Raw genomic sequence first — 228,634 nt, 5'->3', positions numbered from 1 at the left:
GCACGAAGATCGCGGCCGGCGTGGTCGACGAGGAAGGCAACATCCTCTCGACCTTCAAGGTGCCGACCCCCTCCACGCCGGAGGCCATCGTGGACGCCATCGCCTCGGCGGTGGAGGGCGCGCGCGCCGGCCACGAGATCGTCGGCGTGGGCATCGGAGCGGCCGGCTACGTCAACCGGCAGCGCTCCACCGTCTACTTCGCCCCCAACATCGACTGGCGCAACGAACCGCTCAAGGACAAGGTCGAAGCACGCGTCGGCCTCCCGGTCGTCGTCGAGAACGACGCCAACGCGGCCGCCTGGGGCGAGTACAAGTTCGGCGCGGGCAAGGGCCACCGCAACGTCATCTGCATCACGCTCGGCACCGGCCTCGGCGGCGGCATCATCATCGGCAACAAGCTGCGCCGCGGCCACTTCGGCGTGGCCGCCGAGTTCGGCCACATCCGCATGGTGCCCGACGGCCTGCTGTGCGGCTGCGGCTCACAGGGCTGCTGGGAGCAGTACGCCTCCGGCCGCGCCCTCGTGCGGTACGCCAAGCAGCGCGCCAACGCCACCCCCGAGCGCGCCGAGGTCCTGCTCGGCCTCGGCGACGGCACGCCCGACGGCATCGAGGGCAAGCACATCTCCATGGCCGCCCGTCAGGGCGACCTGGTCGCCGTCGACTCCTACCGCGAGCTGGCCCGCTGGGCCGGCGCCGGTCTCGCCGACCTCGCCTCCCTCTTCGACCCGTCCGCGTTCATCGTCGGCGGCGGCCTCTCCGACGAGGGCGACCTGGTCCTGGACCCGATCCGCAAGTCGTACCGGCGCTGGCTGGTCGGCGGCAACTGGCGCCCGGTCGCCGACGTGATCGCGGCCCAGCTCGGCAACGAGGCGGGCCTGGTCGGCGCCGCGGACCTGGCCCGCGAACCCGACCCGGTCATGTAGCGAACCCCGCCGCGGGAAGGGGCGCGGGGCGTGCGGACGCGCACGCCTCGCGCCCTCGCGCATCGGGCGTAAATTGTGCTTCAGGGGTCCTTGCGCTGTGCCCGTCCGGGTCGCGCGGTCTGGCACCGCACCTCGCCGCGTTGCCGAAGCCCCCTGGTGGCTCCGCTACCAGCGACCTCCGGCGCCTTGCGATGCACGGCACCAGATCACGCGCCCTGATCGGACGCTCATAGCGCAAGGACCCCTTATGACGCAGCTCCCCAACTCGCGCACGGAGCCCGACGGTTCGCCCATCATCCGCGTCCTCTCCTACAACATCCGCTCGATGAGGGACGACACCGACGCCCTCGCCCGCGTCATCACCGCCTGCGCCCCCGACCTGGTCCTCGTCCAGGAAAGCCCGATCTTCTTCCGCTGGCGCAAGCAGCTGGCCCGCCTCGCCTCGGCCACCGATCTGGTGATCCTCACCGGCGGCGGCACGGCCGCGGGCCCCGCCGTGCTCTGCTCGCTGCGGGCCACCGTCGAGCACACCGAGGACGTGCTGCTGCCCCGCACCCCCGGCCGTCACCGCCGGGGCTTCGCCACCGCCGTGGTCCGCTTCGCGGGCGCCCGGCTCGGCGTCCTCGGCTGCCATCTGAGCCTGCACGCGGACGAGCGGTACGAGCAGGGCGGGATGCTCCTCGACCGGCTCGCCGGGATGGGCGTGGAGCACGCCGTCGCGGGCGGCGACCTCAACGAGCGGCCCGGCGGCCCCACGTTCCGGCGTCTGGCCGGCACCCTGCTCGACTGCCGGGCCACCGCCCCCTGGGGTGCCGAGCTCACCTTCCCCGCGGCAGCCCCCGACCGCCGTATCGACGCCGTCTTCGCGACGAAGGGGATCGAGGTGCTCGGCTGCGGGGTGCCCGTCGGGCTGCCCGGGATCAGCGAGGCCGACCTGCGGGCCGCCACGGACCACCTCCCGGTCCTGGCGGCGCTCCGCGTGCCCGCCGCATGACGCCAGGACCATTCCGGACCTGACAGCCGCCCCGTTTCGCGGCCGCCCCGGTCAGACGACCGCGCCCCGCCCGGGGTCGCCGTCGTCCTCGTCGTCGCCCGGGTTCATCCGCACGACCAGGGTCGCGAAGCCGCCCAGGAAGCCGCCGACGCAGACCGTCGTCAGCCACCACGTCATCTCCCAGCCCAGCAGCACCGCCACCAGAAGCAGCACCGGGCCGCCGAGCACGCCGAGCCAGGCGAACCTGGCCGTGGTGTCCGCGGTCGGCAGGGGCGGCGGCTCGGGCGGCACGAAGTGGCCCTCGTCGTCCTCGTCGAAGTCCGCGTCGGAGGGCTCGGACAGCGAGTAGTCACGCGGGCCGACGCCGGGCGCGAAGGAGATGGAGCTGCCCAGCGGCTTGGCCGGCCCGTCCCCGGCGCCGTCACCGGAGCCGGCGGCGGGAGGACCGGGGTCCGCGCCCTTCTGCGGGCCCGCGCCCGCCTCCGGGGGCGCGCCCGGGTCGGTGACGGGCGCGCCGGGGTCGGCGACGGAGACCGGCCCCGCCTTGGGGCCCGTACCGGCCCCCGCACCCGACCCGTCGTCGTTGGGCTCCGCCTCCAGCAGCGCCAGATCCTCGATCGGCTTGAACGGCTTCGCGCCCGGCGGGTCCGCCGGCTCCTCGCCGTAGCCCGCGACGATCGCCGCCCACGCGGCCTCCTCGTCGAAGGGCACGTCCTGCTCCCCGCGGTCGGAGTCGTGCTCAGCCACCTGCCGTCGTCCCTTCCTTGCCGACACTGGGTGCGAGCCGGCCGATGAACGCGAGACTCTCGTCGAGGATCCGGTCCGCGTCGTGGTCCAACGTCGCCACGTGACAACTCTGTTCCAACAGGACCTCCGTCACGTCCCTCGACGACACCCGGCCCAGGATCCGGACCGCGTCGGCGTCGGGCACCACATGGTCGCGCGCGCTGCGCAGGAGCAGCAGCGGCTGCGTGACCTGCGGCAGTTCGCCGTCGAGCCGCCGCAGGAAGGTCCGCAGGGAGTGCGCGGCGTGCAGCGGCACCCGGTGGTAACCGGTCTCCTCGACGCCCTCTTTCGCGATGTCGCTCACGATCCCCTTCGTCGTCCGCACCAGGTGCCGGGCCACCGGCAGGGCGTACGCGGACAGACCGTGCACCCGGTTCGCCGGGTTGACGACGATCACGCCCTCCACGCCCTCGCCGTGCTTGGCCGCGAGCCGCAGCGCCAGCGCGCCGCCCATGGACAGCCCGGCCACGAACACGCGCGTGCAGCTCTCGCGCAGGATGCGCAGCTCGCGGTCCACCGCCGCGTACCAGTCGGGCCAGCCGGTGAGGACCATGTCCTCCCAGCGCGTCCCGTGTCCCGGCAGCAGCGGCAGCGAGACGGTCAGACCGTGCCCCGCGAGCTGCCGCGCCCAGGGGCGCAGCGACTGCGGGGAACCGGTGAAGCCGTGGCAGAGGAGGACCCCGACCTCCCCGCCGGCATGGCGGTACGGCTCGGCTCCAGGAAGGACCGGCACCTTCGGTCTCCTGTCTTCTGTCTTCGTGTGAGGTTCACCGTACGCGACCGCACTGACACCGACCAGGGCCGTCGGACCCTTCTCCGCCGCTCCGGGTTAAGGTCTGATCTACACACACAGGAGGCACTCGGTTGTTGTACGGCGCGATGAAGGTTTCCGTCGGGGGGCCGCTGAAGGTTGTCTTCAGGCCCTGGGTGGAGGGCCTGGAGAACGTTCCCGCCGAGGGCCCCGCGATCCTGGCGAGCAATCACCTCTCCTTCTCGGACTCGTTCTTCCTGCCCGCCGTCCTGGACCGCAAGGTCACCTTCATCGCCAAGGCCGAGTACTTCACGACGCCCGGGCTGAAGGGCCGGCTGACGGCGGCCTTCTTCAAGGGCGTCGGCCAGCTCCCCGTGGACCGCTCCGGCGCGAGGGGCGCGGGCGAGGCGGCCATCAAGAGCGGGATAGAGGTCCTGGAGCGCGGTGAGCTGTTCGGGATCTACCCGGAGGGCACCCGGTCGCCCGACGGCCGCCTCTACCGGGGCAAGCCCGGCGGCCTCGCGCGCGTGGCGCTCGCCACCGGCGCGCCCGTCATCCCGGTGGCCATGATCGACACGGAGAAGATCCAGCCGCCCGGCAAGGTGATGCCGAAGGTGATGCGGCCCGGCATCCGCATCGGCGAGCCGCTGGACTTCAGCCGCTACCAGGGCATGGACCACGACCGCTTCGTGCTGCGCGCGGTGACGGACGAGGTCATGTACGAGATCATGAAGCTCTCCGGACAGGAGTACGTCGACATCTACGCGACGGCCGCCAAGCGGCAGATCGCGGAGGCGGCGAAGGCCGAGAAGGAGGCGGGCAAGGCCGCGAAGGCGGCCCTGGCCCGCGCGGAGAAGGAACAGGCGGAGAAGGAAAAGGCGGAGCGGTCCGGGCCCTAGAAGGGGTCAGGCCGGGGGGTGGGGGACATGGCCAGACGCGAGGCAGTCATGCGGATGTCGGTCGAGCTGCCGCTGTGGCGCGCGCTCACCGCCTACCGGGTGCTGACGATGCTGTACGCGCTCGGCCTGTTCGCCACCGCCTACGACGAGTTCGTCCGCCCCGGCATCGCCGTCGGCTACTACGCCGTGCTGAGCGTCTGGACGCTCGCCACCCTGCCTCGCGTCCAGAACGCCGCCGCCTGCACCAAGCCCTTCCTCGGCGTCGACCTCGCCATCGCCCTCACCGGCATCCTGCTCACCCCGCTCGCCGACACCCACCAGCGGATCGTCGAGGGCGGCCCCACCCTGCCGTCGATATGGACCGCCGGCTCGGTCCTCGCGTTCGCCGTCAAGGGCGGCTGGCGCTGGGCGGTGTTCGCCTCCACCCCCGTCGCCGTCGCCAACCTCGTCGAACGCGGCGCCCCGGCCCACGACACCGTGCACAACGTGATCCTCGTCTGGGTCGCCGCCATCGCCATCGGCTACGTCGTCGAGGTCGCCCGCGCCTCCGAGCGCACCCTCGCCCGCGCCCTGGAGATCGAGGCCGCGACCCGGGAACGGGAGCGGCTCGCCCGCGACATCCACGACAGTGTGCTCCAGGTGCTGGCCATGGTGCAGCGGCGCGGCGCGGTCATCGGCGGCGAGGCGGCCGAGCTGGGCCGGATGGCCGGCGAGCAGGAGGTGGCGCTGCGCACGCTGGTCTCCGGCGGGCTGGTGCCGGTCTCCCGGGTCTCGGAGGACGAGGCCGAGGGCGCCGTCGTACGGATCGTGGACGAGCCCGCCGCCGACGAGGACACCGGGCCCGTCGACCTGCGCACCCTGCTCGCCCCCTTCGCCGCCGCCCGGGTCGCCCTCGCCGAGCCCGGCGCCCCGGTGCTCCTCGCGCCGCCCGCCGCACGGGAGGTGGCGGCGGCCGTCGGGGCCGCGCTGGACAACGTCCGACGGCACGCCGGGCCGGACGCGCGCGCGTGGATCCTGGTCGAGGACGAGCCCGACCAGGTGATCGTCACCGTGCGGGACGACGGGCCCGGCATCCCGGAAGGACGGCTCGCACAGGCCGAGGGCGAGGGACGGCTCGGCGTGGCCCAGTCGATCCGGGGCCGGCTGCGCGACCTCGGCGGCAGCGCCGAACTGATCTCGACGCCCGGCCAGGGCACGGAGGTCGAACTGACGGTGCCGAAGGCGCCGCAGGGGAACATCGAGCGGGGGAAGGCAGGACGGCGATGAGCGACGTGAAGGGCCCGATCAGGGTGATGGTGGTCGACGACCACCCGATGTGGAGGGACGCCGTCGCCCGGGACCTCGCGGAGTCCGGCTTCGACGTGGTCGCCACCGCCGGCGACGGCGAGCAGGCCGTGCGCCGCGCCCGGGCCACCACACCGGACGTGCTCGTCCTCGACCTGAACCTGCCCGCCAAGCCGGGCGTGCAGGTCTGCAAGGAGGTCGTCGCCGCCAACCCCGCGCTGCGCGTCCTGGTGCTGTCCGCGAGCGGCGAGCACGCCGACGTGCTGGAGGCGGTGAAGTCCGGCGCGACCGGCTACCTGCTGAAGTCGGCGTCCACGGAGGAACTGGTGGACGCGGTGCAGCGCACCGTCGTCGGCGACCCGGTGTTCACCCCGGGCCTCGCCGGTCTCGTGCTCGGCGAGTACCGCCGCCTCGCCTCCGAGCCCGCGCCCGCCGCCGGCGCCGGCGAACCGGACGCACCCCGGCTCACCGACCGGGAGACCGAGGTGCTGCGCCTCGTCGCCAAGGGCCTGAGCTACAAGCAGATCGCCGAACGCCTCGTCATCTCCCACCGCACGGTCCAGAACCACGTGCAGAACACCCTCGGCAAGCTCCAGCTGCACAACCGCGTCGAACTCGTCCGGTACGCCATAGAGCGCGGCCTCGACGACGAGTGAGTCGCGCGCGACACTGACCCTTCGTCAGGCAGTCTCGGCCCACGGCGAGGGGACCCGTCATGCGCGTCGGAGTACTGACCGGGGGCGGCGACTGCCCCGGCCTCAACGCCGTCATCCGCGCCGTCGTCCGCAAGGGCGTCCAGGAACACGGCCATGAGTTCGTCGGCTACCGCGACGGCTGGCGGGGGCCGCTCGAAGGGGTGTCGGTCCCCCTCGGCATCCCGGCGGTGCGCGGCATCCTGCCCCGGGGCGGCACCGTCCTCGGCTCCTCGCGGACCAACCCCCTGCACGAGCAGGACGGCGTCCGCCGCATCCGCGACACCCTCGCCCGCGACGGGGTCGACGCCCTCGTCGCCATCGGCGGCGAGGACACGCTCGGCGTCGCCGCGCGGCTGGGCGAGGAGCACGGCGTGTCCTGCGTCGGCGTGCCGAAGACCATCGACAACGACCTGTCGGCCACCGACTACACCTTCGGCTTCCACACCGCGGTCGGCATCGCCACCGAGGCCATCGACCGCCTGCACACCACCGCCGAGTCGCACATGCGCGTCCTCGTCGTGGAGGTGATGGGCCGCCACGCGGGCTGGATCGCCCTGCACTCGGGCCTGGCCGGCGGCGCCAACGTCATCCTGATCCCCGAGCAGCCCTTCGACGTCGACCAGGTGTGCGCGTGGGTGACCTCCCGCTTCCGGTCCTCCTACGCGCCGATCGTGGTCGTCGCCGAGGGCGCGGTGCCCAAAGACGGCGGCATGGTCCTCAAGGACCGCTCGCTGGACCCCTTCGGGCACGTGCGGCTCTCCGGCGTCGGCGAGTGGCTGGCCCGCCGGATCGAGGAGCGCACCGGCAAGGAGGCCCGCACCACGGTCCTCGGACACGTGCAGCGCGGGGGCACCCCCAGCGCCTACGACCGCTGGCTCGCCACCCTCCCCCACTGCCTGAACGGCGTGGGGGGACCCCCAGGCCTGCACGCCGTCGACGCCGTCCACGAACGGGACTTCGGCACGATGGTCGCCCTGCGGGGCACGGACATCGTCCGCGTCCCGCTCGCGGAGGCGACGGCCCGGCTCAAGACGGTGGATCCCGCCCTGTACGCCGAGGCCGGTGTCTTCTTCGGCTAGCCGTTCTCACCCACCGCCTGACCGGCCGGCCGCAGCGACTCCATCAACTCCCCTACGATCGCCGCCCCGTTCAGGGTCAGCACCGACTCCGGGTGGAACTGCACGCCCGCGAAGCCCGCGCCGCGCAGGGCGTGCACCTCGCCGTTGTCCGCCCGGCTCACCTCGACGCCGTGCGCGGTCAGCTCCTGCCGGGCGTCGTCGTCGCACCGCGCCACGAAGCTGTTGTAGAAGCCGACGGTCTCCTCACGACCGAAGAAGTCCACCGTCGTTTGCGCCCCCTGGTACGGGACCTCCTTGCGTACGATGTCCAGCCCCAGCTCCGCCGCGATCAGCTCGTGTCCCAGGCAGACGCCGAGGACCCCGTGCCGGTGCTCCCGGATCACCCGCGCGGTCAGCTCCCGCAGGAACCGCATCTTCGGGTCGGCCAGGTCGGACGGGTCGCCCGGGCCGGGACCCAGCACCACCGGGCCCTCGTGCGCGAGGACCGCCTCCCGCAGCCCCGGCTCGTCGTAGCGCCGGACCGACACCGTGAACCCGGCCGAGCGCAGCACGTGCGCGAGCATCGCCGTGAAGGTGTCCTCGCCGTCGACGACGAGCGCGTGAGAGCCGAGGTCCCGTGCCCGCTCCTGCATCCGCAGCCAGAACGGCGCCAGCGAGGCCCGCCGGCCGTCCAGCGCCGCCCGCACCCGGGGGTCGTCGGCCAGCCCGGCCCGTGCGCCCTCCTCCCGCGGCCTGCCCGGCCGTACGCCGAGGGCCGCGAGCACGCCGGCCGCCTTGGCGTGCGTCTCCGCCACCTCGCCCGCCGGGTCCGAGCCGCGCACCAGCGTGGCCCCGACCGGCACCCGCAGCCGTCCGGACGCGTCGATGTCGGCGGTGCGGATGAGGATGGGGGAGTCGAGTGTCTGCGCCCCGCCCGAGTCCCGCCCGAGCAGCGCCAGCGCGCCCGCGTAGTAGCCGCGCGCGGTCCCGTCCCGCCCGAGGGGCTCATGGCGTTCGATGACCCGGCAGGCGTTCTGCACCGGCGACCCGGTCACCGTCGCCGCGAACATCGTCTCCCTCAGCACCTCCCGCACGTCCAGGGAGGACCGGCCGCGCAGCTCGTACTCGGTGTGCGCGAGGTGCGCCATCTCCTTCAGCCGGGGCCCGACCACCACCCCGCCCATGTCGCCGACGGTGCACATCATCTTCAGCTCCTCGTCGACGACCATCGACAGCTCCTCGATCTCCTTGCCGTCGCCGAGGAAGTCCAGCAGCCGCTCGGGGCTCGGCCCCTCGGCCGGATAGCGGTACGTCCCGCTGATCGGGTTCATCACGACCGTGCCGCCGGACATCCGCACGTGCACCTCGGGACTCGCGCCCACCAGCACCCGCTCCCCGGTGTGCACGACGAACGTCCAGTACGCGCCCCGCTCGCCCTCCAGCAGCCGCCGGAACAGAGCGAGCGCGTCGGTCCTGGAGAAGCTGGCGATCCGCCCCTCGAAGGTCCGCCGGATGACGAAGTTCGCGCCCTCGCCGCGTCCGATCTCCTCCCGCAGCACCCGCTCGACGATCCGCGCGTACTCCTCGTCGCCGACGTCGAAGGCGCCGCCCTCGACGCGCACCCCGTGCTCGGGCAGCTGCTCCAGGGCGACGGCGAGCGGGATCTCGTGGCGCTCCTCGGGGGTCAGGAAGGCCAGCGGGGTGCCGTCGTCGCGGACGTCGAAGCCGCGCTCGCGGATCTGGCGGAACGGCACGAGCGCGAGGCCCTCGTCGGGCAGGTCGGCGAGACGTTCGTGGGTGGTGACCGGGCCGACGAGCAGTTCCACGGTCTGCTCGTCGTGGCCCGGGGCGCGCCGGCGCAGCAGCGCGAAGGGGCGGGAGTCGTGCGTCAGGTCCAGCAGGTTCATGGTCCGTGGGTCCTCTCAGGTGCACCGGGTGAAGCGGGGGAGGGGGGAGGCGGGGTGCGGGGCCGGGAGGACGACCGGCGGGGAAAACGCCGAAGGCCGCCCTCGGGCGGCCTTCGCGAAGTCGTGCGTACGCGCAGTCAGTGGGCCGCCGGATGAGCGGTCCACCACCAGTTCCGGGTGTGGGTCGAGTGCGCGAACATGCGCCGCACCCTACCCCACGGGCCCCGTCGCGGCACGCGCTTCACTGCTTCGGATCCGGCCTATGATCACGACTGCTTGACGTGTTCCAGACCAGAACCAAAGGGGTGGGTGTGTCTTTAACGAGCAGACTGAGGCCGTTGGCCTTCGTCGCCGCGGCGGCCGCGCTGTTCTCCGGCCTCACCGGGCCGGCCGCGACAGCCGTGGACCAGCCGACGATGACGAAACTGGCGCTCAGCGGCGACCGGTTCAAGATGACCGACACGAGCTACGTCGCCGCGACGAACAACCTCTACGCCAACCACCTCACGGAGCACGCCAGCCTGGAGCAGGTGCTCACCACCGACTACACGACCAACTCCTCCGGCGCGGCCGACCCCTGGATGAACCTGCGCTCGATGCGGGCCTGCGCGGGTAACGAGACCAAGGCGCTGCCGCCGGTCACCCGCAAGGTCTCCTGGTGCTGGTCGTCGGCCCACGGCGACGACGACACGGGCCGCTGGTGGCCGCAGGGCATGAGCAGCACGGGCACCGCCGACGGGGGCGACGGCACCATCGACGGCAAGCGCGCCCTGGCGGTCGCCTGGCACTACAACACCTACGAACGCGACGCCGCCTCCGAGACGACCGGCTGCCGTACCAACAACCTGCTCAAGCTGAGCCTCGTCGACCGGGACACCGGCAAGTACCGGCACGTGCTGCTCGCCCAGCCCACCAGCACCTCGTCCGCCGCCTCGAACTTCACGTTCGTCACCGGCCACGCCGGCGGGATCGTCTGGTACTCCAACTACATCTACGTCACCGACACCACCGGCGGCATCCGCGTCTTCGACATGGAGAAGCTCGCCAAGGTCGACGTCTACGGCTCCGGCGTCAGCACGTCCGGCATCAACGGCGGCAGGTCCAGCGCCTGCGGCTACCCGTACGTGATGCCGCAGGTGCACTACTACAAGCAGGCCTCGGCGCCGCCCTCCGGCGCGTGCAGCGAGGACGCCGTCAACGGGGTGCCCGACGCGAACTCGCTGTGCTACTCGTGGCTCTCGCTCGACAAGACCGGCGGCGGCCCCTTCAAGCTGGTCACCGGCGAGTGGTTCGGCAAGGCCGACGGCGGACGCGTGGTGCGCTACCAGCTGAACCCGGCCGACTCCGCGACCTACCCGGGACTGCTCAACCTCTCCGGCGGCAAGACGGTGATCCAGGACGCCTACGCCGCCTCCCGGTACCGGGGCCTCCAGGGCGGCATGACCTGGACGGACGACCAGGGTCTGCTGCACTTCGACTTCCACAAGGGCTGCGGCACCAAGCCCGCCGTCTTCTCGCACACCTGGGCCGGCGACACCCGCACCCCGACGGCCTGCACCAGCGGCGAGCTCGCCACCGGGAACTGGGCCGTGGGCACCCCCCAGGCCCTCAGCCACTGGCCGAGGCTCGGCGCGGACCCGGTGGACGAACTGTGGGGCCTGACCGAGCACATCTGCCCGAGCGCGTCACTCAAGGCGGCGTACCCGGAGGACTTCAAGCCGGCCACGGGCGCCGGCGACGCCTGTCTGAACTACAACGGCGCCGAATCGATGTCGCTGCGCACCGTCTTCGCCGTCGGCTTCACCGACCCCGCGGTGCAGAACCTGCACTGACGCCCCTGCCGGACCGGGCCGGACCCCCGTGGCGGGGACCGGCCCGATCCGGCCGCGTCGGAGCGCGCTTCGTCTCATTTGTTGGGCATGGGGATGGACGCCCGGGGTGACCCCGTAGGGTTGAGTGCGTGACCGTGAACGCTAAGCCCAGCGCGAGCGCTGGCAACACCTGGCGAGACCTGCCCGCGGCGCAGCAGCCCGAGTACCCCGACACCGAGGCTCTGCGCGCAGTGATCGCGGACCTCGAGTCGTATCCGCCGCTCGTCTTCGCGGGCGAGTGCGACCAGCTGCGCGCCCGGATGGCGGCCGTCGCCAAGGGAGAGGCGTTCCTTCTCCAGGGCGGCGACTGCGCCGAGGCCTTCGACGCGGTGTCCGCCGACCACATCCGCAACAAGCTGAAGACGCTCCTGCAGATGGGCGCCGTGCTGACGTACGCCGCGTCCGTGCCCGTGGTGAAGGTCGGGCGGATCGCCGGCCAGTACTCCAAGCCGCGCTCCAAGCCCACCGAGACCCGCGACGGGGTGACCCTGCCCACCTACCGGGGCGACTCCGTCAACGGCTTCGACTTCACCGAGGCCGCCCGCGTCCCCGACCCGGAGCGGCTGAAGCGGATGTACCACGCCTCCGCCTCCACGCTGAACCTGGTGCGCGCCTTCACCACCGGCGGCTACGCCGACCTGCGCCAGGTGCACGCCTGGAACCAGGACTTCGTGCGCTCCTCCCCGTCCGGCCAGCGCTACGAGCAGCTCGCGCGCGAGATCGACAACGCGCTGAACTTCATGCACGCCTGCGGGACCGACCCGGAGGAGTTCAAGACGGTCGAGTTCTACGCCTCCCACGAGGCGCTGCTGCTCGACTACGAGTCCGCGCTGACGAGGGTCGACTCGCGCACCGGGCAGCTGTACGACGTCTCCGGGCACATGGTGTGGATCGGTGAGCGCACCCGGCAGCTGGACCACGCGCACATCGAGTTCGCCTCCAGGATCCGCAACCCGATCGGCATCAAGCTCGGCCCGACGACGACGGCCGAGGACGCGCTGCAGTACATCGAGCGTCTCGACCCGGACCGGGAGCCGGGCCGGCTGACCTTCATCGTCCGCATGGGCGCCGACAAGGTCCGCGACAAGCTGCCCGAGCTGGTCGAGAAGGTCACCGCCTCGGGCGCGACCGTCGCCTGGGTGACCGACCCGATGCACGGCAACACCTTCGAGGCGGCCTCCGGGCACAAGACGCGCCGCTTCGACGACGTGCTCGACGAGGTCAAGGGCTTCTTCGAGGTCCACAAGGCGCTCGGCACCCACCCGGGCGGCATCCATGTGGAGCTGACCGGCGACGACGTCACCGAGTGCGTGGGCGGCGGCGACGAGATCTTCGTCGACGACCTGCACCAGCGCTACGAGACGGCCTGCGACCCGCGGCTCAACCGCAGCCAGTCGCTCGACCTGGCCTTCCTCGTCGCGGAGATGTACCGGGACCAGTAGTGATCCGCCCGTGACGGGCGGTGGGGGTGGGGCGCGGATCACATACGATCCGCGCCCCCTCCACTTTTGCGCCTCCTGAGCCCCGGGTAAGGTTAGGTTAGCCTCACCGATCAACGGGACGGCGACAGCAATCAATCCCGGCGGGAGGTGGATCCGCGTGTTCGTCTGCAGCTGCTTCCAGGTGACGGAAGCACAGGTCCAGCAGCACGCGGAGAACGGCGCCTGCACCCCGCGCCAGATCGCCTCCGCCTGCAAGGCCGGCACGGACTGCGGGTCCTGCGTACGCCGTATCCAGGCGATCCTCGGCCGCGGCGCCTGCCCGCCGCGCCGGGAGCAGGCGGGCCAGCAGGTGCTCGCCGCCCGCCTCGACGAAGCGGCCTAGCGCGCTGGCTCCGCGGCGCCGGCTCAGCTCTCCGGCTGCTCGATGAGCTGCGCGATGTAGAGCGCCTCGCCGAGCTTCTCCACCAGCTCCAGCTGGGTGTCGAGGTAGTCGATGTGGTGCTCCTCGTCCGCGAGGATCGACTCGAAGATGTTGGCGGACGTGATGTCGCCCTTCTCGCGCATCACCTGGATCCCGCGCCGGAGGCGGTCGATGGCCTCCACCTCGATCTGCCGGTCGGCCTCGAACATCTCCTTCACCGTCTGGCCCACGCGCACATGGAACAGCCGCTGGTAGTTCGGCAGGCCGTCCAGGAACAGGATGCGGTCGGTGAGCACCTCCGCGTGCTTCATCTCGTCGAACGACTCGTGCCGGGTGTACTTCGCGAGCCGCGTCCAGCCGAAGTTCTCCTGCATCTTCGCGTGCAGGAAGTACTGGTTGATCGCGGTGAGCTCGGCGGTGAGCTGTTCGTTCAGGAACTCGATGACCTCGGGGTCGCCCTGCATCGCGGGGCTCCTTCCACGCGTGGGGAATCAGGAGGTTGCCGCCGCATGATTTCACCGCCGGTCGAAGATCGTCCAGTAAGTGCGTACTTAGTAAGTTAGTCCAGGCTTGGTGTCAGTTGCCCGTTTCCGCCCATGGCGGGTGAGGGGCGGTGTCCGGGGTCTGTCAGGATGGAGCCATGGGTCAGCCGGTGGAGCGGGAAACGGGAGAAGCAGCAGTGTCCGAGCTTCCGCCGGGGCAGCGACTGCAGCGGGGCTGGCCGGTCACCCACTACGGGCCGGTGCCCAAGTTCCGTCCGGAGCGCTGGGAGTTCAGCGTCTTCGGCGCCACCGCCGACGGGGGCAAGCGGAGCTGGAACCACGAGGAGTTCACGGCCCTCCCGCACACCACCGTCGTCGCCGACCTGCACTGCGTGACGAAGTTCAGCATGCTCGGCGCCGAATGGGGCGGGATCCCGGCCCGCACCATCCTGGACATCGCGCCGCCCGCCCCCGACGTCACCCATGTGATGGTGTGGGCGGAGTACGGCTTCAGCTCCAACCTGCGCCTGTCGGACTTCGCCTCCGACCGGACGATCTTCGCCACCCACAAGGACGGCGAACTCCTCACCGCCGAGCACGGCTTCCCGCTCCGCCTGGTCGTCCCCCACCTGTACGCCTGGAAGGGCCCGAAGTGGGTCCGCGGCGTGGAGTACATGACCGCCGACCGCCGCGGCTTCTGGGAGGAGCGCGGCTACCACAACATCGGCGACCCGTGGCGGGAGCAGCGGTACTCCTACCAGGAGGAACCAGGGGAGGGGCCGGAGCTGTAGCCGGCCCTCGGCCGACCCGGAGTCGTGGCTGCTCAGCCGTCCCGGAGTTTCTTCAGCCGCTCCACGTCCGCCGCGTGGCCTTCCTTGCCGCCGGGCGTCTCGATGACGAGCGGCACGCCGACGGTGGCCGGGTGGGTCATCAGGGCGCGGAACGGATCCTCGCCTATGTGGCCGGACCCGATGTTCTCGTGCCGGTCCTTGTGTGCGCCCACCACATCCTTGGAGTCGTTGGCGTGGATCAGCTTCAGCCGTCCCTCGCCGACGGTGTCCACCAGCAGGTCGAGGGTCTGGTGCATGCCGGACGGGCCGGTCAGATCGTGCCCGGCGGCGAAGACATGACAGGTGTCCAGGCAGACGCCGAGCTTGGGATGGGCGTCCAGCGCCTCGAAGTACGGGCCGAAGTCCCACGTCCGCGAGCACAGCGAGGAGCCCTGGCCGGCCGTGCCCTCCAGCAGCAGCCACGGGTCGTCGTCGTGCGTCAGCTCCTCCAGCAGCGGCAGCATGTGCTCCCGCACCTGCTTCAGCGCCACCGACCGGTCCCGTCCGCCCGTCGCGCTGCCCGTGTGCACGACCACGCCCAGCGCGCCGATCTCCCGCCCCCGGCGCAGCGAGTGCCGCAGCGACTCCACCGACCTCTCGACCGTCGCCTCGGTGTGCGAGCCGAAGTTGATCAGGTACGGCGCGTGCACGTACGCCGGCGTCGACGTGGTCGCGCAGGCCTCCCGGAACGCCTCGTCCTGCCGCGGGTTCCCGGCGGGGGTCGCCCAGCCGCGCGGGTTGGCGACGAAGACCTGGACCGCCTCGGCCCGCAGTTCGCGGGCGTAGGCCATCCCGACCGAGTGCAGGCCGCCGGCCACGGGGACATGGCCGCCGACGGGGTTGCGGGAGGGGAACGGTGACGCTTGAGGACTCACCCGCCCAGGGTGTCACGCCCCCGGGACCGCCAGGTCACCGGATGGTGATCGTGATGGTCGACCCCTTGGGCGCCGACTCCCCGGCCTCCACCGACTGCTCCTTCACGGTGTCCCCGAACAGCCCCAGCAGACCCCTGTCCTCCTTGACCCCGAACCCGGCCTGCTCCAGCTGCCGCTTGGCGTCGTCGACGCTGGAGCCGACCACGTCCGGGACCTCGACCATCTCCGGCCCCTTGGACAGCGTCAGCGTCACGGTGTCGCCCTCGGCGACCTGCTTGTCCGGCCCCGGCGACTGGGCGGCGACCTGGCCCTTGTCGTACTCGGAGTTGACCTGCCCGGCGGCGACCCTCACCTTCAGGCCGGCCTCCGCCAGCGCGGCCCGGGCGTCGGCCAGGCTGTCGCCGAGGACCTCGGGGACGTCGACCGGGCTGCCCTTGCTGACGACCAGGGCGACCGCGGTGCCCGCGCGGCGCTCGGTGCCCGCCTCGGGGTCGCTGCGGATGACGGCGCCCTTGGGGACGTCCTCGTTGAACTCCTCGGTGACCATGCCAGGTTCCAGACTGTCGTCCTTCAGCTGGGCCTTGGCCCTGGCCAGCCGGAAGCCCTTCAGGTACGGCACCTTCACCGTCTCGGGCCCGTCGGACACGACGAGCGTCACTGTGTCGTTCTTGCGGATGCGGGCGCCCGGCCCTGGGTCGGTGGAGATGACCGTGCCACGGGCGACCGTGTCGCTGAACTCGTGCTTCGTGGTGCCGGCCTCCAGCCCGGCCGCCTCCAGCCGCTGCCTGGCCCGCTCCTCCGTCTGGGTCAGCACCGCCGGGACCTTGGTGAACTGCCCGGAGTTGATGTACCAGACGCCCGCGCCGACGCCGAGGACCAGCAGGACCAGGGTGACGATCGCCACCGTCCGGCCCCGGGGCGGCAGTGACCGGCGCTGCGGCGGCAGCGGGGGCGGGCTGCGGAACCGGGACGTCCGGTCGAGCCCGTCGCCGTCTCCACCGGCCTGGGCGGCCTGCTCGCCGACGGGCAGGGGCCTGGGGACCGTGAGGGAGCGCGGGATCACGCTCGTGCGGTCCTCGGCGTTGTCGTGTTCCGCGGACAGGGCCTGCGGGGGCGAGGCGTCCAGCTGCTCCTCGGTGAGCGCGGCGCGCGCCTCACGGGTCTGGGACAGCAGCGCCACGGCGTCGTACGGGCGCACGTCCGCGTTGCGGGCGGTCGCCGAGGCGACCAGCTCGTCCAGCTCGTAGGCCAGACCAGGCACGACGGCCGAGGGCGGGGGCACGTCGTCGTGGAGGTGCTTGTACAGCACCACGGCGGGGGTGCCGCCCTCGTGCGGCTTGTCGCCGGTGAGCATCTCGTACAGCACGATGCCGCACGCGTACACGTCCACGCGCGCGTCGGCCGTGCCGTGCTCGATCTGCTCGGGCGCCAGGTAGGAAACGGTGCCGAGGACGGCGCCGGTGGTGCTGGTGACGGTGTCCACGGAGCGCACGAGACCGAAGTCGGCGACCTTGACCCGCCCGTCGTCCCCTATGAGCACGTTCTCGGGCTTCATGTCCCGGTGCACGAACCCGGCCCGGTGCGCGGCGCCGAGCGCGGCGAGCACCGGCTCCAGGATGTCCAGCGCGGCCCTCGGCTGGAGCGCACCCCGGTCGCGCAGCACATCGCGCAGCGTGCAGCCGGCGATGTACTCCATGGCGAGGTACACATACGCCCCGTCCGTCCCCTGGTCGAACACCTGGACGACGTTGGGGTGGGCGAGCCGGGCGACGGACTTGGCCTCCCGGATGAAGCGCTCGACGAAGGAGGCGTCGCTCGCGAGGGCCGGATGCATCACCTTGAGTGCGAGCACGCGGTCGAGGCGGGCGTCCACGGCCCGGTAGACCGTGGCCATCCCGCCGACCGCGATCCGCGCCTCGACGCGATAGCGCCCGTCGAGCACCTGCCCGACGAGAGGGTCCTGAAGGGTCGTGTCCACGCAGCGAGTCTACGAGCCCCCACCGACACCCCCACCCCACCCACCACCGCACTGCAGCCGACCTGTGACGCACCCCATCCCCCCGAGACGGAACGCCCCGACGGCCCCCAGCCCCCCGGACGCTCACCGCCTCCCACCCCGAGACGCGGAACGCCGCCGCGACCCCCGGCCCCCCGGGCGCCCCCCGCCTCCCACCCCGAGACGGAAAGCCGCCGACGGCGCTCAGCCCCCACGGGCGACGTTCACCTTTCTCCTGACGGTGAACGGGCGGTGCGCGGGTGGGAGAGAAGGAAACGGGACCGTCCCCACGGTCAGAACGCAGGACGCTCAGGGTCGAGCACGGCCAACCCCTCCGGAGGAGAAGACGCCGCAGCGAAGTACCGCCGGGGAATCCGCCCCGCCAGCCGCGCGAGCCGCCCCGCCTCCACCCCCGCCCGCATCGCACGAGCCATCCGCTCGGGATCCGCCGCCCGCGTCACCGCCGACGCCAGCATCACCCCCGCACACCCCAGCTCCATCGCCAGCGCCACATCCGACGCCGTACCGGCCCCCGCGTCCAGAATCACCGGCACCCCCGCGTGCTCGACGATCAGCTGGAAGTTGTGCGGATTGCGGATCCCGAGCCCGGACCCGATCGGCGACCCCAGCGGCATCACCGCCGCGCACCCCACGTCCTCCAGCTTCCGCGCCAGCACCGGATCGTCGTTGGTGTAAGGCAGCACCGTGAACCCGTCGTCGACCAGCGTCTCCGCCGCGTCGAGCAGCTCCACCGGATCCGGCAGCAGCGTACGCTCGTCCGCGATGACCTCCAGCTTCACCAGGTCCGTCCCCAGCGCCTCCCGCGCCAGCCGCGCCGTCAGCACCGCCTCCCCGGCTGTGTAGCACCCCGCCGTGTTCGGCAGCACCCGTATCCCGAGCCGGTCGAGCACCGACAGCACCGACCCGTGCACCGAGGGGTCCACCCGGCGCATCGCGACCGTCGTCAGCTCGGTCCCGGACGCGACCAGCGCCCGCTCCAGCACCTCCAGGCTGGGCGCGCCGCCCGTGCCCATGATCAGCCGGGACGACAGCGTCGTACCGCCGAGGACGAGGGGATCGTCAGCCATGGCTCAGCCTCCCTGGACGGCCGTGAGGACTTCCACACGGTCCCCCTCGGCGAGGGCCGTGGCCGACCACCGCGCGCGCGGGACGACGGTCTCGTTCAGCGCGGCCGCCACCCCGGAGGGCGCCGCCGTCAGGGACCGTACGACGGCGTCGAGCGCGGTTCCGGCGGCCACCTCCCGCCGCTCGCCGTTGACGTGGATGTTCATGCGGGCTGCTCCGAGAGTGCGGCGGCGCCGAAGCGCCGGGGTGTGAACGGGCGGGCCAGGTCGGGCAGTTCACCCGTGGTCAGGACATGCGCCAGCACGTCCCCGGTCACCGGCGTGAGCAGCACGCCGTTGCGGTGGTGACCGGTGGCCAGCAGCAGCCCGTCCAGGCCGCTCGGCCCGAGCAGGGGCGCGTTGTCCGGCGACGCGGGACGCAGCCCCGCGCGCGTCTCCGTCAGGGGCAGTTCACTGATCCCGGGGATCAGCTCGTGGGCGTCGCGCAGCAGCTCGTAGACGCCGCCCGCCGTCACCGTCGTGTCCCAGCCCAGCTCCTCGCTCGTCGCGCCGACGACCAGCTCGCCGTTCTCCCGCGGCACCAGGTAGACGTCGCTGCCGCGCACCACGGCCCGTACCGTGCGGCTCAGGAACGGTGCGTACCGGGGCGGCACGGTCAGCCGCAGCACCTGCCCCTTCACCGGCCGCACCGGCGGCAGCAGCTCCCGCGGCACACCCGCGAGCCGCCCGCTCAGACTTCCGCCCGCGAGCACCACCTGGCCCGCCTTCAGCGCCGTCCCGTCGTCCGTGACCACCCCGCCGGCCCGGCCGCCCCCCACGGACAGCCGCTCGGCCCAGCGGCGGTGGAAGACCACGCCCGCCCGCTCGCACGCGGCCACCAGCGCCCCCGCGAGCCGCCGCGGGTCGATCTGGTGGTCGCCGTCCACGCGCAGCCCGCCGCGCACGCCCGGCGCGAGCATCGGCTCCAGGCGCCGGCACTCGCGCCCCGACAGCCACTGTGACGTGAGCCCCGACTGCTGTTGCAGGGCGTGCAGTTCCCGCAGATGGGCCCGGTCGTCGGCGTCCAGCGCCACCGCGAGGGTGCCCGAGCGCCGGTAGCCGAGGTCGTGCCCGGTGAGGTCGCTCAGCTCGGCCGCGAACTCCGGGTAGCGGCGCGCCGATTCCACGTTCAGGCCGAGCAGCGTCTGCTCGCCGTGGTGCAGTTCGGTGACGGCGGCCAGCATCCCGGCCGCCACCCGCGCGGCCCCGCCGCCCGGCTCGGGATCCACCACCGCCGTGACCAGACCGCGCTGCGCGGCCCGCCACGCCGTGACCAGACCGATGATTCCGCCCCCGACGACGAGGACGTCTGACGTACGTGCGGACATGGGCGTCCAGCCCCTCCCTTCGCCGGCATGACCCGGATCAGGTTCGTACGGTCGGAGGCCGCCAGCCTCCCTCTCAGCCCGGTGCGTCCGGGCTCCCGCGAGTGCTCTAGGTTGGCCACCCTAGCCCGGCCCCGCATGTCTCAGTAAGGGAGTCCCACCCCGTGCCGCCCTCGCTCGACGGTCTCGTCCTCGCCCCCGTCGCCGACCAGGCCCCCGGCCAGGTCGGCACCCGCACCCGCTTCACGTACCACGAGAGCGACGGTGTGATCTGGGCCGACTACGCGGGCGGCGACGTCGTGAGAGGGCATCTGGTGGGTACCCGTGCCGGGGACCGGCTCGACTTCCGGTACGTACAGCTCAAGCAGGACGGGACGACGTCCTCGGGGCACTGCGTGTCGACGGTGGTGGAGCTGGCCGACGGCCGGGTCCGCCTCGACGAGACATGGGAGTGGGAGTCGCAGCCCGGCAGCGGGACGAGCGTTGTGGAGCAGGTCACGGAGCACGACGGCTGACTGACAATCCGTCAGTTGTCTAAGGTGATCAGGTGAGCGAGCAGAGACGGGACGAAGTCGGTACGGCCGGGCGGCGCGTGGTCGTCGTCGGCGCGGGCATGGCCGGGGTGCAGACCGCGGTCGCCCTGCGCGAGCAGGGCTTCGACGGGACGGTGACGCTGATCGGCGCCGAACCCCACCAGCCCTACGACCGGCCGCCGCTGTCCAAGGCGGTCCTGCTCGGCAAGGCCGAGGGCTCCGCCTTCGACGTCGACTTCGAGGGCCTCGGCATCGGCCTGCGGCTCGGCAGCGAGGCGCTCGGCGTGCGCCCCGCCGAACACGTCCTGGACACCGAGGCCGGCCCGGTCCCCTACGACGTCCTGGTCCTCGCCACCGGCGCCGAACCGATCCGGCTGCCCGGCGCCGAGGGCGTGCCCGGCGTCCATCTGCTGCGCACCCTGGACGACGCCGAACGGCTGCGGCCCGTCCTCGCCCGGCAGCACGACGTCGTGGTCGTCGGCGCCGGCTGGATCGGCGCGGAGTTCGCCACCGCCGCCCGCGACGCCGGCTGCGCCGTCACCGTCGTCGAGGCCGCCGACCGGCCGCTCGCGGGCGCGCTGCCCGCCGAGGTCGCCGCCCCGATGGCCGGCTGGTACGCCGACAGCGGCGCCGAACTGCGCACCCGCGCGCGCGTGGAGCGCGTCGAACCCGGCGAGGTCGTCCTCGACGACGGCTCGCGGCTGCCCGCCGGCGCCGTCGTGGTCGGCATCGGCGCCCGCCCCGCGACCGCCTGGCTGTCCGGTTCGGGCATCGAGCTCGGCGCGCACGGCGAGATCCTCGCCGACTCCCATCTGCGCACCAGCGTGCCGGACGTGTACGCGGTCGGCGACTGCGCCTCCTTCCCGTCGGCGCGCTACGGCGAGCGGCTCCTCGTCCACCACTGGGACAACGCCCTCCAGGGTCCGCGCACGGTCGCCGCCAACATCCTCGGCGAGCCCACCGGGGAGCCCCTGGAGACCTACGACCCGGTGCCGTACTTCTGGTCGGAGCAGTTCGGCCGCTTCGTCCAGTACGCCGGCCACCACGGCGCCGCCGACCGCATGGTGTGGCGCGGCGACCCGGCGGGACCTGCCTGGAGCGTGTGCTGGCTGCGCGACGGGCGCCTGGTCGCCCTGCTGGCCGTGGGCCGCCCACGCGACCTGGCGCAGGGCAGACGGCTGATCGAGGCGGGCAGCCGTATGGACGCCGACGCGCTGGCCGACCCGTCGCGTCCGCTGAAGAACGCGACCGCCTGATCTCCCCGGGAGTACGGCGTCAGGGCAGGGGAGCGATCGCGGCCACCCGGCCCGAGCGCCTACCCTTGACCCCGTGACCGAGATTGACGCAAAGATCGATGCTCTCGTCCCCGCCTGGCTCACCCTGCCCGACATCGCAGAGATGCTCGACGTCGAGGTGACACGTGTGCGGCAGCTGGTCAAGGAGGGCCAGCTCATCGCCGTGCGCCGCGGCGAGAACCGCGCGCTGCACGTCCCCGCCGCCTTCATCGACGGCGACAAGGTCGTCAAGGGCCTCGTGGGCACCCTGACGCTGCTGCGGGACGACGGCTTCACGGACGAAGAGATGCTGGAGTGGCTCTTCACCCCCGACGAGAGCCTGCCCGGCACGCCGGCCCAGGCCCTGAGCGAGAATCGCGGCACGGAGGTGAAGCGCCGCGCCCAGGCGCTCGCCGTCTGACCAGCACGTTCCGGACGACCGACCGGCCCGCGGGGGCTTACGGGCCCCCGCAGGCGCCGCCCACGGGGGGACCCACGCATGCCCGACACCGCCCGCGCCCGCCTCGCCGACGCCCGTCTCTATCTGTGCACGGACGCCCGCAAGCGCCAGGGCGACCTCCCGGAGTTCCTGGACGCGGTCCTCGCCGCCGGCGTCGACATCGTCCAGCTGCGGGACAAGGGGATGGAGGCGGCCGAGGAGCTGGAGCACCTGGAGGTGTTCGCCGACGCCTGCGCCCGGCACGGCAGGCTGCTCGCGGTCAACGACCGCGCGGACGTCGCCCACGCCGCCGGCGCCGACGTCCTCCACCTCGGCCAGGGCGACCTGCCGGTCCCCGCGGCCCGGGCGATCCTCGGCGGCGACGTCCTCGTCGGCCGCTCCACGCACTCCGAGGCGGAGGCCCGGGCCGCCGCCGTCCAGGACGGCGTGGACTACTTCTGCACCGGCCCGTGCTGGCCCACCCCCACCAAGCCCGGCCGCCACGCACCCGGCCTCGACCTGGTCCGCCACACCGCCGCCCTCGGCACGGACCGCCCCTGGTTCGCCATCGGCGGCATCGACCTCACCCGCCTCGACGAGGTGCTGGACGCCGGCGCCCGCCGGGTCGTCGTCGTGCGCGCGATCACCGAGGCGGACGACCCCGGGGCCGCGGCGGCGGAGTTCGCCGAGCGGCTGCGGAAGGCGTGATTTCCGGCCGGTCGCTGTCCGGCAGTGACCGGCCGACTGTCCAAAGGGCGGACAGCAGTCCGGCAAATCGGGCAAATTTACGGGATCTGGTTGGGACACCGCCGTGCCCTGACTAACCTGCGGGTATGGCCCTCGGAACCGCATCCACCAGGACCGACCGCGCCCGTACCGTGCGCGACATCCTGGCCACCGGCAAGACGACCTACTCGTTCGAGTTCTACGCGCCGAAGACGCCCAAGGGCGAGCGCAGTCTGTGGAACGCCCTCCGCAGGGTCGAGGCGGTCGCCCCGGACTTCGTGTCGGTGACGTACGGCGCCGGCGGTTCCACCCGGGCGACCACGGTCAAGGAGACGCAGCAGATCGTCGTCGACACCACCCTCACCCCGGTTGCGCACCTCACGGCGGTGGACCACTCCGTCGCCGAACTGCGCAACATCATCGGCCAGTACGCCGACGCCGGGATCCGCAACATGCTCGCCGTGCGCGGCGACCCGCCCGGCGACCCCATGGGGGAGTGGGTGCCGCACCCGAGCGGCCTGACCTACGCCGCCGAACTCGTCCAACTCATCAAGGAGTCGGGCGACTTCTGCGTCGGCGTCGCCGCGTTCCCCGAGATGCACCCGCGCTCCAGCGACTGGGACAAGGACGTCGCGCACTTCGTCGACAAGTGCCGGGCCGGCGCCGACTACGCCATCACGCAGATGTTCTTCCAGCCCGAGTCCTACCTGCGGCTGCGCGACCGGGTGGCGGCGGCCGGCTGCCCGACCCCGGTGATCCCCGAGATCCTCCCGGTGACGAGTGTGAAAATGCTGGAGAGGCTGCCCCAGCTCAGCAACGCCCACTTCCCGGCCGAGCTGAAAGAGCGCATCCTCACAGCCAAAGACGATCCGGCCGCTGTACGCTCCATTGGCATCGACTTCGCCACGGAGTTCTGCGCTCGGCTTCTCGCCGAGGGAGTGCCCGGACTGCACTTCATCACGCTCAACAACTCCACGGCGACGCTGGAAATCTACGAGAACCTGGGTCTGCACCACCCGCCGCAGGCCTAGACCTGCCGCACCGTGATACGTCACACTGCGTGCGGCCACTGGGAGAGGGGCGTACATGGGCTGGACGGTCCTCTACATCGCGTTCGGCGTCGTCGCGCTGTGGCTGCTCGGCGAGGTGCTGCTTCAGTACAAGGCACGCCTGCGCTACCGGTTGCTGGCGTTCGCCGGCTTCCTCGGCGTGGTGCTGGGCGTGCTGATGCCCAACGTCATCGTCATCGGTCTGGGCGCCGCCGCGTTCGCGGTCGGCCAGACCTATGTGACGCTGTCGTTCCGCCGCGGCTTCTCCGCCGGCTGGGCCGTCAGCCGCCCCGGCGCGGAGGCCGTCAAGGGCCGCCGGGGCCGGGCCGAGCGCAAGGACCCCGTCCTTCAGGTCTCCGGCCTGGAGACGGCCGAGGAGGACGCCGACTCCCACGGCCACGACGCCGACGCCGCCTTCAGCGGGGACCGCATGTCCTACGGCCGCGACACGGACTCCTACGACGACGACCACGACGACGTCTTCACCCCGGCCGCCCGCGGCGCCGCCGGGTCCAACGCCGTCTACGAGATGCAGCCCCTGCCCGACGACACCGGCTCCTACGGCGTCTACAGCGACTCCGCCTACGCGGCCGCCACCCAGCCTCAGGACCAGTACGCGACGGCCGCCCAGACCGCCGACCAGGGCTACGGCCACGACGGCTACTCCGGGTACGGGCAGCAGCAGTACGGCTACGACCCCGCCGGCGAACAGCAGTACGCCGCCTACTCCGACCCGTACATCGGCACCCAGACCTACGGCTCGGGGTCGTACGACACCGGGTACGGCCAGCAGCAGTACGGTCAGCAGGGCTACGGCCACGACCAGTACGGCTCCGGCGGCTACGGGGAGACCCCCTCCGGCGGTGTGTGGGTCCCGCAGCAGCGCAGCGACGACTCCCTGGGCGGCGACCTGCCGTCCGACCAGCACTACCCCTACCAGGGCGACGGCAGGCAGCAGGGGAACGGCTACGACGAGCAGCAGTACCGGTACTGACGCCCGCGCGGACCGCTCACCTTCCGGCGCCCGCGCGTCCCGCTCACTGCGAGCCGCGGAACTGGGGCCCCTCCACGATCAGTCCGGACACCAGCGCACCCGACATGCCGGCGTGCGGCAGCCCACCGCCCGGGTGCGACCAGCCGCCCACGGTGAACAGGCCCTCCACACCGGTGGAGTTGGACGGGTGCAGCAGCCGCCCCCCGGCCGCGGCCAGCGCCGGCGCCGGGACGGCGCCGCCCGCGGCGCCTGTCTCGTCCGCGATGTCGGCGGGCGTGCGCACCTCGCTCCACAGCAGGCGGTCCCGCAGCCCGGGGACGGCCCGCCCGGCGGCGTCGATCAACCGCTCGACGGCGTCGGCCGGCACATCCGCCCCCGCGGGCACCACACAGCTGACGGCGACCGCCTCATGGCCGGAGTCCGGCACCAGAGCCGGGTCGCCGGGCCGCAGCACCGTGACCGTCGGGCGCGCCGGCCTCCCCGCCGCCGCACCGAAGAGGCTCTCCAACTCGCCCTGGCGGTCGTCGGTGTGCACCACCGTCCGATGGGCGGCACCCTCCGGACGGCCGCCCCGCAGGGCCAGCAGCACGGTCAGACGGCTCGGCAGGCCCGTCTGCGGCACCACCTCGCCGTCGGCGCGCGGCGCGAGCCCCGGGAACCCTCCCGGAGCGAGGACGAAGTCGGCCTCCGCGACCGTGCCTTCCCCCAAGCCGGACGCCCCGGAACCGGTGCCGCCCGTGAACTCCACGCCCGCCGCCCGGCCGTCCTTCTCCAGCACCCGTGTCACCTCGGCGCCGAAGACGAACTCGACCCGGCGGGCCACGCACCGCTCGTACACCGCGCGGGCCAGCTCACGCATCCCGCCGCGCACGTACCACATCCCGAACGCGTGCTCCATGTACGGCAGCACGGCCGCGCTCGCCGGGGTGACGCGCGGATCCAGGCCGTACGCGAGCGCGTGGCTCTCCAGCAGCGCGGCGAGCCGGTCGTCGCGCAGCTCCCAGGCGCCGACCTCGGCCAGGGTGCCGGCCCGCCGGGTGCGCAGCAGTCGCTTGTGCGGGACCGAGGGGTAGGGCTCCCGCTCGCCCAGCACCGACCAGTCCGCCCACAGCGGCTCCTCCAGGAGCGGCCGGCGGGTGCGGTCCCAGGCCTCCCGGGCCCGGACGAGGAAGTCGCCCCAGCGCTTCCCGGCGCCCGCCCCGAGCGACTCCTCCAGGGCGGCGACGACTCCCGCGCGCGAGGCGTTCGGCAGGGCGACCTCGACGCCGTCCGCGAACACATGGCGTGCGGACGGGTCGACCTGCACGAGCTCGACGCGATCCTCCAGCGGCTCCTTGCCCGTCTTGAGGAACAGGTCGCGCCAGACCGCGGGCAGCGGCAGCAGACCGGGCCCGGTGTCGAAGGCGAACCCGTCCCGTTCGAAGCGGCGCACCGCACCGCCGTACGTCTCCGTACGCTCGTACACCACCACCCGGTGACCTGCCACGGCCAGCCGGGCGGCGGCCGCGAGCGCGCCCATCCCAGCGCCGATCACCGCAATCCGTGCCATGCCCGCGACTTTATCGGCCGCGACTGACAGTGACGGCCCCGGCCCGTTCCATCGGGCCGGAACGGGACGCCGGCGCCGCCGCCGGGTCGCCGGCGCCGCCGCCGGGTCGCCGGGCGTCGCACGGAAGCGCCGGTGCGTGGTGGCCACATCCCCCGTGGGCCACCGCGCACCGGCGCTTCCTCGTGCTTCCCCCGTTCCCCCGTTCCCCCGTTCGGTCGTTCCCCCGGGTCCCCCCGTGCCTCGCTCCCGCCGACCCGGCCGGCGGAAGGAGCGGTCCAGGACCGGCGCCGTTCCGCCGCCCCGTGTCGGCGGTGCCGGTGCCGTGCCCCTTCCCGTGTCTTCACTCTCCCGTCCCCGTGGACCCGCACCCATCCGCGCGCGTACTCATCTCCGCCACTAGGTACGCGTACTCAGCCATGAGTGCTCATCCCCAGGGCGCACGGGAAGGCGCCCCGGGAACCGGCCGCCCTAAGGGCGTCCGCTGACCCGCCCCTGGAGCAGCCGGGACAGCGCCGCGTGGACGTCGTCCAGCGAGCGTTCCGGCTGGAAGGACTGCCAGTCCAGCGCGGCCACCAGGACCATGCCCACCAGCGCGGCCGCGGTCAGCTGCACATCGATCTCCTCGCTGAACTCCCCGCCCTCGATGCCCTCCCGCAGCACCTCCTCGACGACGGCCACCGCCTCCTGCCGCACCACCATCAGCGTGGACTGCCACGCCCGGTTGGTGCGCCACAGCTCGGCCACGTAGAGCTGCGTGAACGCCGGATAGCGGTCGATGAAGACGAGGCCCGCGCGGATCATCGCGTCCAGCGCGTCGACCCGGCTGCCGCCCTCCCGCGCGGTGCGCTCGGCGGCCTCCCGCAGCGAGGCGGTGAGCAGGCCCACCCCGTGCCGCAGCAGCTCCTCGAAGAGGACCGACTTGCTCGCGAAGTTGTAGTAGACCGTGCCCTTGGCGACCCCGGCCCGCTCGGCGATCTCGTCCACCGTGGTGGCGGAGAAGCCCTGTTCGGCGATGAGGGTGACGGCAGCCTCGTAGAGCTTCTGCCGGGTGGCCTCGCGGCGGGTGCGGCCGCCCGGCGTGGTGGTGCTTTCCATGCCCCTGATTGTCACAGGTGCCCGGCTCGCCGGAGGGCGGGATCGCGTGCTCACAGGCTCAGCTCCGGGTGCAGGCGGTCCAGCGTCCACACCTGGCGCCGCCTCGCGGACAGCGCGGTCAGCGCGAGCGCGCCCGCGGTGAACGCGACGAGCACCACGCACGCGTGCCACACCGGTTCCAGGCCGCCGCCCGTGATGAGCCGGCGCAGCGCGTCCACGACGTGGCTCATCGGCAGGTAGGGGTGGATCGCGTTGAAGAAGCCGGGACTGGTCTGCACCGGGTACGTGCCGCCCGCCGACGTCAGCTGGAGCATCAGCAGCGCGAGCACGAGTATGCGGCCGGCCGCGCCGAAGCGGGCGTTGAGCCACTGGATCAGCGCCGCGAAGCACGCCGTCACCAGGAAGAGGAAGCCCACCGTCCCGGCGGCCCGCTCCATCCGCAGGCCGACCGCCCAGTGCAGCACCGCCATCAGCGCGGTCGTCTGCAGCACGCCGATCGCCACCACCGGCAGCCAGCCCGCCAGCGCGATCCGCCACGCCGAGGCGCCGGCGGCGAGCGCCCGCCGGTTCATCGGCGCGATCAGCATGTACGCCACCATCGCGCCCACCCACAGGGACAGCGGGATGAAGTACGGGGCGAACCCGGTGCCGTAGTTGGGCGCCTTGTGCAGGTCCTGGTTGGCGAGCCGCACCGGGTCCGCCATGACGGCGGTGCGCGCGTCGCGGGCCGGTTCGTCGTAGTCGGGGATCCGCTCGGCGCCGTCGTGCAGTCCGCCGGCGAGCTTCCCCGAGCCGTCGACCAGCTTGAAGATGCCGCCGTTGAGGTCGTCCGCCCCGGTCTTCAGCTTGCCGACGCCCTTGTCGAGGTTACCCGCGCCGGTGTCGGCGGCGCCGAGCCCGGTGTGCAGCTTCTGCGCGCCGGCGGCGACCTTCCCGGCCCCCTTGTTCAGCTCGTTGATCCTGGACACCGCGTCGGTGAGGTCCTCGGACAGGTTCGGGGCGCGGTCGGCGAGGGCCTGCGACTGCTTCTGCAGGAGGGCGAGGTTCGCGCGGAGCGTCTTGAGGTCGCCGTTCTGGTCGGCGACGAGCGTGTTGACGTCGTCGGCGATCAGCACGACGTCCGCGGCCGCGTCCCTGGCCTTCTTCAGGTCGGCGCAGGCCGGGTCGGGCAGCACCGGGGTCTCGCAGCGTGCCGTGTAGACGCCGGCCAGCGTGTCGGCGGCCGTGTGAGCGCCCTTGGCGGCGATCGGGGCGGACTTCACCAGCGTGGCGAGGTGGTTGCCGACCACCTGGGCGGAGTCCGCGACGAGTTGCGCGGTGTCCCCGATGGTCTTCTCGTTCTTCGCGACGTACGGCCCCACCTTGGCGTCGATGCCGTTGACCTTGTCGGCCAGGGTCTGCGTGCCGTCCGCGACCTTGCGCGACCCGTCCGCCAGGTCGCCGGCGCCCTTGTCGAGCTTCGTCAGCGCCTTGGCCAGCTTGTCGCTGCCCGTCTTGGCGTTCTTCAGCCCGTCGGCGAGGTCCTTGGAGCCCTTCTCGGCCTTGTCGATGCCGCCGGTCAGCTTGTCGGCCCCGTCGGCGGCCTCCTCGGTCTTGCCGTGGATGTCGGAGAACGAGATGAAGATCTTGTCGAGGAACGAGCGCGAGGCCTTCGTCGAGGCGGCCGTGCGCACCTCGCTGAAGACCGTCCGCGAGATCTGGCCGACGATGTAGTTGTTCGCGTCGTTCGTGCGGACCTGGAGGGCGCTCGTCTCGGGGGTCTCGCCGGAGCTGGAGGCGATCCGCCGGCTGAAGTCGGCCGGCATGGTCAGCGACAGGTAGTAGGTCCCGTCCTCCACGCCCGCGCGTGCCTGCGCGGCGCTCACCTCGTGCCACTCGAAGGTCGCGCTGTCCCGCAGCCTCTCGGTGATGTCGTCGCCCGCGGTGAGCCTCTTGCCGCCGACGTTCGCCCCCCGGTCGTCGTTGACCAACGCGACGGGGATGCGGTCGAGGCGCCCGTAGGGGTCCCAGAAGGACCACAGGTACAGCGCGCCGTAGAGCAGGGGCAGCAGCAGGAGGGCGACCAGTGCGGCGCGGGGGAGGCGCCCCCGGCCGAAGCGGCGCAGCTCAAGCGCGGCCAGTTTCGGGGAGCGCATCCGCCGGGTCCTCCTTGTAGCCGGTGTTCCGGTCGTCGGTCTTCGGGTCGGTCTTCGGGTCGTCTGTCTTCGGTGCGTCGTCTCGGGCGCCGGCGGGTGTGTCTCCGGCCGTCGCCTCGGTCGCGCCGGTGTCCGTGTCCGTGTCCGCCGCGTCCGCCGCCTCGGCCGCGTTCCCGGGGGCTTCCCCGTCTTCCCCGGCCTTCCCGTCTTTCCCCTGCCCGTCCTCGGCGGCGTCCGTGTCGCCTTCCGCCTCGGGAGCCGCGGCCGGTTCCGGGTTCCCCGCCCCGGTCGCCCCGGCCGCCCCGGTCAGGTCGGTCGCGCCGGCCTCGCCGTCCTGGTCGGACGTCGTCACCCGGACCGCGTCCTCGGGGGCCTCGCCGCACACCGCCACGACCGTCGTCCCGGCCGCGGTGAGGGACGCGAACAGCGCGCGCACGTCGGCGCGTTCCCCCTCGGACAGCTTCAGGTCGGCGTCGTCCACGCCGAGCAGCCCCGGCCGGCCGACGAGGGCCAGCGCCACCGACAGCCGCAGCGCCTCCAGCCGTTCCAGATCGCGAACGGCCGTCCGCGCGCCCTTGGGCAGCGACTCCAGGTCGAGCCCGGCGGCGGCGAGCGCGTCGTCCACGCGCGCGTCCAGCTCGGCGGCCTTCTCCGCGCGCGGGCGCAGCAGTTGCCGTACGGAACCGGAGAACCGCCGCTCCAGCAGCGCCCGTTCGCGCAGGTGCTCGCCGACGGTGAGGGCCGGTTCCAGGTCGGTGAGCCCGGCGACATGGGCCAGGGCGCTGACCTTGCGGGCCGCGGCCGCCTGTTTGGGCAGCCGTGCCGTGCCCACCGTCGCCGTGCCCTCCGTGGCCTTCATCCGGCCGGTGAGCGCGAGCAGCAGGCTCGTCCGGCCGGACCCCGACGGTCCCTCGATCACGATCAGCGAGCCCGGCTCCGCCCGGAAGCCGACGCCGCGGAACGCCCACCCGCGAGGCCCGCGGAGCCCGAGGCCGTCGGCCGTGACACCGACTCCGTCCACAGTTCCCCCTGTGTCCCACCAATTTGAACTGACTGGTCAGTGCAAAAACTAACGCGAACCTTCGCTCGAAGCAAAAGCGCAGGTCAGAACGGATTGTCAGTGCCATACCCCACGATGGGCACATACGGCACCCCGTATCGGGCCGTGCCGTCACACAGACGACAGGAGGTTCGTCATGGCCGGCAACCCCGCAGCCGCCCACCGGCGCCGCGCCTTCGGCCCTGCCCCCTCACTGACCGGACCGGCGAGCGACGTGCACCCCGTGCTGCGCCGGACCACCGCCCCGCCCGCCGCCCTCGACCTGCTCGCCCAGGCCCGCGCCGGACTGGATGAGGCCGCCGTCCTCGAGACCCCCAACGAGCGCTATGCCACGGCCCACCTCGCCGCCCTGCGCACCGCCGCCGCCGTGCTCGCCGCGCGCGGCCGGCCCGAGACCTCGCCCAAGCGCCGGGCCCGCATCCGGAGCGCATGGGAAGTGCTCCCCGAGATAGCGCCCGAACTCACCGAGTGGAGCGCGCTCTTCGCCTCCGGGGCCCGCCGCCGCGCCCGGGCCGAGGCCGGCATCCAGGGCGCGGCCGGCCGCAGGGACGCCGACGACCTCATCAGGGACGTGGCGATGTTCCTCCGCATCGTCGAACGCATGCTGGTCCTCCAGCCGGCCCTGCCCCAGCCCCGCCAGGACGGACCGCAGCACCGCGAAGCCCCGCCGCCCCGCCCCGGCACGCAGACGCACGACGCCCCGGGGGAGGGCCGGGACATGCCGGACGCCGGATGAGACGGCGGCCCCTGGCACCCCGGCGACACCCGGCACCCCGGCGACACCTGGTCACCCCGGTGCCCCTGGCGTCGCGGCGACCAGGTGCGGCGCTGAGGCGAGCGCCGCGAGGCAATAGGGTGGAGGACGCCTGAAGCCTTCCCCCTCGACCAGGGCCGGGAAGGCGCCCCGTTCGCTCCGCCGTGCAAGAGGCGGTGCCGCGCCGAGGAGTCAACTGCCGTGTCGGACCCGATGCGCCCTCCCGCCCCTCACCGCCCGGAGACGACGTCGCCGCGCTCCGACTCCCGCCCCCGCGCCGCTCTCCGCACCGCCGTCGTCCGGGACGTCCTCCAGGACGCCCTGGACCGCCTGGTCAAGGCCACCGGGCGGGAGTCGCTGGACGTCCTGGACACCGGGGGCGGCAGCGGCCAGTTCGCCGTGCTCGTGGCCCGGCTCGGGCACCGGGTCACCGTCGTCGATCCCAGCCCCAACGCGCTGTTCGCGCTGGAGCGCCGCGCCGCGGAGGCAGGCGTCGCCGACCGCGTCCGCGGCGTCCAGGGCGACGCGCACGGCCTTTTCGACGTCGTCGAACGCGGCGCCTACGACGCCGTCCTGTGCCACGGCGTCCTGGAGTACGTCGACGACCCGGCCGAGGGCGTCCGCAACGCGGTGGCCGCGCTGCGCTCCGAGGGCGTGCTCAGCCTGCTCGCCGCCGGCCTCGGCGGAGCCGTGCTCGCGCGCGCCCTCGCCGGTCACTTCACGGAGGCCCGGCAGGCGCTCACCGACCCGGCCGGCCGCTGGGGCGAGAGCGACCCCGTGCCGCACCGCTTCACCGCCGAACAGCTCACCGGCCTGGTCGAGGGCGCCGGCCTCGCCGTCGCCGCGGTGCACGGCGTGCGGGTCTTCGCCGACCTCGTGCCCGGCGTCCTCGTGGACACCGAGCCCGGCGCCCTGGAAGCGCTGCTGAAGCTGGAGGAGGCCGCCGCCGAGCTACCCGCCTTCCACTCCGTGGCGACCCAGCTCCACGTCCTCGGCGAGACCCGAGGGGCCGAAGAGGCCTGAGTGACCGGTGGGGTGACCCGCCCAGGCGCACGCTGATCAGCGGCTTGGCCGCACATGGAGTACGCCACAGGCCCCCCGTTCGGGCGCTGTGCGCCGTATGATCGAGGGAGACCGCCCGGCATGACGGGTCGGCCGCTGGGGAATGGAACCCCCAGCGAGTCCGGGACGCCCATGGCGGGCTCCGGTTGGCCAATTGGCGCAGAGGGGCGGGTTTCACGGGGGCGATTCCCTGCCTATCCTGAAGGGACCCCCCGGGTCGCCCCGGCGACTGCACGATGAGGAGGACTCCGTGCCGCTCTCGGAGCACGAGCAGCGCATGCTCGAGCAGATGGAGCGAGCGCTGTACGCCGAAGATCCCAAGTTCGCGTCGGCGCTCGAGGGAAGCGGGCTGCGTACGTACACCCGGCGGCGGGTCTACCAGGCAGTCGCCGGCTTCCTCGTGGGAATCGCGCTCCTCATGGCCGGTATGGTCGCCAAGCAGGTCTGGCTCAGCGTGATGGGCTTCCTTGTCATGCTCGGGTGTGCGGTGCTCGCCGTGACCGGCTGGCGCAAGGCCCCCAAGCCGGGCGAACAGCCCGCCGGCGCCGCCGCCCACCCACGTGGTCAGGGACGGCCCAAGCGCTCCATGATGGACCGGATCGAACAGCGCTGGCAGCGCCGCCGCGACGAGCAAGGCGGACACGGCCACTGATACCGGCCTCACGCTCCTGACAGCCGGCCCCGCAGCGCCTGGCCGACACAGGGCACCGGACATCGACGAGAGACATCGACGAGGGGGCGACCACCCGACAAGGTGGTCGCCCCCTCACTCGTGCCCGGATCAGACGCTCTGGCCCTGCTCTCCCGACGGCCGGCGCAGCAGCGTCGCCAGGCGGGCCGCCCAGGCCGTCCTCAGAGCCGTCCAGCGGTCGGCGAGATCCCAGACGGCCCGGACCGCGGAGCGCGGCGCGAGGACCGCGCGCACCCGGGTGCGCCGCCCGACCCGCGACCGCAGGGCCGCCCGCACCCGCCGCACCTCGTCGGCCAGGCCGGCCTCCGCCCGGGGCCGGGGCGCGTACAGCACCTGCTCCACCGCGCCCGCCACCCGGTGCACCGACGCGGCCACCGTGTCGTCGAGCTCGCCCAGGCGGACGATCCGCGCGGCCGCCCGCCGGGGCGTCAGCGCGTCGTCCGGCGTGATGCCGTAGTCCCAGGCCGTGTCGGTGAGCTCCCGCCACACCGCCAGGACATGGGCGACGGCCGCCTCCGCGGTCTCCCGCACCGGCACGTCCACCACCACCCCCGGACCGGGAACGGCCGCGTCCGGGCCGTCGGCGCCGGCCCGCCCAGCACCCCCGTCGACCCCGCCCGCGGCGGCGCCCGCGGCGCCGGTGTGCTGGGCCGACGCCAGCCGCACCGACCGCCGTCTCATCCGCCACAGCATCGGCAGCAGCGCCAGCAACAGCACCGCGGCCCCCAGCAGGGTCCAGCCCCCGATCTCGTACCACGGCAGCCCGCCGCCGCCCTGCTCGGCCTCGTCCAGCGGCAGCGCGCCCAGGCAGGCCTCGGCCTTCTTGTCCGCCGCCGAGCAGCTGGTGCTCGCCGAGGGCTGCGCCGAGGGCGCCGCGCTCGCCGACCGAGAGGCCTGCGGCAGCTCCGCGATCGCGTCACCGGTGTTCTCCGGCAGCGTGTACGCAGGCGTCGTCCCCCGCGTCGGGGTCGGCTCGAAACGGGTCCAGCCCACGCCCTCGAAGTACAGCTCCGGCCACGCGTGCGCGTCCTTCAGGCTCACCGCCACCGAACCGTCCGTCTGCGGGGAGCCCGGCGCGAAGCCCACCGCCACCCGGGCCGGAATGCCCAGCGTGCGGGCCATCGCCGCCATCGCGAACGAGTAGTGCACGCAGAAGCCCCGCTTGTCCCGCAGGAAGCGGGAGATCGCGTCCTTGCCGCTGCCGACCTGCACCTCGGTGTCGTACTCGAAGCCGCCCGTGACCGCGAACCAGTCTTGGAGCTCCACCGCCCGCTCGTAGTCGTTGCGCGCACTCCGGGTGACCTGCAGCGCCGTCTTCGCCACCGACGCCGGCAGCGACGACGGCACCTCGGTGTAGTCGCTCCTGACCGAGCCGGCCGCCTCCGGGGCCGAGGCCAGCTGCTTCGCCGTCGGCCGCACCGCCAGGCTGGTCACCTCGTACGTCTTGCCGCGCGTGTTCTGGCCGTGGTCGCCCACCAGGGTCATGCCGACCGGTTCGTACCGCCAGTTCCCGCTGATCTTCACGGCGCTCGGCGGGTACGGCATCGGCAGCCAGTCCTGGGCGTACCAGTCGGCGGCCCTGATCCGGGTCGTCACCTGGGAGCGCCTGACGTCCGGGCTCAGCCCGGCCGGCGTCGGGAAGTCGTCCGGGACGGCGACGATCTGGCGCTTCGAAGGCTTCCACGTGGTGCCGTCGAAGTCGTCCAGGGAGACGATCCGCAGATACAGGTCCGAGAGGTCGCCGGAGTCGGTGCGCAGGGTCAGGACCGTGCGGTCCTCGTCCTGGTTCAGGCTGTCGCGCAGCGACACCAGCGGGTTGACCGCGGAGATCGTGCCCCCGCCGCCGCTGCCCGCGCCCACCCCGTTGCGCGCGCCGTCCAGCAGACCGCCGCCGATCGCCGGCAGCGGCAGCAGCGGCACCACCAGCGCCACGCCCAGGGCGACCGCGCCGATACGCCGCCCGGTGCGCAGCGGCGCCACCGGGCCGGACGGCCCGCCGGGCGTGCGCGGAGCGCCGCCGAAGACCCGGCCCCACTGCGAGAGCCGCTCCCGGCTCTCCGCCAGGAGCAGCATCAGATAGCCGGCGGCGGCCACCAGGAACCACAGCCAGTCCGCGACCCCGTCCGACAGGCCCGCGGCGACCGAGTACAGCGCCAGCAGCGGCAGACCCGCCGGGGCGGCGTTGCGGAAGGTCACCGCGAGGGTGTCCACCGCCAGGCCGATCACCAGCACACCGGCGACCATCATCAGCCGGATGCCCTCGGACAGCGGCGCCGGTATCGCGAACCGCCCCACGTCGTCCGCGCCGGCCTGCAGCAGGTCCGCGAAGTGCTGGACGGCCCGCGGGCCGGGGATCAGCCCGGCGATGGCCTGCTCCCGGGCGAAGACCAGGGTCAGCAGCACCAGCGACACCACCGCCTGCGCCAGCACCGTCAGCGGCCGGGCCAGCGGCACCCGCCGCGTCGCCGCGCCCACCCCGGACTGGACCGCCAGCAGGAACGCCGCCTGCAGGACCCACGAGGCCTGCTCGACCAGGGGCATCATCGCGAGGGAGGCCATCAGCGTGGCCGCCGCAGAGCACAGCGTCAGTCGCGCCCGCCCGCTCAACATCACGCCTCCCCTCCGCTCGCCCGGCCCGCGGTCACGACACCGGAACGCTCCTGGTCCGCCCGCTGCCACAACTCGGTCAGCGAAGCGCCCCGCGGCACGCTCACGGCCGTCCAGCCCGCCTCGCGCAGCATCCGCAGCCGCTCCTTCGTCCTGTTCATCGTTTCGGGGGCCTCGTTCGGTTCACGCCCCCACGTGTCGCCGTCCAGCAGGAACGCGACCGCGCCGCCGCTGCGCTGGCGCATCCTCCCGGCCACCGCGGCCTGCTCCTCGTCGAGTTCGCCGAAGAAGGCCACCAGCAGCCCCTCGTTGCCGCCGCGCAGCACGTCGTACGCCCGGGACAGGCCCGTGCCGTCGGAGTGGTCGACCACCGCGAGGGTGTCCATCATCAGCCCGGCCGCGTCCGCCGACTCCTGGCTGGCCCCGGCGAACCCGTCGGCGCCCTCGCCGGGCACCGAGGCGCCCGTGTCCGTCAGCAGCCGCACCGAGAAGCCCCGCTCCAGCATGTGCACCAGCACCGACGCGCAGCCCGAGACCGCCCACTCGAACGCCGAGTCGGGACCGGCGCCCCGGAAGGCCGCCCCCCGGGTGTCGAGCAGCACCGTGCAGCGGGACCGCTGGGGCTGCTCCTCGCGGCGCACCATCAGCTCGCCGTAGCGGGCCGTGGAGCGCCAGTGCACGCGGCGCAGATCGTCGCCGTAGCGGTACTCGCGCGGGATCACGTCGTCCTCGCCGGCCAGCGCCAGCGAACGCTGCCGGCCGTCGCCGTACCCCTTGGCCTCGCCGGTCAGCCGGACCGCGGGCAACGCCTCCACACGGGGAACGACCGTCAGCGTGTCGAACGTCGAGAAGGAGCGGGTCAGCTCGCACATCCCGAACGGGTCGTTCAGCCGCAGCTGGAGCGGGCCCAGCGGATAGCGGCCGCGCAGATCGGAGCGGACCCGGTAGGACACCTCGCGGCGGCCGCCCGGCTCGACCCGGTCCAGCACGAACCGGGGGCGCGGACCGAGCACATAGGGCACCCGGTCCTGGAGCATCAGCAGGCCCGTGGGCAGCCGGGAGACGTTGTCCATCCGCAGATGGACGCGGGCCTCGCTGCCGGCGGGCACCCGGCCGGGGGCGAGCCGGCGGCTGCCGGCGACCCGGTAGCGGGTGCGGTGGACGACGGCGGCGCACACCAGCGGCAGCGCGGCCAGCAGCAGGCCCACCCGCAGCAGGTCGGGCTGCCCGAGGACGTACGCGCAGATCGCGGCGGCGACGCCGGCGGCGAGGAAGGAGCGGCCACGGGTGGTCAGACCGGCCAGGGCGGTGCGGACGCCGCCGCCCTTCTCCCCCCGGCCGGTGTCCGCCTGCCCCGTCCCGCCGTGGGCCATCACAGCCCCCGCGGCGGCCGGCCGTACGACTGCGCGTCCGCGCCCAGGCCGTAGCCGCGCTGCTGCGGGGCCGCCGGGACGGGAGTGCGCTGGAGGATCTCCTCGACGACCTGCTCCGAGGTGCGCCGGTTGAGCTGCGCCTGCGCGGTGGGCAGCAGACGGTGGGCGAGAACGGCCACGGCGAGGTTCTGCACGTCGTCCGGCAGCGCGTAGTCGCGCCCGCTCAGAGCGGCGGAGGCCTTCGCCGCGCGCAGCAGATGGAGCGTCGCGCGCGGCGAGGCCCCGAGTCTGAGGTCGGGGTGCGTGCGGGTGGCGGCGACCAGGTCGACCGCGTACCGCCGGACCGCCTCCGCGACGTGCACCGCGCGGACCGCCTCGATCAGCTTCACTATCTCGTGCGCGTGCGCCACCGGCTGGAGGTCGTCCAGGGGGTTCACCCCGCCGTGGATGTCGAGCATCTGAAGCTCGGCCTCCGGGCTCGGGTAGCCGATGGAGACCCGGGCCATGAAGCGGTCGCGCTGGGCCTCGGGCAGCGGGTAGGTGCCCTCCATCTCGACCGGGTTCTGCGTGGCCACCACCATGAACGGGCTGGGCAGCTCGTAGGACTGCCCGTCGCTGGTGACCTGGCGCTCCTCCATCGACTCCAGCAGCGCCGACTGCGTCTTCGGCGAGGCGCGGTTGATCTCGTCGCCGATCACGATCTGCGCGAAGATCGCCCCCGGCTTGAACTCGAAGACGTGGTGCTGCTGGTCCCAGATGGACACGCCCGTGATGTCCGACGGCAGCAGGTCGGGCGTGAACTGGATACGCCGCACCGAGCAGTCGATCGACCGCGCCAGCGCCTTGGCGAGCATCGTCTTGCCCACGCCGGGGACATCCTCGATCAGAAGATGTCCCTCGGCGAGCAGCACGGTCAGCGAAAGCCGTACGACCTCGGGCTTGCCCTCGATCACTCCCTCCACCGAACTGCGGACACGCTCCACAGTGGCGGTCAGATCAGTGAGGCTCGCTCGATCGTCATAGGTCGTCACCCGGCCCTCCTCGGCCCGTTCTTTCCAGGCCGACGCTTCTGCCCGCGCAACGGCCCACCCCGAATACGGACACCACGCGGAAAACGTTCGCGTGATGCCATCACCGCATTCTTGCCGCCGTTACCGTTTCGTGTCACTCGCCTGTGGACAACTGACAGCGGTATGTCAGCTCTCAGGCCTCTTGTGCCGACTCGGGGTCGGCCTCCCGCTCGGGGTCGACCTCCCGCAGCAGACCGGTCTTGACGTCGAACACGAACCCGCGGACGTCGTCGGTGTGCAGGAGGAACGGCGAGGTCCGCACCCGCTGCATCGACTGCCGTACGTCCTGGTCGACGTCCTTGAAGGCCTCGACGGCCCAGGACGGACGCTGGCCGACCTCCATCTCCAGCTCGGAGCGGAAGTCCTCGGTGATCGCCTCCAGACCGCAGCCGGTGTGGTGGATGAGGACCACGCTGCGCGTGCCCAGCTTGTGCTGGCTGATCGTGAGCGAGCGGATCACGTCGTCGGTCACCACGCCGCCCGCGTTGCGGATCGTGTGGCAGTCGCCGAGCTCCAGGCCGAGCGCGGCGTGCAGGTCGAGACGGGCGTCCATGCAGGCCACCACGGCGACGTGCAGCACGGGCCGGGCGTCCATGCCGGGGTCGGCGAACGCCGCGGCGTACCGCTCGTTCGCCGCGACGAGGCGGTCGGTCACGGAGCCGCCGCCCGCGGTGCCGGCGGACTCGACGGGTACGGATGCGGAAGTCGTCATGAGTATGACGTTACTGGTCACCGCCGTTCCGGTCCTGCGGTGGGGAGGGAAAAAGAGCGTCATCACGCCGCACTTGTGAGGTAAGCCACAAGAGTGAGAGGCGGCCACCCGAACGGGTGGTTTCGGGCGGTGCGCCGCTTCATACGCGCATGGAGCCGCGACGCGCAGGCCGGTTGATTGACCGCGACACAGGGTGGACTAAAGTGACGCGAAGCGGGAGGCTGCGATCTCCCCGCTGGACTGAATTCCCCGAGATGACCCCGGCGCGGCCGCCGGAGATCTCCCCGCGTGCGCGGCGCGTACGTACGGCTCGGCCTCCTCCCGCTCCCGGTCGGCTGACGCTTCCGGCGCCGGCGGGCCTGCCTTCTTCAAGCGGGCGGGGACCCGGCGGTGCGTACGGGCCCGCCGGATCTGAGAGGGCCCACAGTGCAGGGGCGCGAAGCGCATTCGAACAAGGGCGGTGCCGAGCGACGGGAGGGCGAGGCCCGACACGTCCCGGTGATGCTCCAGCGCTGCCTGGACCTGCTGGCCCCCGCCCTGGAGCAGCCCGGAGCCGTCGTCGTCGACTGCACCCTCGGACTCGGCGGCCACAGCGAGGCCCTGCTGACGCGCTTCCCCGAGGCGCGGCTCGTCGCCCTCGACCGGGACAAGGAGGCCCTGCGCCTGTCCGGCGAGCGCCTCGCCCCCTTCGGTGACCGCGCCGAGCTCGTGCACGCCGTCTACGACGAACTCCCCGCCGTCCTCGCCCGGCTCGGCATCGCGCGCGTGCAGGGCGTCCTGTTCGACCTCGGCGTGTCCTCCATGCAACTCGACGAGGCGGACCGGGGTTTCGCCTACGCCAAGGACGCCCCGCTCGACATGCGCATGGACCAGTCGGCCGGCGTCAGCGCCGCCGAGGTCCTCAACACCTACCCGGCGGGCGAACTCGTGCGCATCCTGCGGGCGTACGGCGAGGAGAAGCAGGCCAAGCGGATCGTCTCGGCGATCGTCCGCGAACGGGACGAGCAACCGTTCACCAACAGCGCGCGCCTGGTCGACCTGATCCGCTCCGCGCTCCCGCAGGCCGCCAAGCGCACCGGCGGCAACCCGGCCAAGCGCACCTTCCAGGCCCTGCGCATCGAGGTCAACGGCGAACTCGCCGTGCTGGAAAGGGCCGTACCGGCCGCCGTGAAGGCCCTCGACGTGGGCGGCCGGATCGCCGTGCTGTCGTACCACTCCCTCGAGGACCGGCTCGTCAAGCAGGTGCTCGCGGCCGGAGCCGCCACCACCGCGCCGCCCGGACTGCCGGTCGTCCCCGAGCGCTACCAGCCCCGGCTCAAGCTGCTCACGCGCGGTGCCGAACTTCCCACCGAGGAAGAGATCGCCGAGAACCGGCGGGCGGCGCCCGCGCGGCTGCGCGGGGCCGAGCGCATCAGGGAGGACGTCGAATGAGGGGCGCGACCTGCCCGGGGGAGGGCGAGTGAGCGGCGAACCCGAGCTGAGGGGGAGGGCCGCCCGGCTCGCGCGCCTCTTCCCGGCCGGACCGCGCCGGGCGGCCCGCACCCCGTTCGTCCTCCTGGTCGTCCTGCTCCTCGGCGGCGGACTCATCGGCCTGCTCGTGCTGAACTCCGCCCTCAGCGAAGGGTCGTTCAAGATGGACGACCTGCAGAAGGACACCAAGAGCCTCACCGACGAGGAACAGGCGCTCCAGCGGGACATCGACTCCTACTCCGCCCCGGACGCCCTCCAGCGCCGCGCCCGCGAACTCGGCATGGTGCCCGGCGGGGACCCCGCCTTCCTCGCCCCCGACGGCACCGTGAAGGGCGTCCCGTCACCCGCCGGCATGCCCTCCGCGCGGGACGCCCCCGCGGCCGTCCGCCCGCCCGAGGTCATCGGGGCCGGCGCCCCGGCGGCCCCCGCGCCGGGCGACACCCCGACCGCAGCCACCCCCACCACCGACGGCAGGTGACGGAAGTGTCCGACAGGGAACCGCCGCGCCGGCGCGTGCCCGGCCCCGCCCGGCCCGCCCGCCCCGCGGCCGGGACACGGCGCCCCGGCCCCGGCGCCCGCCCCGCCCGCCGCCCGGCGGCGTCCCGGCCGGCGGCCCCGCGGGTCATCCGGCTCGGCAGCCCCCGCCCCCGTCTGCGCCTGGTCGGCCTCGCCCTCACCCTCGTGATGGCCGCCTTCGTCGTCCGGCTGCTCCAGGTGCAGGCCGTCGACGCGAGCACCTACGCGGCCAAGGCCGAGCGCAACCGGTACGTCGGCCAGGTGCTGACCGCCGAGCGCGGCGAGATCACCGACCGCTCCGGCGTCGCCCTCGCCACCAGCGAGGACGCCTACGACATCACCGCCGACCCGACGATGTTCGCCCGCGACCAGCTGAAGATCGACGACGGTCCCGAGCGGGCGGCCGCCCTCCTCGCGCCGATCCTCGGCCAGGAGCAGTCGGACCTGGTGAAGAAGCTGCGGCCCGAGGACCCCGACGTGCGCTACACCAAGCTGGCCGGGCGCCAGACCCCGCAGGTGTGGAAGCAGATCAAGGACCTGAAGTCCGCGCTCGCCACCAAGTCGGACACCGACCGCTCCACCGTCAACGTCCTCGCCGGCGTCTTCTCCGTGCCCAGCAGCAAGCGCGTGTACCCCAACGGCGGCCTCGCCGCGGGGATACTGGGCTGGGTCAACGCCGAGGGCAAGGGCGGCGGAGGCGTCGAACAGCAGCTGAACGCCCTGCTCTCCGGCAAGGACGGCAAGATCCGCTACGCCCAGTCCGGCGGCCGCCAGGTGCCCACCGCGGGCTCCACCGAGACGCCCGCCGTGCCCGGCTCCGACGTCGAGCTGACGATCGACCGCGACATCCAGTGGGCCGCGCAGAACGCCATCACCGAGCAGGTGGAGAAGTCCCGGGCGGACCGCGGCTACGTCATCGTCCAGGACACCCGCACCGGCGAGATCCTGGCCATGGCCAACTCGCCCGGCTTCGACCCCAACGACCTGTCCGACGCCCGGCCCGATTCCCTCGGCAACGCGGCCGTCCAGGACGCCTTCGAGCCCGGGTCGACCGCCAAGGTGATGTCGATGGCGGCCGTCCTGGAGGAGAACGCGGCCACCCCGCTCACCCACGTCACCGTGCCCAACCGGCTGCACCGCGGCGACCGGCTCTTCCAGGACGACATCGACCACCCCACCTGGTACCTCACGCTCAACGGCGTGCTCGCCAAGTCCAGCAACATCGGCACCATCCTGGCCACCGGCCAGCTCGGCAGGACGCAGGCCGAGGCCAACAAGGTCCTCCACTCCTACCTGCGCGAGTTCGGCATCGGCCGCGCCACCGGGCTCGGCTTCCCCGGCGAGACGCGGGGCATCCTCGCGGCGCCCGGCGCCTGGTCGACCTCGCAGCAGTACACGATCCCTTTCGGCCAGGGCATGTCCGTCAACGCGCTTCAGGCGGCCTCCGTCTACTCGACCATCGCCAACGGCGGCGTCCGCGTCCAGCCGAGCCTCGTACGCGGCACCAAGGGGCCCGACGGGCGCTTCACCCCGGCCGACGCCCCGCAGAAGAAGCGCGTGGTGAGCCAGAAGACGGCCAGGACCCTCGCCCAGATGCTGGAGTCGGTCGTGGACGACGAGGAGGGCACCGGCGCCAAGGCGCGCATCCCCGGCTACCGCGTGGCGGGCAAGACCGGCACCGCCAACCGCGTGGATCCGGCCACCGGCAAGTACCGCGGCTACACCTCGTCGTTCGCCGGATTCGCCCCCGCCGACGCCCCCCGCGTCACCGTGTACTGCGCCATCCAGAACGCCACCCAGGGAAGCTACTTCGGCGGTCAGATCTGCGGCCCCGTCTTCAAGCAGGTCATGGAGTTCTCCCTGAAATCCCTCCAGATCCCGCCCACCGGGGCGAAGCCCGCGAAGCTGCCCGTCTCCTTCTCCCCGTGAACACCACAGCCAGGAACCGCCCGTGACCATGATCACTCCCGACCCAGGGAACAGCGCTTCGCGCCGGCCCCCGTCCGAGCCCTCACTTCGCTCCCGGGCGGGTGCGCCCGGTACGCTCACCGCCGTGCCACACGCTGATCAGTCCCAAACCGCCCAGAAAGGCGCTTCCGTGACCTATCCGGGACCGCCGCGACCGGTTCACAGCCCCGCGACACCCCTCGCGCGGCTCGCCGATCAGCTGGGTGCCGAACAGCCGGGCGACCCCGCCGAGGTCACGGGCATCACCCACGACTCGCGCGCCGTCCGCCCCGGCGACCTGTACGCCGCCCTCCCGGGGGCCCGCCTGCACGGCGCCGACTTCGTCACCCAGGCCGCCGGCCTCGGAGCCGTCGCCGTGCTCACCGACCCCACGGGGGCCGAGCGCTCCGCCGCGACCGGCCTGCCGGTCCTGGTCGTCGACGACCCGCGCGGGGCGATGGGCGAGCTGGCGGCGACCATCTACGGCCACCCGGGCAGCGACCTGCTCCAGATCGGCATCACCGGCACCTCCGGCAAGACCACCACCGCCTACCTCGTGGAGGGCGGCCTGCGGACCGCCCGCGCCACCGGGTTGATCGGCACCGTCGAGATGCGCATCGGCGACGAGCGCATCAAGTCCGAGCGCACCACCCCCGAGGCCACCGACCTGCAGGCCCTGTTCGCCGTCATGCGCGAGCGCGGCGTCGAGGCGGTCGCCATGGAGGTCTCCAGCCACGCGCTGGTCCTCGGCCGGGTCGACGGCTGCGTCTTCGACATCGCCGTCTTCAACAACCTCAGCCCGGAGCACATGGAGTTCCACTCCGGCATGGAGGACTACTTCCAGGCCAAGGCGAGCCTCTTCACCCCCGAGCGCAGCAAGCTCGGCGTGGTCAACTTCGACGACGAGTACGGCCGCCGCCTGATCCGCGAGGCCACCGTCCCGGTCGTCACCTTCTCCACCGAGGGCCACCCCGACGCCGACTGGCGCGCCGTGGACGTCCAGGTCGGCCCGATGGACTCGACGTTCACCGTCGTCGCCCCCGACGGGCGCCGCGTCGCCGCCAGGTCGCCGCTCGCCGGCCCGTTCAACGTGGCCAACGCCCTCGCCGCGATCGTCGCCCTCGCCGCCGCCGGGTTCGACCCGCAGGCCGCCGCCGACGGCGTCGCCGCAGTCCCGGGCGTGCCGGGCCGGCTGGAGCGCGTGGACGCCGGACAGCCCTACCTCGCGGTCGTCGACTACGCGCACAAGACGGACGCCGTCGAGTCGGTCCTCAGGGCGCTGCGCAAGGTCACCAAGGGCCGGCTGCACGTCGTGCTCGGCTGCGGCGGCGACCGCGACGTCACCAAGCGCGGCCCGATGGGCGCCGCCGTCGCCCGGCTCGCCGACACCGCCCTGCTGACCTCCGACAACCCCCGCTCCGAGGACCCCCTCGCGATCCTGGCGACCATGCTCCAGGGAGCGGCGTCCGTGCCCTCCCACGAGCGCGGCGAGGTGCAGCTGTTCGAGGACCGGGCCGCCGCGATCGCCGCGGCCGTCGGCCGCGCCCAGGCCGGGGACACCGTGCTGGTCGCGGGCAAGGGCCACGAACAGGGCCAGGACATCGCCGGCGTGATCCGTCCCTTCGACGACCGCCAGGTGCTTCGCGAAGCTATCCAGAAGACCCAGGGATGAACTTGTGATCGCCCTCTCCCTCGCCGAGATCGCCGAAGTCGTCGGCGGGCAGACGCACGACATACCGGATCCGTCCGTCCAGGTCACCGGACCCGTCGTCCGGGACTCCCGTGAGGCCGGCCCCGGCAGCCTCTTCGTCGCCTTCGTCGGTGAACGCGCCGACGGCCACGACTACGCGCGCGCGGTCGTCGAAGCGGGCGCGGTGGCCGTCCTGGCGTCGCGCCCCGTCGGCGTGCCCGCGATCGTCGTGGACGACGTCCAGGCGGCGCTCGGCGCCCTCGCCCGGCACGTCGTGCGCGAGCTCGGCACGACCCTCGTCGCCCTCACCGGCTCGGCGGGCAAGACCAGCACCAAGGACCTGATCGCCCAGGTGCTCCAGCGCAAGGCGCCCACCGTGTGGACGCCCGGCTCGCTCAACAACGAGATCGGACTGCCGCTCACCGCCCTCAGCGCCACCGAGGAGACCCGTTTCCTGGTGCTGGAGATGGGCGCCCGCGGCATCGGCCACATCCGCTACCTCACCGGTCTGACGCCGCCGAGGATCGGACTCGTCCTGAACGTCGGCTCCGCCCACATCGGCGAGTTCGGCGGCCGCGAGCAGATCGCGCAGGCGAAGGGCGAACTCGTCGAGAGCCTCCCGCCGGCCGACGAGGGCGGCACCGCCATCCTCAACGCGGACGACCCCTTGGTCCGGGCCATGGCCTCCCGAACGAAGGCGAAGGTGATCCTTTTCGGAGAGTCCGGCGAAGCGGACGTACGCGCCGAGAACGTGCGACTCACGGACAGCGGACAGCCCGCCTTCAGCCTTCACACACCCTCCGGGTGCAGCGATGTGACCATGCGCCTGTACGGTGAGCACCACGTGTCGAACGCGCTCGCCGCGGCCGCCGTCGCCCATGAGCTGGGCATGTCCGCGGAAGAGATCGCCACCGCGCTCTCCGAGGCGGGCTCCCTCTCCCGCTGGCGGATGGAGGTCACCGAGCGCCCGGACGGCGTGACGATCGTCAACGACGCCTACAACGCGAACCCCGAGTCCATGCGTGCCGCACTGCGCGCGCTGGCCGCCATCGGCAGGGGTCGGCGGACCTGGGCGGTGCTCGGCAAGATGGCCGAGCTCGGGGACGAGGCGCTCGCCGAGCACGACGCGGTCGGACGGCTCGCCGTCCGGCTCAACGTCAGCAAGCTCGTCGCGGTCGGGGGCAGGGAAGCCGCCTGGCTGCAACTGGGCGCATATAACGAGGGTTCGTGGGGTGAGGAGTCGGTGCACGTGTCCGACGCACAGGCGGCGGTCGACCTGTTGCGCAGCGAGTTGCGCCCGGGAGACGTCGTACTCGTGAAGGCGTCCCGTTCGGTCGGTCTGGAGAGCGTCGCGCAGGCGCTGCTCGACACCGGTGCCGAGGGTGAGGTCGCGGCCCGATGATGAAGCAGATCCTGTTCGCGGGAGTCATCGGCCTCTTCCTGACCCTGGTCGGCACACCGCTGCTGATCAAGCTGCTCGCGCGCAAGGGTTACGGCCAGTACATCCGCGACGACGGCCCGCGTGAGCACGCCAGCAAGCGCGGTACGCCGACCATGGGCGGTATCGCCTTCATCCTGGCGACGGTCGCCGCGTACTTCCTGTCCAAGCTGATCACGGGCAAGCCGCCGACCTACACCGGTCTGCTGGTGCTGGGCCTGATGTGCGGCATGGGCCTGGTCGGCTTCCTCGACGACTACATCAAGATCGTCAAGAGGCGCTCGCTCGGTCTGCGGGCCAAGGCGAAGATGGCCGGCCAGCTGATCGTCGGCATCGGCTTCGCGGTGCTCTCGCTGCAGTTCGCCGACTCCCGCGGCAACACCCCGGCCTCCACCAAGCTGTCGTTCATCACGGACTTCGGCTGGTCGATCGGCCCGGTGCTGTTCGTCGTCTGGGCGCTGTTCATGATCCTCGCGATGTCCAACGGCGTGAACCTGACGGACGGTCTGGACGGCCTCGCCACCGGCGCGTCGGTCCTCGTCTTCGGCGCCTACACCTTCATCGGCGTCTGGCAGTACCAGGAGTCCTGCGCCAACGGCGAGACCCTGACCAACCCCAACGCCTGTTACGAGGTGCGCGATCCGCTGGACCTCGCGGTCATCTCCGCCGCGCTGATGGGCGCCTGCCTCGGCTTCCTGTGGTGGAACACCTCGCCCGCCAAGATCTTCATGGGCGACACCGGTTCGCTCGCGCTCGGCGGCGTCCTCACCGGCCTGGCCATCTGCTCCCGCACCGAGCTGCTGGTGGCCATCATGGGCGGCCTGTTCGTCCTCATCACCATGTCGGTGGTCATCCAGGTCGGCTCGTTCCGCCTCACCGGCAAGCGCGTCTTCCGGATGGCGCCGCTCCAGCACCACTTCGAACTCAAGGGCTGGTCCGAAGTCCTTGTCGTGGTCCGCTTCTGGATCATCCAGGGCATCTGCGTCATCGTCGGACTGGGCCTCTTCTACGCGGGATGGGCAGCGGACAAGTGACCGACTGGCAGGGCAAGAACGTCACCGTGGCCGGGCTCGGCGTGTCCGGCGTCCCGGCGGCCAAGGTGCTGCACGGACTCGGCGCGAGGGTCACCGTCGTCAACGACGGCGACGACCCGCGCGCGCGGGCCCAGGCCGCAGAACTCCAGGCACTCGGCGTCACCGTGCGCCTCGGTGACGGGACAACCCTGCCCGAGGGCACCGAACTGATCGTCACCGCGCCCGGCTGGCAGCCCGACAAGCCGCTGTTCGCCGCGGCCCGCGAGGCCGGGGTGCCGGTGTGGGGCGACGTCGAACTCGCCTGGCGGCTGCGGGAGCTGGACGGCCGCAAGCCCGCCCCCTGGCTCTGCGTCACCGGCACCAACGGCAAGACCACCACCACGCAGATGCTCGCCTCCATCCTCAAGGCGGCGGGCCTGCGCGCGGCGGCCGTCGGCAACATCGGCGTCTCCCTGCTGGACGCGGTCCTCGGCGAGGAGCCGTACGACGTCCTCGCCGTGGAGCTCTCCAGCTACCAGTTGCACTGGGCGCCGTCCCTGCGGGCCCACTCCGCCACCGTGTTGAACCTCGCCCCCGACCATCTCGACTGGCACGGCTCCATGGAGGCGTACGCCAGGGACAAGGGGCGCATCTACGAGGGCAATCGGGTCGCCTGCGTCTACAACGTCGCCGACAAGGCCACCGAGGACATGGTGCGCGAGGCCGACGTCGAGGAGGGCTGCCGGGCCGTCGGCTTCACCCTCGGCACACCGGCCCCCTCCCAACTCGGCGTGGTGGACGGCATCCTGGTCGACCGCGCCTTCGTCGAGAACCGGCAGAAGAACGCCCAGGAGCTCGCCGAGGTCTCCGACGTCAACCCGCCGGTCCCGCACAACGTCGCCAACGCACTCGCCGCGGCGGCCCTCGCACGCGCCTTCGGGGTGCCCCCGCAGGCCGTCCGGGACGGCCTGCGGGCCTTCGTCCCGGACGCCCACCGCATGGCCCATGTGGCCGACGTGGACGGCGTCTCCTACGTCGACGACTCCAAGGCCACCAACACCCACGCCACGGAAGCCTCGTTGGCGGCCTACGAGTCGATCGTCTGGGTCGCCGGCGGACTGGCGAAGGGCGCCACCTTCGACGAACTGGTCGCCAAGTCGGCGAAGCGGCTGCGCGGCGCCGTCCTCATCGGCGCCGATCGGGAGCTGATCCGGGACGCCCTCGCGCGACACGCCCCGGAAGTACCCGTCGTCGACCTCGACCGGACCGACACTGGGGCGATGCTCCAGGCCGTCCAGGAGGCGAAGCGGCTGGCGCGGCCCGGCGACACGGTGCTGCTCGCCCCGGCCTGCGCCTCCATGGACATGTTCGCCAACTACAACCAGCGCGGCGACGCGTTCGCGGAGGCCGTTCGCGAACTCGGCGCGTGACCCGGCCGCCGCCGGGCGGACCTTGGGAGGGACGCGTGGGACCGTCGAGGTTCACGTTCAGCGGAGGCCGCGGTGCCCGGTAGCCGTACCGGGCGTCCGCCCGTCCAGCGCGCCGTCCGCAGGCCCGCCGCCTCCCCGCCGCGACCGGAGAACCCCGTGCTGCGGCTGTACACCCGCGCGCGCAAGGCCTGGGACCGGCCGCTGACCGCCTACTACCTGATCCTCGGCGGCAGCCTGCTGATCACCGTGCTCGGTCTGGTGATGGTCTACTCGGCCTCGCAGATCAAGGCGTTGCAGATGTCGCTGCCGGGCTCGTTTTTCTTCCGCAAGCAGTTCCTCGCCGCCGCCATCGGCGGGGGGCTGCTGCTGATCGCCTCCCGGATGCCGGTCAAGCTGCACCGGGCGCTGGCCTACCCGATCCTCGCCGGCGCCGTCTTCCTGATGGTCCTGGTCCAGATCCCGGGCATAGGGATGGCGGTCAACGGCAACCAGAACTGGATCTCGCTCGGTGGTTCCTTCCAGATCCAGCCCAGCGAGTTCGGCAAGCTCGCCCTGGTGCTGTGGGGCGCGGACCTGCTCGCCCGCAAACACGACCGGAGGCTGCTGACCCAGTGGAAGCACATGCTGGTGCCGCTGGTGCCGGTCGCGTTCATGCTGCTCGGACTGATCATGCTCGGCGGCGACATGGGCACGGCGATCATCCTGACGGCGGTCCTGTTCGGCCTGCTGTGGCTGGCGGGCGCGCCCACCCGGCTCTTCGTCGGGGTGCTGTCCGTCGCGGCGGTGATCGGCGTGATCCTGATCCGGACCAGCGACAACCGCATGGCCCGCCTCCAGTGCCTGGGCGCCACCGAGCCGCAGGCGGGCAAGGTCGACTGCTGGCAGGCCGTGCACGGGATCTACGCGCTCGCCTCCGGCGGAATCTTCGGCTCAGGCCTCGGGGCGAGTGTGGAGAAATGGGGGCAACTCCCCGAAGCCCACACGGACTTCATCTTCGCCGTCACCGGTGAGGAACTGGGCCTGGCGGGGACGCTGTCGGTGCTCGCCCTGTTCGCGGCTCTAGGCTATGCGGGTATCCGCGTGGCCGGACGCACGGAGGACCCCTTCGTGAGGTACGCCGCGGGAGGTGTGACCACCTGGATCACCGCGCAGGCGGTGGTCAACATCGGTGCGGTGCTCGGTCTGCTGCCGATCGCCGGAGTCCCCCTCCCGCTGTTCTCCTACGGAGGGTCCGCCCTGCTGCCGACCATGTTCGCCATCGGGCTGCTGATCGCCTTCGCACGCGACGAGCCCGCTGCGCGGGCAGCGCTTGCGATGCGGCCTCCCCGCTTTGGTAGAAAACGGGGAGCCGGGGGTCCTGCTTCCCTGAGGGGGCCCCGGAGATGGAACACGATGCGACGGCGTGCCTCGGCGGCGCGTTCGTCCGGAGAGCGGTGAATTTCGGTGCATGTCGTACTCGCCGGTGGGGGGACCGCCGGCCACATCGAGCCCGCGCTCGCCCTCGCGGACGCCCTGCGCAGGCAGGACCCGACCGTGGGGATCACAGCCCTGGGCACGGAGCGCGGCCTGGAGACCACGCTCGTCCCCCAGCGGGGCTACGAGCTGGCGCTGATCCCCGCCGTCCCGCTGCCGCGCAAGCCCACCCCCGAGCTGATCACCGTCCCGGGCCGGCTGCGCGGCACGATCAAGGCGACCGAGCAGATCCTGGAGCGCACCAAGGCGGACGTCGTCGTCGGCTTCGGCGGTTACGTCGCCCTGCCCGGCTATCTCGCCGCCAAGCGCCTGGGCGTGCCGATCGTCATCCACGAGGCCAACGCCCGCCCCGGACTGGCCAACAAGATCGGCTCCCGGTACGCCGCCCGCGTCGCCGTCTCCACGCCCGACAGCAAGCTCCGCGACGCCCGCTACATCGGCATCCCGCTGCGGCGCTCCATCGCCACCCTGGACCGGGCCGCGGCGCGCCCGGAGGCCCGCCACATGTTCGGCCTCGACCCCAACCTGCCCACACTGCTCGTCTCCGGCGGCTCGCAGGGCGCCCGCCGGCTCAACGAGGTGATCCAGCAGGTCGCGCCGTGGCTCCAGCAGGCCGGCATCCAGATCCTGCACGCGGTCGGCCCGAAGAACGAACTGCCCCATGTGCAGCAGATGCCGGGAATGCCCCCCTACATCCCGGTACCGTATCTGGACCGGATGGATCTCGCCTACGCCGCGGCCGACATGATGCTCTGCCGCGCGGGCGCGATGACCGTCGCCGAACTCTCCGCCGTCGGACTCCCGGCCGCCTACGTCCCGCTGCCCATCGGCAACGGCGAACAGCGGCTGAACGCCCAGCCGGTGGTCAAGGCGGGCGGCGGACTGCTCGTCGACGACGCGGAACTCACCCCGGAATGGGTCCGGGAGAGGGTCCTGCCCGTGCTCGCCGACCCGCACCGGCTGTACGAGATGTCCCGCGCCGCCGGCGAGTTCGGCCGCCGGGACGCGGACGAGCTGCTCGTCCGCATGGTGTACGAGGCGATCGCCTCGCGCTGAGACCCGTAACGGACAGGCGGGTGAGCCGAGGGGCGCCGGCCGGGGCGCCCCGGCCGGCGCACCGGGCCACGGAAAGGAGCGCGCGTGGCCAGAGCCGCCACCGCCGAACGCGGTGCACGCCCGCAGGAGCCGTCCGGCCCGCCCCTCCTCGGGAGGGTGGGTCCACGCCGGCTTCGTACGATCATCATCATCGCGGCGGCATTGGTGCTCCTCGGGGCGGGCGCCGTCTGGGCGTTGTACGGCTCGCGGTGGCTGCGGGTGGAGCGCGTCTCGGTCGTCGGCACACAGGTGCTGACGCCGGACCAGGTGCGCGAGGCCGCCGCCGTCCCGGTCGGCTCGCCCCTGGTCTCCGTCGACACCGGCGCGATCGAGGCGCGCCTGCGCGCGGAGTTGCCCCGGATCGACTCGGTGGACGTGGTCCGTTCCTGGCCGCATGAAATCGGCTTGAAAGTGACCGAACGCAAGCCCGTCCTGCTGGTTCGAAAAGGGCGGAATTTCGTGGAAGTGGACGATGACGGCGTCCGTTTCGCCACGGTTTCCCAGGCGCCCGCAGGCGTCCCGCTGCTGAAATTGGAAGCGTTTTCCTCCGGTTCGGCCGCCGCGAGCCTGCGCCGCTTCGGCGAGGCGCGTCTGGTCCGCGAGGCGGTCCGGGCCGCGGGGGCGCTTCCGGCCGCCGTCGCGCGGGACGCCCGGCTGGTCAAGGTCCGTTCCTACGACGACATCTCGCTGGACCTGAGCGGTGGCCGTACGGTCGCCTGGGGGAGCGCCGAGAAGGGCGCCGCGAAGGCCCGTACGCTCACCGCGCTCATGAAAGCCGCCCCGGACGCACGGCACTTCGACGTCAGCGTCCCCACGGCCCCGGCGTCATCAGCGAGTTGACGCACATCAGCGCAGGCCAGCACCCTGGTTGGGCACCGCTACGGCTGATCACATAGGGTGAAAAGAAAAACGGGAGGTTCGGCGTGTTCGTTGAACGGGCGCCACTTGTCGACTTAGTGTCCTGTTCAGAAGACTCCAAGGAACAGACACACTGGTAACCCTAAACTTCAGGGTTAGGGTTCGGGTCGGCGAAACGGACCGTCCCATTCGGCATCAGTCGCCGGAGCGCGGAGCGCTGAGCGCCCCCGCGGACCGACGACACGTAACTCGAGGCGAGAGGCCTTCGACGTGGCAGCACCGCAGAACTACCTCGCAGTCATCAAAGTCATCGGTGTCGGCGGCGGTGGTGTCAATGCCATCAACCGGATGATCGAGGTCGGTCTCAAGGGCGTCGAGTTCATCGCCATCAACACCGACGCGCAGGCGCTGTTGATGAGCGACGCCGACGTCAAGCTCGACGTCGGCCGCGAACTCACCCGCGGACTCGGCGCCGGAGCCAACCCGGCCGTCGGCCGCAAGGCCGCCGAGGACCACCGCGAGGAGATCGAGGAGGTCCTCAAGGGGGCCGACATGGTCTTCGTGACGGCCGGTGAAGGCGGCGGCACCGGCACCGGCGGCGCGCCCGTCGTGGCCAACATCGCGCGCTCCCTGGGCGCCCTCACCATCGGCGTGGTCACCCGCCCGTTCACCTTCGAGGGACGGCGCCGCGCCAACCAGGCCGAGGACGGCATCGCCGAACTCCGCGAAGAGGTCGACACCCTCATCGTCATCCCCAACGACCGGCTGCTGTCCATCTCGGACCGCCAGGTCTCGGTCCTCGACGCCTTCAAGTCGGCGGACCAGGTCCTGCTCTCCGGCGTCCAGGGCATCACCGACCTCATCACCACGCCCGGTCTGATCAACCTCGACTTCGCCGACGTCAAGTCGGTCATGTCGGAGGCCGGATCGGCCCTCATGGGCATCGGCTCGGCCCGCGGCGACGACCGCGCGGTGGCCGCCGCCGAGATGGCGATCTCCTCGCCGCTCCTGGAGGCCTCCATCGACGGCGCCCGGGGCGTGCTGCTCTCCATCTCCGGCGGCTCCGACCTCGGCCTGTTCGAGATCAACGAGGCCGCCCAGCTGGTCAGCGAGGCCGCGCACCCCGAGGCCAACATCATCTTCGGCGCGGTCATCGACGACGCGCTCGGCGACGAGGTCCGGGTCACCGTGATCGCGGCCGGCTTCGACGGGGGGCAGCCCCCGGCCCGCCGTGACACCGTCATCGGCTCCACGTCGTCGTCGGGCTCGGCCTCCGCCGCGCCCGGCCGCCGGGAGGAGCCGGCTCCGGCGCGGCAGCCGGAGAGCCGCCCGAGCTTCGGCTCGCTCGGCAGCGTCACCCCCAAGGAGGACCCGGAGCCGGCTCCCGAGCCGGTGGCCGAGATCCCGGTCGCCCCGCCGGTCCCGTCCTCGCGGACCTACACCGACAGTGCGGCCGAGGAGCTGGACGTACCGGACTTCCTGAAGTGATAGGACGGCGCGAGAGCGCGAGCGGCGCGCACTTCGCCTTCACCGACCGGTGGGGCGGGGTGAGCGCCGTTCCCTATGAGCAGCTCAACCTCGGCGGCGGGGTCGGCGACGACCCCGGGGCCGTGCGCACCAACCGGGAACTCGCCGCGAAGTCGCTCGGGCTCGACCCGGAGTACGTCGTCTGGATGAATCAGGTGCACGGCGTCGGAGTCGCCCAGGCCGACGGACCCGCGGGCGACGGCCCCCTCCCGGAGGTCGACGCGCTCGTCACCGCCCGCCGCGGCCTCGCCCTCGCCGTCCTCACCGCCGACTGCACGCCCGTCCTGCTCGCCGACCCGGTCGCGGGGATCGCCGCCGCGGCCCACGCGGGCCGGCCCGGCATGGTCGCCGGGATCGTCCCGGCCACTGTGCGGGCCATGGTGGAGCTCGGCGCCGAACCCGCCCGGATCGTCGCCCGCACCGGACCCGCCGTGTGCGGCCGGTGCTACGAGGTGCCGGCGGCGATGCGCGCCGAGGTGGCCGCCGTCGAGCCGGCGGCGTACGCCGAAACGAGCTGGGGCACGCCGGCGGTCGACGTGACCGCCGGGGTGCACGCGCAGCTCGCGCGCCTCGGGGTGCGCGACCGGGAGCAGTCGCCGGTGTGCACGCGCGAGTCGCAGGATCACTTCTCGTACCGCCGCGACCGCACCACGGGGCGACTCGCGGGATATGTCTGGCTGGACTGATGGGGCATGACGGAGCGTAGGGACGAACTCGCCGGGAATCTGGCGAAGGTGGAGGAGCGCATCGCCGCCGCGTGCGCGGCTGCCGGGCGCCGGCGGGAGGAGGTGACCCTGATCGTGGTCACCAAGACCTACCCGGCCGACGACGTGCGGATCCTGTCGGAGCTCGGCGTGCGCCACGTCGCCGAGAACCGCGACCAGGACGCGGCCCCCAAGGCCGCGGCTTGCTCGGATCTGCCCCTTTCCTGGCACTTCGTGGGTCAGTTGCAGACCAACAAGGTGCGTTCGGTGGTCGGTTACGCCGATGTCGTGCAGTCCGTCGACCGCGTCAAGCTGGTGACGGCCCTGTCGAAGGAAGCCCTACGGGCCGGGCGAGAGGTGGGCTGCCTCATCCAGGTCGCCCTCGACGCGCCGGAGCGTCCGGCCGGTTCGGGCGGTGTCGGCGAGCGGGGCGGCGTGTCTCCCGGCTCGGTGGAGGAGTTGGCCGCCGCCGTCGCGGCCGCGGAGGGGCTGCGGCTCGACGGACTGATGACCGTCGCACCCCTGACCGGCGAGTACGCCGGTCGTCAAAAGGCGGCGTTCCAGCGGTTGATGGATTTGTCGACCGACCTGCGCCGGACCCATCCGGCTGCGAACATGGTTTCCGCAGGGATGAGTGCGGATCTGGAGGAAGCCGTGGCGGCCGGGGCGACACATGTACGCGTCGGCACTGCGGTACTCGGAGTACGCGCGAGGCTCGGGTAACGTCGCCAGAAAGTCGGACCACAGCAGAAAATATGGTCATTACCGCTTGACAGCGGGCGTAAGGACCACGTGGATCGCGGGACTTGGCAGTCGTCAGCCGATCCACCACAGAGCGGAGGACTCAGAGAATGGCCGGCGCGATGCGCAAGATGGCGGTCTACCTCGGCCTCGTGGAGGACGATGGGTACGACGGCCGGGGCTTCGACCCCGACGACGACTTCGAACCCGAGCTCGACCCGGAGCCCGAGCGCGATCACCGGCGGCACGAGCCGCCACACCAGGCACATGTCGCACATCAGTCCCAAAGGGACGAAGAGGTGCGTATCGTCCAACCGCCCGCGCCACGCGAGCCGGTGGCGCGGGCCGCTTCGCTCCCCGCGGAATCCGGACGCCCCGCGCGCATCGCGCCCGTGGCATCCATCACACAAGAACGCCAGTCCCTGGAGAAGAACGCACCGGTGATCATGCCCAAGGTCGTGTCGGAACGAGAGCCGTACCGGATCACCACGCTGCACCCGCGGACCTACAACGAGGCCCGTACCATCGGGGAACACTTCCGTGAGGGCACTCCGGTGATCATGAATCTGACTGAGATGGATGACACAGACGCAAAGCGACTTGTCGACTTTGCGGCCGGTCTGGTGTTTGGTCTTCACGGCAGCATCGAGCGGGTGACGCAGAAGGTGTTCCTGTTGTCGCCTGCTAACGTCGATGTCACGGCGGAGGACAAGGCCCGCATCGCAGAGGGCGGGTTCTTCAACCAGAGCTGAGAGACTCGGCCGGAAACAGCAGTACGAGTGAGCGTGTGAGCAGGGGAGAGGGAAGCACCGAACATGAGCGTGGTCCTGGATGTCGTCTACATCGCGCTGATGGTCTTCCTCATCGTGCTCATCTTCCGACTGGTCATGGACTACGTCTTCCAGTTCGCCCGCTCATGGCAACCCGGCAAGGCGATGGTGGTCGTTCTGGAGGCCACCTACACTGTCACCGATCCACCGCTCAAGCTTCTGCGGCGGGTCATCCCGCCGCTGCGTCTCGGGGGCGTGGCGCTCGACCTGTCCTTCTTCGTACTGATGATCATCGTTTACATCTTGATCTCGATCGTGAGCGGGCTGTGAGTCGATGTGAACTACCGTCTTGCCGAATGCCGACGACTACGTTGAGGTGAAGAGATGCCGTTGACCCCCGAGGACGTGCGGAACAAGCAGTTCACGACCGTCCGCCTCCGAGAAGGCTATGACGAGGACGAGGTCGATGCCTTCCTCGACGAGGTCGAAGCCGAACTGACCCGTCTGCTCCGCGAGAACGAGGACCTGCGCGCCAAGCTGGCCGCGGCCACGCGCGCTGCTGCCCAGAATCAGCAGAACATGCGCAAGCCCCCGGAGCCGCAGGACGGCCCGCAGCAGGGCATGCCGCCGCAACAGCAGCAGGGCATGCCCCAGCAGGGCATGCGAGGTCCCGGCGCTCCGGTGCCCGCCGGCATATCGGGCCCGCCGCAGCAGCAGATGGGTGGCCCCATGGGTGGCCCGCCCCAGCTGCCGAGCGGTGCCCCGCAGCTGCCCGCCGGCCCCGGCGGCGGTCAGGGAGGTCCCCAGGGTCAGGGTCCGATGGGCCAGGGCCCGATGGGTCAGGGTCCGATGGGTCAAGGCCCCATGGGTCAGGGCCCGATGGGCGGTCAGCCCCCCATGCAGCAGCAGATGGGTGGTCCGATGGGCGGCCCCATGGGCGGTCCGATGGGCGGCCCCGGCCAGGGAGGCCCCGGTGGCGACAGCGCCGCCCGAGTCCTCTCGCTGGCCCAGCAGACCGCCGACCAGGCGATCGCGGAGGCCCGTTCCGAGGCCAACAAGATCGTCGGCGAGGCGCGTTCGCGCGCCGAGGGTCTTGAGCGTGACGCCCGGGCCAAGGCCGACGCCCTGGAGCGGGACGCGCAGGAGAAGCACCGCGTCGCCATGGGCTCCCTGGAGTCCGCTCGCGCCACGCTGGAGCGCAAGGTCGAGGACCTGCGCGGCTTCGAGCGCGAGTACCGTACGCGCCTGAAGTCGTACCTGGAGTCCCAGCTGCGCCAGTTGGAGACGCAGGCCGACGACTCCCTCGCCCCGCCGCGCACTCCGGCCACGGCCTCCCTGCCGCCGTCCCCGGCGCCTTCCATGGCTCCGGCCGGCGCCAGCGCCCCGTCCTACGGCGGCAACCAGGGCATGGGCGGCCCGGGCCCCGCTGCTCCGTCCTACGGCGGCCAGCAGCAGATGTCTCCCGCCATGACCCAGCCGATGGCGCCGGTACGACCGCAGGGTCCCTCCCCGATGGGGCAGGCTCCCTCGCCGATGCGCGGCTTCCTCATCGACGAGGACGACAACTGACGGCCAGTAGTACGCCTTAGGCGTCGGCGGCGTTCAAAGGGCGGGGCCCCGGATTCCGATCCGGGGCCCCGCCCTTTTACGCGCATTGCGCACGGGAACCGACGTGATCGGTACCGACAGCGGGACGCACAACGGCGGCTGCCCGGTACCGGACAGCCGCCGTCGACCTGCTCGGCGCGAGCGCTACACCTTGCGGAGGCGGAACGTCAACGTCAGGGCCTCGTCGCTGAACGGGGCGCCGTAGCTGTCGTCGGCGTCACCCTGGGCGAAGTCCGTCGCGAGGACCTCGTCGGCGATCAGACCGGCGTGGTCGTTCAGGGCCTCGACGGTCGCCGGGTCCGTCGCGGTCCAGCGGAGCGCGATGCGGTCGGCGACGTCGAGACCGCTGTTCTTGCGGCTCTCCTGGATCAGGCGGATCGCGTCACGGGCCAGACCGGCACGCCGCAGCTCCTCGGTGATCTCCAGGTCGAGGGCGACCGTCGCACCGGAGTCGGACGCCACCGACCAGCCCTCGCGCGGCGTCTCCGTGATGATCACCTCGTCCGGGCCGAGCGTGATCGTCTCGCCGTCGACCTCCACCGACGCGGTGCCCTCGCGCAGCGCCAGGGAGAGCGCGGCCGCGTCGGCGCCGGCGACGGCCTTGGCGACGTCCTGGACGCGCTTGCCGAACCGCTTGCCCAGAGCACGGAAGTTGGCCTTGGCGGTCGTGTCGACCAGGCTGCCGCCCACCTCGGACAGCGACGCGAGCGACTCGACGTTCAGCTCCTCCGTGATCTGCGAGCGCAGCTCGGGCGAGAGGGCGTCGAAGCCGGCCGCGGCGATCAGGGCGCGGCGCAGCGGCTGGCGGGTCTTGACGCCCGACTCCGCGCGCGTGGCGCGGCCCAGCTCCACCAGACGGCGGATGAGCGCCATCTGCCGGGACAGCTCCGGGTCGATCGCGGACAGGTCCGCCTCCGGCCAGGAGGACAGGTGAACCGACTCCGGGGCGCCGGGCGTGACGGGCGCGACCAGGTCCTGCCAGACCCGCTCGGTGATGAACGGGGTCAGCGGGGCCATCAGCTTGGTGACCGTCTCCACGACCTCGTGCAGCGTGCGCAGCGCGGACTTGTCGCCCTGCCAGAAGCGGCGGCGCGAGCGGCGCACGTACCAGTTGGACAGGTCGTCGACGAACGCGGAGAGCAGCTTGCCGGCGCGCTGGGTGTCGTAGGCCTCCAGGGACTGCGTCACCTGGTCGGTGAGCGCGTGGAGTTCGGACAGCAGCCAGCGGTCGAGGACGGGCCGCTCGGCGGGCGCCGGGTCGGCCTCGGAGGGGGACCAGCCGGACGTGCGCGCGTACAGGGCCTGGAAGGCGACCGTGTTCCAGTACGTCAGGAGCGTCTTGCGGACGACCTCCTGGATCGTGCCGTGTCCCACGCGGCGGGCCGCCCAGGGCGAGCCGCCGGCCGCCATGAACCAGCGCACCGCGTCCGCGCCGTGCTGGTCCATGAGCGGGATCGGCTGCAGGATGTTGCCCAGGTGCTTGGACATCTTGCGGCCGTCCTCGGCGAGGATGTGGCCGAGGCAGACGACGTTCTCGTAGCTGGACTTGTCGAAGACCAGCGTGCCGACCGCCATCAGCGTGTAGAACCAGCCGCGGGTCTGGTCGATGGCCTCGGAGATGAACTGCGCCGGGTAGCGGCTCTCGAACAGCTCCTTGTTCTTGTACGGGTAGCCCCACTGCGCGAACGGCATGGACCCCGAGTCGTACCAGGCGTCGATGACCTCCGGCACGCGCGTGGCGGTCTTCCCGCAGCCCTCCTGCGGGCAGCCGAAGGTGACCGCGTCGATGAACGGGCGGTGCGGGTCCAGCTCGGACTGGTCGGCGCCGGTGAGCTCGCTGAGCTCCGCGCGCGAGCCGACGCAGGTGAGGTGGTCGTCCTCGCAGCGCCAGATCGGCAGCGGGGTGCCCCAGTAGCGGCTGCGGGACAGCGCCCAGTCGATGTTGTTGTTCAGCCAGTCGCCGAAGCGGCCGTGCTTGACCGAGTCGGGGAACCAGTTGGTCTTCTCGTTCTCCTGGAGGAGACGGTCCTTGACGGCGGTGGTGCGGATGTACCAGGACGGCTGCGCGTAGTAGAGCAGCGCGGTGTGGCAGCGCCAGCAGTGCGGGTAGCTGTGCTCGTACGGGATGTGCTTGAACAGCAGGCCGCGCTGCTGGAGGTCCTCGGTGAGCCGTTCGTCGGCCTTCTTGAAGAAGACGCCGCCGACCATGGGGACGTCCGGCGCGAAGGTGCCGTCGGGGAGGACGGGGTTGACCACGGGCAGGCCGTAGGAGCGGCAGACCTTGAGGTCGTCCTCACCGAAGGCGGGGGACTGGTGGACCAGACCGGTGCCGTCCTCGGTGGTCACGTACTCGGCGTTGACGACGAAATGCGCCTCGGCCGGGAACTCCACCAGCTCGAAGGGACGTTGATAGGTCCAGCGCTCCATTTCGGCGCCGGTGAAGGTCTGCCCGGTGGTCTCCCAGCCCTCGCCGAGCGCCTTGGCGAGCAGCGGCTCGGCGACGACGAGCTTCTCTGCGCTGTCAGGGCCCTTCGTCGCGACGACGTAGGTGACCTCGGGGTGCGCGGCCACGGCCGTGTTGGAGACCAGCGTCCAGGGGGTCGTCGTCCACACCAGGAGGGCGGCCTCGCCGGCGAGCGGACCGGAGGTGAGCGGGAAACGGACGTACACGGACGGGTCGACGACCGTCTCGTAGCCCTGCGCCAGCTCGTGGTCGGACAGGCCGGTGCCGCAGCGCGGGCACCAGGGGGCGACGCGGTGGTCCTGGACCAGCAGGCCCTTGCCGAAGATCTCCTTCAGCGACCACCAGACCGACTCGATGTACTCGGGGTCCATCGTGACGTACGCGTCGTCGAGGTCGACCCAGTAGCCCATGCGGGTCGTCAGCTCGGCGAAGGCGTCGGTGTGGCGGAGCACGGACTCACGGCACTTGGCGTTGAAGTCGGCGATGCCGTACGCCTCGATGTCCTTCTTGCCGCTGAAGCCGAGTTCCTTCTCGACCGCCAGCTCCACCGGGAGGCCGTGGCAGTCCCAGCCGGCCTTGCGGGCCACGTGGTAGCCGCGCATGGTGCGGAAGCGGGGGAAGACGTCCTTGAAGACGCGGGCCTCGATGTGGTGGGCGCCCGGCATGCCGTTGGCGGTGGGCGGGCCCTCGTAGAACACCCACTCGGGGCGGCCCTCGGACTGCTCCAGGCTCTTGGCGAAGATCTTCTGCTCGCGCCAGAAGTCGAGCACGGCGTGCTCGAGGGCGGGCAGGTCGACCTGGGCGGGCACCTGGCGGTACTGCGGCGTTGTCATCGGCGAGCTTCCTCCGGCGGACGTACTGCCTTCCGTCGGAGGGACGAGAGCCTTCTTGCCTGTCTACGCCGTGTGCGGCGCGCTCCCGCGGTACCACCCTCCTTGGCTCCCCGGTGCGTCCTGCACGCCGGTGAGCCCCCTCATTGGGGTCGCGATGCCGGTTCTACTCGCCTGCGGCTGTCGCCCGTGGCTTTCTTCCGGCGGCTCCGGGGTGATGTTCACGTCGCGCTCGCCCCCGGGCTTCCACCGTCCCCGGGTCGCTCTGGGCTGCGTACGCCGCTACTCGTCCCCATCCACGCTTCTCGCTCCGCCCAGTGTACGGCGCGCCGCGGACGGCGGCCGACCGGATTTCCGGGACTGTGGACGAGGCGCGGGACCGTGTCCGGTATGACCCGAATGGGGCGGTGTGCGGGTTCGGGTCCCGGGACGGCGAACTGGGCGGATTACCTCGCGGGGAGTTGGGCACAACGCATGCAGGTTCGCCGCGCGGCGTGCGCGAGGCGGGCGAATCGGGCGGTGCGCCCCGTTGCCGCGGGACCCAAGTCGATTTATCGTCCCAGCACGATTCGCGCGCAAGATCACAATATGTGAAGGGGCCGCGGCATGGTGGCGAAGAAGACCGCCGTACGGCAGTCGGCGTCCGGGGACGCCTCTGGCGGTGCGGCCGGAAACGACGCGCGAGGTGGCGGCGCCGCGCGCGCGGCCGAGGGGGCGAGGAAGGCGACCGGGGGCGGCAAGGCGGCCGAGGGGGCGGGGAGGAGCGGGACGGGGGTAGCGGGCTCCGCTCGGGGGAAGAAGGCAGCGGCGGAGGGCAAGGCGACGGCAGGCGGCAGGACCTCGGCCGGGGGAGCGGCCAAGGGCAAGGCGACGGACGGAGGAGCGGCTGCCGAGAAGGCGGCGGCCTCGGGGGCGGTGCGGAAGACAGCGGTGAAGAAAGCGACGCGCGCGGGGCCGGCCACCGGCGTGGAGGCGGTCATGGACACGGCCGCGGAGACGACCGTGACGGCGACGGCGGACGCACAGAAGAAGGCAGCGGCCACGAAGAAGAGGACCCCGGTGGCGAAGAAGACGGCGGCTGCGAAGAAGGCGGTGGCCGCCGAGGAGACGACGGTCGCCAGGAAAGCGGCTGTGAAGGCGAGTGCCCGGAAGGCGGAGAAGGCGACGCGGGCGAAGGCCTCCCCGGCCGGGGCAGAGGCCGCGACCGGGAACGCCGCACGCGCGGAGAGCGCGCCCCGCGCTGCCGCCGGCCGTCGGGCCGGGAGCCCCGGGGGACCGGGACGGGGTGGTGACGGCGGCGCCGTCACGGAGGGGGACGGCAGGCAGGGCGCCGTCAGGAAGAGCAGGGCCAACAAGGCGGGCGCGGCCTCGGCCGCGGAGCAGACGGGAGCCACGACAGTGGTTGCGAAGAAGACTCCTGGCACGGCCACGGCGGCGAAGAACGCCGTCCCCAAGGCACGGCCCGCCGCGGCCGAGGCCGGCGACCTGGCGGTACGCCCCGGTGAGGAGCCGTGGACCCCCGAAGAGGTCGAGGAGGCCCGCGCCGAACTGCAGTCCGAGTTCGACCGGCTGCGCACGGAACTCGTCTCCTCCGAGGCGGCCCTCGCGGGTCTCATGCGGGACTCCGGGGACGGCGCCGGCGACGACCAGGCGGACACCGGCACCAAGAACATCACGCGCGAGCACGAACTGGCGCTCGCCGCCAACGCGCGCGAGATGATGATCCAGACCGAGCACGCCCTGGAGCGGCTGGACGCCGGCACCTACGGCCTGTGCGAGAACTGCGGAAAGCCCATCGGCAAGGCCAGGATGCAGGCCTTCCCGCGGGCCACGCTGTGCGTGGAGTGCAAGCAGAAGCAGGAGCGCCGGTACTGATCGCCTGGCTGCCCGGGGGCGTGCCGTACCCTCGTCCTCAGTCAGGTACCTAGGTTGAGGGACTCACGTGGCAGAGGCGGAGCGCATCATCGGTACGCCGGGCACCCCGGAAGCGGCGGGGGGCGAGCCGGAGCGGCCCGACGCGAGCGTCGGGGGCGCAGGCGCGCCGGGTCCGGGCGAGGCGTCCGGCGCGGAGGGGGCGGGCGAGGACTCCGCCGGGCGGTCCCGCGGCAGGCGCCGGATCGCCGTGCTGTTCGGGGTCGCCGCGTTCGCGTACGCCCTCGACCTGATCAGCAAGATGATCGTCGTCGCCAAGCTGGAGCACCACGAGCCGATCGAGATCATCGGCGACTGGCTGCGCTTCGAGGCGATCCGCAACGCGGGCGCCGCCTTCGGCTTCGGCGAGGCCTTCACCGTGATCTTCACGGTGATCGCGGCGGCGGTCATCGTGGTGATCGCCCGGCTCGCCCGCAAGCTGTACAGCCTGCCCTGGGCGATCGCGCTCGGCCTGCTGCTCGGCGGCGCGCTCGGCAACCTCACCGACCGGATCTTCCGCGCGCCGGGCGTCTTCGAGGGCGCGGTGGTGGACTTCATCGCCCCGAAGCACTTCGCGGTCTTCAACCTCGCCGACTCGGCGATCGTGTGCGGCGGCATCCTGATCGTGCTGCTGTCGTTCAAGGGCCTCGACCCGGACGGCACCGTCCACAAGGACTGACGGGTCCCCGCGCACGAGCGCGCGGTGAGCCGTCCCGGCCACCGGGTCGTCCGCAGGCGCGGGGTTGTCCACAGGTCCGTGCGGGGCGGTCGCGCCCGTCCGGCATACTCGACGGGTGAGCACGCTTCCCGATATCCGTACCCTGCCCGTGCCCGACGGCCTGGAGGGCGAGCGCGTCGACGCCGCCATCTCCCGCATGTTCGGCTTCTCCCGCACCAAGGCGGCCGAGCTCGCCGCCGCGGGGAAGGTCACGGTCGACGGGTCGGTGGTCGGGAAGTCCGAGCGGGTGCACGGCGGCGCCTGGCTGGAGGTCGAGATGCCCCAGGCGCCCGCGCCGGTGCAGGTCGTCGCCGAGCCGGTCGAGGGCATGGAGATCGTCCATGACGACGACGACGTGGTCGTGATCGTCAAGCCGGTGGGCGTGGCCGCGCACCCGTCGCCTGGCTGGACCGGGCCGACCGTCATCGGCGGGCTCGCCGCCGCCGGGTACCGCATCTCCACCTCGGGCGCCGCCGAGCGCCAGGGCATCGTGCACCGCCTCGACGTGGGCACGTCCGGCCTGATGGTGGTCGCCAAGTCGGAGTACGCGTACACGTCGCTGAAGCGCCAGTTCAAGGAGCGCACGGTCGACAAGCGGTACCACACGCTGGTCCAGGGCCACCCCGACCCGACGAGCGGCACCATCGACGCGCCCATCGGCCGGCACCCCAACCACGACTACAAGTGGGCGGTCACCGCCGACGGCAAGCCGTCCGTCACCCACTACGACCTCATCGAGGCCTTCCGCGCGGCCTCCCTGCTGGACGTGAAGCTGGAGACGGGCCGCACGCACCAGATCCGCGTCCACATGTCCGCCCACCGCCACCCGTGCGTGGGCGACCTGACGTACGGCGCCGACCCGACGCTCGCCAAGCGGCTGCGGCTGACCCGGCAGTGGCTGCACGCGGTGCGGCTGGGCTTCGAGCACCCCGGTGACGGCCGGTGGGCGGAGTTCTCCTGCGGCTACCCCGACGACCTTCAGCAGGCCCTCGACCAGGTCCGCGAGGAGACCTACGGATGAGCGGCACGCCCGCGTACTCGGTGCGCGTCGCCGAGGACCCCGCCGACCGGGAGGCGTGCTTCGTGCTGCGCAAGGAGGTCTTCGTCGGCGAGCAGGGCGTCCCCGAGGACATCGAGTACGACGCCCATGACGCCGGCGCGGTGCATGTGCTGGCGGTCCGCGAGGACGGCGTGCCGCTGGGGACCGGGCGGCTGCTGCACGGAGCGGCGGCCGCGGCGAAGACCGCAGGCGGCGGCCCGTCGGTGGGCTCGCTGGGGCGGCTCGCCGTCTCCCGGGAGGCGCGCGGACTCGGCGTCGGCGCCGCGCTGGTGCGGGGCATCGAGGAGGCGGCGCGCGCACGCGGGCTGACCGCGGTGGACCTGCACGCGCAGACGCACGCGCTGGGGTTCTACGAGCGGCTGGGTTACCGGGCGTACGGCCCGGAGTTCCCGGACGCGGGGATACCGCACCGGGCGATGCGACGGGAGTTGTGAGCACCGACGCGGGTGTCGCGGCGTCGAAACGGGCAAGGCGGTGACAAGCGGGGCGCGCGTGACAGGCTGGAGCCCTGGTTGTTCGTGATCTTCTATACCGCCGGAGCCTGACCGTGGACCAGCTGGCCCTGCTGTTCGTCCTTCTGCTCGGGGCCGTGGTGAGCGTCCCGCTCGGAGACCGGTGGGGGCTGCCCGCGCCGGTCCTGATGACGTTGCTCGGGATCGTCCTCGCGGTCCTCGACTTCGTGCCCAACGTGAACGTCCCGCCCGGTCTGATCCTGCCGCTGCTGCTGCCGCCCCTGCTCTACGCGGCGGTGCGGCGGACGTCCTGGCGGCAGTTCACGGCGAACAAACGGCCGATCTTCCTGCTCGCCGTCGCGCTGGTCTTCGTCACGATGGCGTGTGTCGCCACCGTGGCCCACGCGATCGTGCCGGGACTGCCGCTCGCCGCCGCCTTCGCCCTCGGGGCGCTGGTCGCGCCGCCCGACCCGGTCGCCGCCACCGCCGTGGCCGGGCAGCTCGGGCTGCCGCGCCGGCTGGTGTCCATCCTGGAGGGCGAGGGGCTCTTCAACGACGTCACGGCCATCGTGCTGTACCACGTGGCGATCACGGCCGTCGTCAGCGGGACCTTCTCGCCGTGGAAGGCGGGGCTGGACCTGGTGCTGTCCGCCGTGGTGGCGGTGGCCGTGGGCGTCGCACTCGGGTGGGGCGCGAACAAGCTGATGGACCTGCTCGGGGACGCCACCCTGCAGATCGGGCTGACGCTCCTCGTGCCCTACGCCTCCTACGTGATGGCGGAGGAGTTCCACGGCTCCGGGGTGCTCGCGGTGCTCACCACCGCGCTGTTCCTCGCCGAGTACGCCACCGATCCCGACGACGTGATGACCCGGCTGGCCGGGCACACCTTCTGGGACATCGTCGACACCCTGGTCACCGGTGTCGCCTTCGGGCTGATCGGGCTGGAGCTGCACAACGCGATCCGCACGGCGTCCGGGCGGTGGGGCGAGATGCTGGGGTGGGCGGCGGCCGTGCTGGTCGTCGTCGTGCTGGTCCGGCTGCTGTGGCTGCTGCCGGCCACCTGGGTCACCCAGCGGATGCACGCCAAACGGGATTACGACGAGGACATCCCGATGACCTGGCGGGAGACCGTCGTCATGTGGTGGGCCGGGATGCGGGGGGTGGCCTCGGTGGCGCTGGCGCTCGCCATCCCCCTGACGACGGATGCGGGGGCGGGCTTCCCCAAACGGGACGAGATCGTGTTCATCGCGTTCGGGGTGATCATGGGGACGCTGGTGCTCCAGGGGCTGACGCTGCCGTGGCTGGTGCGGCGGCTCGGGGTGCAGGCCGACACGGACCGGGAGAAGGAGTTCGAGAAGCAGCTCGCGGTGCGCGCGGCGAAGGCGGCGAAGCGCAGGCTGCGCGAGATCGAGGCGGAGGAGGAACTGCCGGAGGAGCTGTCGGAGCAGATGGTCCGGCGGGCCTTCGACATCGGGCTGCGGATCAGTCCGGACATGGGGGAGGACGAGCGGCGCGAGGGGCACGAGCACCGGGTGCGGCGGCTGAAGCGGGTGCGCCGGATCCAGGGGGAGATGCTCAGCGCGGCCCGGCACGAGGTGGTCGCCGCGCGCAGCGAGCCGGGGGCGGACCCCGAGATCGTGGACCGGGTGCTCCGGCATCTCGACGTGCGCAGTCTGAAGTGAACTCCCGCCCGCGGAGCGTGACCGGCGGGTTCGTTCTTCGTGGCGGGGTTGTGAACCGGCCCTGAAGGGGCCGGGGGCGACCTTAGGGTCGGGGACATGGCACGCAATGTGGTGATCAGTGGCGGAGGTACGGGGATCGGGCTCGCGGCGGCGCGGAGGTTCGCCGCCGACGGGGACCGGGTGCTGCTGCTCGGGCGGCGCCGGGAGGTGCTGGAGAAGGCCGGGGTGGACGGAGCGCTCACCTACGCCGCGGACCTCGCCGAGCCCGACGAGGTGCGGCAGGTGGCGCTGTTCGTCGAGGAGACCCTCGGCACGGTGGACGTGCTCGTCCACGGGGCCGGCGGGAACGGGCGACTGGAGCCGCAGCCGGACAGCGACGACCCACTCGACCGGGTCGCGTACGAATGGAGCGTCAACTTCCGGCTCAACACCCTCACCGCGGCCCTGCTCACGGAGGCGCTGAAGGACCGGCTGGCCCGGCCGGGCGGGCGGGTGCTGTTCGTCGGCTCGATCGCCGCCTACCGGGGCTCCGGCAGCGGAGCGTACGGCGGCGCCAAGGCCGCGCTGCATCCGTACGCGCACGATCTGGCCCGCCGGCTCGGACCGGAGGGCGTCACCGTGAACGTCGTCGCGCCCGGGTACGTCGAGGACACCGAGTTCTTCGGCGGGTCCATGGACGAGGAGCGGCGGGAGCGGCTCGTCGCCCAGACACTGAACGGACGCGCCGCGACGCCCGGGGACGTGGCCGCCACACTGCACTGGCTGGCCTCCCCGGGCGCCGGACACGTCACTTCGCAGATCGTGCAGGTCAACGGCGGCGCGGAGCGCGGACACTGAGGCCCCTTCAGCGCCCCTGAGGACCCCTCGGGTTCAGCGGTCCGCGCCCGACGGTTCGTGGGCGCGCCGCTGACGCGGGGGCGTCTTGTCGAGGCCCGGCGCACCGTCGCCCGGCGCCTCGCCGTCCGAGGCGCCGGGCGGCAGCGGGGCGTCCGCGGTGTTGACCCGGGGCAGCGCGTAGGGGTGCTCCTCGGTCAGCCAGCGGATCATCCGCTCGCGCACGGTGACGCGGATCGTCCAGATGTCGTCCGAGTCCTTCGCCGTCACCAGAGCCCTGACCTGCATGGTGTTCGGGGTGGTGTCGGTGACGTCCAGGCCGTAGGCGCGGCCGTCCCAGGCCGGCGACTCCCGCAGGATGTCCCGGAGCTTCTCGCGCATCGCGTCGAGCGGGGCCGAGTGGTCGACGTGCCAGTAGACGATGCCCGTCATCTGCGGTGTGCCGCGCGACCAGTTCTCGAACGGGTTGGACGTGAAGTACGACACCGGCATGGTGATCCGGCGCTCGTCCCAGGTCCGCACGGTCAGGAAGGTCAGGGTGATCTCCTCGACCGTGCCCCACTCGCCGTCCACGACCACCGTGTCGCCGATGCGCACCATGTCGCCGAAGGCGATCTGCAGCCCGGCGAACATGTTGCTCAGCGTGGACTGCGCGGCGACACCGGCGACGATGCCGAGGATTCCGGCCGAGGCCAGCAGCGAGGCGCCCGCGGCGCGGAACGCCGGGAACGTCAGCAGCATCGCCGCCGCGGCCACCACGCCGACGACGGCGGACACCACCCGCATGATCAGCGACACCTGGGTGCGCACCCGACGCACCCGGGCCGCGTCGCGGTGCATGCGCGCGTAGCGGCTGTACGAGGTCTCCACGACGGCGCCGGCGATCCGGATCACCAGCCAGGCGGCCGCGCCGATCAGCGTCAGCGTCAGCGTCCGGCCGACCGCGTCCTGGTGCTCCGGGAGCAGACGTGCCTCGTCGTACGACCCTCTCAACAACGCCGCGCACAGCACGAGCTGGTACGGGATCCGGCCACGGCGCAGCAGACCCCACAAGGGAGTCTCCGGATGCCGGTGGTCGGCTTTGGACAAAAGTCGGTCGGTGGCCCATCCGATGAACAACGTCAGCAGGACCGAACCGCCGACCACGATCACGGGGCGGAGCAGGTTCTCCATGCCTTGGCGCGTAACCGGCTCGACCGGACCTTGAACATGTGCCTTTTGTGAAGAGTCCCACGTGCCGTGCTGCGAGGGGCGGCTCAGGAGGCGTTGTCAGCGGCGGCTGGCACCATGGCCTCATGAACATCATGCTCTTCCATTCGACCTATGGACTGCGCCCCGCGGTGCGTGCGGCGGCGGACCGGCTGCGTGCCGCCGGGCACGAGGTGTGGACCCCGGACCTGTTCGACGGGCAGACGTTCGACACGGTCGAGGAGGGCATGGCCCACAACGAGGGCATCGGCAAGGACGAGCTGCTGAGGAGAGCGGTCCTGGCCGCCGCGCCCTACTCCGACCGGGGCCTGGTCTATGCCGGGTTCTCGCTCGGCGCGTCCGTCGCGCAGACCCTCGCCCTCGGTGACGCCAAGGCGCGCGGCCTGCTGCTCCTGCACGGCACCTCCGACCTCGCGCCGAACGCCTCGGTGGACGAGCTGCCGGTGCAGCTGCACGTGGCGGAGCCTGACCCGTTCGAGCCGGACGACTGGCTGAGCGCCTGGTACCTGCAGATGGGCCGCGCGGGCGCCGACGTGGAGGTCTACCGGTACGCGGGGGCCGGCCACCTCTACACCGACCCCGACCTCCCCGACTACGACGCGGAGGCCGCCGAGGCCACCTGGCGGGTGGCGCTCGGCTTCCTCGACACGCTGTAGCGGCCGTGACCGGCCGTCACACGGGGTCGTACGTCCGCTCGACCTTCTGCGTGCCGCTGCGCGTGCGGTACGAGCGCGACCACGCGGAGGTCGCGTCGGCCCGGGTGCGGTCGGACAGGACGTAGTAGTCCATCTGCGCACGCTCGGCGGTGATGTCCAGCACGCCGTAGCCGTGCCGGTCGGTGTCCACCCAGTGGACGTGGCGGTTGGTGGCCTGGACCAGCGGGGCGGCGACCGCGGCGACGGTGCCCTCGGGGACCTTGGCGATGTCGTCGAGGTTGTCGGAGGTCACCGAGGTGACCACGAACTCCGTGGCGGCCGAGGCGGACAGCGGGTAGGTCCCGGCGTTCACCGGCACGTCGTTGGCCCAGGCCATGTGGATGTCGCCGGTGAGGAAGACGGTGTTGCGGATGGCGTTGGACCGCAGGTGGGCGAGGACTTCGCGGCGGTCGTCGGTGTAGCCGTCCCACTGGTCGGTGTTGAGGGCGAGGCCCTCCTGGGGCAGGCCGAGCAGTTTGGCGAGCGGCTTGAGCACGGACGCGGGGAGCGCGCCGAGGGCCAGCGGCGAGATCATCACGGAGTTGCCGACGAGCCGCCAGGTGGTGTCGGACGCCGTCAGCCCCGTCTTGAGCCAGTCGAGCTGGGCCCGGCCGGTGAGGGTGCGCTCCGGGTCGTCGACGTCGCCGTCGCCGAACTTGACCTGCTGGGAGCGGAAGGAGCGCAGGTCCAGCAGGGAGAGGTCGGCGAGCTTGCCGAAGCGCAGCCGGCGGTAGGTGGTGCCGGCGAGCGCGGGGCGCACCGGCATCCACTCGAAGTAGGCCTGCTTGGCGGCCGCCTGACGGCTCGTCCAGCTGCCCTCCGCGCCCTCGGTGTGGTTCTCCGCGCCGCCCGACCAGGTGTCGTTGGCGAACTCGTGGTCGTCCCAGATGGCGATGACCGGCGCCTTGGCGTGCAGGGCCTGCAGGTCGGGGTCGGTCTTGTACCGGGCGTGCCGGATGCGGTAGTCGGCGAGGGTGAGGATCTCGTGCGTGGGCGCGTGGGGCCGTACGACGGCGCCGCGCGCGCAGTACTGGCCGGTGCCGTACTCGTAGATGTAGTCGCCGAGGTGCAGCCAGGCGTCGAGGTCGCCGCGGGCGGCGAGATGGCGGTAGGCGGAGAAGTAGCCGGCCTCCCAGTTGGCGCAGGAGACCACGCCGAAGCGCAGGTTCGCCACCGACGCCTGGGCCGCCGGCGCGGTGCGGGTGCGCGCCGCCGGCGATTCGGTCCCGCCGGCCAAGAAGCGGAACCAGTAGTCGGTGGCCGGGGCGAGGCCGCGCACGTCGGCCTTGACGGTGTGGTCCGAGGCGGCGGTCGCGGTCACCGTGCCCTTGGCCACGACGCGCGTGAGCGCCCTGTCCTCGGCGACGACCCACTCGACCTCGGTGTCCGGGCCGAGCCCTGAGCCGGGTATCGCCTCGGCGGTGGGCGTCACCCTCGTCCACAGCAGGATCCCGTCGGGCAGCGGGTCCCCGGAGGCGACGCCGTGGAGGAAGGCGGGGGTGTCCGCGGCGGCCCTGGCGGGCAGCGCGGCGGCGAGCGGCCCGGCCAGCACGGCGGTGGCGGCCGCGGCCTTGACGACCGTGCGGCGGCGCGGGGCGAGGGAGGCGGCGCCGTCAACGGGCGCGGAGGAGCTGTCAGTTGATCTGTATCGACTGGTCACAGGCGATCAGATTACTGACCAGTACGCCGAAGAGCGGGCGAACTGCCGAAAGTTCGCCCGCTCTTCGGTTGTGCGTCAGCCCTTGAGGGCCTTGCTGAGCGCCGTGTTGAAGTCCTCGACCGTCATCGGCGCGTCCTTGCCGTTCGGGCCGGTCATCGTCTTGCCGTCCATCTTCAGCGTCGGCGTGCCCCTCACCCCGCTGTCGTCGAACGTCTTGGACATCTCCAGGGCCCACTTGTCGAAGGTGCCGTTCTTCACGGCGTCCTGGAACTTCTTGTTGCCCTTCAGGGCGGGAACGGTGTCCGCCACCTTGATCAGGTAGCTGTCGTCCTTGAACTTGTCGTCGCTCTCCTCGGGGTGGTACTTCGCCGAGTAGAGCGCGGTCTTGTACTCCAGGAACGCTTCCGGGCCGACGTTCAGCGCGGCGCCCAGGGCGCTCAGCCCGTTCTTGGAGCCCTCACCGCCGAGGCCGTTGTCGAGGAAGGTGGCGCCGACGAACTGGATCTTGTACTTGCCGGCGTCGTAGTCGGCCTTGACCGTCGCGCCGACGGTCTGCTCGAACTGGGCGCAGACCGGGCAGCGCGGGTCCTCGTACATGGTGAGGGTGTTCTTGGCGCTGCTCTTGCCCATGACGACGGTGGTGCCGTTCTCGCCGGTGGTGTTGGCCGGCTTGACCAGCTTGGCGTCCTTGGCCTCTTCCCAGTAGCCCGGCTTGTTGGCCTGGACGACGGCGTAACCTATGCCGCCGGCCAGCGCCAGCACGCCGACGGCCGACAGGGCCACGATGACCTGCCGCTTGACCTTGGCCCGCTTGGCCTCGCGCTCGCGTTCGACGCGCAGCCGCTCCCGCGCCGCCGTCTTCGCCGCCTGGGTGTTCCGCTTGCTCATATGGGTGTTCTCCTGTGGGACGCGCACGACAGGGGTGCGCGGAATACGTGTAGGGGGACGTGGTCGTGCTCAGACGAGGGCGGCCCGGCGCGGTGGGCCGCGGAGTCCCAGGGAGTGCACGAGGATCCGCTCGCGGGCGGTGGCCGCACGGTGCGCGGGCCGCGGCAGGCGGCGGGCCGCCGGGGCACGTCGTACGGTCGCGGCGGAGACGGCCAGCAGCAGCGGCCGGAACGTCGCCGCGGCGGCCGCCCGCAGCAGCTGGGCCAGCGCCCGCTCGCCCCGGCGCAGATAGGCGGCGGCGACGGAACCGACGACGACATGGGTGCCGAGGAGCAGCCAGGCGGTGGCCGGGTCGGCGTGCGCGAGCACCCCGCCCAGCCTGTTCGGGTCGGCGCCGGCGACCTGGGCCAGCGGTGCGCCGACGCGGGTGCCGTCGCCGCACAGAACGTCCCAGCCGACCGAGGCCAGCGGGCCGGCGACGGGGCCGCCCGCCCGGCCGTAGCAGACGTGCTGGCCGGTGGTGAACACCGTGTCGGCCGCCAGCTCCAGCGGGATCAGCAGCGCGGCGATCCGACCGAAGCCGCGCTCTCGGCCGGCGAGGGCGTAGGCCAGGGCGAACACGGCGGCCGCGACGGCGGCCACCGTGTTGAGCGGCAGCGGGGCCCGGGACAGCAGGACGTGCGACGCGGTGCTGAGCGTCACGACGAAGGCCGTGAACAGCGCCGCGCGTACGGCTCTGAGTCGGGTCCCGGATATGTCCATGGCGCTGGAAAGTGTGTCACGCGGCGCGGTAAGGGACCGCTAAAGGGTCCCCGCCGGAGCCCTATTCGTTATGGACGATTCGTTATGGGCGCGACAAGGACTCCCGTCACAGCCCGGGGATCCGGCCGTTGCGGAACAGGTCGACGAAGATCTGGTGGTCCGCACGCGCGCGTGCGCCGTACGCGTGCGCGAAGTCGACCAGGAGCGGCGCGAAGCCGTCCTCGTCGGCCGCGATGGCCGCGTCGATCGCCCGCTCCGTGGAGAAGGGCACCAGCGACTCGCCGGAGGTGTCGTCCGCCGCCGCGTGCATCGTGGCCGTGGCCCGGCCCAGGTCGGCGACGACGGCCGCGATCTCCTCCGGGTCGTCGATGTCGCCCCAGTCGAGGTCCACCGCGTACGGCGAGACCTCGGCGACCAGCTGGCCCGCCCCGTCCAGCTCGGTCCAGCCCAGCCACGGGTCCGCGTGCGCCTGCAGGGCGCGCTGGGAGATCACCGTGCGGTGGCCCTCGTGCTGGAAGTAGTCGCGGATCGCCGGATCGGTGACATGACGGGAGACCGCCGGGGTCTGCGCCTGCTTGATGTAGATCACGACGTCGTTCTCCAGGGCGTCGCTGTGACCCTCCAGCAGGATGTTGTACGACGGCAGGCCCGCCGAGCCGATCCCGATGCCCCGGCGGCCCACGACGTCCTTCACCCGGTAGGAGTCCGGGCGGGCCAGAGACGTCTCCGGCAGCGTCTCCAGATAGCCGTCGAAGGCCGCCAGCACCTTGTAGCGCGTGGCCGCGTCCAGCTCGATGGCGCCGCCGCCGGGCGCGAAGCGGCGCTCGAAGTCGCGGATCTCGGTCATCGATTCCAGCAGCCCGAAGCGGGTCAGGGAACGCGCCACCCGCAGCGCGCCGAGCAGCGGGCCGTCGGCCGTGTCCAGCGTGAACGGGGGCACCTCGTCGCGCTTGGCGCCGCCGGCCAGCGCGTGCACGCGCTCGCGGTACGCGCCCGCGTACACCTCCACCAGCTCGGTGATCTGCTCGTCCGAGAGCGCCTTCGCGTACCCGATGAGCGCGATGGAGGCGGAGAACCGCTTCAGATCCCAGGTGAACGGGCCGACGTACGCCTCGTCGAAGTCGTTGACGTTGAAGATCAGACGGCCCTGGGAGTCCATGTAGGTGCCGAAGTTCTCCGCGTGCAGATCGCCGTGGATCCACACGCGCGAGGTGCGCTCGTCCAGGTACGGGCCGCTGAACTCCCCGCCGGCGCCGCGCCCGGGGTTCTCCCGCTCCAGGTCGTGGTAGAAGAGGCAGGCCGTGCCCCGGTAGAAGGCGAAGGCCGACGCGGCCATCTTCCGGAACTTCACGCGGAACGCGGCCGGGTCGGCGGCCAGGAGCGCGCCGAAGGCGGTGTCGAAGACGGCGAGGATCTCCTCGCCGCGAGGCTCGTCGTTGAGCTGCGGAACCGACATCGCGGGGTGCCTCCTGGTGCATGACATGGACGACAGCGTCTCTGTCGTCCTGCAACGTGCGGCCGCGCGCGGAAGTGCCCGCGACCCGCTGAGAAGGTACGCGGGCGAGCCGCCGGAGTGTCACCGCCGAGGCATAGACTTCGACGCTGTCCCCCCTGCCGAGTTTTCCGCCTGGAGGCCGAGCCGTGTCAAAGCCGCCGTTCACGCACCTGCACGTCCACACCCAGTACTCGCTGCTGGACGGTGCCGCGCGGCTCAAGGACATGTTCAACGCGTGCAACGAGATGGGCATGACCCACATCGCGATGTCCGACCACGGCAACCTGCACGGGGCGTACGACTTCTTCCACTCCGCGAAGAAGGCCGGAGTCACCCCGATCATCGGCATCGAGGCGTATGTCGCGCCCGAGTCGCGCCGCAACAAGCGCAAGATCCAGTGGGGCCAGCCGCACCAGAAGCGCGACGACGTGTCAGGTTCGGGCGGTTACACGCACAAGACGATCTGGGCGGCCGACGCGACGGGCCTGCACAACCTCTTCCGGCTCTCCTCCGACGCCTACGCCGAGGGCTGGCTGCAGAAGTGGCCCCGCATGGACAAGGAGACCATCTCCCAGTGGTCGGAGGGCCTCATCGCCTCCACCGGCTGCCCCTCCGGAGAGCTCCAGACCCGGCTGCGCCTCGGCCAGTTCGACGAGGCGCTGAAGTCGGCCGCCGAGTACCAGGACATCTTCGGCAAGGACCGCTACTTCCTGGAGCTGATGGACCACGGCATCGAGATCGAGCACCGGGTCCGCGACGGCCTGCTGGAGATCGGCAAGAAGCTCGGCATCCCCCCGCTGGTCACCAACGACTCGCACTACACGTACGCGCACGAGGCGGGGGCGCACGACGCGCTGCTGTGCATCCAGACCGGCAAGAACCTCTCCGACCCCGACCGCTTCCGGTTCGACGGCACCGGCTACTACCTGAAGTCCACGGAGGAGATGTACGCCATCGACTCCTCGGACGCCTGGCAGGAGGGCTGCCGCAACACGCTCCTGGTGGCCGAGCAGATCGACACCACCGGGATGTTCGAGGCCAAGAACCTCATGCCCAAGTTCGACATCCCGGAGGGCTACACCGAGGTCACCTGGTTCAAGGAGGAGGTCCGCCGCGGCATGGAGCGCCGCTTCCCCGGCGGCATCCCCGAGGACCGCCAGAAGCAGGTCGAGTACGAGATGGACGTCATCATCCAGATGGGGTTCCCGGGGTACTTCCTCGTCGTCGCCGACTTCATCATGTGGGCCAAGAACAACGGCATCGCGGTCGGCCCCGGCCGAGGCTCCGCCGCCGGCTCGATCGTCGCCTACGCCATGGGCATCACCGACCTCGACCCGATCCCGCACGGCCTGATCTTCGAGCGGTTCCTCAACCCCGAGCGCGTCTCCATGCCCGATGTCGACATCGACTTCGACGAGCGCCGGCGCGTCGAGGTGATCCGGTACGTGACCGAGAAGTACGGCGCCGACAAGGTCGCCATGATCGGCACCTACGGCAAGATCAAGGCCAAGAACGCCATCAAGGACTCCGCGCGCGTGCTGGGCTACCCGTACGCGATGGGCGACCGCCTCACCAAGGCGATGCCCGCGGACGTCCTCGGCAAGGGCATCGACCTCAACGGGATCACCGACCCCTCGCACCCGCGCTACAGCGAGGCGGGCGAGATCCGCTCGATGTACGAGAACGAGCCGGATGTGAAGAAGGTCATCGACACCGCCAAGGGCGTCGAGGGCCTGGTCCGGCAGATGGGCGTCCACGCCGCCGGCGTGATCATGTCCAGCGAGACCATCACCGAGCACGTCCCTGTGTGGGTGAGGCACACCGACGGCGTGACCATCACCCAGTGGGACTACCCGAGCTGTGAGTCGCTCGGCCTGCTGAAGATGGACTTCCTCGGTCTGCGCAACCTCACGATCATGGACGACGCCGTCAAGATGGTGAAGTCCAACAAGGGCGTCGACCTGGAGCTGCTGAGCCTCCCGCTGGACGACCCCAAGACCTTCGAACTGCTCCAGCGCGGCGACACCCTCGGCGTCTTCCAGTTCGACGGCGGTCCCATGCGTTCGCTGCTGCGGCTGATGAAGCCCGACAACTTCGAGGACATCTCCGCCGTCTCCGCGCTCTACCGTCCCGGCCCGATGGGCATGGACTCGCACACCAACTACGCGCTGCGCAAGAACAAGCTCCAGGAGATCACCCCGATCCACCCCGAGCTGGAGGAGCCCCTCCGGGAGGTCCTGGACGTCACCTACGGCCTGATCGTCTACCAGGAGCAGGTGCAGAAGGCCGCGCAGATCATCGCCGGGTACTCGCTCGGCGAGGCCGACATCCTCCGCCGGGTCATGGGCAAGAAGAAGCCCGAGGAACTGGCGAAGAACTTCGTCCTCTTCCAGAAGGGCGCCCGCGAGAAGGGCTACAGCGACGAGGCCATCCAGGCGCTGTGGGACGTGCTGGTCCCGTTCGCCGGCTACGCGTTCAACAAGGCGCACTCCGCCGCGTACGGCCTGGTCTCGTACTGGACCGCCTACCTCAAGGCGAACTACCCCGCCGAGTACATGGCGGCGCTGCTCACCTCGGTCAAGGACGACAAGGACAAGTCCGCGATCTACCTCAACGAGTGCCGCCGCATGCGCATCAAGGTGCTCCCGCCGAACGTCAACGAGTCCATGTCCAACTTCGCCGCCCAGGGCGACGACGTGATCCTCTTCGGCCTCTCCGCCGTGCGCAACGTCGGCACCAACGTCGTCGAGTCGATCATCAAGTGCCGCAAGGCGAAGGGGAAGTACAGCTCCTTCCCCGACTACCTCGACAAGGTCGAGGCGGTCGTGTGCAACAAGCGCACCACGGAGTCGCTGATCAAGGCCGGGGCCTTCGACACGATGGGGCACACCCGCAAGGGCCTCACCGCGCAGTACGAACCGATGATCGACAACGTGGTCGCGGTCAAGCGCAAGGAGGCCGAGGGGCAGTTCGACCTCTTCGGCGGCATGGGCGAGGAGCAGAGCGACGAACCCGGGTTCGGCCTCGACGTGCAGTTCACCGACGACGAGTGGGACAAGACGTACCTGCTCGCGCAGGAGCGCGAGATGCTCGGCCTGTACGTCTCCGACCACCCGCTGTTCGGCCTGGAGCACGTGCTGTCCGACAAGGCCGACGCGGGCATCTCCCAGCTCACCGGCGGCGACTTCGGCGACGGCGCGGTCGTCACCATCGGCGGCATCATCTCCGGTCTCCAGCGCAAGATGACCAAGCAGGGCAACGCCTGGGCGATCGCCACCGTCGAGGACCTCGCGGGCTCCATCGAGTGCATGTTCTTCCCCGCCACCTACCAGCTCGTGTCGACCCAACTCGTCGAGGACGCCGTCGTCTTCGTCAAGGGACGCCTCGACAAGCGGGAGGACGTGCCGCGGCTGGTCGCGATGGAGCTCCAGGTCCCCGACCTGTCCAACGCGGGCACCAACGCGCCCGTGGTGCTCACCATCCCGGCGGTGAAGGTCACCCCGCCGATGGTCAGCCGCCTCGGCGAGATCCTCAGCCACCACAAGGGCGACAGCGAGGTCCGCATCAAGCTCCAGGGACCCACCAAGACGACGGTGCTGCGCCTGGACCGGCACCGGGTCAAGCCCGACCCGGCGCTCTTCGGCGACCTGAAGGTGCTGCTCGGCCCGTCCTGCCTGGCCGGCTGACCGCGGCGCGGTCGCGCTGACACACCGAGGGGCGCATCCGGCAACGGATGCGCCCCTCGGTGTGTGAAGACGTCAGTTGTGGCCGAAACGCTTCTTCCGGCCCTTGTGCGCCGAGTCGCCGGGTGTCGGCTGCGCGAGGTGCGGTTCGCTCTGCGTCTCCAGGGACGGCTGCTGGGCCTCCTGCCGACCGCGCTGCGACTGGGGCTGCTTACGCTCACGGTTCTTGTTCTTGGCCATGGGGATCTGCCTCCTTCGAGGGTTGGGGCCAGGGCCGCGACCAGATTCACATAGCCCGACTTACACCGCATGTCGGATAATTACCGTCTGTGACAGGCTCGGTCGGAGCGTCCCGCCCCGAAACGCCACGCCGAAGATCGAGTTCGGGCCGTTAACCCCCGCGCCGTCGGGCAGACTCGAAGCAAGCCCGAAGCAAACCTCCCGGAAAGAGGGTGAGTCGTGTGGACCGCTGCATCGTCCTGGTGGACGCCGGGTATCTGCTGGGGGCCGCCGCGAGTCTCCTCGCCGGGGAGCCCTCGCGGTCCCGCATCACCGTCGACCACTCCGCGCTCGTCCAGGGACTGCGCGAACAGGCCGAGTCCGACACGGAACGCCCACTGCTGCGCATCTACTGGTTCGACGGCGCCCCCGACCGCGTCCCGCAGCCCGAGCACCGCCGGCTGCGCGTGATGCCCCGGGTCACCGTCCGCCTGGGCGCCCTGACCCGCAGCGACGGCCGCTGGGCGCAGAAGGGCGTCGACGCCGCCATGCACGCCGAGCTGACCGAACTGGCCCGCAACCGCGCCTGCTCCGACGTCGTGCTGGTCACCGGGGACGGTGATCTGCTGCCCGGGATGATGGCCGCCAAGGAGCACGGAGTCGCCGTCCACCTGTGGGCCGTCCAGGCTGCCGACGGCGACTACAACCAGTCCGAGGACCTGGTCGCCGAGGCCGACGAACGGCGCGTGCTGGACCGTACGTGGATCACCAAGGCCGTCCGCGCCAAGGACCACGGCGGCGTCTGCGCGCCCCCGCCCGCGCCCCGGCCCGAGATCGCCGCGATCCTCTCCGCGCCGCTGCCCGACTCCGGCCTCGCCCCCGCCGGCGAGCGGCCCACCGATGAGGGCGAGCGCGCGCCCGCGCCCCCCGCCTCCGGCAACGGCACGCAGGAACGCCTCCCCACGCCGAAGGGCGTCCCCACCCCCAAGGACCTCGCCGCGCTCCGCGCCCCCGGCGCCCAGACCGTCCAGCACCCCCCGACGGCGACCCTGCGCTGGTCCTCCGACAAGGGCTGGGTCGACCGGCCCGGCGTCGCCGCCGAACCCGCCGAGGCCTCCTCCATGCCGACGCTCGCCCAGCTCACCACGGCCGAGCAGCGGTGGGCCGACCGCGAGGAGGACATCACCACCGTCGGCGGCGACCCCTTCGAGGTCGGGCAGGTCTTCGCCCGGCGCTGGACGGACCGCCTCGGCGACCAGAGCCATCTGCAGAAGCTGTCCGGCATGTACCCGCGCATCCCCCACCGCGTCGACGGCGAACTCCTGCGCTACGCGGCCCGCTTCGGCCTGCTCGCCCACAAGGACGACCAGATCGACGAACACGACCGCTACGCCATCCGTGCGGGCTTCTGGAGAGAGGTCGACATCCGCACGGCAGCGGAACGAACCCCGGCCGCCGACTGAACGAGGCACCGCGCACGGCCGACCGCACCTGTCGGGAGTCGTGCGGGGGTGGGGGGAATGCCCCGGAGGGGGTGGCTGGATGCCCCCGAGGGGGAGTGGGGGGTGTGGACCCCGTAGTCTCGTCCCTTGTGAGTACGCGCGCGGCATCGGCACCTCGGCACCGGCATGAGGTCGTGTGCGCCGTGCGCGACCTGACCAAGACCTACCCGGCGGTGCGCGGGCGGCGCGGATCCCCCGCCACGCCGGAGGTCCGCGCCACCGACGACGTACGGCTGGAGGTCCGGCGCGGCGAGATCTTCGGGCTGCTCGGGCCGAACGGAGCCGGCAAGTCCACCCTCGTCCGCCAGGTCACCGGGCTGATGCGCCCCGACACGGGCAGCGTGGAGATCCTCGGCCACGACATCGTGCGCCACCCCGAGCGGGCCGCCCGCCTCCTCGCCTACCTGGGCCAGGAGTCCACCGCGCTCGACGACCTCACGGTCTCCCTCGCCGCCGAGACCACCGGACGCCTGCGCGGCCTCGACGCGGGGCAGGCCCGCCGCGAGCGCGACGACGTCCTCGACGAACTCGGGCTCACCCCGCTCGCCGGACGGCCGCTGCGCAAACTCTCCGGCGGGCAGCGCCGGCTGGCCTGCTTCGCGACCGCCCTGGTGGGGGAGCGGCCCCTGCTGGTGCTGGACGAGCCGACCACCGGCATGGACCCCGTCGCCCGGCGCGCCGTGTGGGCCGCGGTGGACCGGCGGCGCGCCGAGCGCGGGACCACCGTTCTGCTCGTCACCCACAACGTCATCGAGGCCGAGACCGTCCTGGACCGGGTCGCCGTCCTCGACCGGGGCCGCGTCATCGCCTGCGACACGCCGTCCGGGCTGAAGGAACGCGTCGCCGGCGAGGTGCGGGTGGAACTGGTGTGGCGGGAGCGGCCCCCGCTGGACGTGCCGGAGGTCGCCGCGCTGCGCGAGCGGGCGCTGGAGGCCGGGCGCCGCTGGACGCTGAGGCTGGCCCCCGAGGAGGCCCGCGCGATCGTCGCCACCGTCACCGGCGGGGCCGCCTTCGCCGCCCTGGACGACTTCACCCTCGCCACGCCGAGCCTGGAGGACGTCTACCTGGCGCTGGGCGGCGCCGCCCGCCAAGGGCTGGTGAGGGTGTGAGCGCACAGGCCGCCGGCACCGGCGCCACGGCGACCGGGTTGAGCACGACAGCCACGGCATCCGTACCGAACAGGACGACTGGCGGAGTGGACTTTCGAGAGGGAGAGCAGCGCGACGTGAGTGTCGTACCCGCAGAGGTTCTGCCGAACGGCGTCCTCGCCGTGGACGGGCAGCCGGCCCGGGAGGCGGCCGAGCTCGGCCCGCGGGCCCGGCTGTGGCCGTCGCTCGTGGCCGTCTACCGGGCGCAGCTGTCCCGCGCGCGCGTGGCGCGCATCCCGCTGCTGTTCGTGGCGACCTTCCAGTCAGTCGGCATCCTGATCATGATGCGCGGGGTCGTCGACGGCGGGCGCGAGGCGCAGGCCGTGGTCGCCGGCTCGGCGGTCCTCGTCGTCGCCTTCGTGGCGCTGAACCTGCTCGCGCAGTACTTCGGCCAGCTGCGGGCGAGCGGAGGCCTGGACCACTACGCGACGCTCCCGGTGCCGCCCGCGGCGGTCGTGCTGGGGGCGGCGGGCGCGTACGCGTCCTTCACCGTCCCGGGGACGCTGGTGACGGCCCTCTTCGGCTGCGCGCTGTTCGGGCTGCCGGTGGCCCACCTGTGGGTGCTGGCGCTGGTGATCCCGCTCGCGGGCGCCGCGCTGTCCGGGCTCGGCGCGGCCTTCGGGCTGCTCGCGCCCCGGCCCGAGCTGGCCACCGTGCTCGGCCAGCTCGGCATGTCCGCGGCGCTGCTGCTCGGGGTGCTGCCGCCCGACCGGATGCCGGAGGCGGTCCGCTTCGCCCGCGACCTGCTGCCCTCCACCTACGGCGTCGAGGCGTTCGCGCGGACCTTCCGGACGAGCCCCGACTGGGCCTTCGTCCTCGGCGACCTCGCGGTGTGCGCCGCTGTCGGCGTCGTCTCGCTGGCCGTCGCGACCTGGGCGTACCGTCGGGCCGCCGTCCGATGACGCGTCCCACCGGGTCGCCTGGCACGATGTCAGGGTGACCGCACCGCTGACTCCCCCTCCGCCCCCGCACGACCCGTCCGCGCACGAGGCCTGGCCCCCGCCGGGCGGACACCCGGGGTATCCGGGCGCGGCGGCCCCCGCCTCGTACGGGCAGGACGGCCCGGGCATGAAGACCGAGCTGCGGGAAGCCGCCGTGGTCACCGTCGCGGTCACGGTCGCCGGCCTGGCCCTCGGACTGCTGTGGGTGTGGCTCGCGCCGCGGCTGCCGCTGGTCGGCGGCGTGCTGGACGGCCGCTGGGTGGTCTACCCGGCCGACGCCGAGGGCGAACAGGCCGCGGGCGCGGACGGGACGTTCACGCTGCTGGCGCTGGCCTGCGGGGCGCTGAGCGCGCTCGCGGTCTTCCTGTGGCGGCGGCGCGGCGGGGTGCCCCTGGTCGTCGCGCTGGCCGTCGGCGGCTTCCTCGCCTCGCTCGTGGCGTGGCGGCTCGGGATATGGCTGGGCCCGGCCCAGGACGTCATCGCGTCCGCGAAGGCGGCGGGCCAGGGGAAGACGTTCTCCGGCCCGCTGAAGCTCACCGCGAAGGGCGCCTGGCTGGCCTGGCCGGTGGCCGCACTCCTGGTCCACCTGGCCCTCACCGCCCTGTTCGGCCCCCGCGACCCCGAGCCGTACCCCCAGGCGCCGCCCCCGAAGACCCCCGAGGGCGGTCCCGCCCAGCCGGCCGAGTAGCGCTCAGCGCCGCCGTCGGGCGACCGCGGTGCTGCTGCGGCGCCGGACACGGCGGCCCCGGGCCCACTTGGCCCTCACCGCCCCGTTCGGTCGCGCGATCCCGAGCCGTACCCCCAGGCGCCGCCCCCGAAGACCCCAGACGGCGGTCCCGCGCAGCCGGCCGAGTAGCGCTCAGCCTCGCCGTCGGAGGCGGTCCGCCCGGCCACGGGGCCTCACGCGCGGCCGATCGGTGCCAGCACCGCGCCGGTGAGTTCGGCGAGCGCGGTGGGTGACAGCTCGACCTCCAGGCCCCGCCGGCCCGCCGAGACGCACACGGTGGCGTGGGCCTTCGCCGAGTCGTCGAGCACCGTGGGCAGCCGCTTGCGCTGGCCCAGGGGCGAGATCCCGCCGCGCACATAGCCCGTGGTGCGCTCAGCGAGCGCCGGGTCCGCCATGGCCGCGCGCTTGCCGCCGACCGCGGAGGCGAGCGCCTTCAGATCCAGCGAGCCCGCTACGGGGACCACCGCGACGGTCAGCGCGCCGTCGACGTCCGCGACGAGGGTCTTGAAGACCCGGTCGGGGGAGACGCCCATCGCCTCGGCCGCCTCCTCGCCGTAGGAGGGGTGGGCCGGGTCGTGGTCGTAGGAGTGGACCGTGAAGTCCACGCCCGCGGCCGTCAGGGCCACCGTGGCGGGTGTGCCGCCGGCCTGCTGGGTCTTCTTGGCCTTCCTCGCCATGCCTGCCTTCCCGTCCGTCGTCCGTCAGTTCAGGCTCGTCGGCGCACGCGTCAGCTCGGCGGCGGGCAGCGAGGGCAGGCTGCGCAGGATCGCCGTCTCCGCGCGCAGCAGCTCCAGCTCGTCGCGCAGCCGGGAGGCGGTGTCCGGGGCCTGGAGCAGCCGCTGCTTGGCCGGGGTGTCCAGCATCATCGCGGCGGCCACCAGGTACGACACCACCGACGGCTCGTCCGGCAGGTCGGTGCCGGTGGCCAGCGAGCGTTCGCGTGCTCCCGCCAGCCGCTTCTGGTACTGGCGGAAGGCCCGCAGCACGCCCTCGGCGAGCGTGCCCGCCTCGTCGCCCTGCTCCTCCGGCAGCTCCTCCAGCTCCGCCGTCAGGAACGCCCCCGACGCCTCCACCGACACGAGCCGCGCCCGGGTCGTCCCGGTCGCCAGCACCTCGAAGGTGCCGTCGGCCCGCTCCCGGATCGTCGCCGCGTCGGCCACGCAGCCCACGCCGTGGAACGCCCGCGCCGGGTCCTCCCCGAAGCCGGCCGCGGGCCCCCGCTGGGGGGTGGCCGTCGGGTCGGGCATGCCGGGGGAGCTGGGCGCCACTTCGTGGCCGTCGCGGATGGCGACGACGGCGAAGCGGCGCGGTTCCTCCTCGGGCGTCTTCAACAAGTCGCGCATCAGGGCGCGATAGCGCTCCTCGAAGACGTTGAGCGGGAGGACTAGCCCCGGGAACAGCACCGAGTTCAGGGGGAAGAGCGGCAGCCGGACGGTGGTCACGGCGCAGAAGCCTAGTGGCCCCGGGGGAGCGCGTGTTCCCCGTGCCCACCGAGTGGATGCCCCGACGGCTGCCCGGAGGGTCCCGCGACCACGCCCTCGCGCACCGCGAGGAAGTGCCCCAGCGGGTCGTCCGACAGCCGGCCCCAGGGGAAGGACGTGGCGTACGGGCCGATCAGGCGCAGCTGGGCGAGGGCGTCGTCACGTCGGCCGAGGCGGACCAGGACGTACGTCAGGAGGTTGCGGATCTCGGCCGTCCACGGGTCGGCGGCGGGGAAGCGCGCCGACAGGACGGCGGCCCGGTCCGCGGCGTCGTCGAGCCGGGCGCGCGGCACCTCGGGACCGCAGCCGTCGGTCAGGTACGCGAAGGCCGCGCGGACCGGCATCGCCTGCAGGAGCGAGTGCGCCGGGGCGTCCTGCGCGGCCCGGTCGGCGAAGTCGAAGCACTCGCGGTGCGAGCCGTGCCAGGACTCGGCGAGATAGCGCTTGGCGGCCACATGGCAGCCGTAGTGGTGCGGGGCGCGCCGCACGGCGGCCTCCCACAGCTCGCCGAAGTACTTGTGGCCGGCGCGGGTGCCGCGCGCGTGGTCCAGCGCGATCCGCCACGGCACCGGGTCGCGGACGTCGGCCTGCGCGGCCGCCGTGATCAGCGGGCTCACCTCGCGCAGCAGCTCGGTGCGGGCCGGCGAGGGCCAGGCGCGCGTCACCGCGAGCTGGGCGGCCACCAGCAGGACGTCGGGGTCGCGCGGCGCGGCGGCACGCCACTCCTCGAACCATTCGGGGCGCGAAGACGCGAAGGACGCGAGGCGGGTCGCGTACCGGTCGCGGTACTCCCAGTCGGCCCGGTCGCGGGTGTCGGCCAGGAGCGCGGCGGCGGCCTCGTACGTGCCGAGCCCGGCCGCGACCAGCGCGGGTCCGAGACGGTCGTCGGGCGCGTCGAGGAGCACCTCGTCATCGGCGGGGAGCCCTGCGAGGAGGTGGGGGGCGAGGGTCCGCGCGCGCCGGGACGCGACCGTCCGGGGGGCACGGATGAAGGGGGGCAGCAGAGCCATGGTTTCGCTATTGAAAAGCCGCGACTCCCGGATGCGCCAGAGGGCGACGGCAACCTGTGGAAAGTTGTACGACCGTAGGTCAAGGGAAGGTAAAACTGCGCGGTGGTGACGCCGCAGGCCAGGGCGGGGTCAACCGCGCCGGAGCAGCCGTGTCGCGCCCGCCGCCACCGTCGTGGCCAGGATCCAGCCCAGCAGGATCATCGCCGCCTGGAGCCACTGCCAGCCGCCGTTCAGACGCCACTGACCGGTCTGGCCGAGGTCGATCACCGGCAGCAGCAGATCCAGGGTGAACAGCGCCGGGTTGTACGGCGGGTGCCCCTGCGGGTTCACCGGCGGATGGTCGGCGTGCGCGAACGCGAGCGAACCCGCCGCCCACAGCACCGCCATCCACACCGCGGCCCGGCCCGGCCGGTACCCGTAGGCGACGGCCCAGTCCTGCACGTACCCCCACAGCTTCGCCGCCGGCGGAAGCGTCTCGCGCCGCCTGCGCTGCTTGGCCAGCAGCACCTCGCGCGCGTCCTCGTCCTCACCGCCGTCCCGCAGCACCGCCGCCAGCCGCTCGTACGGCTCCGGCTGGTACTCGGCGGTCGCCGCCGCCACCCACTCCAGCCGCTCGGCCAGCGGGAACGGACCCTGAGGCACCAGATTCTCGTAAGCGAAGCCGCCCATGTGCAGACGCCCCGGGCCCGGCCAGGCGGCCGCGCGGTCCACCAGGTTGACCACCCGCGCCCCCGACAGCACCACCTTGCCCCGCTGAGGCTTCTCGCCTAAGAAACGCAGCTCGGGCGTCTGCACCCGGCGAAGCGACAGCTCCTGCTCGTCGGTCAGGTCGAAACGGGCCCGCTCCAGGTCGACGGCGTCCCCGAACCGCCCGTCGTCCAGCCGCACCCCGCCCCGGCACTCGAAGCGCTGGACACGCGTCCCGCGCGCGGGGGTCGTCCCGCTGAGCGCCGTGCCGCCCACGCCCGCCGGCGTCAGATAGACCGAGCGCTCCACGGTCAGCTGCGGCGCGTTCAGCGCGAACCGGGTGTACGGGTTCGTCAGCCGGGCCCCGCGCAGACTCAGCGACACGCCGATCTTGGCGCTGCGCAGCCGCAGCTCACCGTGCGACTCCAGCAGCTCGGCCTGGAGGTCCTGGCCGACGGTCAGACCGTCGGCGGCGATCGAGCGCCCGGTGCGGTCGCGGTAGACGATCGCCTGGTTGAGCAGCAGATCGGTGCCTATGTGCGCGTCGGTCAGCCGCACCCCGTTGTGGAAGCGGCAGCGCGGAAGATGCAGGTCGCCCTCCGTCTGGAGCCGGGCCGCCTCCAGCCGGGGCACCGAGCAGTCCACCATCCGCAGCGTCGTCACCCGCGCCTCCGGGAGCAGCACGTCCCGCTCGAACCGGCAGCGTTCCAGCTCGACGTACGGCTCCACCGTGCCGCCCGCCAGGTCGAGCGTGCCGCTGATCCGCACCCCGGTCAGCTTCAGCGAGGCCACCCGGCCCGCGAGCGCGGTCGGCCCCGCCAGCAGCAGCCAGGCCACGATCCGCGCCCGCACCGTGCGCTCCTCGCCCCACGGATGGCCCCCGTGCGGATCGTCGACGACCGCCTCGCCGCTGCTCAGGTCGTACACACTGCCGTTGCGGAAGGCCTCCCACATGCCCGCCTCGGCGGTGGTCAGGTCCTCCGGCACCCCCTGCCCGGCGTGGACGCCGGCCCCCTCGGTCACGCTGTCGTGTCCCTCCTGCTGCTCGCGGCTCACGGTCCCCGCGCAACCCGTTGATGCCCGCCCCGCCACCGCCTGACGCTACGGCTGAGGGGGATCTTCCGGATCCGGCCACGTTCTGTATCAGCCATTGATACGCGCGGACGCCCCCCGATTCCGGTCTGAGACAATTGACGACGTGCTCTCCCGAATCGATCTGCGCGGCGACGCCCTCCCCGAGGGCCCCGCCCTGCGCGACCTGCTGCCCCGAGCCGACTTCGACGTCTCGGCCGCCCTGGAGAAGGTGCGCCCGATCTGCGAGGCCGTGCATCATCGGGGCGACGCGGCACTGATCGACTTCGCCGAGAAGTTCGACGGGGTCCGCCTCGACCAGGTGCGGGTGCCCGCCGAGGCCCTCAAGCGCGCGCTGGAGGAACTCGACCCGGCCGTGCGCGCGGCCCTGGAGGAGTCCGTCCGCCGCGCCCGCCTCGTCCACCGCGCGCAGCGCCGTGAGACGCACACCACCCAGGTCGTGCCGGGCGGCACCGTGACCGAGAAGTGGGTCCCCGTGGAGCGCGTCGGGCTGTACGCGCCCGGCGGGCGGTCGGTCTACCCGTCCTCCGTGGTGATGAACGTCGTCCCGGCCCAGGAGGCCGGCGTCGGATCCATCGCGCTCGCCTCCCCGGCGCAGGCCGACTTCGGCGGCCTGCCCCACCCGACGATCCTCGCCGCGTGCGCCCTGCTCGGCGTCGACGAGGTGTACGCCGCGGGCGGCGCGACCGCCGTCGCGATGTTCGCCCACGGCACCGAGTCCTGCCCGCCCGCGAACATGGTCACCGGCCCCGGCAACATCTGGGTCGCCGCCGCCAAGCGCTACTTCACCGGCAAGATCGGCATCGACGCCGAGGCCGGCCCGACCGAGATCGCGGTCCTCGCCGACTCCACGGCCGACCCGGTGCACGTCGCCGCCGACCTCATCAGCCAGGCGGAACACGACCCGCTGGCCGCCGCCGTGCTGGTCACCGACTCCGTCGAGCTGGCGGACGCGGTCGAGAAGGAACTGCAGCCGCAGGTCGCGGCCACCCGGCACATCGACGACCGGATCGTCCCCGCCCTCGAGGGCCGGCAGTCCGCGATCGTCCTCGTCGACGGCGTCGAGGAGGGCCTGCGGGTCGTCGACGCCTACGGCGCGGAGCACCTGGAGATCCAGACCGCCGACGCGGCCGCCGTCGCCGCCCGGGTGCGCAACGCCGGCGCGGTCTTCGTCGGCCCCTGGGCCCCGGTCTCCCTCGGCGACTACGCCGCCGGCTCCAACCACGTCCTGCCCACCGGCGGCTGCGCCTGCCACTCCTCCGGCCTGTCGGTGCAGTCCTTCCTGCGCGGCATCCACATCGTCGACTACACGCGCGAGGCGCTGGCCGACGTCGCGCACCACGTGGTCACGCTGGCGGAGGCGGAGGACCTGCCGGCGCACGGCGCGGCGATCAAGGCAAGGTTCGGCTGGAAGGTACCGACGAGCAAGTGAACCTCGGAATCGACGATCTTCCCGTACGGGACGAGCTGCGTGGCAAGTCCCCCTACGGCGCGCCCCAGTTGGACGTCCCCGTACGGCTGAACACCAACGAGAACCCCTACCCGCTGCCCGAGCCGCTGGTCGAGCGGATCGCCGAGCGGGTGCGCGAGGCCGCCCGGAACCTCAACCGCTACCCGGACCGCGACGCCGTCGAACTGCGCACCCGGCTCGCCGAGTACCTGACCGACACCTCCGGGTACGAGGTCGGGCTCGCCAACGTGTGGGCGGCCAACGGCTCCAACGAGGTCATCCAGCAACTGCTGCAGACCTTCGGCGGGCCCGGCCGCAGCGCGATCGGCTTCGAGCCGTCGTACTCGATGCACGGCCTCATCGCGCGCGGCACCGGCACCGGCTGGATCTCCGGCCCGCGCCATGACGACTTCACCATCGACGTCGCCGCCGCGCGGAAGGCGATCGCGGAGCACCGGCCCGACGTCGTCTTCGTCACCACCCCCAACAACCCCACCGGCACCGCCGTCCCGGCCGAGACCGTCCTCGCCCTGTACGAGGCGGCGCAGGCCGCCAAGCCGTCCATGGTGATCGTGGACGAGGCGTACATCGAGTTCAGCCACGGCGACTCGCTGCTGCCGCTGCTCCAGGACCGGCCGAATCTCGTCGTCTCCCGCACGATGTCCAAGGCCTTCGGCGCGGCCGGACTGCGCCTCGGCTACCTCGCCGCGCACCCGGCCGTCGTGGACGCCGTGCAGCTGGTCCGGCTGCCCTACCACCTGTCGGCGGTCACCCAGGCGACCGCCCTGGCCGCGCTGGAGCACACCGCCACACTGCTGAAGTACGTCGAGCAGCTGAAGGGGGAGCGGGACCGCCTGGTCAGCGAACTGCTGGGCCTCGGCTACGAGGTGACCGCCTCGGACGCCAACTTCGTGCAGTTCGGCCGGTTCGACGACGCCCACGCCGTCTGGCGGAAGATCCTCGACCGGGGCGTCCTGGTCCGGGACAACGGCGTGCCCGGGTGGCTGCGGGTCACCGCCGGCACGCCCGAAGAGAACGACGCGTTCCTCGACGCGGTCCGGGAGATCAAGAAGGAGCAGGGTTCATGACTCGCGTTGGACGCGTGGAGCGTACGACCAAGGAGACGGCCGTCCTGGTCGAGATCGACCTCGACGGCACCGGCAAGACCGACATCGCCACCGGCGTCGGCTTCTACGACCACATGCTCGACCAGCTCGGCCGGCACGGTCTGTTCGACCTCACCGTCAAGACCGACGGCGACCTGCACATCGACTCCCACCACACCATCGAGGACACCGCGCTCGCGCTCGGCGCCGCCTTCCGGCAGGCCCTCGGCGACAAGGTGGGCATCTACCGCTTCGGCAACTGCACGGTCCCGCTGGACGAGTCCCTCGCCCAGGTCACCGTCGACCTCTCCGGCCGCCCCTACCTCGTGCACACCGAGCCCGAGAAGATGGCGCCGATGATCGGCGAGTACGACACCACCATGACCCGGCACATCCTGGAGTCCTTCGTCGCCCAGGCGCAGATCGCGCTGCACGTGCACGTGCCCTACGGGCGCAACGCGCACCACATCGTGGAGTGCCAGTTCAAGGCGCTGGCCCGGGCCCTGCGCTACGCGTCCGAGCGGGACCCGCGCGCGGCCGGCATCCTCCCGTCCACGAAGGGCGCGCTGTAGGCATGACCGGACTGTCCACCCTGCTGATCGTCGTCGGCCTCTTCCTCGCCGGCGGCGTCTATTCCTTCGTCAAGCAGCAGATGCCCAAGAGCCTCATCGTGCTGCTCTCCATCGGCGCCGCGATGTGCCTCGTCGCCGGCGTCATGCGGCTGGAGGTGTGGAGTTGAGCACCGCGAGCAAGAAGGTCGTGGTCTTCGACTACGGCTTCGGCAACGTCCGTTCCGCCGAGCGCGCCCTCGCGCGCACCGGGGCCGACGTCGAGATCACCCGTGACTTCGACACCGCGATGAACGCCGACGGGCTGCTGGTGCCGGGCGTCGGCGCCTTCGCCGCCTGCATGAAGGGCCTGCGCGAGGCGCGCGGCGACTGGATCGTGGACCGCCGGCTGTCCGGCGGGCGCCCGGTCATGGGCATCTGCGTCGGCATGCAGATCCTGTTCGCGCGCGGCATCGAGCACGGCGTGGAGACCGAGGGCCTCGACGAGTGGCCCGGCGCGGTCGAGCCGCTGCAGGCGGAGATCGTCCCGCACATGGGCTGGAACACCGTCGACGCGCCCGCCGACTCCGAGCTCTTCGCCGGCCTGGACGCCGACGCCCGGTTCTACTTCGTGCACTCCTACGCCGTCCACGACTGGTCCCTGGAGGCGCACAACCCGGCGATGCGGGCGCCCAAGGTGACCTGGTCGACGCACGGCAAGCCGTTCGTGGCCGCCGTGGAGAACGGCGCCCTGTGGGCCACCCAGTTCCACCCCGAGAAGTCCGGCGACGCCGGAGCCCAGCTCCTCACCAACTGGATCGGAACCCTGTGAGCAAGCTCGAACTCCTCCCCGCCGTCGACGTCCGCGACGGCCAGGCCGTCCGCCTCGTCCACGGCGAGTCCGGCACCGAGACCTCCTACGGCTCCCCGCTGGAGGCCGCCCTCGCCTGGCAGCGGTCCGGCGCCGAGTGGCTGCACCTGGTCGACCTCGACGCCGCGTTCGGCACGGGGGACAACCGCGAGCTGATCGCGGAGGTCGCCAAGGCGATGGACATCAAGGTGGAGCTGTCCGGCGGCATCCGCGACGACGACACCCTCGCCGCCGCCCTCGCCACCGGCTGCACCCGGGTCAACCTGGGCACGGCCGCCCTGGAGACCCCCGAGTGGGTCGCCAAGGTCATCGCCGACCACGGCGACAAGATCGCCGTCGGTCTCGACGTACGCGGCACGACCCTGCGCGGCCGGGGCTGGACCCGCGACGGCGGAGACCTCTACGAGACGCTGGAGCGCCTCAACGCGGAGGGCTGCGCGCGGTACGTCGTCACCGACATCGCCAAGGACGGCACCCTCCAGGGACCGAACCTGGAGCTGCTGAAGAACGTGTGCGCCGCGACCGACCGCCCCGTGGTGGCCTCCGGCGGCGTGTCGTCCCTCGACGACCTGCGCGCCATCGCCGAACTCGTGCCGCTCGGCGTCGAGGGGTCGATCGTCGGCAAGGCGCTCTACGCGAAGGCGTTCACCCTGGAAGAGGCCCTTGAGGCGGTGGCCAAGTGAGCGATCTGCGACGCGTCACCACCGGCGCGCCCTGGGAGGACACCTTCGGGTACTCCCGAGCCGTGGAACTGCCGAGCGGCCTGGTGCTCGTCTCCGGATGCACCTCGATAGTGGACGGCCAGATCGCCGGAGGCGGTCCGTACGAGCAGACCGTCAACGCCTTCAACGTCGCCCTGTCGGCCCTGGGGGAGCTGGGCCTCGGGCGTGACGACGTGGTGCGCACGCGCATGTACCTCACCCACGCGCGGGACGTGGAGGAGGTCGGACGCGCGCACAAGGAGCTGTTCGACGCCGTCCGCCCCGCCGCATCGATGATCATCGTCTCCGGCTTGGTGGACCCGAGCCTGGTCGTCGAGGTCGAGGTGGAGGCATTCCGAGGAGCCCCCGCATGACCCTGGCCGTACGAGTCATCCCCTGCCTGGACGTCGACAACGGCCGGGTCGTCAAGGGCGTCAACTTCCAGAACCTGCGCGACGCGGGCGACCCCGTCGAGATGGCCAAGGTGTACGACGCCGAGGGCGCCGACGAGCTGACGTTCCTGGACATCACCGCCTCGTCGGGCAACCGCGAGACCACCTACGACGTGGTGCGCCGCACCGCCGAGCAGGTGTTCATCCCGCTCACCGTCGGCGGCGGGGTGCGCACCCCGGAGGACGTCGACAAGCTGCTGCGGGCCGGCGCGGACAAGGTCGGCGTCAACACCGCGGCGATCACCCGCCCGGACCTGATCCGCGAGATCGCCGAGCGCTTCGGCAGCCAGGTGCTGGTCCTCTCGGTCGACGCCCGCCGCACCGCCTCCGGCTCCTTCGAGGTGACCACCCACGGCGGCCGCAAGGGCACCGGCATCGACGCCGTCGAGTGGGCGCACCGGGCGGCCGAACTGGGCGCGGGCGAGATCCTGCTGAACTCGATGGACGCCGACGGCACGAAGGACGGCTACGACCTGGAGATGATCGCCGCCGTCCGCAAGCACGTCACCCTCCCGGTGATCGCCTCCGGCGGCGCCGGCCGCCTCACCGACTTCCCCCCGGCCGTCGAAGCGGGCGCGGACGCGGTCCTGGCGGCGTCGGTCTTCCACTTCGGCGACCTCCGCATCAACGAGGTCAAGCAGTCCCTCCGCGAAGCGGGCCACCCGATCCGCTGACCCCCACGAGCAAGCCCCGGCCACCTGGTGACCGGGGCTTACTCATGGACGGCGACCGCCTCCCAGCCGGCCGACCAGGTCGAAGAAGCCGTTTCCCTCGTCAGAAGAGAGGTCCCCTCGTGGTGTCCACGGTCACCGCTCCGGGCGAGCCGGTCGGCGGACGGCCCGCTCATCGGGACGGCAACGTGTTGCGCTGGGTCGGCGCCTACACGGCCTCCATGGTCGGGGACGGCGTGTACTACCTCGCTCTTTCCTGGGCGGCGGTGCAGCAGGGGACGCCCGCCGAGGCCGGGCTGGTGATGACGGTCAGTGCCGTGCCCCGGGCGCTGCTCCTGCCGGGCGGGGGAGTGATCGTCGACCGGCTGGGGCCGCGCAGGGTCGTCATCGGCAGCGACGCCCTGCGGTGCGCGGCCGTGCTCGCCGTCGCCGCGCTGATGTTCCTCGCCAGCCCCGGGCTGTGGCTCCTCGCGCTGCTCGCCCTGGTGTTCGGGGCCGTCGACGCCTTGTTCCTGCCCGCCGTGGGCGCGCTGCCGGCGCGGCTCACCGGCAAGGGGCAGCTCGCCCGGGTACAGGGCATGCGCGGGCTCGCGGTCCGCGCCGCCAACGTCGTCGGCGCCCCGCTCGGCGGCCTCGTCGTCGCGGTGGGCGGTGCGGCGGCCGCCTTCGCCGTCGCGGGCCTGCTGATCGCCGTGTCCCTGCCGCTGCTGGTGACCCTGCGGGTCGCGGGGCCGCCCCCGGACGAAGCGCCCGACGCCGGCGAACGACGCTCCACCGCCTGGCGCGACCTCTCGGGCGGCCTCGGATACGTCCGCCGGCATCCCGTCCTCGCGCCCCTGATGCTGGCCATCGCCCTCGGCGACCTGGGCTTCGTCGGCCCCCTCAACGTGGGTCTCACCCTGCTCGCCGACGAACGCGGCTGGGGCGCCGCCGGCATGGGCTGGATCCTCGCCGCGTTCGGCGCCGGCGCGGGCGGGGTCTCGCTGCTGCTGACCGTGCGCGGACGTGTGCCGCGTGCCGGCCTGGTCGCGGGCGCCGCCATCATCGCGGGCTCGGTGGCCATCGCCGCCCTGGCCCGGGTGCCGACCGTCGTCGGGGCCGTCGGGGCCGCGCTGGCGGTGGGACTCCTGGCCGGGCTCAGCGGGGCCCTGTGCGGGGCGCTGCTGCAGACCCAGTCCGACCCCGCCTTCCTCGGCCGCGTCACCGCCCTGTCCGGGCTGGTCAGCCTGGGCCTCGCCCCGCTGAGCATGCCGGTGTCCGCCGCCGCGGTCCAGGTCTGGGGCACCGGCCCGGTGTTCGCCGTCAGCGCGGCCGTCTGCGCGCTCGGCGGCGTCGTGGCCCTCGCCGTCCCCGCCCTGCGCCGCGCCGAACTCCCCGGCTAGACCCGGACAGCTACTCCTTCGGCTGGGCCAGCTGCACGAAGTTGCCGACCGTGTCGTCCAGAACGGCCGAGATCACCGGCCCCTGCTCCCGCGGCGTCTGCGCGAACCGGACGCCGAGGCCGCGCAGCCGCTCGTACTCCGCGTGGAGGTCGTCCACGGAGAAGACGATGCAGGGCAGCTCCGCCGCCCGCAGCGCCGCCCGGTACGGCTCCGCGATGGGCCCCTGGCCGGGCTCCAGCAGCAGCTGGAGATCCGGCTGGGCCCCCTCGGGCGCGCCCACGGTGACGAAGAGGGCGCCGCCGCCGAGATCCATGTGCATACGGGTCTCGAACCCCAGCACGCGCGTGTAGAACGCGTGCGCCTCGGCGACGTCGTCGACGTACACGCTCGTCATGGCGACCTTGATCACGGCTCGTCCTCTCAGATCCCGAGCTGCTTGCCGCCCCGCAGCCTGGTGATCGCCTCGTGGTCGCCGGCCAGGTCCACCTGGGCGGCGCCCTGCCGGCCGTACAGGAACAGCAGCAGCTCCGACGGCTCGCCGGTCGCCGTCACCACCGGCGTGCCGCGGTTGGCGACCGCCGTACGGCCGTCCGGGCGGCGCAGCACCAGCCCCGTCGCGGCCGAACGGCCCGTCAGCCGGGCCGTGCGCTCCAGCCGCGACCACAGCGCGTCCTGGAACACCGGGTCGAGCTCGCGCGCCGACCAGTCCGGCTGCGCGCGACGCACGTCCTCGGTGTGGACGTAGAACTCGACCGTGTTGGCCGCCTCGTCGACCTGCTTCAGCTGAAAGGGCGAGAACCGCGGCGGCCCGGTACGGATCAGCTGGATCAGCTCCGCGTACGGCTTGGCGACGAACTCCTCCATCGTCCTGTCCAGCCGGGACGCCAGCTGTTTGATGAGCAGACCCCCGGCGGCGTCCGGCCGCCGCTCGCGCACCACCACGTGTGCGGCCAGGTCACGGGTCTGCCAGCCCTCGCACAGGGTCGGCGCGGTGGGACCCGCGGTTTCCAAGAGGTCGGCGAGAAGGAGCCGTTCACGCTTGGCGAAAGTCGACATGCCGTCAGCCTACGACCGCGCGGCGGGTCCGCCCACCCGTCACCCCGGCCGGGGACCGGCCCGGGCGCCGCCGTGCCCATCCAGTGGACACCGGCCGGGGACTGTCACCGGCGCGCGGCACAATGGCCGCATGACCAGCACGCCCTCCCGCAGCAGCCTCGACCCGGAGATCGCCGCGCGCCTCAGGCGCAGCCCCGACGGGCTCGTCCCCGCCATCGCCCAGCAGTACGACACCGGTGAGGTGCTCATGCTCGGCTGGATGGACGACGAGGCGCTGCACCGCACCCTCACCACCGGCCGCTGCACCTACTGGTCCCGCAGCCGCCAGGAGTACTGGGTCAAGGGCGACACCTCCGGCCACTTCCAGTGGGTGAAGTCCGTCGCCCTCGACTGCGACGCCGACACCGTGCTGGTCCAGGTCGACCAGGTCGGCGCCGCCTGCCACACCGGCGACCGCACCTGCTTCGACGCCGACGTGCTCCTGCGGACCGCCGATTCCGGCGTCACCGCCCAGGATCAGTAAGGTCAGCCGCCATGGACCTCGAGACGTTCCGCAAGCTCGCCACCGACCGGCGGGTCATCCCGGTCACCCGCAAGCTCCTCGCCGACGGCGACACCCCCGTCGCGCTCTACCGCAAGCTCGCCGCCGAGCGCCCCGGCACCTTCCTGCTGGAGTCCGCGGAGAACGGCCGATCCTGGTCCCGGTACTCCTTCGTCGGCGTACGGTCCGCCGCCACCCTCACCGCCCGCGACGGCCAGGCGCACTGGCTCGGCGCGCCGCCCGTCGGCGTCCCCGTCGACGGCGACCCCCTCGCCGCCCTGCGCGCCACCATCGAGGCCCTGCACACCCCCCACCAGGAGGGCCTGCCGCCCTTCACCGGCGGCATGGTCGGCTACCTCGGCTACGACATCGTCCGCCGCCTGGAGAAGATCGGCCCCGGCGAACGCGACGACCTGCGGCTGCCCGAGCTGACCATGCTCCTCACCAGCGACCTCGCCGTCATGGACCACTGGGAGGGCTCGGTCCTGCTGATCGCCAACGCGATCAACCACAACGACCTCGACACCGGCGTCGACGAGGCCCACGCCGACGCGGTCGCCCGCCTCGACGCCATGGAGGCCGACCTCTCCCGCCCGGTCGCCCAGCCGCCCGCCGTCCTGCCGCCCTCCGAACTGCCCGAGTACACCGCCCTGTGGGGCGGCCCCGACTTCCAGGCGGCCGTCGAGGACGTCAAGGAGCGCATCCGCGCGGGCGAGGCCTTCCAGGTCGTCCCCTCCCAGCGCTTCGAGACGCCGTGCACGGCGAGCGCCCTGGACGTCTACCGGGTGCTGCGGGCCACCAACCCCTCCCCGTACATGTACCTGATCCGCCTCGACGGCTTCGACATCGTGGGCTCCAGCCCGGAAGCCCTGGTCAAGGTCGAGGACGGGCGGGCCATGGTCCACCCCATCGCCGGCACCCGGCACCGCGGGGCCACCCCGCAGGAGGACCAGGCCCTCGCCGACGAACTCCTCGCCGACCCCAAGGAGCGCGCCGAGCACCTCATGCTCGTCGACCTCGGCCGCAACGACCTCGGGCGGGTCTGCGAGCCCGGCTCGGTGGAGGTCGTCGACTTCATGTCCGTCGAGCGGTACTCCCACGTCATGCACATCGTCTCGACCGTCACCGGCAAGGTCGCGCCTGGCCGCACCGCCTTCGACGTCCTCACCGCCTGCTTCCCCGCCGGCACCCTCTCCGGCGCGCCCAAGCCCCGCGCCATGCAGATCATCGACGAACTGGAGCCCTCCCGGCGCGGCCTGTACGGCGGCTGCGTCGGCTACCTCGACTTCGCCGGCGACTCCGACACCGCCATCGCCATCCGCACCGCCCTGCTGCGCGACGGCACCGCCTACGTCCAGGCCGGCGCCGGGATCGTCGCCGACTCCGACCCGGTCGCCGAGGACCAGGAGTGCCGCAACAAGGCCGCCGCCGTCCTGCGCGCGGTGCACACCGCTAACCGGCTGGGGAAGTAGGCGCGGGGCAGGCGCGGCGGCAGGCCTGGGGGCAGGCGCGGAGGTAGGCGCTTTCCACGACGAGTGGGGTGCTTCTCACGCAACCCCGGGTGACGGAACGGGCGGGGTTCAGGCGATAGTGGGGTACGTGACTGCTGTTCCTCCCCCCCGATCCGAAGCCGCCCCCGCCCGGTCCGGCCGCCGGAGTCTCGCCCTCGCCCTGCTGTGCGGTGCGCTGGGCGCGGCCGTGACCCTGCTCGCCACCCGGCAGCGCTGGTCGCAGGGCACGGTGACGGTGCCCGGCGGCGACTTCTCCCTGACCGCCCAGGGCAGCGACGTCACCGGCGTCCCCGCCGCGCTCGCGATAGTGGGCCTCGCCGCGCTCGTCGCCGTCTTCGCCGTCCGCAGGGCCGGCCGCTTCGCGGTCGCCCTCCTGCTCGCGCTCTCCGGCGCCGGGATCGTCGCCGCCGCCCTGATCGGCGCCTCCGACAGCTCCGCGCTCGACGAGAAGGCCGCCCAGGCCTCCGGCGACACCTCCGCCACCGTCGCCTCCCTCACCCACACCGGCTGGCCCTACGCCGCCGCCGTGGGCGGCGCCCTGATCCTCCTGGCCGGACTGCTCGCCCTGCGCTACGGCAGCCTGTGGCCCGCCATGTCCGGCCGCTACGAGCGCGGCAACGCCCCCCGCCCGCGCCGCAGGACCCCGGCCGCCGCCGACCCGGACCGGCCCGAGGAGATCTGGAAGGCACTGGACCGCGGCGAGGACCCCACCGGCACGGGCCCCGCCTGAGACCGGCCGCCCCGCGGTCCCCGGTGTGGCGAATCAGACGCCCCGGGAACCGACCCCCGCATCCGCCACGCGCACGCGTACGGGACAATGGACGGCGAGCCTCCGGCTCGGACACGTGCCACACGTGCGAACCACAGACAGCAACGAGGAGCAAAGTCATGGCGGGCAGCAGCCACGGACACACCCCGGCCGCCTGGACCGGTGTCACCATCGCCTTCATCGGTTTCTGCGTCGCGGGCGCGTTCATGGTGATGGCCCAGCCGCTGGGCTTCTGGGCCGGCATGGTGATCGTCGTCCTCGGCGGCGTCGTCGGCGCCGTGATGCGCGCGATGGGCCTCGGCCAGCCCAAGGAGGTCCACCCGGTGCACAAGGTCGCGGCCCGCCCCGCCCCGGCCACCGCCGAGAGCTGATCCGGGCCCGCCGCAAGGACCCCTGAGGACCTGTGAGCCGCGATGAGGGGCGGCCGGTGAGCGACCGGCCGCCCCTCCCGCGTGTGCGCGACCCGGCGGCCGGGCCGTCCCTCACGCGCGCGTGCCCTCCGGGCGGGGCACAATGCCAGGCGTGACCGCCGACAGCCGCAGCGTGACACCGCCGCCCCCGCCGCTCCCCGCGACGCCCCCGCCCCGGGGGTCCGTCCTCGGACGGCTGGCCGTGCCCGCCGCCCTCCTCGCGGCCGTCGCCGCCGCCTTCGCCTACGTCGGGGCCGTCGACCCCAACGAGCCCGGCCACTACCCGGTCTGCCCGCTCCTGCGGTTCACCGGCCTGTACTGCCCCGGCTGCGGAGGCCTGCGCGGCGCGCACGCCCTCGTCCACGGCGACCTCGTGAGCGCCCTGCACGCCAACGCGCTCGCCGTGGCCGCCTACCCGCTCCTCGCCGCGCTGTGGACCGTCTGGGTGGTCCGCGCGGCCCGCGGACGCCCCGTCCGTCTCGACCTCCGTCCGGCGCACCAGTGGGCGCTGGGCGCGGCGCTCGTGGTCTTCACGATTGTCCGGAACCTGCCGTTCGGCGGCTGGCTGCATCCGTGATCGCCGGACGAAAGTCCAGGTGGTGGGACCGCTGTCAAGCGGATGTGAGGCCTTCGCGTTCCTCCGGATACCATCGCAGTGGCCAAGGGGCTTCCACTGGTCGCCCGAACTGTCACCCGTCTGGAAGGGGGCCGCTCGCGTGAGTGTGCTCGACGAGATCATCGACGGAGTCCGTGCCGACCTCGCGGAGCGGCAGGCGCGCGTCAGCCTCGACGAGCTCAAGGAGCGCGCGGCGAAGGCTCCCGCCGCCAAGGACGGGGTCGCCGCGCTCAGGGGCGACGGCGTCAAGGTGATCTGCGAGGTCAAGCGCTCCAGCCCGTCCAAGGGCGCGCTGGCCGCGATCGCCGACCCGGCCGCACTGGCCGCCGACTACGAGGCGGGCGGCGCGGCCGTCATCTCCGTCCTCACCGAGCAGCGCCGCTTCGGCGGCTCGCTGGCCGACCTCGAGGCGGTCCGCGCGCGCGTGGACATCCCCGTGCTGCGCAAGGACTTCATCGTCACCTCGTACCAGCTGTGGGAGGCCCGCGCCTACGGCGCCGACCTCGCGCTGCTGATCGTGGCCGCCCTCGACCAGCCGGCCCTGGAGTCGCTGATCGAGCGCGCCGTCTCCATCGGCCTCACCCCGCTCGTCGAGGTCCACGACGAGGACGAGGTCGAGCGCGCGGTGGACGCGGGCGCCAAGGTGATCGGCGTCAACGCGCGCAACCTGAAGACGCTGGAGGTCGACCGGGGCACCTTCGACCGGGTCGCCCCCGAGATCCCCGACCACATCGTCAAGGTCGCCGAGTCCGGCGTCCGCGGCCCGCACGACCTCATCGCGTACGCCAACGCCGGCGCCGACGCGGTCCTGGTCGGCGAGTCCCTCGTCACCGGCCGCGACCCCAGGACGGCGGTCGCCGACCTGGTCGCCGCGGGCGAGCACCCGGCACTGCGGCACGGCCGCGGCTGAGCATTCGCTAGGCTTGCCCCCGATGACACCGACGACCCCCGTGACCACGACGGACCGGTACGCCCGCCTCGCGCGCGGCTGCCGCCCGCGAGGCTGCCGCGCCCCGGCCCGCCGGGTGCACGGCCGCAGGGTCAGATACGTCATCGGAGACGAACCGGGACAGGTGAACGGCCGTCGATGGCAGCGCGCCCTTTAGGGGCGCGGGGAACTGCGCGACAAGCCACACTCGGCCCGCAGCCGAATGACAAGCCCCGCCCCCACGGCGATCAGTGTCTTTCACACGCACTCACCGTGAGGTTTCCGCATGCCCAGCGAGTTCTTCGTTCCCGACCCCGAGGGTCGGGTCCCCACCGCCGAAGGCTACTTCGGCGCCTTCGGCGGCAAGTTCATCCCGGAGGCCCTCGTCGCCGCCGTGGACGAGGTCGCCGTCGAGTACGACAAGGCCAAGGCCGACCCCGAGTTCGCCCGCGAACTCGACGACCTGCTCGTCCACTACACCGGCCGCCCCAGCGCCCTCACCGAGGTGCCCCGGTTCGCCGAACACGCCGGTGGCGCACGGGTCTTCCTGAAGCGGGAAGACCTCAACCACACCGGCTCCCACAAGATCAACAACGTGCTCGGCCAGGCCCTGCTCACCAAGCGCATGGGCAAGACCCGTGTGATCGCCGAGACCGGCGCGGGACAGCACGGCGTCGCCACGGCGACCGCCTGCGCGCTGTTCGGCCTGGACTGCACCATCTACATGGGCGAGATCGACACGCAGCGCCAGGCCCTCAACGTGGCCCGGATGCGCATGCTGGGCGCCGAGGTCGTCGCGGTGAAGTCCGGCAGCCGCACCCTCAAGGACGCCATCAACGAGGCCTTCCGCGACTGGGTCGCCAACGTCGACCGCACCCACTACCTGTTCGGCACCGTCGCCGGCCCGCACCCCTTCCCGGCCATGGTCCGTGACTTCCACCGCGTCATCGGCGTCGAGGCCCGCCGCCAGCTCCTCGAACGCGCCGGACGCCTCCCCGACGCGGCCGTCGCCTGCGTCGGCGGCGGTTCCAACGCCATCGGCCTCTTCCACGCCTTCATCCCCGACACCGGCGTACGCCTCATCGGCTGCGAGCCTGCCGGACACGGCGTGGAGACCGGCGAGCACGCGGCCACCCTCACCGCGGGTGAGCCCGGCATCCTCCACGGCTCCCGCTCCTACGTCCTTCAGGACGACGAGGGCCAGATCACCGAGCCGTACTCCATCTCCGCCGGACTGGACTACCCGGGGATCGGCCCCGAGCACTCCTACCTCAAGGACTCCGGCCGCGGCGAGTACCGCGCGGTCACCGACGACGCCGCCATGCAGGCGCTGCGCCTGCTGTCGCGCACCGAGGGCATCATCCCGGCCATCGAGAGCGCCCACGCGCTGGCCGGCGCCCTGGAGGTCGGCAAAGAGCTGGGCCCGGACGGGCTGATCGTCGTCAACCTCTCCGGCCGCGGCGACAAGGACATGGACACCGCCGCCCGCTACTTCGGCCTGTACGACACCGACGCGGAGGTCGCCGACGACGCCTCCGGCACCGCCGAGATCGAGGGGGACGCCAAGTGAGCGGCAACATCCAGCTGTTGACGGAGACCCTCGCCGCCGCCAAGGCCGAGGGCCGCTCCGCCCTCATCGCCTACCTCCCGGCCGGTTTCCCGACCGTGGACGGCGGCATCGAGGCGATCAAGGCCGTCTTCGACGGCGGCGCCGACGTCGTCGAGGTCGGTCTGCCGCACAGCGACCCCGTCCTGGACGGCCCGGTCATCCAGACCGCCGACGACATCGCCCTGCGCGGCGGCGTCAGGATCGCCGACGTGATGCGCACGGTCCGCGAGGCCCACGCGGCCACCGGCAAGCCGGTGCTCGTCATGACGTACTGGAACCCCATCGACCGCTACGGCGTCGAGCGGTTCACCGCCGAGCTCGCCGAGGCGGGCGGGGCCGGGGCGATCCTGCCCGACCTGCCCGTGCAGGAGGCGGCGCTGTGGCGGGAGCACGCCGAGAAGCACGGCCTGGCGACGGTCTTCGTCGTGGCGCCCAGCAGCAAGGACGAGCGGCTCGCGCAGATCACCGCGGCGGGCAGCGGCTTCGTCTACGCGGCCTCGCTGATGGGCGTCACCGGCACCCGTGAGTCGGTCGGCGCGCAGGCCCAGGACCTCGTCGAACGCACCCGGGCCACCGGCAGCGGCCTGCCCGTCTGCGTCGGCCTCGGCGTCTCCGACGCGGCACAGGCCCGCGAGGTCGCCGGCTTCGCCGACGGCGTGATCGTCGGCTCGGCCTTCGTCAAGCGGATGCTGGACGCCCCGGACGACGCGGCCGGCCTCGAAGCGGTGCGCGCGCTCGCCGGCGACCTGGCCAAGGGCGTGCGCGGCCAGGCGTGACGTAGGGGCATCCGCAACGGAAATCGCCTCGTTCGCTCACTCGAACGGGTGGACATGGGGCCGGGGAGGCGCGCAGCGCCTCCCCGGTTCGTTTCCGGGGTGTGAGCGAGAAGAATCGTGAAGGGAAGCGCACCGCCAGGGAGCGGCTGGCGGTCGAGCGCGAGAAGCAGAAGGCCGGGGAGCGGCGGCGCCGGACGCTGATCGTCACCGCGAGCGTGGTGTGCGTGCTGGGCCTGGCGGCGGTGATCGGCGTGGTCGCGGCGAACGCCGGCAAGGACGACGGCCGGGACAGCGCGGGCCCGGTCGTGGCGCCCTCGGGCGCCCAGGGCAAGGACGCACTGGCGATCCCGGTCGGCCCGGACGACGCCAAGGCCACGCTCACCGTGTGGGAGGACTTCCGCTGCCCCGCCTGCAAGGGCTTCGAGAACAACTACCGCTCGACGGTCCACGAACTGACCGAGGCCGGCAAGCTCAAGGCGGAGTACCACCTGGTCACCCTCATCGACGGCAACATGGGCGGCACCGGCTCCAGGAACGCCGCCAACGCCGCCGCCTGCGCCCAGGACGCCGGGAAGTTCCCCGCCTACCACGACGTGCTGTTCCGCAACCAGCCGCCCGAGACCGACGACGCCTACGCCGACAACAGCGAGCTGATCAAGCTGGCCGGCAAGGTCGACGGCCTCGACACGCCCGCGTTCCGCACCTGCGTCGAGGACGGCAAGCACAACAGCTGGGTCGTGAAGTCCAACGAGGCCTTCCAGAAGGGCGGCTTCAGCGGCACCCCCACCGTGCTGTTCAACGGCAAGAACATCTACGCGGACCAGTCGATGACGCCCGCGAAGCTCAAGAAGATGGTGGAGGAGGCGGACCAGGGCTGAGGGAGGTCCTCCCGCCCGCCTGTTACGCAGCCGTAGCCGGGCTGGCTGCCGTGCGCCCGGCCCGGCACGGTAGCGTCGACCCTGCCATGGAACTTGCCTACATTCCCAGCCCGTCGCGCGGAGTGCTGTACCTCGGCCCCGTCCCGCTGCGCGGCTACGCGTTCTGCATCATCATCGGCGTCTTCGTCGCGGTCTGGCTCGGCAACAGGCGCTGGATCGCCCGGGGCGGGCGGGCCGGCACGGTGGCCGACATCGCGGTCTGGGCCGTGCCCTTCGGCCTGGTCGGCGGCCGGCTCTACCACGTGATCACGGACTACGAGCTGTACTTCAGCGAGGGCCGTGACTGGGTGGACGCCTTCAAGATCTGGGAGGGCGGCCTCGGAATCTGGGGCGCGATCGCGCTCGGCGCGGTGGGCGCGTGGATCGGCTGCCGCAGCCGGGGCATCCCGCTGCCCGCCTACGCCGACGCCATCGCGCCCGGCATCGCCCTCGCCCAGGCCATCGGCCGCTGGGGCAACTGGTTCAACCAGGAGCTCTACGGGCGTGAGACGGACCTGCCGTGGGCCCTGCACATCACCTCCGCAGCGGACGGCCGGGTGCCGGGGTACTACCACCCGACGTTCCTGTACGAGTCGCTGTGGTGCGTCGGCGTCGCCCTCGTGGTCATCTGGGCCGACCGCCGCTTCAAGCTCGGCCACGGACGGGCGTTCGCGCTGTACGTCGCCGCGTACTGCGTAGGCCGCTTCTGGATCGAGTACATGCGCGTCGACGACGCCCACCACATCCTCGGTCTGCGGCTCAACAACTGGACCGCGATGATCGTGTTCCTGCTCGCGGTGGTCTACCTCGTGGTGTCGGCGAAGAAGCGCCCGGGCCGCGAGGAGATCGTGGAGCCCGAGGCCGCCTCCGACGGCGAGACGGCCGGGGACGGCGAGGCCGAGAAGGAAGACAAGGCCGGGAAGGCCGAGAAGGCGGACAAGAGCGAGAAGGCCGACAAGGTCGCTTCTTCTGACTCCCCCGGCGAGGCGAAAGAGCTGAAGTCCGGGACCGGGGCCAAGACGAAGACCGGGACCGACGCCAAGGCTGAGACCGAAGCCGAAACCGAAGCCGAAACGCAAGCCGAGGCCAAGGACAAGGCCGGCACCGGAACCGAGGCCGAGTCCGCCGGCAAGAAGAGCTGACAGCCGCTCGGCTCGCTGAACAGGGCCGGCTGACGCGGTACGACGGTGAGGGCGCCCGGGGTCTCCGGGCGCCCTCACCGCGTGTCGGGCCGGGGTTCAGCCGCTGCGGGCCAGGGACAGCGTCCGCTGGGCCGCGGCCACCACCGCCGCGTCGATGAAGCGGCCGTCCGGGAGGGCCTGGGCTCCCTGCTCGGTCGCCGCCGCCTTCACGATCGTCTCCGCCTCCTCCAGCTCCCGCTGCGTCGGCAGATAGGCCCGCTCGATGATCGGCAGCTGACGGGGGTGGATCGCGGCGCGGCCCAGGAAGCCGAGAGTGCGGCCACGGGCGCAGGAGGCCGCCAGGCCCTCCAGGTCACGGGTGTCGGGGTGGACGGACTGCGGCGGCGGGGGCAGACCGGCGGCCCGGGCGGCGACGATCACACGGGAGCGGCACCAGTCGAGCCCCGCGTCCTCCCGTACGCCCAGGTCGGCCCGTAGATCCGCCTCGCCGAGCGCGATGCCGCGCAGGGCGGGGTGGGCGCAGGCCACGGCGTGAGCGTGCTCGATGCCGAGAGCCGTCTCCACCAGGGCGAACAGCGGGGGCGCGCCGCCGCCCGAGGGGGCGGTCGCCTCCGCGATCCGGGTGATCTGCCCCGGCGAGGTCACCTTCGGCAGCCGCAGCCCCGAGACTCCGGGCAGTCCCGCCACCGCCGCGAGGTCGGCCGGGGCCAGCGGGCCGTCCAGGGCGTTGATCCGGACGTGGACCGGGACCGGCGGCGCGTCCGCGAGGAGTTCGGCGGTCGCCGCGCGGGCGTACTCCTTGCGGTCCGGGGCGACCGCGTCCTCCAGGTCGATCACGACGACGTCCGCGCCGCAGCCGAGGGCCTTGGCGACGACGTGCGGGCGGTCCCCGGGGGCGTAGAGCCAGGTGAGCGGGAAGGTCACAGGGCGCCCTCCGCGCGCAGGGAGGCCAGGTCGGCGGGGGTGAGGCCGGCCTCGGCGAGGACGGTCTCGGTGTCCGCGCCGTGCGGGCGGCCGGCCCAGCGGATCGAGCCGGGCGTCGAGGAGAGCCGGAAGAGGACGTTCTGCATGCGGATCGGGCCCAGTTCGGGATCGTCGACGGTGGTGAGCGTGTCCAGGGCCTGGTACTGCGGGTCCGTCATCACGTCCCGGACGTCCTGGACCGGGGCGACGGCCGCCTCCGCCTTTTCGAAGGCGGCCAGGACGTCGATGACGGTGTTCGAGGCGATCCAGCGGCCGACCGCCTCGTCGAGGACGTCGGCGTGGGCGGCCCGGCCGGCGCCCGTGGTGAACCACGGCTCGTCGATCAGGTCGGGGCGGCCGACCAGCCGCATGACACGCTCGGCGACCGACTGCGCCGACGTCGACACGGCGACCCAGCCGCCGTCCACCGTGCGGTAGGTGTTGCGCGGGGCGTTGTTGGCGGACCGGTTGCCGGTGCGCTCCTGGACGTAGCCCAGCTGGTCGTACCAGAGGGGCTGGGGGCCGAGGACGGTCAGGATCGGCTCGATGATCGCCATGTCGACGACCTGCCCCTCGCCGGTGCGGTCGCGGGCGGCGAGCGCCGTCATCACGGCGTACGCCGTCGCCAGGGCCGCGATGGAGTCGGCGAGGCCGAACGGCGGCAGGGTCGGCGGCGCGTCCGGTTCGCCGGTGATCGCGGCGAAGCCGCTCATCGCCTCGGCGAGGGTGCCGAAGCCGGGGCGGTGGGCGTAGGGGCCGAACTGGCCGAAGGCGGTGACCCGGGTGAGGATCAGCCGCGGGTTGACGGCCGACAGCTCCTCCCAGCCGAGGTCCCACTTCTCCAGGGTCCCGGGACGGAAGTTCTCGATGATCACGTCCGCGGTGGCGGCGAGGCGCAGCAGGGCGGCCCGGCCGCCCGGCCGGGACAGGTTCAGCGTGATCGCGCGCTTGTTGCGGCCGAGGAGCTTCCACCACAGTCCGACGCCGTCCTTGGCCGGGCCGTGCCCCCGGGAGGGGTCGGGCTTGTCCGGGTGCTCGACCTTGACGACCTCGGCGCCGAAGTCGCCGAGCATGGTGGCCGCGAGGGGGCCGGCGAAGAGGGTGGCCAGGTCCAGGACGCGCAGGCCGTGCAGCGGGGCCGGCGCCGGGGACGCGGTGGCCGTCCGGGTTCCGGTCATGAGGCGTGCTGCTTGTCGATCTCGGATCGGTAGGGCATCGACGCCGACGCTCCCCACCGCTGGACCGACAGTGCCGCGGCGGCCGCCGCCCACGTGAGCGCCTCCCGGACGGGACGCTCCTCGCCGAGGGCCACGGCGAGGGCGCCGACGAAGGTGTCGCCCGCGCCGGTGGAGTCCACGGCGGTGACGTGGGGCGCGGGGACGGTCAGCGGTTCGGCGCCGCGGGTCGCGTACAGGCAGCCGGAGGCGCCGAGGGTGACGACGACCTCCGGGACGCTGTCCAGGAGGGCGAGGGCGGCCTCACGCGGGTCGATACGGCCGGTGAGGATGGTGGCCTCGTGCTCGTTGGGCACCAACAGGTCGGCGGTGTCGAGGAGTTCGGGGGGCAGGTGCTGGGCGGGTGCGGGCGTGAGGACGGTCCGCACGCCGTGGGCGCGGGCCGCCTGCGCGCCGGCTACGACGGCCGCGAGGGGGATCTCCAGCTGGAGCAGCAGCGCGTCGGCGGAGGCGATGAGGGCCTCGTCGCCGGGCACGAGGTGGTCGACGGTGCCGTTCGCGCCGGGGACGACGACGATCGCGTTGCCGCCCTCGTCGTCGACGACGATGTGCGCGGTGCCGGAGGGGCCCTCCACCGTGCGCAGGTGGTCGGTGCCGACGCCGGAGTGCTCCAGGGTGGAGCGCAGCCGGGAGCCGAAGGCGTCGTTGCCGACGGCGCCGATCATCGAGACGGTGGCGCCCGCGTGGGCTGCGGCGATCGCCTGGTTGGCGCCCTTGCCGCCGGGGACCGTGCGGAACTCCCGCCCGGTGACGGTCTCCCCGCGCTGCGGGGGCTTCGCGACGTAGGCGACGAGGTCCATGTTGGTGCTGCCGAGCACGACGATGTCGGTCATGGGCGTGCGACCTCCCGGTGGGTGAGGTGGGCGAGGGTGTCGAAGCCGGCGCCGTCGAAGCCGCCGACCGAGGTGGCGAGGCGGTTCTTCAGGGGTGCCGTCCAGCGGTCGGGGAGGGCGGCGGGGTCGCCGGCGAGGAGCGCGGCGACCGAGCCGGCGGTGGCCCCGTTGGAGTCGGTGTCCCAGCCGCCCGCGACCGCTCGGGTGATGGAGCCGGTGAAGTCCCCGTCGGCGTGGGTGAGGGCGGCGGCGATCAGGGCGGTGTTGGGGACGGCGTGGACCCAGTGGTGGGTCGCGCCGTACACGGTGTGGAGTTCGTCCACGACGGTGTCGAAGTCGTCGTGGGTCCGGGCGAGCCGGACGGCGTGGGTGACGGCGCGGGCCAGCCGGGAGCGGGGCGGTACGACGGTGAGGCCGGCGGCGAGGCAGGCGTGGACGTCGTGCGCGCCGGTCGCGGCGGTGGCGATGGCGGCGGCCGTGAACATGGCGGCGTAGACGCCGTTGGCGGTGTGGGTGAGGGTGGCGTCGCGGTGCGCCTGTTCCGCAGCGGCGGCCGGGTCGCCGGGGTTGGTCCAGCCGTGCATGTCGGCGCGGATGAGGGCGCCGATCCACTCGCGGAAGGGGTTGCGGTGGCGGGCGGTGCGCGGGGGTTCGACGCCGCACAGCAGGTTGCGGTAGGCGAGGCGTTCGGCGGTGAAGGCGCGGCCTGCGGGTAGTTCGTCCAGCCAGAGCCGGGCGACGTCGGCGGTGGTGAAGGCGTGGCCGTGGCGTTGCAGCAGGAGCAGGTTGAGCAGGGGGTAGTCGAGGTCGTCGTCCTCGGGCATGCCGTCGATGTTCTCGGCGAGGGACGTGGCGGCCGAGCGGCGGTTCCAGGGATGCGCGGCGAGCAGGTCGGCCGGGACGCCCCGGGCGGTGAAGTACCCGTTCAGCGGCCAGTTCCCGGTGGACCTCGCGAGGGCGCGGATGCCGTCGAGGGGCAGCTTCTCCACCGGTTTGCCGAGGAGGCAGCCGACGGCCCGGCCGAGCCAGGCGGCTTCCAGGGCGGCGGGCGTGACGGCCGGGGCGGGGGCCGCGGCGGCCGGGCGGGGCCAGTGCGGGCAGAGGCGCCGGACGCCGTCCAGGTCGGTGGGCTCGTCCTCCGCCGTGGCGGCGGGCAGGTCGGCCAGTTCGTCCAGGAGGTCCTCCGCGAGCAGCCGGAGGTAGGGGGAGGCGGGCTCGGGGGAGGCGCCGGCCCGGGCCGGGGGATCCCAGCCGCCGGCCCTCTTCCAGCGGGCCGCGACGGCGGCGACGGCCGAGGCGTTGCGGCCGTCCTGGGCGGCCTGCCGGAGCTCGTGGCCGAGGAGGTCCTCCGGCTGGGCCCAGGTCAGTCGGAGCATCGCGTGCCTCCGAGGGAGGCGAAGGCGCTCTCGTGTGCCCGGCGGGCGCGGACGTCACGGGCGAAGACCTCCCGGGCGACCTCGGTGAGCGTGCGGGCCGGTTCCCACAGGTCCAGCCGGCTCGCCTCCGCGACCCGCTTGGACCACTCGTCCGGGACGGGGGAGCCCAGGGCGCCGGCCATCGCGCCGGCCATGGTCGCGATCGAGTCGCAGTCGCGGCCGTAGTTCACCGCGCCCAGGACGGCGTGCCGGTAGTCGCCGCCGGCGACCACCAGCATGCCCAGCGCCACGGGGAGTTCCTCGATCGCGCGCACACGTGAGGGACGGCGGGCGTCCGGAGCAGGGGACCTGTAGTCGGGGCCCACCGTGTCGTAGGGGGCGACGGCCGCACGCAGCGGGGCCAGGGCGGACTCGAAGTCGGTGTACCGGGCCGCCGTCTCGCACACCGTCTCGATCGCCGTCCGGGTGCCGTCCTTCGCCAGGGCCAGACACGTCGTCACCACCGAGTCCGGCGTCGCCCCCGGAGCCGATGCCGCCGCGACCGCCGCCGCGAGGACGCCGGCCGCCTCCCTGCCGTACGACGACTGGTGGGCGCCCGCGAGGTCGATCGCCTCGGCGTACGCGGCCGCCGGGTTCGCGGCGTTGACCAGGCCGACGGGGGCCGTGTACATCGCCGCCCCGCAGTTGACGATGTTGCCGACGCCCGCCTCGCGGGGGTCGACGTGGCCGTAGTGCAGCCGTGCCACCAGCCACTTCTCCGCCAGGAAGATCCGGTGCAGCGGGAGTGCCTCCGCCTCCAGCTCCGGGATCCAGCGCGGGTTCGTCATCAGGTCGGGGACCAGGTGGTCGGCGAGCGCGTACGCGTCGAGGTGGTCGCGGACCGTGGCGTAGACGCGGACCAGCGCGTGCGTCATCAACGTGTCGTCGGTGACGTGCCCGTCGCCCTTGTGGTAGGGGGCGACGGGGCGGGCCGTGCGCCAGTCGTCGCCGTGCCAGGGGCCGACGACGCCGTGGACGCGGCCGCCGTGCCGCTGGAGGATCTGGTCGGGGGAGTAGCCCTCGACGGGACCGCCGAGGGCGTCGCCGACGGCCGCGCCGACGAGGGCGCCGGCGACGCGCTCCTCCAGCGCCGGGCCGGGACCGCGGGGCCCGCCGGGGGGTGCTTCGGGTGGCGCTTCGGGTGGCGCTTCGGGTGGTGTGCGGTATGTTCTCCGGTTTTCGGGGGTCATGGCCCGAATCATCCCTCCGGCGGGGCCGGTCGCGTGGTTTCCAGGAGCCCGGCGAGTTCCACGAGGTCGGTGTCGGTGAGGCGGGGGAGCGCGCAGCCGGAGAGGGTGCGGCAGGCCGCACGCCAGGAGTCGGGGATCGCGGCGGCGCCGCCCAGCGCGCCGGTGAGCGCGCCCGCGAGGGCGGGGGCGGAGTCCGCCACCCGCGACAGACAGGCCGCCGCCGGCACCGCCTCGGCGATCCGGCCGTCGGCGGCGAGAGTGAGGGCGAGGGCGACCGGGACGGTCTCGGCGGCCGCGACGCCGTAGCTGTACACGTGGTCGACGATCTGGTGTTCCAGCAGCGGCACCAGCGCGAAGGCGCTCTCCGCGCGGTGCGCGAGCTCCAGCGCGTGGCGGGCGTTGCGGCCGATCTCCGTCTCCTCGGGCAGCTCGGCGAGGGCGGCCGTCACGCACTCCAGCGTCCGCGCGCCGGCCAGGGCGAGCGCGAGCGCCGCCGCCATCGCCCGGGCGCCGTGCACGCCGTCGCCGTCCTGGGTGTACCGGGCGTCGAACTCGGCGAGGTCGGCGGCCCGTCGCGGGTCGCCGGGGTGGGCCACGGCGAGCACGCACGCGCGTACGCAGGCGGCGTCGTCGAAGTAGTGCGGGTTGTCGTGCCCGGTCGCGGGCGGGCGCAGACCGGTGGCCAGATTGCCGAGCCCGGCCCGTACGGAGATGCGGGCACGCAGGGGCAGTACGGCCGACTCGGCCTCCGGGGCGCGCTCGGCCGCGGCGGCGACCTCGGCGGCGAGGGCGTTCCAGGTGAGGTCGATGGCGGCGCGCATCCGGCGGTCCCGGCTGAGGTCTCCCAGGGCGATGTCGTCGCCGGCGCGCAGGACGGCCTCGGCGGCGAAGGCCGCCCATTCGGCGTCGTCGGAGGGGCCGAGGCGGAGGGGCTCGGGGGACTGGTTGAGGGCGATGGGGACGGGGAGTGTGGTCGTCGCGTTCTGCTCGGCGAAGGTGTCGAGCTCGCGGGTGAGGCGGCGGGTCCACTCCGGCATGCGGGCGGCTCGGTGGCGGGCGGCGGGCCATCCGGCGGCGTCGCCTGCGGCCAGGCCCAGGAGGAGGCCCTCGGTGCGGGGGCCCTGGCGGGGGGCGGGCGGCTTTCCGGCCTCGGCTTCGCCTTCGGCCGGGCGGTGTTTCCCACCCGCACCGCCCGTGCGGCTCTCGTCGCCGGGCGCGGGTGGCCCCTGCGGGCCGCCCCCACCGTCGGCGACCGCGAGTCCGTGGGGCTGCGGCGGGGGTGCGGCTTCGTTCGGCGGTGCGGTGGGTGCGGCTTCGTCGCGCGGTGATGGGGGTGCGGCTTCGTTTGGCTGGGCGGTGGGTGCGGCTTTGTCAGGTCGTGCCGGGGGTGCTGCTTCATCGGGCTGGGCGACGGGTGGGGGGCTGTTCGGCGGTGCTGTGAGTGCGGCGTCGACCGACTGCGCGGCGGGTGCGGTGTCGTCCGGCGGTGCCGTGAGCTTGGCGTGGTCCGGCGGTGCTCCGGGTGTGGCTTTGTCTGGTGCCCCGGGTGTGGCCTTCTCCGGTGGTGCCCCGGATGTGGCCTTCTCCGGTGGTGCCCCGGATGTGGCCTTCTCCGGCGGTGCCCCGGGTGTGGCCCTCTCCGGCGGTGCTCCGGATGTGGTCCTCTCCGGTGGTGGCGCCGCTGAGGGTTCGGTGGGGTGTGTCGCCGGTGGGGTGGTTTCGGTCCAGGGGGCCGGGGGGGTCATGAGAGGGCCTCCGCCTTGTGGGGGGCGGGGGTGGAGCCGGTGGTGTCCCATCGGCGGTCCTCGTCGGGGATCAGCAGTTCCGCCACGTCCAGGATGTGGTGGCCCGCCATGGAGGGCAGGCACGTGCCGCGCGCCGGGCCGATGGGCGCCGCCCACTCGGGCGGGATCGCCGAGACACCCTGGGTCGCCCCGGCCAGCGCGCCCGCCACCGCAGCCGTGGTGTCGGCGTCGCGGCCCATGTTCACGGCCGTCAGCACGGCGTCCCGGAAGTCGCCGTCCGCCGCCGCGTACGCGCCGAAGGCGAGCGCCACGGCCTCGGGGGCCAGGTCGGTCCACGGGTATCCGCCGATCACGACGGCCGAGCGGACCGCCCGTTCGCCGCGATGGGCGACCGTGACCGCGCGGCGCAGGGAGCGGGCCGTCCAGGAGTCCTCGGGGACGACGGCCAGCGCGGCGGCGACGACGGCGACAGGGGAGGCGCCCGCCATCGCCGCCGCGACGCCCGCCGCGACCGCCTGCCCGCCGTGGATGCCCTCGCCGTCGTGGCTGACCGAGCCGTCGACGGCGACGAGCCGGGCCGCCTCGGCGGGGCGGCCGGCCGCGAAGACGCCGAAAGGCGCCGCGCGCATGGCGAGGCCGTCGCTCCAGGCGTGCCGGTGCTGCGCGGAGACGGGCGCGGCCAGCCCCCGGCGCAGGTTCTCCAGGGTGCCGCGCTCACTGAAGCCCGCCCCGCGGAAGGGCCCCTCGGCGCGGCCGGCGATCCACTGGTGCCAGGCCGCCTCCACATGCGCGGGGGTGAGCGCCGAGCCGTGCCGGGCCAGCAGCAGCCCCGAGAAGATCGCGTACTCGGTGTCGTCCGTGCCGGCCGGCTTCTCGGCGACGTACCCCGTGACGCGGCCCCAGCGGGCGCGGATCTGCGAGGGCCTCATGTTCTCGGCCGGTGCTCCGAGGGCGTCTCCGACGGCGAGGCCGAGCAGCGCGCCGCGGGCCCGTTCGCGCAGTCCGACGGCGTCCCCCGGCGCCGTCACCGAGGTGATGCAGGCGGTCGATGCCATACGGGGCCTCTCCTGAGGGGGCTGCGCACGGGCGCGGAGCCCTTTGCGGATGTGTCCCACCGTCGGCGGTTGACCTGAGCCTGCGCGGCCGCCATGTCACCCGGTCGACAGCGAGTCGTTCAGGTGAGCGAAACCAGAGAAAGCGCAGGTTAAGGCAGCCTCTCCTTGCTGGCGGGCGGGGAATCACGGCCGTAGGGTGGACGTTGTCAAAGGGTAGAAGAAGTCCAAAGTTAGCTTAGGCTCAGTTAATGGGGGAGTCCCGTGGCCATCATCGAGACGGAAGCCGCGCTGCACGAAGCGCACCGTGACAACCACACCCACCGCGACGTGAACGGAGGCTGGCTGCGTCCCGCCGTCTTCGGTGCGATGGACGGCCTGGTCTCCAACCTCGCCCTGATGACCGGCGTCGCCGGCGGGTCGGTCGGCCGCGCGGGCATCGTGCTGACCGGGCTCGCGGGACTCGCGGCCGGCGCGTTCTCCATGGCCGCCGGCGAGTACACCTCCGTCGCCTCGCAGCGCGAGCTCGTCGAGGCCGAGCTCGACGTCGAACGCCGGGAGCTGCGCAAGCACCCCGAGGACGAGGAGGCGGAGCTCGCCGCGCTGTACGAGGCGCGGGGCGTCGAGGCCTCCCTCGCCCGGCAGGTCGCCCGGCAGCTGTCGCGCGATCCCGAGCAGGCCCTGGAGATACACGCCCGCGAGGAGCTGGGAATCGACCCCGGCGACCTGCCCTCGCCGATGGTCGCCGCCGTGTCGAGCTTCGGCGCCTTCGCGCTCGGCGCGCTGCTGCCCGTGCTGCCGTATCTGCTGGGTGCGAGCGCCCTGTGGCCCGCCGTGCTGCTCGCGCTGCTCGGGCTCTTCCTGTGCGGTGCGGTCGTGGCCAGGGTGACGGCGCGCAGCTGGTGGTACAGCGGCCTGCGCCAGCTCGCCCTCGGCGGAGCGGCCGCCGGTGTGACGTACGCCCTGGGCAGCCTGTTCGGAACCGCCGTAGGATGACGCGGACGCTACTTATGCGATGGGCCGCATAAGTAGCCGTTACTCGCTGGTTTCGACCGCATGACCACCGGGCATGAGCCGTAAGCGCTGTGGGCAATGACGCCTGCCGCGCACTCGCGGGATGAGCGACGCCGCTCCCTCCGCCTCCACCGCCGATGGACACCGATCCGATCGATCCCCGTCCGTACCGGCACCCACATACTTCGAGCCGTGCCGCGGTATCCCTCCGCACCCCTACGGTGTCCGCATGTTGGAACGGAGTATCCGCTTCCCGAGAACCGCTCCATCATGTAACCTGCACGAAATTTTGCACCCACGCAGAGGGCCAACGTCGTCCCTCGGCAATCTGCATATGCCACTTGACGACGACGGGAGAGCCGATGCGTACGCCGCGCCAGCCGTCCCAGCACTCCACGAATGACCGAAACTGGTCCTTCATGGATGCTCGCCCTGCTGCGCAGGGTATGTACGACCCCCGCAACGAGCACGACGCCTGCGGCGTCGGATTCGTGGCCACTCTGACGGGCGAGGCGAGCCATACGCTGGTCGAGCAGGCGCTGACCGTCCTGCGCAACCTCGAGCACCGCGGCGCCACCGGCTCCGAGCCGGACTCCGGCGACGGCGCGGGCATCCTCACCCAGGTCCCGGACGCCTTCTTCCGCGAGGTCGCCGGATTCGACCTGCCCGAGGCCGGCTCCTACGCCGTCGGCATCGCCTTCCTCCCCGAGGACGGCGCCCAGGAAGCCGTCTCGCGCATCGAGACGATCGCCGGCGAGGAGGGCCTCACCGTCCTCGGCTGGCGCGAGGTCCCCGTCGCCCCCGAGCTCCTCGGCGCCACCGCGCGTTCGACGATGCCCGCCTTCCGGGAGATCTTCGTCGCCGACGGCGCCAGCGAGGGCATCGCCCTCGACCGCAAGGCCTTCGTGCTGCGCAAGCGCGCCGAGCGCGAGGCCGGCGTCTACTTCCCCTCGCTGTCCGCGCGGACCATCGTCCACAAGGGCATGCTCACCACCGGTCAGCTGGAGCCGTTCTTCCCCGACCTGTCCGACCGCCGCTTCGCCTCGGCCGTCGCCCTGGTCCACTCCCGCTTCTCCACGAACACCTTCCCGAGCTGGCCGCTCGCCCACCCGTACCGCTTCGTCGCGCACAACGGTGAGATCAACACCGTCAAGGGCAACCGCAACTGGATGCGCGCCCGCGAGTCCCAGCTGGTCTCGGACCTGTTCGGCACGGACGACAAGGCCCTCGAGCGGATCTTCCCCGTCTGCACGCCGGACGCCTCCGACTCGGCGTCCTTCGACGAGGTGCTGGAACTCCTCCACCTGGGCGGACGCTCGCTGCCGCACTCCGTGCTGATGATGATCCCGGAGGCGTGGGAGAACCACGACTCCATGGACCCGGCCCGGCGCGCCTTCTACCAGTTCCACTCCACGATGATGGAGCCCTGGGACGGCCCCGCCTGCGTCACCTTCACCGACGGCACCCAGGTCGGCGCCGTCCTCGACCGCAACGGCCTGCGCCCCGGCCGCTACTGGGTCACCGACGACGGCCTCGTCGTCCTCGGCTCCGAGGTCGGCGTCCTCGACATCGACCCCGCCAAGGTCGTCCGCAAGGGCCGGCTGCAGCCCGGCCGCATGTTCCTCGTCGACACCGCCGAGCACCGCATCATCGAGGACGACGAGATCAAGGCGCAGCTCGCCGCCGAGCACCCCTACGCCGAATGGCTGGAGGCCGGCGAGATCGAGCTCGTCGACCTGCCCGAGCGCGAGCACATCGTGCACACCCACGCCTCGGTCACCCGCCGCCAGCAGACCTTCGGCTACACCGAGGAGGAGCTGCGCGTCATCCTCGCGCCGATGGCCAAGGCCGGCGCCGAGCCGATCGGCTCGATGGGCACCGACTCGCCGATCGCCGCGCTGTCCTCGCGCCCGCGACTGCTCTTCGACTACTTCACCCAGCTGTTCGCCCAGGTCACCAACCCGCCGCTGGACGCCATCCGCGAGGAGCTCGTCACCTCGCTGCGCTCCTCGCTGGGCCCCGAGGGCAACCTCCTGGAGCCGACGGCGGCCTCCTGTCGCAGCGTCACCCTGCCGTTCCCGGTCATCGACAACGACGAGCTGGCCAAGCTCATCCACATCAACGCCGACGGCGACATGCCCGGCTTCAAGGCCGCGACCCTCTCCGGCCTGTACCGGGTGCACGGCGGCGGCGACGCGCTGGCCGCCCGCATCGAGGAGATCTGCGCCGAGGCCGACGCGGCCATAGACAACGGCGCCCGTCTGATCGTCCTGTCCGACCGGCACTCCGACGCCGAGCACGCGCCGATCCCGTCGCTGCTGCTCACCGCGGCCGTCCACCACCACCTCATCCGCACCAAGCAGCGCACCCAGGTGGGCCTGCTGGTCGAGGCCGGCGACGTCCGCGAGGTCCACCACGTGGCCCTGCTGATCGGCTTCGGCGCGGCCGCCGTCAACCCCTACCTGGCCATGGAGTCCGTCGAGGACCTGGTCCGCGCGGGCACCTTCCTGTCGGGCATCGAGGCCGAGAAGGCCATCCGCAACCTGATCTACGCCCTCGGCAAGGGCGTCCTGAAGGTCATGTCCAAGATGGGCATCTCCACCGTCGCCTCCTACCGCGGCGCCCAGGTCTTCGAGGCCGTCGGCCTCGACGAGGCCTTCGTGGAGAAGTACTTCAACGGCACCGCCACGAAGATCGGCGGCGTCGGCATCGACGTCGTCGCCCAGGAGGTCGCCGCCCGCCACGCCAAGGCCTACCCGGCGTCCGGCATCGCGCCGGCCCACCGGGCCCTGGAGATAGGCGGCGAGTACCAGTGGCGCCGCGAGGGCGAGCCGCACCTGTTCGACCCGGACACGGTCTTCCGCCTCCAGCACTCCACGCGCACCGGCCGCTACGACATCTTCAAGAAGTACACGGACCGTGTGAACGAGCAGTCCGAGCGGCTCATGACCCTCCGCGGCCTGTTCGGCTTCAAGTCCGGTGACCGGCAGCCGATCTCCGTCGACGAGGTCGAGCCCGTCTCCGAGATCGTCAAGCGCTTCTCCACCGGCGCCATGTCGTACGGCTCCATCTCCCAGGAGGCGCACGAGACCCTCGCCATCGCCATGAACCAGCTGGGCGGCAAGTCCAACACCGGTGAGGGCGGCGAGGACCCGGAGCGCCTGTACGACCCGGCGCGCCGCTCCGCGATCAAGCAGGTCGCCTCCGGCCGCTTCGGCGTGACCTCGGAGTACCTGGTCAACGCGGACGACATCCAGATCAAGATGGCCCAGGGCGCCAAGCCCGGCGAGGGCGGCCAGCTGCCCGGCCACAAGGTGTACCCGTGGGTGGCCAAGACCCGGCACTCCACCCCCGGCGTCGGCCTGATCTCCCCGCCGCCGCACCACGACATCTACTCCATCGAGGACCTGGCCCAGCTGATCCACGACCTGAAGAACGCGAACCCGCAGGCGCGGATTCACGTGAAGCTGGTCTCCGAGGTCGGCGTCGGCACGGTCGCGGCGGGCGTGTCCAAGGCGCACGCGGACGTCGTCCTCATCTCCGGCCACGACGGCGGCACCGGCGCCTCCCCGCTGACCTCGCTGAAGCACGCGGGCGGCCCCTGGGAGCTCGGCCTCGCCGAGACCCAGCAGACCCTGCTGCTCAACGGCCTGCGCGACCGGATCGTCGTGCAGACCGACGGCCAGCTCAAGACCGGCCGCGACGTGATCATCGCCGCGCTGCTCGGCGCCGAGGAGTTCGGTTTCGCGACCGCGCCGCTCGTCGTCTCCGGCTGCGTCATGATGCGCGTCTGCCACCTGGACACCTGCCCGGTCGGCATCGCCACCCAGAACCCGACCCTGCGCGAGCGCTACACCGGCAAGGCCGAGCACGTGGTGAACTTCTTCCAGTTCATCGCGCAGGAGGTCCGCGAGCTGCTCGCCGAGCTGGGCTTCCGCTCCATCGAGGAGGCCGTCGGCCACGCCGAGGTCCTCGACGTGACGCGGGCCGTGGACCACTGGAAGGCGCAGGGCCTGAACCTGGAGCCCCTCTTCCACGTGCCCGAACTGCCCGAGGGCGCGGCGATGCACCAGGTCGTCGCCCAGGACCACGGCCTGGCGAAGGCGCTCGACAACGAGCTGATCAAGCTCGCCGCCGACGCCCTGGCCGCGGACTCCGCGACCGACGCCCAGCCGGTGCGCGCCCAGGTCCAGATCCGCAACATCAACCGCACCGTCGGCACCATGCTCGGCCACGAGGTGACGAAGAAGTTCGGCGGCGCGGGCCTGCCCGAGGACACCATCGACATCACCTTCACCGGCAGCGCGGGCCAGTCCTTCGGCGCGTTCCTGCCGCGCGGCGTCACGCTGCGCCTGGAGGGCGACGCCAACGACTACGTCGGCAAGGGCCTCTCCGGCGGCCGCGTGATCGTCCGTCCCGACCGGGGCGCCGACCACCTCGCCGAGTACTCGACGATCGCGGGCAACACGATCGCCTACGGCGCGACCGGCGGCGAGCTGTTCCTGCGCGGCCGCACCGGTGAGCGGTTCTGCGTCCGCAACTCCGGCGCGACGGTCGTCTCCGAGGGCGTGGGCGACCACGGCTGCGAGTACATGACCGGCGGTCACGCGGTCGTCCTCGGCGAGACGGGCCGCAACTTCGCGGCCGGCATGTCGGGCGGCATCGCCTACGTCATCGACCTGGACCGCGACAACGTCAACGTGGGCAACGTCGACGCGATCGAGGCCCTGGACGACACCGACAAGCAGTGGCTGCACGACGTGGTGCGCCGCCACGCCGAGGAGACCGGCTCGACGGTCGCCGAGAAGCTGCTCGCCGAGTGGGACGACGCCGTGGAGCGCTTCAGCAAGATCATCCCCAGCACGTACAAGTCAGTGCTCGCCGCCAAGGTCGCCGCCGAGCAGGCCGGTCTCTCCGAGACCGAGATCACCGAGAAGATGATGGAGGCGGCGATCAATGGCTGACCCGAAGGGCTTCCTGAACCACGGGCGTGAGGTCGCCAAGTCCCGCCCCGTCGACGTCCGCATCAAGGACTGGAACGAGGTCTACGTCCCCGGCTCGCTGCTGCCGATCATCAGCAAGCAGGCCAGCCGGTGCATGGACTGCGGCATCCCGTTCTGCCACAACGGCTGTCCGCTGGGGAACCTGATCCCCGAGTGGAACGACTACGCCTACCGCGAGGACTGGGCGGCCGCCTCGGAGCGACTCCACGCGACGAACAACTTCCCGGAGTTCACCGGGCGGCTGTGCCCGGCGCCGTGCGAGTCGGCGTGCGTGCTCGGCATCAACCAGGCGCCGGTGACCATCAAGAACGTCGAGGTCTCGATCATCGACAAGGCGTGGGAGACCGGTGACGTCGCCCCGCAGGCGCCCGAGCGTCTGTCCGGCAAGACGGTCGCCGTGATCGGCTCGGGCCCGGCCGGTCTGGCCGCCGCCCAGCAGCTGACCCGGGCCGGCCACACCGTCGCCGTCTACGAGCGCGCGGACCGTATCGGCGGCCTCCTGCGCTACGGCATCCCCGAGTTCAAGATGGAGAAGCGGCACATCAACCGCCGTATCGAGCAGATGCGCGCGGAGGGCACCCGCTTCCGCACCGGCGTGGAGATCGGCCGCGACCTCAAGGCGACCGACCTGAAGAAGCGCTACGACGCGGTCGTCATCGCCGCCGGCGCCACCACCGCCCGCGACCTGCCGGTCCCCGGACGCGAGCTCAAGGGCGTCTACCAGGCCATGGAGTACCTGCCGCTGGCCAACAAGGTGCAGGAGGGCGACTTCGTGGCGCCCCCGATCTCCGCCGAGGGCAAGCACGTCGTCGTCATCGGCGGCGGCGACACCGGCGCGGACTGCGTGGGCACCGCCCACCGCCAGGGCGCGGCCTCCGTCACCCAGCTGGAGATCATGCCCCGCCCGGGCGAGGAGCGGAACGCCGTCGCCCAGCCGTGGCCGACCTTCCCGATGCTCTACAAGGTCACCTCGGCGCACGAGGAGGGCGGCGAGCGGGTCTACGCCGTCTCCACCACCCACTTCGAGGGCGACGAGGACGGCAACGTCCAGTGGCTGCACCTCACCGAGGTGGAGTTCATCGAGGGCAAGCTGACCCCGAAGCCGGGCACCGAGCGCAAGATCCCCGCCCAGCTGGTCACCCTCGCCATGGGCTTCACCGGCACCGACCGCGAGAACGGCCTGGTCGAGCAGTTCGGCCTGGAGCTCGACGAGCGCGGCAACATCGCCCGCGACGCCGACTTCCAGACCAACGTCCCGGGCGTGTACGTCGCCGGCGACGCCGGCCGCGGCCAGTCCCTCATCGTGTGGGCGATCGCGGAAGGCCGCTCGGCCGCCCGCGGCGTCGACCGCCACCTGAGCGGAGCCAGCGACCTGCCGGCCCCGATCCGCCCGACGGACCGCGCCCTGACGGTCTGACGGCACCTCACAAACGTCCCGTACAACGGCGTACGGAACACAGACGGCGCCTGCCCAGTCCCCGACCGGACCCCGGGCAGGCGCCGTCGCACTGTGTGCGGGTGTGGGAGAGTGAGGCCATGGTGGCGATCAGTCTCAGCAAGGTGGAAGAGACCGCGCCCGCGCTGGTCAGCCTCTACAAGAGCGCCGGGGCGTCCCTCGCCGAGCACGGTCTCGACGGGCAGCGGGCCGCCGTCTATCTAGTCGTCGACCACTCGGGCTCGATGCGGCCCTACTACGGCGACGGCAGCGTGCAGGCGCTCGCCGACCGGGTGCTGGGGCTCTCCGCCCACCTCGACGACGACGGCCGGGTGCCCGTCGTGTTCTTCTCCACCGAGGTGGACGCCGTCACCGAGATCGCACTCTCGGATCACGCGGGGCGGATAGAGCGGTGCGTGGCCGGTCTCGGGCACATGGGCCGGACGAACTACCACCTCGCGATGGACGCCGTCATCGACCACTACCTCGACAGCGGCTCGCAGGACCCGGCGTTCGTCGTGTTCCAGACCGACGGCGGCCCCAGCAGCAAGGCGGCTGCCGAGCGTTATCTGTGCAAGGCGGCCAAACTGCCGCTGTTCTGGCAATTCATCGGGTTCGGGGACCCTCGCAGCACGCAGTTCGACTTCCTGCGCAGGCTTGACGAACTGGCCGTGCCGGGCAAGCGGGTCGTCGACAACGCCGGTTTCTTCCACGCCGGTTCCGACCCGCGGCGGATGACCGACGCGGAGCTGTACGACCGGCTCCTCGGTGAGTTCCCCCAGTGGCTTGCGGCGGCGCGCAGCCAGGGCATCGTGCGGGGCCGTTGAGTCACAGGGTGTCTAGGACTGTGGTGCGGCAGGCTTGGGGGGTGCCCCAGGAGTGGCGGAGGGACTGGGCCTTGGTGAGCCACAGGGAGAGGTCGTGTTCGGCTGTGTAGCCGAGCGCGCCGTGCAGGTGCAGGGCGGTGCGGGCGGTGGTGTAGGCCGCCTCGCAGGCGCTGACCTTCGCGGCGGCCACGTCGGCCGGGGTCATGGTGAGGGCGGCTCCCAGGACCAGCGGGCGGGCGAACTCCAGGGCGATCTTCGCGTCCGCCAGCCGGTGCTTGACCGCCTGGAAGGAGCCGATCGGCACGCCGAACTGGGTGCGCCGCCCGACGTGGGCCACGGTGCGCTCGAGCAGCGTCAGACCGACGCCCAGCGCCTGGGCCGCGGTGGCGAGGCGCGCCCACAGCAGGGGCGACGCCGGCGCGGGGGTGAGGAGTTCGCCGCCAGGGAGGAGCGCGGTGAAGCGGCGGGCGGGGTCGAGGCCGGTGCGGACGGGGCCCGCGCCGGGGGCCAGTCGCAGCCCCTCGGCGCAGAGCGACAGGTGCAGCGCCGCCGCGTCGCCGTCGAGGGCGCGCACACCGTCGTACGCCAGCGTCGCCATCGTCTCCCCGGCCGCGATCCCCGGCAGGAAGCGCTTCGCGTGCGGGGTCCGTGCGAGCAGCGCGGCGGCGGCCACCGTCTCCACGAGCGGCCCCGGCACCGCGTGCCGCCCCAACTCGACGAAGGCGACGGCGACTTCGACGGGCCGCGGCCCCAGCCCCTCGTACTCCTCCGGAACCGCCAGCGCGAAGACGCCCGCCTGCGCGACACGGGACCACAGCGCACGGCCGCCCGCCGGGTCGCCGCGGCTCCAGTCCCGTATCACCGAGGGCGTGCCGGCGGCGGTGAGCATCGCGTGCAGGGAGGCCGCGAAGTCCCGCTGCTGGTCGTCGAGGAGAAAACGCATCAGCGGCGCCCCTTCGGCAGGCCGAGCAGACGTTCGGCGATGATGTCCCGCTGGATCTCGTTGGCCCCGGCGTAGATCGGGCCGGCGAGCGCGAACACGTACCGCTCGGCCCAGTCGGCGTCGGCCGGCTCGCCGTCCCCGCCGAGCAGGTCGAGGGCCGTCTCGTGCAGCGCGATGTCGTACTCGGACCAGAACACCTTGTTCAGGCTGGACTCGGGCCCCAGCGACTCGCCCGCCAGGAAGCGGGACGCGGCCGCGAAGGTGAACAACCGGTAGGCGCGGGCGCCGATCACTGCGTCGGCGACCCGCTCCCGCGCCCACTCGGGGGCGCCCCGCGCCCGCCACAGGTCCCGCAGCCGGTCCGCGCTCGCCAGGAAGCGGCCGGGGGAGCGCAGGGTGAGCCCGCGTTCGTTGGCGGCCGTCGCCATGGCGATCCGCCAGCCCTGCCCGGGCTCGCCGATGACGTCCTCGTCCGGCACGAACACCTCGTCCAGGAACAGCTCGGCGAACGCCGGCTTCCCGTCGAGCCTGCCGATCGGACGGACCGTGACCCCGGGCGCCCGCAGGTCGAACATGACGTAGGTGAGGCCCTGGTGGGGTCTCGGCGCGTCCGGGTCGCTGCGGAACAGCCCGAAGGCCCGGTCGGCGAAGGCGGCACGGGAGGACCACGTCTTCTGCCCGCTCAGGAGCCAGCCGCCGGCCGTGCGCACCGCCCTGGACCTGAGGGACGCCAGGTCCGAGCCGGCCTCGGGCTCCGACCAGGCCTGCGCCCACACCACCTCGCCGGTCGCCATCGACGGCAGGACGCGGTCGCGCTGCTCCTCGGTGCCGTGCTCGAAGAGGGTGGGGGCCAGCAGGCTCACGCCGTTCTGGTTGACGCGTCCGGGCGCGCCGGCCGCGTAGTACTCCTCCTCGAACAGCAGCCAGCCGATCAGCCCGCAGTCCCGCCCCCCGTACGCCGTCGGCCAGTTCACCACCGACCAGCGGTCCGCGGCGAGCTCGGCCTCCCAGGCGCGGTGCGCGGCGAAACCGGCCTCGGTCTCCAGCGAGGGCAGGGGCGACGACGGCACATGCGCCGCCAGCCAGGCACGGGCCCCGGCCCGAAGCGCTTCCTCTTCCGGCGTGAAGGCGAGATCCATCGACGACGTCCTTCCCTAACAAGTGTTTGGTAGGTTAGCGTGGCCCTATGACAGGCGTCGAGACTCCGGCCTACGTCCCCGGACACGGACTTCTGGCGGGCCGCACCGCCGTCGTCACCGCCGCCGCCGGCGCGGGCATCGGCGGCGCCACCGCCCGCCGCTTCCTCCAGGAAGGCGCCCGCGTACTGATCAGCGACGCCCACACGCGCCGCCTCAAGGAACACCACGCCGCACTCGCCGCCGAGTTCGGCGACGCCGCGGTGACCGCCCTGCCGTGCGACGTGACGCACGAGGACCAGGTCCACGCCCTGTTCGACGCCGCCGTCGACGCGCACGGACGGCTCGACGTCGTCGTCAACAACGCCGGCCTCGGCGGCACCGCACACCTGACCGACATGACCGACGAGCAGTGGACCCGCGTCCTGGACGTCACACTGAACGGCACCTTCCGCTGCACCCGCGCCGCCCTCCGACGCATGCGGCCCACCGGCGGCGGAGTCATCGTCAACAACGCATCCGTCGCCGGCTGGCGCGCCCAGGCCGGACAGGCCCACTACGCGGCCGCCAAGGCCGGCGTGATGGCACTGACCCGCTGCGCCGCCGTCGAGGCCGCCGACTACGGCGTACGGGTCAACGCGGTGGCCCCCAGCCTCGCCATGCACCCGCACCTCGCCAAGGTCACCACCCCCGAACTGCTCCAGGAGCTCACCGCGCGCGAGGCCTTCGGACGCCACGCAGAGCCCTGGGAGGTCGCCAACGTGATCGTCTTCCTCGCCTCCGACTACTCCTCCTACCTGACCGGCGAAGTCCTGTCGGTCAGCAGCCAGCGCGCCTGAGGCGGAGGCGACAATGAACCCGTGCCTACCAAGAAGAAGCCCCAGGTGACCGCCCCGGAACCGGCCGCGGCCGGCGGCGCCCGCGACCGCCGCGGCGAACTCCTCGACACCGCCGCCGAGGTCTTCGCCGAACAGGGCTACAACGCCACCACCGTCCGCAAGATCGCGGACCACGCGGGCATGCTCGCGGGCAGCCTCTACTACCACTTCGACTCCAAGGAGTCGATGCTGGAGGAGATCCTGCGCACCTTCCTCGACGAACTCTGGGACGGCTACGACACCGTCCTCGGCGCCCGGCTCGGCCCGCGCGAGACACTCGAAGCGCTCGTCACCGAATCCTTCCGGGAGATCGACCGGCACCGCGCCGCCGTCGCCATCTACCAGAAGGAGAGCCGGCAACTCGTCGCCCAGGAACGGTTCGCGTTCCTCGCCGAGTCACAGCGCAGGTTCGAGAAGACGTGGCTGTCCACACTGGAACGCGGGGTCGCCGAACGGGCCTTCCGCGCCGACCTCGACGTCCGGCTCACCTACCGGTTCGTCCGCGACACCGTCTGGGTCGCCGCCTCCTGGTACCGGCCCGGCGGACAGCACAGCCCGGAGGACATCGCCCGCCAGTACCTGTCGATGGTGCTGGACGGGATCGCCGTACGCGAATGACCGCGCAAGCAGATTCCCCAGGGGAGTGGATGACATGGCCGAGGCCTACATCGTCGAAGCGGTCCGCACGCCCGTCGGGCGACGCGGGGGAGGGCTCAGCGGCGTCCACCCCGCCGACCTGGGCGCGCACGTCCTCAAAGCCCTCGTCGCCCGGGCCGGCGTCGACCCGGCCGCCGTCGAGGACGTCGTCTTCGGCTGCCTGGACGCCGTCGGCCCGCAGGCCGGCGACATCGCCCGCACCTGCTGGCTCGCCGCCGGACTGCCCGAGGAGGTGCCCGGCGTCACCGTCGACCGGCAGTGCGGGTCCTCCCAGCAGGCCGTGCACTTCGCCGCGCAGGGCGTGCTCTCCGGCACCCAGGACCTCGTCGTCGCCGGCGGCGTGCAGAACATGTCGCAGATCCCCATCGCCTACGCCACCCGGCAGGCCGCCGAACCGCTCGGCTTCACCCAGGGCCCCTTCGCCGGCAGCGAGGGCTGGCGCGCCCGCTACGGCGACCGGCCCGTCAACCAGTTCGCCGGCGCCGAGATGATCGCCGCCAAGTGGGGCATCAGCCGCACCGACCAGGAGGAGTTCGCGCTGCGCTCCCACCGGCGGGCACTGCGCGCCGTCGACGAGGGCCGCTTCGAACGCGAGACCGTCCCCTACGGCGACGTCACCGTCGACGAAGGACCCCGCCGCGACACCTCCCTGGAGAAGATGGCCCAACTCAAGCCCGTCATCCCCGGCGGAACCGTCACCGCCGCCTGCTCCTCCCAGGTGTCCGACGGAGCGGCCGCCCTGCTGCTCGCCTCCGAACGCGCGGTGCACGAACACGGCCTGACCCCCCGCGCCCGCGTCCACCACCTGTCGGTGCGCGGCGAGGACCCCGTCCGCATGCTCACCGCCCCCATCCCCGCCACCGCCCACGCCCTGAAGAAGACGGGCCTGTCCCTCGACGACATCGACCTCGTCGAGATCAACGAGGCGTTCGCACCCGTCGTCCTGGCCTGGCTGAAGGAGACCGGCGCGGACCCCGCCAAGGTCAACGTCAACGGCGGCGCGATCGCCCTCGGCCACCCGCTCGGCGCGACGGGCGCCAAACTCATGACCACCCTCCTGAACGAACTGGAACGCACCGGCGGCCGCTACGGCCTCCAGACCATGTGCGAGGGCGGCGGCCAGGCCAACGTCACCATCATCGAACGCGTCTGAGCTGGCGTCAGCGCACTCGGACGGGGGCGGATGCCGTCCTCCGCGCCGGCACCCTCGCCGACGCCTTCACCCACGGCGTTCGCCCCCCGTTCGCCCCCCCCCCCCCCCGAGCCCGACCACCGCTCGACGACCGTCCCCGTCATGCCGGCCCCGAACCACCGGACACCGGCAACGCGCCCAACGCCGCCCGGGCTTCGTCCATCAGCCGCTCCACCAACTCCGCGCACGAGGGCAGATCCTCGATCACCCCCGCCGCCTGCCCCGCCGCCATCACGCCCAGATCCGTCCGCCCGTCCACCATCGCCGACCGCAACAGCATCGGCGTGTTCGCGGCGAGCAGCACCTGACTCCACGACAGGTCCTTGCCGTGCCGCAACGCCAACCCCTCACGCACCATCTGCCCCCACCCCAGCCCCGACAGCCGCCGGAACCGAGCCGCGTGCCGCACCGCCCGCGACAGCGCCCGCACCCGCCCCGACCGCTCCAGCGACTCCACCAGCTCCGTACGCAGCATGCGGTGCGGCAGGCCGTCCACCGCCCGCGTCACCGTCACGTCCCGGACCGTCGCCGCCAGATACCGCGCCTTCACCGCGTCCGGCACCGTCGAGTCCGACGTCAGCAGGAACCGCGTGCCCATCGCGACCCCCGCCGCTCCGTACGCCAGCGCCGCGACCAGGCCCCGCCCGTCGAAGAAGCCGCCCGCCGCCACCACCGGCACGTCCACGGCGTCCACGACCTGCGGCAGCAGCACCGTCGTCGCCACCTCCCCGGTGTGCCCGCCGCCCTCACCGCCCTGCACCAGCACCGCGTCCGCACCCCACGCCACGACCTTCTCCGCGTGCCGGCGCGCCCCCACGGACGGGATCACGACGACACCGGCCTCCTTCAGCTCGGCGATCAGCTCCCGGGACGGGGCCAGCGCGAACGACGCCACCCGCACCCCCTCGTCCACCATCACCCGCACCCTGTCCCCGGCGTCCCGCGCGTCCGCCCGCAGATTGACCCCGAACGGCGCAGCCGTACGGGACTTCACCTCACGTATCGCCTCCCGCAGCCCGTCGACGGTCATCGTCGCCGAGGCGAGGACGCCCAGCGCACCCGCGTTCGCCACCGCCGACACCAGACGCGGCCCGGCCACCCACCCCATCCCCGTCTGCACGATCGGACACCGGACGCCGACCAGCCGGGTGAACGCGGTCTCCATCAGTGCGCGACCTCCCGCACCCGGGCGCCCCCCGGATCGATCACCTCACGGATCAGCCGCAGCTCCTCCACCGTCGGCTCCCGCGTGAACGGCACCTCGTCCGGGACGCAGAGCGCGAACCCCGTCGCCTCCCGCACCTCCTCCACGCTCACCCCCGGATGCAGCGAGACCAGCCGCATCGAACGGTCGGGGCCGCCGAAGTCCAGGACGCACAGGTCGGTGACCACCCGCACGAGACGGTGGTGAGGGGCGTCGCCCGCACGGTCGTACCCCACCCCGCACACCATGTCGACCTTCTCCACGAAGACCCGCCGCGAGTGCCTCGGCACCCAGTAACTCGTCGGATTGTTCAGGGTGTTGACGGGCGCTCCCCGCACCCCGAGCAACTGCCGCACCGGCCGCGCCCAGTCGCCGATGCACGAGATGTTCTGGTTGCCGAACCGGTCGATCTGGCTCGCCCCCATCATCACGTGCCGCCGCCCTCCCGTCACCAGCGCCAGATGCTGCCGGTAGGGCAGCCACCCCTCGACGGCGCCGCCCGGGCCGACGAGCAGCGCCTCGCCGTCGGTCAGCAGCACCTGGGGCGCGAAGGTGAGCCGCGCGAGCCGGGCGCCGACCGAGGGGATCAGCCCCATGGGACTCACCAGGACCTCACCCGCCCCCCGCCACACCTCCGCGCAGGCGACGACGCAGTACTCGGCCCGGGTGACCGCCATCGAGCCGGTTCCTACCTCCGGCGAACCGGCCCCCACTTCCGTCGAGCCGTCCCGCGGCTCCGCCGAGCCGGCCCCCACTTCCGCCGAGCCGGCCCGGGCCCGCGTCGAGCCGTCCCACGCCTCCGCCAGCCCCCCGCGTTCCTCCGATCCACGCCCGGTCCGCTCCTGCTCCCGCTCCTTCACGTCTCCTCCCCGACCGCCGACTGGTACGCCCGTTCGTCCCCGGCGAGGTACCGCGCCGCGAACTGCGGCCACGCCGTGGTCGCGTACCGCTTCTGGAACGCCTCGTCCCGGCCGTAGTCGGGCGCGCACGACGTGAAGTGCGCCCCGTTCGGGGCCTCGACCACACCCGTCACCGTGTGCCGCTTAAGCAGCAGCGACTGCGGCGCCGCCTCCTTCGTCAACTCCGCCGTGTCGACGACCCGTTCGCAGGACACGTAGGCCGCGTCCGCCGCCTCGCAGAACAGGTCGTCGAAATAGGGGTCGGGCCCCAGATACTGCCCGTTGCCCAGCCGGTCGGCCCGGTTGACGTGCACCAGCGCCGCGTCCAGCCGCAGCGCGGGCATCGCCACGAACGTCTCCCCGTCCTCGTACGGCGAGGTCACCGTCCGCAGACCCGGGTTGACCCGCATCACGTCCGAACCCAGCCCCGCACGCACCGGCAGGAACGGCATCCGGTGGGCGGCCGCCCGCAGCCCCCACATGAACATCGCCTCGTCGACCTCCGTCAGCTCGAAGGCGCCCCGCTCTCGCGCCGCCCGGTAGTGCGGTTCGAGCGGGATCGAGTCCAGCGTGACGAAGGCCGTCACCAGTCTCCTGATCCGGCCGGCCGCCGCGAGCATGCCCACGTCCGGGCCGCCGTACGACACCACCGTCAGGTCCCCGACGTCGGAGCGGAGCAGCGCGCGGACCAGCGCCATCGGCTTGCGCCGTGAACCCCAGCCGCCGATCCCCAGCGTCATCCCGCTCTCCAGCCGGGACACCGCCTCCTCGGCGGTCATCGTCTTGTCGCTCACCCGCGTTCCCCCTTCCCGGCCCCCTCGGCCACTCCGAAGCGCGCCCGGACCCGCTCGCCCACCCCGCTCGCCCCCGCCTCGTAGGTGAACCCCTGCTCGAAGCGGTAGCTACGGCGGACGTCCACCGGATCGATGCCGTTGAGAGCGGCCTTGGCCAGCCGCAGCAACTCCCCGTCCTTCGCGGCGATCTCCCGGGCCAGCTCCAGCGCGCCCGCGACCACCTCGTCGGGAGGCACCACCCGCCACACCGCGCCGTGCGCCTGTAACTCCCGCGCCGAGACCGTGCGCGAGGTGTAGTACAGCGTGCGCATCAGATGCTGGGGGACCAGCCGGGCCAGATGCGTGGCCGCCCCCAGGGCTCCCCGGTCCAGCTCCGGCAGCCCGAACACCGCGTCCTCACCCGCCACGATCGCGTCCGCGTTCCCCACCAGCCCCACCCCGCCGCCCAGACAGAAACCCCGCACCGCCGCCACCACCGGCACCTCGCACTCGTACACCGCCGCGAACGCCTCGAAGCAGCCGCGGTTGGCCCCCACCAGCGCACCGTCTCCCCGCGCCTGTATCTCCTTGATGTCCACTCCCGCGTTGAAGCCCCGGCCCTCGGCGGCCAGCACCACGCACCGCACCTCAGGATCGCGGCCCGCCGTGCGGACCGCCTCGGCCAGGGCGAACCAGCCGGCCACCGGCACGGCGTTCACCGGCGGGAAGTCGAGCGTGACGACGGAAATCCCCTTTTCCGGGGACGAGGTGGAGACACCCATGGATGCATCAGCTACCTTCGCACTCAGCTACCTTTCCACCAAACATTTGTTAGGTGTGAAGCTTCGAAGCTAGCAGTCGCCGCGGACGAGCGGGAGGGCCTGTGGATAACTCGCTGCACGGCAGAACGGCCGTCATCACCGGCGGCACCCGCGGAGTCGGCGCCGGCATCGCGCAGGCCTTCGCCGACGCCGGCGCCCACGTCATCGTCTGCGCCCGCCGGCCCCCCGAACTCCCGTTGCCCAAAACGGAGTTCGCCGAACTGGACGTCCGGGACGCCGAAGCCGTACGGTGCTTCTTCGCCGACCTGCCCGGCCTCGACGTACTCGTCAACAACGCGGGCGGCGCCCCGCACCGCCCCCTCGCCCCCACCGACGCCGGACACCATGTCCGCGTCCTCGAACTCAACCTCGTAGCCCCGCTGACCGTGTCCCTCGCCGCCTACGAACACCTCCGGCGCGCCCGCGGCTCGATCGTGATGATCGGCAGCGTCAGCGGCTCCCGCCCCTCGCCCGGCACCGCCGCCTACGGCGCGGCCAAGGCAGGCCTGGAGAGCCTCGCCCGCTCGATGGCCGTCGAATGGGCGCCGGACGTCCGCGTCAACACCGTCGTCCCCGGCATGGTCCGCACCGAGCGGTCCCATCTCCACTACGGGGACGACGACGGCGTCGCCGCCGTCGCCCGCACCGTGCCCCTCGGCCGACTCGCCGAGCCCCGCGACATCGGCGCGGCGGCCGTCTTCCTCGCCTCCGACGCCGCCGCCTACATCAGCGGCGCCGGCCTCCTCGTCCACGGCGGCGGCGAGCGGCCCGCGTTCCTCGACGCGGCAGGCGTGGCAGGCGTGGCAGGCGCGACGACGCCAGACAAGGAGAAGTGAGATGACAGGACTGTGCACGGGGCGGGTCGTCGTCGTCACCGGCGCCGGACGGGGCCTTGGCCGCGCCCACGCCCTCGCGTTCGCCGCCGAGGGCGCCCGGCTCGTCGTCAACGACCTCGACGTCGGCCTCGACGGCGCATCCGGCCCCGGCGACGCCTCCCACCCCGGCGGGGCTCCCGGCGTCGACAGCCCCGCCGCCCGCGTCGCCGCCGAGATCCGCGCCGCCGGCGGCGAGGCTGTCGCCCACACCGGCGACATCGCCACCACCGAGGGCGCCGCCTCCCTCGTCGCCACCGCGCTGGAGACGTACGGCCGCCTCGACACCCTCGTCAACAACGCCGGCTTCCTGCGCGACCGGATGCTCGTCAACCTCGACGAGGACGACTGGGACGCCGTCGTACGCGTCCACCTCAAGGGCCACTTCCTGCCCCTCAAGCACGCCGCCGCGCACTGGCGCGCCGAGGCCAAGGCCGGCCGCGCACCCGGCGCCCGGATCATCAACACCAGCAGCGGCGCGGGACTGCTCGGCTCGGTCGGACAGGGCAACTACAGCGCCGCCAAAGCCGGCATCCTCACCCTCACCCTGGTCGCCGCCGCCGAACTGGCCCGCTACGGCGTCCAGGTCAACGCCATCGCCCCCGCCGCCCGCACCCGTATGACCGAACGCACCTTCGCCGACACCATGGCCGCTCCCGCCGCGGGCTTCGACGCGATGGCCCCCGAGAACGTCTCCCCGCTCGTCGTCTGGCTCGGCTCCGCCGCCAGCGAGGGCGTCACCGGCCGCGTGTTCGAGGCGGAGGGCGGCCGCATCACCGTCATGGAGGGCTGGCGAGCCGGCCCGACCGTGGACAAGGGCGCACGCTGGACCCCGGCGGACGCGGGGGAGACGGCACGCATGCTGCTGGAGCGGGCGGAACCGCCGGGGAGGGTGTACGGGGCATGACAGCCGGGCCGGCCCCCGCTTCAAAGCCGCCCCGCCCCGCGGCTGCCCGGCTCCGGCCCTTCCCCACGGCCGGCCGCCTCCGGCTATGTGTCGCACTCCAGCACCGTCCGGCACAACCCGCACCGCGCCCGCACCCGCCCGCGCACCGGCACCCGGATCCGCTGAAGACACGTCGGACACGAGAACGCCACCCGCAGCGGACCGCCCGCGTCCGGGACGAAGTCGTACGGCGCGTCCGCGACGACGGCGAGCGGCTGGTGGTCCTGCGCGTGCCGCCGGTCACGCGCGTACCGCCGCCGCCCCGACCACCCCGCCGCTGACAACGGCGGCTGCCGCTCGTCGAGCCGCGCCCGCTCCCGCCCCCGCACATACGCCGTGTACGCCTGCGCACTGGTGAACCACGTCGACGGGTCCTCCCCGAAGACCAGCGCCCGCTTCGCCAGCACGTACCCGAACTCCTCCGGAGTCAGATACCCCAGCTTCTGCGACGAGACCGCGTCCTCCCGGTAGGCGTCCAGCAGCAACCAGCCCGCACCCAGATACGTCGTCGCCGTGTCGGTGAGGATCTCGTTCTCCCGGGTCCCGGGGAACGACAGGCCCAGCCGGTGCAGGAAGACATGCATGATCTCGTGGGCCAGCGCCGCGCCGATGTCCCGCCGATGCGACCGGAACCGTTCGTTGAGCTCGACGAAGTACTCCGGGCCAGCCGCCAGCTCCACGTTCGCCGCGTGCCGCATCTCACGGAACCCCACGATCATCCGGGCGTCCGGCAGCCGGTAGTGCCGCACCAGCTCACGCGCCACCCGCTGCGCCCCCAGATACAGGTCGTCGGAGTCGCAGAACGCCACGTCCGCCGGGGCCACGCTGACCGCGAACCGGTGCACCGTGTCGTACGACAACCGCCTGTACAGCGCCGTGACGGCCGCCCGCACCGTCTCCAGATGCGGAAAGCCGTGCTCGACCGGACCACCGTTCGCCACGTCCGTACCCCCAAGACGTCCCGGCACGCCGTGCAGCCGTCTCCACTGTACGAGGATCCGAATCGTACGAGGATGCGAACCGTACAAGGGCCCGAACCGTACGAGGATCCGACGACACGACAACCCCCGACCGCCCGCCCATCCCACCGCCCGCCCACCCCGCCACCAGGGACGACGGACTAGGGTGAACGCCCATGACGACCAGCGACACCAGCAGCACCGCAACCGGCGACGTCGACCCCGCCGTCCGCGAAGAGCTCGAACGGCTGCGGGCCAGCATCGACAACATCGACGCCGCCGTCATCCACATGCTCGCCGAACGCTTCAAGGCGACCCAGCAGGTCGGCCACCTCAAGGCCCGCCACCAGCTGCCCGCCGCCGACCCCGCGCGAGAGGCACGCCAGATCGCCCGGCTGCGCGCCCTCGCCGAGAGCGCCAAACTCGACCCGGCCTTCGCCGAGAAGTTCCTCAACTTCATCGTCGCCGAGGTCATCCGCCACCACGAGCGCATCGCCGACGACACCGTCAACGGCGCGGCCCCCACCACCGGCTGACCTCGACGGACGGCCCCGCACGCCGGCCCGCCGCACCACCCGCACCCCCGTCGGCGCCCGTCGCGCCGCACCCACCCGTACGAACCGGCCGGTACGCCGTGTCAGCCGACGAGCACTGCGCGTCAGGGTTCCGACGTAAGCTGGTGGTCCCATCGCGGAGGGACGTCGGGTCATGCCGTCGGATGCCAAGATCCTCATCGTCGACGACCACCAGGACACGCTGTACGCGCTCGAAAGCGCACTGGCCCCCCTGGGATACCGCCTCGCCCGCGCCACCAGCGGCGACGAAGCACTCAAGCAGGTACTGCGCGGACAGGTCGGCCTGCTCCTGCTCGACGTGCGCATGCCCGGCGTCAGCGGACTCGACGTCGTGCGCTACATGCGGCGGCTGGAACAGACCCAGCACATCCCCGTCATCCTGCTCACCGGCTTCGGACCCGACCACGAACTGACCTCCGCCGCCTTCGAACTACGCGTCGCCGACCTCGTCATGAAACCCGTCGACCCCTGGGCACTGCGCACCAAAGTCCGCTACCTCTACGACGCCCACCGACGCCACCTCGCCCTCGAACACGAAGTACGCGCCCTGCGCGCACTGGTCAAAGACCCCGCGGACGCCGTCCCCGACACCCGCGTCCCCCTCCAACGCGAAAACGACCCCCACCCCCCGCTCTCCACAGCCCCCTAGTACGGCGGCTCCGGCGCGAGAAGCGACAAAGGGTGCGTACCGATCCGCCCCTGTGCCCCCGCCGCGCCATCAGGCAGCATGGCCCCCATGTCCGTACTGACGCGCGACGAAGCGCAGACCCGTGCCCAGCTCCTCGACGTCCGCGACTACACCGTCGAACTCGACCTGACCACCGGCGACGAGACCTTCGAGTCCCTGACCGTCATCCGGTTCACCGCGCGCACGGGCGCGGACACCTTCGTCGAGCTCAAGCCGGCCACCCTGCACACCGCCACCCTCGACGGGAAACCCCTCGACACGCAACTCCTCGACGACAACCGCCTGCCCCTGAAGAACCTCACCGCCGGCGACCACGAACTCACCGTCCGGGCCACCATGCGCTACTCCCGCACCGGCGAGGGCATGCACCGCTTCACCGACCCCTCCGACGGCGAAACCTACGTCTACACCCAGATGTTCATGGACGACGTCCAACGCGTCTTCGCCGCCTTCGACCAGCCCGACCTCAAAGCCGTCTTCACCCTCACCGTCAAAGCCCCCGACGGCTGGACCGTCCTCGCCAACGGCATCACCGAACACACCGACGGCACCTGGAAAGCCGCCCCCACCCCACCCATCTCCACCTACCTCGTCGCCGTCGCCGCCGGCCCCTGGCACTCCGTCCACACCGAACACCGCGACCTCCCCTTCGGCATCCACTGCCGCCGCTCCCTCGCCCCCTACCTCGACGCCGACGCCGACGAGATCCTCGACGTCACACGCGCGTGCTTCGACCGCTACCACGAGAAGTTCGAAGAGCCCTACCCCTTCGACTCCTACGACCAGGCATTCGTCCCCGAGTTCAACGCCGGCGCCATGGAGAACCCCGGACTGGTCACCTTCCGCGACGACTTCGTCTACCGCTCCGCCGTCACCGACACCGAACGCCAGACCCGCGCCATGGTCATCGCCCACGAGATGGCCCACATGTGGTTCGGCGACCTCGTCACCCTCAAGTGGTGGGACGACATCTGGCTCAACGAGTCCTTCGCCGAGTACATGGGCTACCAGACCACCGCCGAAGCAACCCGCTTCACCGCCACCTGGACCGAGTTCGGCGTCGTCCGCAAAGCCTGGGGCTACGACGCCGACCAACGCCCCTCCACCCACCCCGTCGCCCCCGAGAACGTCGAGGACACCGCCTCCGCCCTCCTCAACTTCGACGGCATCTCCTACGCCAAGGGCGCCTCCGCCCTACGCCAACTCGTCACCTGGCTCGGCGAGAAGGACTTCCTCGCCGGCATCAACACCCACTTCGCCCGCCACCGCTTCGCCAACGCCACCCTCGCCGACTTCATCGACTCCCTCGCCTCCAGCACCCAACGCGACGTCCACGCCTGGGCCGACGCCTGGCTGCGCACCACCGGCGTCGACACCCTCACCCCCACCGTCACCACCGACGCCGGACAGTGCGCCCTCACCGTCGAACACACCGGCAACCGCCCCCACCGCATCGCCGTCGGCCTCTACGACCAGGACCACTCCGACGAAGACGGCCACCTCACCCTGCGCGAACACCTCGAGATCGACATCCCCCAGACCACCCCCCACCCCATCGGCAAACGCCCCGCCCTGCTCCTCCTCAACGACCGCGACCTCACCTACACCAAGATCCGCTTCGACCCCGCCTCCCACGACACCGTCCGCACCGCCCTCTCCGGCCTCCCCGACCCCCTCACCCGCGCCGTCGTCTGGAACGCCCTGCGCGACGCCGTCCGCGACGGCGAACTCACCCCCACCGCCTACCTGGACACCGCCCGCGCCCACCTCCCCCAGGAAACCGACCTCGCCCTCGTCCAAGGCGTCCTCGCCTTCGCCTCCGGCCAGATCGCCGACCGCTACGTCACCCCCGAAGAACGCCCCGCCGCCCTCGCCACCCTCTCCTCCCTCTGCCGCGACCTCATCCGCCGCACCGAGGACGGCGACCACCCCGGCCTGCGCCTCGTCGCCGTACGCCACTTCATCGACGCCGCCGCACACCCCGAGACCCTCGCCGCCTGGCTCGCCGACGGCACCGTCCCCGGCGGCCCCGAACTCGACCCCGACCTGCGCTGGCGCGTCCTCGCCCGCCTCGCCGTCCTCGGCGCCACCGACGAAACCGCCATCGCCGCCGAACTCGAACGCGACCCCTCCGCCGACGGCCAGGAAGGCGCCGCCCGCTGCCGCGCCGCCCTGCCCGACCCACACGCCAAGGAACAGGCGTGGACGGCGATGTTCGACGGCGACGACCTCTCCAACTACCTGTTCACCGCCACCGCCCAGGGCTTCTGGCAGCCCGAACAGGCCGACCTGGTACGCGCGTACGTGCCCCGCTTCTACGACGACGCGGCCGCCCTCGCCACCCGGCGGGGCCCCGCCATCGCCGACGCCGCCGGCCGCTGGGCCTTCCCCGCCTACGCCGTCGACGCCGAGAACCTCGCCCTCGGCGAGACGTGCCTGCGCGACGCCGACCTCACCCCGTCACTGCGCCGCAAACTCCACGACCAGCTCGACGACCTCGCACGGGCCCTGCGGGTACGCGGCGCCTGACAACGGCCGCCACGGGCGGGCCGGCCACCACCCGGGGGCCGGCCCGGAGACACCCGAGGGCGGACCCCGAACCACCAGGGAGGGCGGCCATGGGCCCGCCCTCCCTCTTTCGGGTCCACTTCCCCTCCGGCCACGGCGTGTCGCCACCACCGGCGACACACTGGGACTCCCCGCGCCACCGAGGAGCCCCCCACGCATGAACACGCCACCCCCACAAGCCGACCCCTCCCACGACACCGACACCCCCCGCGACCTCGTCGGCATCGGCATCGGCCCCTGCAACCTCTCCCTCGCCGCCCTCGCCCACCCCCTCACCGACCTCGACACCGCCTTCTACGAACAACGCCCCGCCTTCACCTGGCACCCCGGCCTCCTCCTCGACGGCACCCGCGTCCAAGTCCCCTTCCTCGCCGACCTCGTCACCCTCGCCGACCCCACCAACACCTGGTCCTTCCTCAACTACCTCAAAGCCCAGGACCGCCTCTTCCCCTTCTACTTCGCCGAACGCCTCCACCCCGAACGCGCCGAATACGACGCCTACTGCCGCTGGGTCGCCGACCACCTCCCCGCACTCCACTTCCGCCACCACGTCGACGCCGTCCACTGGAACCCCGAACACGAACTCTTCGACATCGACTACGTCCAACTCGACACCGACGGACAAGCCCGAACCCCCGGCCGCACCCGCACCCGCAACGTCGTCCTCGGCATCGGCACCGAACCCCACATCCCCGACCCCCTGCGCCCCCTCGCCGACACCCCCGGCGCAGCCGTCGTGCACACCGCCGACTACCTCCACCACCGCAGCGCACTCCTCGCCGCCGGCCACGTCACCGTCGTCGGCTCAGGACAATCCGGAGCCGAAGTCTTCCTCGACCTCCTGCGCCACCGCCCCACCGGCCACGAACGCCTCCACTGGATCGGCCGCACCCCGGCGTTCGCCCCCATGGAGTACTCCAAACTCGGCCTCGAACACTTCACCCCCGACCACACCCGCTACTTCCACGCCCTCCCCGAAACCACCCGCGACCGCCTCGTCGCCGCCCAATGGCAACTCCACAAAGGCATCGACGCCGACACCCTCGCCGCCATCCACGACGAGCTCTACCGCCGCACCCTCCACGGCGGCTGGCCCGACGCCGTCCTCACCCCCGGCGTCCGCGTCCGCACCGCCGGACGCATCGCCACCACCAAAATCGAACTCCACCTCGAACACATCCAGCAGAACACCCGCGCCCGCCTCACCACCGACGCCGTCGTCCTCGCCACCGGCCACCGCGAACGCCCCCTCGACACCCTCCTCGCCGGCCTCGACCCCTACCTCCGCCGCGACAACGCCCACCGCCCCCGCATCGACACCGACTTCCGCCTCATCCTCGACCCCGCCATCACCACCACCGGCTGCCACATCTACGTACAGAACGGCGAACGCCACACCCACGGCGTCGGCGCACCCGACCTCGGCCTCGCCGCCTGGCGCAGCGCCTCCATCCTCAACACCCTCACCGGCAAGGAGCACTACCCCCTCCCGCACCGAACCGCCTTCACCACCTTCGGCCTCGAACAACACCGGCCCCAGATCCCGCCCAGCCGCCGCCCCGCAGAGCTCATCCCCCTGGCGGACGGGATCTGACACCTACCGAAAACCACCTACCGGCGAAACACCCCGGCCTAGAACACCGGCGTCCCGTTCCGCGTCAACTTCCAGTCCACCGACGCGAACTCCGCCGGGTCGATCGACCCCTTCGCCTTCACCCACGCGATCATCGTGTTGCGGATCTCGTCCGAGTTCGACCACACCATCTTCGCCGCCGCCACATGCGGGAAGTTGCCACCGCCGTTCGCCCGGTAGTTGTTCACCGCGAACACGAACTGAGCGTCATCAGCCAGCGGCGCACCCTCGAACCGCACGTTCGACACCCGCGACCCCGCAGCCTTCGCGATGTCGATCTCGTACGTCAGACCACTGACCACGTCGTAGTTGTAGTCCGGAGTGCCGTTCGCGTTCGTCAGCTTCGCCGGATCCACCACCGCGTCCGCCGCCGTCTGCACGTAGTAGTTCGCCGAGTACTCCAGATACGCCTTCATCTGCGCACCCGTCATCAGACGCGCCTCCAGCGTGTTCTCGAACACGTACAGACCCGCCACATCCCGGATCGTCACCTGACCCGCCGGGATCACCGCCGTACGCGAGAACGCCGCCGCCTGCGACAGCACCGGCAGCGCCGCGTACTGCGTACCCGCCAGCGCCTTCTTCACCGTGTCGGCCTGGATGTGGTTGATCAGGTCGATGATCGGCACGTCCTTGTACGGCGCCTCCACCGACCGCATCTCCGCCGCGTTCGTCCCGATGACCTGGTTGACGTACGCCACGACCTTCTTGTGCTCGTCACCGAGCAGCCGCACGATCTCCTGGTCCTCCTCCACCGTGTTGGAGTTCAGGACCTGCGCGCCCACCTTCTCGACCGTCCAGCCGCCGTCGGCCCGCACCAGCTCGAAGTCGAACAGCGTCAGCCGCTGCCCCCACTTCAACGGCTCCGACAGCACCACCCGCTTGCCGGTCGCCTTGTTCGTGACGAAGTACTCGGCAATCTCCGTGTGCGCGTGACCCACCAGGATCGCGTCGATCCCCGGCACCTGCTCCGCCACCAGCGCCGCCGCGTTCTCGATGTACGGCAGCTGGTCACCGTAGGACGACGTCCCCGACGAACCGCTGTGCGCCGACACGATGACCACGTCCGCACCCATCGACCGCAGCTTCGGCACCCACTTCGCCGCCTGCTCCTCCAGACCCGGGAACGTCATCTTCCCCTGCACGTTCGCCTTGTCCCAGATCGCGATCCCCGGGTTGGTCAGCCCCAGCACCGCCACCTTCACGTCCGGACCGTGCGGATTGCGCAGCCGGTGCATGCTGTACGGCGCGAACGCCGGGAGCAGCGTCTTCGCGTCCAGCGCGTTCGCACCCAGCAGCGGGAAATCGCACTGCTTCTCGAACTTGCGCAGCACCGGAATGCCGTAGTTGAACTCGTGGTTCCCGAGCGCCGCCGCGTCGTAGCCGATCGCGTTCATCGCCTGCGCCATCGGGTGCACCGGACCGCCCTTGGCGGTGATCGGGTCGACCTTCGCGTAGTAGTACGACAGCTGCGTGCCCTGGATGGTGTCGCCCGCGTCGATCAGCAGCGTGTTCCCACGGCCCTTCTCCTCACGGATCCGGTTCACCAGGGTGGAGATCTTCGCCAGACCGACGTCGTTGTGCGCCTTGTCGTCGAACTCCTGGTCCGTGAAGTAGTCCCAGTTGAAGACGTTGCCGTGCAGGTCCGTCGTCCCCATCACGGTGAACGCGTACCGCTTGGCGGGCTTCGCCGGCTTCGCGGGCTTCGTCCCCTCCGCCGCCTGGGCCGCCGGAGCCGCGGCAGCCCCCGCGATCGCCACCCCCGCGCCCGTCACGGCGGACCTCTTCAAGAACTTCCGGCGGTTGAACGGCATGTGTTGCTCTCCTCGAAGGACGATCCCGAACGCCTGCCGGCCAAACCGGCAACGCGCGTAGATTCTGACCTGCGCATGGCGAACCGGAACAGACCCCGGAGGTTGCGATCTGGTGATCCCGGTCACTCCACCCCACCCCACGGCCGCACGCGAACGCCCACCGGACGCCCGCACGGCCCACCCGCTCACCCGAGCGCATTCACCCAGGACCCGTCACCGAGAAGACCTTCCCACAGCCCCCAATTCACCCTTTCGGGGAATTCGAAGAACGCGAAAACATGCTCATCAGAGCGGCTGCCCGCACAATTCCGCGCCCGTCAACCACCCTTCACCCAAAGGACGTTGACCAGCCACCTGCCGCCAAAGCCTTACCCGGCGGTAAGACATAGGCTCACCACATGCGCCGAGCAAAAATCGTCTGCACCCTGGGCCCCGCCACCGACTCCTACGACCGCCTCAAAGCCCTCGTAGAAGCCGGAATGGACGTCGCCCGATTCAACCTCAGCCACGGCGACCACGCCGAACACGAGGAGCGCTACCGGCGCGTCCGCAAGGCCGCCGACGAGACCGGCCACAGCGTCGGCCTCCTCGCCGACCTCCAGGGCCCCAAGATCCGCCTCGGCCGCTTCACCGAAGGCCCCGTCCTCCTCGAACGAGACGACACCTTCACCATCACCGTCGAAGAAGGCGTCGAAGGCGACCGCCACACCTGCGGCACCACCTACGCCGGCCTCGCCACCGACGTCACCCCCGGCGAACGCATCCTCGTCGACGACGGCAAAGTCACCCTCGAAGTCACCGACATCGACGGCCCCCGCGTCCACACCCGCGTCCTCGACGGCGGCGTCATCTCCGACCACAAAGGCCTCAACCTCCCCGGCGTCGCCGTCTCCGTCCCCCCCCTCTCCAAAAAAGACGAGGACGACCTGCGCTGGGCACTGCGCACCGGCTTCGACGTCATCGCCCTGTCCTTCGTCCGCACCGGCAACGACATCACCGACGTCCACCGCATCATGGACGAGGAAGGCCGCCGCCTCCCCGTCATCGCCAAGATCGAGAAACCGCAGGCCGTCGAGAACATCGACGACATCGTCGCCGCCTTCGACGGCATCATGGTCGCCCGCGGCGACCTCGGCGTCGAAATGCCACTGGAGCAGGTCCCCATCGTCCAGAAGCGCGCGATCAAACTCGCCAAGCGCAACGCCAAGCCGGTCATCGTCGCCACCCAGATGCTCGACTCCATGATCGACAACTCCCGCCCCACCCGCGCCGAAGCCTCCGACGTCGCCAACGCCGTCATCGACGGCACCGACGCGGTGATGCTCTCCGGCGAGACCAGCGTCGGCAAACACCCCGTCCAGACCGTCCGCACCATGGCCAAGATCGTCACGGCGGCCGAGGAGGACATCCTCGCCAAAGGGCTCCCGCCCCTCACCGAGAACAGCAAACCCCGCACCCAGGGCGGCGCGGTCGCCCGCGCGGCCGCCGAGATCGGCGACTTCCTCGACGCCAAGTTCCTCGTCGCCTTCACCCAGTCAGGCGACACCGCCCGCCGCCTATCCCGCTACCGCTCACCTATCCCGCTCCTCGCCTTCACCCCCGAACCGGCGACCCGCTCCCAGCTCAGCGCGACCTGGGGCGTGGAGACGTTCCTGGGCCCACAGGCCGGCTCGACGGACGCGATGGTCGACCAGGTGGACGAGATGTTGTTGCGGTACGGCCGCTGCCGGAAGGGCGACATCGTCGTGATCACGGCCGGCTCCCCGCCGGGAGTCTCCGGCTCGACGAACCTGGTACGGGTGCACCACGTCGGCGAGGACGACAGCCCCCGGTAGGTGTCAGTGCTTCGGTCCCACGTGGGCGTCGAGCAGGGCGACGGAGGCTTTGCGGGCGACGGAGATGTTGAACGGGTCGCTGGCACGAGCGAGGGTGGTCCACTCGACGCCGACTTTGTCGAGGGTGTCCGTGAAGAGCCGCCGGATGTCGTCCGACTTGTTGGTGAAGAAGTACCGCGGGTATTCGTAGCGCTTGCGCTCACCGGCAACGAGGCGGGTCGTCCAGTTGGTGATGCGGCAGCCGTCGGAGTGGATGAGGCCCCGGATGAAGTCCCAGGGGTGGCTGTCGACGATGGCCTGCTGCCAGGGTTCGAGGGCGATCCGGCGCTCGTGCTTCCTGCCGGGGCCGTGTTGAGGGAAGAGGCACCACAGGTGCTTGGAGTACACCTTCACTTCCCGGCAGCCTTTTCGGCGCACCCTGCACACCGAGTTTCCGGGGAGCACCTGCCGCATGGCCCTTTCGCACTCGTCCATGAGCCCTGGGTGTGAATCCGCGCAGGCGACGGACAGGCTTGGCGTTCGCATGGCGCGGTTCTGGATGATGTGGCCGTCGCCGAGATAGAGGCCGAGGAGGTAGGAGTAGGCGGGCAGGTTCAGCTCGCCGTCACATCGCGGGCACGGTGGAGCCGTTCGACCGGGACACTCGCCGCGTTTGCTGCGGTCCATGTGCTTCCAGTAACTGATCGTCCCGACCGGGACGTTGAGGCGACGAGCTACTTCAGCATTCCGCTCGCCGTCACGGAGCTGGGCCAGAGCCTTCTGTCGAACCTCGGTGCCATGAAGGTGCATACGAGCACTCTGCGTGACTGATCTCGACTGGAGGTACGAAAAAGCGGAGGTTCACGAGAATGTGAACCTCCGCTTAAGGGTGCCGGGTGCGGGACTCGAACCCGCAAGCCCTCTCGGGCAGATGTGTTTGAGACATCCGTGTATGCCATTCCACCAACCCGGCAGGAGTGGCTGCTCGGAAGCATACCGGGTCCCTGTCCTTGCCCGCCTCTAGGTAGGCTGCACTAGCAGCAATACCTGCCCGGCCCGCAACAAGGAGCCCCCGTGACCGCCCCCGAGTCGCCCCAGCCCGTAGACGCGCCCGACGACGACAAGTCGCACGTGCCTCCGCTGACGACCCGTGTCGTCATCGCCGAGGACGAGGCCCTGATCCGGCTCGATCTCAAAGAGATGCTGGAGGAAGAGGGCTACAGCGTCGTCGGTGAGGCCGGTGACGGCGAGCAGGCGATCGAGCTGGCCCGTGAGCACCAGCCGGACCTGGTGATCCTGGACGTGAAGATGCCGAAGCTGGACGGCATCTCCGCGGCGGAGAAGATCGCGGAGGAGCGGATCGCGCCGGTGCTGATGCTGACGGCGTTCTCGCAGCGCGATCTGGTGGAGCGGGCGCGGGACGCGGGTGCGATGGCGTATCTGGTGAAGCCGTTCAGCAAGAGCGACGTCGTGCCGGCGATCGAGATGGCGGTGTCGCGGTTCACGGAGTTGAAGGAGCTGGAGAAGGAGATCGCGGATCTCACTCAGCGGCTGGAGACGCGGAAGCTGGTGGACCGTGCGAAGTCGATCCTGCAGACGGAGTACGGGCTGACGGAGCCGGCGGCGTTCCGGTGGATCCAGAAGACGTCGATGGATCGGCGGATGTCGATGCAGCAGGTGGCGGAGGCGGTCATCGAGGACGCGGAGGAGAAGAAGGCGTCCAAGGGCTGAATCGGCTGGCACTGCGGCGAGGCCCGCACCCCGGGTTGGGGGTGCGGGCCTCGCCGTGTGTGCGGGGGAGCGCTGGGTCAGTCCTCGCCGAGGTAGGCCTTGCGGACGGACTCGTCGTGCAGGAGGTCCTGGCCGCTGCCGGAGAGGACGATCTTGCCGACTTCCATGACGTGGCCGTGGTCCGCCAGGGAGAGGGCGGCCTGGGCGTTCTGCTCGATGAGCAGGATCGTCATGCCCTGGGACTTCAGCTCGGCGATGGTCGCCATGATCTTCTGCATCATGATGGGGGAGAGGCCCATCGACGGTTCGTCGAGCATGAGGAGTTTGGGCTGGGACATGAGTGCGCGGCCCATGGCGAGCATCTGCTGTTCGCCGCCGGAGAGGGTGCCCGCGGCCTGCTTCCTGCGTTCGCCCAGGATGGGGAAGAGGTCGTAGGCGCGCTGGATGTCCTTCTCGATGCCGGGTTTGTCGTTGCGGAGGAAGGCGCCGAGGCGGAGGTTGTCCTCGATCGTCATGCGGGGGAAGATGTGCCGTCCCTCGGGGGAGTGGGCGAGTCCCAGGCTGACGATGTTGTGGGCGGGGATCTTCTTCAGCGACTTGCCGTTGAACTTGATCTGGCCGCCGACGGGCTTGAGCAGGCCGGAGAGGGTGCGCAGGGTGGTGGTCTTGCCGGCGCCGTTGGTGCCGATGAGGGTGACGACCTCGCCGGCGTCGACCTTGAAGGAGATGCCCTTGACGGCTTCGATCTTGCCGTAGGCGACTCGGAGGTCTTCGACTTCGAGCAGTGCGGTCATCGGTCGTTCTCCTTGCCGGGCGCGGCGTCCGTCGTTGCGTCGGCGTCGGCGGTGGCTTCGGCGTTGGCTTCGGCGGCTTCGACCTCGGCGACTTCTTCGGCGCCGGGGGCGTTTTCGAAGGGTTCGCCGAGGTAGGCGGCGATGACGCGTTCGTCGCCCTGGACGGTGGTGCTGTCGCCTTCGATGAGTTTCTGTCCTTGGACGAGGACGGCGACGCGGTCGCAGAGGTTGAAGATGAACCGCATGTCGTGCTCGATGACGAGGACGGCGATGCCCTTGTCGCGGATGGCGAAGACGAGTTCCTCGGTGGTCCGCGTCTCCTGGGGGTTCATGCCGGCGGTGGGCTCGTCGAGGAGGAGGAGGCCGGGTTCGCTGGCGAGGGCGCGGGCGATTTCGAGCTTGCGCTGTTCGCCGTAGGGGAGGTTGCGGGCGAGGTGGTCGGCCTTGGCGTCGAGGCCGACGAACTCGAGGAGTTCCATGGCGCGTTCGCGGGAGGCGGCTTCGGCTTTGTGGAAGCCGGGGAGCCTGAGGACGGCTGACCAGAAGCCTTCTTTGGTGCGGGTGTGCCGGCCGACGAGGACGTTCTCGAGGACGGTCATGTTGGCGAACAGGCGGATGTTCTGGAAGGTGCGGGCGATGCCTGCGGCGGTGACCTTGAAGGACTTGGGCGGCAGGACGGTGCCCTTGTAGCGGACTTCGCCTTCGGTGGGGACGTAGAGACCGGTGAGGCAGTTGAAGAAGGTGGTCTTTCCGGCGCCGTTGGGGCCGATCAGGCCGACGATCTCGCCGCTGTTGACGGTGAGGTTCACGTCGCTCACGGCGGTGAGGCCGCCGAAGCGCATGGTCACGCCGCGGGCGTCGAGGACGGTCTGCCCGGTCTGGGTGATGGTGTCGGTGGTCATGGTGGTCAGGCCCCTGCCTTCGTCAGGACGGTGGGCGCTTCCGCCTCCTCGTGGAACTCCAGCTGGCGGCGCCGGTTGGGGATGAGGCCTTCGGGCCGGAAGCGCATCAGCAGGATGAGGGCGACGCCGAAGGCGAAGAGCTGGTAGTCGCCGAGGAACTGGAGCTTGTTGGGGATGAGGTAGAGCAGGGCGGCGCCGATGAGGGGTCCGCTGATGGTGCCCATGCCGCCGAGGACGACTGCGGCGAGCAGGAAGGCGGAGTTGGGGGGGATGGCGCCGGCGAAGAGGTACTGCTCGGGGGTCACGGTGTAGGTGACGTGTGCCTGGACGGTGCCGGCGAGGCCGGCGAGGGAGGCGCCGACGGCGAAGGCGATGAGTTTGACGCGGAAGCCGTTGATGCCCATGGCGAGGGCGGCGGTCTCGTCCTCGCGGATGGCGACCCAGGCGCGGCCGATGCGGGAGTCGCCGCTGCGCCGGAAGACCAGCACCACGATGGCGGTGATGATCAGCATGAGGAAGAAGTAGTTGGCGAAGCGGCCGATGGCGAAGCCGGCGATGTCGTGCTGCTGGCTGAAGTCGAACCCGAGGATGTCGAGGTCGGGGATGGAGGAGACGCCGTTGGAGCCGTTGGTGACGTCGGGTCCGGAGGTGCCGTCGAGGTTGTTGGCGGTGATGCGGAAGATCTCACCGAAGCCGAGGGTCACGATGGCGAGGTAGTCGCCGCGCAGGCGCAGGGTGGGGGCGCCGATGAGGACGCCGAAGACGAGCGAGGCGAGGGCGCCGACGAGGACGGCGGCCCAGAAGGGGAAGTGGACGCCGAAGGGTGAGCTCTGCGATCCGGAGACGAGGGAGGCGGCGTAGGCGCCGACGCCGAGGAAGGCGACGTATCCGAGGTCGAGGAGGCCGGCGAGGCCGACGACGATGTTCAGGCCCAGGGCGACGGTGGCGAAGATGAGGATGTAGACGCCGATGGTGGCGTACTGGTCGTCGGTCTGGGTGAAGGGGAAGAGGGCGGCGGCGACGAACGCGCCGCAGATGGTGATGTTCTGGTGGCGTGCGGTGATCTGGGACGCCTGGGCGACGAGGCCGGACTTGTTGAGTGCGGCGAAGCCGAGGCCGGCGCTGATGAGGAAGCCGATGAAGAGTTCGTCGTACTCGGTGCCGATGCCGTAGGTGAAGACGACGAGGCCGAGGGCGAGGACGCCGACGATGATGAGGATCTCGGCGTAGGAGGGGAGCTTGCCGAGGGGCTTGGCGGTGCCGGACGCGAAGGCGGCCTTGATGTTGTCGCGCTGTTGGCGGGCGTTGTGCTTGAAGAGTTCCCAGCCGGTGTCGTCGGGGTCGATGAGTTCCGGCGCGGGGCGTTCGAAGGGGAGGGCGAGGGCGCCGGTGAGGGCGGCGAGGGTGGCGAGGGCGACGATGAAGCCGCCGGGTTCGAGGTTGACGAGGCCGCCGAGGTCGACGCTGATGGCGAGGACGGTGTACCAGGCGGTGGCGAAGGTGGCGAGGGCGCCGAGTTTGACGGCTGCGTCGGCTCCGGCGGGGGTGAGCCAGCCGAGGCCTCGCACGCCGTAGGAGGAGAGGCAGAGGAGGGTGGTGAGGGCGCCGGTGATGAGGACGAGGACTTGGAGGCCGCCGGGGTAGCCGTAGACGGTGAGGTCGCCGGGGAAGGCGCTGGTCCAGGTCCAGGCGAGGAAGGTGGAGATGACGGCGAGGACGCTGCCGCCGAGGGCGAGGGCTCGTCCGATGTTCTCGGGGAGGGGGACGAGGCCGGTTGCCGTGGCGGGGGTTGCCAGGGTCTGGGGTGCGGTGGTCTGTGTGGTCATCGGTGTCACGCCCTGTCCGCGACGCGCTCGCCGAGCAGGCCTTGTGGCCTGAACAGCAGTACGAGGATGAGGAGTACGAAGGCCCAGACGTCGGCCCAGGACTGGCTGCCGAACTTGTCCATGCCGGGGATGTCGGCGATGTAGGCGGTGGCGAGGGTTTCGGCGACGCCGAGGACGATGCCGCCGATCATGGCGCCGTAGATGTTGCCGATGCCGCCGAGGACGGCTGCGGTGAACGCCTTGAGGCCGAGGATGAAGCCCATGCGGAAGTCGATCTGGCCGTACTTGAGGCCGTAGGCGACGGCTCCGACGGCGGCGAAGGCGGCGCCGAGGGCGAAGGCGAGGACGATGATCCGGTCGGTGTTGACGCCCATGAGCTTGGCGGTGTCCGGGTCCTGGGCGGTGGCCTGCATGCCGCGGCCGGTGCGCGTCTTCATGACGAAGTAGGCGAGGAAGGCCATGCTGACGGGGGCGGCGCAGAGCAGGAAGATGTCGCCGGTCTGGATGGTGACGTCGCCGAGTTCGAAGGGTCCGCCGGGGATTTCGGGGAAGGTGCGGGCGGACTTGGCGTCGGGGTACCAGGCCCACACTGCCTGCTGGAGGGCGAGGGAGAGGCCGATGGCGGTGATGAGCGGGGCGAGGCGGGGTGCGTTGCGCAGGGGGCGGTAGGCGAACCGTTCCGCTCCGACGGCGATGGTGACGGCGACGACGATCGCGCCGACGATCATGAGGGGCAGCGCGAGCCACATGGTGGTGCCGCCGGGAAGCCAGAGCCAGACCGTGAGGGCGCCGAAGGCGCCGGTCATGAAGATCTCGCCGTGGGCGAAGTTGATGAGCTGGACGATGCCATAGACCATTGTGTAGCCGATGGCGACAAGGCCGTACATGGATCCCAGTAGCAGGCCGTTGACCAGCTGCTGCGGCAGTTCGTTCACCGCATGTCCTCCGAGACGGTTCGGATAGTTCGACGGATGTGGCCGGATGTGAGTGCGCGCGGGGCGCCAGTGGAACAGCGCCCCGCGCGGCTCGTGGGTGGGTGCGGGGTGGGCGTCAGCCGGTGAAGGTGCCGGACTTGACGGTCTTCCAGGCGCCGTTCTCGACGGCGTAGACGGTCAGCTGCTTGTTGGTGGCGTCGCCGTACTCGTCGAAGGAGACCTTGCCGGTCACACCGTCGAAGGAGACGTTCTGCATGGCGGCCATGACCTTGGCGCGGGCGTCGCTGGGGAGCTTGCCGCCGTTGTCGTCGACGACCTTCTTGACGGCTTCGATGACGGCCCAGGCGGAGTCGTAGGCGTAGCCGCCGTAGGCGGAGTACTCGTCCTTGTAGCCGGCGGACTTGTAGTCGGCGACGAACTGCTTGGCGGAGGGGAGGTCTTCGACGGGGGCGCCGACGGAGGTGGCGAGGTCGCCGGTGCCGGTGGAGCCGGCGAGCTTGATGAAGGTGTCGTCCTTGATGCCGTCGCCGCCGACGAGCGGGACCTTGGCGCCTGCGGCCTTGATCTGCTTGCTGAGGGGGCCGGCCTGCGGGTATTCGCCGCCGTAGTAGACGACGTCGGCGCCGGACTTCTTCACCTTGGTGGCGACGGCGGCGAAGTCCTTGGTGTCGGGGTTGATGTGCTCGGTGCCGACGACGGTGCCGCCGAGCTTCTTGAACTCGGTGGTGAAGGTGGAGGCGAGGCCGGCGCCGTAGGTCTTCTTGTCGTCGATGACGAAGACCTTGGTCTTCTTGGCGGTGGTGTAGACGTACTGCGCGGCGAACGGGCCCTGGATGGCGTCCGTGGTCGCGGTACGGAAGTAGGACTTGTACTGGCGGGTCTTGCTGGTCTGCCAGTTGGGGCCCTGGGTGAGGGAGGGGCCGGTGTTGGCGGGGGAGACCTCGACGAGGGAGGCGGCCTCGAAGACCTTCTGCATGGATTCGGCGACGCTGGAGTTGAGCGGGCCGACGACGCCGAGGACGCTCTTGTCGGCGACGAACTTGGTGGCGTTCTGCTGTCCGGCGGACGGCTGGGCCTGGTCGTCGAGGGAGTCGACCTTGAAGGTGATTCCCTTGACGTAGCCCTTCTTGTTGGCGGTCTTGGCGGCGAGGTCGGCGGAGTTCTTGATGCCGAGGCCCATGGCGGACAGGTCGCCGGTCAGGGGCGCGTCGACGCCGATGGTGACGGTGGTGCCGCCACTGCCCGAGTCGGTGCCCTTGTCGCCGTCGTCGCCGCGCGAGCCGCACGCGGTGAGGGTGAGTGCTCCCGCAGCCAGCGCGGCGGTGATGGCGATGAACGAACGTTGACGCACGATCCAGTCCTTTCCCTGGCACGGCCCTCCCCCCTGGAAGAGGCCGAGTCGAACGCTCGGTCGGGAAGGGGTTTTCCGACCGTGCGGTGACTGGGCGTGACTCTAAACGGGTGAAGGGAACGTGGAGGAGTGCCTGACCAAGGCTGTGACGCTCTTGTTATGACACGAGGTAATGCAGAGCGGTACTGAGGGGGTGGAAGAGAGGAATTCAGCCTGATTCGCCCTGTCCGCATAGTGAGAAATCGCAGGACGAGCACCGAGGCGTTCAGGCGTCTCGGACGTTTTGGTGATTACCCGAAATCGTTGCTACAGGCGACTTGCAGGACATGGGAGAGGTCTCGCGCATAGCGGGGGCCCAGGATGTAGCTGTGGTCTTCCATTGCGCGCGTATTACGCAGAGTTACGTCGAGGAAAGGCAGACCGGCGTCCTTGGGCACTTTCCCGCATTCGGTCACCCGCATCGTGATGACGATCTTGCGGGCGGAGCCCGGCCCGGTGCGGAAAGGCGTCCGCGGGGCGGAGGTCAGCGTGATTCCGGCGTACGGCTGGGACAGGCGGGTCGTGGTGACCGGCGGCCCGGAGGCCACGCTCAGCAGCACCTCGAAGGCGAAGGAGTGGGAGCGGGCCGTCGGCTGCCCGGAGCGCAGGCCCACGTAGCGGATGTCCACCACCTGCGACGGGGACGGCGGTGGTGGGGTGGGAGGCGGTTGGGGTCCCTCGGGGCGGGTCGCGTAGAGGAGCCCCGCGCCGGTGAGGAGTGCCGCGGTCGCCGCGGCGGCGAGGACGGCCCGTCGGCGGCGGGCGTACAGGCGGGCCGCACGGCCCGGAGGGCGTGCGGGAAGCGCCGTGGAGGTCCCGTCCTCGGCCTCCCGCGCGCGGGTGCCCTCTCCGGGCTCCACGGGGCCTGTGCCGCTCAACTCCACGGCCCTTCGCCGGGTCCGCCCGAGCGGTACCACCGTACGCAGCCCGCGCGGGCCTGACGGTCGATCAACTCGTCCGCCACTCGGGCCCCTTGGCTCCTGCGGGCGGCCCGAGCGGCGTCCACGACCGTGCGCAGGATGTCGTACTGCCCGTTGGACAGCCCCATCGACTGGTAGTCCCCGTACGTGCCGCTGTCCAGCACCTCACGCGACCAGTGGGCGACGATCCGGGCGCACAGCGCCTCGGGAGCCGGCGTGGCGGCCGACGGCGTGCTCCCGGCCGCGGGGTCGCCCGAACCGCCGCAGCCGGCCGTCGACAAGCTCACCGTGAACGCCAGCGCGAGCAGACGCGCCGCCCTCGGCGACAGGGGCCCTCCCGATGCCATGTGCCGACGCTAGGCCGCCCGGCGGCGGCAGGCAACGGCTGCGGACGTGCGAGGCGTCAGCCCTTCGCGCCCGCCGGCACCCCGTCGCCCGGGTTGACGTCCCGCAGGAGGCAGGTCAGACGGGCCGTGCAGACACGGCGGTCCGACTCGTCGGTGATCACGATCTCGTACGTCGCCGTCGAGCGGCCCCGGTGGACGGGCGTGGCCACGCCGGTGACCAGGCCGGAGCGGGCCCCGCGGTGGTGCGTGCAGTTGAGGTCGACGCCCACGGCGATCTTCGAGCTGCCGCCGTGCAGCATCGAGCCGACCGAGCCGAGGGTCTCGGCGAGGACCGCGGAGGCGCCGCCGTGCAGCAGACCGTAGGGCTGGGTGTTGCCCTCGACCGGCATCGTGCCCACGACCCGCTCCGGCGACGCCTCCACGATCTGCACGCCCATGCGCGTACCGAGGTGCCCGGCGGAGAACAGGGCCGTCAGGTCGACGCCGAGCGCCGCGTACTCGTCGAGGACCTCCTGCGGGAACTTCACGTGCTGCTGCTCGCCCATCGCGGACCTGCTCCGTTCGTCGTGACCCGTACGGCAGAACGACTGCCCTACTGGCTGAGCAAACGCTCAGTCGGTCGTCGATTGTTCCAGACGGACCACCACGGACTTGCTGGCCGGTGTGTTGCTGGTGTCGGCGGTGGCGTCCAGCGGCACCAGGACGTTCGTCTCCGGGTAGTACGCCGCCGCACACCCGCGCGACGTCGGATACACCACGACCCGGAAACCGGGCGCCCGCCGCTCCGTGCCGTCCCGCCACTCGCTCACCAGGTCGACGTACGATCCGTCGGCCACCCCGAGCTCCCGCGCGTCCTCGGCGTTGACGAGGACCACCCGGCGTCCGCCTCGGATGCCCCGGTAGCGGTCGTCCAGGCCGTAGATCGTGGTGTTGTACTGGTCGTGCGAGCGCAGCGTCTGCAGCAGCAGCCGGCCCTCGGGCACCCTCGGGTACTCCACCGGCGCGGCCGTGAAGTTGGCCTTGCCGGTGGCCGTGGGGAAGCGGCGCTCGTCGCGCGGGGCGTGCGGGAGGGTGAAGCCGCCGGGACGCGCCACGCGCGCGTTGAAGTCCTCGAAGCCGGGGACCACGCGCGCGATGCGGTCACGGATCGTCGCGTAGTCCTTCTCGAACTCCTCCCACGGCACGCGGCTTTCCTCGCCGAGCACCCTGCGGGCGAGACGGCACACGATCGCCGGCTCCGACAGCAGACGCGCGCTCGCCGGCTCCAGGCGGCCCCGGGAGGCGTGCACCATGCCCATGGAGTCCTCCACGGTCACGAACTGCTCGCCGCCGTCCTGCACATCGCGCTCGGTCCGGCCCAGGGTGGGCAGGATGAGCGCCCGCGCGCCCGTGACCACGTGCGAGCGGTTGAGCTTCGTCGACACGTGCACGGTCAGCCGCGCGCGCCGCATGGCCGCCTCGGTGACCTCCGTGTCGGGGGAGGCGGCGACGAAGTTCCCGCCCATCGCGAAGAACACCTTCGCCTCGCCGTCGCGCAGCGCGCGGATCGCCCGCACCACGTCGAAGCCGTGCGCGCGCGGGGGCGCGAAGCCGAACTCCTTCTCCAGGGCGTCAAGGAACGCCGGCGCCGGACGTTCGAAGATGCCCATGGTGCGGTCGCCCTGCACGTTCGAATGCCCGCGCACCGGGCACACGCCCGCGCCCGGGCGGCCGATGTTGCCGCGCAGGAGCAGGAAGTTGACCACCTCGCGGATCGTGGGCACGGAGTGCTTGTGCTGGGTCAGGCCCATTGCCCAGCACACGATGGTGCGCTGGGAGGCGAGGACCATCCGCAGGGCGCTCTCGATCTCCGCGCGCGTGAGTCCCGTCGCGGCGAGCGTCTCGTCCCAGTCGGCGGCGCGGGCGGCCTCGGCGAACTCCTCGAAGCCGTGGGTGTGCTCCCGGACGAACGCGTCGTCCACAGCGCCTTCCGCCTCCAGGATCAGCTTGTTGAGCAGGCGGAAGAGGGCCTGGTCGCCGCCGATGCGGATCTGCAGGAACAGGTCGTTGAGCGCGGCGCCGGCGGTGAGGCCCTTGGCGGTCTGCGGGTTCTTGAAGCGCTCCATGCCCGCCTCGGGCAGCGGATTGACGCTGATGATCTTCGCGCCGTTCGCCTTGGCCCGCTCCAGGGCGGAGAGCATGCGCGGATGGTTGGTGCCCGGGTTCTGGCCGGCCACGATGATCAGGTCCGCCCGGTGGAGGTCCTCCAGCAGGACACTGCCCTTGCCGACGCCGATCGTCTCCGACAGGGCCGAGCCCGACGACTCGTGGCACATGTTGGAGCAGTCCGGCAGGTTGTTCGTGCCCAGCTCGCGCGCGAACAGCTGGTACAGGAACGCGGCCTCGTTGCTGGTGCGGCCGGAGGTGTAGAAGACGGCCTCGTCGGGGGAGGCGAGGGCGGACATCTCCTCCGCGACGATGTCGAAGGCGCGCTCCCAGCTGACCGGCTCGTAGCGCTCGCCGCCCTCCGGCAGGTACATGGGGTGCGTCAGCCGCCCCTGCTGGCCGAGCCAGTAGCCGCTGCGGGCGGCCAGGTCGGCCACCGGGTGCGCGGCGAAGAACTCCGGGGTGACCCGCCGCAGCGTCGCCTCCTCGGCCACCGCCTTCGCGCCGTTCTCGCAGAACTCCGCGGCGTGCCGGTGCTCCGGCTCCGGCCAGGCGCAGCCCGGGCAGTCGAAGCCGTCCTTCTGGTTGACGCGCAGCAGCGTCAGCGCGGTGCGCCGCACGCCCATCTGCCGCTGGGCGATCCGCAGCGAGTGCCCGACCGCCGGCAGGCCCGCCGCCGCGTGCTTCGGCTCGGCGACCTGCGGCGCGTCCTGAACCGGATCGGCCTTGGGCGGCTTCGTTGCCATCGCGCGCTCCCCTTCGCTGGCACGGGTCTCTTCCGGCAGCGATCCTCGCACGCCGCACTGACAGCGAGAGGACGGTGAGGGAGGAGGGCGGAGCCGGGTGTCAGTGGGGCGTGGCAGGATCGGGGGCGTGGCAGAGACAGCAGCGAAGAAGACCGAGACCAACGCCGGCGGCGACCGGCCCCGCCTGATGCTCATGGACGGGCACTCGCTGGCCTACCGCGCGTTCTTCGCGTTGCCCGCGGAGAACTTCACCACCGCGACGGGCCAGCCGACGAACGCGATCTACGGCTTCGCGTCGATGCTGGCGAACACCCTGCGTGACGAGGCGCCGACGCACTTCGCGGTCGCCTTCGACGTGTCCCGCAAGACATGGCGCTCCGAGGAGTTCACCGAGTACAAGGCGAACCGCTCCAAGACCCCCGACGAGTTCAAGGGCCAGGTCGAGCTGATCGGCGAGCTGCTCGACGCGATGCACGTCTCGCGGTTCGCGATCGACGGCTTCGAGGCCGACGACGTCATCGCCACGCTCGCCACCCGCGCCGAGGCCGACGGCTTCGAGGTGCTCATCGTCACCGGCGACCGCGACTCCTTCCAGCTGGTCAGCGAGCACACCACGGTGCTCTACCCGACGAAGGGCGTCTCGGAGCTGACGAGGTTCACCCCGGAGAAGGTCGTCGAGAAGTACGGGTTGACGCCCGCGCAGTACCCGGACTTCGCGGCCCTGCGCGGCGACCCGTCCGACAACCTGCCCGGCATCCCCGGGGTCGGCGAGAAGACCGCCGCGAAGTGGATCAACCAGTTCGGTTCGTTCGCCGAGCTGGTCGAGCGCGTCGACGAGGTCAAGGGCAAGGCCGGGCAGAACCTGCGCGACCACCTGGAGTCCGTCAAGCTCAACCGCCGCCTCACCGAGCTGGAGCGGAACGTGGAGCTGCCCAAGGAGGTCGCCGACCTCGCGCGCGCCCCGTACGACCGTACGGCCGTCGCGCTCGTCCTGGACACCCTGGAGATCCGCAACCCCTCGCTGCGCGAGCGGCTCCTCGCCGTCGACCCCGGCGGCCAGGAGGCCGAGGTGAGCCCGGTCGTCGCCGCCGGCGTCGACCTGGACGGCACCGTCCTCGGCACCGGCGAGCTCGCCGGCTGGCTCGCCGAGCACGGTGACGGCCCGCTGGGCGTCGCCACCGTCGACACCTGGGCGCTGGGCACCGGCTCGGTCGCCGAGGTCGCCCTCGCCGCGGCCGGCGGAGCCGCGGCCTGGTTCGACCCGTCCGAGCTGGACGAGGCCGACGACCGCGCGTGGGCGGCCTGGCTGGCCGCCGAGGACCGCCCCAAGGTCCTGCACGACGCCAAGGGCGCCATGCGGGTCTTCGCCGAGCACGGCTGGAGCGTCGCCGGCGTCTCCATGGACACCGCCCTGGCCGCCTACCTCGTCAAGCCGGGCCGCCGCTCCTTCGACCTGGACGCGCTCTCCCTGGAGTACCTGCACCGGGAGCTGGCCCCCGCCGCCACCGCCGACGGGCAGCTCGCCTTCGGCGCGGACGACGGCGCCGAGGCGGAGGCGCTGATGGTGCAGGCCCGCGCGATCCTCGACCTCGGAGAGGCGTTCCGGGGCCGACTGGAGGAGGTCGGCGCCGCGGACCTGCTGCGCGACATGGAGCTGCCCACGTCCGCCCTCCTCGCCCGGATGGAGCGGCACGGCATCGCCGCCGACCGGTCCCACCTGGAGGCCATGGAGCAGATGTTCGCCGGCGCCGTCCAGCAGGCGGTGAAGGAGGCGCACGCGGCGGCGGGGCACGAGTTCAACCTGGGCTCGCCCAAGCAGCTCCAGGAAGTCCTCTTCGGCGAGCTGGCCCTGCCCAAGACGAAGAAGACGAAGACCGGCTACACCACGGACGCCGACGCGCTGGCCTGGCTGGCGACGCAGACCGACAACGAACTGCCGGTCATCATGCTCCGCCACCGCGAGCAGGCGAAGCTCCGCGTCACCGTCGAGGGCCTGATCAAGACGATCGCCGCCGACGGCCGCATCCACACCACCTTCAACCAGACCGTCGCCGCGACCGGCCGTCTGTCGTCGACCGACCCCAACCTGCAGAACATCCCCGTCCGCACCGACGAGGGCCGTGCGATCCGCCGCGGCTTCGTCGTCGGCGAGGGCTTCGAGTCCCTGATGACGGCGGACTACAGCCAGATCGAACTGCGCGTGATGGCCCACCTCTCCGAGGACGAGGGCCTGATCGAGGCGTTCACCTCGGGCGAGGACCTCCACACCACGGCGGCCTCCCAGGTCTTCGGCGTCGAGCAGTCGGCGGTGGACGCGGAGATGCGCCGCAAGATCAAGGCGATGTCGTACGGGCTCGCGTACGGGCTGTCGGCGTTCGGGCTGTCCCAGCAGCTCAACATCGAGGCGGCGGAGGCCCGCGCCCTGATGGACGCCTACTTCGAGCGCTTCGGCGGGGTACGGGACTATCTGCGCCGGGCGGTCGACGAGGCGCGGGCCACCGGCTACACGGCGACCCTCTTCGGCCGCCGCCGCTACCTCCCCGACCTCAACAGCGACAACCGCCAGCGGCGTGAGGCGGCCGAGCGGATGGCGCTCAACGCCCCCATCCAGGGCACCGCCGCGGACATCGTCAAGATCGCCATGCTGAAGGTGGACGGCGCGCTGCGTCGGGCCGGCCTGACGTCCCGGATGCTGCTCCAGGTCCACGACGAAATCGTCCTGGAGATCGCACCCGGCGAGCGCGCGGCGGTCGAGGAACTGGTCCGCCGCGAGATGTCCACGGCGGTCCGCCTCCGGGCCCCCTTGGACGTCTCGGTGGGATCGGGCCACGACTGGGAGTCGGCGGCCCACTGAGCACCGGCGCGCGGTGCTCCTTGCGGGGTGGGGGAGCCCCACCCCGCGCCAGCGGACGGCACGGTGGACGTAGGGGGGCGACGGACGCCGCCCCCCTGCGTCCTGCGTCCTCCGTCACCGTCGGCAGGCCCGGTGTGCTGCCGAGGAGCCTCACCCGGCCGGCCCCCGTCAGAACGCCCTCGGGACGCCGGGCCGTCAGGATGCCGCCATGGGTATACGCATGCTTCACCGCCGGACGGCCCCCGCACGCGTGCACGCCATGGCCGCCGCGAAGCCGCAGGTCGGCCCCGGGGCGAGGCCCTGGGGACGACGACCGCTCCCCGCCCTCGCACCCGGCGCGGCCCGTCCCCGTGTCCCCGTCGCCCTGGCCGCCGAGATGGCCTCCGTGGCCGTACGACTGGGCCGCCGCGGGCTCGGCCTGCTGGCCCGTTTCAGCCCACGGCGACGGCTGCGGGTCGACGTGATCCGCGGCTACCTCGCTCTCGCCCTCGGCGCCCTGAGCGCGCTGTGCGGACGCCTCAGGCCCCGCACGGCCCGCCGCCTCACGATCTTCATCGTGGACCTGCCCCCGAGCCACACCCCTCTCGGCCACAGCTGACCGGCCGTCCCCCTTTAAAGCCGGTCCCCGTGCCGGGCGGCGACGACTGCCGCGCCTGGGCCTCGTGCCGGTCGGCCGCACCCGCCGAGCGTCGTCGCCATGGCCCCCGCGCGGTGGTCCGGCACCGGGCAACCGCGTCTCCGTCGCCGGGCATCCGCCTCGCGGGCCCCGCCCCCGTGCTTCGGCCCGTGCCGGGCGGCGGCGTCTGCCGCGCCTGGGCCTCGTGCGGTCGGCCGCACCCGCCGAGCGTCGTCGCCATGGCCCCCGCGCGGTGGTCCGGCACCGGGCAGTCGCGTCTCCGTCGCCGGGCATCCGTCTCGCGGGCCCCGCCCCCGTGCTTCGGCCCGTGCCGGGCGGCGGCGTCTGCCGCGCCTGGGCCTCGTGCCGGTCGGCCGCGCCCGCCGCGCATCGTCGTCGTTCCCCCGCGCGTGCCGGGCAGTCGCGTCTCAGGTTCCCCGGCATCCCCTGAGCAGGCGCCTCCCTTGCCTGGCCACCGCCTGGCCCCGCGGGCCCCGCCCCCGTGCTCCGGCCCCCGCGCCGGGCGGGCGTCCCTCCGGCCCGCGCATCCGGCCCCCGCCCCCCGGCCCCCGTTCGCCCGTCCCGCCGACGAGCCGAGCGCTCAGCGGACGCCGACTCCCTCGCGGTGCCGTGTCGGTTCCTGAGGTGCTGGGCGGCGTAGGCGGACCAGGACGGCGTAGGCGAGGACGCCCAGGAACAGGCCCGCGCCCGTGCCGAAGCAGACGGTCGGGATGATCTCGTACGGTTCGGCCCGGGGCCGCCAGTACTCCCACCAGCGCGTCGCCCGCCGCACCGCCGCCACGACCGCGCAGCCGCCGATCAGGGCCGCCGCCCACCAGCGGTCCCGCGTGGACAGCACGGGTACGCCGCGCGGCTCGCCGGGCGGTGTCCGGCGCAGGGCCAACGTCAGGAACGCGGCGATCGCCACCGCGGCGACCGCGGAACCGCCGTACTGCAGGTACCAGTACAGCGGCGAGCCCGCCACCGTCTCGCCCAGCACCGGGAACAACCGCATGCCCCACCGGTCGAGATGGGTGAACGCGTCCCACACCACGTGCGTCAGGGAACCGAGCACCGCCGACGCGTACCACCGCAGCAGGACGGCCGGTGCGACCCGCGCGCGGGGCGCGCCGCAGCGCGTCAGGGCGGCCGTGCGGCCCTGGCGGGCCCGGGGCAGCAGCGCCACGAGGGGCTCGCGCACCAGCAGCCACAGCGCCACCAGCGCCCAGGACACGACCACGTCGACGGTGAACACGCCAAGGAAGGAGTGGGTGACGTCCCCGAACTCCATCGCGCCGTCCAGGACGCTCGCCGCGTAATAGGTCATGTCGGGGGCGAAGGAGCCCGCCACGAGGACGGCCGGCACCAGCGGGCCGCGCCCGCTCCCGTCGATGCGCACGACGGGCAGCACGGCTGCCGCATGACTCAACGTGAACGGCAACCCGGCTCCCCGTGAAGGTCGTTGCCGGACCGGCCGGCCAGAAGTGCGACGCTGCGATCAGTATGCGGGAAGCCTCCGACAACCCACGCGGGCGTGAGCACTCGGTGAATGGAGGGTTCGAACGGGTGCCGGTGCAAAAGAAGTTGTCGTAGGGTCACCTGGTCGCCTCGACTGGAGCGCGGTTCGAACAGCTGAAGTCATCACAGCAGGGCGAAACGGTGAATACCGCCCGTGAGGGCAACCGTTTCGGACAGTTGATCGTCCCACCAGGGCGAGCGGAACAACGCCGTCCCACCAGGACGGGCGAAACAGACGAACACGGGCGCTCGAGTGTCCACGGGAGGGGTTCACTTCATGTCGGCGCATTTCGGCAGCAGGCTGCGCAAGGGAGCGGTCAACACCACCGTGGCCGCGTTGGCGGTCGCGGCTCTGGCGGCGTCCCAGGCGCCGGACGTCACGGCCGACACGCCGGGCGGACGCACCGCCGCCGACGCCCCGTCAGGAGATTCCGCCACCGGGGGCAGCGAGGGCAGCGCCACCGGCAACTCGCCGTACTACACGGACCTGCCGCCCCTGAACAGCCCGGTCCCCTCGCCCACCCAGAGCACCGGCACCACGCCGACCGGCGCCGGCGGCAGCGAGACCGGCATCCCCGCGACCGTCCTGGACGCCTACAAGAAGGCCGCGGACGCCCTCAAGGCGTCCAAGCCGGGCTGCAACATGCCCTGGCAGCTCCTCGCCGCCATCGGCAAGGTGGAGTCCGGGCAGGCCGGCGGCGGTCGTGTCAGCGCCGACGGCACCACCCTCTCGCCCATCCTGGGCCCGGTCCTCAACGGCGTCGGCTTCGCCAACATCAGCGACACCGACCACGGCGCCTACGACAACGACGCCGTCTACGACCGCGCCGTGGGCCCCATGCAGTTCATCCCGTCCACCTGGGCGTGGGCCGGCCGCGACGGCAACGCCGACGGCAAGAAGGACCCCAACAACATCTACGACGCCGCGCTCGCCGCCGGGCACTACCTGTGCCGCTACGACTGGGACATGGCCACCACGTCCGGCCTGCGCAAGGCGATCCTCAGCTACAACAACTCGACGGAGTACTACAACACCGTCCTGTCGTGGCTGGAGTACTACCGCAAGGGCACGCACGAGATCCCCGACGGCACCGGCGCGCTCCCGGGCAACCGCAGCGACGGCGGCGCCGGCAGGGGTACGAGCCCCTCCCCGTGGTCCCCGTCCCCCACCCGGCCGTCGACCACCACCCCGCCGGCGACGACGCCCCCGGCGACCACCAAGCCCGGCGGCGGCACCACGACGCCGCCCTCCACCCCGCCCCGGAAGCCGACCCCGCCCGCTCCCTCGACGCCGACCGACACCGTCGACCACCTGGAGGCGGCGGGCGCCACCGAGCTTACCGCCACGGCGGGCGCCGCGTTCGGCGAGAAGATCAGCGCGCGGGCGGAGACCAAGGCCGGCAAGGGCGTCGGCAAGGTCAGGGTCCGCTTCACCGTCACCGGCGGCGACGCCACGTTCGCCGGCGGCGAGAGCGTCGCCACGGTCCAGACCGACAGCGGCGGTGTCGCCGTCGCCCCGGCGCTGCGGGCGGGCGAGAAGACCGGGACGTTCACCGTGCGCGCCACGGTCGTGGGCCGCACGGTCCCCGCCCTCCAGTACACGGCCACCGTCACCGCCCGCGCCGCCGACGCCCTGGCCCGCACCGGCGGCACCGCGCTGACCTGCGTCGCGGGCGGCGAGTTCGCCGACCAGGTCGAGGTGAAGGCCACCTACAAGGGCGCCGCGGCGGGCAAGGTCGCGGCCACCGCCACCCTCGTCGCGGCGGCGGGCGGCACGACCGCGAACGACAAGGGCCCCTACTTCAAGGACGCCGCCGGCAACCGCGTCCGCAGCCTGACGGACCTGCGGACCGACGCCGACGGCCTGCTGAAGCTGCCGAAGCTGTACGCCGACGACAACGCCGGCACGTACCTGCTGAGCGTCACCACCACCGGCGGCGCCACCCTCACCGTCGAACTCACGGTGACGGCGCCCGTGCCGACGACCCCCGACCCGTCCGAAGGCACCCCCGACCCCTCCCAGGGCACCTCGGACCCGTCCGGCGGCACCTCGACGAGCCCGTCCGGCGGCACCTCGACCAGCCCGTCCAGCGGTGCTTCGAAGACGCCCTCCGGGAGCACCTCGGCGAGCCCCTCCGGATCGGCGTCGACCGGCTCCTGACACCGACCGCCCCGACACGACGACGGCGCCCCCTCCCTGCGAGCGGGGCGCCGTCGTCGTGTGCGGCGTGTCCGACGTGTTCTCATCTCGGCCGCCCGTTGCTACGGTGCCCGACCTGACGAACCATCAGGTCCGCTGCCCTCGCCCCGACACCGGCGCGAGGCGGCACACCGCGCCCCGCCGCACACCCCGGGAGGACCGCATGCGCGCTCTGATCGCCGCCGCGTCCGGCCTCGTCCTCGCTCTCGCCCTGGTCCTCGCCGTCACCGCCGTGGGCGCTCCGGCCGGACGGACCTCCCCGGAACCGCTGCTGACGACGGTGCCACCACACCCCTGACCGCCCGGGAGGGAGGCCGAGATGCGCCGCATGGCCGGCCTGGTCCTGCTCGCCCTCGCCGTGTTCTTCGCGGCGCTGTCCCCGCTGCTGCGCTGGTACGCCTTCCCGCGCCTGGCCAAGATCCCGGCCGGGGAGTACCAGACCATGGTCCTCGAGGCGCACGACGCCACCCTCCTCGACTACGGCACCATGACCGCCCGCACCGTCCCCAAGGTCACCATCGTGCAGACCCTCAAGGGCGACGTGGAGGCCTCCGAGCGGATCGAGAAGACCGTCGGCCGGGACGTCGTCGTCTGGGACGGCCTGTCCTACGTCCAGGGACCCGACGGCAAGATGGTCTCCAAGGTCCCCGAGCGCTACATCTTCGACGCCCACACCCAGGAACCCGTGCACGCCCCCGGCGAGGCGGTCGACGGCGACCCCGTCCGACGCGAGGGACTGGAGTTCAAGTGGCCGTTCCTGACGGAGAAACGGGACTACGAGTACTTCGACGCGCAGGCCAGGATCACCGCCCCCATCCACTACAAGGGCACCCAGGACTTCCGCGGCGTCGAGGTCTACTACTTCGAGCAGACCGTGCCGTGGACCGAGGTCCCCATGCCCAAGACCATGCCGGTCGCCGGAATCACCCCCGAGACCGTCGCCGCGACCGGCACCACCCGCTGGTACACCACCGTCCGCAAGTTCTGGGTCGAACCGCTCACCGGCGCGCCCGTCTACGGCGAGGAGATCCACAAGGAGGAACTGCGCGGCGGCACCCTGCTCGGCGACCGCGACCGGGTGACGGCGTTCGCCGGGCACGTGAAGATGCGCGAGGACTACATCGAGCACACCGTCGACCTCGTCAAGGCCAACCGCACCGTCGTCCTGCTGATGACCTCCTACCTGCCCTGGGGCTTCCTGTTCCTCGCCGCCGTCCTGCTCGCGCTCGCCCTCTGGCTGGAGGCCCGCGGCCGCCGCCCCGGCGAGCCCGCGCCCGAGGAGCCCGCCGAACCCGAACCGGTCACCGCCTGAGCCGCGCGTTGGTGTGCCGCGTCGGCTCGGCGCCGGCCGGGTCCTGCGGCCACGGATGCTTCGGATACCGGCCGCGCAGTTCCGCCCGTACGCCGTGGTAGCCGTCCTTCCAGAACGACGCGAGGTCCGCCGTGACGGCCGCCGGTCGTCCCGCGGGCGAGAGCAGGTGCACCAGCAGCGGCACCCCCGCGACCCGCGGCGACTCCTGGAGGCCGAACATCTCCTGGAGCTTGACGGCGAGCACGGGCCGCTCGGGATCGCCGTAGTCGATCCGGATCCTGGACCCGCTGGGCACGGTGATCCGCTCGGGCGCCAGCTCCTCCAGCCGCGCCGCCTCGCCCGACGCCCACGGCAGCAGCCGGGCCAGCGCCTGTCCGGCGTCGATCCGCGCGAGATCGGCGCGCCGCCGGGCCCGGCTCAGCTCCGGCTCCAGCCATTCGCCCACACGCGCGTGCAGCGACGCGTCGGCCACGTCGGGCCACGCCTCGCCCAGGTGCAGCCGCAGGAACGCCAGCCGCTGCCGCAGTCCCTCGGCCTCCGCCGACCAGCGCAGCAACCGGAACCCCTCCTGCCGCAGCCCTTCGAGGAGCGCCTCGCGGACGAGGGCCCCGTCGGCGTCCTTGAGCGGACGGGCCGCGAGCTCCACGGCGCCGAGCCGCTCCACGCGCCGCGCGACGACGTCCCCCTCGGCCCAGTGGACCTCCTCCCGCGCGTCCAGCAGCGCGCCGGCCGCGAACCGCGCCACATCCTCGTCGACCGCCGCCGCGAGCTGCACGCGTGCGTGCCCCTTGCCGAGGGGCCGGTCGGCGACGGCCACGGCGAGCCAGGAGATGCCCCGCAGCGGGGACCCGTCGGGCACCTCGCAGCGGGTGCCGGACACCATCAGGTACGACCCGCCGTCCAGCCTCGCGATCCGCTCCGGGAACGCGAGGGCGGCCACCAGCCCGGCCACCTGATCGTCCCGGGCGTCCTCACCCGGCGTCACCCCACCGGCCGGTGAAAGACCGTCAGCGGGCCCCGGGGAGTCCTCCGCGGCGGCGACGGACCGCAGCCGCCGCACCTCCGCACGCCACCTCCCCGCGTAGGCGTCGCCTCCGCGCCGGGCGCGGCGCAGGGCGGCCGCGAGATCGTCGCCGTACTCCCGCGGAGCCTCCTCGCTCAGCAGGGCGACCGCCTCCGCCGCCCGCTCGGCCCCCACGAGCGCGGCCCCGTCCAGCAGGGCGCGGCCCAGCCGCGGGTGCAGCCCCAGACGGGACAGACGCATCCCGCGGTCCGTGGCCCGGCCGCCGCCGTCCACAGCCCCCACCGCCGTCAGCAGACGCCGCGCCGCCGTCATCGCCCCGCCCGGCGGCGGATCCAGCAGCGCGAGCCCCGAGGCGTCGGGATCACCCCAGCAGGCCGCCTGAAGGGCGAACGCCGCCAGGTCGGCCACCCTGATCTCGGGGGAGGGGAAACGGGGCAGACGCGTGTCCTCCGCCTCCGTCCAGCAGCGGTACACCGTCCCCGGCGCCTCACGCCCCGCGCGCCCGGCCCGCTGCCGCCCGGCCGCCTGCGAGGCCCGCACGGTCGCCAGCGCGCTCAGCCCGCGCGCGTGGTCCACCCGCGGCTCCCGCGCAAGACCCGAGTCGACGACCACCCGCACCCCGGGGACCGTCAGCGAAGACTCCGCCACCGAGGTGGCCAGCACCACCCGCCGTCGCACGCCCGGCGTCAGCACCGCGTCCTGCACGGCCGCCGGCGCCCGCCCGTGCACCTGGAGCACGTCGACCCCGTCCAGGCCCCCGAGCAGCCCCGCCACCCGGGCGATCTCCCCGACGCCGGGCAGGAAGCACAGCACGTCCCCGGACCGCTCGGCCAGCGCCCGCCGCACCACCGACGCCACATGCGCCGGCAGCGCCGGATCGACGCGCATCCCGTGCGGCGGGCGCAGCGGGCGGGCCGGGGGAGCCCAGACCACCTCGACGTCGTACGATGCTCCGTGCGCCTCCACCACCGGCGCGCCGCCCAGCAGCCGCGCCCAGCCCGCCGTGTCCGTCGTCGCCGACGCCGCCACCAGCCGCAGCTCGGGCCGCAGGGCCGCCCGCACGTCGCACAGGAACGCGGCCGCCGTGTCCGCGTCCAGATGCCGCTCGTGGCACTCGTCGAGCATGACGACGTCGACGCCGGTCAGCTCCTGGTCGCGCTGGAGGCGCTGCACCAGCACACCGGTGGTGACGACCTCCACGCGTGTGTGCCGCCCGACGACCCGCTCGCCGCGCACGGTGTACCCGACGTTTTCGCCGGGCCGCTCGCCCAGCAGCCACGCCATCCGCCGGGCCGCGGCCCGCGCCGCGATCCGGCGGGGTTCGGCCACCACGACCCGCCGGGCCGGGGCCCCGCCCAGCAGGCCCGCCAGCGCGAGCGGCACCAGCGTCGTCTTGCCGGTGCCCGGCGGCGCGGCCAGCACGGCGACGCCGGGCCCGTCCAAGGCGTCGGTCAGGGCGGGCAGGGCGGCCCGCACGGGCAGCGCGTCCAGGGCGTCGTCACGGATCACGCCCCCCAGTGTCGTACGCCCGGGGAAGCTCCCGCGTACGCCCGCACGCGCGCGTGTGAAGTCTCAGGAGGGCCGCTTCAGTCTCGTTCGCACACGAAGATGGCCGTGCCCGGGATCAGGTTCCCGCGCAGCGGGGACCAGCCGCCCCACTCCGAGGTGTTCCAGGACGGCCACTCCGGCTCGACCAGGTCGACCAGGCGGAAGCCGGACGCCACGATGTCGCGGACGCGGTCGCCGAGCGTCCTGTGGTGCTCCACGTACACCGCGTTGCCGTCCTCGCCCTGCTCGACGTACGGCGTGCGGTCGAAGTAGGAGGCGGAGACCGACAGCCCCTCGGGGCCGGGCTCGTCGGGGAAGGCCCAGCGGATCGGATGCGTGACGGAGAAGACGAAGCGGCCGCCCGGGCGCAGCACCCGGCGCAGCTCGCACAGCACCAGCCGGGGGTCCGCCACGAACGGCAGCGCGCCGTACGCCGAGCACGCCAGGTCGAAGGAGGCGTCCGCGAAGGGCAGCGCGCCGGCGTCCGCGCACACCAGCGGGAACGACCCGCCGATGCGCAGCGCGTGCTGGAGCTGGCGGTGGGAGAGGTCCAGGGCGACCGGCCGGGCCCCCTGGGCGGCCAGCCAGCGTGAACACTGGGCGGCGCCGGCGCCGATCTCCAGCACCTCCTTGCCCTTCAGCTCCTCGGCCGGGCCCAGCAGCTCGGCCTCCACCTCGTCGAGGCCCTCCGGGCACCACACGAAGCGGTCGTCGCCCAGGAAGGTGCCGTGTTCGACCTGGTACTCGTCGGCGTTGCGGTCCCACCAGCCGCGATTGGCCCGGGAACTCTCCGTGACGTCGGCGTCGCGCCGGGTGGCTTCCGGTTCGAACGCATCGGGCTCTTGGATGATCTGCTCCCTCGTCGTACTCTTCCGTTCATCCCGTCCGGGACGTGTCGCGGAAGAGGTCTTTCCGGCCTGTCCGGCCTCGCAGGACGTTTCTTGTGCCGGGATTGCGGCGTTGTGCCCCGGGTGTGCGCCTTCGCGCATTGACCCTGCCCGGCTGCCCCCGTATGCTACAAGTTGCGCTGCGGGCCTGCGCACCTCAGACGTAGCAGGCTGCGCTCGCATCTGTCGTATGTCCCCTCGGTTGTCGAGGCGTCATCACCGGTTCACCGGTGGGGCGCTTCCTAGGCTGTCCGGCTTCTTCAGAGCGATACGGGCTCCCGGCGTAGCAGTACCTACGACTTCAATGTCCGTACCGGAGCCCTTTCCCACATGACGAGCAGCACCGAGACCACCGCCACCACCCCGCAGGTTGCGGTCAACGACATCGGTAACGAGGAAGCCTTCCTCGCCGCGATCGACGAGACGATCAAGTACTTCAACGACGGCGACATCGTCGACGGCGTCATCGTGAAGGTCGACCGGGACGAGGTCCTGCTCGACATCGGTTACAAGACCGAAGGCGTTATCCCGAGCCGCGAGCTCTCGATCAAGCACGACGTCGACCCCAACGAGGTCGTCGCCGTCGGTGACGAGATCGAAGCCCTTGTTCTCCAGAAGGAGGACAAGGAAGGCCGCCTGATCCTCTCGAAGAAGCGCGCCCAGTACGAGCGTGCCTGGGGCACCATCGAGAAGATCAAGGAAGAGGACGGGATCGTCACCGGTACCGTCATCGAGGTCGTCAAGGGTGGTCTCATCCTCGACATCGGCCTCCGTGGCTTCCTCCCGGCCTCGCTCGTCGAGATGCGCCGCGTCCGCGACCTCCAGCCCTACGTGGGCAAGGAGCTCGAGGCCAAGATCATCGAGCTGGACAAGAACCGCAACAACGTGGTCCTGTCCCGCCGTGCCTGGCTGGAGCAGACCCAGTCCGAGGTCCGCCAGACGTTCCTCACGACCCTCCAGAAGGGTCAGGTCCGTTCCGGTGTGGTCTCCTCGATCGTCAACTTCGGTGCCTTCGTGGACCTGGGTGGCGTCGACGGTCTGGTCCACGTCTCCGAGCTGTCCTGGAAGCACATCGACCACCCCTCCGAGGTCGTCGAGGTCGGCCAGGAGGTCACGGTCGAGGTCCTCGACGTCGACATGGACCGCGAGCGCGTCTCCCTGTCGCTGAAGGCGACCCAGGAAGACCCGTGGCAGCAGTTCGCCCGCACCCACCAGATCGGCCAGGTCGTGCCCGGCAAGGTCACGAAGCTGGTTCCGTTCGGTGCGTTCGTCCGCGTGGACGAGGGCATCGAGGGTCTGGTCCACATCTCCGAGCTGGCCGAGCGCCACGTGGAGATCCCGGAGCAGGTCGTCCAGGTCAACGACGAGATCTTCGTCAAGGTCATCGACATCGACCTCGAGCGTCGCCGCATCAGCCTCTCGCTGAAGCAGGCCAACGAGGCCTTCGGCGCCGACCCGTCCACGGTCGAGTTCGACCCGACCCTGTACGGCATGGCCGCGTCCTACGACGACCAGGGCAACTACATCTACCCCGAGGGCTTCGACCCCGAGACCAACGACTGGCTCGAGGGCTACGAGACCCAGCGCGAGGCGTGGGAGCACCAGTACGCCGAGGCGCAGACCCGCTTCGAGCAGCACCAGCAGCAGGTCATCAAGTCCCGCGAGGCGGACGAGAAGGCCGCTGCCGAGGGCGGCGAAGCCGCGGGTGCGGCTCCGGCCGCGGGCGGTGGCTCGTACTCCTCCGAGGGTGCGGACACCTCCGGTGCGCTCGCCTCGGACGAGGCGCTCGCCGCTCTGCGCGAGAAGCTCGCCGGCGGTCAGAGCTGACGCCCGACTGAGCACCAGCTCCTGACTGAGGGGCCGTACCTTCCGGGGTACGGCCCCTCAGCCGTTGCCGAAGGGAAACGCACCGGCCGCGACGGATTCACGTGATCATGGCCCGGAGTGGGAATGCCCCTGTCCTCACGCGTGTTGACGAAGAGGGAACACGAGGAGGAGCGGTCCAAGTGCTTGATCCGCAGGATTTGTACGCATGGGAGCCGAAGGGGCTGGCCGTCGTCGACATGGCGCTCGCCCAGGAGTCGGCCGGACTGGTCATGCTCTACCACTTCGACGGATACATCGACGCGGGGGAGACCGGCGACCAGATCGTCGACGGGATCCTCGACGCGCTGCCCCACCAGGTCGTCGCCCGCTTCGACCACGACCGGCTGGTGGACTACCGGGCCCGCCGCCCGCTGCTGACCTTCAAGCGCGACCGGTGGACCGACTACGAGGACCCGACCATCGAGGTGCGGCTCGTCCAGGACACCACCGGCGCCCCCTTCCTGCTGCTGTCCGGCCCCGAGCCGGACGTGGAGTGGGAGCGCTTCGCCGTCGCCGTCCGGCAGATCGTGGAGCGGCTCGGCGTGCGCCTGTCCGTGAACTTCCACGGCATCCCCATGGGCGTCCCGCACACCCGCCCCGTCGGCCTGACCCCGCACGGCAACCGCACGGACCTCGTCCCGGGCCACCGCAGCCCCTTCGACGAGGCGCAGGTCCCCGGCAGCGCCGAGGCGCTCGTCGAGTACCGCCTGATGGAAGCCGGCCACGACGTCCTCGGCATCGCCGCGCACGTCCCGCACTACATCGCCCGCTCCCCCTACCCGGACGCCGCCCTCACCGTCCTGGAGGCCCTCACCGCCGCCACCGGACTGGTCCTGCCGGGCATCGCGCACTCCCTGCGCAACGACGCCCACCGCACCCAGACGGAGATCGACCGGCAGATCCAGGAGGGCGACGAGGAGCTCACCGCCCTCGTCCAGGGCCTGGAGCACCAGTACGACGCCGCCGCGGGCGCCGAGACCCGGGGCAACATGCTCGCCGAGCCCGTGGACATCCCCTCGGCCGACGAGATCGGGCGGGAGTTCGAGAAGTTCCTCGCCGAACGGGAGGGCGAGGGCTGAGCCGGCACCGGGGTGCGGGCACCGGGCGCGGAGGCGGACGCCTGGGCGGATGCCGGGAGCGCCGGGTGCTCTGTCGGTGGCAGGCCGTAAGCTGCACGACATGCTGAAAGTGGGCCTGACCGGGGGCATCGGCGCCGGCAAGAGCGAGGTGTCACGGCTGCTGGTGGAATGCGGCGCCGTGCTGATCGACGCGGACCGCATCGCGCGCGAGGTCGTCGCGCCCGGCACACCGGGCCTCGCCGCGATCGTCGAGACCTTCGGGGAGGGCGTGCTCGCGGCGGACGGCAGCCTCGACCGCCCCCGGCTCGGCTCCCTCGTCTTCGCCGACCCGGACAAGCTCGCCGCGCTCAACGCCGTCGTGCACCCCCTGGTCGGAGCCCGCTCCGCCGAACTGGAGGCCGCCGCGCCCGAGGACGCCGTCGTCGTCCACGACGTCCCGCTCCTCACCGAGAACGGCCTCGCACCCCTCTACGACGTCGTGGTGGTCGTGGACGCCGCTCCCGAGACCCAGCTCGACCGCCTGGTCCGCCTGCGCGGCATGACCGAGGACGACGCACGCGCGCGCATGGCGGCCCAGGCGACGCGCGAGCAGCGCCGGGAGATCGCCGACGTCGTCATCGACAACGACGTCCCGCTGGCCGAGCTGAGAGCGCGGGTGAAGGACGTGTGGGCCGACCTGGAGCGCCGGGCACGCGCGGCCTGAGAGGCCTCTCCCCGGCCCGGTGCCCCGGAATAGCGGGAGTCGCCCGACGCGTTGAACGCGTGCAGCGAGGGAAGGAATTTTCCGTGCCCGAAACCAGCGGTTCGACCGGACGCACTCCGGAGACGCATGTCATCGACTTCCGTGCCGCCGAGCAACTGCTCGCCGCACGGGACCCGCGGGGCGCGGTGAAGCTGCTCGACGGCGTCATCGCCGCCTACCCCGAGAACACGGCGGCTCGGCTGCTGCGCGCGCGTGCCTTCTTCGCCGCCGCACAACTGCGGCCGGCCGAGCTCGAGTTCACGATCGTCCTGGAGCGCGAGCCGGACAACGCGTTCGCGCACTTCGCGCTCGCCCGCACCTACGAGCGGCAAGGGCGGGGAGACCAGGCCAAACGCCACTTCCGGCTGGCCGCAGCGCTCGACCCCAACCCGCAGTACCTGAAAGCGGCGCGCTTCGACTCCTGAGGGCCACCCCGGCGCGGGCCCCCGCCGCCGCACCGCCCGCCGGACGGTGTCACGGGTGCCGGTGCTCCGGCGGCGGATAGGGCGGGATGTCGCGGCCCGGCTGGTAGTGGGGCCCCTGGCGCAGATGCCGCACGATCATCGTCAGGTCGACGGTGACCACCAGCCACAGCACCCCGCAGGCGGCGGCCCATCCCGGCCGCCCGGCGAGCGCAAACGCGACCGTGCCGAAGGCCGCCCACAGCAGCCCCCACACGGTCAGCCACAACCGCATCCTCAGCGGACTGCGCGCCGTCGCCGGCTCACTGCCTGTACGCATCGGATCATCACTCCTCCTATGAAACGTACTCTTCGCTCCGGGCGTTCTCCAGGAGAGCGGTGATCGCGAAGAGGGGAGTCAGATCGGTGCTGTTGCCGGAAACCGACGAGCTGGCCGAGGTGCTCCTCGACCTCGGAGTACCGCACCAGGACATCGACGAGCCGGTCCGGCTGAGCCGGCGGGTGACCGGCGACGCCGAGAGCCGGGCCTTCCTGGAGAAGGCGGTGGCGGAACTCGTCGAGGACATGGGGGAGGTCCGCGGCGGAGCCGACGTGCCCGGCCTCCCCGGCGCGTCCGGAGCCCTCGCCCGGTTCTTCCCGCTGTACGTGCTCGTCGGCGCGCTGCCCCACGCCCGCGCCCACCACCGGAAGCTGGGCGTCCCGGAGGAGGTCTCCCGGCGCACGCTCGCCGACGTCGGCCGCGCGGTCGCGCTGCACCGCCGATGGCAAGGCACGGGCGGCATCCTCTCGGCCCGCTGGCTGTCCCTGCACCTGCGGGGCGAGCTCTACCAGCTGGGACGGCTCCAGTTCCAGCGGTCCCGGATCGACCGGCGCACGAGCGACTCGATCGCGGCGGCGGGCCTCGCCGCCGGGCTCGACGACCCCGCTCTGAGCGTCCATGTGCCCGACTTCATGGGCCCGTTGTCGCGGCGTGCCTGCGACCGCTCACTGGACCTCGCCCGGGACTTCTTCGCCCGGCACCACCCCGAGGAGCCCTCCTCGGTGGCGACCTGCGCCTCCTGGCTGCTCGACCCCCAGCTGAAGCGGTACCTGCCCGGCGACTCCAACATCGTCCGGTTCCAGGAACGGTTCCGGCTGGGCGAGGAGCCGGCCGAGCCGGAGGACATGACGCCCGTCCGCTTCGTCTTCGGCACCACCGACGTGCCACTGGAGCGGCTCCCGCGCCGGACCGTCCTGCACCGGGCGGTCCTCGACCATCTGCGGGACGGGGGGCACTGGTACGTCAGAACGGGGTGGCTGTCCCTCTGACGAGTGACCGACGCGCGAACGGGAACGGTGCGGCGGGGGTGGGGCGTTGGGCGGGTATGACACTCGGAATGCGTGAGGGACACGACGGGACGGGCCCCGGGGCCATCACTCCGGACGGCTGCGCGGTGGAGCTCTACAGCCGGCTGCCCGTGCGGGACGAACCCGACATCATCGCCGCGGCCGTCCCGGCCGGGGCGCACATCCTGGAGCTGGGCAGCGGCGTGGGGCGCGTGACCCACGCGCTGCTGGAGCGCGGGTTCACGGTCACGGCGGTGGACGAGTCCCCCGAGATGCTCGACCGGGTGCGAGGAGCGCGCACGATATGCGGCCCCATCGAGGAACTCGACCTCGGGGAGACGTTCGACGTGGTGATGCTCGCGTCGTTCCTCGTGCACAGCGGGGACGTCGAGGTGCGGCGCGGCTTGCTGCGCACCTGTGTGCGGCATGTCGCGGCCGGCGGGTGCGTGCTGATCCAGCGGGAGGGCGAGGACTACCACACCGACCTGCCCCGCGAACGCGTCGATCCGACCGGGTTCACCTTGCGCATAGTCTCCTCCGAGCCCGTCGGCGACGGGGTCAACGCGGTGCGCGCGGAGTACGTGTTCCCGGACGCGGTCTGGACGCAGACGTTCCGCTCCCGGCCGCTGACCCGGGAACAGTTCGAGGACGCGCTGGAGGAGGCGGGACTGAGAGTGGACAGGTACCTGACGGAGGATCGGATATGGGTGCGGGCGGTGCCGGAGGCGCGATCGGTGCGGAGGGGTGAAAAGGAGCAGTGAAAGGCGCGGTGAAAGTCGGAGCGAAAAGAGTCGCCCGGCAGCGATGAGTCCGGGCCGAGGGGCCGGTCTACCTCTCTGACAGCACAGACGGACCGCTTCCCTTCAGGAGAACCCCATGTCCGAGACCACCGCTTCCGCCGCCTCCCCCTCCACCTCCGCTTCCCCCGGTTCCGTCGTCTCCCAGGCCACCGGTCGGCGGCGGGCCGCCCGGATCGCGCTGCGCGGAGTTCAGGTGCTGCTCGCCCTCTTCTACGGGCTCGCGAGCGCGCTGCCGAAGCTGATCGCGCATCCGACGGCGTCCGAGGCGTTCGACGAGATGGGCTGGGGCAGCGCGGGCATGTACGCGATCGGCGTCCTTGAACTGGCCGGAGCGGTGGCCTTGTTGGTGCCGGTGCTGCAGTCGGTGGCGGCCGTGGCGCTGGGCGCGCTGATGGTCGGCGCGTTCGTCGTGCAGATCGCCGTGTTCGACGGGCAGAACGCGGCGACCCCGCTGATCCTGCTCGTCCCCCTGGCCCTGATCGCCTGGACGCGGCGCGGCTCCAACGCCGATCTGCTGCGGCTCGTGCGACGCGGGGCGTGAACCGCCCCGCGTGGTGGGGTCGTACGGTGGGGGCATGGACGCCCTCGCCCAACTGGACCGGCGCATCGCGGACTGCCGGGCCTGCCCCCGGCTGGTGGACTGGCGTGAGGAGGTGGCCCGCACCAAGCGGGCCGCCTTCGCGGACTGGACGTACTGGGGCCGCCCCGTGCCCGGCTTCGGTCCGCCCGACGCCCGTCTGCTGATCGTCGGGCTCGCCCCGGCGGCGCACGGAGGCAACCGCACCGGCCGCATGTTCACCGGTGACCGCTCCGGGGACGTGCTCTACCGGGCGCTGTACGACGTGGGGCTGGCCTCGCAGCCGACGCCGGTGTCCGCCGGGGACGGGCTGGCCCTGCACGGCGTGCGTGTGACGTCGCCGGTGCACTGCGCGCCGCCGGCCAACAAGCCCACCCCGGGGGAACGGGACACCTGCCGGCCCTGGCTGGTCCAGGAGCTGCGGTTGCTGCGGCCGACGCTGCGCGCGGTCGTCGTGCTGGGCGCGTTCGGGTGGCAGGCGGCGCTGCCGGCGTTCACCGAGGCCGGCTGGTCCGTGCCCCGCCCGCGACCGGCGTTCGCCCACGGGAAGCGGGTGGAGCTGGGCGGCCTCGAACTCTTCGGCTGCTTCCATGTGAGCCAGCGCAACACCTTCACCGGGCGGCTCACCCCCGAGATGCTGAGGGACGTCCTGCGGACGGCGGCGACAACGGCGGGACTGCCGTAGAAGCCCAGGAGCTCTCACCCGGGCCCCTCCCCGCCGCTGACGCGTCCGTAGGATCCGCGGCGACAGGGCGACGGTCAGACGACGCGGGCTGCGGCGAGCGGCCGCTGCGACACCGGGTAGGCGTTGTCCTTGTGGGTGTTGACGCTCCACCGGTACCGGGAGAACTCCCCGGTGGCCTGCGAGGCGTAGAACATCATGTGCCCGATGCCCACGCCCTCGTGGTTCTCCTCCTTCGCGAGGCTGACCATGCGGGTGTCGGGATACTTCGGGTAGTTGGTCAGCGCGTACACGCCGTGCGGTTCGGCCGTGCAGTCGACGACCTCGACGGCGTACTGCGTCTCACCGGCGAAGTCCGCGACCCCGGTGAAGACGCCCTTGACCTCGCGGACCATGACGATGTGCCCGGTGTTGCCCTCGACCTCGCCCCGGTAGTCCACCGCGACGAGGTCGCCCGGCTGGAGGTCGGTGACCTTGCGGATCAGCTGGAAGCGCGGGCCCGCGGTGCCGGCCGCGAAGGCCTGCCGGTAGTCGGCGGCCTCGGGGATCCGGTCCTGGAAGTACTGGGTGAAGTAGGCGTCGGACGCCCACCCGTAGGTGTGCCGGAGCACCCAGGTGACGAAGGACGAGCAGCGGGCCTTGGCGATCCAGCTGGTCAGGTCGTCGGGGGTGCCCCAGGTGACCGTCGAGGGGGAGCCGATCAGGTAACGGTTGTTCTCGGCCGCCTGCCGGCCGCTGACGAGGAAGACCTCGGCGGCGCTCAGCGCGCGGCCGTAGGCGCGGACGTCGTCCACGGCGCCCTTGAAGAGGTTCACGTACGCGCCGTTCCAGCGGGCGCGGCCCACGTTGAAGCCCTCGGACGCGGCCCAGGAGAGGGCCGCGTCGGCGCTGCCCTCCAGGGTGCCGTTCACGTACAGGTGGACGCGGGAGCCGTCCCAGACGCCCGTCAGATGGGTCCACCGGCCTGGCTCGGGGGCGGTGGTGGACAGGGCGGAGATCTTGGCGCTCTGGTCCTCGCCGCGCACCTTGAACGCCCACTTGCCGGCGCTGTCGTCGTACTGGAGCAAAAAGCGGCTGCAGGCGGCCCCGTCCTGGCTGACCGCGGTGTACATGGACGTCAGGGCGGCGTCGTTCGCGAGGCGGACCCAGGCCGAGACGGTGAAGGGGGCCGTGGTGTCCAGGACGGACGCGGTGGCCGCGTGGCCGCCGTCGAGGCTGAGTTCGCCGCCGGCCCGCAGGGCCGACCAGCTCGCGCCCGCGCCGAGGGTGAGGGGTCGGCCCAGCCCGGAGCGGTCCGCGCCGGAGCCGTCCAGCGGCCAGTGCCCGGCCAGGCCGCCCGGCAGATAGCCGGCCGCGAGCAGCCGCTGGTACTGCACCATCTGCTCCGCCTCCGCGAGGTGCGGCACACCGACCGGCGTGAACGGGGTGCCGAGGGGGGCGTCGGCCACGGCGGCCCCCGCCCCGCCCAGCACTCCGGTCATCGCGCCCGCCCCCACGAGCGCGGCACCGCTCAACAGCCCACGTCTGCTGACCATGCAGGTTCTCCCCATCCCGTCCACCGAGTCGTCCCCCTCGAACCCGTGCCCGAAGGGCCGAGTGAGTCTAGACGTCCGAAGGGACGGGGGCGCGCGCATTTCGGGGGCGCCCGCGCGGGGAGTTGCGTTCATAAAGAACGCGGGATTCGGGGCGGGTGTCACCTCGTCGCAACGTGAGCGGCCCTGGATTCCCGCAGTTCGGGCCGTACCGTGGAGACACAGCTCAGCACCCCGCCCCGGTCGCCGTCGCCCGAAGGCACACACCGCCCTCGAACCGACAGGAGCTCCGTGTCCCCGCGCCCGTCCCTTCCCGTTCGCGCACGCGCCGCTCTGCCGCCCTGGCTCGCTCACGCCCTGCGCGCGCAGGGCGGACCCGTGCCGTGGAGCGCCGTCGTGCGCGGGGCGCTCGCCGCGGGGCCGCTGCTGCTGGTCGCGGTGCTCGTCGACCGGGTATCCCTCGGGGTGGTCGCCGCCGTCGCCGCCATGCTCGCCGGCATCAACGACCGGCCCGGCAGCCGGCGCGCCTCGGTGCGGCGGCTCGGAGCGCCCGCGCTGGCGGGAGCGGCCGGGCTGCTCGTCGGGACGTACGCCGGCGAGCACGTCGGGGCGGTCGCGCTGACGTTCGTGTTCACCGCGCTGGGGCTGCTCGCCGGCGGGATCAGCGCCATCGGGCCGGTCGCCTCGGGGGCCGGCACGCAGCTCCTCGTCGCCGCGGCGATCGGGGCGGGGATGCCGCTGCCCGACAGCGGCTGGGCGCGCGCCCTCGCCTTCCTCGTCGGCGCGGGCTGGCTGCTCGTGCTGCGGCTCGTCCTGCCCACGCCCGGCGCGCTGACCGGCGACTTCCGCCGCGTGCCCCGAGGGGAGGGAGACTCCCGCCACGGAAGGCGCGCCTTCCGTCCCGGCTCCCGCCTCGACTTCCGTTTCGACGGGGAGCGGGCCGCCGTCGCCGACGTGTACGACGCCGTCGCCGAGCTGCTGGACGCGACCGGCACCGAAGACGCCTTGGCCCGTCGCGCGGCCTTGACCGCCGCCCTCGACCATGCTCAGGACTCCCTGGCCGGGCCCCGGCTGCGGCGGTACGCCAGCTCCGCCGCCGAACGGCGGCTGCACGCGCAGTACGCCGCCGCGCTGCCCCTCGCGGAGGCGGCGACCGCCCTCGCCTGGGCCGGCGAACCCCTCACCGAGCGGGCCTCCGAAGGCCCCCGCCGTCTGGCCGCCGCCGTACGCGGCAACGCGTCCACCGGGCCGCTCCCCGCGCCCTCCCGGTCGGCGCCGGGACTGCGGGCCCTGGACGACGCGCTGTTGCGGGCCGCCGACGCCTTCGACCAGGGCGGCGGGGGCGATCTGCACACGCGGCGGCGCGGCGCGCGGGACCTGCTGCGGACCGTCTTCGGGGTCGGCGGCCGGGAGTACGGGATGCGGGTCGCCCTCTGCTTCGGGGCGAGCGCGGCCATCGCCCAGGGCCTGTACCACTCGCACTGGTACGGGCAGCACACGCACTGGTACTGGCTGCCCGCCACCGCCGTCTTCCTGGTCAAGCCCGATCTCGGGCCGCTGGTGTCCCGGGTGCTGTGCAGGGCCGCCGGAACCGTCCTCGGCGCGCTGCTCTTCGCCGGGTTCGCCGCCGTGCTGCCCCGTCCGGAGGGGCTCGTGGCGCTGGTCGCTCTCTGCGGGGCGCTCATACCGGTCTCCACCCGGCATTTCGCCGCGCAGACCTCCGTCGTCACCGTCCTCGTCCTGGCCCTCGTCATGGTCGGCGGAGAACCCCAGGCCTCCGTCAGCCGTATCGCGGAGACCCTGCTCGCGTGCGCGATCGTGCTGATCGTGGGGCACCTGCCGATGCCGGGGGAGCGCGGCGGGCGGGTGCAGGCCCGGCTCACCGCCGCCGCGACCGCCGCGCACGCCTACCTCGTCCACGTCCTCGACGGCCCCGACACCCGCGACGGCGTCAACACCCCCTACGGAACAGACCACTCCGGTGACGCCCACACCCTCCCGGACACCGGCGGCACCGGCAGTGCCCTTCAGGCCCCGGACCGCTCCGACGTCCGCGCCGCCCGCTGGACCCTGCGCCGCGAGGCCTACCGCACGCTCGCCGAGGCCCGGACCGCCATCGCCCTCTCCGCCGCCGAACTGCCCGCCCTCGCCCGGCACACGGAGGGCGCCGACGCGATCGCCGATCTCCTCGAACGACTCGTCGACACGACCACCGCCTGCGCGGTCCACCTCGACGAGACCGGAAGCCTCAGCGGCCGACAAAGCGGACAACTCGCCGAACTGCTCCAGGAACTGTCGGAGCACCGGGACCGCCTCGGGCTGCCGGCAGGGGACCCGCCGGGGCCGGCTGTCGCCGTGTGAGAGGGGCCGGAGGGGATCGCGAAGGGTGATCTTTCCGGTGCGCAATGTGCTCGTCATGTTCGCGAAGTGACCGGATCCTCACCGTCCGCACCGAGCGCGTGTCGAGTACGTCTCAGTACCGTCACCGCGCGAGGCGTTTCGGCTCCGGACAGCGTTAACTCCTACAAGTACAACGCTTCCTGGAGGTGCGAGATGGTGAACGGGCGAACCGTGCTCGAACGCTTTCCCGCGGGCGGGCCGCGGGGATCGTGGCCGGCCGAGGAGTTCGCGCACGCGCGGCGCATGGAGGGGCTGGCCGCCGAGGTCGTCATGGACCTCGCGACGGACACGTTCCTGGTGGTCGTCCGGGGCGGCGACGTCACGGAGTGACGGCGTCCCGCACGGACGCGCCGCGGCCCCGGCCCGCCTGCCGGGCGGGCGGGTGCGCCGCGGCCGGGGGGTTCGCGAACTGCTCCGCCTGGAGCGCGTACAGCTCCGCGTAGACACCGCCGCCGGCCAGCAGCTCCTCGGGGGTTCCTGACTCCACGAGCCGGCCCTGCTCCAGCACGTGCACCAGGTCCGCGTGGCGCACCGACGCCAGCCGGTGCGTGATCAGCACGACCGTCTGGCCGCTGTCCGCCAGGGCGCGGATCTTCTCGAACACCTCCAGCTCCGCCCGCGCGTCCAGGGCCGCCGTCGGCTCGTCCACGATCAGGATGCGCCCGCGTCGGTACGCGGCCCGCGCGATGCCCAGCCGCTGCCACTGGCCCCCGGACAGCTCGTGCCCGCCGCTGAAGTGCCGGGCGAGCAGGGTGTCCAGGCCGCGCGGCAGGTCGGCGACCACGTCCTCGGCGCCCGCCTCCCCGATCGCGGCGGCCAGCCGGTCCTCGGTCAGCGGCGCGGAGGACCGGCCCACCGCGACGTTGACCCGGGCCGTGAACGGCCACCGCTTGAAGTCCTGGGCCACCATCGCGATGCGCTCGGCCAGCAGCCGCCGGTCCGCGCCGGCCGCGTCGACGCCGTCCCACAGGATCCGCCCCCGGTCCGGCTGGTACAGGCCCGCCAGCAGCTTCACCAGGGTCGTCTTGCCCGACCCGTTCTCGCCGACGAGGGCGACGATCCGGCCCAGGGGCAGGGTGAGGCTGACGTCGTCGAGGGCGGGGCGCGCCGACTCCCCCGGATAGCCGAAGGTGACGTTCTCGAAGCGGATCTCGCGGGGGTCCTCGGGCAGGGCGGCCCCGCCCCGCGGGATCGCCCGTTCGGCGGCCTCCCCGTACAGGCGTTGCAGATCGCCCACGAACAGGGCCTCCTCGTGGAGCTGGTTGATCTCCAGGACGAGCGTGTTCAGGCTGGTGGAACCGCTGCGGATGGCGATCACGGCCGTGCCCGCCACCGCCAGCGCCATCGTCCCCGTGAGCAGCAGCCCGCCGAGCGTGGCGTACGTCGCGACCGTCGCGAGGCCGGTCCAGGCCGCCGCGAACAGCCCCGTGCGGGCCGCGAGGCGGGCGAGGCGCGCCTGCTCCGCCTCCGCGGTCTCCGACATCGCGCGGAAGTGCCGCAGCAGGAAGGGACCGACGCCGTGCACACGGATCTCCGGGGCGGCCTCCGGCTCGGTGAGCAGACTCGCGATGAGATGCCCCGCACGCGCGTGCTGCACCCACGTGTGGAAGGACTCGTACCGGCGCCGGGCGTTGACCAGGGCGCTCCAGGCGCTGGGCAGCGTCATCGTGACGAGCAGCGGCAGCAGCAGCGGATGCAGCACGGTCAGCACGCCGGCCGCCGCGACCAGCGAGATCATCGCGTTCACCACACGCGTCCCGTGGCTGATCATGTAGCGGCTGGACCGGGCGCCGTACTGCGCGGTGTCCAGCAGTTTGTGGAAGGCGTGGTCCTCGATCGCGGACAGCTCCACCGCCGCCGCGCGCTCCAGGTACAGCTCGGTCGCGACCCGCTCCACCTTGGGCTCCAGGCGACCGGTGGCGTACGTCGAGGCAGCCCGCAGCACCGCCCCGACCAGGAGGACGGCGGCCATGACGGCCAGCGCGGGGACGGCGCCGCGCAGCCGGTCCTCGATCGCGCCGGCGCCCACCAGCCGGCCCAGGATCGTGTTCACCGCGAGCAGGCCCACGGCCTCGGCCACACCCCGGCCCACCTCGGCGCCCACGACGATCCCGGCGGCCCGCGGGTCGGCCTGCCGGGCCAGCCGGAGGCTGACGCCCAGGAGTGCGGGCAGCCGGCGGACCATGGCCCGGAAGTCCAGCTCCAGGAACGCCTCCTGGTGCTGGTTCCAGCCGGTGTCGTAGCGGAGCGGGCCGCCGAACAGCAGCTCCTCCGACTCGGAGACATCGCGCCCGTCCGCACCGCGCGCCTTCGGTTTCCCCGGCGGCTTCGCCTTCCGCACCGTCGACCTCCCCCGATCGTGGGCAAGTGGCCACTATCGCGGGACGGGCTGCCCGAGGGCAGGGCGCGAGGCGGGGGAGGAGTCGCGCGCGGGTGTGCGCCCGGGGCGCCGCCCGGGTGCGAGGACGCCTCGGCGCGCGCTGCACGCCGGGAATCGTCAGCCGGTCGGGGCGTCCCGGGTCACGCGGTGACGGGGCGGGACCAGGCCGGCGCGGTGCCCGTGAGGCGGCACAGCGTCAGATAGAGGGGGATCGGCGGGGTGTACGGGAGTATCCCGTCGGGCCGGTGGACGAGCGCGGGGGACCGCGGGGCGTCCCCGAGGAGCGCGCCCGTGGCGTAGTGGGCGGGCGCGGGCCACTCCAGGGCGTGGTCTGAGTCGGCCGGGACCAGCCACCACCAGTGCGTCTCGTCGGCGTACACGCAGCCCACGAGCGGCAGCCGGGGCATGACCAGCGGGCCCAGGCGGGCCGGGGCGGCGACGGCGTCGCAGCCCAGCGGAGCCGTCATGCCGTCGGGCACGGCGAGCCTGCGGGGCGTCCGCGCGGGCTCGCCCTGGGCGCGCCGGAGCCGCACGAGCGTGTCGAGGCCGATGGCGGGAGCCCCACGGCGCAGGGCGCTCACACGGGATCCCGGTCGGGGTCCCGCTCGCGGCCGAACGAACCCCCGAGGGGCAGCGCCGCCCCCGCCGCCGGCTGAAGCCGGGCGGTCGCGCCGTCCACGCCGGGAGCGCGCTCGCTCACCCCCGCCGGGACCTCCGTCTCCGGTGTGCGGCGGCGCTGCTGGGCGACGACGGGGAGGGGGCGTGGCTGCGGGGAGGGGTGCGGCCACCGGGCGCGCACGGTCTTCCAGCCGGGCGCCTCGAAACTCTGGGAGCCGTGCTGCGCCTGGCGGGCCGGGTGGCCCTGCCGGCCCGCCGGGGACTGCTCGCCGTGCTCGGCGGCGTCCTCGTCGTCCCGTGGGCCGCCCGCCTGCCCGGGCTTCGGGCGGGTGCCCCAGCCGAGGTCGTCACGCGGCGCGTCGTGGCCGGCGTCGAGATCGTCAGGGCGGGCGAAACCCGTGTCGGCGACGTCGAGGGAGAGCTCCGCGGCCGCCGCGAGCGTGGGGCAGAGCTCGCCGGAGGCGTCGTCGTCCGCGTCCTCGGGGTGGCGGGGCAGGTCGGCCCAGACGAGCAGACCCGGGGCGCAGTCCTCGACCCCCCACGCGCGACACAGGGCGTCGACGAGGAACAGTCCTCTGCCGTGCTCCTCGTGCGGGCGTTGCGGGTACGGGAGCGGTTCGCCGGGGGCGCAGCCCTCGTCGCGCACGGCGATGCGCACGAGGTCGTCGCCGTCCTGCAGCTCGCAGACGACGACGCCGCTAGCGGTGTGCACAACGGCGTTGGTGACCAGCTCGGATATGACCAGGGCGGCCGTGTCGCAGGTGTCCTCGCACACCGACCAGCCGGTGAGCCGTTCCCGCGCCAGGCGTCTGGCCCGGGCCGGAGAGCCCGGATGGGCGGCCAGCTCGAATCGGAACCGGCGCTCGGCGGCGGCCTGGTCAGGGCCTGCCCCCTCGGCGGCACCGAGACCCTGGGGGCGGCCTGCGGCGTCTGTTCCTAAAGGCGCGGACGGAATCACGCCTGCCACTATCGCCCCGCCATGAACACTTGGCAAGTGTCACTCTGAAAAATGCAGAGTGCTGTGTGACGCGGTGAGACGCCGTGGCACACTGCTCGCAACAGCACAGGGAACGGCGCCAGTCGCGATCACCGGAGATCCGTACGCACGCGTACGGAGCCTCGCATCGGTCTTCGCACGGCGCCGTAAGGCTGTCAGGAATCTCTTCCGTGACCGGCCGGTCGGGCCGCGTGGCTCAAGTGACCGTCCGGCCCGTGCTCTTCGAGGAGGTGGAGCGTGAGCGAACCGCGGTCCGCGCCGACGGTGGGGCAAGTCGTTCTGGGCCGGCGCCTGCTGGACCTGCGGGAACGCGCCGGCCTCCGACGCGAGGAAGCCGCCCGCATCCTCCGCGTCGCCCCCGCCACGGTCCGCCGCATGGAGACGGCCGAGGTCGGGCTCAAGATCCCCTACCTGCAACTGCTGCTCAAGGCGTACGGGGTGAGCGACGACGAGGCCGAGGGCTTCGTCCAGCTGGCCGAGGAGGCCAACCGGCCGGGCTGGTGGCAGCGGTTCCACGACGTGCTGCCCGGCTGGTTCTCCATGCACGTCAGCCTGGAAGGCGCGGCCTCCCTCATCCGCCAGTATGAGCCGCACTTCATCCCCGGACTGCTCCAGACCGACGACTACGCGCGCGGCGTCCTGACCTCGGGGGCCGTCGGCCAGGCCCGGCCGGAGGACATCGAGCGCCTCGTCGACCTGCGCATGCGCCGCCAGGACCTGCTCACCCGCCCGGACGCGCCCCGGCTGTGGGTCGTCATGGACGAGACCGTGCTGCGCCGCCCCGCCGGCTGCCCGGAGGTGATGCGCGCGCAGATCGGCAAACTGATCGACGCCACGAAGCTCCCGAACGTGACCCTCCAGGTCGCCCCGTTCGCGAACGGGCCGCACCCCGGCACCTACGGGCCCTTCGTGCTCTTCCGATTCGCCGTGCCGGAACTTCCGGACATGGTCTACAGCGAGTACCTGACCGGCGCCGTCTACCTGGACGCGCGCACCGAGGTGGCCACCCACCTCGAGGTCATGGACCGCATGGCGGCGCAGGCCGCCACCGCACATCGCACGAAGGAGATCCTCGAGGATCTCCGCAAGGAGCTGTGAATGGATCGCATCAAGCCGCGCGGACGGGTCTACAACGGCATGCCCGCGCGGGACTTGGGCAGCGAGGGCTGGCACAAGCCGTGGAGCGGCGGCAACGGCGGGAACTGCCTGGAGGCGATGAAGCTCGCCGACGGCCGGATCGCCGTCCGCCAGTCCACCGACCCCGACGGTCCGGCGCTGATCTACACCACCGACGAGATGACGGCCTTCATAGAGGGCGCCAAGGCGGGGAAGGCGGACTTCCTGCTGTCCTGACCCGATCTCGCCCTTTGCCTGCCCTTCGACTGTCTTTCTGATGCTGAACTTCCCTATTTTTGGTGCTTACTTGATCATCCACTGCGTCTTACGGAGTGCCTCATGACCGGGCCGGACCCCACCGCCGCCGTCGACATCGACACCAGCAAGCCCCATCCGGCGCGCATGTACGACTGGTATCTCGGCGGCAAGGACAACTACCCCGTCGACGAGGCGATGGGCCGGCAGATGCTCGCCCTCGATCCGCGCGTGCCGGTCATGGCACGCGTCAACCGCGCCTTCATGCACCGGGCCACCCGCTGGCTCGCCCACCACGGCGTACGGCAGTTCCTGGACATCGGCACGGGCATCCCGACCGAGCCGAACCTCCACCAGGTCGCCCAGGAGGCCGCACCTGACGCGCGCGTGGTCTACTGCGACAACGACCCGATCGTGCTGGCCCACGCGGCCGCCCTGCTGCGCAGCACTCCCGACGGCGTCACGGAGTACCTCCAGGCGGACGTCCGCGACCCGGCCGCCATCGTCGAGGGGGCCAGGAAGATCCTGGACTTCGACCGGCCGGTGGCCCTGTCGCTGGTCGCCCTGCTGCACTTCGTCTCCGACGAGGACGGCGCGCACGGACTGGTCGGCCGGCTCCTCGCCGAACTGCCGTCCGGCAGCTACCTGATGATGACCCACGCCACCGCCGACTTCAGCCCCGAGGAGTCCGCGGCGGCCACGGCGAAGCTCAAGGCGGCCGGCGTCACCCTGGCGCTGCGCTCCCGCGAGGAGTTCGCCCGCTTCTTCGACGGCCTCGACCTGGTCGAGCCCGGCGTCGCCGTGGTGCCCGACTGGCACCCCGAACTCGGCGAGCCCGTGCCCGGCCAGGACGACGGGGTCATCCCGGGGTACGGGGCGGTGGGCCGCAAACCCTGACGGCGGGACAGCACGCCTACGGCGGCGGCAGGACGGCGCACAGGGCGTCCAGTGCCGCCCCGTAGGCGTGCTCGGGGGGTGTCGCGTAGCCGACGACCAGTCCGTCCGGAGCCGCCGGGTCCGCGTCGTGCGCCGAGCCCGCCGGCGGGTGCCGGAACTCCGCGAGCCCGTCCAGTGCGACGCCCTGCCAGGCGGCGGCCTTCAGCGTGGAGCGCTCGGTGCCCGGGGGCAGCCGCAGCACCGCGTGCAGCCCGGCGGCGACCCCCGTCACCTCGACGTGCGGCGCGTGTTCCGCCAGCGCCTCGACCAGCCGGTCCCGGCGCCGGCGGTACCGCTGCCGCATCCGCCGCACATGACGGTCGTACGCCCCGGAGGCGATGAAGTCGGCCAAGCTCAGCTGGTCCAGGACGCTCGCCCAGGCCTCCCGCTCCCCCTTGGCCGCGAGGACGCCGTCCACGTACCGCTCCGGCAGCACCATCCAGCCCAGCCGCAGCGCCGGGGACAGGCTCTTGCTGACCGAGCCGATGTGGACGACCCGTTCGGGATCGAGACCCTGCACGGCGCCGACCGGCTTGCGGTCGTAGCGGAACTCGCCGTCGTAGTCGTCCTCCAGCACCACCGCGTCCCGCGCGCGTGCCCAGTCGACGACGGCGGCGCGCCGGGTCGCGTGGAGCGGGCCGCCGGTCGGGAACTGGTGCGCCGGGGTGAGCAGGACGCCCCGCTCGCGCCCCAGCAGTCCGACGCGCGCCCCGTCCTCGTCGAGGGGCAGCGGGACCGTCCGTACGCCCGCCGCCCTCAGCAACCGCCGGTGGAAGCCGAGCCCGTACGCCTCCACCGCCAGCGGGCCGCGCAGCACCGCGCCCCCCGGCTCGCCGCTGCCCCCGCCCTTCGCGACCGCCGGCTCGAACAGCAGCCGCAGGGCGTGCGCGAAGCCGGAGCAGATCACGATGCGACCCGGATCGGCGCGCACGCCACGCGCGCGTGCCAGATACTCGGCCAGTGCCTCCCGCAACTCCCGGCGGCCGGCCGGGTCACCCGGCCCGAACACCTCGCTGGCCGCTCCCTGCACAGCCCGCCGGTAGGACGCCAGCCAGGCCGCGCGCGGGAACGACGACGCGTCCGGACTGCCCTGCCGCAGATCGTGCCGCGGCCCACGCGCACGGGGCGGCGTCTTCCGGGGCGCCCGCGCCGCGGCCCGCGCCGGCTCCACGCGGTCGGCGACCCGGGTGCCGGAGCCCTGGCGAGCCGTCAGCCAGCCCTCCGCCACCAACTCCGCGTAGGCGTCGGCCACCGTGTTGCGGGCGACGCCGAGGTCGGCGGCGAGCGACCGGTACGGCGGCAGCCGGGTGCCCGGCGCGAGCCGGCCGCCGCGCACGGCCTCCCGCAGCGCCCCGGTCAGCGCGGCCCGCCGCCCGCCCGGAGCGGACAGCTCCAGGTGCAGGTCGACGCCGATGCGCTCCCAGTGATTGACCCACGATTCCCCCATGGAAATGCACCCTACAAGTGGTCTTTGCGGTCCGTAGGTTGAGGGACATGACGAACACGACGACGCACACGACCGGCACGACGACCACCGCGACCGCGACGGCGGCGCACACGGACGGCGCCCCCGTCACCCCCGGCATCGCCGCCGCCGAGGCCGCGCGCACCCGCCTCGACTTCGGGAAGTCCGCCCGCAAGGCCTTCCGCGCCCTCGTCGGTTTCGACGCGGCGGCCCGCGAGGGCGTCGACCCGGCCCTCGTCGAACTCATCCAGATCCGCGCCTCCCACCTCAACCACTGCGCGTACTGCCTGCACATGCACACCAACGACGCCCGCAAGGCAGGCGAGAGCGAGGACCGGCTGCACATGGTCCCCGTCTGGCGCGAGGCCCGGCACTTCTTCACCGAGCGGGAGCAGGCCGCGCTGGCGCTGACGGAGGCGATCACGCGCGTGGCCGACGGCGGCGTCCCCGACGACGTCTACGCCGAGGCCGCGGCCCGCTTCGACGACGAGGAACTCGCCCAGGTGATCGCCGTGATCTGCACGATCAACACCTGGAACCGGGTCGCCCTGGCGACGGGCAAGGTGGCGGGCACCGACGAACGCCCCTGACTGCCTCCCTCGGGGGCGTGCGCGGGCGCACGCCGTCGCCCGGCCGTTCAGACGCTCATCGGCCGGTCGTACGGCCCGATCGGCGCCGGCAGGCGTGTACTGCCCGTCAGATGGCGGTCGACGGCCGCGGCCACCGCCCGGCCCTCCGCGATCGCCCAGACGATCAGCGACTGCCCGCGCGCCGCGTCGCCGGCCGCGAACACCCCGGGCACGTTTGTCGCGAAACCGGCGTCCCGTGTGATCGTGCCGCGCGGCTCCAGGGCCAGCCCCAGCTGCTCGACGAGCCCGTCCTCCCGGTCGGGCCCGGAGAAGCCCAGGGCGAGCAGCACGAGGTCGACGGGGAGCGTCCGCTCGCTGCCCCGCACCGGCCTGCGGCGCGCGTCGACCTCCACCAGGTGCAGCGAGCGGACGTGCCCGCTCTCGTCGCCGCTGAAGCGGAGCGTGGACGCGGCGAACAGGCGCGCGTCCGCGTCCGCCGCCGGAGCGGTCCGAAGATCGCGCGCCTCCTCGTGCGCCGCCGAGAGCCGGTAGATCTTCGGATACGTGGGCCAGGGATCGGTGTCCTCGTCGCGCTCCTCGCCCGGCTGGGCGTAGATGTCCAGCTGGGTCACCGACGCGGCGCCCTCCCGCACGGCCGTCCCCAGGCAGTCCGCCCCGGTGTCACCGCCGCCCACGATCACCACGTGCCGTCCGGCGGCCGACATCGGGGACGCCTCCAGATCGCCCTCGCGCACCCGGTTGGCCAGCGGCAGATACTCCATGGCCTGGTGGATGCCGGTCAACTCCCGCCCGGGCACGTGCAGTTCGCGCCAGGCGGTGGCCCCGGTGGCGATCACCACCGCGTCGTAGCGGGACCGCAGATCGTCGGCCATGACATCGCGCCCGACCTGCGTCGACGTACGGAACTTGGTCCCCTCGGCGCTCATCTGCCCGATGCGCCGCTCCAGATGGTGCTTCTCCATCTTGAACTCGGGGATGCCGTACCGCATCAGCCCGCCGAGCCGGTCGTCCTTCTCGTACACCGCGACCGTGTGCCCGGCCCGGGTGAGCTGCTGGGCCGCGGCCAGCCCGGTGGGACCCGAGCCGATCACCGCCACCGTCCGCCCGGACAGCCGGTCCGGGGGCCGCGGCGGCGTGAACCCCTCGGCCCATGCCCGGTCGGCGATGGCCGCCTCGACGTTCTTGATGGTCACCGCGGGCTGGTTGATGGCGAGCACACACCCCGCCTCGCAGGGCGCCGGGCACAACCGGCCGGTGAACTCGGGGAAGTTGTTGGTCGCGTGCAGCCGGTCGCTCGCCGCGAGCCAGTCCTCGCGCGACACCAGGTCGTTCCACTCGGGGATCAGGTTCCCGAGCGGACAGGCGTCGTGGCAGAAGGGGACCCCGCAGTCCATGCAGCGGTCGGCCTGCTCACTGATGATGGGGAGCAGCGCTCCGGGGACGTACACCTCGTCCCAGTCCCGGACCCGCTCCTCGACGGGCCGGCGGGGCCAGTCCTTGCGGGGCGTGGTCATGAATCCCTTGGGATCGGCCATGGCCGTGTTCCTTGCGTACGCGTGCGGCGAGCCGTGCGCCTCCAGGCGGCGCCGCGTCGTCGGGCGGCGCTCTTGCGGCCACGATACGTCGTGGCCCTGGTGAGCGCAGGACCCTGACAGCGCTTTCTCACCCAGCGGGAAACAGCGCCGGCTCTCAGGTGAGCGCCAGCACGTACGCGAGGGCGGCGCCGGCCGAGGCGACCGTGCGGACGTGGTTCCACACCGTCCATTCCCGCACGTACGCCGGCCAGTACGCGACCGCCTCCGCGGTGCCCGGCTCCAGCCCGGCCAGGGTCTCGTTGCGGGGCACGTTCGCCACCACGGTCACCCCGAACGAGCCGAACAGATACAGCGCGCTGCCCACCAGCAGCAGCACGGCCCCGTCGTCCGGCCACAGCACGAACGTCACCACCGCGATCATGGCGCACAGCACCGCCGTACCGAGGAAGACGACCATGAACGCCGGTGTCGTAGCGGCCGCGTTGACCGCGTTCATCGCGGCGACCCCCTGCGCGGGAGGCAGCGCGGCCAGCCCCCTCATCACGAAGGTGGAGAAAGCGCAGAACACGCCCGCCATCAGCCCGGCCCCCAGCACCCCGAGCACCGTCAGCACGAAGTACGGCTCATCGATCATGTCGACCCCACCTCCACGTCCTGGCTGCCCGATACCCCGCACGCCCCGTCCGTCACACTGAACCCGCGCGCTGCGCGACCGCGTACGCCTGCGTCCGGCGCGCGAGGAGACCCGGGTCCGCGCGCGATCAGGACCCGGGGGAGCCGAACCGTCCCTCCCAGCCCCAGGCCCGCAGCACCCCCACCACCTCCGGCGCGATCCGCAGCCGCGCCTCCCGCCGGGGCACGCCGTCCATCAGCAGCCGGTCGTACGGCGTGTCCAGATGCCGTACGGAGGCCACGACCGCCGACACCACCGCGCCCTCGGCCAGCGCCCGCCCGGCCGCGGTGCGCCCGACCCGCCCGCTGCCCCGCACCGAGGCGTGCGCGGCGACGCTCCACGCCCGCTCGGCCGGACAGCGGGGGAACAGCCGCAGCACCTCCGCCGCGAACGCCTCCACGAACCGCTCGTCCCGCGCCGCCCGCAGCCGCGCGTCGCGCACCCGGCGCCGCCGCCGTGCCTCGGCGTCCGCCAGGCACCGCACCTCGGCCCGCGCCAGCCCCGCCTCCTCGACGAGGACGCCCTGCCGCTCGTAGCGCCCCCTGCGCCGGTTGAACCGGACGACGACAGCCGAGAGCGTGCTCTCCTCCCACGACCTGCGCGTCAGCGCCGTGTCACCGCGCGGCAGGAACACCAGGTGCCCCAGATCGGCGCAGCCGAGGCAGCGCGGCGCGCCGTCCTCCAGGACGAGCATCGGCAGCGGCCCGCGCCGGCAGCCCGCGCAGTGGCGGCGGCGCAGCGGCTGGAAGACGAGGAGCCCGCCGCCGCGGGGCGGGCGAGGTGCGAGAGCCGGCATACCGGCTTCTTTCCCTGCGGCGAGGCCGGCTGCGCACCGACCGGTGCTCGGCCCGGCCGTGCACCGAGAGTTGGGGGCAGGCGATCCGAGATCCGGGTCAGGGGCCGAGTCCCGTCTCCAGCCCCGGCCGTCGGCTGCGACGCCCGCCTGACGCATCATGGCCGTGTGCGACTCGAAGCGATCACTTGGGAACGGCTCGGCGACCACCTCGCCGACCGGCTGCTCGACCTGGAGCCGGGCGACGGCAGCCCCTGGCCGCGCGTCGCCTTCGACGGCGCCCCGGCGGCCCGCCCAGGAGACCTCGCCGAGCGGGTCGCCGAAGCCCTGCGCGTACGCGGCCGGCCCTCCCGGGTCGTCGACACGCACGGCTTCCTGCGCCCCGCCTCCCTCCGCCTGGAGTACGGCCACCAGGACGTGGAGGCCTACTACGACGGCTGGTTCGACACCGGCGCGCTGTGGCGCGAGGTGTTCGGCCCGCTCGAAGCCGGCGGGGACGGCCGGATCCTGCCCGACCTCCGTGACCCCGTCTCCGACCGCGCCACCCGCAGCGACTACGTCCGACTCCCGCCCGGCGGCGTCCTGTTGCTGCACGGGCCCCTGCTCCTGCGGCACTGGTTCCCCTTCGACCTGACCGTCCACCTCCTCCTCTCCCCGGGCGCCCTGCGCCGCCGCACCCCCGAGGCCGACCACTGGACGCTCCCCGCCTTCGAGCGCTACGAGCAGGAGACGGATCCGGCCGCCACGGCCGACGTTCTGGTGCGGACGGACGATCCACGCCATCCCGCGTGGAACGGGTGAGGCAGTCCGGCCGCCCGCTCTCGGCCGCCCCCACGGAGCGAAGGTGCGCCCCTCCACCCGGCCGGTGAGAATCGAAGGACGCCGCGAAACGACACCCCAGGGCGCCGGGAGCGGCGCGATCCGCGTCGCGTCGGCCGCCCGCACCGGGAGGCACACCATGACCACCGCCGGACAGATCATGCACCGGGGCGCCCAGTGGATCCCCGCCCACGAGACCCTCGACCGCGCCGCCCAGTTGATGCGCGAGCTGAACGTCGGCGCCCTGCCCATCAGCGACGAGAACGAGCGGCTCTGCGGCATCCTCACCGACCGGGACATCGTCGTGGGCTGCGTGGCCATGGGCCACGACCCCGCCAAGGTCACCGCCGGGCAGATGGCCCACGGCACCCCGCGCTGGATCGACGCCGACGCCGAAGTCGACGAGGTGCTCCGGGAGATGCGGGACCACCAGATCCGCAGGCTGCCCGTCATCGCGGACAAGCGCCTCGTGGGCATGATCAGCGAGGCCGACCTCGCCCAGCACCTCACCGACGACCAGATGGCGTCCTGGGCCGAGAGCGTCTACGCCAGGACCGGCACGGGCCCTGAATGACCTGCCGTGCACACGGCGTCGGACCTCGGTGACCCGCCGTCGGCTCACCGCCGGCCGGACCCCCGGGCCTGGGCGACCCGGCCGCGTCGACCCCTGCGGACGGCCCGGTCGGCTGCGATGATCGCCGCATGACGCGAACCGACGGGTATCTCCTCGACAACCGACGTGACGAGGCGGGGGAACGCTTCGAGGCCTTCGCCACGCTCTTCGACCCCACGACGTTCCGGCACCTCGAAGGGCTCGGCGTCGGACCGGGCTGGCGCTGCTGGGAGGTCGGCGCGGGCGGCGTGTCCGTGGTGTCCTGGCTGGCCAAGAAGGTCGGCCCGACCGGCAAGGTCGTCGCCACCGACATCGACGTCTCCCGGCTGACGCCCGCCGCCCGTCCGCCGGTGGAGGCGCGCGTGCACGACGTCGGCGCCGAGGAGCCGCCGGGCGAGGGCTTCGACCTGGTGCACGCCCGGCTCGTGCTCGTCCATGTGCCCGAGCGGGAGCGGGCGTTGCGCTCGATGGTCAAGGCGCTGCGTCCCGGCGGACGGCTCCTCCTGGAGGACGCCGACCCCGCCCTGCAGCCTCTGGTGTCCCCCGACGAGCACGGCCCCGAGCAGCAGCTCGCCAACCGGCTGCGGGACGGGTTCCGCTCGCTGCTTCAGCGCAGGGGCGCCGACCTGTCCTACGGCCGCAAGCTGCCCCGCCTCCTGCGTGAGGCCGGGCTGCGACAGGTCGAGGCCGACGCCTACTTCCCGCTCACCTCGCCCGCCTGCGCGGCTCTGGAGTCGGCGACGGTCCGGCAGATCCGCGCCGACCTCGTCTCCGCAGGCATCGCCACCGACCAGGAGGTCGACCGCCACCTCGCCAACGTCGCCGCCGGCGGTATGGACCTGGCCACGGCGCCGATGATCTCCGCGTGGGGGCGGAAGGGGTAGCCCGCCCGGGCCGGGAGACGGCCGGTGAGCCGGCGGGCCGAGGGCGCTTCAGCCGGTGACCGCCCTGCCCGCCCCCGGTACCGCCCGCGCCGCCCTCGGTGTCGCGTTGTGGCCGCCGGGTGCGGGCGGTCTGCCGCCCACGCGTTCCACCGCGTGAGCGCCCGCCTCGCAACCCTCGGCAGCCGCGTCGCCGGGGGCGGCCCCGGCCAGCAGCGCGGCGAGGAACGCGCCCGTGAAGGCGTCGCCGGCGCCCGTGGTGTCGCATGGGGTGGCCGGGACGGCGGGAACGCGGGCGATCACGGCGCCGCCCCGGGCCACCACCGCGCCGTCCGCGCCGTGCTTCGCCACCACCAGCGGGAACTGACGGCTCAGCGCGGCCGTCGCCTGCGCCCCGTCGGACAGGCCCGTCAGCAGACAGGCTTCGCCATGGCTCGGCAGCAGCACGTCCACCCCCTGCACGAGCGTCAGGAACCGCTCCACGCCGAGCTTCACCAGGAACCCCGCCGACGCCGGGTCCAGGCTCACCGGCACGCCACGCGCGTGTGCCGACGCCAGCGCCGTGCGCACCACCGCCCGCCCGGACGCGGAGAACAGCAGGTATCCCGACAGATGCAGCCGGCCGACCCCGTCCAGCAGCGCGTCCGACCAGTCGTCCGGCTCCAGCCGCAGGGACGCGCCGCTGTCGGTGAGGAAGGTCCGCTCGCCCGCCGCCCCCGTGTCGACGAGGCAGATCACCGTCCCCGTCGTCGCCTCGGGATCGACGACGAGCCGGGGCCGCACCCCGCAGGCGATCAGCTCCCGCTCGTGCCAGGCCGCCCCGTCCGCCCCCACCCGGCCGAGCAGCCGTACGTCCGGGCACCCCCGGTGCGCCGCCCAGCACGCCACGTTGGCGCCCGCCCCGCCCGGCAGGGTCCGGATCACGGAGGCCGTGTCGGTGCCCGAGGCCAGCGGCCCGCGGTGCCGTGCGACGACGTCCGTCACGACGTCCCCGACGACCAGCAGCGCCCCGCCCTCACGGCGTCCGCCCCGGCCGGTGGCGTCGGGTGCCGCCCCGCCGGGCCCCACGCTCACACCCCGGCCCACGCCGACGCGATCCGCCCGGCCAGCCGCACGTTCCCGCGCACCGCCGCCAGGTTGGCGTTCAGGGACGCGCCGTCGGTGTGCCGGACCAGGTAGTCGAGCAGGAACGGGGTGACGCCCTGACCGGTGACGCCCTCCGCCTCGCACGCGTGCAGCGCGTCTGCCAGCACGCGCGCGTGCAGACCGGGATCGAGCTGCTCCGCCTCGGGCACGGGGTTCGCCACGACCAGCGCCGACTCGGGGCCGCCGAGCTCGTCCTGTGCGCGCATCACGTCCGCCACCTGCGCAGGGCTCTCCAGCCTCCAGTCCACGGGATGACCCGAGTCGGACAGGTAGAAGCCGGGGAAGCGGTCCGTGCCGTACCCGGCCACGGCGACTCCCAGCGTCTCCAGGCGCTGCAGGGTCGCCGGCACGTCCAGGATCGACTTCACGCCCGCGCACACGACCGTGATCCGTGTGCGCGCCAGCAGACCGAGGTCGGCCGACTCGTCCTGGGTCGCCGTCCACTCCCGGTGCACGCCGCCGAGCCCGCCCGTGGCGAACACCCGGACGCCCGCCAGGGCGGCCAGCAGGGCCGTCGCGGAAACGGTGGTCGCCCCGCTCGCCCCGGAGGCGACCGCGAGCGGCAGGTCGCGGTGGCCCAGCTTGCGGATGCCGTCCTCGTTGGCGACCCGCTCCAACTGATCCTTGTCCAGGCCGACATGGGGGCGCCCGTCCAGCACGGCGATCGTCGCCGGCACGGCGCCCTCCGCGCGCACCACCGCCTCCAGCTCCCGCGCCACGTGCAGGTTGCGTGGGCGCGGCAGCCCATGGGCGATGATCGTGGACTCCAGGGCCACCACGGGGCGACGCGCGTCGACCGCCTCCCGCACCTCTTCCGACACCACCAGCACCACGAGCCGGCCTCCCGCCGATCGGTCCTGCCTCGTCCAGCCTCGTCTCTGGATCTCTGGCGGGCGGGGAGCCCGGTCAAACCCCTGTGCCCTGCCAGCGACGCCACCGGCCTGCCACGTATGACCGACGGTGCCGCACCGGAACGCATGACCGGCGGCACCGGCCGGGGCCGCATTCGACCGGCTCGACCGGCCCGGGCGCATGAGCGACGGAGCCAGCCCGCGACGCAATGTTGGCGGCAGCCGCCGGGGATGCAGATTCCCGGTGCGATCGGCCCGGGCGCATGACGGACAGCAGCGGCCCGGAACGCATGACCGGCGGCACCCGCATAGGACGCATCCGACCGGCGAGATCAGCCCGGGCGCATGACGGACTGCGCCGGCCCGCGACCTGCGACCGGCCCCGGCGCATACCGACGCCACCGGCTGAGGCGTATGACCGGCCACCCGAGGCCCGGCGCTACGCCCGCCGGACCGTGCCCCGTGTGAACAGCGCCAGCGCGGCCAGTGGGAGGAGCAGGCACGCTGCCGCGAGGTTCAGCCAGCCGTAGCTCGCCCGGGCGACCACCAGGCCGGCGACCGCTCCGCCGATGCCCGCCGAGGCGTTCATGACGAGGTCGGACAAGCCCTGTGCGGCGGCCCGCGCTGGCTGCGGCACGGCGTCGGTGAGCAGCGCCGACCCGGAGACCAGCCCGGCCGACCAGCCCAGGCCGAGCACGAAGAGCCCCGCGGCGGTCTGCCCGTGGCTGCCGCCCGCCGTGCCGGACAGGAACAGCGCGCAGGCCAGCAGCCCGGCCGCCAGCCCCGTGACGGACAGCCGTCCCACCCGGTCAGCCAGCCGCCCCATCAGCGGGGAGAACGCGTACATGCCCGCGATGTGCACGCTGATGACCAGCCCGATCAGATCGATGCCGGCACCGTGGTGGGCGAGGGCGACCGGGGTCATCGACATGACCGACACCATCGCTGTGTGGGACACGGCGACCGTCACCAGCGCGAGCCGCGCGAGGGGCGAGGCGGCCACCGCGGACAGCCCCGCGCGCAGGGAACGGGCCTCGGCCGACCGCTCCTCCTCGGGCGCGAGCGCGCGTGCCGTCAGCAGGGGGTCCGGGCGCAGCAGGACACCGATCACCACCGCCGAGACCAGGAAGATCCCGGCCGCCCACAGGAACGGTCCCGCCGCCGCGGGTATCCCCAGGGCGGAGACGCTGCGGCCGGCGGGCGCGGCGATGTTCGGGCCCAGGACCGCGCCGACGGTGGTCGCCCACACGACGAGCGAGATGGCCCCGGCCCTCCGGTCCGGCTCCGCCAGGTCGGCGGCCGCGTACCGGGCCTGGAGGTTCGCCGCCGACGCCGCGCCGAAGGCGGCCATCCCGCACAGCAGCAGCGGGAAGCTCCCGATCCGGGCCGCCAGCACGACGAGACCGCCGCCCAGCGCGCCCACGAGATAGGCAAGCACCAACCCGGGCCTGCGGCCCCGCGCGGTCATCAGCGCGGCCAGCGGCACCGACAGCACGGCCGTGCCGGCGACGGTCGAGGTGGCCGCGAGCCCGGACAGCGCGTCGGTGCCGCTGACCTCCTGGGCGAGCACGGCGGACAGCGCGATGCCGGTGGCGACGCCCAGCCCGCCGAGGATCTGACCGGCGACCAGCACCGCGGTCGTGCGGCGCCGCAGCGCGGGCAGCAGCTCCGCGCTGACGGCCGGGACGGTCCCCTCCACAGCGGTCACGAGGTCCACCCGGCCCGGTGGAGGCGGTCGCTGGACGGGGCCGGCCCTTGGCCGGGCGGATACGCGTGCGTGTCATCAATGGTCACTGGCGCAGTGTCCCCCTTGCCTTCCTTCCCGCCCATCCCGCGGCCTCAGAACAGCGGCTCGGGCAGCACCCCCTCCAGCGCGAGCAGCTTGCGCTTGGCCTCCAGTCCGCCCCCGAACCCGCCGATCCCGCCGTCGCTCTCCACGACCCGGTGACAGGGCACCACCACGGGAAGGGGGTTGGCGCCCATCGCCAGCCCCACCGCCTGCGCGGCCCCCGGCTGCCCCACCCGTCTCGCCAGCTCGCCGTATCCCACCACCGCTCCGTACGGCACGCCGGCGGCCAGCTCGCGCAGCACCTGGCGGTGGAAGCCGGAGATCAACGACCAGTCCAGCGGCAGCTCGAAGTCCTTGCGCGCACCCGCGAAGTAGGCCTCCACCTGAGATGCCGCCTCCGCCAGCAGGGGGGAGGCGGGTGCCTCGACGGGCTCCGCGCCCAGCCGGTCCGCGAGACGGCCGAGCGCCCGGTCCCGCACCGCGTCGGCGGCATGGAAGACGACGTTGACCAGCCCCTCGTCGGTCGCGGCCAGCAGCAGCGGACCGATGCCGGTGCCGACGACGGTCCACACGACGCGCTGCTCGTTCTGCTCCTGGCTGTCCATGCGCCCACCGTACGACCCGCCACTGACAACGCACCCTGGACGGGAACAGTGCAAGGACCCCTCAGGGAGAGGCCAGCGCCTGCCGCACCACGTCGGGCTTGTCGGTGATGAGGCCGTCCACGCCGTAGCCGGCCACACTGCGGGCGAGGGCGGCGTCGTCGACGGTCCAGACGAAGATCCTCAACGGCCTGCCGTGCGGCCCGGCCGTCGCGTGCACGGCGGCGACGTACTCCGGCGAGAGGGAGACGTGCGAGGGGTTGACCAGGTCGGCGAAGCGGGCGCAGTCCGGCAGATCGGCCACGGCCGGTCTGCCGAGCAGCCCGGTCGTCACCGCGGGGTCGAGGTCGTGGACGGCACGGAGGCTGTCCGCGCTGAAGCTCTGCACGATCAGCCGGCCGCGCAGGTGCCGCCGGTCGAGCCATCCCTCGTCGCCGAGCACCTTGAGGGTCTGCTGCTCGATCCCCGGATACAGCTCCGGGTTCTTGATCTCCAGGAGCAGCTTCTGGTGGTGGCGCTCCACACGGCGGACGTACTGCGTCAGAGTCGGCACGCGCGTGCCCGCGTACGAGGGCGCGAACCAGCTGCCCGCGTCGAGCCGCGCGATCTCGGCCGCCGTGAAGTCCTTCACCTTCCAGGGGGAGCGCCCGGGAAACACCTCCTCGACGTCGGTGGTCCGGCTCAGGCTCTCGTCGTGGACGACGACGAGCTCACCGTCCTTGGTGCGCTGCACGTCGTTCTCCACCCACGCCACGCCCAGCCCGGCCGCCGCGTCCACGGCGGCGAGGGTGTTCTCCGGGGCCCGGGCGGACGCCCCCCGGTGGGCGATCAGGGCGGGCCGGACGCCGGCGGCCGCGGGGGCGTCGACGACGGGGAGCAGGAGGGCGACGGCGCCCAGGAGCGCGGTGGCCGGGGCGACTGCGCGCGCGTGCATTGCGGACTCCTCGCATCAAGATGTCACGTTCAGCACCACTGTGGCAGCGGAGAGTCATCGGCGGCGCCGGTTCAGGATGCCCACAGAAGGGAAGACGGCGTCCTGGCCCGCTCACCAGGGCCGCACAAGTGGGGCAAGGACGTGATTCTTTGCCGGAAAATCGTTCGACCATTGCGGTGGGGGTCATACTTTCTGCGTCATCCCCGGCCGCTGGCGCGGATCTGGGAAGGGGCGCGCTTCAGGAAGTCCAGCAACAGGGCGGAAGGGCAACCGCGCATGCACGGCACGGTCGACGGATTCAGCTACGGACTCGTCACACCGCTGGTGGCCTACCTCATGGCCTGCCTCGGCGGTGCGCTCGGCCTGCGCTGCACGACCAGAGCCCTGCTCGTGACCCAGTCCTGGCGCCCCGGGTGGCTCGCCCTGGGCGCGGCGGCGATCGGCTCCGGCATCTGGACCATGCACTTCATCGCCATGATGGGCTTCTCGGTGGCGGGCGCCCCCATCCACTACGACAAGCCGATGACCTACGCCAGCCTGGGCGTCGCGATCATCATGGTGGGCGTCGGGATCTTCATCGTCGGCTACCGGGGCGCGACCGGGACCGCGCTGTTCACCGGCGGCACCATCACCGGACTGGGCATCGCCTCCATGCACTACCTGGGCATGGCGGGGATGCGCTTCAACGGCCGGTTCGAGTACAACACGCTGACCGTGGCGCTCTCCGTCGCCATAGCCATGGCCGCCGCCACCGCCGCCCTGTGGGCCGCCGGACAGGTCAGGGGCTTCCTGTGGAGCGTCGGCGCGAGCCTCGTCATGGGACTGGCCGTGACAGGCATGCACTACACCGGCATGGCCGCGCTCAGCGTCCACCTGCACACCGCCGGCGCACCCACCCAGGGCGACTCACCGGCCGGCCTGCTCGCGCCGATGCTGATCGGCCCCCTCGCCTTCCTCTGCCTCGCGGGCGTCGTCGTGATGTTCGACCCGCTGATGGTCATGGGCAGGCCCGACCGGGCGCCGGAGCGGACCGGGCGCGGCGCCCCCACCCGCCCCGCGCACCCGGTGCACACCGCCCAGCAGCCCCCGCAGCGCCCCCGCCGCAAGGTGGCCGCCCACGAGTCCAGGACCCCGCAGAACCGCTGATCGGACCCCGTTGTCAGTGCCGGGTCGTACGGTTGATGGCATGCGGCCCGTTTCCCACATCGAACGCACGGTGGCGCCTTTCGAGGTCATCAGTCCCTACCAGCCCAGCGGCGACCAGCCCGCTGCCATCGCCGAGCTCGCCAAGCGCGTCGAGTCCGGCGAGAAGGACGTCGTCCTGCTCGGCGCGACCGGCACCGGCAAGTCCGCCACCACCGCGTGGATGATCGAGAAGCTCCAGCGCCCCACGCTCGTCATGGCGCCGAACAAGACGCTGGCCGCCCAGCTGGCGAACGAGTTCCGCGAGCTGCTGCCGAACAACGCCGTCGAATACTTCGTCTCGTACTACGACTACTACCAGCCCGAGGCGTACGTCCCGCAGTCGGACACCTACATCGAGAAGGACTCCTCGATCAACGAGGAGGTCGAGCGGCTGCGGCACTCCGCGACCAACTCGCTGCTCACCCGCCGCGACGTCGTCGTGGTCGCCTCGGTCTCCTGCATCTACGGCCTGGGCACGCCGCAGGAGTATGTGGACCGCATGGTCCGGCTGAAGGTCGGCGAGGAGATCGACCGGGACGAGCTGCTGCGCCGCTTCGTGGACATCCAGTACACGCGCAACGACCTGGCGTTCACCCGCGGCACCTTCCGGGTGCGCGGCGACACCATCGAGATCTTCCCGGTCTACGAGGAACTCGCCGTGCGCATCGAGATGTTCGGCGACGAGATCGAGGCGCTGTCCACGCTGCACCCGCTCACCGGCGAGATCATCAGCGACGACGACCAGCTGTACGTCTTCCCCGCCTCCCACTACGTCGCCGGCCCCGAGCGCCTGGAGCGGGCCGTCAACGACATCGAGAAGGAACTCGTCGAGCGCCTCGCCGAACTGGAGAAGCAGGGCAAGCTCCTGGAGGCCCAGCGCCTGCGCATGCGCACCACCTACGACATCGAGATGCTCCGCCAGATCGGCAGCTGCTCCGGCGTGGAGAACTACTCGATGCACTTCGACGGCCGCTCGCCCGGCTCCCCGCCCAACACCCTGCTCGACTACTTCCCGGAGGACTTCCTCCTCGTCATCGACGAGTCCCATGTCACCGTGCCGCAGATCGGCGCCATGTACGAGGGCGACGCCTCCCGCAAGCGCACCCTCGTCGACCACGGCTTCCGGCTGCCCTCCGCGCTCGACAACCGCCCGCTGAAATGGGAGGAGTTCCAGGAGCGCATCGGACAGACCGTCTACCTCTCGGCGACGCCCGGCAAGTACGAGCTCTCCCGCGGGGACGGCGTCGTCGAGCAGATCATCCGCCCCACCGGCCTCGTCGACCCGGAGGTCGTCGTCAAGCCCACCGAGGGCCAGATCGACGACCTGGTGCACGAGATCCGCACGCGCGTGGAGAAGGACGAACGCGTCCTGGTCACCACGCTCACCAAGAAGATGGCCGAGGACCTCACCGACTACTTCCTCGAACTCGGCATCCAGGTCCGCTATCTGCACAGCGACGTCGACACGCTGCGCCGGATCGAGCTGCTGCGCGAGCTGCGGGCCGGCGAGTTCGACGTCCTCGTCGGCATCAACCTGCTGCGCGAGGGCCTCGACCTGCCCGAGGTGTCCCTGGTGGCGATCCTCGACGCCGACAAGGAGGGCTTCCTGCGCTCCGGCACCTCCCTGATCCAGACCATCGGCCGCGCCGCGCGCAACGTCTCCGGTCAGGTGCACATGTACGCCGACAAGATCACCCCGGGCATGGAGCGGGCGATCGAGGAGACCAACCGCCGCCGGGAGAAGCAGATCGCCTACAACAAGGCGAACGGCATCGACCCGCAGCCGCTCCGCAAGAAGATCAACGACATCGTGGCGCAGATCGCCCGCGAGGAGGTCGACACCGAGCAGCTGCTCGGCACGGGCTACCGCGCGAAGAAGGACGGCCGGGGCGCCAAGGCGCCGGTGCCCGCCCTCGGCGACAAGGCCTCGAAGGCGGCGAAGCCCGCCCGGTCCGCGAAGGGGAAGGCCAAGGAGACGGTCCCGACCGACCGCCCCGCGGCCGAACTCGCCGAGCAGATCGAGGAGATGACCGAGCGGATGCGGGCCGCCGCCGCGGACCTCCACTTCGAGGTCGCGGCCCGACTGCGCGACGAGGTCGCCGAGATGAAGAAGGAACTGCGCCAGATGAAGGAGGCCGGCCTGGCCTGAGCGGCCGAAGAGGCCGAAGAGGTCTGAGCGGCCGCACCGCGGCACGCGCTGTGTTGCAAGAACGACACAAAGTCCGGGCGTGGGTACGGCACTGTCAGTGCCCTTGCGTAGGGTTTTCGTCAACCGCGGGGTCCGCGGCAACAGGGGACAGCCGAGAGGGGAATCAGCGCGTGACCGTCAACATGACCAAGGGTCAGGCCATCAGTCTTCAGAAGAACGACGGGGGCAGCCTGACCGCGGTGCGCATGGGTCTCGGATGGCAGGCCGCCCCTCGGCGCGGCCTGTTCGGCTCCCGCACCCGGGAGATCGACCTCGATGCCTCCGCCGTCCTCTTCGCGGACAAGCAGCCGGTCGACGTCGTCTTCTTCCGCCACCTGGTGAGCGACGACGGCTCCGTCCGGCACACCGGCGACAACCTCGTCGGCGGCGTCGGCCAGGGCGGCGACGACGAGGCGATCCTCGTCGACCTCTCCCGCGTGCCGGTCCACATCGACCAGATCGTCTTCACGGTGAACTCCTTCACCGGCCAGACGTTCCAGGAGGTGCAGAACGCGTTCTGCCGTCTGGTCGACGAGACCAACGGCCAGGAGCTGGCCCGCTACACGCTCGCGGGCGGCGGCGCCTACACGGCCCAGATCATGGCGAAGGTGCACCGGGCGGGCTCGGGCTGGAACATGACGGCCCTCGGCACGCCGGCCAACGGCCGTACCTTCCAGGACCTGATGCCCGCGATCCTCCCGGCGCTGTAGGGCAACGGGCCGAGCGGCACACGACAACACCACACACGACCGACGCGACCGACGCGACGCAGGGGGACGACAGGCGATGACGGCCGAGCTGGTGCGGGGACAGAACCACCCGCTTGTCGAGGTCCGCCTCGAGATCAGGGTCTCGGCCGGCACGCCGATCGTGGCGGGGGCCACGCTCGGCGACGAGAACGGCACGGTGCACGGGGTGGAATGGGTGGCCCACCCGGGCTCGCCCCTCCTGCCCGGCGTCGAGGTCTCCCGCCAGGCCGCCGCCGAGCACCGCCTCGCCGTCGACCTGGACGCCGTCGCCGAGGCCGTGCACCGCGTCGGAGTCCTGCTCGCCCTGCCCACGGGCATCGCGGGGCCCACGAGCTTCGGCTCCGTCCCGGCCCCCTTCGTCGCGGTCACCGGCCTCGACGGAACAGAGGTCGCCAGCTACACCATCACCGGCCTGACCGCGGAGTCCGCCGTCGTCGCCCTGGAGCTCTACCGGCGCCAGGGCGCCTGGAAGGTGCGGGCCATCGGCCAGGGCTACGCGGGCGGTCTCGCCGAACTCCTCGCCGACCAGGGCCTGCCGCAGGCCCGGCAGCTCGCGGCCGGCATCTTCAAGGCGGTGGAGCAGGGCATGGCCCGCTCGGTGCCCGCCCCGCCCCCGCTCCCGTCCGACGGCGGCCGCTCCCGGCAGCCCGCCGGCCCCGCCCCCGGACCCGACCAGAGCGACGCTTCCCCCAACGGACAGCACCCCCAGGGCAACCCCGGCCCCTACGGCGGCCCGCCCCCAAGCGGTCCGCAGGGCACACAGCCCGCGCAGCCTCCCGCAGAACCACCGGCCGGCTACGTCACGGGCCCCACCCCCACGAACACGCCGCCCACCCCGCCGCAGACGCCCGCCGGCGGCCCGATCGACTACAGCCACCCGCGCCGGCAGAACACCGCCCCGCCGCCACCGCCCGCCGCGCCCCCGGCCCAGCCCGGGCAGCCCGCGCAGCCCGTCGCGGGCGACGCCACCGGCTGGTCGATGGAGGAGCGGCTCTACAACCAGGTGTGGGGCATGTTCGAGGACCTGGCCCGCACCACGGCCGCCTATCGCAGCGCCGTCGACTTCGCCGACACCCGTATGGAGAAGGAGCTCGACGAGGTCCTGTCGGACCCGCGCAGCCGGATCGGCGGACAGGGCGACGCCGCCCGGGAGACGGCCCGCGCCAAGCACAGCCAACTCGTCGACCAGGCACGTCAGGTGCTGGACCGCGACCTCGCCCAGCTCGCCGCCGAGGCCGACGTGGTGGAACCCGCGCTGCCGCCGGCGTACGCGCGCTGGGACAACCCGGTCTGGCACGCCTACCGCGTCCCCATGGAGATGCCCATGGCCCTACGCCTGGGCGACCTCCACCTGCCCGAGAGCGACGGGCTGCGCATACCGATGCTGATCCGCCTGCCGCTGGAGCGGGGCCTGTGGATCGACAGCGGGCGGACGGGGTCGGTCGACGGCACCTTCTTCGACTCCCACGAGCTGCGCCGCCTCGCCCTGGATTCGGCCGTCGCGCACACGGCACGGCTGCTGGCGGTGCACCCTGCGGACGAGTTCACCGTGCACGTCATCGATCCGGCCGGGTCGGGCGCGCAGAGCCTGGCCCCGCTGGTGCGGGCCGGTGTGCTCGCCGGTCCGCCCGCGGTGGGGGCGGCCGGTGTGACGGACGTGCTCGCCCGTCTCACCCAGCGTGTCGACCTGGTGCAGATGGCGGTGCGCGGCGGTGCGGCCGACTCGCTCCCGCCCGGCTTCGACACCTCCCAGCAGCTCCTGGTGGTCAACGACTTCCCGCACGGCTTCGACGACCGGGCCGTCAACCAGCTGCGCTATCTCGCGGACGAGGGACCGGCCGTCGGCGTCCACCTGATGATGGTCGCCGACCGGGAGGACGCCGCCGGTTACGGACCGTTGCTGGACCCGCTGTGGCGCGGGCTGATGCGTCTGACGCCGGTGCCCGACGACCACCTCGCCGACCCCTGGGTCGGGCATGCCTGGACCTACGAGCCGACGCTGACGCCGCCCGGCAGCCGGGTGCTCGACACGGTGCTGGCGCAGGTCGCCCAGGCCCGCGGGCAACGGAATCCGTAAAGCCCGGTAAAGCCACTCTGACCAGCGGATTTGGCCCTTCTTTTGCCAAGCCCTTTACCAATCCTTGGTGATTGGGATACTGTCTTTCTCAACGGAGGGGAGTACTCCCTGTCTGCTGCGGCGTACCCGTCAATACGGATCTGGTCAGATCCCGGGGCGCCGGCCCGTGTGGTCCCACGCGCTCCGGCGTGCCGGGGCCCGGGGTGGAAGAGACCTCCGGCAGCGCGACGACGCTGTTCACCTGCCGTTACGTACTGCCGGAGGCGCAGTGGATGTTTCAGTGGGCCTGTGGGTCCTCACCATCGTGGGCTTGGCCGCCCTCATCGCGGTCGACTTCTTCATCGGCCGCAAACCGCACGACGTGTCGCTCAAGGAAGCCGGCATCTGGACGATCGTCTGGATCGTCCTCGCCGGACTCTTCGGGCTCGGACTGTTCCTGTTCGGCGGCGGCCAGCCCGCCGGCGAGTTCTTCGCCGGCTTCATCACCGAGAAGTCGCTGAGCGTCGACAACCTCTTCGTCTTCGTCCTGATCATGGCGAAGTTCGCGGTCCCGTCGCAGTACCAGCAGCGGGTCCTGCTCATCGGCGTCCTCATAGCCCTGGTGCTGCGCGCGATCTTCATCGCCGCCGGCGCCGCCATCCTCGCCAGCTTCTCCTGGGTGTTCTACCTCTTCGGCGCCTTCCTGATCTGGACGGCCTGGAAGCTCATCCAGGAAGCCCGGGCCGACGAGGAGGACGAGGAGTTCGAGGAGAACAAGCTGCTCAAGGCCGTCGAGCGCAAGTTCGGCGTCGCCGACCGCTACCACGGCACCAAGCTGTGGATCGAGCAGAACGGCAAGCGGGTCATGACCCCGATGCTGGTCGTGATGCTGGCGATCGGCTCCACGGACGTCCTGTTCGCCCTGGACTCCATCCCCGCGATCTTCGGCCTGACGCAGGACCCGTACATCGTGTTCACGGCCAACGCGTTCGCGCTGATGGGTCTGCGCCAGCTGTACTTCCTCATCGGCGGCCTGCTGAAGAAGCTGGTCCACCTCAGCTACGGCCTGTCGATCATCCTGGGCTTCATCGGCGTGAAGCTGGTGCTCCACGCGCTGCACGAGTCCGGGGTGCACGTCCCCGAGATCAGCATCCCGGTCTCGCTGGGCGTCATCTGCTCCGTCCTGATCGTCACCACGATCACCAGCCTCCGGGCGTCGAAGAAGCAGGCGGCGGCCGAGGAGGCTCAGCGGGCCGAAGGCGCTCCGAAGGACAGCGCCGATGTCTGAGGCGGCCCTCGGAGGCGGCGCCCGGCACCTCGCCGGGCGCCGCCCCCGGCGCCCCACGCTCCGGCCGGCCGTCCCGGCGGCCGGAGTGCGCTGCCCGTACCGCTCTGAGAGCATCGCAGCATGACGGCTCGGCTCAGGTCGGTCACGGTCCGGTGGACGTCCCTCGTGCCGGTGCTCGCGGTCGTCCTGCTGGTCCTGACCTGGGGCCGGGACCTGCCCGGCGTGATCGTCGCCGTCGTGACCGCGGTCCTCGCCGGATCCGTCCTGGCCGCCGTCCATCACGCGGAGGTCGTCGCCCACCGGGTCGGCGAGCCCTTCGGCTCGCTGGTGCTCGCCATCGCCGTGACGATCATCGAGGTCGCCCTGATCGTCACCCTGATGGTGGACGGCGGCGACAAGAGCTCCACGCTCGCCCGCGACACCGTCTTCGCCGCCGTGATGATCACCTGCAACGGCATCGTCGGCCTGTGCCTGCTCGTCGGCTCGCTCCGGCACGGCACGGCGGTCTTCAACCCCGAGGGCACCGGCGCGGCCCTGGCCACCGTGGCCACGCTGGCGACGCTCAGCCTGGTCCTGCCGACCTTCACCACCAGCAAGCCGGGACCGGAGTTCTCCGGCGTCCAGCTCACCTTCGCCGCAGTGTCGTCACTCGCCCTGTACGGCCTGTTCGTGGCCACGCAGACCGTGCGGCACCGCGACTACTTCCTGCCCGTCACCCGGCACGGCGACGTGATCACCGCGGACGACCACGCCGACGCCCCCTCCTCCCGGACCGCGCTGATCAGCCTCGGGCTGCTCGGCCTGGCCCTGATCGGTGTGGTCGGCCTCGCCAAGGGCGTCTCGCCGACCATCGAGCGCGGAGTCGAGGCGGCCGGACTGCCCCCGGCCGTCGTGGGCGTGGTCATCGCCCTGCTCGTCCTGCTCCCCGAGACCATCGCCGCCCTGCGCTCCGCCCGCCGCGACCGTGTGCAGACCAGCCTCAACCTCGCGCTCGGCTCCGCGATGGCCAGCATCGGCCTCACCATCCCCGCGGTCGCCCTCGCCTCGGTCTGGCTCTCCGGGCCGCTCGTCCTCGGCCTCGGCGCCACCCACATGGTGCTGCTCGCGCTGACCGTCGTCGTCGCCTCGCTCACCGTGGTGCCCGGCCGGGCTACCCCGCTCCAGGGCGGGGTGCACCTGGTGATCTTCGCGGCGTACCTGGAGCTGGCGCTCAATCCATAGCCGCCCGCGCCACCGTCGCGGGCGCCGGCCGCGTCTCCGGCAGCAGGGCGAAGCAGCCGAGGCTGAGCAGTGCGACGCCCGTCAGATACGCCCCCACGCCCCAGGGGACCCGCCCGCCGTGCTCGGCGAGAGCCGTCGCCGCGAGCGGGGTGAGCGCGCCGCCGAGGACACCGCCGAGGTTGTACCCGACCGCCGCGCCCGTGCAGCGCACGCGCGGTTCGTACAGCTCCGGCAGATACGCCGCGATCACGGCGAACATCGTGACGAAGGCGATCAGCGCCCCCGCGATGCCCAGGAACATGGGCAGCGGTTCACCGGTCGCCAGCAGCGCGACCATCGGGAACATCCACAGGGCGGCCGCGGCGCACCCGACGAGGCACAGCGGCCGCCGCCCGTGGCGGTCGCCGAGCAGCGCCATCAGCGGCGTCAGCGCCCCCTTGACCACCACGGCGGCCATCACGCACACCAGCATGACGTTCCGGCTCACGCCCAGCCGCTCGGTGGCGAACGCCAGGGACCACGTCGTCACGGTGTAGAAGATCGCGTACCCCACGGCGAGCGCGCCGGCGGTCAGCAGGACGAGCCTCCAGTGGGAGCGCAGCACCTCGACGAGGGGCACGCGCGCGTGGTCGTCGAGCTCCAGGAACCGAGGGCTCTCCGGGAGGGAGGAGCGCAGCCACAGTCCGACCGCGGCGAGCGCTCCCGCCGCCCAGAACGGCACCCGCCACCCCCATTGCGCGAACTGCGCCTCGCTCAGCGTCACCGACAGCGCGAGGACCACGCCGTTGGCGAGCACGAAGCCCACGGCTGGCCCGATCTGGGGGAAGCTCGACCACAGGGCCCGCCGCCCGGCGGGCGCGTGCTCGGCGGTCAGCAGGACGGCGCCGCCCCACTCCCCGCCGAGCCCCAGCCCCTGCAGGAACCGCAGCCCGAGCAGCAGCAGGGGAGCGGCGACACCGATCGTGTCGTACGTCGGCACGCACCCGACCGCGACCGTCGCGCCGCCGGTCAGCAGCAGGGAGACGACGAGGACCGGCCGGCGTCCGTGCCGGTCCCCGACGTGCCCGAAGAGCACCGCCCCCAGCGGCCGGGCCACGAAGCCCACGCCGAACGTGCCGAAGGCGGCCAGCGTCCCCGCCGCGGGGGAGAAGGCTGGGAAGAACAGCGGACCCAGGACCAGTGCGGCCGCGGTCCCGTAGACGAAGAAGTCGTAGAACTCGATGGCCGTCCCGGCGAGCGAGGCGGCCGCGAGCCGCGGCATGGAGGGCGTCCTCATGGTGCGTACGTCGTGCATGCCGCGTCAACTACCCACGGTGACCGCTGGTTACGGGGGCGTGCGGAGGCGCGCCGTCCTCCTCAGTACGTGACGGTGATGCGCCGGGCGGGTCCATCGACGCGCACGAGGCCCCCGTAGGGGATCACGAACTGCGGGTCGGTGTGGCCGAAGTCCACATCGAAGACGATCATGGTGTTGGGGGCATACACACGCATCGCGCGCAGGACGGCGTCGCGCTGTTCGGCCGCGTAGCGGTCGGCGTCCTCGGGGCTGTTGGGGCTTTCGAAGGACCAGGTCTTCGCCCGGCCCATCAGCAGCGCGGAGAAACGCTGGAGCAGCCCGCGCTCGCCCATGTTCCGCAGGACCCGGAAGACCTCCTCGCCGCTCGGCATTTCCTCGGACGTCTCCAGCAGCAGCACCCCCGAGTCGTACTCGGAGAGGTCGTGCGCGATCTCCCGGTCGGCCATGAGCAGCCAGCCGACGATCTCCAGACAGCCGCCCCAACTGCGCCCCTCCACCACGCGGCCGGCGTTCCGCCAGATCCATCCGCCGCCGGGCCGGGTCTCCGGTTCCTCCTCGAAGGTGGCCGGTTCTGCCCAGTCGCGGTTGACGTCGTTCCAGCGTTCGGCGGGCCGGAGTTCGTACTCGCCCGAGGTGAAGAGCGCGGCGCGCAGCGAGTCCGCGGTGAGCGGGTCCATGCGCACGGGCCGGCCCAGCGCGGTCATCACGGTCGCGCCGTGATAGCCGACGATCCCCGTGTTGCGCAGATACATCAGCAGGTTCGTGTTGTCGCTCATCCCGAAGAACGGCTTGGGGTTGGCCCGGATCAACTCCCGGTCCAGGAAGGGCAGCACGGTGATCTGGTCGTCGCCGCCGATCGACGCGATGACCGCCTTGACGTCCGGGTCGGCGAACGCGGCGTGCAGGTCGTCGGCCCGCTGCTGCGGCGTCGCGCCCATCGTGCGGGTGGCCGGGTACTCGACCGGTACGAGCCCGTAGTCCTCGCGCAGCCGCTCCAGGCCCAGTTCGAAGGGGCGCGGGAAGAGGCCGGGCAGACCGGCGCCGGGCGAGACGACGGCTATGCGGTCGCCGGGGGAGGGCTTGGGAGGGTACGAGATCATGGTCATGCCAGGAGGGTATGACCGGCGCCGTGACGCCGCATCGTGATAATCGGGGGAGGAGCAGCCCGCCTTCACCGAACCGGAGGACCCCGTGCCCCGCACCCTGGCCAACGCCCCGATCATGATCCTCAACGGCCCCAACCTGAACCTCCTCGGGCAGCGCCAGCCGGAGATCTACGGCTCGGACACGCTCGCCGACGTCGAGGCGCTGTGCGCGAAGGCGGCGGCCGCGCACGGCGGCACGGTCGACTTCCGGCAGTCCAACCACGAGGGCGAGCTGGTGGACTGGATCCACGAGGCGCGGCTGAACCACTGCGGGATCGTCATCAACCCCGGCGCCTACTCGCACACCTCGATCGCGATCCTGGACGCGCTCAACGCCTGCGACGGCCTGCCGGTGCTGGAGGTCCACATCTCCAACGTCCACCGGCGCGAGTCGTTCCGGCACCACTCCTACGTCTCCCTGCGCGCCGACGGCGTCATCGCGGGCTGCGGCGTGCAGGGATACGTCTTCGGCGTGGAGCGGGTGGCGGCGCTGGCGGGTTCGGCGCAGGCCGACGCGTAAGCACCGGCCTCCCGGGCCACGCCCCTTACAGAGCCCCTGCTCCGGTGCGCCGCAGGAAACGCCGTGTGCGTTCCTGTCGCGGGTCGCCGAAGACCTGCTCGGCGGTGCCGCGCTCCAGCACCACGCCCCCGTCCAGGAAGCAGACCTGGTCGGCGACCTCACGCGCGAAGGCCATCTCGTGCGTGGCCAGCACCATGGTCATGCCGTCGCCCTTCAGATCGCGCACGACGCTCAGGACCTCGCCCACCAGCTCGGGATCGAGGGCCGCCGTGATCTCGTCGAGCAGCAGCAGACGGGGGCGTACGGCGAGGGCGCGCACGATCGCGACACGCTGCTGCTGGCCGCCGCTGAGCCGGTCCGGGTAAGCACCTGCCTTCCCGCCCAGCCCGAGCCGCTCCAGCAGCTCCCGGGCACGCTCCTCGGCCTGCGCGCGCGGTACGCCGTGCACGCGGCGCGGGGCGAGCGTGATGTTCTCCAGCACCGTCATGTGCGGGAAGAGGTTGTAGGCCTGGAAGACCACGCCGATCCGGCGCCGTACCGCGTCCTGGTCCGCGCGCGGGTCGGTGATCTCCTCGCCGTCCAGCCAGATCGCCCCGTCGTCGATGTCCTCCAGCAGGTTGGCGCAGCGCAGCAGCGTGGACTTGCCGGAGCCGGAGGCGCCGATCAGCGCGGTCACCGTGTGCGGGGCGACCTCCAGGTCGACGTCGCGCAGCACCACGGAGCCGCCGAAGGTCTTGCGGACGGACTCCATCCGCAGCACGGGCGAGCCGTCCTGGGCCGTCGCGCTCATAGTGGTCCTCCTTGGGCCCGCTGACGGTCCATCCGGGCCGTCACCCAGTCGGTGAAGCGGGTCATCGGGATGGTCAGCGCCACGAACACCAGTCCCGCGACGATGTACGGCGTGTAGTTGAGACTGCGGCCCACGATGATGTCGGCGGCCCGCACCGCGTCGACCGCCCCGCCGATGGACACCAGACCGGTGTCCTTCTGGAGCGAGACCATGTCGTTCAGCAGGGGCGGCACCTGACGGCGCACGGCCTGCGGGAGCACCACGTGCCGCAGCGCCTGCCGGTTGGTCAGCCCCAGCGAGCGGGCCGCGGCACGCTGCGAGGGGTGCACGGACTCGATGCCGGCGCGGAACACCTCGGCGACGTACGCGGAGTACGTCAGGGTGAGCGCCGTGCCGCCGAGCAGGACCGGGTCGACGGTGACGCCCTGCAGGCGCAGCGCCGGGACGCCCAGCACTACGATCATCAGGTTGATGATGAGCGGCAGTCCGCGGAAGAAGTCCGTGTACGCGGCCGCCAGCGCCCGCAGCGGGAAGAACACCGGGCCGCGCAGTGTGCGGGCCACGGCGATGAGCATGCCGAGCACCAGCACGGCGGCCCCGCAGACGAGCAGCAGGCGTACGTTCAGCCACAGTCCGTCCAGGACCTTCGGCAGCGCCTCGCGCGCGTACCGCCCGTCGAAGAACGTCTCCTTGGTGCGCGGCCAGCCGGGCGCGCTGACCACGACCAGGTAGAGGACGACGGCGGTGACCAGGGTCGACACAGCGGCGAGCGCCGTGGCGCGGCGGGCACGCGTGCGCTTGTAGCGCTCCCGCTCGAGCCGTCGCCGCGAGGGCGTGTACCCGTCGTCCTGGGCGCCCTCGCCGCTGCCGGGCGCCCGTTTACCGCTCTCGTCCGGTTCGCCGGCGTCCTCCGGGCCGGACTGCTCCTCGACGACGGTCACTTGAGGACCGGGGCGTCGACGGCGTCGGAGAGCCACTGCTGCTCGATCTTCGCCAGGGTGCCGTCCGCGCGGAGGGCGTCCACGGCGGACGAGACGCACGGGGTGAGCGCGCTGCCCTTGTCGAGCACCAGCCCGAACTGCTCGGGCGTACCGCCGTGGTTCTCGAACTGGCCGACGACCGTGGCGTCGGTGACCTCGGCCGCGGTGATGTAGAAGGCGGTCGGCAGGTCGGTGACGACGGCGTCGACCTGGCCGTTCTTCAGCGCGGACTTGGCCTGGTCGTTCTTGGCGTAGACGGCGGCGGCCCGCGTCGGCTTCACCACGTCGTCGATGTAGCCGAGGCTGGTGGTGCCGACCTGGGCGCCCAGCTTGAGGCCCTTGAGGTCGGCGATGCTCTTCGCGCCCGCGGCCTTGGAGCCCTTCAGGGCGATGACCGCCTGGCGCACGTCGTAGTAGCCGGAGGAGAAGTCCACGGCCTGCTTGCGCTCGGCGCTGATCGACACCTGGTTGACGTCGAAGTCGAAGGTCTTCTCGCCCGGCGCGAAGGCCTTGTTGAACGGCACGCTCTGCCAGACGACGGCGTCCGCGCCGTAGCCGAGCCGCTTCGCCACGGCGTACGCGACCGCCGACTCGAAGCCCTCGCCGTTCGCGGGCTTGTCGTCCTTGAACCACGGCTCGTACGCGGGCGTGTCGGTGGCGACCGTCAGCTTGCCGGAGGTCTCGGTGGGCAGCGCGCCCTTGGCGCAGGCGTTCTTCGCCGCACCGGACGGCGAGGCGGCGGCCTTCTCCTCCGGTTGCGGTGCGCAGCCGACGGCGGTGGCGAGGAGGGCTACGGTGACGCCGACGACGGCGCGGCGCAGGGTGCGCGAAGCGGGATGCATGGCGGGAGATTGGCAGCGAAATCCGCGTCTGTCGAGGTCAACCGGCCTTTTGTCCGCATGCTGGGAACGGGTGTTGCAGCCGCGTGAACAGCGGCGCGAGCAGGGCCTGGGCCGCCGGCCGAGGGCGGGGAACGTAGGCCGGCGGCCCGTCCGAGCGGGAGCCGTCATCCCGCGCGGGGCTGTGACCAGTTGACCGCGCAACGAGGTGGGGCGGGGAGTGTGCGTACGGCCCCGGCGCGTGCACGTCGTTCACACGGGGCGCGCGAGTAGCAGTGCGCGCCCCTTGCTCACCATCCGCGCGCGTGCCACTCCGGAAGGTGCGGACGCTCGGCGCCCAGCGTGGTGTCGTCACCGTGGCCCGGGTAGACCCAGGTCTCGTCCGGGAGAACGTCGAAGATCTTCGTCTCCACGTCGTGGATGAGGCTGGCGAACGCCTCGGGATCCTTGCGGGTGTTGCCCACGCCGCCCGGGAAGAGGCAGTCGCCCGTGAAGACGTGGGGGTGCCCGTGCGGGTCGTCGTAGACGAGGGCGATCGAACCCGGGGTGTGACCGACGAGATGGCGCGCGGTCAGCTCGACGCGTCCCACCCGGATGACGTCGCCGTCGTCGACCGGCACGTCCGTCGGCACGGGGATGCCCCCGGCGTCCTCGCGGCCGGCGTACGTACGCGCGCCCGTGGCCGCGACCACGTCGGCGAGCGCCTGCCAGTGGTCGCCGTGCTGGTGGGTGGTGACGACGGACGCGATGCCGTCGTCACCGATCATGCCGAGCAGGGTCCGCGCCTCGTTCGCCGCGTCGATCAGCAGCTGCTCGTCCGTGGCCCGGCAACGCAGCAGATAGGCGTTGTTGCTCATCGGACCGACCGCGATCTTGGTGATCATCAGGTCCTTCAGCTCGTGCACGTCCGCCGGGCCGCCGACCCGCACCTCTCCGCTGTACGTCATGTCGGCAGCCTATAGCGGGGGAAGCGCCGGAAGAGTTCCGCCGGACACGGTCAGCGCGGCTCCGTCGCGGCGGCCGGCGAGCCAGCCCAGGAGGTCGGCAGGGGCGCCCGTGACGGCCGTCTCCGGGGCGTCGCCCGGCCGGCCGGTGCGCCACACGCGCGTGCCGTCCGTCAGGCGCGTCGGCGGCACGTCGGGGTGGCCGGCGAACCGGTCCGCGAGGAAGCCGGTCTCCCGCTCGGTGAACTCCTCCGGCAGGTCCTCCAGCTCGTACCCGATCCCGAGGTCCACGTGGTGCAGCTCGACCTCCACCCAGCGCCGGAAGGGCAGCCAGGACGCGGAGTCGGTGATGCCGTTGCGCAGTTCCACCGTGCGCGACCAGTCGCCGGGCACGCCGGTCGCCTCCTGGAAGCGGGCCGCGCTCTCCCGCAGGTCGGTGAGGTGCACCTCCAGCGGGCGCGGGGCGTCCCGCTCGATGTCGGCGTCGCGGGCGGCGGCGTCGACGTACATGGGGCGGCCCGCCAGGACGTTCACCAGGGCGTCCGCGTTGCGGGAGAGGTGGGCGAGGACATGGCCCCGGCTCCAGCCGGGCAGACGGGACGAAGTCGCCACGGACGCGTCGTCCAGCTTGGCGACCGCGGTCAGCAGCCGCTCCGTCGCGTCCTGTACACACAGCAGGTCATGAGCGTGATCCATCATGCTGCTGACCCTAGTCCCGCCACCCCTTCGGGTGAAGGAGGCGAAGAGCGCCCGTAAATCGAATGTGCGTGCTATATGGTCGGAGGCGACGTCGGGCATGCTGGAGAGCCGGGGATTGTTGTGAACCCATGCATCCCGACCGGCGTTGTCAGTGGCTCCCCCTAGTCTGAGAAAGACGGGGGCCCCGCCCCTGTCACTTCTCTCAAGAAAGGTGCGGACCGGCGTGGCCGACCGTCTCATCGTCCGTGGAGCGCGCGAGCACAACCTCAAGAACGTCTCGCTCGACCTCCCGCGCGACTCGCTCATCGTCTTCACGGGCCTGTCGGGGTCGGGCAAGTCCTCGCTGGCCTTCGACACGATCTTCGCCGAGGGCCAGCGGCGCTACGTGGAGTCGCTCTCCTCGTACGCCCGCCAGTTCCTCGGCCAGATGGACAAGCCCGACGTCGACTTCATCGAGGGCCTCTCCCCGGCCGTCTCCATCGACCAGAAGTCGACCTCGCGCAACCCCCGCTCCACGGTCGGCACCATCACCGAGGTGTACGACTACCTGCGGTTGCTCTTCGCGCGCATCGGCAAGCCGCACTGCCCCGAGTGCGGCCGCCCGATCACGCGGCAGTCGCCGCAGGCCATCGTCGACCGGGTCCTGGAGCTGCCCGAGGGCAGCCGCTTCCAGGTGCTCTCGCCGCTCGTGCGCGAGCGCAAGGGCGAGTTCGTCGACCTGTTCGCCGACCTGCAGACCAAGGGCTACTCCCGCGCGCGCGTGGACGGCGAGACCATCCAGCTGTCCAGCCCGCCCACGCTGAAGAAGCAGGAGAAGCACACCATCGAGGTGGTCGTCGACCGTCTCACCGTGAAGGACAGCGCCAAGCGCCGGCTCACCGACTCCGTGGAGACCGCCCTCGGCCTGTCCGGCGGCATGGTCGTGCTCGACTTCGTCGACCTCCCCGAGGACGACCCCGAGCGCGAGCGCATGTACTCCGAGCACCTGTACTGCCCCTACGACGACCTGTCCTTCGAGGAGCTGGAGCCGCGCTCCTTCTCCTTCAACTCGCCCTTCGGCGCCTGCCCCGAGTGCAGCGGCATCGGCACGCGCATGGAGGTCGACGCCGAGCTGATCGTCCCCGACGAGGACAAGTCCCTCGACGAGGGCGCCATCCACCCCTGGTCGCACGGCCACACCAAGGACTACTTCGGCCGGCTGGTCGGCGCCCTCGCCGACGCGCTGGGATTCCGGACGGACATCCCCTTCGCCGGCCTGCCGCAGCGCGCCAAGAAGGCGCTCCTGCACGGCCACAAGACCCAGATCGAGGTCCGCTACCGCAACCGCTACGGCCGCGAGCGCGTGTACACGACGCCCTTCGAAGGCGCCGTGCCCTTCGTCAAGCGCCGCCACAGCGAGGCCGAGAGCGACGCCAGCCGCGAGCGCTTCGAGGGCTACATGCGCGAGGTGCCCTGCCCCACCTGTGAGGGCACCCGGCTGAAGCCGATCGTCCTCGCGGTCACGATCATGGGCAAGTCCATCGCCGAGGTCTCCGCGATGTCCATCAGCGACTGCGCGGACTTCCTGGGCGAACTCAAGCTCGATGCCCGCGACAAGAAGATCGCCGAGCGGGTCCTCAAGGAGGTCAACGAGCGGCTGAAGTTCCTCGTCGACGTCGGCCTCGACTACCTCTCCCTCAACCGCGCCGCCGGCACGCTCTCCGGCGGCGAGGCCCAGCGCATCCGGCTGGCCACCCAGATCGGCTCCGGCCTCGTCGGCGTCCTCTACGTCCTCGACGAGCCGTCCATCGGCCTGCACCAGCGCGACAACCACCGGCTGATCGAGACCCTCGTCCGGCTGCGGGACATGGGCAACACGCTCATCGTCGTCGAGCACGACGAGGACACCATCAAGGTCGCCGACTGGATCGTCGACATCGGCCCCGGCGCCGGCGAGCACGGCGGCAAGGTCGTGCACAGCGGCTCCCTGAAGGAACTGCTCGCCAACAGCGCGTCGCAGACCGGGCAGTACCTGTCCGGCAAGAAGGCGATCCCGCTGCCCGAGATCCGGCGCCCCCGGGACCTGTCCCGGCAGCTCACCGTGCACGGCGCCCGCGAGAACAACCTGCGGGACATCGACGTCTCCTTCCCGCTGGGCGTGTTCACCGCGGTCACCGGCGTGTCCGGCTCCGGGAAGTCGACCCTGGTCAACGACATCCTGTACACGCACCTCGCCCGCGAGCTGAACGGCGCGAGGAACGTGCCGGGGCGGCACACCCGCGTGGACGGCGACGACCTCGTCGACAAGGTCGTCCATGTCGACCAGTCGCCCATCGGCCGCACCCCCCGGTCCAACCCGGCCACCTACACCGGCGTCTTCGACCACGTCCGCAAGCTGTTCGCCGAGACCACCGAGGCGAAGGTCCGCGGCTACATGCCCGGCCGCTTCTCCTTCAACGTCAAGGGCGGCCGCTGCGAGAACTGCGCCGGCGACGGCACCATCAAGATCGAGATGAACTTCCTCCCGGACGTCTACGTCCCGTGCGAGGTCTGCCACGGGGCCCGCTACAACCGGGAGACCCTGGAGGTCCACTACAAGGGCAAGTCCATCGCCGACGTGCTGAACATGCCGATCGAGGAGGCCACGGAGTTCTTCGCGGCCGTCCCCGCCATCGCGCGGCACCTCAACACGCTCAAGGACGTCGGCCTCGGCTACGTCCGCCTCGGCCAGGCCGCGACCACCCTGTCCGGCGGCGAGGCGCAGCGCGTGAAGCTCGCCAGCGAACTGCAGAAGCGCTCCACCGGCCGCACGGTCTACGTCCTGGACGAGCCGACCACCGGTCTGCACTTCGAGGACATCAGCAAGCTCCTCAAAGTCCTCTCCGGCCTGGTCGACAAGGGCAACACGGTCATCGTCATCGAGCACAACCTCGACGTGATCAAGACCGCCGACTGGGTCGTCGACATGGGACCCGAGGGCGGCGCGGGCGGCGGCGTGGTCGTCGCCGAGGGCACGCCCGAGCAGGTCGCCGGCGTCCCGGCCAGCCACACCGGCAAGTTCCTGCGCGAGATCCTCGCGCCGGAGAAGATCAGCGACGCCGCGCCCTCCGCCAAGGCGCCGGCCAAGAAGACGACAGCCCGCAAGAAGGCGGCGGCCAAGCGGTAAGGAGCCCGAGATCCTCGGCGGCCCGCGGGAACTCCCCGCGGGCCGCCGTCCGTTGCCGGCGCACCGCCGCGCGCTCCGGGCGTCCGCCGGCCGACAACCCCTACAGCTCGCCCAGTTCGGATGCGTACGGCGGCTCGGCGCCCGCCCGGGAACAGGTGACCGCCGCAGCGCGGGCCGCGAACCTCAGCAGCCGCTCCCAGCCGTCGCGGCCCAGAGCCGCCACCGCGGCCGGGGACAGCGCGTCGCGCATCGCGAGCCCGTGCAGCAGGGCCGCGTTCACGGTGTCGCCGGCCCCGATCGTGTCCACGACCTCGACCTTCTCGCCCGGCACCGTGTACTCGGCGTACTCGCCGCCGTAGCCGGTATGGGCGGTGAGCCCGTCGCCGCCGTGCGTGACCACGACGGCCGCCGGACCGGCGGACAGCCACTCGCGCGGGGTGCCGCCCAGCCACCGGGCGTCGTCCTGCGACAGCTTGAGCAGGGTCACCGAGGGCAGCCAGCTCTTGAAGCGGGCCCGGTAGGCGTCGGCGTCCGGGATCAGACCGGGCCGGATGTTGGGGTCGAGCGCGGTGAACAGCCCCTGCGCCGCCGACGCCCGCATCAGCTCCTCGTACGCGCTCGCGCCCGGCTCCAGGACGAGCGAGCAGGTGCCGAACGACACCGCGCGCGTCCCGGCGGGCAGCCCGGCCGGCGCGGCGAACAGCCGGTCCGCGGTGCCGTCGACGTAGAAGGAGTAGGCGGCCGAGCCGTCGCCGTCGAGGGTGGCGACGGCGAGCGACGTCGGTTCCGGGCCACGCCGCACCGGCGCGACGTCCACGCCCGAATCGCGCAGCCGGCCGAGCAGCGCCTCGCCGAAGGCGTCCCGGGAGACGCGCGAGCAGAAGGCGGTCGGCGACCCGAGCCGGCCGAGGGCCACGGCCGTGTTGAACGGGCCGCCGCCCGGCGCCGGTTGCAGCGCCGCGAGGGCACCCGTGCCCTGCGGCACCAGATCGATCAGGGCCTCACCGGCGACGACGATCACAGGGTGGTTTCCTTCCACGAAGAGCTCGGTGGCATCAGCGGCTCAGGGACCGGCGGGGCGAGGGCTCGCTCACTCCCAGTCCCAGCCGATGCCCAGCATGCCCGACCGTACCCGCGGCTCGACGAGGTGGACCGAGCGGTGCCGGTGACTGAACGGCAGCTCCTGACGGCCGCTGCGCGGGGCGGCGGGGGAGTGCCGGGAGAAGCGGTGGCAGCGAACCGGCAGCGCGTCCTCGGCGAAACGGACCTGGAGGGCGTACTGGCCGCCCGGTGCGTCGAAACCGCGGACGTACTCGCGGCACGCCCCGGCGGTGCCGTCCCGCACGCCGTAGCGGAAGAGGAAGGTCTCGCCGGCCCGCAGCCGGGTGTCGAAGAGGAGCTCGGCCACCAGGACGCCGGTGTCGTGGTGGCGGCGGATCCGACCGGTGCGGCAGTTCTCCAGGGCCTGCACCGCCATCCGCTCCGGCACGCAGCCGGGGTCCCCGTGGTGGACGGCGACGAAGCGGTCCACGCCGTCGCGGTGGGCCCGCACGATGTGCTGGGACTCGCGCCCGAGCAGCTCGCGGCGCCCGCCGATCCGGACCCGCTCGTGGTGGCCGAGCGTGTGGAGACCGTCGTCGAGAGAGCACTGAAGTTCGACGAACAGCTTCTCCAGGACGTCCGAGGCCGCCATGAGCGCCCGGTAGGAGCGTCCCGCGGGCTGCCCGGCGGCCAGATCCGCGCCGGTCTCCGTGAGCAGCCGGATCAGCGACTCCTCCGGCAGCCGCAGGATCTCCTCCAGCGCGCGCACGGCCCGCAGGGATTCCGGGCGCTGCGGTCGGCGAGCGCCCTGCTGCCAGTAACTCAAACTGGTGACGCCGACCTTGACCCCGTGCCGCGACAGATGATGCTGCACACGCTGCAAAGGCAGCCCCCGGGCCGCGATCGCGGCCCGCAGGGCGACGTGGAAGGGGCCGCCCCGCAGGGCCGCTTCCAGATCCGCCACGGCGTCCGCGGCGGTGGACTCGGCGTCGGCGTCCACGTGCTGAGGGGCATGCGGCATGCAGGGGCCTTTCTGTGAATGCGCACGACGGCTGGTCAGACCGTTCGCGTGGGTGGCCGGGCACCCCAGGAGGGCGCGGGACGCCTTCACATCCGTAGGGCGTGCTTCACCACCCGAGTTCCCCCGCATTGAAGCGTGTTGACCAAGCCCCGACAACACCCGGGCGAAGGAACGTGACGCACCCGCCGCGGTTGTCCACAGCCCGGCCGGACTGTCACCGCGCGCCAGTAGGGTGTGAGACATGGCCGACCCCTCCAGCTACCGCCCCAAGCCGGGACAGATCCCGGACTCCCCCGGGGTGTACCGGTTCCGCGACGAGCACCGCCGGGTGATCTACGTCGGAAAGGCGAAAAGCCTGCGCCAGCGCCTGGCGAACTACTTCCAGGACCTCGCGGGCCTGCACCCGCGCACCCGCTCCATGGTCACCACGGCGGCGTCCGTGGAGTGGACGGTGGTCTCCACGGAGGTGGAGGCGCTCCAGCTGGAGTACTCGTGGATCAAGGAGTACGACCCCCGCTTCAACGTCAAGTACCGCGACGACAAGAGCTACCCCTACCTCGCGGTGACGATGAACGAGGACTTCCCGCGCGTGCAGGTGATGCGCGGCCACAAGAAGAAGGGCGTCAGGTACTTCGGCCCGTACGCGCACGCGTGGGCGATCCGCGACACCGTCGACCTCCTCCTGCGCGTCTTCCCCGTCCGCACGTGCTCCGCGGGCGTCTTCAAGAACGCGTCCCGCACCGGCCGCCCCTGTCTGCTCGGCTACATCGGCAAGTGCTCCGCGCCCTGCGTCGAGAGGATCTCCGCCGACGACCACCGCGACCTGGCCGAGGAGTTCTGCGACTTCATGGCCGGCCGCACCGGCGCCTATCTGCGGCGGCTGGAGCAGCAGATGGCGCAGGCGGCCGACGAGATGGAGTACGAGCGGGCCGCCCGTCTGCGGGACGACATAGAGGCCCTGCGCAAGGCCATGGAGAAGAACGCGGTCGTGCTCGCCGACGCGACCGACGCCGACCTGATCGCGGTCGCCGAGGACGAGCTGGAGGCGGCCGTCCAGATCTTCCACGTCCGCGGCGGACGGGTGCGCGGCCAGCGCGGCTGGGTCACCGACAAGGTAGAGGAGATCACCACCGGCGCCCTCGTCGAGCACGCCCTCCAGCAGCTCTACGGCGAGGAGTCCGGGGACGCGGTGCCCAAGGAGGTCCTGGTCCCCGCGCTGCCCGACCCGGTGGAACCCGTGCAGGAGTGGCTGACCGGGCGGCGCGGCTCCGCCGTCTCGCTGCGCGTCCCGCAGCGCGGCGACAAGCGGGCCCTGATGGAGACCGTCGAGCGCAACGCCGAGCAGGCCCTGGTCCTGCACAAGACCAAGCGCGCCTCGGACCTGACCACACGCTCGCGCGCCCTGGAGGAGATCGCCGAGGCCCTCGACCTCGACAGCGCCCCGCTGCGGATCGAGTGCTTCGACATCTCCCACCTCCAGGGGGACGACGTGGTGGCCTCCATGGTCGTCTTCGAGGACGGGCTCGCCCGCAAGAGCGAGTACCGCCGCTTCCAGATCAAGAGCTTCGAGGGACAGGACGACGTCCGGTCCATGCACGAGGTGATCTCCCGCCGGTTCCGGCGCTACCTCGCCGAGAAGGAGCGCACCGGCGAGTGGGCCGACGGCGACCCTGCCCTCCCCGACGGCGCCCTCACCGAGGAGGACGGCCGCCCCAAGCGGTTCGCCTACCCGCCCCAGCTCATCGTCGTCGACGGCGGGCAGCCGCAGGTCGCGGCCGCCCGCCGGGCCCTCGACGAACTCGGCATCGACGACATCGCCGTCTGCGGCCTCGCCAAGCGACTGGAGGAGGTCTGGCTGCCGGACGACGACGACCCGGTCGTCCTGCCCCGCACCAGCGAGGGCCTCTACCTCCTCCAGCGCGTCCGCGACGAGGCCCACCGCTTCGCCATCACCTACCAGCGCTCCAAGCGCGCCAAGCGGTTCCGCGCCGGCCCCCTGGACGACGTGCCGGGCCTCGGCGAGACCCGCAAGCAGGCCCTGGTCAAACACTTCGGCTCGGTGAAGAGGCTGCGTGCCGCGACGATCGAACAGATCTGTGAGGTGCCCGGCATAGGCCGAAAGACGGCCGAGACGATCGCCGCGGCCCTCGCCGAGGCGGCTGCGCCCGCGCCCGCCGTGAACACGGCCACGGGAGAGATCATGGAAGAAGGGGAACCCGGTGACACGGCGGGTCCCCCCGGGGAGCCCGTCGCCGCGGGCGTCCCGGAAGAACGACGGGGGCAGGAGACATGACCGAGCACGACGCACACCCCACCAGCGGACAGGAACGACCCCCCACGCCGGCGCCGCCGGCCCCCGGACAGCCGCCGCGGGCCCCCCAGCAGGACCCCAGCGTGTCCGGCGCGCGACCCGACCCGCACAATGCAGGTCACGACGACGCCGAACAGCAGGCGCGTCAGGAAGACGGAGCACAGGTGAGCACGGACGTCACACCACCCGGGATCCCCGACGCGGCCATCCCCGAGCTGGTGATCATCTCCGGCATGTCCGGGGCCGGCCGCTCGACGGCGGCCAAGTGTCTGGAGGACCTCGGCTGGTTCGTCGTCGACAACCTCCCGCCCGCCCTGATCCCCACCATGGTGGAGCTCGGCGCCCGCTCCCAGGGCAACGTGGCGCGGATCGCCGTCGTCGTCGACGTCCGCGGCCGGCGCTTCTTCGACAACCTCCGCGAGTCCCTCGCCGACCTGGAGTCCAAGAGCGTCACCCGGCGGATCGTCTTCCTGGAGTCCTCCGACGACGCCCTGGTGCGCCGCTTCGAGTCCGTGCGCCGCCCGCACCCCCTCCAGGGCGACGGCCGCATCGTCGACGGCATCGCCGCCGAACGCGAGCTGCTGCGCGAGCTGCGCGGCGACGCCGACCTGGTCATCGACACCTCCAGCCTCAACGTGCACGAACTGCGCGCCAAGATGGACGCCCAGTTCGCCGGCGAGGAGGAGCCCGAGCTGCGGGCCACCGTGATGTCCTTCGGCTTCAAGTACGGCCTCCCCGTCGACGCCGACCTGGTCGTCGACATGCGCTTCCTGCCCAACCCGCACTGGGTCCCCGAGCTGCGCCCCTTCACCGGCCTGAACGAGGAGGTGTCGGCGTACGTCCTCAACCAGCCCGGCGCCAAGGAGTTCCTCGACCGGTACGCCGAGCTGCTCCAGCTCGTCGCCGCGGGCTACCGCCGGGAGGGCAAGCGCTACGTGACCATCGCGGTGGGCTGCACGGGCGGCAAGCACCGCTCGGTCGCCATGTCGGAGAAGCTCGCCGCGCGCCTCGCGGCCGAGGGCGTGGAGACGGTGGTCGTGCACCGGGACATGGGACGGGAATGACGGGACGCACTCCGCGGCTCGGCCGGCTGCGCAGGACGGCGTCCGAGGGGCGGGTGAGCCGGCCGGCCGAGGCCCGGGGCGGCAGACCCCGCCGCCGCGGCGCCCAGCCCAAGGTCGTCGCGCTCGGCGGCGGGATGGGCCTGTCGTCCTCCCTCGCCGCGCTGCGCCGGATCACCGGCGACCTCACCGCCGTCGTCACCGTGGCCGACGACGGCGGCTCCAGCGGGCGCCTGCGCGACGAACTGGGCGTCCTGCCGCCCGGCGATCTGCGCAAGGCGCTGGCCGCGCTGTGCGGCGACGACGACTGGGGCCAGACCTGGTCCCGGGTCATCCAGCACCGCTTCCAGTCGCAGGGCGAGATCAACGGCCACGCGGTCGGCAACCTGCTGATCGTGGCCCTGTGGGAGCAGCTCGGCGACCATGTGCAGGCGCTGGACCTGGTCGGCCGGCTGCTGGGCGCGCACGGGCGTGTGCTGCCCATGTCGGCCGTCCCGCTGGAACTCCAGGCGCTGGTCAAGGGGCACGACCCCCAGCGCCCCGACGACGTGGACACCGTGCGCGGACAGGCGACCGTGGCGCTGACGCCCGGCGAGGTGCAGTCGGTGCACCTCGTGCCGCACGACCCGCCGGCCGTCCCGGAGGCGGTGGAGGCCGTCCTCGACGCGGACTGGGTCGTCCTCGGGCCCGGCTCCTGGTTCTCCTCGGTCATCCCGCACCTGCTGGTGCCGGAGCTGCTGGACGCGCTCACGCAGACCAAGGCGCGCCGGGTACTCTCGCTGAACCTCGCACCGCAGCCGGGAGAAACCGACGGCTTCTCCCCGCAGCGTCATTTGGAGGTTTTGGGACGACACGCCCCTAAACTCGCCCTGGACGTGGTGCTGGCCGACGAGGCCGCCGTGCCCGACCGCGACTCTCTCACCGACGCCGCCAAACGGTTCGGGGCCGCGGTGGAGCTGGCGCCGGTGGCCCGGCCCGACGGAACTCCGCGGCATGATCCGGAGCTGCTGGCCGCCGCGTACGACCGTATTTTTCGGATGCATGGAAGGATCGGCCCATGGCGATGACGGCAGCGGTGAAGGACGAGATCTCCCGGCTCCCCGTCACCCGTACCTGCTGCAGAAAGGCGGAGGTCTCCGCCATCCTGCGGTTCGCCGGCGGCCTCCACCTGGTGAGCGGTCGGATCGTGATCGAGGCGGAGCTGGACACCGCGATGGCGGCCCGCCGGCTCAAGCGGGACATCCTGGAGATCTTCGGCCACAGCTCGGAGCTGATCGTGATGGCGCCCGGCGGTCTGCGCCGCGGCTCCCGGTACGTGGTACGGGTGGTCGCGGGCGGCGACCAGCTGGCCCGGCAGACCGGCCTGGTCGACGGGCGGGGCCGCCCGATCCGCGGTCTGCCGCCGCAGGTGGTCTCGGGGGCGACCTGCGACGCGGAGGCGGCCTGGCGCGGGGCGTTCCTCGCGCACGGCTCGCTCACCGAGCCCGGCCGGTCCTCCTCCCTGGAGGTCACCTGCCCCGGGCCGGAGGCCGCGCTCGCGCTCGTCGGTGCGGCCCGCAGGCTGTCCATCGCCGCGAAGGCCCGTGAGGTGCGCGGGGTCGACCGGGTGGTCGTCCGTGACGGCGACGCGATCGGCGCGCTGCTGACCCGGCTCGGCGCGCACGAGTCGGTGCTGGCCTGGGAGGAGCGCCGGATGCGCCGCGAGGTGCGCGCCACGGCGAACCGGCTCGCCAACTTCGACGACGCCAACCTGCGCCGGTCCGCCCGCGCGGCGGTGGCCGCCGGGGCCCGGGTGCAGCGCGCGCTGGAGATCCTCGGCGAGGAGGTCCCCGAGCACCTCGCGGCGGCCGGCCGGCTGCGCATGGAGCACAAGCAGGCCTCACTGGAGGAGCTGGGTGCGCTCGCCGATCCGCCGCTGACCAAGGACGCCGTCGCCGGCCGCATCCGCCGGCTGCTCGCCATGGCCGACAAGCGCGCCTCCGACCTGGGCATCCCGAGCACGGAGGCCAACCTCAGCGAGGAACTCGCCGACAACCTGGTGGGCTGACCACCCCTCGGCCGCCCGCCGCCCGCCCTGCCCCCACGCCCCGTTACGCCACCGCAGACCCCCACAGGCGGTGGTCCCCACGGGCGGAAGGTCGTACGGGCGGTGGCACACCGGCGGAGGGCTTACCGGCGGAAGCCTCCACGGGCAGTGGGCTTACCCCGTGCGGCAGCCCCCACGAGCGGAAGGCCCTACGCGGTGGCCCCACCAGCGGAACGCCACACGGGCGGTGGGCACATCGGCGGAGCGCCCCACGTGTAGTGGGCTTTCCGGCGGAGGGCCTCACGGGCGGTGGCCGACGCGGCGGTGGGCTTACCCGGTGCGGCAGCCCCCACGAGTGGTCGGCCCCAGGAGCGGAAGGCCCTACGGGCAGTGGCCTTGCCAGCGGAACGCCTCACCGGCGGCGGCCCAACCGGCGGTGAGCACACCGGCGGCGGGCTTACCCGGCGGAGGACCCCACGTGCGGTGGGCTTATCGGCGGAGGGCCTCACGGGCGGTGGCCCAACCGGCGGTGGCCCAAGCGGCGGTGGGCTTACCCGGTGCGGAAGCCTCCACGAGCGGTCGGCCCCACGAGCGGAAGGCCCTACGGGCGGTGGCCTTGCCAGCGGAACGCCTCACCGGCGGCGGCCCAACCGGCGGTGAGCACACCGGTGGAGGGCTTACCCGGCGGAGGACCCCACGTGCGGTGGGCTTATCGGCGGAGGGTCTCACGGGTGGTGGCCCAACCGGCGGTGGCCCAACCGGCGTGGGTATACCGGCGGTGGCCCCACGGGCGGTAGGCCCCACCGGCGGAGGGCCGTCCGGCACTGCCCGGCACAGCGCATGCCGGCACCGTTCCCCACCGGTGCTGTGGCTGCCGAAGCGGCCAGGTCTGGTCGACTGGCCCGGTTCCAGCGTCGCTGTCCCGGCGGCAGCGGGCCTCCCGTGCGGTCGCGTACCTAACGGCCGCCGCCGCATAGTCGTCCCCGCCGGCGTTGCGCAATCGGCCAGGCCAAGCCTCCGGCGCGGCCCGGCTGCCCGGAAGCGGTCAGGCCTGCCGGCCCGTCAGTCTGCTGGCCCGTGAGATATGCCAGTCAGTCCGTCAGATCTTCTGCTGGTCACATCAGTTGGTCCGTCCGGCCCGCCGACACACGCAGGCCGACATCGTCCCCCCACCGTCCCCCGCCGTCGTCCCTCAACCGGTCCTTGTCCGCCGGACCGGCCGAACCCGACTACCCCGTTCCGTGGCCGCCGGACCGGCCGAACCCGACCACCGCGTTCCACGGCCGCCGGACCGGCCGAACCCGACCACCGCGTTCCACGGCCGCTGTCCCCGGCGGGACCGCGGCCGCCGAGATACCGGGCCGCCTGCCCGCGCGGTAGCGCCCGGCGAACAAGCCCCACCCCTCACCTCGCCCCTGCCACATCACCTCACCCAGCCACCCCACCCCGCCCCAACCTCACCCCCACCCCAACACACCCCACCCCCGCCCCACTTGGGCCGGTAACCGGTGTGTTCACACACCTTGAGGCACCCTTGACTCGATCAAGAACTGACATGAGCCTGGCATCTGTTCGCTGTTGCGGCGAACCCACACCAGGGGGGTTCATGAGACGTAGAGCGAGATCGATCCTCGCTGTCGGCGCGCTCCTGATCGGCGGAGCGAGCCTCGCGCCCATCGCCCAGGCACAACCCGGGAGTCCGGCGAAGGACACCGACGCGGACGAAATCAAGGTGTTCCGCGCCGAGGTCACCAAGAAGCAGATCCCGCTGCTGCTGGCGGCCGGTCAGGACGGTCACGAACTCAGTGAGCGGGCGCCCGCGCGGGGCACCGCGACCGTCGAGGTCTACCTCACCGACAAGCAGGCCGAGAAGCTGGAGCAGCAGGGCGTCCCGCTCACCGAGCACACCCTGTCCGCCAAGGCGGAGGCCCGCGTGCAGGCCGCCTCCGACGGGGTGTTCCGGCCCTACAGCGGCAAGGGCGGCCTGAAGGAGGAGATCCTCCGCACCGCCCAGGAGAACCCCGGCCTCACCAAGGTCGTCTCCATCGGCAAGACCGTCGGCGGACAGGACATCCTCGCCCTCAAGCTCACCAAGGACGCACAGCGGAGCAAGGACGGCTCCAAGCCGGCCACGCTGTACATGTCCAACCAGCACGCGCGCGAGTGGATCACGCCGGAGATGACCCGCCGGCTGCTCCACCACTACCTGGACAGCTACTCGACGGACCAGCGCGTCAAGAAGATCGTCGACACCACCGAGCTGTGGTTCCTGCTGTCCGCCAACCCGGACGGCTACGACTACACCTTCCAGAGCGCCGACAACCGCCTGTGGCGCAAGAACCTGCGGGACGTCAACGCCGACGGCGTCATCGGCACCGGCGACGGCGTCGACCTCAACCGCAACTTCGCCTACAAGTGGGGCTACGACGACGAGGGTTCGTCCCCCACCCCCACCAGCCAGACCTATCGCGGCCCGGGCCCGAACTCCGAGCCCGAGACCAAGGCGCTGGACGCCTTCGAGAAGCGCATCGGCTTCGCGTACGGCGTCAACTACCACTCCGCCGCCGAACTCCTCCTCTACGGCGTCGGCTGGCAGGTCGCCACCGACACCCCGGACGACGTCGCCTACAAGGCGCTCGCCGGCACCCCGGAGAACTCCGCGATCCCCGGCTACCACCCGCAGGTCTCCTCGGAGCTGTACACCACCAACGGCGAGGCCGACGGCCACGCGGCCAACGTCAACGGCACGGCGATGTTCACCCCCGAGATGTCGACCTGCCAGACGGCCTCGAACCTCGTCCCGGACGACCAGTGGAAAGCCGCCGACTGCCAGTCGGTCTTCAACTTCCCGGACGACGAGAAGCTGATCCAGCAGGAGTTCGCGAAGAACATCCCCTTCGCCCTCTCCGTCGCCGAGAGCGCCGCGCGCCCGGACCGGCCGAAGTCCTCGGTCGGCCTGACCGCGGCCGACTTCACCCTCGCGCCCTTCACCACGTCGTACTCGCGCGGGCACAAGCAGGAGGTCTCGGTCGTCGCCCGCAAGGCGATCCGCGACAAGGAGCTCAAGTACCGCGTCAACGGCGGCCCGGTGCACGACCAGAGACTCAAGTCCTGGAGCGGCGGCGAGACCTACGGCGGCGCGGACGACCTCTACTTCGACGAGTACCGCGCCAAGGTCAAGCACGGCGAACCGGGCGACAAGGTCGAGGTGTGGTTCACCGGTGAGGACGAGGGCGGCGCGCAGGTCTCCAGCGCGCACTTCACGTACACGGTCGCCGAACTGCCCAAGGCGGACACGCTGGTCGTCGCCGAGGAGGGCGCGGCCGCCACGCAGGCGCAGACCTACGTCGACGCGCTGAAGGCCAACGGCCACAAGGCGGTCGTCTGGGACGTCGCACGGCAGGGCGTGCCGGACGCGCTCGGCGTGCTCGGCCACTTCGACACCGTCGTCCACTACACGGGCGCGAGCGCCCCGGGCAACCCGACCCAGCTGGAACTGCGCGCCTACCTCAACGAGGGCGGCAAACTGATCGAGGCGGGCGAACTCGCGGGCGGCAACGTCGACCTGGGCGACGGAACCCCCTCCAACGACTTCAGCCAGTACTACCTGGGCGCCTACACCCGCACCTCCCTGCCCGCCGCGACCGCCTTCGAGGGCACGGGCGCGCTGGCCGGCTCCGGCGGACCGCTGGGCGCGGCGCCCGGCAACCCGCTGAACCAGGCGGGCTCGTTCAGCGTCACCTCCGAGACCCTGCCCGTGTCCCGTTTCCCGCAGTTCGCGAGTGCGGGAGCGGGCCGCTACCCCGGCACGGTCAACCCGTTCGGGCCCTACGAGGGCTCCTCCATGGCCGCCGTCACCCACAGCGACTACGCCTGGAACCGCCTCACCCGCACGATCGACCTCACCGGTGTGAGCGCGTCCCAGAAGCCGGCGCTGCGGACCCGGCTGCTGTGGAACACCGAACCGGGCTACGACCACGCCGTCCTGGAGGCGCACACCGCGGGCGCCGACGACTGGACGACGCTGCCGGAGGCCGGCGGCGCCACTGGCACCGCCGTCCCCGCCGAATGCGAGGCCGGGTACCTCCTCCAGTCGCACCCCGCGCTCAAGCGGTACCTGACGCTCAGCGGCGGCGCCTGCGCGCCGACCGGCACCAGCGGCTCCTGGAACAGCTTCACGGGCGCCTCGGCCGGCTGGCAGGACGTGTCCTTCGACCTGTCCGCCTACGCCGGGAAGTCCGTGGAGGTGTCGCTCTCCTACATCACCGACCCCGGCTCCGGAGGCCGTGGCGTGCTCGCCGACAACGCCTCCGTCGTCGTGGGCGGAAACGCGGTGCAGACCGAGGGCTTCGAGACGTCGCTCGGCGCCTGGAGCGTGCCCGGCCCGCCCGCCGGCAGCCCCGCCGTCGTCAAGGACTGGGCGCGCAGCGGAGCCCTGTTCCAGACGTACGCGGCGGTCGCCACCGACGACACCGTGCTGCTGGGCTTCGGACTGGAGCACCTCACCGCCGCCGCCGACCGCAAGGCGCTCATCGGAAAGGCCCTCGCATCACTTGATCGGTGACGCACCGGTCAACTCCCTTTGACGGTGCGTGGCGAAAACGGTCCCGAAGGGCCTCTGGCCAGGGCGGTCCGTACCCCTACTGGCGGGTACGGACCGCCATGCCGTGTATGGGCCGACTCAATGTCACTCCCCGGGGTCCGGAGAGGTAGGGTCGGGGGTGGTCGGGGACATCCCAAATACAGCTCGCCGGCACCGCATGGCCGGCGTACCAACGAGGAGATCGGTTCGTGACGATCCGCGTAGGCATCAACGGCTTCGGCCGTATCGGGCGTAACTACTTCCGCGCGCTCCTGGAGCAGGGTGCTGACATCGAGATCGTGGCTGTCAACGACCTGGGTGACACCGCGACCACCGCTCACCTGCTCAAGTACGACACCATCCTGGGCCGTCTGAAGGCCGAGGTCTCGCACACCGCCGACACGATCACCGTCGACGGCAAGACCATCAAGGTGCTCGCCGAGCGCAACCCCGCGGACATCCCGTGGGGCGAGCTGGGCGTCGACATCGTCATCGAGTCCACCGGCATCTTCACCAAGAAGGAAGACGCCGGGAAGCACCTCGCCGGCGGCGCCAAGAAGGTCCTCATCTCGGCTCCGGCCAAGGACGAGGACGTCACCATCGTGATGGGCGTCAACCAGGACAAGTACGACCCGGCGAACCACCACGTCATCTCCAACGCCTCCTGCACCACCAACTGTGTGGCGCCGATGGCGAAGGTCCTCGACGAGAACTTCGGCATCGTCAAGGGCCTGATGACGACGGTGCACGCGTACACCAACGACCAGCGCATCCTGGACTTCCCGCACAAGGACCTGCGCCGCGCCCGCGCCGCCGCCGAGAACATCATCCCGACCACGACGGGCGCCGCCAAGGCCACCGCCCTGGTCCTGCCCCAGCTCAAGGGCAAGCTCGACGGCATCGCGATGCGCGTCCCGGTCCCCACCGGCTCCGTCACCGACCTGGTGCTGGAGCTGGGCCGCGAGGTCACCAAGGAAGAGGTCAACGCCGCCTTCCAGAAGGCCGCCGAGGGCGAGCTCAAGGGCATCCTGGAGTACACGGAGGACCCGATCGTCTCCTCCGACATCGTCAACGCCCCCGCGTCCTGCACCTTCGACTCGTCCCTGACCATGGTCCAGGACGGCAAGAACGTGAAGGTCATCGGCTGGTACGACAACGAGTGGGGCTACTCCAACCGCCTCGTCGACCTGACGGTCTTCGTCGGCGGCCAGCTCTGACCGACAGAGCGGGCGGCTCGGTGTGAGAGCAGGGCTCGGGCAGCGCGGGGACGCGTGGCCCGGGCCCTGACTCACGTCACGACAGGCCTTCTCTACGATCACGGAGTACCACCAGCCCTCCCGGGAGCCCCTTTCATGAAGACGATCGACGAACTTCTCTCCGAAGGCGTGGCAGGCAAGCGCGTCTTCGTCCGTGCCGACCTCAACGTGCCGCTGGACGGCGGCGCCATCACCGACGACGGCCGCATCCGCGCCGTGCTGCCGACCGTCAAGGCCCTCGCGGACGCGGGCGCCAAGGTGGTCGTCGCCTCGCACCTGGGCCGCCCCAAGGGCGCCCCGGACCCGGCCTTCTCCCTCGCCCCGGCCGCCGCCCGCCTCGGCGAACTCCTCGGCGCCGACGTCGCCTTCGCGACCGACACGGTCGGCGAGTCCGCCCGCTCCACCGTCGCCGGCCTCGCCGACGGCCAGGTCGCCGTCATCGAGAACCTGCGCTTCAACGCGGGCGAGACGTCCAAGGACGACGCCGAGCGCGGCGAGTTCGCCGACCGGCTCGCCGAACTCGCCGACCTCTACGTCGGCGACGGCTTCGGCGCGGTGCACCGCAAGCACGCCTCCGTCTACGACCTCCCGGCCCGGCTGCCGCACGCGGCCGGCTACCTCATCGCCACCGAGGTCGGCGTCCTGAAGAAGCTCACCGAGGACGTCAAGCGGCCCTACGTCGTCGCCCTCGGCGGCGCCAAGGTCTCCGACAAGCTCGCCGTCATCGACGAGCTGCTCGGCAAGGCCGACCGCCTCCTCATCGGCGGCGGCATGGCGTACACCTTCCTCAAGGCCCAGGGCCACGAGGTCGGCATCTCCCTCCTCCAGGAGGACCAGATCCCGACCGTCACCGAGTACATCGCGCGCGCCGAGAAGACCGGCGTCGAACTGGTCCTGCCGGTCGACGTGCTGGTCTCGCCCGAGTTCCCGGACCTGAAGGCCAAGACGCCCACCCACCCCACGACCGTCGCCGCGGACTCGATCCCCGCCGACCAGGAGGGTCTGGACATCGGTCCCGAGACCCGCAAGCTGTACGCCTCGAAGCTCGCCGACGCGGCCACCGTCTTCTGGAACGGCCCGATGGGCGTCTTCGAGCACCCCGACTACGCCGAGGGCACCAAGGCGGTCGCCCAGGCCCTCCTCGACTCCCCGGGCTTCACGGTCGTCGGCGGTGGCGACTCCGCCGCGGCCGTCCGCCTCCTGGGCTTCGACGAGAACGCATTCGGCCACATCTCGACCGGCGGCGGCGCCTCCCTCGAATACCTCGAGGGCAAGACGCTCCCCGGCCTCGCCGCACTGGAGGACTGACCCACATGACCGCGCGCACGCCGCTGATGGCGGGCAACTGGAAGATGAACCTCAACCACCTCGAGGCCATCGCCCACACCCAGAAGCTCGCCTTCGCCCTCGCGGACAAGGA

Annotated in this window: 201 protein-coding genes, 1 tRNA gene, 1 pseudogene and 1 riboswitch (2 of these 204 only partly in view); of the genes and pseudogenes, 120 read left to right on the top strand and 83 right to left on the bottom strand. The window is 72.3% G+C overall.

Going from position 1 to position 228,634, the window contains the following annotated elements; translation table 11 throughout:
- On the top strand, positions 1-923 hold the 3' portion of the coding sequence (locus ACFYXA_RS14585) for an ROK family glucokinase (RefSeq protein WP_351093264.1). It extends 31 nt beyond the left edge of the window; 923 of the gene's 954 nt are visible here — the last part of the coding sequence; the start codon falls outside the window, past its left edge; it ends in the stop codon at positions 921-923.
- Positions 924-1,170: 247 nt separating this feature from the next.
- Positions 1,171-1,917 (top strand): endonuclease/exonuclease/phosphatase family protein, encoded by a 747-nt coding sequence (locus tag ACFYXA_RS14580; RefSeq protein WP_389032434.1) that lies wholly within the window; start codon positions 1,171-1,173, stop codon positions 1,915-1,917.
- Positions 1,918-1,968: 51 nt separating this feature from the next.
- On the opposite strand, the gene ACFYXA_RS14575 is transcribed toward ACFYXA_RS14580, so the two are convergent.
- On the bottom strand, positions 1,969-2,664 hold the full coding sequence (locus ACFYXA_RS14575; RefSeq protein WP_389032430.1) for a hypothetical protein: 696 nt from the start codon (positions 2,662-2,664) through the stop codon (positions 1,969-1,971).
- Positions 2,657-3,436, bottom strand: a complete 780-nt coding sequence (locus ACFYXA_RS14570) for an alpha/beta fold hydrolase (protein ID WP_351093259.1) — start codon at positions 3,434-3,436, stop codon at positions 2,657-2,659. Before ACFYXA_RS14570 ends, ACFYXA_RS14575 begins: the two co-directional genes overlap by 8 nt.
- Positions 3,437-3,582: 146 nt before the next feature.
- Between ACFYXA_RS14570 and ACFYXA_RS14565 the strand changes: the two genes are divergently transcribed.
- The 4 genes from ACFYXA_RS14565 to ACFYXA_RS14550 are packed head-to-tail and all read left to right on the top strand — an operon-like array spanning position 3,583 to position 7,411.
- On the top strand, positions 3,583-4,353 hold the full coding sequence (locus tag ACFYXA_RS14565; RefSeq protein ID WP_352246327.1) for a lysophospholipid acyltransferase family protein: 771 nt from the start codon (positions 3,583-3,585) through the stop codon (positions 4,351-4,353).
- Positions 4,354-4,380: 27 nt separating this feature from the next.
- Complete coding sequence (macS, locus tag ACFYXA_RS14560; RefSeq protein ID WP_352246326.1) at positions 4,381-5,619, top strand: MacS family sensor histidine kinase; 1,239 nt, start codon at positions 4,381-4,383, stop codon at positions 5,617-5,619.
- Positions 5,616-6,293 (top strand): response regulator transcription factor, encoded by a 678-nt coding sequence (locus ACFYXA_RS14555; RefSeq protein WP_352246325.1) that lies wholly within the window; start codon positions 5,616-5,618, stop codon positions 6,291-6,293. Before macS ends, ACFYXA_RS14555 begins: the two co-directional genes overlap by 4 nt.
- 59 nt (positions 6,294-6,352) lie before the next feature.
- Complete coding sequence (locus ACFYXA_RS14550; RefSeq protein ID WP_352246324.1) at positions 6,353-7,411, top strand: 6-phosphofructokinase; 1,059 nt, start codon at positions 6,353-6,355, stop codon at positions 7,409-7,411.
- Here ACFYXA_RS14550 and ACFYXA_RS14545 read toward each other — a convergent pair.
- Positions 7,408-9,297, bottom strand: a complete 1,890-nt coding sequence (locus ACFYXA_RS14545; RefSeq protein WP_389032423.1) for an anthranilate synthase family protein — start codon at positions 9,295-9,297, stop codon at positions 7,408-7,410. The genes ACFYXA_RS14550 and ACFYXA_RS14545 overlap by 4 nt on opposite strands.
- A gap of 137 nt (positions 9,298-9,434) precedes the next feature.
- Positions 9,435-9,497, bottom strand: a complete 63-nt coding sequence (locus tag ACFYXA_RS14540) for a trp operon leader peptide (RefSeq protein WP_351093427.1) — start codon at positions 9,495-9,497, stop codon at positions 9,435-9,437.
- A 138-nt stretch (positions 9,498-9,635) separates the two neighbouring features.
- On the opposite strand from ACFYXA_RS14540, the gene ACFYXA_RS14535 reads away from it, so the two are divergent.
- The 3 genes from ACFYXA_RS14535 (at position 9,636) to ACFYXA_RS14525 (ending at position 12,992) form a co-directional block, all read left to right on the top strand.
- The gene (locus ACFYXA_RS14535) at positions 9,636-11,129 is read left to right on the top strand and encodes a hypothetical protein (RefSeq protein WP_389032420.1); all 1,494 of its coding nucleotides are present in this window, start codon (positions 9,636-9,638) and stop codon (positions 11,127-11,129) included.
- Between the two features lie 128 nt (positions 11,130-11,257).
- Positions 11,258-12,610: a class II 3-deoxy-7-phosphoheptulonate synthase gene (locus ACFYXA_RS14530; RefSeq protein ID WP_351093246.1), complete on the top strand. Its 1,353-nt coding sequence runs from the start codon at positions 11,258-11,260 to the stop codon at positions 12,608-12,610.
- A 157-nt stretch (positions 12,611-12,767) separates the two neighbouring features.
- Positions 12,768-12,992, top strand: a complete 225-nt coding sequence (locus ACFYXA_RS14525; RefSeq protein WP_389032417.1) for a bacterioferritin-associated ferredoxin — start codon at positions 12,768-12,770, stop codon at positions 12,990-12,992.
- 23 nt (positions 12,993-13,015) lie between these two features.
- On the opposite strand, the gene bfr is transcribed toward ACFYXA_RS14525, so the two are convergent.
- A complete protein-coding gene (gene bfr / locus ACFYXA_RS14520) occupies positions 13,016-13,495 on the bottom strand; it encodes a bacterioferritin (RefSeq protein ID WP_351093242.1) in 480 nt (159 codons plus the stop codon).
- Between the two features lie 176 nt (positions 13,496-13,671).
- On the opposite strand from bfr, the gene ACFYXA_RS14515 reads away from it, so the two are divergent.
- Positions 13,672-14,304, top strand: coding sequence for a sulfite oxidase-like oxidoreductase (locus tag ACFYXA_RS14515; RefSeq protein ID WP_130437189.1), 633 nt, complete (start codon positions 13,672-13,674; stop codon positions 14,302-14,304).
- 32 nt (positions 14,305-14,336) lie between these two features.
- Here ACFYXA_RS14515 and ACFYXA_RS14510 read toward each other — a convergent pair whose 3' ends face one another.
- The 5 genes from ACFYXA_RS14510 to thiO form a co-directional block, all read right to left on the bottom strand.
- A complete protein-coding gene (locus ACFYXA_RS14510; RefSeq protein WP_389032412.1) occupies positions 14,337-15,218 on the bottom strand; it encodes a deoxyribonuclease IV in 882 nt (293 codons plus the stop codon).
- A 34-nt stretch (positions 15,219-15,252) separates the two neighbouring features.
- On the bottom strand, positions 15,253-17,196 hold the full coding sequence (gene pknB, locus ACFYXA_RS14505; RefSeq protein ID WP_389032409.1) for a Stk1 family PASTA domain-containing Ser/Thr kinase: 1,944 nt from the start codon (positions 17,194-17,196) through the stop codon (positions 15,253-15,255).
- Between the two features lie 311 nt (positions 17,197-17,507).
- Complete coding sequence (locus tag ACFYXA_RS14500) at positions 17,508-18,302, bottom strand: thiazole synthase (protein WP_352246318.1); 795 nt, start codon at positions 18,300-18,302, stop codon at positions 17,508-17,510.
- A gap of 3 nt (positions 18,303-18,305) precedes the next feature.
- Entirely contained in the window at positions 18,306-18,506 is a 201-nt protein-coding gene (thiS, locus tag ACFYXA_RS14495) for a sulfur carrier protein ThiS (protein ID WP_351093235.1), read from the bottom strand.
- On the bottom strand, positions 18,503-19,666 hold the full coding sequence (gene thiO, locus ACFYXA_RS14490) for a glycine oxidase ThiO (RefSeq protein ID WP_389032404.1): 1,164 nt from the start codon (positions 19,664-19,666) through the stop codon (positions 18,503-18,505). Before thiO ends, thiS begins: the two co-directional genes overlap by 4 nt.
- Positions 19,664-19,775, bottom strand: a riboswitch (TPP riboswitch). Its footprint overlaps the gene before it by 3 nt.
- A 52-nt stretch (positions 19,776-19,827) precedes the next feature.
- Between thiO and ACFYXA_RS14485 the strand changes: the two genes are divergently transcribed.
- The 6 genes from ACFYXA_RS14485 to ACFYXA_RS14460 all read left to right on the top strand — a co-directional run bounded on the left by ACFYXA_RS14485 (position 19,828) and on the right by ACFYXA_RS14460 (position 24,678).
- Entirely contained in the window at positions 19,828-20,178 is a 351-nt protein-coding gene (locus tag ACFYXA_RS14485) for a hypothetical protein (protein WP_389032401.1), read from the top strand.
- Positions 20,179-20,255: 77 nt separating this feature from the next.
- The gene (locus tag ACFYXA_RS14480; RefSeq protein WP_389033392.1) at positions 20,256-21,452 is read left to right on the top strand and encodes an NAD(P)/FAD-dependent oxidoreductase; all 1,197 of its coding nucleotides are present in this window, start codon (positions 20,256-20,258) and stop codon (positions 21,450-21,452) included.
- 73 nt (positions 21,453-21,525) lie between these two features.
- Positions 21,526-21,891: an Rv2175c family DNA-binding protein gene (locus ACFYXA_RS14475; protein ID WP_130437196.1), complete on the top strand. Its 366-nt coding sequence runs from the start codon at positions 21,526-21,528 to the stop codon at positions 21,889-21,891.
- 78 nt (positions 21,892-21,969) lie between these two features.
- A complete protein-coding gene (gene thiE, locus ACFYXA_RS14470) occupies positions 21,970-22,617 on the top strand; it encodes a thiamine phosphate synthase (protein ID WP_389032398.1) in 648 nt (215 codons plus the stop codon).
- Between the two features lie 125 nt (positions 22,618-22,742).
- Positions 22,743-23,666: a methylenetetrahydrofolate reductase [NAD(P)H] gene (metF, locus tag ACFYXA_RS14465; protein ID WP_389032395.1), complete on the top strand. Its 924-nt coding sequence runs from the start codon at positions 22,743-22,745 to the stop codon at positions 23,664-23,666.
- Between the two features lie 55 nt (positions 23,667-23,721).
- Positions 23,722-24,678: a hypothetical protein gene (locus tag ACFYXA_RS14460; protein ID WP_389032392.1), complete on the top strand. Its 957-nt coding sequence runs from the start codon at positions 23,722-23,724 to the stop codon at positions 24,676-24,678.
- 43 nt (positions 24,679-24,721) lie between these two features.
- On the opposite strand, the gene ACFYXA_RS14455 is transcribed toward ACFYXA_RS14460, so the two are convergent.
- The 4 genes from ACFYXA_RS14455 to ACFYXA_RS14440 all read right to left on the bottom strand — a co-directional run bounded on the left by ACFYXA_RS14455 (position 24,722) and on the right by ACFYXA_RS14440 (position 30,478).
- Positions 24,722-26,227 carry a phytoene desaturase family protein gene (locus ACFYXA_RS14455; RefSeq protein WP_389032389.1) on the bottom strand — a complete coding sequence of 502 codons (1,506 nt, stop codon included), beginning with the start codon at positions 26,225-26,227 and terminating at the stop codon, positions 24,722-24,724.
- A 468-nt stretch (positions 26,228-26,695) separates the two neighbouring features.
- Complete coding sequence (locus ACFYXA_RS14450) at positions 26,696-27,322, bottom strand: TetR/AcrR family transcriptional regulator (protein WP_352246313.1); 627 nt, start codon at positions 27,320-27,322, stop codon at positions 26,696-26,698.
- 50 nt (positions 27,323-27,372) lie between these two features.
- On the bottom strand, positions 27,373-29,457 hold the full coding sequence (locus ACFYXA_RS14445; protein WP_389032385.1) for a YhgE/Pip family protein: 2,085 nt from the start codon (positions 29,455-29,457) through the stop codon (positions 27,373-27,375).
- On the bottom strand, positions 29,429-30,478 hold the full coding sequence (locus tag ACFYXA_RS14440) for an ATP-binding cassette domain-containing protein (RefSeq protein ID WP_389032382.1): 1,050 nt from the start codon (positions 30,476-30,478) through the stop codon (positions 29,429-29,431). The genes ACFYXA_RS14445 and ACFYXA_RS14440 overlap by 29 nt, the downstream gene beginning before the upstream one ends.
- Positions 30,479-30,653: 175 nt before the next feature.
- Here ACFYXA_RS14440 and ACFYXA_RS14435 point away from each other — a divergent pair, with 175 nt between their 5' ends.
- The 3 genes from ACFYXA_RS14435 to ACFYXA_RS14425 all read left to right on the top strand — a co-directional run bounded on the left by ACFYXA_RS14435 (position 30,654) and on the right by ACFYXA_RS14425 (position 32,985).
- Entirely contained in the window at positions 30,654-31,253 is a 600-nt protein-coding gene (locus ACFYXA_RS14435) for an SAV_6107 family HEPN domain-containing protein (protein WP_389032379.1), read from the top strand.
- Positions 31,254-31,472: 219 nt separating this feature from the next.
- On the top strand, positions 31,473-32,294 hold the full coding sequence (locus ACFYXA_RS14430; protein ID WP_352246309.1) for a methyltransferase domain-containing protein: 822 nt from the start codon (positions 31,473-31,475) through the stop codon (positions 32,292-32,294).
- A 289-nt stretch (positions 32,295-32,583) separates the two neighbouring features.
- Positions 32,584-32,985, top strand: coding sequence for a DUF3040 domain-containing protein (locus ACFYXA_RS14425; protein WP_352246308.1), 402 nt, complete (start codon positions 32,584-32,586; stop codon positions 32,983-32,985).
- A 129-nt stretch (positions 32,986-33,114) separates the two neighbouring features.
- Here the strand turns inward: ACFYXA_RS14425 and ACFYXA_RS14420 are convergent, their stop codons facing one another.
- The 4 genes from ACFYXA_RS14420 to ACFYXA_RS14405 form a co-directional block, all read right to left on the bottom strand.
- On the bottom strand, positions 33,115-35,631 hold the full coding sequence (locus ACFYXA_RS14420) for a DUF3488 and DUF4129 domain-containing transglutaminase family protein (RefSeq protein ID WP_389033389.1): 2,517 nt from the start codon (positions 35,629-35,631) through the stop codon (positions 33,115-33,117).
- A 2-nt stretch (positions 35,632-35,633) separates the two neighbouring features.
- Complete coding sequence (locus ACFYXA_RS14415; protein WP_389032375.1) at positions 35,634-37,004, bottom strand: DUF58 domain-containing protein; 1,371 nt, start codon at positions 37,002-37,004, stop codon at positions 35,634-35,636.
- A complete protein-coding gene (locus tag ACFYXA_RS14410; RefSeq protein ID WP_352246306.1) occupies positions 37,004-38,035 on the bottom strand; it encodes a MoxR family ATPase in 1,032 nt (343 codons plus the stop codon). Before ACFYXA_RS14410 ends, ACFYXA_RS14415 begins: the two co-directional genes overlap by 1 nt.
- Before the next feature lie 172 nt (positions 38,036-38,207).
- Positions 38,208-38,849: a beta-class carbonic anhydrase gene (locus tag ACFYXA_RS14405; protein WP_389033385.1), complete on the bottom strand. Its 642-nt coding sequence runs from the start codon at positions 38,847-38,849 to the stop codon at positions 38,208-38,210.
- A 363-nt stretch (positions 38,850-39,212) separates the two neighbouring features.
- On the opposite strand from ACFYXA_RS14405, the gene rsmH reads away from it, so the two are divergent.
- The 16 genes from rsmH to ACFYXA_RS14325 all read left to right on the top strand — a co-directional run bounded on the left by rsmH (position 39,213) and on the right by ACFYXA_RS14325 (position 57,027).
- Positions 39,213-40,217 carry a 16S rRNA (cytosine(1402)-N(4))-methyltransferase RsmH gene (rsmH, locus tag ACFYXA_RS14400; protein WP_389032371.1) on the top strand — a complete coding sequence of 335 codons (1,005 nt, stop codon included), beginning with the start codon at positions 39,213-39,215 and terminating at the stop codon, positions 40,215-40,217.
- A 28-nt stretch (positions 40,218-40,245) separates the two neighbouring features.
- Positions 40,246-40,734 carry a septum formation initiator family protein gene (locus ACFYXA_RS14395; RefSeq protein ID WP_389032368.1) on the top strand — a complete coding sequence of 163 codons (489 nt, stop codon included), beginning with the start codon at positions 40,246-40,248 and terminating at the stop codon, positions 40,732-40,734.
- A 5-nt stretch (positions 40,735-40,739) separates the two neighbouring features.
- On the top strand, positions 40,740-42,701 hold the full coding sequence (locus ACFYXA_RS14390) for a peptidoglycan D,D-transpeptidase FtsI family protein (protein ID WP_389032365.1): 1,962 nt from the start codon (positions 40,740-40,742) through the stop codon (positions 42,699-42,701).
- A 22-nt stretch (positions 42,702-42,723) separates the two neighbouring features.
- Positions 42,724-44,391 (top strand): UDP-N-acetylmuramoyl-L-alanyl-D-glutamate--2,6-diaminopimelate ligase, encoded by a 1,668-nt coding sequence (locus ACFYXA_RS14385; RefSeq protein ID WP_389032362.1) that lies wholly within the window; start codon positions 42,724-42,726, stop codon positions 44,389-44,391.
- 4 nt (positions 44,392-44,395) lie between these two features.
- Positions 44,396-45,811 carry a UDP-N-acetylmuramoyl-tripeptide--D-alanyl-D-alanine ligase gene (gene murF, locus ACFYXA_RS14380; protein WP_389032359.1) on the top strand — a complete coding sequence of 472 codons (1,416 nt, stop codon included), beginning with the start codon at positions 44,396-44,398 and terminating at the stop codon, positions 45,809-45,811.
- The gene (gene mraY, locus ACFYXA_RS14375) at positions 45,808-46,881 is read left to right on the top strand and encodes a phospho-N-acetylmuramoyl-pentapeptide-transferase (protein ID WP_130437212.1); all 1,074 of its coding nucleotides are present in this window, start codon (positions 45,808-45,810) and stop codon (positions 46,879-46,881) included. The genes murF and mraY overlap by 4 nt, the downstream gene beginning before the upstream one ends.
- The gene (gene murD / locus ACFYXA_RS14370; RefSeq protein WP_389032356.1) at positions 46,863-48,290 is read left to right on the top strand and encodes a UDP-N-acetylmuramoyl-L-alanine--D-glutamate ligase; all 1,428 of its coding nucleotides are present in this window, start codon (positions 46,863-46,865) and stop codon (positions 48,288-48,290) included. The genes mraY and murD overlap by 19 nt, the downstream gene beginning before the upstream one ends.
- 72 nt (positions 48,291-48,362) lie before the next feature.
- Positions 48,363-49,727: a putative lipid II flippase FtsW gene (gene ftsW, locus ACFYXA_RS14365; protein WP_352246298.1), complete on the top strand. Its 1,365-nt coding sequence runs from the start codon at positions 48,363-48,365 to the stop codon at positions 49,725-49,727.
- 6 nt (positions 49,728-49,733) lie between these two features.
- A complete protein-coding gene (gene murG / locus ACFYXA_RS14360) occupies positions 49,734-50,819 on the top strand; it encodes an undecaprenyldiphospho-muramoylpentapeptide beta-N-acetylglucosaminyltransferase (RefSeq protein WP_351093198.1) in 1,086 nt (361 codons plus the stop codon).
- A gap of 84 nt (positions 50,820-50,903) precedes the next feature.
- Entirely contained in the window at positions 50,904-51,698 is a 795-nt protein-coding gene (locus ACFYXA_RS14355) for a cell division protein FtsQ/DivIB (protein WP_389032351.1), read from the top strand.
- Positions 51,699-51,986: 288 nt separating this feature from the next.
- Positions 51,987-53,204, top strand: a complete 1,218-nt coding sequence (gene ftsZ, locus ACFYXA_RS14350) for a cell division protein FtsZ (RefSeq protein WP_351093194.1) — start codon at positions 51,987-51,989, stop codon at positions 53,202-53,204.
- Positions 53,201-53,929 carry a peptidoglycan editing factor PgeF gene (gene pgeF / locus ACFYXA_RS14345; protein WP_389032347.1) on the top strand — a complete coding sequence of 243 codons (729 nt, stop codon included), beginning with the start codon at positions 53,201-53,203 and terminating at the stop codon, positions 53,927-53,929. Before ftsZ ends, pgeF begins: the two co-directional genes overlap by 4 nt.
- A gap of 6 nt (positions 53,930-53,935) precedes the next feature.
- Positions 53,936-54,670 carry a YggS family pyridoxal phosphate-dependent enzyme gene (locus ACFYXA_RS14340; RefSeq protein WP_389032344.1) on the top strand — a complete coding sequence of 245 codons (735 nt, stop codon included), beginning with the start codon at positions 53,936-53,938 and terminating at the stop codon, positions 54,668-54,670.
- A 128-nt stretch (positions 54,671-54,798) separates the two neighbouring features.
- Entirely contained in the window at positions 54,799-55,440 is a 642-nt protein-coding gene (locus tag ACFYXA_RS14335; protein WP_130437220.1) for a cell division protein SepF, read from the top strand.
- A 63-nt stretch (positions 55,441-55,503) separates the two neighbouring features.
- The gene (locus ACFYXA_RS14330) at positions 55,504-55,788 is read left to right on the top strand and encodes a YggT family protein (protein WP_130437221.1); all 285 of its coding nucleotides are present in this window, start codon (positions 55,504-55,506) and stop codon (positions 55,786-55,788) included.
- A 54-nt stretch (positions 55,789-55,842) separates the two neighbouring features.
- On the top strand, positions 55,843-57,027 hold the full coding sequence (locus tag ACFYXA_RS14325) for a DivIVA domain-containing protein (protein ID WP_352246294.1): 1,185 nt from the start codon (positions 55,843-55,845) through the stop codon (positions 57,025-57,027).
- Between the two features lie 183 nt (positions 57,028-57,210).
- Here ACFYXA_RS14325 and ileS read toward each other — a convergent pair whose 3' ends face one another.
- Positions 57,211-60,363 carry an isoleucine--tRNA ligase gene (ileS, locus tag ACFYXA_RS14320; RefSeq protein ID WP_389032339.1) on the bottom strand — a complete coding sequence of 1,051 codons (3,153 nt, stop codon included), beginning with the start codon at positions 60,361-60,363 and terminating at the stop codon, positions 57,211-57,213.
- Between the two features lie 603 nt (positions 60,364-60,966).
- Here ileS and ACFYXA_RS14315 point away from each other — a divergent pair.
- The 6 genes from ACFYXA_RS14315 (at position 60,967) to ACFYXA_RS14290 (ending at position 67,020) form a co-directional block, all read left to right on the top strand.
- A complete protein-coding gene (locus ACFYXA_RS14315) occupies positions 60,967-62,235 on the top strand; it encodes a TraR/DksA family transcriptional regulator (protein ID WP_389032336.1) in 1,269 nt (422 codons plus the stop codon).
- 67 nt (positions 62,236-62,302) lie between these two features.
- Entirely contained in the window at positions 62,303-62,950 is a 648-nt protein-coding gene (gene lspA / locus ACFYXA_RS14310) for a signal peptidase II (protein ID WP_389032333.1), read from the top strand.
- Between the two features lie 115 nt (positions 62,951-63,065).
- On the top strand, positions 63,066-64,010 hold the full coding sequence (locus tag ACFYXA_RS14305) for an RluA family pseudouridine synthase (RefSeq protein WP_130437226.1): 945 nt from the start codon (positions 63,066-63,068) through the stop codon (positions 64,008-64,010).
- Positions 64,007-64,483, top strand: a complete 477-nt coding sequence (locus tag ACFYXA_RS14300) for a GNAT family N-acetyltransferase (protein WP_352246290.1) — start codon at positions 64,007-64,009, stop codon at positions 64,481-64,483. Before ACFYXA_RS14305 ends, ACFYXA_RS14300 begins: the two co-directional genes overlap by 4 nt.
- A 113-nt stretch (positions 64,484-64,596) precedes the next feature.
- On the top strand, positions 64,597-66,183 hold the full coding sequence (locus ACFYXA_RS14295) for a Na+/H+ antiporter (RefSeq protein WP_389032329.1): 1,587 nt from the start codon (positions 64,597-64,599) through the stop codon (positions 66,181-66,183).
- Positions 66,184-66,279: 96 nt separating this feature from the next.
- Positions 66,280-67,020, top strand: a complete 741-nt coding sequence (locus ACFYXA_RS14290; RefSeq protein WP_352246288.1) for an SDR family oxidoreductase — start codon at positions 66,280-66,282, stop codon at positions 67,018-67,020.
- A 33-nt stretch (positions 67,021-67,053) separates the two neighbouring features.
- Here the strand turns inward: ACFYXA_RS14290 and ACFYXA_RS14285 are convergent, their stop codons facing one another.
- Positions 67,054-68,190, bottom strand: a complete 1,137-nt coding sequence (locus ACFYXA_RS14285) for a mechanosensitive ion channel family protein (protein WP_389032325.1) — start codon at positions 68,188-68,190, stop codon at positions 67,054-67,056.
- 122 nt (positions 68,191-68,312) lie between these two features.
- Between ACFYXA_RS14285 and ACFYXA_RS14280 the strand changes: the two genes are divergently transcribed.
- Positions 68,313-68,882 carry a dienelactone hydrolase family protein gene (locus ACFYXA_RS14280; RefSeq protein ID WP_351093171.1) on the top strand — a complete coding sequence of 190 codons (570 nt, stop codon included), beginning with the start codon at positions 68,313-68,315 and terminating at the stop codon, positions 68,880-68,882.
- 16 nt (positions 68,883-68,898) lie between these two features.
- Here ACFYXA_RS14280 and ACFYXA_RS14275 read toward each other — a convergent pair whose 3' ends face one another.
- From ACFYXA_RS14275 to ACFYXA_RS14260, 4 genes are all read right to left on the bottom strand, one after another.
- On the bottom strand, positions 68,899-70,581 hold the full coding sequence (locus ACFYXA_RS14275; protein WP_389032321.1) for an alkaline phosphatase D family protein: 1,683 nt from the start codon (positions 70,579-70,581) through the stop codon (positions 68,899-68,901).
- A gap of 75 nt (positions 70,582-70,656) precedes the next feature.
- Positions 70,657-71,469 carry a thioredoxin domain-containing protein gene (locus ACFYXA_RS14270; protein WP_389032318.1) on the bottom strand — a complete coding sequence of 271 codons (813 nt, stop codon included), beginning with the start codon at positions 71,467-71,469 and terminating at the stop codon, positions 70,657-70,659.
- Positions 71,470-71,538: 69 nt separating this feature from the next.
- Positions 71,539-72,231 carry a hypothetical protein gene (locus tag ACFYXA_RS14265; protein WP_389032315.1) on the bottom strand — a complete coding sequence of 231 codons (693 nt, stop codon included), beginning with the start codon at positions 72,229-72,231 and terminating at the stop codon, positions 71,539-71,541.
- A 106-nt stretch (positions 72,232-72,337) separates the two neighbouring features.
- Positions 72,338-73,687: a DUF2252 domain-containing protein gene (locus tag ACFYXA_RS14260; protein ID WP_352246283.1), complete on the bottom strand. Its 1,350-nt coding sequence runs from the start codon at positions 73,685-73,687 to the stop codon at positions 72,338-72,340.
- 185 nt (positions 73,688-73,872) lie between these two features.
- On the opposite strand from ACFYXA_RS14260, the gene dnaE reads away from it, so the two are divergent.
- Entirely contained in the window at positions 73,873-77,412 is a 3,540-nt protein-coding gene (dnaE, locus tag ACFYXA_RS14255) for a DNA polymerase III subunit alpha (RefSeq protein ID WP_352246282.1), read from the top strand.
- A 72-nt stretch (positions 77,413-77,484) separates the two neighbouring features.
- On the opposite strand, the gene ACFYXA_RS14250 is transcribed toward dnaE, so the two are convergent.
- Complete coding sequence (locus ACFYXA_RS14250; RefSeq protein ID WP_389032310.1) at positions 77,485-77,649, bottom strand: hypothetical protein; 165 nt, start codon at positions 77,647-77,649, stop codon at positions 77,485-77,487.
- 221 nt (positions 77,650-77,870) lie between these two features.
- Here ACFYXA_RS14250 and ACFYXA_RS14245 point away from each other — a divergent pair, with 221 nt between their 5' ends.
- From ACFYXA_RS14245 to ACFYXA_RS14230, 4 genes are all read left to right on the top strand, one after another.
- On the top strand, positions 77,871-79,091 hold the full coding sequence (locus tag ACFYXA_RS14245; RefSeq protein ID WP_389032307.1) for an NYN domain-containing protein: 1,221 nt from the start codon (positions 77,871-77,873) through the stop codon (positions 79,089-79,091).
- A 173-nt stretch (positions 79,092-79,264) separates the two neighbouring features.
- Entirely contained in the window at positions 79,265-80,239 is a 975-nt protein-coding gene (locus ACFYXA_RS14240) for an ABC transporter ATP-binding protein (RefSeq protein ID WP_352246280.1), read from the top strand.
- Positions 80,240-80,355: 116 nt separating this feature from the next.
- Positions 80,356-81,180 (top strand): ABC transporter permease, encoded by an 825-nt coding sequence (locus tag ACFYXA_RS14235; RefSeq protein WP_351093156.1) that lies wholly within the window; start codon positions 80,356-80,358, stop codon positions 81,178-81,180.
- A 34-nt stretch (positions 81,181-81,214) separates the two neighbouring features.
- Positions 81,215-81,907 (top strand): AAA family ATPase, encoded by a 693-nt coding sequence (locus ACFYXA_RS14230; RefSeq protein WP_352246278.1) that lies wholly within the window; start codon positions 81,215-81,217, stop codon positions 81,905-81,907.
- Between the two features lie 212 nt (positions 81,908-82,119).
- Here the strand turns inward: ACFYXA_RS14230 and ybaK are convergent, their stop codons facing one another.
- The 4 genes from ybaK to ACFYXA_RS14210 all read right to left on the bottom strand — a co-directional run bounded on the left by ybaK (position 82,120) and on the right by ACFYXA_RS14210 (position 86,147).
- Positions 82,120-82,623, bottom strand: a complete 504-nt coding sequence (ybaK, locus tag ACFYXA_RS14225; RefSeq protein WP_389032302.1) for a Cys-tRNA(Pro) deacylase — start codon at positions 82,621-82,623, stop codon at positions 82,120-82,122.
- Between the two features lie 24 nt (positions 82,624-82,647).
- A complete protein-coding gene (locus ACFYXA_RS14220) occupies positions 82,648-83,388 on the bottom strand; it encodes an LON peptidase substrate-binding domain-containing protein (RefSeq protein ID WP_351093151.1) in 741 nt (246 codons plus the stop codon).
- Between the two features lie 11 nt (positions 83,389-83,399).
- Positions 83,400-84,437 carry a hypothetical protein gene (locus ACFYXA_RS14215; protein ID WP_352246276.1) on the bottom strand — a complete coding sequence of 346 codons (1,038 nt, stop codon included), beginning with the start codon at positions 84,435-84,437 and terminating at the stop codon, positions 83,400-83,402.
- A 129-nt stretch (positions 84,438-84,566) separates the two neighbouring features.
- The gene (locus ACFYXA_RS14210) at positions 84,567-86,147 is read right to left on the bottom strand and encodes an oxidoreductase (RefSeq protein ID WP_352246360.1); all 1,581 of its coding nucleotides are present in this window, start codon (positions 86,145-86,147) and stop codon (positions 84,567-84,569) included.
- A gap of 175 nt (positions 86,148-86,322) precedes the next feature.
- Here ACFYXA_RS14210 and hisD point away from each other — a divergent pair, with 175 nt between their 5' ends.
- The 9 genes from hisD to ACFYXA_RS14165 all read left to right on the top strand — a co-directional run bounded on the left by hisD (position 86,323) and on the right by ACFYXA_RS14165 (position 93,397).
- Positions 86,323-87,648 (top strand): histidinol dehydrogenase, encoded by a 1,326-nt coding sequence (gene hisD / locus ACFYXA_RS14205; protein WP_351093147.1) that lies wholly within the window; start codon positions 86,323-86,325, stop codon positions 87,646-87,648.
- Entirely contained in the window at positions 87,645-88,754 is a 1,110-nt protein-coding gene (locus ACFYXA_RS14200; RefSeq protein WP_352246275.1) for a histidinol-phosphate transaminase, read from the top strand. Before hisD ends, ACFYXA_RS14200 begins: the two co-directional genes overlap by 4 nt.
- Positions 88,751-89,344: an imidazoleglycerol-phosphate dehydratase HisB gene (gene hisB, locus ACFYXA_RS14195; protein WP_130437248.1), complete on the top strand. Its 594-nt coding sequence runs from the start codon at positions 88,751-88,753 to the stop codon at positions 89,342-89,344. The genes ACFYXA_RS14200 and hisB overlap by 4 nt, the downstream gene beginning before the upstream one ends.
- A 2-nt stretch (positions 89,345-89,346) precedes the next feature.
- A complete protein-coding gene (locus ACFYXA_RS14190) occupies positions 89,347-89,511 on the top strand; it encodes a hypothetical protein (RefSeq protein ID WP_165430299.1) in 165 nt (54 codons plus the stop codon).
- On the top strand, positions 89,502-90,152 hold the full coding sequence (gene hisH / locus ACFYXA_RS14185) for an imidazole glycerol phosphate synthase subunit HisH (RefSeq protein ID WP_130437572.1): 651 nt from the start codon (positions 89,502-89,504) through the stop codon (positions 90,150-90,152). The genes ACFYXA_RS14190 and hisH overlap by 10 nt, the downstream gene beginning before the upstream one ends.
- Positions 90,149-90,874 carry a bifunctional 1-(5-phosphoribosyl)-5-((5-phosphoribosylamino)methylideneamino)imidazole-4-carboxamide isomerase/phosphoribosylanthranilate isomerase PriA gene (gene priA, locus ACFYXA_RS14180; protein ID WP_389032293.1) on the top strand — a complete coding sequence of 242 codons (726 nt, stop codon included), beginning with the start codon at positions 90,149-90,151 and terminating at the stop codon, positions 90,872-90,874. Before hisH ends, priA begins: the two co-directional genes overlap by 4 nt.
- On the top strand, positions 90,871-91,266 hold the full coding sequence (locus ACFYXA_RS14175) for a RidA family protein (RefSeq protein ID WP_351093140.1): 396 nt from the start codon (positions 90,871-90,873) through the stop codon (positions 91,264-91,266). The genes priA and ACFYXA_RS14175 overlap by 4 nt, the downstream gene beginning before the upstream one ends.
- Positions 91,263-92,018 (top strand): imidazole glycerol phosphate synthase subunit HisF, encoded by a 756-nt coding sequence (gene hisF / locus ACFYXA_RS14170; RefSeq protein WP_389032288.1) that lies wholly within the window; start codon positions 91,263-91,265, stop codon positions 92,016-92,018. The genes ACFYXA_RS14175 and hisF overlap by 4 nt, the downstream gene beginning before the upstream one ends.
- Positions 92,019-92,137: 119 nt before the next feature.
- Entirely contained in the window at positions 92,138-93,397 is a 1,260-nt protein-coding gene (locus ACFYXA_RS14165; RefSeq protein WP_389032285.1) for an MFS transporter, read from the top strand.
- A 10-nt stretch (positions 93,398-93,407) separates the two neighbouring features.
- On the opposite strand, the gene ACFYXA_RS14160 is transcribed toward ACFYXA_RS14165, so the two are convergent.
- Together ACFYXA_RS14160 and ACFYXA_RS14155 are read right to left on the bottom strand one after the other, a co-directional pair.
- Complete coding sequence (locus ACFYXA_RS14160; protein WP_389032282.1) at positions 93,408-93,806, bottom strand: VOC family protein; 399 nt, start codon at positions 93,804-93,806, stop codon at positions 93,408-93,410.
- Between the two features lie 11 nt (positions 93,807-93,817).
- On the bottom strand, positions 93,818-94,453 hold the full coding sequence (locus ACFYXA_RS14155) for a TIGR03085 family metal-binding protein (RefSeq protein WP_352246270.1): 636 nt from the start codon (positions 94,451-94,453) through the stop codon (positions 93,818-93,820).
- A gap of 130 nt (positions 94,454-94,583) precedes the next feature.
- Between ACFYXA_RS14155 and hisI the strand changes: the two genes are divergently transcribed.
- From hisI to lgt, 11 genes are all read left to right on the top strand, one after another.
- Positions 94,584-94,976 carry a phosphoribosyl-AMP cyclohydrolase gene (gene hisI, locus ACFYXA_RS14150; protein ID WP_389032278.1) on the top strand — a complete coding sequence of 131 codons (393 nt, stop codon included), beginning with the start codon at positions 94,584-94,586 and terminating at the stop codon, positions 94,974-94,976.
- 11 nt (positions 94,977-94,987) lie between these two features.
- Positions 94,988-96,466, top strand: a complete 1,479-nt coding sequence (locus ACFYXA_RS14145) for an anthranilate synthase component I (RefSeq protein ID WP_352246269.1) — start codon at positions 94,988-94,990, stop codon at positions 96,464-96,466.
- Positions 96,467-96,584: 118 nt separating this feature from the next.
- Complete coding sequence (locus ACFYXA_RS14140; RefSeq protein ID WP_389032273.1) at positions 96,585-97,235, top strand: TIGR02234 family membrane protein; 651 nt, start codon at positions 96,585-96,587, stop codon at positions 97,233-97,235.
- 158 nt (positions 97,236-97,393) lie between these two features.
- A complete protein-coding gene (locus tag ACFYXA_RS14135; RefSeq protein ID WP_130437258.1) occupies positions 97,394-97,645 on the top strand; it encodes an HGxxPAAW family protein in 252 nt (83 codons plus the stop codon).
- 142 nt (positions 97,646-97,787) lie between these two features.
- Positions 97,788-98,261, top strand: coding sequence for a DUF2752 domain-containing protein (locus tag ACFYXA_RS14130; protein WP_389032269.1), 474 nt, complete (start codon positions 97,788-97,790; stop codon positions 98,259-98,261).
- 139 nt (positions 98,262-98,400) lie between these two features.
- Positions 98,401-99,210, top strand: a complete 810-nt coding sequence (trpC, locus tag ACFYXA_RS14125) for an indole-3-glycerol phosphate synthase TrpC (protein ID WP_351093124.1) — start codon at positions 98,401-98,403, stop codon at positions 99,208-99,210.
- 22 nt (positions 99,211-99,232) lie between these two features.
- Positions 99,233-99,406, top strand: a complete 174-nt coding sequence (gene trpM / locus ACFYXA_RS14120) for a tryptophan biosynthesis modulator TrpM (protein WP_389032264.1) — start codon at positions 99,233-99,235, stop codon at positions 99,404-99,406.
- Between the two features lie 108 nt (positions 99,407-99,514).
- Positions 99,515-100,798, top strand: a complete 1,284-nt coding sequence (trpB, locus tag ACFYXA_RS14115; RefSeq protein WP_352246266.1) for a tryptophan synthase subunit beta — start codon at positions 99,515-99,517, stop codon at positions 100,796-100,798.
- Complete coding sequence (gene trpA, locus ACFYXA_RS14110) at positions 100,795-101,613, top strand: tryptophan synthase subunit alpha (RefSeq protein WP_352246265.1); 819 nt, start codon at positions 100,795-100,797, stop codon at positions 101,611-101,613. The genes trpB and trpA overlap by 4 nt, the downstream gene beginning before the upstream one ends.
- A gap of 101 nt (positions 101,614-101,714) precedes the next feature.
- Positions 101,715-102,491, top strand: coding sequence for a thioredoxin domain-containing protein (locus ACFYXA_RS14105; protein ID WP_351093119.1), 777 nt, complete (start codon positions 101,715-101,717; stop codon positions 102,489-102,491).
- Positions 102,492-102,577: 86 nt separating this feature from the next.
- On the top strand, positions 102,578-103,672 hold the full coding sequence (lgt, locus tag ACFYXA_RS14100) for a prolipoprotein diacylglyceryl transferase (RefSeq protein WP_389032258.1): 1,095 nt from the start codon (positions 102,578-102,580) through the stop codon (positions 103,670-103,672).
- Positions 103,673-103,768: 96 nt separating this feature from the next.
- Here lgt and ACFYXA_RS14095 read toward each other — a convergent pair whose 3' ends face one another.
- The 7 genes and pseudogenes from ACFYXA_RS14095 to ACFYXA_RS14065 form a co-directional block, all read right to left on the bottom strand.
- Positions 103,769-104,596 carry a CoA ester lyase gene (locus ACFYXA_RS14095; RefSeq protein WP_351093115.1) on the bottom strand — a complete coding sequence of 276 codons (828 nt, stop codon included), beginning with the start codon at positions 104,594-104,596 and terminating at the stop codon, positions 103,769-103,771.
- Positions 104,593-105,813, bottom strand: coding sequence for a CoA transferase (locus ACFYXA_RS14090; RefSeq protein WP_352246262.1), 1,221 nt, complete (start codon positions 105,811-105,813; stop codon positions 104,593-104,595). The genes ACFYXA_RS14095 and ACFYXA_RS14090 overlap by 4 nt, the downstream gene beginning before the upstream one ends.
- Positions 105,810-106,703: a ribokinase gene (gene rbsK / locus ACFYXA_RS14085; protein WP_352246261.1), complete on the bottom strand. Its 894-nt coding sequence runs from the start codon at positions 106,701-106,703 to the stop codon at positions 105,810-105,812. Before rbsK ends, ACFYXA_RS14090 begins: the two co-directional genes overlap by 4 nt.
- Entirely contained in the window at positions 106,700-108,079 is a 1,380-nt protein-coding gene (locus ACFYXA_RS14080; protein WP_389032252.1) for an ADP-ribosylglycohydrolase family protein, read from the bottom strand. The genes rbsK and ACFYXA_RS14080 overlap by 4 nt, the downstream gene beginning before the upstream one ends.
- On the bottom strand, positions 108,067-109,308 hold the full coding sequence (locus ACFYXA_RS14075; protein WP_389032250.1) for an ADP-ribosylglycohydrolase family protein: 1,242 nt from the start codon (positions 109,306-109,308) through the stop codon (positions 108,067-108,069). Before ACFYXA_RS14075 ends, ACFYXA_RS14080 begins: the two co-directional genes overlap by 13 nt.
- A gap of 8 nt (positions 109,309-109,316) precedes the next feature.
- Positions 109,317-110,510: pseudogene (locus tag ACFYXA_RS14070) on the bottom strand (ADP-ribosylglycohydrolase family protein); the annotation flags it as partial.
- Between the two features lie 539 nt (positions 110,511-111,049).
- Positions 111,050-112,108 carry an ADP-ribosylglycohydrolase family protein gene (locus ACFYXA_RS14065; RefSeq protein WP_130437270.1) on the bottom strand — a complete coding sequence of 353 codons (1,059 nt, stop codon included), beginning with the start codon at positions 112,106-112,108 and terminating at the stop codon, positions 111,050-111,052.
- A gap of 261 nt (positions 112,109-112,369) precedes the next feature.
- On the opposite strand from ACFYXA_RS14065, the gene ACFYXA_RS14060 reads away from it, so the two are divergent.
- The 4 genes from ACFYXA_RS14060 (at position 112,370) to ACFYXA_RS14045 (ending at position 120,384) form a co-directional block, all read left to right on the top strand.
- Positions 112,370-113,101 carry a VIT1/CCC1 transporter family protein gene (locus ACFYXA_RS14060; protein WP_352246258.1) on the top strand — a complete coding sequence of 244 codons (732 nt, stop codon included), beginning with the start codon at positions 112,370-112,372 and terminating at the stop codon, positions 113,099-113,101.
- 380 nt (positions 113,102-113,481) lie between these two features.
- Positions 113,482-118,083: a glutamate synthase large subunit gene (gene gltB, locus ACFYXA_RS14055; protein ID WP_352246257.1), complete on the top strand. Its 4,602-nt coding sequence runs from the start codon at positions 113,482-113,484 to the stop codon at positions 118,081-118,083.
- Positions 118,076-119,539, top strand: coding sequence for a glutamate synthase subunit beta (locus ACFYXA_RS14050; RefSeq protein ID WP_352246256.1), 1,464 nt, complete (start codon positions 118,076-118,078; stop codon positions 119,537-119,539). Before gltB ends, ACFYXA_RS14050 begins: the two co-directional genes overlap by 8 nt.
- Before the next feature lie 119 nt (positions 119,540-119,658).
- Positions 119,659-120,384: a vWA domain-containing protein gene (locus ACFYXA_RS14045; protein WP_389032244.1), complete on the top strand. Its 726-nt coding sequence runs from the start codon at positions 119,659-119,661 to the stop codon at positions 120,382-120,384.
- A gap of 1 nt (position 120,385) precedes the next feature.
- Here ACFYXA_RS14045 and ACFYXA_RS14040 read toward each other — a convergent pair whose 3' ends face one another.
- Positions 120,386-121,327: an acyl-CoA dehydrogenase family protein gene (locus ACFYXA_RS14040; protein ID WP_389032241.1), complete on the bottom strand. Its 942-nt coding sequence runs from the start codon at positions 121,325-121,327 to the stop codon at positions 120,386-120,388.
- The gene (locus ACFYXA_RS14035) at positions 121,327-122,466 is read right to left on the bottom strand and encodes an acyl-CoA dehydrogenase family protein (RefSeq protein ID WP_389032238.1); all 1,140 of its coding nucleotides are present in this window, start codon (positions 122,464-122,466) and stop codon (positions 121,327-121,329) included. The genes ACFYXA_RS14040 and ACFYXA_RS14035 overlap by 1 nt, the downstream gene beginning before the upstream one ends.
- A 47-nt stretch (positions 122,467-122,513) precedes the next feature.
- Between ACFYXA_RS14035 and ACFYXA_RS14030 the strand changes: the two genes are divergently transcribed.
- Genes ACFYXA_RS14030 through ACFYXA_RS14020 form a run of 3 tightly spaced genes read left to right on the top strand, consistent with a single transcriptional unit; the run spans position 122,514 to position 125,151 of the window.
- Positions 122,514-123,302, top strand: coding sequence for an SDR family oxidoreductase (locus ACFYXA_RS14030; protein ID WP_389032235.1), 789 nt, complete (start codon positions 122,514-122,516; stop codon positions 123,300-123,302).
- A gap of 21 nt (positions 123,303-123,323) precedes the next feature.
- Positions 123,324-123,959, top strand: a complete 636-nt coding sequence (locus tag ACFYXA_RS14025; RefSeq protein ID WP_352246251.1) for a TetR/AcrR family transcriptional regulator — start codon at positions 123,324-123,326, stop codon at positions 123,957-123,959.
- Positions 123,960-123,993: 34 nt separating this feature from the next.
- Positions 123,994-125,151, top strand: a complete 1,158-nt coding sequence (locus ACFYXA_RS14020) for an acetyl-CoA C-acetyltransferase (RefSeq protein ID WP_352246250.1) — start codon at positions 123,994-123,996, stop codon at positions 125,149-125,151.
- Positions 125,152-125,290: 139 nt separating this feature from the next.
- On the opposite strand, the gene ACFYXA_RS14015 is transcribed toward ACFYXA_RS14020, so the two are convergent.
- The 4 genes from ACFYXA_RS14015 to ACFYXA_RS14000 form a co-directional block, all read right to left on the bottom strand.
- A complete protein-coding gene (locus tag ACFYXA_RS14015) occupies positions 125,291-126,355 on the bottom strand; it encodes an NAD(P)H-dependent flavin oxidoreductase (RefSeq protein ID WP_389032231.1) in 1,065 nt (354 codons plus the stop codon).
- A complete protein-coding gene (locus ACFYXA_RS14010) occupies positions 126,355-127,071 on the bottom strand; it encodes a CoA-transferase subunit beta (protein WP_389033382.1) in 717 nt (238 codons plus the stop codon). The genes ACFYXA_RS14015 and ACFYXA_RS14010 overlap by 1 nt, the downstream gene beginning before the upstream one ends.
- A gap of 179 nt (positions 127,072-127,250) precedes the next feature.
- On the bottom strand, positions 127,251-128,087 hold the full coding sequence (locus ACFYXA_RS14005; protein ID WP_389032228.1) for a CoA transferase subunit A: 837 nt from the start codon (positions 128,085-128,087) through the stop codon (positions 127,251-127,253).
- Positions 128,084-128,848, bottom strand: coding sequence for an enoyl-CoA hydratase family protein (locus ACFYXA_RS14000; protein WP_389032225.1), 765 nt, complete (start codon positions 128,846-128,848; stop codon positions 128,084-128,086). Before ACFYXA_RS14000 ends, ACFYXA_RS14005 begins: the two co-directional genes overlap by 4 nt.
- Before the next feature lie 101 nt (positions 128,849-128,949).
- On the opposite strand from ACFYXA_RS14000, the gene ACFYXA_RS13995 reads away from it, so the two are divergent.
- The gene (locus ACFYXA_RS13995) at positions 128,950-129,723 is read left to right on the top strand and encodes an SDR family oxidoreductase (protein WP_389032223.1); all 774 of its coding nucleotides are present in this window, start codon (positions 128,950-128,952) and stop codon (positions 129,721-129,723) included.
- 1 nt (position 129,724) lies between these two features.
- Positions 129,725-130,666, top strand: a complete 942-nt coding sequence (locus ACFYXA_RS13990) for an SDR family oxidoreductase (protein ID WP_389032220.1) — start codon at positions 129,725-129,727, stop codon at positions 130,664-130,666.
- An 83-nt stretch (positions 130,667-130,749) separates the two neighbouring features.
- Here the strand turns inward: ACFYXA_RS13990 and ACFYXA_RS13985 are convergent, their stop codons facing one another.
- Positions 130,750-131,646, bottom strand: a complete 897-nt coding sequence (locus ACFYXA_RS13985) for a hypothetical protein (RefSeq protein ID WP_389032217.1) — start codon at positions 131,644-131,646, stop codon at positions 130,750-130,752.
- A 194-nt stretch (positions 131,647-131,840) separates the two neighbouring features.
- Here ACFYXA_RS13985 and ACFYXA_RS13980 point away from each other — a divergent pair, with 194 nt between their 5' ends.
- From ACFYXA_RS13980 to ACFYXA_RS13965, 4 genes are all read left to right on the top strand, one after another.
- Positions 131,841-132,200 (top strand): chorismate mutase, encoded by a 360-nt coding sequence (locus ACFYXA_RS13980; RefSeq protein WP_351093075.1) that lies wholly within the window; start codon positions 131,841-131,843, stop codon positions 132,198-132,200.
- A gap of 172 nt (positions 132,201-132,372) precedes the next feature.
- Positions 132,373-132,888, top strand: a complete 516-nt coding sequence (locus ACFYXA_RS13975; RefSeq protein WP_352246244.1) for a response regulator — start codon at positions 132,373-132,375, stop codon at positions 132,886-132,888.
- Between the two features lie 87 nt (positions 132,889-132,975).
- Positions 132,976-135,456 (top strand): aminopeptidase N, encoded by a 2,481-nt coding sequence (gene pepN, locus ACFYXA_RS13970; protein ID WP_352246243.1) that lies wholly within the window; start codon positions 132,976-132,978, stop codon positions 135,454-135,456.
- 196 nt (positions 135,457-135,652) lie between these two features.
- Complete coding sequence (locus tag ACFYXA_RS13965) at positions 135,653-137,089, top strand: lysine N(6)-hydroxylase/L-ornithine N(5)-oxygenase family protein (protein WP_389032212.1); 1,437 nt, start codon at positions 135,653-135,655, stop codon at positions 137,087-137,089.
- A 38-nt stretch (positions 137,090-137,127) separates the two neighbouring features.
- On the opposite strand, the gene ACFYXA_RS13960 is transcribed toward ACFYXA_RS13965, so the two are convergent.
- On the bottom strand, positions 137,128-138,942 hold the full coding sequence (locus ACFYXA_RS13960) for a bifunctional metallophosphatase/5'-nucleotidase (protein WP_389032209.1): 1,815 nt from the start codon (positions 138,940-138,942) through the stop codon (positions 137,128-137,130).
- A gap of 398 nt (positions 138,943-139,340) precedes the next feature.
- Between ACFYXA_RS13960 and pyk the strand changes: the two genes are divergently transcribed.
- Positions 139,341-140,777 carry a pyruvate kinase gene (gene pyk, locus ACFYXA_RS13955; RefSeq protein ID WP_389032206.1) on the top strand — a complete coding sequence of 479 codons (1,437 nt, stop codon included), beginning with the start codon at positions 139,341-139,343 and terminating at the stop codon, positions 140,775-140,777.
- A 3-nt stretch (positions 140,778-140,780) separates the two neighbouring features.
- Here pyk and ACFYXA_RS13950 read toward each other — a convergent pair whose 3' ends face one another.
- Positions 140,781-141,566, bottom strand: a complete 786-nt coding sequence (locus ACFYXA_RS13950) for a helix-turn-helix domain-containing protein (RefSeq protein WP_389032203.1) — start codon at positions 141,564-141,566, stop codon at positions 140,781-140,783.
- Positions 141,567-141,646: 80 nt separating this feature from the next.
- Positions 141,647-141,729, bottom strand: a tRNA-Leu gene (locus ACFYXA_RS13945).
- A 101-nt stretch (positions 141,730-141,830) separates the two neighbouring features.
- Between ACFYXA_RS13945 and ACFYXA_RS13940 the strand changes: the two genes are divergently transcribed.
- Positions 141,831-142,487 (top strand): ANTAR domain-containing response regulator, encoded by a 657-nt coding sequence (locus ACFYXA_RS13940; RefSeq protein WP_130437293.1) that lies wholly within the window; start codon positions 141,831-141,833, stop codon positions 142,485-142,487.
- 77 nt (positions 142,488-142,564) lie between these two features.
- Here ACFYXA_RS13940 and ACFYXA_RS13935 read toward each other — a convergent pair whose 3' ends face one another.
- The 9 genes from ACFYXA_RS13935 to ACFYXA_RS13895 all read right to left on the bottom strand — a co-directional run bounded on the left by ACFYXA_RS13935 (position 142,565) and on the right by ACFYXA_RS13895 (position 152,492).
- Entirely contained in the window at positions 142,565-143,281 is a 717-nt protein-coding gene (locus ACFYXA_RS13935; protein WP_130437294.1) for an ABC transporter ATP-binding protein, read from the bottom strand.
- Positions 143,278-144,183, bottom strand: coding sequence for an ABC transporter ATP-binding protein (locus ACFYXA_RS13930; protein ID WP_352246237.1), 906 nt, complete (start codon positions 144,181-144,183; stop codon positions 143,278-143,280). Before ACFYXA_RS13930 ends, ACFYXA_RS13935 begins: the two co-directional genes overlap by 4 nt.
- Before the next feature lie 5 nt (positions 144,184-144,188).
- On the bottom strand, positions 144,189-146,009 hold the full coding sequence (locus tag ACFYXA_RS13925; protein ID WP_352246236.1) for a branched-chain amino acid ABC transporter permease: 1,821 nt from the start codon (positions 146,007-146,009) through the stop codon (positions 144,189-144,191).
- 5 nt (positions 146,010-146,014) lie between these two features.
- Positions 146,015-146,944, bottom strand: a complete 930-nt coding sequence (locus ACFYXA_RS13920; protein WP_351093053.1) for a branched-chain amino acid ABC transporter permease — start codon at positions 146,942-146,944, stop codon at positions 146,015-146,017.
- Positions 146,945-147,059: 115 nt separating this feature from the next.
- Positions 147,060-148,295 (bottom strand): branched-chain amino acid ABC transporter substrate-binding protein, encoded by a 1,236-nt coding sequence (locus ACFYXA_RS13915; protein ID WP_352246235.1) that lies wholly within the window; start codon positions 148,293-148,295, stop codon positions 147,060-147,062.
- Positions 148,296-148,585: 290 nt separating this feature from the next.
- Positions 148,586-149,212: a Tat pathway signal sequence domain protein gene (locus ACFYXA_RS13910; protein ID WP_389032195.1), complete on the bottom strand. Its 627-nt coding sequence runs from the start codon at positions 149,210-149,212 to the stop codon at positions 148,586-148,588.
- Positions 149,209-149,601, bottom strand: coding sequence for a hypothetical protein (locus ACFYXA_RS13905; protein ID WP_389032192.1), 393 nt, complete (start codon positions 149,599-149,601; stop codon positions 149,209-149,211). Before ACFYXA_RS13905 ends, ACFYXA_RS13910 begins: the two co-directional genes overlap by 4 nt.
- A 56-nt stretch (positions 149,602-149,657) precedes the next feature.
- On the bottom strand, positions 149,658-150,146 hold the full coding sequence (locus ACFYXA_RS13900; RefSeq protein WP_130437300.1) for a PaaI family thioesterase: 489 nt from the start codon (positions 150,144-150,146) through the stop codon (positions 149,658-149,660).
- 66 nt (positions 150,147-150,212) lie between these two features.
- Complete coding sequence (locus tag ACFYXA_RS13895; RefSeq protein WP_389032189.1) at positions 150,213-152,492, bottom strand: FdhF/YdeP family oxidoreductase; 2,280 nt, start codon at positions 152,490-152,492, stop codon at positions 150,213-150,215.
- Positions 152,493-152,619: 127 nt separating this feature from the next.
- On the opposite strand from ACFYXA_RS13895, the gene polA reads away from it, so the two are divergent.
- Both polA and ACFYXA_RS13885 read left to right on the top strand, forming a co-directional pair.
- Entirely contained in the window at positions 152,620-155,346 is a 2,727-nt protein-coding gene (polA, locus tag ACFYXA_RS13890; RefSeq protein ID WP_389032186.1) for a DNA polymerase I, read from the top strand.
- Positions 155,347-155,554: 208 nt separating this feature from the next.
- Complete coding sequence (locus ACFYXA_RS13885) at positions 155,555-155,944, top strand: hypothetical protein (RefSeq protein WP_389032183.1); 390 nt, start codon at positions 155,555-155,557, stop codon at positions 155,942-155,944.
- Positions 155,945-156,563: 619 nt separating this feature from the next.
- Here ACFYXA_RS13885 and ACFYXA_RS13880 read toward each other — a convergent pair.
- Positions 156,564-157,403, bottom strand: a complete 840-nt coding sequence (locus ACFYXA_RS13880; protein ID WP_389032180.1) for a DUF4184 family protein — start codon at positions 157,401-157,403, stop codon at positions 156,564-156,566.
- 354 nt (positions 157,404-157,757) lie between these two features.
- Here ACFYXA_RS13880 and ACFYXA_RS13875 point away from each other — a divergent pair, with 354 nt between their 5' ends.
- From ACFYXA_RS13875 to ACFYXA_RS13865, 3 genes are all read left to right on the top strand, one after another.
- Complete coding sequence (locus ACFYXA_RS13875) at positions 157,758-159,641, top strand: lytic transglycosylase domain-containing protein (protein ID WP_389032178.1); 1,884 nt, start codon at positions 157,758-157,760, stop codon at positions 159,639-159,641.
- A 202-nt stretch (positions 159,642-159,843) separates the two neighbouring features.
- Positions 159,844-159,978, top strand: a complete 135-nt coding sequence (locus ACFYXA_RS13870) for an SPW_0924 family protein (RefSeq protein ID WP_352246227.1) — start codon at positions 159,844-159,846, stop codon at positions 159,976-159,978.
- A gap of 21 nt (positions 159,979-159,999) precedes the next feature.
- On the top strand, positions 160,000-160,992 hold the full coding sequence (locus ACFYXA_RS13865) for a DUF3068 domain-containing protein (protein ID WP_389032175.1): 993 nt from the start codon (positions 160,000-160,002) through the stop codon (positions 160,990-160,992).
- Here the strand turns inward: ACFYXA_RS13865 and hrpB are convergent.
- Complete coding sequence (hrpB, locus tag ACFYXA_RS13860) at positions 160,982-163,525, bottom strand: ATP-dependent helicase HrpB (RefSeq protein ID WP_389032173.1); 2,544 nt, start codon at positions 163,523-163,525, stop codon at positions 160,982-160,984. The two genes, ACFYXA_RS13865 and hrpB, sit on opposite strands and share 11 nt — an antisense overlap.
- A gap of 77 nt (positions 163,526-163,602) precedes the next feature.
- The gene (locus ACFYXA_RS13855) at positions 163,603-164,553 is read right to left on the bottom strand and encodes a class I SAM-dependent methyltransferase (RefSeq protein WP_389032171.1); all 951 of its coding nucleotides are present in this window, start codon (positions 164,551-164,553) and stop codon (positions 163,603-163,605) included.
- Positions 164,554-164,781: 228 nt separating this feature from the next.
- Here ACFYXA_RS13855 and rpsA point away from each other — a divergent pair, with 228 nt between their 5' ends.
- The 4 genes from rpsA to ACFYXA_RS13835 all read left to right on the top strand — a co-directional run bounded on the left by rpsA (position 164,782) and on the right by ACFYXA_RS13835 (position 168,563).
- Positions 164,782-166,278 (top strand): 30S ribosomal protein S1, encoded by a 1,497-nt coding sequence (rpsA, locus tag ACFYXA_RS13850; protein WP_130437310.1) that lies wholly within the window; start codon positions 164,782-164,784, stop codon positions 166,276-166,278.
- Between the two features lie 179 nt (positions 166,279-166,457).
- Complete coding sequence (locus ACFYXA_RS13845; protein ID WP_389032168.1) at positions 166,458-167,396, top strand: PAC2 family protein; 939 nt, start codon at positions 166,458-166,460, stop codon at positions 167,394-167,396.
- Positions 167,397-167,496: 100 nt separating this feature from the next.
- Positions 167,497-168,099, top strand: a complete 603-nt coding sequence (gene coaE, locus ACFYXA_RS13840; protein WP_351099020.1) for a dephospho-CoA kinase — start codon at positions 167,497-167,499, stop codon at positions 168,097-168,099.
- 83 nt (positions 168,100-168,182) lie between these two features.
- Positions 168,183-168,563, top strand: a complete 381-nt coding sequence (locus tag ACFYXA_RS13835) for a M48 family metallopeptidase (protein WP_130437313.1) — start codon at positions 168,183-168,185, stop codon at positions 168,561-168,563.
- A gap of 49 nt (positions 168,564-168,612) precedes the next feature.
- Here the strand turns inward: ACFYXA_RS13835 and ACFYXA_RS13830 are convergent, their stop codons facing one another.
- Complete coding sequence (locus ACFYXA_RS13830; protein ID WP_130437314.1) at positions 168,613-168,879, bottom strand: DUF6343 family protein; 267 nt, start codon at positions 168,877-168,879, stop codon at positions 168,613-168,615.
- A gap of 89 nt (positions 168,880-168,968) precedes the next feature.
- Between ACFYXA_RS13830 and ACFYXA_RS13825 the strand changes: the two genes are divergently transcribed.
- The 4 genes from ACFYXA_RS13825 to ACFYXA_RS13810 all read left to right on the top strand — a co-directional run bounded on the left by ACFYXA_RS13825 (position 168,969) and on the right by ACFYXA_RS13810 (position 171,948).
- Positions 168,969-169,868, top strand: coding sequence for an acyltransferase domain-containing protein (locus tag ACFYXA_RS13825; RefSeq protein ID WP_389033379.1), 900 nt, complete (start codon positions 168,969-168,971; stop codon positions 169,866-169,868).
- 68 nt (positions 169,869-169,936) lie between these two features.
- Complete coding sequence (locus ACFYXA_RS13820; protein ID WP_389032163.1) at positions 169,937-170,647, top strand: class I SAM-dependent methyltransferase; 711 nt, start codon at positions 169,937-169,939, stop codon at positions 170,645-170,647.
- A 115-nt stretch (positions 170,648-170,762) separates the two neighbouring features.
- Positions 170,763-171,227, top strand: coding sequence for a DoxX family protein (locus tag ACFYXA_RS13815; RefSeq protein ID WP_389032160.1), 465 nt, complete (start codon positions 170,763-170,765; stop codon positions 171,225-171,227).
- 34 nt (positions 171,228-171,261) lie between these two features.
- Positions 171,262-171,948, top strand: coding sequence for a uracil-DNA glycosylase (locus ACFYXA_RS13810; RefSeq protein WP_389032157.1), 687 nt, complete (start codon positions 171,262-171,264; stop codon positions 171,946-171,948).
- Positions 171,949-172,022: 74 nt separating this feature from the next.
- Here ACFYXA_RS13810 and ACFYXA_RS13805 read toward each other — a convergent pair whose 3' ends face one another.
- Positions 172,023-173,480, bottom strand: a complete 1,458-nt coding sequence (locus ACFYXA_RS13805) for a LamG domain-containing protein (protein WP_389032154.1) — start codon at positions 173,478-173,480, stop codon at positions 172,023-172,025.
- Between the two features lie 288 nt (positions 173,481-173,768).
- On the opposite strand from ACFYXA_RS13805, the gene ACFYXA_RS13800 reads away from it, so the two are divergent.
- Entirely contained in the window at positions 173,769-175,838 is a 2,070-nt protein-coding gene (locus ACFYXA_RS13800) for an FUSC family protein (RefSeq protein ID WP_389032151.1), read from the top strand.
- A gap of 192 nt (positions 175,839-176,030) precedes the next feature.
- Positions 176,031-176,207 carry a hypothetical protein gene (locus ACFYXA_RS13795; RefSeq protein ID WP_165430301.1) on the top strand — a complete coding sequence of 59 codons (177 nt, stop codon included), beginning with the start codon at positions 176,031-176,033 and terminating at the stop codon, positions 176,205-176,207.
- Here ACFYXA_RS13795 and ACFYXA_RS13790 read toward each other — a convergent pair.
- From ACFYXA_RS13790 to ACFYXA_RS13780, 3 genes are all read right to left on the bottom strand, one after another.
- Complete coding sequence (locus tag ACFYXA_RS13790; protein WP_351099030.1) at positions 176,197-178,218, bottom strand: ABC transporter ATP-binding protein; 2,022 nt, start codon at positions 178,216-178,218, stop codon at positions 176,197-176,199. The two genes, ACFYXA_RS13795 and ACFYXA_RS13790, sit on opposite strands and share 11 nt — an antisense overlap.
- A gap of 179 nt (positions 178,219-178,397) precedes the next feature.
- A complete protein-coding gene (locus ACFYXA_RS13785; protein ID WP_352246216.1) occupies positions 178,398-178,838 on the bottom strand; it encodes a hypothetical protein in 441 nt (146 codons plus the stop codon).
- Positions 178,835-179,833: an ATP-binding protein gene (locus tag ACFYXA_RS13780; protein WP_389032146.1), complete on the bottom strand. Its 999-nt coding sequence runs from the start codon at positions 179,831-179,833 to the stop codon at positions 178,835-178,837. Before ACFYXA_RS13780 ends, ACFYXA_RS13785 begins: the two co-directional genes overlap by 4 nt.
- Before the next feature lie 276 nt (positions 179,834-180,109).
- Between ACFYXA_RS13780 and ACFYXA_RS13775 the strand changes: the two genes are divergently transcribed.
- From ACFYXA_RS13775 to ACFYXA_RS13765, 3 genes are all read left to right on the top strand, one after another.
- Positions 180,110-180,970: a helix-turn-helix transcriptional regulator gene (locus ACFYXA_RS13775; RefSeq protein ID WP_389032143.1), complete on the top strand. Its 861-nt coding sequence runs from the start codon at positions 180,110-180,112 to the stop codon at positions 180,968-180,970.
- Positions 180,971-181,225, top strand: coding sequence for a DUF397 domain-containing protein (locus ACFYXA_RS13770; RefSeq protein ID WP_352246214.1), 255 nt, complete (start codon positions 180,971-180,973; stop codon positions 181,223-181,225).
- Between the two features lie 102 nt (positions 181,226-181,327).
- A complete protein-coding gene (locus ACFYXA_RS13765; protein ID WP_389032140.1) occupies positions 181,328-182,140 on the top strand; it encodes an SAM-dependent methyltransferase in 813 nt (270 codons plus the stop codon).
- 16 nt (positions 182,141-182,156) lie between these two features.
- On the opposite strand, the gene ACFYXA_RS13760 is transcribed toward ACFYXA_RS13765, so the two are convergent.
- The gene (locus ACFYXA_RS13760; RefSeq protein ID WP_389032137.1) at positions 182,157-183,626 is read right to left on the bottom strand and encodes a PLP-dependent aminotransferase family protein; all 1,470 of its coding nucleotides are present in this window, start codon (positions 183,624-183,626) and stop codon (positions 182,157-182,159) included.
- Between the two features lie 47 nt (positions 183,627-183,673).
- Here ACFYXA_RS13760 and ACFYXA_RS13755 point away from each other — a divergent pair, with 47 nt between their 5' ends.
- On the top strand, positions 183,674-184,234 hold the full coding sequence (locus tag ACFYXA_RS13755) for a carboxymuconolactone decarboxylase family protein (protein WP_352252768.1): 561 nt from the start codon (positions 183,674-183,676) through the stop codon (positions 184,232-184,234).
- A gap of 47 nt (positions 184,235-184,281) precedes the next feature.
- Here ACFYXA_RS13755 and ACFYXA_RS13750 read toward each other — a convergent pair whose 3' ends face one another.
- From ACFYXA_RS13750 to ACFYXA_RS13740, 3 genes are all read right to left on the bottom strand, one after another.
- Positions 184,282-185,769: a glutamate synthase subunit beta gene (locus ACFYXA_RS13750; protein WP_389032133.1), complete on the bottom strand. Its 1,488-nt coding sequence runs from the start codon at positions 185,767-185,769 to the stop codon at positions 184,282-184,284.
- Positions 185,770-185,923: 154 nt separating this feature from the next.
- Positions 185,924-186,403, bottom strand: coding sequence for a DUF1772 domain-containing protein (locus ACFYXA_RS13745; RefSeq protein ID WP_130437326.1), 480 nt, complete (start codon positions 186,401-186,403; stop codon positions 185,924-185,926).
- Between the two features lie 127 nt (positions 186,404-186,530).
- Positions 186,531-187,238, bottom strand: a complete 708-nt coding sequence (locus ACFYXA_RS13740; RefSeq protein WP_389032130.1) for a DUF2293 domain-containing protein — start codon at positions 187,236-187,238, stop codon at positions 186,531-186,533.
- 165 nt (positions 187,239-187,403) lie between these two features.
- On the opposite strand from ACFYXA_RS13740, the gene ACFYXA_RS13735 reads away from it, so the two are divergent.
- From ACFYXA_RS13735 to ACFYXA_RS13725, 3 genes are all read left to right on the top strand, one after another.
- Positions 187,404-188,036, top strand: a complete 633-nt coding sequence (locus tag ACFYXA_RS13735) for a uridine kinase (protein WP_351334566.1) — start codon at positions 187,404-187,406, stop codon at positions 188,034-188,036.
- 157 nt (positions 188,037-188,193) lie between these two features.
- Positions 188,194-188,628, top strand: coding sequence for a CBS domain-containing protein (locus ACFYXA_RS13730; protein ID WP_351099046.1), 435 nt, complete (start codon positions 188,194-188,196; stop codon positions 188,626-188,628).
- Positions 188,629-188,756: 128 nt separating this feature from the next.
- Positions 188,757-189,551 carry a methyltransferase gene (locus ACFYXA_RS13725; protein ID WP_352252759.1) on the top strand — a complete coding sequence of 265 codons (795 nt, stop codon included), beginning with the start codon at positions 188,757-188,759 and terminating at the stop codon, positions 189,549-189,551.
- 48 nt (positions 189,552-189,599) lie between these two features.
- On the opposite strand, the gene ACFYXA_RS13720 is transcribed toward ACFYXA_RS13725, so the two are convergent.
- The 5 genes from ACFYXA_RS13720 to ACFYXA_RS13700 all read right to left on the bottom strand — a co-directional run bounded on the left by ACFYXA_RS13720 (position 189,600) and on the right by ACFYXA_RS13700 (position 194,870).
- Complete coding sequence (locus tag ACFYXA_RS13720; protein ID WP_389033376.1) at positions 189,600-190,616, bottom strand: carbohydrate kinase family protein; 1,017 nt, start codon at positions 190,614-190,616, stop codon at positions 189,600-189,602.
- Positions 190,617-190,618: 2 nt separating this feature from the next.
- Positions 190,619-191,527 (bottom strand): pseudouridine-5'-phosphate glycosidase, encoded by a 909-nt coding sequence (locus ACFYXA_RS13715; protein WP_389032125.1) that lies wholly within the window; start codon positions 191,525-191,527, stop codon positions 190,619-190,621.
- 457 nt (positions 191,528-191,984) lie between these two features.
- A complete protein-coding gene (locus ACFYXA_RS13710) occupies positions 191,985-193,253 on the bottom strand; it encodes an MFS transporter (protein ID WP_389032122.1) in 1,269 nt (422 codons plus the stop codon).
- Between the two features lie 131 nt (positions 193,254-193,384).
- The gene (locus ACFYXA_RS13705; protein ID WP_351334578.1) at positions 193,385-193,939 is read right to left on the bottom strand and encodes a methylated-DNA--[protein]-cysteine S-methyltransferase; all 555 of its coding nucleotides are present in this window, start codon (positions 193,937-193,939) and stop codon (positions 193,385-193,387) included.
- 61 nt (positions 193,940-194,000) lie between these two features.
- The gene (locus ACFYXA_RS13700; protein WP_389032118.1) at positions 194,001-194,870 is read right to left on the bottom strand and encodes a glycerophosphodiester phosphodiesterase; all 870 of its coding nucleotides are present in this window, start codon (positions 194,868-194,870) and stop codon (positions 194,001-194,003) included.
- A 276-nt stretch (positions 194,871-195,146) separates the two neighbouring features.
- On the opposite strand from ACFYXA_RS13700, the gene ACFYXA_RS13695 reads away from it, so the two are divergent.
- From ACFYXA_RS13695 to ACFYXA_RS13670, 6 genes are all read left to right on the top strand, one after another.
- On the top strand, positions 195,147-196,016 hold the full coding sequence (locus ACFYXA_RS13695) for an MHYT domain-containing protein (RefSeq protein WP_389032115.1): 870 nt from the start codon (positions 195,147-195,149) through the stop codon (positions 196,014-196,016).
- 40 nt (positions 196,017-196,056) lie between these two features.
- Positions 196,057-198,204 (top strand): excinuclease ABC subunit UvrB, encoded by a 2,148-nt coding sequence (gene uvrB, locus ACFYXA_RS13690; protein ID WP_352252743.1) that lies wholly within the window; start codon positions 196,057-196,059, stop codon positions 198,202-198,204.
- Between the two features lie 170 nt (positions 198,205-198,374).
- Positions 198,375-198,953 carry a TerD family protein gene (locus ACFYXA_RS13685; RefSeq protein ID WP_351099059.1) on the top strand — a complete coding sequence of 193 codons (579 nt, stop codon included), beginning with the start codon at positions 198,375-198,377 and terminating at the stop codon, positions 198,951-198,953.
- Between the two features lie 76 nt (positions 198,954-199,029).
- Positions 199,030-201,069, top strand: a complete 2,040-nt coding sequence (locus ACFYXA_RS13680; RefSeq protein WP_389032111.1) for a TerD family protein — start codon at positions 199,030-199,032, stop codon at positions 201,067-201,069.
- 268 nt (positions 201,070-201,337) lie between these two features.
- Entirely contained in the window at positions 201,338-202,336 is a 999-nt protein-coding gene (locus ACFYXA_RS13675) for a TerC/Alx family metal homeostasis membrane protein (protein ID WP_352252737.1), read from the top strand.
- Positions 202,337-202,456: 120 nt separating this feature from the next.
- A complete protein-coding gene (locus ACFYXA_RS13670) occupies positions 202,457-203,557 on the top strand; it encodes a calcium:proton antiporter (RefSeq protein ID WP_389032106.1) in 1,101 nt (366 codons plus the stop codon).
- On the opposite strand, the gene ACFYXA_RS13665 is transcribed toward ACFYXA_RS13670, so the two are convergent.
- Positions 203,547-204,851 carry an MFS transporter gene (locus tag ACFYXA_RS13665; RefSeq protein WP_389032103.1) on the bottom strand — a complete coding sequence of 435 codons (1,305 nt, stop codon included), beginning with the start codon at positions 204,849-204,851 and terminating at the stop codon, positions 203,547-203,549. The genes ACFYXA_RS13670 and ACFYXA_RS13665 overlap by 11 nt on opposite strands.
- A gap of 62 nt (positions 204,852-204,913) precedes the next feature.
- Complete coding sequence (locus tag ACFYXA_RS13660) at positions 204,914-205,960, bottom strand: S66 peptidase family protein (RefSeq protein ID WP_389032100.1); 1,047 nt, start codon at positions 205,958-205,960, stop codon at positions 204,914-204,916.
- An 85-nt stretch (positions 205,961-206,045) separates the two neighbouring features.
- Here ACFYXA_RS13660 and aroQ point away from each other — a divergent pair, with 85 nt between their 5' ends.
- Complete coding sequence (gene aroQ, locus ACFYXA_RS13655; RefSeq protein WP_352252729.1) at positions 206,046-206,519, top strand: type II 3-dehydroquinate dehydratase; 474 nt, start codon at positions 206,046-206,048, stop codon at positions 206,517-206,519.
- A 25-nt stretch (positions 206,520-206,544) separates the two neighbouring features.
- Here the strand turns inward: aroQ and ACFYXA_RS13650 are convergent, their stop codons facing one another.
- The 5 genes from ACFYXA_RS13650 to ACFYXA_RS13630 form a co-directional block, all read right to left on the bottom strand.
- The gene (locus tag ACFYXA_RS13650) at positions 206,545-207,309 is read right to left on the bottom strand and encodes an amino acid ABC transporter ATP-binding protein (RefSeq protein ID WP_352252726.1); all 765 of its coding nucleotides are present in this window, start codon (positions 207,307-207,309) and stop codon (positions 206,545-206,547) included.
- Positions 207,306-208,250: an amino acid ABC transporter permease gene (locus ACFYXA_RS13645; RefSeq protein ID WP_389032095.1), complete on the bottom strand. Its 945-nt coding sequence runs from the start codon at positions 208,248-208,250 to the stop codon at positions 207,306-207,308. The genes ACFYXA_RS13650 and ACFYXA_RS13645 overlap by 4 nt, the downstream gene beginning before the upstream one ends.
- Positions 208,247-209,131, bottom strand: a complete 885-nt coding sequence (locus tag ACFYXA_RS13640) for an ABC transporter substrate-binding protein (RefSeq protein ID WP_389032092.1) — start codon at positions 209,129-209,131, stop codon at positions 208,247-208,249. The genes ACFYXA_RS13645 and ACFYXA_RS13640 overlap by 4 nt, the downstream gene beginning before the upstream one ends.
- 287 nt (positions 209,132-209,418) lie before the next feature.
- Positions 209,419-210,075 (bottom strand): MBL fold metallo-hydrolase, encoded by a 657-nt coding sequence (locus ACFYXA_RS13635; protein WP_352252718.1) that lies wholly within the window; start codon positions 210,073-210,075, stop codon positions 209,419-209,421.
- A gap of 9 nt (positions 210,076-210,084) precedes the next feature.
- Positions 210,085-210,771 carry a maleylpyruvate isomerase family mycothiol-dependent enzyme gene (locus tag ACFYXA_RS13630; RefSeq protein WP_389032088.1) on the bottom strand — a complete coding sequence of 229 codons (687 nt, stop codon included), beginning with the start codon at positions 210,769-210,771 and terminating at the stop codon, positions 210,085-210,087.
- Between the two features lie 223 nt (positions 210,772-210,994).
- Between ACFYXA_RS13630 and uvrA the strand changes: the two genes are divergently transcribed.
- Positions 210,995-213,916 (top strand): excinuclease ABC subunit UvrA, encoded by a 2,922-nt coding sequence (gene uvrA / locus ACFYXA_RS13625; protein ID WP_352252712.1) that lies wholly within the window; start codon positions 210,995-210,997, stop codon positions 213,914-213,916.
- A 100-nt stretch (positions 213,917-214,016) separates the two neighbouring features.
- On the opposite strand, the gene ACFYXA_RS13620 is transcribed toward uvrA, so the two are convergent.
- Complete coding sequence (locus ACFYXA_RS13620; RefSeq protein WP_389032083.1) at positions 214,017-214,937, bottom strand: carbohydrate kinase; 921 nt, start codon at positions 214,935-214,937, stop codon at positions 214,017-214,019.
- A 69-nt stretch (positions 214,938-215,006) separates the two neighbouring features.
- Positions 215,007-215,978, bottom strand: a complete 972-nt coding sequence (locus ACFYXA_RS13615; RefSeq protein WP_352252820.1) for a hypothetical protein — start codon at positions 215,976-215,978, stop codon at positions 215,007-215,009.
- A gap of 241 nt (positions 215,979-216,219) precedes the next feature.
- Between ACFYXA_RS13615 and uvrC the strand changes: the two genes are divergently transcribed.
- The 8 genes from uvrC to tpiA all read left to right on the top strand — a co-directional run.
- Positions 216,220-218,271, top strand: coding sequence for an excinuclease ABC subunit UvrC (gene uvrC / locus ACFYXA_RS13610; protein WP_389032079.1), 2,052 nt, complete (start codon positions 216,220-216,222; stop codon positions 218,269-218,271).
- Positions 218,268-219,353, top strand: coding sequence for an RNase adapter RapZ (rapZ, locus tag ACFYXA_RS13605; RefSeq protein WP_389032076.1), 1,086 nt, complete (start codon positions 218,268-218,270; stop codon positions 219,351-219,353). Before uvrC ends, rapZ begins: the two co-directional genes overlap by 4 nt.
- Positions 219,350-220,417 carry a uridine diphosphate-N-acetylglucosamine-binding protein YvcK gene (yvcK, locus tag ACFYXA_RS13600; protein WP_351099090.1) on the top strand — a complete coding sequence of 356 codons (1,068 nt, stop codon included), beginning with the start codon at positions 219,350-219,352 and terminating at the stop codon, positions 220,415-220,417. The genes rapZ and yvcK overlap by 4 nt, the downstream gene beginning before the upstream one ends.
- Positions 220,408-221,397 carry a DNA-binding protein WhiA gene (gene whiA, locus ACFYXA_RS13595; protein WP_130437364.1) on the top strand — a complete coding sequence of 330 codons (990 nt, stop codon included), beginning with the start codon at positions 220,408-220,410 and terminating at the stop codon, positions 221,395-221,397. The genes yvcK and whiA overlap by 10 nt, the downstream gene beginning before the upstream one ends.
- A 1,585-nt stretch (positions 221,398-222,982) precedes the next feature.
- Entirely contained in the window at positions 222,983-225,940 is a 2,958-nt protein-coding gene (locus ACFYXA_RS13590; protein ID WP_389032071.1) for a M14 family zinc carboxypeptidase, read from the top strand.
- Between the two features lie 227 nt (positions 225,941-226,167).
- Positions 226,168-227,175: a type I glyceraldehyde-3-phosphate dehydrogenase gene (gap, locus tag ACFYXA_RS13585; protein WP_352252830.1), complete on the top strand. Its 1,008-nt coding sequence runs from the start codon at positions 226,168-226,170 to the stop codon at positions 227,173-227,175.
- 135 nt (positions 227,176-227,310) lie between these two features.
- Positions 227,311-228,522 (top strand): phosphoglycerate kinase, encoded by a 1,212-nt coding sequence (locus ACFYXA_RS13580; protein WP_351096975.1) that lies wholly within the window; start codon positions 227,311-227,313, stop codon positions 228,520-228,522.
- 5 nt (positions 228,523-228,527) lie between these two features.
- Positions 228,528-228,634, top strand: partial view of a triose-phosphate isomerase gene (tpiA, locus tag ACFYXA_RS13575; RefSeq protein ID WP_352252834.1) — the 5' portion only. Its footprint extends 670 nt past the window's final position; only the first 107 of its 777 coding nucleotides appear in the window; its start codon is at positions 228,528-228,530; its stop codon lies beyond the right edge, outside the window.

The organism is Streptomyces sp. NPDC002566 (assembly GCF_042889585.1).
Classification (GTDB): domain Bacteria; phylum Actinomycetota; class Actinomycetes; order Streptomycetales; family Streptomycetaceae; genus Streptomyces.
Note: the sequence above shows the minus strand (reverse complement) of the source record. Positions and strands in the feature narration are given on the sequence as shown.

What these genes read in the sequence shown, in the direction of transcription:
- ACFYXA_RS14580 (WP_389032434.1), top strand. Translation starts at nt 1,171, where the DNA reads ATGACGCAGCTCCCCAACTCGCGCACGGAGCCCGACGGTTCGCCCATC.
- ACFYXA_RS14565 (WP_352246327.1), top strand. Translation starts at nt 3,583, where the DNA reads ATGAAGGTTTCCGTCGGGGGGCCGCTGAAGGTTGTCTTCAGGCCCTGG.
- macS (WP_352246326.1), top strand. Translation starts at nt 4,381, where the DNA reads ATGGCCAGACGCGAGGCAGTCATGCGGATGTCGGTCGAGCTGCCGCTG.
- ACFYXA_RS14555 (WP_352246325.1), top strand. Translation starts at nt 5,616, where the DNA reads ATGAGCGACGTGAAGGGCCCGATCAGGGTGATGGTGGTCGACGACCAC.
- ACFYXA_RS14550 (WP_352246324.1), top strand. Translation starts at nt 6,353, where the DNA reads ATGCGCGTCGGAGTACTGACCGGGGGCGGCGACTGCCCCGGCCTCAAC.
- ACFYXA_RS14545 (WP_389032423.1), bottom strand. Translation starts at nt 9,297, where the DNA reads ATGAACCTGCTGGACCTGACGCACGACTCCCGCCCCTTCGCGCTGCTG.
- bfr (WP_351093242.1), bottom strand. Translation starts at nt 13,495, where the DNA reads ATGCAGGGCGACCCCGAGGTCATCGAGTTCCTGAACGAACAGCTCACC.
- ACFYXA_RS14515 (WP_130437189.1), top strand. Translation starts at nt 13,672, where the DNA reads ATGGGTCAGCCGGTGGAGCGGGAAACGGGAGAAGCAGCAGTGTCCGAG.
- ACFYXA_RS14500 (WP_352246318.1), bottom strand. Translation starts at nt 18,302, where the DNA reads ATGGCTGACGATCCCCTCGTCCTCGGCGGTACGACGCTGTCGTCCCGG.
- thiS (WP_351093235.1), bottom strand. Translation starts at nt 18,506, where the DNA reads ATGAACATCCACGTCAACGGCGAGCGGCGGGAGGTGGCCGCCGGAACC.
- thiO (WP_389032404.1), bottom strand. Translation starts at nt 19,666, where the DNA reads ATGTCCGCACGTACGTCAGACGTCCTCGTCGTCGGGGGCGGAATCATC.
- thiE (WP_389032398.1), top strand. Translation starts at nt 21,970, where the DNA reads ATGCCCGACACCGCCCGCGCCCGCCTCGCCGACGCCCGTCTCTATCTG.
- metF (WP_389032395.1), top strand. Translation starts at nt 22,743, where the DNA reads ATGGCCCTCGGAACCGCATCCACCAGGACCGACCGCGCCCGTACCGTG.
- ACFYXA_RS14460 (WP_389032392.1), top strand. Translation starts at nt 23,722, where the DNA reads ATGGGCTGGACGGTCCTCTACATCGCGTTCGGCGTCGTCGCGCTGTGG.
- ACFYXA_RS14455 (WP_389032389.1), bottom strand. Translation starts at nt 26,227, where the DNA reads ATGGCACGGATTGCGGTGATCGGCGCTGGGATGGGCGCGCTCGCGGCC.
- ACFYXA_RS14450 (WP_352246313.1), bottom strand. Translation starts at nt 27,322, where the DNA reads ATGGAAAGCACCACCACGCCGGGCGGCCGCACCCGCCGCGAGGCCACC.
- ACFYXA_RS14445 (WP_389032385.1), bottom strand. Translation starts at nt 29,457, where the DNA reads ATGCGCTCCCCGAAACTGGCCGCGCTTGAGCTGCGCCGCTTCGGCCGG.
- ACFYXA_RS14435 (WP_389032379.1), top strand. Translation starts at nt 30,654, where the DNA reads ATGGCCGGCAACCCCGCAGCCGCCCACCGGCGCCGCGCCTTCGGCCCT.
- ACFYXA_RS14415 (WP_389032375.1), bottom strand. Translation starts at nt 37,004, where the DNA reads ATGGCCCACGGCGGGACGGGGCAGGCGGACACCGGCCGGGGGGAGAAG.
- ACFYXA_RS14405 (WP_389033385.1), bottom strand. Translation starts at nt 38,849, where the DNA reads ATGACGCTCTTTTTCCCTCCCCACCGCAGGACCGGAACGGCGGTGACC.
- mraY (WP_130437212.1), top strand. Translation starts at nt 45,808, where the DNA reads ATGATGAAGCAGATCCTGTTCGCGGGAGTCATCGGCCTCTTCCTGACC.
- murD (WP_389032356.1), top strand. Translation starts at nt 46,863, where the DNA reads ATGGGCAGCGGACAAGTGACCGACTGGCAGGGCAAGAACGTCACCGTG.
- ACFYXA_RS14340 (WP_389032344.1), top strand. Translation starts at nt 53,936, where the DNA reads ATGACGGAGCGTAGGGACGAACTCGCCGGGAATCTGGCGAAGGTGGAG.
- ACFYXA_RS14335 (WP_130437220.1), top strand. Translation starts at nt 54,799, where the DNA reads ATGGCCGGCGCGATGCGCAAGATGGCGGTCTACCTCGGCCTCGTGGAG.
- ACFYXA_RS14330 (WP_130437221.1), top strand. Translation starts at nt 55,504, where the DNA reads ATGAGCGTGGTCCTGGATGTCGTCTACATCGCGCTGATGGTCTTCCTC.
- ACFYXA_RS14325 (WP_352246294.1), top strand. Translation starts at nt 55,843, where the DNA reads ATGCCGTTGACCCCCGAGGACGTGCGGAACAAGCAGTTCACGACCGTC.
- ileS (WP_389032339.1), bottom strand. Translation starts at nt 60,363, where the DNA reads ATGACAACGCCGCAGTACCGCCAGGTGCCCGCCCAGGTCGACCTGCCC.
- ACFYXA_RS14315 (WP_389032336.1), top strand. Translation starts at nt 60,967, where the DNA reads ATGGTGGCGAAGAAGACCGCCGTACGGCAGTCGGCGTCCGGGGACGCC.
- ACFYXA_RS14300 (WP_352246290.1), top strand. Translation starts at nt 64,007, where the DNA reads ATGAGCGGCACGCCCGCGTACTCGGTGCGCGTCGCCGAGGACCCCGCC.
- ACFYXA_RS14290 (WP_352246288.1), top strand. Translation starts at nt 66,280, where the DNA reads ATGGCACGCAATGTGGTGATCAGTGGCGGAGGTACGGGGATCGGGCTC.
- ACFYXA_RS14285 (WP_389032325.1), bottom strand. Translation starts at nt 68,190, where the DNA reads ATGGAGAACCTGCTCCGCCCCGTGATCGTGGTCGGCGGTTCGGTCCTG.
- ACFYXA_RS14280 (WP_351093171.1), top strand. Translation starts at nt 68,313, where the DNA reads ATGAACATCATGCTCTTCCATTCGACCTATGGACTGCGCCCCGCGGTG.
- ACFYXA_RS14270 (WP_389032318.1), bottom strand. Translation starts at nt 71,469, where the DNA reads ATGAGCAAGCGGAACACCCAGGCGGCGAAGACGGCGGCGCGGGAGCGG.
- ACFYXA_RS14265 (WP_389032315.1), bottom strand. Translation starts at nt 72,231, where the DNA reads ATGGACATATCCGGGACCCGACTCAGAGCCGTACGCGCGGCGCTGTTC.
- ACFYXA_RS14260 (WP_352246283.1), bottom strand. Translation starts at nt 73,687, where the DNA reads ATGTCGGTTCCGCAGCTCAACGACGAGCCTCGCGGCGAGGAGATCCTC.
- ACFYXA_RS14250 (WP_389032310.1), bottom strand. Translation starts at nt 77,649, where the DNA reads ATGGCCAAGAACAAGAACCGTGAGCGTAAGCAGCCCCAGTCGCAGCGC.
- ybaK (WP_389032302.1), bottom strand. Translation starts at nt 82,623, where the DNA reads ATGGCGAGGAAGGCCAAGAAGACCCAGCAGGCCGGCGGCACACCCGCC.
- ACFYXA_RS14215 (WP_352246276.1), bottom strand. Translation starts at nt 84,437, where the DNA reads ATGGCTCTGCTGCCCCCCTTCATCCGTGCCCCCCGGACGGTCGCGTCC.
- hisB (WP_130437248.1), top strand. Translation starts at nt 88,751, where the DNA reads ATGACTCGCGTTGGACGCGTGGAGCGTACGACCAAGGAGACGGCCGTC.
- ACFYXA_RS14190 (WP_165430299.1), top strand. Translation starts at nt 89,347, where the DNA reads ATGACCGGACTGTCCACCCTGCTGATCGTCGTCGGCCTCTTCCTCGCC.
- hisF (WP_389032288.1), top strand. Translation starts at nt 91,263, where the DNA reads ATGACCCTGGCCGTACGAGTCATCCCCTGCCTGGACGTCGACAACGGC.
- ACFYXA_RS14155 (WP_352246270.1), bottom strand. Translation starts at nt 94,453, where the DNA reads ATGTCGACTTTCGCCAAGCGTGAACGGCTCCTTCTCGCCGACCTCTTG.
- hisI (WP_389032278.1), top strand. Translation starts at nt 94,584, where the DNA reads ATGACCAGCACGCCCTCCCGCAGCAGCCTCGACCCGGAGATCGCCGCG.
- ACFYXA_RS14145 (WP_352246269.1), top strand. Translation starts at nt 94,988, where the DNA reads ATGGACCTCGAGACGTTCCGCAAGCTCGCCACCGACCGGCGGGTCATC.
- ACFYXA_RS14135 (WP_130437258.1), top strand. Translation starts at nt 97,394, where the DNA reads ATGGCGGGCAGCAGCCACGGACACACCCCGGCCGCCTGGACCGGTGTC.
- ACFYXA_RS14130 (WP_389032269.1), top strand. Translation starts at nt 97,788, where the DNA reads ATGCCAGGCGTGACCGCCGACAGCCGCAGCGTGACACCGCCGCCCCCG.
- trpM (WP_389032264.1), top strand. Translation starts at nt 99,233, where the DNA reads ATGACACCGACGACCCCCGTGACCACGACGGACCGGTACGCCCGCCTC.
- trpB (WP_352246266.1), top strand. Translation starts at nt 99,515, where the DNA reads ATGCCCAGCGAGTTCTTCGTTCCCGACCCCGAGGGTCGGGTCCCCACC.
- lgt (WP_389032258.1), top strand. Translation starts at nt 102,578, where the DNA reads ATGGAACTTGCCTACATTCCCAGCCCGTCGCGCGGAGTGCTGTACCTC.
- ACFYXA_RS14090 (WP_352246262.1), bottom strand. Translation starts at nt 105,813, where the DNA reads ATGACCGGAACCCGGACGGCCACCGCGTCCCCGGCGCCGGCCCCGCTG.
- rbsK (WP_352246261.1), bottom strand. Translation starts at nt 106,703, where the DNA reads ATGACCGACATCGTCGTGCTCGGCAGCACCAACATGGACCTCGTCGCC.
- ACFYXA_RS14080 (WP_389032252.1), bottom strand. Translation starts at nt 108,079, where the DNA reads ATGCTCCGACTGACCTGGGCCCAGCCGGAGGACCTCCTCGGCCACGAG.
- ACFYXA_RS14075 (WP_389032250.1), bottom strand. Translation starts at nt 109,308, where the DNA reads ATGACCCCCGAAAACCGGAGAACATACCGCACACCACCCGAAGCGCCA.
- ACFYXA_RS14065 (WP_130437270.1), bottom strand. Translation starts at nt 112,108, where the DNA reads ATGGCATCGACCGCCTGCATCACCTCGGTGACGGCGCCGGGGGACGCC.
- gltB (WP_352246257.1), top strand. Translation starts at nt 113,482, where the DNA reads ATGCGTACGCCGCGCCAGCCGTCCCAGCACTCCACGAATGACCGAAAC.
- ACFYXA_RS14050 (WP_352246256.1), top strand. Translation starts at nt 118,076, where the DNA reads ATGGCTGACCCGAAGGGCTTCCTGAACCACGGGCGTGAGGTCGCCAAG.
- ACFYXA_RS14045 (WP_389032244.1), top strand. Translation starts at nt 119,659, where the DNA reads ATGGTGGCGATCAGTCTCAGCAAGGTGGAAGAGACCGCGCCCGCGCTG.
- ACFYXA_RS14040 (WP_389032241.1), bottom strand. Translation starts at nt 121,327, where the DNA reads ATGCGTTTTCTCCTCGACGACCAGCAGCGGGACTTCGCGGCCTCCCTG.
- ACFYXA_RS14035 (WP_389032238.1), bottom strand. Translation starts at nt 122,466, where the DNA reads ATGGATCTCGCCTTCACGCCGGAAGAGGAAGCGCTTCGGGCCGGGGCC.
- ACFYXA_RS14030 (WP_389032235.1), top strand. Translation starts at nt 122,514, where the DNA reads ATGACAGGCGTCGAGACTCCGGCCTACGTCCCCGGACACGGACTTCTG.
- ACFYXA_RS14020 (WP_352246250.1), top strand. Translation starts at nt 123,994, where the DNA reads ATGGCCGAGGCCTACATCGTCGAAGCGGTCCGCACGCCCGTCGGGCGA.
- ACFYXA_RS14015 (WP_389032231.1), bottom strand. Translation starts at nt 126,355, where the DNA reads ATGGAGACCGCGTTCACCCGGCTGGTCGGCGTCCGGTGTCCGATCGTG.
- ACFYXA_RS14010 (WP_389033382.1), bottom strand. Translation starts at nt 127,071, where the DNA reads ATGGCGGTCACCCGGGCCGAGTACTGCGTCGTCGCCTGCGCGGAGGTG.
- ACFYXA_RS14000 (WP_389032225.1), bottom strand. Translation starts at nt 128,848, where the DNA reads ATGGGTGTCTCCACCTCGTCCCCGGAAAAGGGGATTTCCGTCGTCACG.
- ACFYXA_RS13990 (WP_389032220.1), top strand. Translation starts at nt 129,725, where the DNA reads ATGACAGGACTGTGCACGGGGCGGGTCGTCGTCGTCACCGGCGCCGGA.
- ACFYXA_RS13980 (WP_351093075.1), top strand. Translation starts at nt 131,841, where the DNA reads ATGACGACCAGCGACACCAGCAGCACCGCAACCGGCGACGTCGACCCC.
- ACFYXA_RS13975 (WP_352246244.1), top strand. Translation starts at nt 132,373, where the DNA reads ATGCCGTCGGATGCCAAGATCCTCATCGTCGACGACCACCAGGACACG.
- pepN (WP_352246243.1), top strand. Translation starts at nt 132,976, where the DNA reads ATGTCCGTACTGACGCGCGACGAAGCGCAGACCCGTGCCCAGCTCCTC.
- ACFYXA_RS13965 (WP_389032212.1), top strand. Translation starts at nt 135,653, where the DNA reads ATGAACACGCCACCCCCACAAGCCGACCCCTCCCACGACACCGACACC.
- ACFYXA_RS13960 (WP_389032209.1), bottom strand. Translation starts at nt 138,942, where the DNA reads ATGCCGTTCAACCGCCGGAAGTTCTTGAAGAGGTCCGCCGTGACGGGC.
- pyk (WP_389032206.1), top strand. Translation starts at nt 139,341, where the DNA reads ATGCGCCGAGCAAAAATCGTCTGCACCCTGGGCCCCGCCACCGACTCC.
- ACFYXA_RS13950 (WP_389032203.1), bottom strand. Translation starts at nt 141,566, where the DNA reads ATGCACCTTCATGGCACCGAGGTTCGACAGAAGGCTCTGGCCCAGCTC.
- ACFYXA_RS13935 (WP_130437294.1), bottom strand. Translation starts at nt 143,281, where the DNA reads ATGACCGCACTGCTCGAAGTCGAAGACCTCCGAGTCGCCTACGGCAAG.
- ACFYXA_RS13930 (WP_352246237.1), bottom strand. Translation starts at nt 144,183, where the DNA reads ATGACCACCGACACCATCACCCAGACCGGGCAGACCGTCCTCGACGCC.
- ACFYXA_RS13925 (WP_352246236.1), bottom strand. Translation starts at nt 146,009, where the DNA reads ATGACCACACAGACCACCGCACCCCAGACCCTGGCAACCCCCGCCACG.
- ACFYXA_RS13905 (WP_389032192.1), bottom strand. Translation starts at nt 149,601, where the DNA reads ATGGCATCGGGAGGGCCCCTGTCGCCGAGGGCGGCGCGTCTGCTCGCG.
- ACFYXA_RS13900 (WP_130437300.1), bottom strand. Translation starts at nt 150,146, where the DNA reads ATGGGCGAGCAGCAGCACGTGAAGTTCCCGCAGGAGGTCCTCGACGAG.
- ACFYXA_RS13895 (WP_389032189.1), bottom strand. Translation starts at nt 152,492, where the DNA reads ATGGCAACGAAGCCGCCCAAGGCCGATCCGGTTCAGGACGCGCCGCAG.
- ACFYXA_RS13885 (WP_389032183.1), top strand. Translation starts at nt 155,555, where the DNA reads ATGGGTATACGCATGCTTCACCGCCGGACGGCCCCCGCACGCGTGCAC.
- ACFYXA_RS13875 (WP_389032178.1), top strand. Translation starts at nt 157,758, where the DNA reads ATGTCGGCGCATTTCGGCAGCAGGCTGCGCAAGGGAGCGGTCAACACC.
- ACFYXA_RS13870 (WP_352246227.1), top strand. Translation starts at nt 159,844, where the DNA reads ATGCGCGCTCTGATCGCCGCCGCGTCCGGCCTCGTCCTCGCTCTCGCC.
- ACFYXA_RS13865 (WP_389032175.1), top strand. Translation starts at nt 160,000, where the DNA reads ATGCGCCGCATGGCCGGCCTGGTCCTGCTCGCCCTCGCCGTGTTCTTC.
- ACFYXA_RS13855 (WP_389032171.1), bottom strand. Translation starts at nt 164,553, where the DNA reads ATGCGCGAAGGCGCACACCCGGGGCACAACGCCGCAATCCCGGCACAA.
- rpsA (WP_130437310.1), top strand. Translation starts at nt 164,782, where the DNA reads ATGACGAGCAGCACCGAGACCACCGCCACCACCCCGCAGGTTGCGGTC.
- coaE (WP_351099020.1), top strand. Translation starts at nt 167,497, where the DNA reads ATGCTGAAAGTGGGCCTGACCGGGGGCATCGGCGCCGGCAAGAGCGAG.
- ACFYXA_RS13830 (WP_130437314.1), bottom strand. Translation starts at nt 168,879, where the DNA reads ATGCGTACAGGCAGTGAGCCGGCGACGGCGCGCAGTCCGCTGAGGATG.
- ACFYXA_RS13820 (WP_389032163.1), top strand. Translation starts at nt 169,937, where the DNA reads ATGCGTGAGGGACACGACGGGACGGGCCCCGGGGCCATCACTCCGGAC.
- ACFYXA_RS13815 (WP_389032160.1), top strand. Translation starts at nt 170,763, where the DNA reads ATGTCCGAGACCACCGCTTCCGCCGCCTCCCCCTCCACCTCCGCTTCC.
- ACFYXA_RS13810 (WP_389032157.1), top strand. Translation starts at nt 171,262, where the DNA reads ATGGACGCCCTCGCCCAACTGGACCGGCGCATCGCGGACTGCCGGGCC.
- ACFYXA_RS13805 (WP_389032154.1), bottom strand. Translation starts at nt 173,480, where the DNA reads ATGGTCAGCAGACGTGGGCTGTTGAGCGGTGCCGCGCTCGTGGGGGCG.
- ACFYXA_RS13795 (WP_165430301.1), top strand. Translation starts at nt 176,031, where the DNA reads ATGGTGAACGGGCGAACCGTGCTCGAACGCTTTCCCGCGGGCGGGCCG.
- ACFYXA_RS13770 (WP_352246214.1), top strand. Translation starts at nt 180,971, where the DNA reads ATGGATCGCATCAAGCCGCGCGGACGGGTCTACAACGGCATGCCCGCG.
- ACFYXA_RS13765 (WP_389032140.1), top strand. Translation starts at nt 181,328, where the DNA reads ATGACCGGGCCGGACCCCACCGCCGCCGTCGACATCGACACCAGCAAG.
- ACFYXA_RS13760 (WP_389032137.1), bottom strand. Translation starts at nt 183,626, where the DNA reads ATGGGGGAATCGTGGGTCAATCACTGGGAGCGCATCGGCGTCGACCTG.
- ACFYXA_RS13755 (WP_352252768.1), top strand. Translation starts at nt 183,674, where the DNA reads ATGACGAACACGACGACGCACACGACCGGCACGACGACCACCGCGACC.
- ACFYXA_RS13750 (WP_389032133.1), bottom strand. Translation starts at nt 185,769, where the DNA reads ATGGCCGATCCCAAGGGATTCATGACCACGCCCCGCAAGGACTGGCCC.
- ACFYXA_RS13745 (WP_130437326.1), bottom strand. Translation starts at nt 186,403, where the DNA reads ATGATCGATGAGCCGTACTTCGTGCTGACGGTGCTCGGGGTGCTGGGG.
- ACFYXA_RS13740 (WP_389032130.1), bottom strand. Translation starts at nt 187,238, where the DNA reads ATGCCGGCTCTCGCACCTCGCCCGCCCCGCGGCGGCGGGCTCCTCGTC.
- ACFYXA_RS13730 (WP_351099046.1), top strand. Translation starts at nt 188,194, where the DNA reads ATGACCACCGCCGGACAGATCATGCACCGGGGCGCCCAGTGGATCCCC.
- ACFYXA_RS13725 (WP_352252759.1), top strand. Translation starts at nt 188,757, where the DNA reads ATGACGCGAACCGACGGGTATCTCCTCGACAACCGACGTGACGAGGCG.
- ACFYXA_RS13705 (WP_351334578.1), bottom strand. Translation starts at nt 193,939, where the DNA reads ATGGACAGCCAGGAGCAGAACGAGCAGCGCGTCGTGTGGACCGTCGTC.
- ACFYXA_RS13700 (WP_389032118.1), bottom strand. Translation starts at nt 194,870, where the DNA reads ATGCACGCGCGCGCAGTCGCCCCGGCCACCGCGCTCCTGGGCGCCGTC.
- ACFYXA_RS13695 (WP_389032115.1), top strand. Translation starts at nt 195,147, where the DNA reads ATGCACGGCACGGTCGACGGATTCAGCTACGGACTCGTCACACCGCTG.
- uvrB (WP_352252743.1), top strand. Translation starts at nt 196,057, where the DNA reads ATGCGGCCCGTTTCCCACATCGAACGCACGGTGGCGCCTTTCGAGGTC.
- ACFYXA_RS13680 (WP_389032111.1), top strand. Translation starts at nt 199,030, where the DNA reads ATGACGGCCGAGCTGGTGCGGGGACAGAACCACCCGCTTGTCGAGGTC.
- ACFYXA_RS13670 (WP_389032106.1), top strand. Translation starts at nt 202,457, where the DNA reads ATGACGGCTCGGCTCAGGTCGGTCACGGTCCGGTGGACGTCCCTCGTG.
- ACFYXA_RS13665 (WP_389032103.1), bottom strand. Translation starts at nt 204,851, where the DNA reads ATGCACGACGTACGCACCATGAGGACGCCCTCCATGCCGCGGCTCGCG.
- ACFYXA_RS13660 (WP_389032100.1), bottom strand. Translation starts at nt 205,960, where the DNA reads ATGACCATGATCTCGTACCCTCCCAAGCCCTCCCCCGGCGACCGCATA.
- ACFYXA_RS13650 (WP_352252726.1), bottom strand. Translation starts at nt 207,309, where the DNA reads ATGAGCGCGACGGCCCAGGACGGCTCGCCCGTGCTGCGGATGGAGTCC.
- ACFYXA_RS13640 (WP_389032092.1), bottom strand. Translation starts at nt 209,131, where the DNA reads ATGCATCCCGCTTCGCGCACCCTGCGCCGCGCCGTCGTCGGCGTCACC.
- ACFYXA_RS13635 (WP_352252718.1), bottom strand. Translation starts at nt 210,075, where the DNA reads ATGACGTACAGCGGAGAGGTGCGGGTCGGCGGCCCGGCGGACGTGCAC.
- ACFYXA_RS13630 (WP_389032088.1), bottom strand. Translation starts at nt 210,771, where the DNA reads ATGATGGATCACGCTCATGACCTGCTGTGTGTACAGGACGCGACGGAG.
- ACFYXA_RS13615 (WP_352252820.1), bottom strand. Translation starts at nt 215,978, where the DNA reads ATGCCGCATGCCCCTCAGCACGTGGACGCCGACGCCGAGTCCACCGCC.
- uvrC (WP_389032079.1), top strand. Translation starts at nt 216,220, where the DNA reads ATGGCCGACCCCTCCAGCTACCGCCCCAAGCCGGGACAGATCCCGGAC.
- rapZ (WP_389032076.1), top strand. Translation starts at nt 218,268, where the DNA reads ATGACCGAGCACGACGCACACCCCACCAGCGGACAGGAACGACCCCCC.
- yvcK (WP_351099090.1), top strand. Translation starts at nt 219,350, where the DNA reads ATGACGGGACGCACTCCGCGGCTCGGCCGGCTGCGCAGGACGGCGTCC.
- whiA (WP_130437364.1), top strand. Translation starts at nt 220,408, where the DNA reads ATGGCGATGACGGCAGCGGTGAAGGACGAGATCTCCCGGCTCCCCGTC.
- ACFYXA_RS13590 (WP_389032071.1), top strand. Translation starts at nt 222,983, where the DNA reads ATGAGACGTAGAGCGAGATCGATCCTCGCTGTCGGCGCGCTCCTGATC.
- ACFYXA_RS13580 (WP_351096975.1), top strand. Translation starts at nt 227,311, where the DNA reads ATGAAGACGATCGACGAACTTCTCTCCGAAGGCGTGGCAGGCAAGCGC.